This is a genomic window from Paenibacillus xinjiangensis (assembly GCF_059686975.1).
In genome coordinates, this window is record NZ_JCAALS010000002.1 from 57,672 (window position 1) to 288,357 (window position 230,686).

General features: G+C 46.5%; 214 protein-coding genes, 5 tRNA genes, 1 pseudogene and 1 other annotated feature (2 of these 221 only partly in view). Of the genes and pseudogenes, 168 read left to right on the forward strand and 52 right to left on the reverse strand.

Annotation, left to right across the window (positions count from 1 at the left end; all coding sequences use genetic code 11):
- The 3 genes from AC6ESP_RS02310 to AC6ESP_RS02320 all read left to right on the forward strand — a co-directional run.
- On the forward strand, nucleotides 1-880 hold the 3' portion of the coding sequence (locus AC6ESP_RS02310; protein WP_497095064.1) for a lactonase family protein. The gene continues 212 nt to the left of window position 1, outside the view; the window shows 880 of its 1,092 coding nt (coding positions 213-1,092); its start codon lies beyond the left edge, outside the window; the stop codon is at nucleotides 878-880.
- Between the two features lie 35 nt (nucleotides 881-915).
- Nucleotides 916-2,145 carry an MFS transporter gene (locus AC6ESP_RS02315; RefSeq protein ID WP_497095367.1) on the forward strand — a complete coding sequence of 410 codons (1,230 nt, stop codon included), beginning with the start codon at nucleotides 916-918 and terminating at the stop codon, nucleotides 2,143-2,145.
- Between the two features lie 134 nt (nucleotides 2,146-2,279).
- Complete coding sequence (locus tag AC6ESP_RS02320) at nucleotides 2,280-2,864, forward strand: hypothetical protein (protein WP_497095065.1); 585 nt, start codon at nucleotides 2,280-2,282, stop codon at nucleotides 2,862-2,864.
- Nucleotides 2,865-2,912: 48 nt separating this feature from the next.
- Here AC6ESP_RS02320 and AC6ESP_RS02325 read toward each other — a convergent pair whose 3' ends face one another.
- The 6 genes from AC6ESP_RS02325 to AC6ESP_RS02350 all read right to left on the reverse strand — a co-directional run bounded on the left by AC6ESP_RS02325 (nucleotide 2,913) and on the right by AC6ESP_RS02350 (nucleotide 9,371).
- Nucleotides 2,913-5,183: a sulfatase-like hydrolase/transferase gene (locus tag AC6ESP_RS02325; RefSeq protein ID WP_497095066.1), complete on the reverse strand. Its 2,271-nt coding sequence runs from the start codon at nucleotides 5,181-5,183 to the stop codon at nucleotides 2,913-2,915.
- Between the two features lie 30 nt (nucleotides 5,184-5,213).
- Entirely contained in the window at nucleotides 5,214-6,005 is a 792-nt protein-coding gene (locus AC6ESP_RS02330) for an ABC transporter permease (RefSeq protein ID WP_497095067.1), read from the reverse strand.
- A gap of 22 nt (nucleotides 6,006-6,027) precedes the next feature.
- The gene (locus AC6ESP_RS02335) at nucleotides 6,028-6,807 is read right to left on the reverse strand and encodes an ABC transporter ATP-binding protein (protein WP_497095068.1); all 780 of its coding nucleotides are present in this window, start codon (nucleotides 6,805-6,807) and stop codon (nucleotides 6,028-6,030) included.
- Nucleotides 6,808-6,820: 13 nt separating this feature from the next.
- Nucleotides 6,821-7,879 carry an ABC transporter substrate-binding protein gene (locus AC6ESP_RS02340; RefSeq protein WP_497095069.1) on the reverse strand — a complete coding sequence of 353 codons (1,059 nt, stop codon included), beginning with the start codon at nucleotides 7,877-7,879 and terminating at the stop codon, nucleotides 6,821-6,823.
- Between the two features lie 63 nt (nucleotides 7,880-7,942).
- Entirely contained in the window at nucleotides 7,943-8,893 is a 951-nt protein-coding gene (locus AC6ESP_RS02345; protein ID WP_497095070.1) for a formylglycine-generating enzyme family protein, read from the reverse strand.
- The gene (locus AC6ESP_RS02350) at nucleotides 8,865-9,371 is read right to left on the reverse strand and encodes a MarR family winged helix-turn-helix transcriptional regulator (RefSeq protein WP_497095071.1); all 507 of its coding nucleotides are present in this window, start codon (nucleotides 9,369-9,371) and stop codon (nucleotides 8,865-8,867) included. The genes AC6ESP_RS02345 and AC6ESP_RS02350 overlap by 29 nt, the downstream gene beginning before the upstream one ends.
- Before the next feature lie 269 nt (nucleotides 9,372-9,640).
- Here AC6ESP_RS02350 and AC6ESP_RS02355 point away from each other — a divergent pair, with 269 nt between their 5' ends.
- The 3 genes from AC6ESP_RS02355 to AC6ESP_RS02365 are packed head-to-tail and all read left to right on the forward strand — an operon-like array spanning nucleotide 9,641 to nucleotide 12,172.
- Nucleotides 9,641-10,456 carry a DUF2087 domain-containing protein gene (locus tag AC6ESP_RS02355; RefSeq protein WP_497095072.1) on the forward strand — a complete coding sequence of 272 codons (816 nt, stop codon included), beginning with the start codon at nucleotides 9,641-9,643 and terminating at the stop codon, nucleotides 10,454-10,456.
- 12 nt (nucleotides 10,457-10,468) lie between these two features.
- On the forward strand, nucleotides 10,469-10,891 hold the full coding sequence (locus tag AC6ESP_RS02360; RefSeq protein WP_497095073.1) for a GIY-YIG nuclease family protein: 423 nt from the start codon (nucleotides 10,469-10,471) through the stop codon (nucleotides 10,889-10,891).
- A 6-nt stretch (nucleotides 10,892-10,897) separates the two neighbouring features.
- On the forward strand, nucleotides 10,898-12,172 hold the full coding sequence (locus AC6ESP_RS02365; protein ID WP_497095074.1) for an MFS transporter: 1,275 nt from the start codon (nucleotides 10,898-10,900) through the stop codon (nucleotides 12,170-12,172).
- An 89-nt stretch (nucleotides 12,173-12,261) separates the two neighbouring features.
- Here the strand turns inward: AC6ESP_RS02365 and AC6ESP_RS02370 are convergent, their stop codons facing one another.
- The gene (locus tag AC6ESP_RS02370) at nucleotides 12,262-13,230 is read right to left on the reverse strand and encodes a DMT family transporter (protein ID WP_497095075.1); all 969 of its coding nucleotides are present in this window, start codon (nucleotides 13,228-13,230) and stop codon (nucleotides 12,262-12,264) included.
- A 190-nt stretch (nucleotides 13,231-13,420) separates the two neighbouring features.
- Here AC6ESP_RS02370 and AC6ESP_RS02375 point away from each other — a divergent pair, with 190 nt between their 5' ends.
- The 3 genes from AC6ESP_RS02375 (at nucleotide 13,421) to AC6ESP_RS02385 (ending at nucleotide 22,590) form a co-directional block, all read left to right on the forward strand.
- Nucleotides 13,421-14,773: an aminotransferase-like domain-containing protein gene (locus tag AC6ESP_RS02375; RefSeq protein ID WP_497095076.1), complete on the forward strand. Its 1,353-nt coding sequence runs from the start codon at nucleotides 13,421-13,423 to the stop codon at nucleotides 14,771-14,773.
- Nucleotides 14,774-14,936: 163 nt separating this feature from the next.
- Complete coding sequence (locus tag AC6ESP_RS02380) at nucleotides 14,937-16,148, forward strand: S-layer homology domain-containing protein (protein WP_497095077.1); 1,212 nt, start codon at nucleotides 14,937-14,939, stop codon at nucleotides 16,146-16,148.
- Nucleotides 16,149-17,001: 853 nt separating this feature from the next.
- Nucleotides 17,002-22,590 (forward strand): PKD domain-containing protein, encoded by a 5,589-nt coding sequence (locus tag AC6ESP_RS02385; RefSeq protein ID WP_497095078.1) that lies wholly within the window; start codon nucleotides 17,002-17,004, stop codon nucleotides 22,588-22,590.
- Nucleotides 22,591-22,733: 143 nt separating this feature from the next.
- Here the strand turns inward: AC6ESP_RS02385 and AC6ESP_RS02390 are convergent, their stop codons facing one another.
- Nucleotides 22,734-23,894 (reverse strand): ROK family protein, encoded by a 1,161-nt coding sequence (locus tag AC6ESP_RS02390; protein ID WP_497095079.1) that lies wholly within the window; start codon nucleotides 23,892-23,894, stop codon nucleotides 22,734-22,736.
- A gap of 489 nt (nucleotides 23,895-24,383) precedes the next feature.
- Between AC6ESP_RS02390 and AC6ESP_RS02395 the strand changes: the two genes are divergently transcribed.
- From AC6ESP_RS02395 to AC6ESP_RS02410, 4 genes are all read left to right on the forward strand, one after another.
- On the forward strand, nucleotides 24,384-25,100 hold the full coding sequence (locus tag AC6ESP_RS02395) for a collagen-like protein (protein ID WP_497095080.1): 717 nt from the start codon (nucleotides 24,384-24,386) through the stop codon (nucleotides 25,098-25,100).
- 319 nt (nucleotides 25,101-25,419) lie between these two features.
- The gene (xylA, locus tag AC6ESP_RS02400; protein ID WP_497095081.1) at nucleotides 25,420-26,733 is read left to right on the forward strand and encodes a xylose isomerase; all 1,314 of its coding nucleotides are present in this window, start codon (nucleotides 25,420-25,422) and stop codon (nucleotides 26,731-26,733) included.
- 21 nt (nucleotides 26,734-26,754) lie between these two features.
- Entirely contained in the window at nucleotides 26,755-28,251 is a 1,497-nt protein-coding gene (gene xylB / locus AC6ESP_RS02405) for a xylulokinase (RefSeq protein WP_497095082.1), read from the forward strand.
- A gap of 274 nt (nucleotides 28,252-28,525) precedes the next feature.
- Complete coding sequence (locus tag AC6ESP_RS02410; protein ID WP_497095083.1) at nucleotides 28,526-30,244, forward strand: methyl-accepting chemotaxis protein; 1,719 nt, start codon at nucleotides 28,526-28,528, stop codon at nucleotides 30,242-30,244.
- A gap of 28 nt (nucleotides 30,245-30,272) precedes the next feature.
- Here AC6ESP_RS02410 and AC6ESP_RS02415 read toward each other — a convergent pair whose 3' ends face one another.
- Nucleotides 30,273-31,163, reverse strand: a complete 891-nt coding sequence (locus AC6ESP_RS02415; RefSeq protein WP_497095084.1) for a PAS domain-containing protein — start codon at nucleotides 31,161-31,163, stop codon at nucleotides 30,273-30,275.
- A gap of 248 nt (nucleotides 31,164-31,411) precedes the next feature.
- Here AC6ESP_RS02415 and AC6ESP_RS02420 point away from each other — a divergent pair, with 248 nt between their 5' ends.
- Nucleotides 31,412-31,810 carry a hypothetical protein gene (locus tag AC6ESP_RS02420; protein WP_497095085.1) on the forward strand — a complete coding sequence of 133 codons (399 nt, stop codon included), beginning with the start codon at nucleotides 31,412-31,414 and terminating at the stop codon, nucleotides 31,808-31,810.
- A 68-nt stretch (nucleotides 31,811-31,878) separates the two neighbouring features.
- Here AC6ESP_RS02420 and AC6ESP_RS02425 read toward each other — a convergent pair whose 3' ends face one another.
- Complete coding sequence (locus AC6ESP_RS02425) at nucleotides 31,879-33,165, reverse strand: BaiN/RdsA family NAD(P)/FAD-dependent oxidoreductase (RefSeq protein WP_497095086.1); 1,287 nt, start codon at nucleotides 33,163-33,165, stop codon at nucleotides 31,879-31,881.
- 128 nt (nucleotides 33,166-33,293) lie between these two features.
- Between AC6ESP_RS02425 and AC6ESP_RS02430 the strand changes: the two genes are divergently transcribed.
- The 7 genes from AC6ESP_RS02430 to acpS all read left to right on the forward strand — a co-directional run bounded on the left by AC6ESP_RS02430 (nucleotide 33,294) and on the right by acpS (nucleotide 38,159).
- Entirely contained in the window at nucleotides 33,294-34,133 is an 840-nt protein-coding gene (locus tag AC6ESP_RS02430; RefSeq protein ID WP_497095368.1) for an alpha/beta hydrolase, read from the forward strand.
- 158 nt (nucleotides 34,134-34,291) lie between these two features.
- A complete protein-coding gene (locus tag AC6ESP_RS02435; protein ID WP_497095087.1) occupies nucleotides 34,292-35,923 on the forward strand; it encodes an ATP-binding protein in 1,632 nt (543 codons plus the stop codon).
- 74 nt (nucleotides 35,924-35,997) lie between these two features.
- The gene (locus AC6ESP_RS02440) at nucleotides 35,998-36,135 is read left to right on the forward strand and encodes a hypothetical protein (protein WP_497095088.1); all 138 of its coding nucleotides are present in this window, start codon (nucleotides 35,998-36,000) and stop codon (nucleotides 36,133-36,135) included.
- Between the two features lie 16 nt (nucleotides 36,136-36,151).
- On the forward strand, nucleotides 36,152-36,352 hold the full coding sequence (locus tag AC6ESP_RS02445) for a hypothetical protein (RefSeq protein ID WP_497095089.1): 201 nt from the start codon (nucleotides 36,152-36,154) through the stop codon (nucleotides 36,350-36,352).
- Between the two features lie 77 nt (nucleotides 36,353-36,429).
- Entirely contained in the window at nucleotides 36,430-36,864 is a 435-nt protein-coding gene (locus AC6ESP_RS02450) for a BrxA/BrxB family bacilliredoxin (RefSeq protein ID WP_497095090.1), read from the forward strand.
- A gap of 12 nt (nucleotides 36,865-36,876) precedes the next feature.
- Complete coding sequence (gene nadE, locus AC6ESP_RS02455) at nucleotides 36,877-37,686, forward strand: NAD(+) synthase (protein WP_497095091.1); 810 nt, start codon at nucleotides 36,877-36,879, stop codon at nucleotides 37,684-37,686.
- An 80-nt stretch (nucleotides 37,687-37,766) separates the two neighbouring features.
- Nucleotides 37,767-38,159: a holo-ACP synthase gene (acpS, locus tag AC6ESP_RS02460; protein ID WP_497095092.1), complete on the forward strand. Its 393-nt coding sequence runs from the start codon at nucleotides 37,767-37,769 to the stop codon at nucleotides 38,157-38,159.
- A gap of 68 nt (nucleotides 38,160-38,227) precedes the next feature.
- Here the strand turns inward: acpS and AC6ESP_RS02465 are convergent, their stop codons facing one another.
- On the reverse strand, nucleotides 38,228-38,596 hold the full coding sequence (locus tag AC6ESP_RS02465) for a c-type cytochrome (protein WP_497095093.1): 369 nt from the start codon (nucleotides 38,594-38,596) through the stop codon (nucleotides 38,228-38,230).
- Between the two features lie 144 nt (nucleotides 38,597-38,740).
- On the opposite strand from AC6ESP_RS02465, the gene AC6ESP_RS02470 reads away from it, so the two are divergent.
- The 6 genes from AC6ESP_RS02470 (at nucleotide 38,741) to AC6ESP_RS02495 (ending at nucleotide 45,450) form a co-directional block, all read left to right on the forward strand.
- Nucleotides 38,741-39,661, forward strand: a complete 921-nt coding sequence (locus AC6ESP_RS02470) for an AraC family transcriptional regulator (RefSeq protein ID WP_497095094.1) — start codon at nucleotides 38,741-38,743, stop codon at nucleotides 39,659-39,661.
- Nucleotides 39,654-40,931: an A/G-specific adenine glycosylase gene (gene mutY, locus AC6ESP_RS02475; RefSeq protein ID WP_497095095.1), complete on the forward strand. Its 1,278-nt coding sequence runs from the start codon at nucleotides 39,654-39,656 to the stop codon at nucleotides 40,929-40,931. Before AC6ESP_RS02470 ends, mutY begins: the two co-directional genes overlap by 8 nt.
- Before the next feature lie 26 nt (nucleotides 40,932-40,957).
- Entirely contained in the window at nucleotides 40,958-41,590 is a 633-nt protein-coding gene (locus AC6ESP_RS02480; RefSeq protein WP_497095096.1) for a bifunctional 4-hydroxy-2-oxoglutarate aldolase/2-dehydro-3-deoxy-phosphogluconate aldolase, read from the forward strand.
- A gap of 28 nt (nucleotides 41,591-41,618) precedes the next feature.
- On the forward strand, nucleotides 41,619-42,536 hold the full coding sequence (locus tag AC6ESP_RS02485; protein ID WP_497095097.1) for an alpha/beta hydrolase: 918 nt from the start codon (nucleotides 41,619-41,621) through the stop codon (nucleotides 42,534-42,536).
- A gap of 474 nt (nucleotides 42,537-43,010) precedes the next feature.
- The gene (locus tag AC6ESP_RS02490) at nucleotides 43,011-44,150 is read left to right on the forward strand and encodes a 5-methyltetrahydropteroyltriglutamate--homocysteine S-methyltransferase (RefSeq protein WP_497095098.1); all 1,140 of its coding nucleotides are present in this window, start codon (nucleotides 43,011-43,013) and stop codon (nucleotides 44,148-44,150) included.
- 166 nt (nucleotides 44,151-44,316) lie between these two features.
- On the forward strand, nucleotides 44,317-45,450 hold the full coding sequence (locus AC6ESP_RS02495) for a transglutaminase domain-containing protein (RefSeq protein ID WP_497095099.1): 1,134 nt from the start codon (nucleotides 44,317-44,319) through the stop codon (nucleotides 45,448-45,450).
- Between the two features lie 81 nt (nucleotides 45,451-45,531).
- Here AC6ESP_RS02495 and AC6ESP_RS02500 read toward each other — a convergent pair whose 3' ends face one another.
- Complete coding sequence (locus AC6ESP_RS02500) at nucleotides 45,532-46,674, reverse strand: virulence factor (RefSeq protein ID WP_497095100.1); 1,143 nt, start codon at nucleotides 46,672-46,674, stop codon at nucleotides 45,532-45,534.
- 155 nt (nucleotides 46,675-46,829) lie between these two features.
- Between AC6ESP_RS02500 and AC6ESP_RS02505 the strand changes: the two genes are divergently transcribed.
- The 5 genes from AC6ESP_RS02505 (at nucleotide 46,830) to AC6ESP_RS02525 (ending at nucleotide 52,923) form a co-directional block, all read left to right on the forward strand.
- Nucleotides 46,830-47,894, forward strand: a complete 1,065-nt coding sequence (locus tag AC6ESP_RS02505) for an MBL fold metallo-hydrolase (RefSeq protein ID WP_497095101.1) — start codon at nucleotides 46,830-46,832, stop codon at nucleotides 47,892-47,894.
- Nucleotides 47,895-47,984: 90 nt separating this feature from the next.
- Nucleotides 47,985-49,049, forward strand: a complete 1,065-nt coding sequence (locus AC6ESP_RS02510; RefSeq protein WP_497095102.1) for a Gfo/Idh/MocA family protein — start codon at nucleotides 47,985-47,987, stop codon at nucleotides 49,047-49,049.
- A gap of 107 nt (nucleotides 49,050-49,156) precedes the next feature.
- Entirely contained in the window at nucleotides 49,157-50,602 is a 1,446-nt protein-coding gene (locus tag AC6ESP_RS02515; protein ID WP_497095103.1) for an FAD-binding protein, read from the forward strand.
- Nucleotides 50,599-51,174: an MFS transporter gene (locus AC6ESP_RS02520; protein ID WP_497095104.1), complete on the forward strand. Its 576-nt coding sequence runs from the start codon at nucleotides 50,599-50,601 to the stop codon at nucleotides 51,172-51,174. Before AC6ESP_RS02515 ends, AC6ESP_RS02520 begins: the two co-directional genes overlap by 4 nt.
- 129 nt (nucleotides 51,175-51,303) lie before the next feature.
- A complete protein-coding gene (locus tag AC6ESP_RS02525; protein ID WP_497095105.1) occupies nucleotides 51,304-52,923 on the forward strand; it encodes an ABC-F family ATP-binding cassette domain-containing protein in 1,620 nt (539 codons plus the stop codon).
- 881 nt (nucleotides 52,924-53,804) lie between these two features.
- On the opposite strand, the gene AC6ESP_RS02530 is transcribed toward AC6ESP_RS02525, so the two are convergent.
- The gene (locus tag AC6ESP_RS02530) at nucleotides 53,805-54,479 is read right to left on the reverse strand and encodes a transposase (RefSeq protein ID WP_497095382.1); all 675 of its coding nucleotides are present in this window, start codon (nucleotides 54,477-54,479) and stop codon (nucleotides 53,805-53,807) included.
- Nucleotides 54,480-54,515: 36 nt separating this feature from the next.
- Nucleotides 54,516-54,689, reverse strand: a pseudogene (locus AC6ESP_RS02535) (transposase family protein); the annotation flags it as partial.
- A 291-nt stretch (nucleotides 54,690-54,980) separates the two neighbouring features.
- Between AC6ESP_RS02535 and AC6ESP_RS02540 the strand changes: the two are divergent.
- The 8 genes from AC6ESP_RS02540 (at nucleotide 54,981) to AC6ESP_RS02575 (ending at nucleotide 59,958) form a co-directional block, all read left to right on the forward strand.
- Nucleotides 54,981-55,754: a DeoR/GlpR family DNA-binding transcription regulator gene (locus AC6ESP_RS02540; protein WP_497095106.1), complete on the forward strand. Its 774-nt coding sequence runs from the start codon at nucleotides 54,981-54,983 to the stop codon at nucleotides 55,752-55,754.
- Between the two features lie 43 nt (nucleotides 55,755-55,797).
- The gene (locus tag AC6ESP_RS02545; protein WP_497095107.1) at nucleotides 55,798-56,394 is read left to right on the forward strand and encodes an ATP-binding cassette domain-containing protein; all 597 of its coding nucleotides are present in this window, start codon (nucleotides 55,798-55,800) and stop codon (nucleotides 56,392-56,394) included.
- Entirely contained in the window at nucleotides 56,345-56,590 is a 246-nt protein-coding gene (locus AC6ESP_RS02550) for a hypothetical protein (protein WP_497095108.1), read from the forward strand. Before AC6ESP_RS02545 ends, AC6ESP_RS02550 begins: the two co-directional genes overlap by 50 nt.
- Complete coding sequence (locus AC6ESP_RS02555; RefSeq protein ID WP_497095109.1) at nucleotides 56,583-56,741, forward strand: ATP-binding cassette domain-containing protein; 159 nt, start codon at nucleotides 56,583-56,585, stop codon at nucleotides 56,739-56,741. The genes AC6ESP_RS02550 and AC6ESP_RS02555 overlap by 8 nt, the downstream gene beginning before the upstream one ends.
- 29 nt (nucleotides 56,742-56,770) lie before the next feature.
- The gene (locus tag AC6ESP_RS02560) at nucleotides 56,771-57,292 is read left to right on the forward strand and encodes an ATP-binding cassette domain-containing protein (RefSeq protein WP_497095110.1); all 522 of its coding nucleotides are present in this window, start codon (nucleotides 56,771-56,773) and stop codon (nucleotides 57,290-57,292) included.
- Nucleotides 57,293-57,425: 133 nt separating this feature from the next.
- Entirely contained in the window at nucleotides 57,426-57,563 is a 138-nt protein-coding gene (locus AC6ESP_RS02565) for a hypothetical protein (RefSeq protein ID WP_497095111.1), read from the forward strand.
- A 147-nt stretch (nucleotides 57,564-57,710) separates the two neighbouring features.
- Nucleotides 57,711-58,610 (forward strand): cation diffusion facilitator family transporter, encoded by a 900-nt coding sequence (locus tag AC6ESP_RS02570; RefSeq protein ID WP_497095112.1) that lies wholly within the window; start codon nucleotides 57,711-57,713, stop codon nucleotides 58,608-58,610.
- Nucleotides 58,611-58,941: 331 nt separating this feature from the next.
- Nucleotides 58,942-59,958 (forward strand): C40 family peptidase, encoded by a 1,017-nt coding sequence (locus AC6ESP_RS02575; protein WP_497095113.1) that lies wholly within the window; start codon nucleotides 58,942-58,944, stop codon nucleotides 59,956-59,958.
- 78 nt (nucleotides 59,959-60,036) lie between these two features.
- On the opposite strand, the gene AC6ESP_RS02580 is transcribed toward AC6ESP_RS02575, so the two are convergent.
- The 4 genes from AC6ESP_RS02580 to AC6ESP_RS02595 form a co-directional block, all read right to left on the reverse strand.
- Nucleotides 60,037-60,879, reverse strand: a complete 843-nt coding sequence (locus AC6ESP_RS02580; protein WP_497095369.1) for a polysaccharide deacetylase family protein — start codon at nucleotides 60,877-60,879, stop codon at nucleotides 60,037-60,039.
- Between the two features lie 33 nt (nucleotides 60,880-60,912).
- Nucleotides 60,913-62,100: an acyltransferase gene (locus AC6ESP_RS02585; protein ID WP_497095114.1), complete on the reverse strand. Its 1,188-nt coding sequence runs from the start codon at nucleotides 62,098-62,100 to the stop codon at nucleotides 60,913-60,915.
- Between the two features lie 114 nt (nucleotides 62,101-62,214).
- Nucleotides 62,215-63,630, reverse strand: a complete 1,416-nt coding sequence (locus tag AC6ESP_RS02590; RefSeq protein ID WP_497095115.1) for an NAD-dependent malic enzyme — start codon at nucleotides 63,628-63,630, stop codon at nucleotides 62,215-62,217.
- Between the two features lie 104 nt (nucleotides 63,631-63,734).
- Nucleotides 63,735-64,850 carry an MGDG synthase family glycosyltransferase gene (locus tag AC6ESP_RS02595; protein ID WP_497095116.1) on the reverse strand — a complete coding sequence of 372 codons (1,116 nt, stop codon included), beginning with the start codon at nucleotides 64,848-64,850 and terminating at the stop codon, nucleotides 63,735-63,737.
- A gap of 224 nt (nucleotides 64,851-65,074) precedes the next feature.
- Between AC6ESP_RS02595 and kapB the strand changes: the two genes are divergently transcribed.
- Nucleotides 65,075-65,482 (forward strand): kinase-associated lipoprotein KapB, encoded by a 408-nt coding sequence (gene kapB, locus AC6ESP_RS02600; RefSeq protein WP_497095117.1) that lies wholly within the window; start codon nucleotides 65,075-65,077, stop codon nucleotides 65,480-65,482.
- 101 nt (nucleotides 65,483-65,583) lie between these two features.
- Here the strand turns inward: kapB and AC6ESP_RS02605 are convergent, their stop codons facing one another.
- Complete coding sequence (locus tag AC6ESP_RS02605; protein ID WP_497095118.1) at nucleotides 65,584-66,897, reverse strand: stalk domain-containing protein; 1,314 nt, start codon at nucleotides 66,895-66,897, stop codon at nucleotides 65,584-65,586.
- 445 nt (nucleotides 66,898-67,342) lie between these two features.
- Between AC6ESP_RS02605 and gltB the strand changes: the two genes are divergently transcribed.
- Nucleotides 67,343-71,944 (forward strand): glutamate synthase large subunit, encoded by a 4,602-nt coding sequence (gltB, locus tag AC6ESP_RS02610; RefSeq protein ID WP_497095119.1) that lies wholly within the window; start codon nucleotides 67,343-67,345, stop codon nucleotides 71,942-71,944.
- A 205-nt stretch (nucleotides 71,945-72,149) separates the two neighbouring features.
- Complete coding sequence (locus AC6ESP_RS02615; RefSeq protein ID WP_497095120.1) at nucleotides 72,150-72,284, forward strand: hypothetical protein; 135 nt, start codon at nucleotides 72,150-72,152, stop codon at nucleotides 72,282-72,284.
- Here the strand turns inward: AC6ESP_RS02615 and AC6ESP_RS02620 are convergent.
- The gene (locus AC6ESP_RS02620; protein WP_497095121.1) at nucleotides 72,281-72,649 is read right to left on the reverse strand and encodes a helix-turn-helix domain-containing protein; all 369 of its coding nucleotides are present in this window, start codon (nucleotides 72,647-72,649) and stop codon (nucleotides 72,281-72,283) included. The two genes, AC6ESP_RS02615 and AC6ESP_RS02620, sit on opposite strands and share 4 nt — an antisense overlap.
- Before the next feature lie 243 nt (nucleotides 72,650-72,892).
- Between AC6ESP_RS02620 and AC6ESP_RS02625 the strand changes: the two genes are divergently transcribed.
- The 7 genes from AC6ESP_RS02625 to AC6ESP_RS02655 all read left to right on the forward strand — a co-directional run bounded on the left by AC6ESP_RS02625 (nucleotide 72,893) and on the right by AC6ESP_RS02655 (nucleotide 78,535).
- Complete coding sequence (locus AC6ESP_RS02625; protein WP_497095122.1) at nucleotides 72,893-73,354, forward strand: PilZ domain-containing protein; 462 nt, start codon at nucleotides 72,893-72,895, stop codon at nucleotides 73,352-73,354.
- 65 nt (nucleotides 73,355-73,419) lie between these two features.
- The gene (locus AC6ESP_RS02630) at nucleotides 73,420-74,106 is read left to right on the forward strand and encodes a CpsD/CapB family tyrosine-protein kinase (protein ID WP_497095123.1); all 687 of its coding nucleotides are present in this window, start codon (nucleotides 73,420-73,422) and stop codon (nucleotides 74,104-74,106) included.
- Nucleotides 74,107-74,129: 23 nt separating this feature from the next.
- A complete protein-coding gene (locus AC6ESP_RS02635; protein WP_497095124.1) occupies nucleotides 74,130-75,365 on the forward strand; it encodes a hypothetical protein in 1,236 nt (411 codons plus the stop codon).
- Nucleotides 75,362-76,306 (forward strand): LCP family glycopolymer transferase, encoded by a 945-nt coding sequence (locus AC6ESP_RS02640; protein ID WP_497095125.1) that lies wholly within the window; start codon nucleotides 75,362-75,364, stop codon nucleotides 76,304-76,306. Before AC6ESP_RS02635 ends, AC6ESP_RS02640 begins: the two co-directional genes overlap by 4 nt.
- Before the next feature lie 176 nt (nucleotides 76,307-76,482).
- Nucleotides 76,483-76,767: a hypothetical protein gene (locus AC6ESP_RS02645; RefSeq protein WP_497095126.1), complete on the forward strand. Its 285-nt coding sequence runs from the start codon at nucleotides 76,483-76,485 to the stop codon at nucleotides 76,765-76,767.
- A 63-nt stretch (nucleotides 76,768-76,830) separates the two neighbouring features.
- Nucleotides 76,831-77,751 carry an ABC transporter ATP-binding protein gene (locus AC6ESP_RS02650; RefSeq protein ID WP_497095127.1) on the forward strand — a complete coding sequence of 307 codons (921 nt, stop codon included), beginning with the start codon at nucleotides 76,831-76,833 and terminating at the stop codon, nucleotides 77,749-77,751.
- A complete protein-coding gene (locus tag AC6ESP_RS02655) occupies nucleotides 77,744-78,535 on the forward strand; it encodes an ABC transporter permease (protein WP_497095128.1) in 792 nt (263 codons plus the stop codon). The genes AC6ESP_RS02650 and AC6ESP_RS02655 overlap by 8 nt, the downstream gene beginning before the upstream one ends.
- 120 nt (nucleotides 78,536-78,655) lie before the next feature.
- Here AC6ESP_RS02655 and AC6ESP_RS02660 read toward each other — a convergent pair whose 3' ends face one another.
- The 3 genes from AC6ESP_RS02660 to AC6ESP_RS02670 form a co-directional block, all read right to left on the reverse strand.
- Nucleotides 78,656-79,099 (reverse strand): bactofilin family protein, encoded by a 444-nt coding sequence (locus tag AC6ESP_RS02660; RefSeq protein WP_497095129.1) that lies wholly within the window; start codon nucleotides 79,097-79,099, stop codon nucleotides 78,656-78,658.
- Between the two features lie 6 nt (nucleotides 79,100-79,105).
- A complete protein-coding gene (locus AC6ESP_RS02665; RefSeq protein WP_497095130.1) occupies nucleotides 79,106-80,107 on the reverse strand; it encodes a peptidoglycan DD-metalloendopeptidase family protein in 1,002 nt (333 codons plus the stop codon).
- Between the two features lie 126 nt (nucleotides 80,108-80,233).
- Nucleotides 80,234-82,477 (reverse strand): O-antigen ligase family protein, encoded by a 2,244-nt coding sequence (locus AC6ESP_RS02670; protein WP_497095131.1) that lies wholly within the window; start codon nucleotides 82,475-82,477, stop codon nucleotides 80,234-80,236.
- 347 nt (nucleotides 82,478-82,824) lie between these two features.
- Between AC6ESP_RS02670 and AC6ESP_RS02675 the strand changes: the two genes are divergently transcribed.
- The 20 genes from AC6ESP_RS02675 (at nucleotide 82,825) to cls (ending at nucleotide 108,119) form a co-directional block, all read left to right on the forward strand.
- Complete coding sequence (locus tag AC6ESP_RS02675) at nucleotides 82,825-83,625, forward strand: ABC transporter permease (protein ID WP_497095132.1); 801 nt, start codon at nucleotides 82,825-82,827, stop codon at nucleotides 83,623-83,625.
- A gap of 13 nt (nucleotides 83,626-83,638) precedes the next feature.
- Entirely contained in the window at nucleotides 83,639-84,937 is a 1,299-nt protein-coding gene (locus tag AC6ESP_RS02680) for an ABC transporter ATP-binding protein (protein WP_497095133.1), read from the forward strand.
- A complete protein-coding gene (locus AC6ESP_RS02685; protein WP_497095134.1) occupies nucleotides 84,937-85,953 on the forward strand; it encodes a class I SAM-dependent methyltransferase in 1,017 nt (338 codons plus the stop codon). Before AC6ESP_RS02680 ends, AC6ESP_RS02685 begins: the two co-directional genes overlap by 1 nt.
- A gap of 4 nt (nucleotides 85,954-85,957) precedes the next feature.
- Nucleotides 85,958-89,803: a glycosyltransferase family 2 protein gene (locus AC6ESP_RS02690; protein ID WP_497095135.1), complete on the forward strand. Its 3,846-nt coding sequence runs from the start codon at nucleotides 85,958-85,960 to the stop codon at nucleotides 89,801-89,803.
- 155 nt (nucleotides 89,804-89,958) lie between these two features.
- Entirely contained in the window at nucleotides 89,959-91,935 is a 1,977-nt protein-coding gene (locus tag AC6ESP_RS02695; protein WP_497095136.1) for an ArnT family glycosyltransferase, read from the forward strand.
- A 25-nt stretch (nucleotides 91,936-91,960) separates the two neighbouring features.
- Nucleotides 91,961-94,936: a hypothetical protein gene (locus AC6ESP_RS02700; protein ID WP_497095137.1), complete on the forward strand. Its 2,976-nt coding sequence runs from the start codon at nucleotides 91,961-91,963 to the stop codon at nucleotides 94,934-94,936.
- A 12-nt stretch (nucleotides 94,937-94,948) separates the two neighbouring features.
- Nucleotides 94,949-95,299 (forward strand): DMT family transporter, encoded by a 351-nt coding sequence (locus AC6ESP_RS02705; protein ID WP_497095138.1) that lies wholly within the window; start codon nucleotides 94,949-94,951, stop codon nucleotides 95,297-95,299.
- Between the two features lie 60 nt (nucleotides 95,300-95,359).
- Nucleotides 95,360-96,484 (forward strand): FAD-dependent oxidoreductase, encoded by a 1,125-nt coding sequence (locus AC6ESP_RS02710; protein ID WP_497095139.1) that lies wholly within the window; start codon nucleotides 95,360-95,362, stop codon nucleotides 96,482-96,484.
- Nucleotides 96,481-97,467 (forward strand): glycosyltransferase, encoded by a 987-nt coding sequence (locus AC6ESP_RS02715; protein ID WP_497095140.1) that lies wholly within the window; start codon nucleotides 96,481-96,483, stop codon nucleotides 97,465-97,467. Before AC6ESP_RS02710 ends, AC6ESP_RS02715 begins: the two co-directional genes overlap by 4 nt.
- A gap of 2 nt (nucleotides 97,468-97,469) precedes the next feature.
- Nucleotides 97,470-98,255, forward strand: a complete 786-nt coding sequence (locus AC6ESP_RS02720) for an NAD-dependent epimerase/dehydratase family protein (protein ID WP_497095141.1) — start codon at nucleotides 97,470-97,472, stop codon at nucleotides 98,253-98,255.
- Nucleotides 98,236-99,048, forward strand: a complete 813-nt coding sequence (locus AC6ESP_RS02725; RefSeq protein ID WP_497095142.1) for a sugar phosphate isomerase/epimerase family protein — start codon at nucleotides 98,236-98,238, stop codon at nucleotides 99,046-99,048. Before AC6ESP_RS02720 ends, AC6ESP_RS02725 begins: the two co-directional genes overlap by 20 nt.
- A gap of 24 nt (nucleotides 99,049-99,072) precedes the next feature.
- On the forward strand, nucleotides 99,073-99,861 hold the full coding sequence (locus tag AC6ESP_RS02730) for a glycosyltransferase family 2 protein (RefSeq protein ID WP_497095143.1): 789 nt from the start codon (nucleotides 99,073-99,075) through the stop codon (nucleotides 99,859-99,861).
- Between the two features lie 11 nt (nucleotides 99,862-99,872).
- A complete protein-coding gene (locus AC6ESP_RS02735) occupies nucleotides 99,873-100,616 on the forward strand; it encodes a sugar phosphate nucleotidyltransferase (protein ID WP_497095144.1) in 744 nt (247 codons plus the stop codon).
- Nucleotides 100,617-100,630: 14 nt separating this feature from the next.
- On the forward strand, nucleotides 100,631-101,188 hold the full coding sequence (gene rfbC, locus AC6ESP_RS02740; RefSeq protein WP_497095145.1) for a dTDP-4-dehydrorhamnose 3,5-epimerase: 558 nt from the start codon (nucleotides 100,631-100,633) through the stop codon (nucleotides 101,186-101,188).
- A gap of 9 nt (nucleotides 101,189-101,197) precedes the next feature.
- Nucleotides 101,198-102,220: a dTDP-glucose 4,6-dehydratase gene (gene rfbB, locus AC6ESP_RS02745; protein WP_497095146.1), complete on the forward strand. Its 1,023-nt coding sequence runs from the start codon at nucleotides 101,198-101,200 to the stop codon at nucleotides 102,218-102,220.
- Nucleotides 102,221-103,075 (forward strand): dTDP-4-dehydrorhamnose reductase, encoded by an 855-nt coding sequence (rfbD, locus tag AC6ESP_RS02750; protein ID WP_497095147.1) that lies wholly within the window; start codon nucleotides 102,221-102,223, stop codon nucleotides 103,073-103,075.
- A gap of 10 nt (nucleotides 103,076-103,085) precedes the next feature.
- Nucleotides 103,086-104,045, forward strand: coding sequence for a glycosyltransferase family 2 protein (locus tag AC6ESP_RS02755; RefSeq protein WP_497095148.1), 960 nt, complete (start codon nucleotides 103,086-103,088; stop codon nucleotides 104,043-104,045).
- A gap of 114 nt (nucleotides 104,046-104,159) precedes the next feature.
- The gene (locus AC6ESP_RS02760; RefSeq protein ID WP_497095149.1) at nucleotides 104,160-105,566 is read left to right on the forward strand and encodes an undecaprenyl-phosphate glucose phosphotransferase; all 1,407 of its coding nucleotides are present in this window, start codon (nucleotides 104,160-104,162) and stop codon (nucleotides 105,564-105,566) included.
- Nucleotides 105,544-106,524, forward strand: a complete 981-nt coding sequence (locus tag AC6ESP_RS02765; RefSeq protein ID WP_497095150.1) for a glycosyltransferase family 2 protein — start codon at nucleotides 105,544-105,546, stop codon at nucleotides 106,522-106,524. The genes AC6ESP_RS02760 and AC6ESP_RS02765 overlap by 23 nt, the downstream gene beginning before the upstream one ends.
- 164 nt (nucleotides 106,525-106,688) lie before the next feature.
- Entirely contained in the window at nucleotides 106,689-108,119 is a 1,431-nt protein-coding gene (gene cls, locus AC6ESP_RS02770) for a cardiolipin synthase (protein ID WP_497095151.1), read from the forward strand.
- A gap of 6 nt (nucleotides 108,120-108,125) precedes the next feature.
- Here the strand turns inward: cls and ligD are convergent, their stop codons facing one another.
- The 3 genes from ligD to ku are packed head-to-tail and all read right to left on the reverse strand — an operon-like array spanning nucleotide 108,126 to nucleotide 111,031.
- Entirely contained in the window at nucleotides 108,126-109,043 is a 918-nt protein-coding gene (gene ligD, locus AC6ESP_RS02775; RefSeq protein WP_497095152.1) for a non-homologous end-joining DNA ligase, read from the reverse strand.
- Nucleotides 109,044-110,111 (reverse strand): ATP-dependent DNA ligase, encoded by a 1,068-nt coding sequence (locus tag AC6ESP_RS02780; protein ID WP_497095153.1) that lies wholly within the window; start codon nucleotides 110,109-110,111, stop codon nucleotides 109,044-109,046.
- Nucleotides 110,111-111,031: a non-homologous end joining protein Ku gene (ku, locus tag AC6ESP_RS02785; protein ID WP_497095154.1), complete on the reverse strand. Its 921-nt coding sequence runs from the start codon at nucleotides 111,029-111,031 to the stop codon at nucleotides 110,111-110,113. The genes AC6ESP_RS02780 and ku overlap by 1 nt, the downstream gene beginning before the upstream one ends.
- Nucleotides 111,032-111,148: 117 nt before the next feature.
- Here ku and AC6ESP_RS02790 point away from each other — a divergent pair, with 117 nt between their 5' ends.
- The 3 genes from AC6ESP_RS02790 to AC6ESP_RS02800 all read left to right on the forward strand — a co-directional run bounded on the left by AC6ESP_RS02790 (nucleotide 111,149) and on the right by AC6ESP_RS02800 (nucleotide 114,521).
- Nucleotides 111,149-111,328, forward strand: a complete 180-nt coding sequence (locus tag AC6ESP_RS02790) for a hypothetical protein (RefSeq protein WP_497095370.1) — start codon at nucleotides 111,149-111,151, stop codon at nucleotides 111,326-111,328.
- 34 nt (nucleotides 111,329-111,362) lie between these two features.
- Entirely contained in the window at nucleotides 111,363-111,548 is a 186-nt protein-coding gene (locus AC6ESP_RS02795) for an H-type small acid-soluble spore protein (RefSeq protein WP_497095155.1), read from the forward strand.
- Nucleotides 111,549-112,145: 597 nt separating this feature from the next.
- A complete protein-coding gene (locus tag AC6ESP_RS02800; RefSeq protein WP_497095156.1) occupies nucleotides 112,146-114,521 on the forward strand; it encodes a YcdB/YcdC domain-containing protein in 2,376 nt (791 codons plus the stop codon).
- Nucleotides 114,522-114,638: 117 nt separating this feature from the next.
- Here AC6ESP_RS02800 and AC6ESP_RS02805 read toward each other — a convergent pair whose 3' ends face one another.
- Nucleotides 114,639-114,950 carry a dehydrogenase gene (locus AC6ESP_RS02805; RefSeq protein ID WP_497095157.1) on the reverse strand — a complete coding sequence of 104 codons (312 nt, stop codon included), beginning with the start codon at nucleotides 114,948-114,950 and terminating at the stop codon, nucleotides 114,639-114,641.
- A 66-nt stretch (nucleotides 114,951-115,016) separates the two neighbouring features.
- Complete coding sequence (locus tag AC6ESP_RS02810; protein ID WP_497095158.1) at nucleotides 115,017-115,463, reverse strand: cupredoxin domain-containing protein; 447 nt, start codon at nucleotides 115,461-115,463, stop codon at nucleotides 115,017-115,019.
- A gap of 154 nt (nucleotides 115,464-115,617) precedes the next feature.
- On the opposite strand from AC6ESP_RS02810, the gene uptA reads away from it, so the two are divergent.
- From uptA to AC6ESP_RS02830, 4 genes are all read left to right on the forward strand, one after another.
- Entirely contained in the window at nucleotides 115,618-116,226 is a 609-nt protein-coding gene (gene uptA, locus AC6ESP_RS02815; protein ID WP_497095159.1) for an undecaprenyl phosphate transporter UptA, read from the forward strand.
- A gap of 38 nt (nucleotides 116,227-116,264) precedes the next feature.
- Nucleotides 116,265-116,831, forward strand: coding sequence for a thioredoxin family protein (locus AC6ESP_RS02820; protein ID WP_497095160.1), 567 nt, complete (start codon nucleotides 116,265-116,267; stop codon nucleotides 116,829-116,831).
- 25 nt (nucleotides 116,832-116,856) lie between these two features.
- On the forward strand, nucleotides 116,857-117,492 hold the full coding sequence (locus tag AC6ESP_RS02825; protein ID WP_497095161.1) for an MBL fold metallo-hydrolase: 636 nt from the start codon (nucleotides 116,857-116,859) through the stop codon (nucleotides 117,490-117,492).
- A gap of 218 nt (nucleotides 117,493-117,710) precedes the next feature.
- A complete protein-coding gene (locus AC6ESP_RS02830; protein ID WP_497095371.1) occupies nucleotides 117,711-119,906 on the forward strand; it encodes a Tex family protein in 2,196 nt (731 codons plus the stop codon).
- 71 nt (nucleotides 119,907-119,977) lie between these two features.
- On the opposite strand, the gene cmpA is transcribed toward AC6ESP_RS02830, so the two are convergent.
- Nucleotides 119,978-120,130 (reverse strand): cortex morphogenetic protein CmpA, encoded by a 153-nt coding sequence (gene cmpA, locus AC6ESP_RS02835; RefSeq protein WP_497095162.1) that lies wholly within the window; start codon nucleotides 120,128-120,130, stop codon nucleotides 119,978-119,980.
- Between the two features lie 167 nt (nucleotides 120,131-120,297).
- Here cmpA and AC6ESP_RS02840 point away from each other — a divergent pair, with 167 nt between their 5' ends.
- Together AC6ESP_RS02840 and AC6ESP_RS02845 are read left to right on the forward strand one after the other, a co-directional pair.
- Nucleotides 120,298-120,750, forward strand: a complete 453-nt coding sequence (locus AC6ESP_RS02840) for an Rrf2 family transcriptional regulator (protein ID WP_497095163.1) — start codon at nucleotides 120,298-120,300, stop codon at nucleotides 120,748-120,750.
- Nucleotides 120,751-120,939: 189 nt separating this feature from the next.
- Complete coding sequence (locus AC6ESP_RS02845; RefSeq protein ID WP_497095164.1) at nucleotides 120,940-121,587, forward strand: nitroreductase family protein; 648 nt, start codon at nucleotides 120,940-120,942, stop codon at nucleotides 121,585-121,587.
- Nucleotides 121,588-121,661: 74 nt separating this feature from the next.
- On the opposite strand, the gene AC6ESP_RS02850 is transcribed toward AC6ESP_RS02845, so the two are convergent.
- Nucleotides 121,662-122,015 carry a hydrolase/acyltransferase gene (locus AC6ESP_RS02850; RefSeq protein WP_497095165.1) on the reverse strand — a complete coding sequence of 118 codons (354 nt, stop codon included), beginning with the start codon at nucleotides 122,013-122,015 and terminating at the stop codon, nucleotides 121,662-121,664.
- 135 nt (nucleotides 122,016-122,150) lie between these two features.
- Between AC6ESP_RS02850 and AC6ESP_RS02855 the strand changes: the two genes are divergently transcribed.
- The 7 genes from AC6ESP_RS02855 to AC6ESP_RS02885 all read left to right on the forward strand — a co-directional run bounded on the left by AC6ESP_RS02855 (nucleotide 122,151) and on the right by AC6ESP_RS02885 (nucleotide 123,959).
- A complete protein-coding gene (locus AC6ESP_RS02855) occupies nucleotides 122,151-122,642 on the forward strand; it encodes a SprT family protein (RefSeq protein WP_497095166.1) in 492 nt (163 codons plus the stop codon).
- Nucleotides 122,643-122,709: 67 nt separating this feature from the next.
- Nucleotides 122,710-122,785: transfer RNA gene (locus tag AC6ESP_RS02860), tRNA-Asn, on the forward strand.
- Nucleotides 122,786-122,790: 5 nt separating this feature from the next.
- Nucleotides 122,791-122,879 (forward strand) — tRNA-Ser (locus AC6ESP_RS02865).
- Nucleotides 122,880-123,070: 191 nt separating this feature from the next.
- Nucleotides 123,071-123,145, forward strand: a tRNA-Glu gene (locus AC6ESP_RS02870).
- Nucleotides 123,146-123,193: 48 nt separating this feature from the next.
- A tRNA-Lys gene (locus AC6ESP_RS02875) sits at nucleotides 123,194-123,269 on the forward strand.
- A 51-nt stretch (nucleotides 123,270-123,320) separates the two neighbouring features.
- A tRNA-Leu gene (locus AC6ESP_RS02880) sits at nucleotides 123,321-123,405 on the forward strand.
- A 239-nt stretch (nucleotides 123,406-123,644) separates the two neighbouring features.
- Nucleotides 123,645-123,959, forward strand: coding sequence for a hypothetical protein (locus AC6ESP_RS02885; protein WP_497095167.1), 315 nt, complete (start codon nucleotides 123,645-123,647; stop codon nucleotides 123,957-123,959).
- A 203-nt stretch (nucleotides 123,960-124,162) separates the two neighbouring features.
- Here the strand turns inward: AC6ESP_RS02885 and AC6ESP_RS02890 are convergent, their stop codons facing one another.
- Nucleotides 124,163-124,540: a potassium channel family protein gene (locus AC6ESP_RS02890; protein ID WP_497095168.1), complete on the reverse strand. Its 378-nt coding sequence runs from the start codon at nucleotides 124,538-124,540 to the stop codon at nucleotides 124,163-124,165.
- 165 nt (nucleotides 124,541-124,705) lie between these two features.
- On the opposite strand from AC6ESP_RS02890, the gene AC6ESP_RS02895 reads away from it, so the two are divergent.
- Nucleotides 124,706-126,106: an ABC transporter substrate-binding protein gene (locus AC6ESP_RS02895; protein WP_497095169.1), complete on the forward strand. Its 1,401-nt coding sequence runs from the start codon at nucleotides 124,706-124,708 to the stop codon at nucleotides 126,104-126,106.
- Between the two features lie 113 nt (nucleotides 126,107-126,219).
- Here AC6ESP_RS02895 and lspA read toward each other — a convergent pair whose 3' ends face one another.
- Nucleotides 126,220-126,681 carry a signal peptidase II gene (lspA, locus tag AC6ESP_RS02900; protein WP_497095170.1) on the reverse strand — a complete coding sequence of 154 codons (462 nt, stop codon included), beginning with the start codon at nucleotides 126,679-126,681 and terminating at the stop codon, nucleotides 126,220-126,222.
- Between the two features lie 598 nt (nucleotides 126,682-127,279).
- Here lspA and AC6ESP_RS02905 point away from each other — a divergent pair.
- The 13 genes from AC6ESP_RS02905 to AC6ESP_RS02965 all read left to right on the forward strand — a co-directional run bounded on the left by AC6ESP_RS02905 (nucleotide 127,280) and on the right by AC6ESP_RS02965 (nucleotide 142,126).
- The gene (locus AC6ESP_RS02905) at nucleotides 127,280-128,266 is read left to right on the forward strand and encodes a zinc-dependent alcohol dehydrogenase (protein ID WP_497095171.1); all 987 of its coding nucleotides are present in this window, start codon (nucleotides 127,280-127,282) and stop codon (nucleotides 128,264-128,266) included.
- 30 nt (nucleotides 128,267-128,296) lie between these two features.
- Nucleotides 128,297-129,250, forward strand: coding sequence for an ABC transporter permease (locus AC6ESP_RS02910; RefSeq protein WP_497095172.1), 954 nt, complete (start codon nucleotides 128,297-128,299; stop codon nucleotides 129,248-129,250).
- A 52-nt stretch (nucleotides 129,251-129,302) separates the two neighbouring features.
- The gene (locus AC6ESP_RS02915; RefSeq protein ID WP_497095372.1) at nucleotides 129,303-130,181 is read left to right on the forward strand and encodes a carbohydrate ABC transporter permease; all 879 of its coding nucleotides are present in this window, start codon (nucleotides 129,303-129,305) and stop codon (nucleotides 130,179-130,181) included.
- Between the two features lie 161 nt (nucleotides 130,182-130,342).
- Nucleotides 130,343-131,956, forward strand: coding sequence for a type 2 periplasmic-binding domain-containing protein (locus AC6ESP_RS02920; RefSeq protein WP_497095173.1), 1,614 nt, complete (start codon nucleotides 130,343-130,345; stop codon nucleotides 131,954-131,956).
- A gap of 80 nt (nucleotides 131,957-132,036) precedes the next feature.
- Nucleotides 132,037-134,100, forward strand: coding sequence for a hypothetical protein (locus tag AC6ESP_RS02925; protein WP_497095174.1), 2,064 nt, complete (start codon nucleotides 132,037-132,039; stop codon nucleotides 134,098-134,100).
- Between the two features lie 28 nt (nucleotides 134,101-134,128).
- Nucleotides 134,129-134,791, forward strand: a complete 663-nt coding sequence (locus AC6ESP_RS02930) for an RraA family protein (protein WP_497095175.1) — start codon at nucleotides 134,129-134,131, stop codon at nucleotides 134,789-134,791.
- A 48-nt stretch (nucleotides 134,792-134,839) separates the two neighbouring features.
- Entirely contained in the window at nucleotides 134,840-135,601 is a 762-nt protein-coding gene (locus AC6ESP_RS02935; RefSeq protein WP_497095176.1) for an SDR family NAD(P)-dependent oxidoreductase, read from the forward strand.
- Nucleotides 135,602-135,679: 78 nt separating this feature from the next.
- Nucleotides 135,680-136,552 carry an SMP-30/gluconolactonase/LRE family protein gene (locus AC6ESP_RS02940; RefSeq protein WP_497095177.1) on the forward strand — a complete coding sequence of 291 codons (873 nt, stop codon included), beginning with the start codon at nucleotides 135,680-135,682 and terminating at the stop codon, nucleotides 136,550-136,552.
- Nucleotides 136,553-136,567: 15 nt separating this feature from the next.
- Nucleotides 136,568-137,338: an SDR family NAD(P)-dependent oxidoreductase gene (locus tag AC6ESP_RS02945; RefSeq protein ID WP_497095178.1), complete on the forward strand. Its 771-nt coding sequence runs from the start codon at nucleotides 136,568-136,570 to the stop codon at nucleotides 137,336-137,338.
- A 115-nt stretch (nucleotides 137,339-137,453) separates the two neighbouring features.
- Nucleotides 137,454-138,362 (forward strand): fumarylacetoacetate hydrolase family protein, encoded by a 909-nt coding sequence (locus tag AC6ESP_RS02950; RefSeq protein ID WP_497095179.1) that lies wholly within the window; start codon nucleotides 137,454-137,456, stop codon nucleotides 138,360-138,362.
- Nucleotides 138,363-138,373: 11 nt separating this feature from the next.
- Nucleotides 138,374-139,213: an amidohydrolase family protein gene (locus AC6ESP_RS02955; RefSeq protein WP_497095180.1), complete on the forward strand. Its 840-nt coding sequence runs from the start codon at nucleotides 138,374-138,376 to the stop codon at nucleotides 139,211-139,213.
- 29 nt (nucleotides 139,214-139,242) lie between these two features.
- Nucleotides 139,243-140,961, forward strand: coding sequence for an IlvD/Edd family dehydratase (locus AC6ESP_RS02960; protein WP_497095181.1), 1,719 nt, complete (start codon nucleotides 139,243-139,245; stop codon nucleotides 140,959-140,961).
- Between the two features lie 19 nt (nucleotides 140,962-140,980).
- Nucleotides 140,981-142,126 carry a GNAT family N-acetyltransferase gene (locus AC6ESP_RS02965; protein ID WP_497095182.1) on the forward strand — a complete coding sequence of 382 codons (1,146 nt, stop codon included), beginning with the start codon at nucleotides 140,981-140,983 and terminating at the stop codon, nucleotides 142,124-142,126.
- A gap of 48 nt (nucleotides 142,127-142,174) precedes the next feature.
- Here AC6ESP_RS02965 and AC6ESP_RS02970 read toward each other — a convergent pair whose 3' ends face one another.
- The 3 genes from AC6ESP_RS02970 to AC6ESP_RS02980 all read right to left on the reverse strand — a co-directional run bounded on the left by AC6ESP_RS02970 (nucleotide 142,175) and on the right by AC6ESP_RS02980 (nucleotide 144,865).
- Nucleotides 142,175-142,987, reverse strand: a complete 813-nt coding sequence (locus AC6ESP_RS02970; protein WP_497095183.1) for a WYL domain-containing protein — start codon at nucleotides 142,985-142,987, stop codon at nucleotides 142,175-142,177.
- Nucleotides 142,962-144,284: a helix-turn-helix transcriptional regulator gene (locus tag AC6ESP_RS02975; RefSeq protein WP_497095184.1), complete on the reverse strand. Its 1,323-nt coding sequence runs from the start codon at nucleotides 144,282-144,284 to the stop codon at nucleotides 142,962-142,964. The genes AC6ESP_RS02970 and AC6ESP_RS02975 overlap by 26 nt, the downstream gene beginning before the upstream one ends.
- A 380-nt stretch (nucleotides 144,285-144,664) precedes the next feature.
- On the reverse strand, nucleotides 144,665-144,865 hold the full coding sequence (locus AC6ESP_RS02980; protein ID WP_497095185.1) for a hypothetical protein: 201 nt from the start codon (nucleotides 144,863-144,865) through the stop codon (nucleotides 144,665-144,667).
- 205 nt (nucleotides 144,866-145,070) lie between these two features.
- On the opposite strand from AC6ESP_RS02980, the gene AC6ESP_RS02985 reads away from it, so the two are divergent.
- The 9 genes from AC6ESP_RS02985 (at nucleotide 145,071) to hflC (ending at nucleotide 153,666) form a co-directional block, all read left to right on the forward strand.
- Nucleotides 145,071-146,186 (forward strand): slipin family protein, encoded by a 1,116-nt coding sequence (locus AC6ESP_RS02985; protein WP_497095373.1) that lies wholly within the window; start codon nucleotides 145,071-145,073, stop codon nucleotides 146,184-146,186.
- 29 nt (nucleotides 146,187-146,215) lie between these two features.
- Nucleotides 146,216-147,013: a nucleotidyltransferase domain-containing protein gene (locus tag AC6ESP_RS02990; RefSeq protein WP_497095186.1), complete on the forward strand. Its 798-nt coding sequence runs from the start codon at nucleotides 146,216-146,218 to the stop codon at nucleotides 147,011-147,013.
- A 146-nt stretch (nucleotides 147,014-147,159) separates the two neighbouring features.
- Nucleotides 147,160-148,827, forward strand: a complete 1,668-nt coding sequence (locus tag AC6ESP_RS02995; RefSeq protein ID WP_497095187.1) for a GAF domain-containing sensor histidine kinase — start codon at nucleotides 147,160-147,162, stop codon at nucleotides 148,825-148,827.
- Nucleotides 148,824-149,498 carry a response regulator gene (locus AC6ESP_RS03000; protein WP_497095188.1) on the forward strand — a complete coding sequence of 225 codons (675 nt, stop codon included), beginning with the start codon at nucleotides 148,824-148,826 and terminating at the stop codon, nucleotides 149,496-149,498. The genes AC6ESP_RS02995 and AC6ESP_RS03000 overlap by 4 nt, the downstream gene beginning before the upstream one ends.
- A gap of 174 nt (nucleotides 149,499-149,672) precedes the next feature.
- Entirely contained in the window at nucleotides 149,673-150,296 is a 624-nt protein-coding gene (locus AC6ESP_RS03005; RefSeq protein WP_497095189.1) for an FMN-dependent NADH-azoreductase, read from the forward strand.
- 148 nt (nucleotides 150,297-150,444) lie between these two features.
- On the forward strand, nucleotides 150,445-150,609 hold the full coding sequence (locus tag AC6ESP_RS03010; protein ID WP_497095190.1) for a hypothetical protein: 165 nt from the start codon (nucleotides 150,445-150,447) through the stop codon (nucleotides 150,607-150,609).
- A 64-nt stretch (nucleotides 150,610-150,673) separates the two neighbouring features.
- Nucleotides 150,674-151,735, forward strand: a complete 1,062-nt coding sequence (locus AC6ESP_RS03015; RefSeq protein ID WP_497095191.1) for an AI-2E family transporter — start codon at nucleotides 150,674-150,676, stop codon at nucleotides 151,733-151,735.
- 72 nt (nucleotides 151,736-151,807) lie between these two features.
- Nucleotides 151,808-152,806 (forward strand): FtsH protease activity modulator HflK, encoded by a 999-nt coding sequence (gene hflK, locus AC6ESP_RS03020; protein ID WP_497095374.1) that lies wholly within the window; start codon nucleotides 151,808-151,810, stop codon nucleotides 152,804-152,806.
- Nucleotides 152,803-153,666, forward strand: a complete 864-nt coding sequence (gene hflC, locus AC6ESP_RS03025; RefSeq protein ID WP_497095192.1) for a protease modulator HflC — start codon at nucleotides 152,803-152,805, stop codon at nucleotides 153,664-153,666. The genes hflK and hflC overlap by 4 nt, the downstream gene beginning before the upstream one ends.
- A gap of 95 nt (nucleotides 153,667-153,761) precedes the next feature.
- Here the strand turns inward: hflC and AC6ESP_RS03030 are convergent, their stop codons facing one another.
- Nucleotides 153,762-155,999 carry a helix-turn-helix domain-containing protein gene (locus AC6ESP_RS03030; RefSeq protein WP_497095193.1) on the reverse strand — a complete coding sequence of 746 codons (2,238 nt, stop codon included), beginning with the start codon at nucleotides 155,997-155,999 and terminating at the stop codon, nucleotides 153,762-153,764.
- A 680-nt stretch (nucleotides 156,000-156,679) separates the two neighbouring features.
- On the opposite strand from AC6ESP_RS03030, the gene AC6ESP_RS03035 reads away from it, so the two are divergent.
- The 3 genes from AC6ESP_RS03035 to AC6ESP_RS03045 all read left to right on the forward strand — a co-directional run bounded on the left by AC6ESP_RS03035 (nucleotide 156,680) and on the right by AC6ESP_RS03045 (nucleotide 160,204).
- Nucleotides 156,680-157,603: an ABC transporter permease gene (locus AC6ESP_RS03035; RefSeq protein WP_497095194.1), complete on the forward strand. Its 924-nt coding sequence runs from the start codon at nucleotides 156,680-156,682 to the stop codon at nucleotides 157,601-157,603.
- 37 nt (nucleotides 157,604-157,640) lie between these two features.
- Nucleotides 157,641-158,534, forward strand: a complete 894-nt coding sequence (locus tag AC6ESP_RS03040; RefSeq protein WP_497095195.1) for a carbohydrate ABC transporter permease — start codon at nucleotides 157,641-157,643, stop codon at nucleotides 158,532-158,534.
- A 77-nt stretch (nucleotides 158,535-158,611) separates the two neighbouring features.
- Nucleotides 158,612-160,204 (forward strand): extracellular solute-binding protein, encoded by a 1,593-nt coding sequence (locus AC6ESP_RS03045; RefSeq protein ID WP_497095196.1) that lies wholly within the window; start codon nucleotides 158,612-158,614, stop codon nucleotides 160,202-160,204.
- 68 nt (nucleotides 160,205-160,272) lie between these two features.
- Here the strand turns inward: AC6ESP_RS03045 and AC6ESP_RS03050 are convergent, their stop codons facing one another.
- A complete protein-coding gene (locus AC6ESP_RS03050; RefSeq protein ID WP_497095197.1) occupies nucleotides 160,273-160,788 on the reverse strand; it encodes a DinB family protein in 516 nt (171 codons plus the stop codon).
- A gap of 225 nt (nucleotides 160,789-161,013) precedes the next feature.
- Here AC6ESP_RS03050 and AC6ESP_RS03055 point away from each other — a divergent pair, with 225 nt between their 5' ends.
- The 10 genes from AC6ESP_RS03055 (at nucleotide 161,014) to AC6ESP_RS03100 (ending at nucleotide 172,168) form a co-directional block, all read left to right on the forward strand.
- Nucleotides 161,014-162,177, forward strand: a complete 1,164-nt coding sequence (locus AC6ESP_RS03055) for a Gfo/Idh/MocA family protein (protein WP_497095198.1) — start codon at nucleotides 161,014-161,016, stop codon at nucleotides 162,175-162,177.
- Between the two features lie 290 nt (nucleotides 162,178-162,467).
- Nucleotides 162,468-163,538, forward strand: coding sequence for a Gfo/Idh/MocA family protein (locus AC6ESP_RS03060; RefSeq protein WP_497095199.1), 1,071 nt, complete (start codon nucleotides 162,468-162,470; stop codon nucleotides 163,536-163,538).
- A gap of 37 nt (nucleotides 163,539-163,575) precedes the next feature.
- Nucleotides 163,576-164,436 (forward strand): sugar phosphate isomerase/epimerase family protein, encoded by an 861-nt coding sequence (locus AC6ESP_RS03065; protein WP_497095200.1) that lies wholly within the window; start codon nucleotides 163,576-163,578, stop codon nucleotides 164,434-164,436.
- A gap of 4 nt (nucleotides 164,437-164,440) precedes the next feature.
- Entirely contained in the window at nucleotides 164,441-165,271 is an 831-nt protein-coding gene (locus tag AC6ESP_RS03070) for an AraC family transcriptional regulator (protein ID WP_497095201.1), read from the forward strand.
- Between the two features lie 98 nt (nucleotides 165,272-165,369).
- Nucleotides 165,370-166,014: a fumarylacetoacetate hydrolase family protein gene (locus AC6ESP_RS03075; protein ID WP_497095202.1), complete on the forward strand. Its 645-nt coding sequence runs from the start codon at nucleotides 165,370-165,372 to the stop codon at nucleotides 166,012-166,014.
- A gap of 99 nt (nucleotides 166,015-166,113) precedes the next feature.
- Entirely contained in the window at nucleotides 166,114-166,827 is a 714-nt protein-coding gene (locus AC6ESP_RS03080) for an MBL fold metallo-hydrolase (protein ID WP_497095203.1), read from the forward strand.
- 59 nt (nucleotides 166,828-166,886) lie between these two features.
- Entirely contained in the window at nucleotides 166,887-167,459 is a 573-nt protein-coding gene (locus AC6ESP_RS03085; RefSeq protein ID WP_497095204.1) for a TetR-like C-terminal domain-containing protein, read from the forward strand.
- 437 nt (nucleotides 167,460-167,896) lie between these two features.
- Nucleotides 167,897-168,229, forward strand: coding sequence for a hypothetical protein (locus tag AC6ESP_RS03090; protein ID WP_497095205.1), 333 nt, complete (start codon nucleotides 167,897-167,899; stop codon nucleotides 168,227-168,229).
- Nucleotides 168,230-170,212: 1,983 nt separating this feature from the next.
- Entirely contained in the window at nucleotides 170,213-171,409 is a 1,197-nt protein-coding gene (locus AC6ESP_RS03095; protein ID WP_497095206.1) for an MFS transporter, read from the forward strand.
- A 132-nt stretch (nucleotides 171,410-171,541) separates the two neighbouring features.
- Nucleotides 171,542-172,168, forward strand: coding sequence for a hypothetical protein (locus tag AC6ESP_RS03100; RefSeq protein ID WP_497095207.1), 627 nt, complete (start codon nucleotides 171,542-171,544; stop codon nucleotides 172,166-172,168).
- 150 nt (nucleotides 172,169-172,318) lie between these two features.
- Here the strand turns inward: AC6ESP_RS03100 and AC6ESP_RS03105 are convergent, their stop codons facing one another.
- Nucleotides 172,319-172,546, reverse strand: coding sequence for a 3-dehydroquinate dehydratase (locus tag AC6ESP_RS03105; protein WP_497095208.1), 228 nt, complete (start codon nucleotides 172,544-172,546; stop codon nucleotides 172,319-172,321).
- A 231-nt stretch (nucleotides 172,547-172,777) separates the two neighbouring features.
- Entirely contained in the window at nucleotides 172,778-173,689 is a 912-nt protein-coding gene (locus AC6ESP_RS03110) for an AraC family transcriptional regulator (RefSeq protein ID WP_497095209.1), read from the reverse strand.
- A gap of 148 nt (nucleotides 173,690-173,837) precedes the next feature.
- Here AC6ESP_RS03110 and yicI point away from each other — a divergent pair, with 148 nt between their 5' ends.
- The 8 genes from yicI (at nucleotide 173,838) to AC6ESP_RS03150 (ending at nucleotide 182,175) form a co-directional block, all read left to right on the forward strand.
- Nucleotides 173,838-176,162 carry an alpha-xylosidase gene (yicI, locus tag AC6ESP_RS03115; RefSeq protein ID WP_497095210.1) on the forward strand — a complete coding sequence of 775 codons (2,325 nt, stop codon included), beginning with the start codon at nucleotides 173,838-173,840 and terminating at the stop codon, nucleotides 176,160-176,162.
- A 257-nt stretch (nucleotides 176,163-176,419) separates the two neighbouring features.
- Nucleotides 176,420-177,190, forward strand: coding sequence for a sugar phosphate isomerase/epimerase family protein (locus AC6ESP_RS03120; RefSeq protein WP_497095211.1), 771 nt, complete (start codon nucleotides 176,420-176,422; stop codon nucleotides 177,188-177,190).
- Between the two features lie 32 nt (nucleotides 177,191-177,222).
- On the forward strand, nucleotides 177,223-178,242 hold the full coding sequence (locus AC6ESP_RS03125; RefSeq protein ID WP_497095212.1) for a Gfo/Idh/MocA family protein: 1,020 nt from the start codon (nucleotides 177,223-177,225) through the stop codon (nucleotides 178,240-178,242).
- A 203-nt stretch (nucleotides 178,243-178,445) separates the two neighbouring features.
- Entirely contained in the window at nucleotides 178,446-178,766 is a 321-nt protein-coding gene (locus tag AC6ESP_RS03130; protein WP_497095213.1) for a PadR family transcriptional regulator, read from the forward strand.
- The gene (locus tag AC6ESP_RS03135) at nucleotides 178,763-179,323 is read left to right on the forward strand and encodes an HAAS signaling domain-containing protein (RefSeq protein ID WP_497095214.1); all 561 of its coding nucleotides are present in this window, start codon (nucleotides 178,763-178,765) and stop codon (nucleotides 179,321-179,323) included. Before AC6ESP_RS03130 ends, AC6ESP_RS03135 begins: the two co-directional genes overlap by 4 nt.
- Entirely contained in the window at nucleotides 179,320-180,273 is a 954-nt protein-coding gene (locus AC6ESP_RS03140; protein ID WP_497095215.1) for a DUF4097 family beta strand repeat-containing protein, read from the forward strand. Before AC6ESP_RS03135 ends, AC6ESP_RS03140 begins: the two co-directional genes overlap by 4 nt.
- A 377-nt stretch (nucleotides 180,274-180,650) precedes the next feature.
- Complete coding sequence (locus AC6ESP_RS03145) at nucleotides 180,651-181,463, forward strand: CAP domain-containing protein (protein ID WP_497095216.1); 813 nt, start codon at nucleotides 180,651-180,653, stop codon at nucleotides 181,461-181,463.
- An 82-nt stretch (nucleotides 181,464-181,545) separates the two neighbouring features.
- Nucleotides 181,546-182,175, forward strand: a complete 630-nt coding sequence (locus tag AC6ESP_RS03150; protein ID WP_497095217.1) for a 3D domain-containing protein — start codon at nucleotides 181,546-181,548, stop codon at nucleotides 182,173-182,175.
- Between the two features lie 48 nt (nucleotides 182,176-182,223).
- Here AC6ESP_RS03150 and AC6ESP_RS03155 read toward each other — a convergent pair whose 3' ends face one another.
- Complete coding sequence (locus AC6ESP_RS03155; RefSeq protein ID WP_497095218.1) at nucleotides 182,224-183,141, reverse strand: polysaccharide deacetylase family protein; 918 nt, start codon at nucleotides 183,139-183,141, stop codon at nucleotides 182,224-182,226.
- Nucleotides 183,142-183,278: 137 nt separating this feature from the next.
- Between AC6ESP_RS03155 and AC6ESP_RS03160 the strand changes: the two genes are divergently transcribed.
- A complete protein-coding gene (locus tag AC6ESP_RS03160; RefSeq protein ID WP_497095219.1) occupies nucleotides 183,279-184,238 on the forward strand; it encodes an alpha/beta fold hydrolase in 960 nt (319 codons plus the stop codon).
- Nucleotides 184,239-184,314: 76 nt separating this feature from the next.
- Here AC6ESP_RS03160 and AC6ESP_RS03165 read toward each other — a convergent pair whose 3' ends face one another.
- Entirely contained in the window at nucleotides 184,315-185,577 is a 1,263-nt protein-coding gene (locus AC6ESP_RS03165) for a methyl-accepting chemotaxis protein (RefSeq protein ID WP_497095375.1), read from the reverse strand.
- Between the two features lie 251 nt (nucleotides 185,578-185,828).
- On the opposite strand from AC6ESP_RS03165, the gene AC6ESP_RS03170 reads away from it, so the two are divergent.
- A complete protein-coding gene (locus AC6ESP_RS03170) occupies nucleotides 185,829-186,248 on the forward strand; it encodes an O-methyltransferase (protein WP_497095220.1) in 420 nt (139 codons plus the stop codon).
- Nucleotides 186,249-186,343: 95 nt separating this feature from the next.
- Here the strand turns inward: AC6ESP_RS03170 and AC6ESP_RS03175 are convergent, their stop codons facing one another.
- Entirely contained in the window at nucleotides 186,344-187,309 is a 966-nt protein-coding gene (locus AC6ESP_RS03175; protein ID WP_497095221.1) for a TIGR03943 family putative permease subunit, read from the reverse strand.
- The gene (locus AC6ESP_RS03180; protein ID WP_497095222.1) at nucleotides 187,306-188,316 is read right to left on the reverse strand and encodes a permease; all 1,011 of its coding nucleotides are present in this window, start codon (nucleotides 188,314-188,316) and stop codon (nucleotides 187,306-187,308) included. The genes AC6ESP_RS03175 and AC6ESP_RS03180 overlap by 4 nt, the downstream gene beginning before the upstream one ends.
- 134 nt (nucleotides 188,317-188,450) lie before the next feature.
- Nucleotides 188,451-188,725 (forward strand) — a binding site (T-box leader).
- 69 nt (nucleotides 188,726-188,794) lie between these two features.
- On the opposite strand from AC6ESP_RS03180, the gene trpS reads away from it, so the two are divergent.
- A complete protein-coding gene (gene trpS / locus AC6ESP_RS03185; RefSeq protein ID WP_497095223.1) occupies nucleotides 188,795-189,781 on the forward strand; it encodes a tryptophan--tRNA ligase in 987 nt (328 codons plus the stop codon).
- 49 nt (nucleotides 189,782-189,830) lie between these two features.
- Here the strand turns inward: trpS and AC6ESP_RS03190 are convergent, their stop codons facing one another.
- Nucleotides 189,831-190,013: a hypothetical protein gene (locus AC6ESP_RS03190; protein WP_497095224.1), complete on the reverse strand. Its 183-nt coding sequence runs from the start codon at nucleotides 190,011-190,013 to the stop codon at nucleotides 189,831-189,833.
- A gap of 129 nt (nucleotides 190,014-190,142) precedes the next feature.
- On the opposite strand from AC6ESP_RS03190, the gene AC6ESP_RS03195 reads away from it, so the two are divergent.
- Nucleotides 190,143-190,367 carry an alpha/beta-type small acid-soluble spore protein gene (locus AC6ESP_RS03195; protein ID WP_497095225.1) on the forward strand — a complete coding sequence of 75 codons (225 nt, stop codon included), beginning with the start codon at nucleotides 190,143-190,145 and terminating at the stop codon, nucleotides 190,365-190,367.
- Nucleotides 190,368-190,529: 162 nt separating this feature from the next.
- Here the strand turns inward: AC6ESP_RS03195 and AC6ESP_RS03200 are convergent, their stop codons facing one another.
- Entirely contained in the window at nucleotides 190,530-191,516 is a 987-nt protein-coding gene (locus AC6ESP_RS03200; RefSeq protein ID WP_497095226.1) for a metal-dependent hydrolase, read from the reverse strand.
- Nucleotides 191,517-191,700: 184 nt separating this feature from the next.
- Between AC6ESP_RS03200 and AC6ESP_RS03205 the strand changes: the two genes are divergently transcribed.
- On the forward strand, nucleotides 191,701-192,000 hold the full coding sequence (locus tag AC6ESP_RS03205) for a hypothetical protein (RefSeq protein ID WP_497095227.1): 300 nt from the start codon (nucleotides 191,701-191,703) through the stop codon (nucleotides 191,998-192,000).
- A 3-nt stretch (nucleotides 192,001-192,003) separates the two neighbouring features.
- Here the strand turns inward: AC6ESP_RS03205 and gerQ are convergent, their stop codons facing one another.
- Complete coding sequence (gerQ, locus tag AC6ESP_RS03210) at nucleotides 192,004-192,630, reverse strand: spore coat protein GerQ (protein WP_497095228.1); 627 nt, start codon at nucleotides 192,628-192,630, stop codon at nucleotides 192,004-192,006.
- A 61-nt stretch (nucleotides 192,631-192,691) separates the two neighbouring features.
- On the reverse strand, nucleotides 192,692-193,114 hold the full coding sequence (locus AC6ESP_RS03215; RefSeq protein WP_497095229.1) for a cell wall hydrolase: 423 nt from the start codon (nucleotides 193,112-193,114) through the stop codon (nucleotides 192,692-192,694).
- Between the two features lie 259 nt (nucleotides 193,115-193,373).
- On the opposite strand from AC6ESP_RS03215, the gene cyoE reads away from it, so the two are divergent.
- The 3 genes from cyoE to AC6ESP_RS03230 are packed head-to-tail and all read left to right on the forward strand — an operon-like array spanning nucleotide 193,374 to nucleotide 195,820.
- The gene (cyoE, locus tag AC6ESP_RS03220) at nucleotides 193,374-194,228 is read left to right on the forward strand and encodes a heme o synthase (protein ID WP_497095230.1); all 855 of its coding nucleotides are present in this window, start codon (nucleotides 193,374-193,376) and stop codon (nucleotides 194,226-194,228) included.
- 36 nt (nucleotides 194,229-194,264) lie between these two features.
- A complete protein-coding gene (locus AC6ESP_RS03225) occupies nucleotides 194,265-194,879 on the forward strand; it encodes an SCO family protein (RefSeq protein ID WP_497095231.1) in 615 nt (204 codons plus the stop codon).
- Between the two features lie 2 nt (nucleotides 194,880-194,881).
- The gene (locus AC6ESP_RS03230) at nucleotides 194,882-195,820 is read left to right on the forward strand and encodes an AEC family transporter (RefSeq protein WP_497095232.1); all 939 of its coding nucleotides are present in this window, start codon (nucleotides 194,882-194,884) and stop codon (nucleotides 195,818-195,820) included.
- Here the strand turns inward: AC6ESP_RS03230 and AC6ESP_RS03235 are convergent, their stop codons facing one another.
- Both AC6ESP_RS03235 and AC6ESP_RS03240 read right to left on the reverse strand, forming a co-directional pair.
- Nucleotides 195,821-196,168 carry a toprim domain-containing protein gene (locus AC6ESP_RS03235; protein ID WP_497095376.1) on the reverse strand — a complete coding sequence of 116 codons (348 nt, stop codon included), beginning with the start codon at nucleotides 196,166-196,168 and terminating at the stop codon, nucleotides 195,821-195,823.
- 373 nt (nucleotides 196,169-196,541) lie between these two features.
- Nucleotides 196,542-197,684: an MFS transporter gene (locus AC6ESP_RS03240; protein WP_497095233.1), complete on the reverse strand. Its 1,143-nt coding sequence runs from the start codon at nucleotides 197,682-197,684 to the stop codon at nucleotides 196,542-196,544.
- Nucleotides 197,685-197,845: 161 nt separating this feature from the next.
- Between AC6ESP_RS03240 and AC6ESP_RS03245 the strand changes: the two genes are divergently transcribed.
- The 18 genes from AC6ESP_RS03245 to AC6ESP_RS03330 all read left to right on the forward strand — a co-directional run bounded on the left by AC6ESP_RS03245 (nucleotide 197,846) and on the right by AC6ESP_RS03330 (nucleotide 217,799).
- Complete coding sequence (locus tag AC6ESP_RS03245; protein ID WP_497095234.1) at nucleotides 197,846-198,325, forward strand: hypothetical protein; 480 nt, start codon at nucleotides 197,846-197,848, stop codon at nucleotides 198,323-198,325.
- Between the two features lie 74 nt (nucleotides 198,326-198,399).
- Nucleotides 198,400-199,566 carry a transglutaminase domain-containing protein gene (locus AC6ESP_RS03250; RefSeq protein WP_497095235.1) on the forward strand — a complete coding sequence of 389 codons (1,167 nt, stop codon included), beginning with the start codon at nucleotides 198,400-198,402 and terminating at the stop codon, nucleotides 199,564-199,566.
- Between the two features lie 18 nt (nucleotides 199,567-199,584).
- On the forward strand, nucleotides 199,585-201,645 hold the full coding sequence (locus AC6ESP_RS03255; RefSeq protein ID WP_497095236.1) for a peptidoglycan D,D-transpeptidase FtsI family protein: 2,061 nt from the start codon (nucleotides 199,585-199,587) through the stop codon (nucleotides 201,643-201,645).
- Between the two features lie 810 nt (nucleotides 201,646-202,455).
- Nucleotides 202,456-203,619, forward strand: coding sequence for a DUF4317 domain-containing protein (locus AC6ESP_RS03260; protein WP_497095237.1), 1,164 nt, complete (start codon nucleotides 202,456-202,458; stop codon nucleotides 203,617-203,619).
- Nucleotides 203,620-203,903: 284 nt separating this feature from the next.
- Complete coding sequence (locus AC6ESP_RS03265) at nucleotides 203,904-204,860, forward strand: metal ABC transporter solute-binding protein, Zn/Mn family (RefSeq protein ID WP_497095238.1); 957 nt, start codon at nucleotides 203,904-203,906, stop codon at nucleotides 204,858-204,860.
- A 23-nt stretch (nucleotides 204,861-204,883) separates the two neighbouring features.
- Nucleotides 204,884-205,678: a metal ABC transporter ATP-binding protein gene (locus AC6ESP_RS03270; protein ID WP_497095239.1), complete on the forward strand. Its 795-nt coding sequence runs from the start codon at nucleotides 204,884-204,886 to the stop codon at nucleotides 205,676-205,678.
- A gap of 7 nt (nucleotides 205,679-205,685) precedes the next feature.
- Nucleotides 205,686-206,645 carry a metal ABC transporter permease gene (locus AC6ESP_RS03275; RefSeq protein WP_497095240.1) on the forward strand — a complete coding sequence of 320 codons (960 nt, stop codon included), beginning with the start codon at nucleotides 205,686-205,688 and terminating at the stop codon, nucleotides 206,643-206,645.
- The gene (locus tag AC6ESP_RS03280) at nucleotides 206,642-207,514 is read left to right on the forward strand and encodes a metal ABC transporter permease (protein ID WP_497095241.1); all 873 of its coding nucleotides are present in this window, start codon (nucleotides 206,642-206,644) and stop codon (nucleotides 207,512-207,514) included. The genes AC6ESP_RS03275 and AC6ESP_RS03280 overlap by 4 nt, the downstream gene beginning before the upstream one ends.
- A gap of 253 nt (nucleotides 207,515-207,767) precedes the next feature.
- A complete protein-coding gene (locus tag AC6ESP_RS03285) occupies nucleotides 207,768-209,225 on the forward strand; it encodes an ABC transporter substrate-binding protein (RefSeq protein WP_497095242.1) in 1,458 nt (485 codons plus the stop codon).
- A gap of 153 nt (nucleotides 209,226-209,378) precedes the next feature.
- Nucleotides 209,379-210,131: a Cof-type HAD-IIB family hydrolase gene (locus tag AC6ESP_RS03290; protein ID WP_497095243.1), complete on the forward strand. Its 753-nt coding sequence runs from the start codon at nucleotides 209,379-209,381 to the stop codon at nucleotides 210,129-210,131.
- A gap of 6 nt (nucleotides 210,132-210,137) precedes the next feature.
- On the forward strand, nucleotides 210,138-210,623 hold the full coding sequence (locus AC6ESP_RS03295) for a DUF456 domain-containing protein (protein ID WP_497095244.1): 486 nt from the start codon (nucleotides 210,138-210,140) through the stop codon (nucleotides 210,621-210,623).
- A 22-nt stretch (nucleotides 210,624-210,645) separates the two neighbouring features.
- Complete coding sequence (locus tag AC6ESP_RS03300) at nucleotides 210,646-211,368, forward strand: ThuA domain-containing protein (RefSeq protein ID WP_497095245.1); 723 nt, start codon at nucleotides 210,646-210,648, stop codon at nucleotides 211,366-211,368.
- 41 nt (nucleotides 211,369-211,409) lie between these two features.
- Nucleotides 211,410-213,062, forward strand: a complete 1,653-nt coding sequence (locus tag AC6ESP_RS03305) for a putative polysaccharide biosynthesis protein (protein WP_497095246.1) — start codon at nucleotides 211,410-211,412, stop codon at nucleotides 213,060-213,062.
- A gap of 118 nt (nucleotides 213,063-213,180) precedes the next feature.
- Nucleotides 213,181-214,776, forward strand: a complete 1,596-nt coding sequence (locus tag AC6ESP_RS03310) for a copper amine oxidase N-terminal domain-containing protein (RefSeq protein ID WP_497095247.1) — start codon at nucleotides 213,181-213,183, stop codon at nucleotides 214,774-214,776.
- Between the two features lie 22 nt (nucleotides 214,777-214,798).
- The gene (locus AC6ESP_RS03315) at nucleotides 214,799-215,146 is read left to right on the forward strand and encodes a thioredoxin family protein (protein ID WP_497095248.1); all 348 of its coding nucleotides are present in this window, start codon (nucleotides 214,799-214,801) and stop codon (nucleotides 215,144-215,146) included.
- Nucleotides 215,147-215,321: 175 nt separating this feature from the next.
- A complete protein-coding gene (locus AC6ESP_RS03320; RefSeq protein ID WP_497095249.1) occupies nucleotides 215,322-216,248 on the forward strand; it encodes a COX15/CtaA family protein in 927 nt (308 codons plus the stop codon).
- A 3-nt stretch (nucleotides 216,249-216,251) separates the two neighbouring features.
- Complete coding sequence (locus AC6ESP_RS03325; RefSeq protein WP_497095250.1) at nucleotides 216,252-216,989, forward strand: Cthe_2314 family HEPN domain-containing protein; 738 nt, start codon at nucleotides 216,252-216,254, stop codon at nucleotides 216,987-216,989.
- A 33-nt stretch (nucleotides 216,990-217,022) separates the two neighbouring features.
- Complete coding sequence (locus AC6ESP_RS03330) at nucleotides 217,023-217,799, forward strand: SDR family oxidoreductase (RefSeq protein WP_497095377.1); 777 nt, start codon at nucleotides 217,023-217,025, stop codon at nucleotides 217,797-217,799.
- Between the two features lie 67 nt (nucleotides 217,800-217,866).
- On the opposite strand, the gene AC6ESP_RS03335 is transcribed toward AC6ESP_RS03330, so the two are convergent.
- On the reverse strand, nucleotides 217,867-218,112 hold the full coding sequence (locus tag AC6ESP_RS03335; protein ID WP_497095251.1) for a NifU family protein: 246 nt from the start codon (nucleotides 218,110-218,112) through the stop codon (nucleotides 217,867-217,869).
- Nucleotides 218,113-218,196: 84 nt separating this feature from the next.
- Here AC6ESP_RS03335 and AC6ESP_RS03340 point away from each other — a divergent pair, with 84 nt between their 5' ends.
- The gene (locus tag AC6ESP_RS03340) at nucleotides 218,197-218,469 is read left to right on the forward strand and encodes a YuzB family protein (RefSeq protein ID WP_497095252.1); all 273 of its coding nucleotides are present in this window, start codon (nucleotides 218,197-218,199) and stop codon (nucleotides 218,467-218,469) included.
- Between the two features lie 33 nt (nucleotides 218,470-218,502).
- Here AC6ESP_RS03340 and AC6ESP_RS03345 read toward each other — a convergent pair whose 3' ends face one another.
- Together AC6ESP_RS03345 and mqnE are read right to left on the reverse strand one after the other, a co-directional pair.
- Nucleotides 218,503-219,570, reverse strand: a complete 1,068-nt coding sequence (locus AC6ESP_RS03345) for an NAD(P)/FAD-dependent oxidoreductase (protein WP_497095253.1) — start codon at nucleotides 219,568-219,570, stop codon at nucleotides 218,503-218,505.
- A 76-nt stretch (nucleotides 219,571-219,646) separates the two neighbouring features.
- Entirely contained in the window at nucleotides 219,647-220,750 is a 1,104-nt protein-coding gene (gene mqnE, locus AC6ESP_RS03350) for an aminofutalosine synthase MqnE (RefSeq protein ID WP_497095254.1), read from the reverse strand.
- Nucleotides 220,751-221,074: 324 nt separating this feature from the next.
- Here mqnE and AC6ESP_RS03355 point away from each other — a divergent pair, with 324 nt between their 5' ends.
- The 11 genes from AC6ESP_RS03355 to argC form a co-directional block, all read left to right on the forward strand.
- Nucleotides 221,075-221,437: a HesB/IscA family protein gene (locus tag AC6ESP_RS03355; RefSeq protein ID WP_497095255.1), complete on the forward strand. Its 363-nt coding sequence runs from the start codon at nucleotides 221,075-221,077 to the stop codon at nucleotides 221,435-221,437.
- A 283-nt stretch (nucleotides 221,438-221,720) separates the two neighbouring features.
- Nucleotides 221,721-222,731, forward strand: a complete 1,011-nt coding sequence (locus tag AC6ESP_RS03360; RefSeq protein WP_497095256.1) for an ABC transporter ATP-binding protein — start codon at nucleotides 221,721-221,723, stop codon at nucleotides 222,729-222,731.
- Nucleotides 222,728-223,729 carry an ABC transporter ATP-binding protein gene (locus AC6ESP_RS03365; RefSeq protein WP_497095257.1) on the forward strand — a complete coding sequence of 334 codons (1,002 nt, stop codon included), beginning with the start codon at nucleotides 222,728-222,730 and terminating at the stop codon, nucleotides 223,727-223,729. The genes AC6ESP_RS03360 and AC6ESP_RS03365 overlap by 4 nt, the downstream gene beginning before the upstream one ends.
- A 36-nt stretch (nucleotides 223,730-223,765) precedes the next feature.
- Nucleotides 223,766-224,716, forward strand: a complete 951-nt coding sequence (locus AC6ESP_RS03370; protein ID WP_497095258.1) for an ABC transporter permease — start codon at nucleotides 223,766-223,768, stop codon at nucleotides 224,714-224,716.
- 15 nt (nucleotides 224,717-224,731) lie between these two features.
- Complete coding sequence (gene opp4C / locus AC6ESP_RS03375) at nucleotides 224,732-225,640, forward strand: oligopeptide ABC transporter permease (RefSeq protein WP_497095259.1); 909 nt, start codon at nucleotides 224,732-224,734, stop codon at nucleotides 225,638-225,640.
- A 52-nt stretch (nucleotides 225,641-225,692) separates the two neighbouring features.
- A complete protein-coding gene (locus AC6ESP_RS03380; protein ID WP_497095260.1) occupies nucleotides 225,693-227,363 on the forward strand; it encodes an ABC transporter substrate-binding protein in 1,671 nt (556 codons plus the stop codon).
- 37 nt (nucleotides 227,364-227,400) lie between these two features.
- Nucleotides 227,401-227,574, forward strand: a complete 174-nt coding sequence (locus tag AC6ESP_RS03385; protein WP_497095261.1) for a lysine biosynthesis protein LysW — start codon at nucleotides 227,401-227,403, stop codon at nucleotides 227,572-227,574.
- A 9-nt stretch (nucleotides 227,575-227,583) separates the two neighbouring features.
- On the forward strand, nucleotides 227,584-228,477 hold the full coding sequence (locus AC6ESP_RS03390; protein ID WP_497095262.1) for a RimK family alpha-L-glutamate ligase: 894 nt from the start codon (nucleotides 227,584-227,586) through the stop codon (nucleotides 228,475-228,477).
- Nucleotides 228,478-228,501: 24 nt separating this feature from the next.
- Complete coding sequence (locus tag AC6ESP_RS03395) at nucleotides 228,502-229,164, forward strand: degT/DnrJ/EryC1/StrS aminotransferase (RefSeq protein WP_497095263.1); 663 nt, start codon at nucleotides 228,502-228,504, stop codon at nucleotides 229,162-229,164.
- On the forward strand, nucleotides 229,161-230,483 hold the full coding sequence (locus AC6ESP_RS03400) for a DegT/DnrJ/EryC1/StrS aminotransferase family protein (RefSeq protein ID WP_497095264.1): 1,323 nt from the start codon (nucleotides 229,161-229,163) through the stop codon (nucleotides 230,481-230,483). The genes AC6ESP_RS03395 and AC6ESP_RS03400 overlap by 4 nt, the downstream gene beginning before the upstream one ends.
- A protein-coding gene (gene argC / locus AC6ESP_RS03405) for an N-acetyl-gamma-glutamyl-phosphate reductase (RefSeq protein WP_497095265.1) crosses the window boundary here: on the forward strand, nucleotides 230,480-230,686 show its start. It continues 846 nt past the right edge of the window; 207 of the gene's 1,053 nt are visible here — the first part of the coding sequence; it begins with the start codon at nucleotides 230,480-230,482; the stop codon falls past the right edge of the window. The genes AC6ESP_RS03400 and argC overlap by 4 nt, the downstream gene beginning before the upstream one ends.

The following is a 230,686-nucleotide window of genomic DNA, read 5'->3' on the forward strand; positions in this document are numbered from 1 at the left end:
GACAGGCAATGAGCCAGGAGGGTCGGCAGTTGCTTATGTTATTGAAGAGAATGGACAATTAAGAGAGTTGAATCGTCAGCTTACACATGGCGAGCATCCTTGCTACATCAGCTCGGATAAGGAAGGCAAAGCTGTATATGCTGCCAACTATTCAGGAGGCAATGCTGCCTTGCTTCCTATTGAAGCGGATGGCTCACTGCTGCCTGCTACAGCAATTGTACGTCAAGAAGCGCCTCTAGGAACTAATGTGGACAGACAGGATGCGCCTCATGCCCACGCTATTGTACCAAGTGGTGAAAGTCCATATGTATATGTAACGGATCTTGGAACGGACCTGATCCATTGCTATAGACGTGAAGGAGCGACGGGACTAACTCATCAAGACGCCTGCAAGCTCCATTCTGGAGCAGGTCCTCGTCATATCGTGTTCCATAATGAGCTGTCTTTTGCTTATGTGATCAATGAACTTGATTCAACGGTTACCGTATTGTCTGTTGAAGAAGAGAGCGGTAAGCTGACGCCTGTTCAGACCCTATCAGCTCTTCCAGCCGGCTATACCGATTATAATGATGCTGCGGATATTCATTTGTCTCCATCGGGATTGTATTTGTACAGCTCGAACAGAGGGCATAACAGCATTGCAGTCTTCGCCGTTGATCAGGAGACAGGACAGCTTACGCTTGTTCAGCATGAGCCGTGTGGGGGAGAAGGACCTCGGAATTTTGCCATTACACCGGATGGCAGCCAGCTATTAGTTGCCAATCAGAAGTCAGGCTCCATTATTCTCTATGGCATAGAGGAATCTAGCGGTAAGCTTCAATCGAAAGGCAGGATTCTTGAAGTGCCAAGTCCGGTATGTCTTCGAATGAGTGTGCAGTAACAGAAGCAACAGGGGAGAAAGAAGGGTCAAGCAGCATGTCAGCTAATGATTCTAACAAAATGTCTGCCGCCGTCAGAAGCGGAACAGTCTACACGATCCTATTCGCAATTAGCTCTGTCCATTTACTTAATGATTCCATGCAGTCTGTTGTGTCGGCTTTGTTTCCGATTTTTGAAGATTCGTTAGGCTTGAATTTCAGTCAGATTGGCTGGATTGCTTTTACGCTGAATATGACTTCTTCTGTTCTGCAGCCGGTAATTGGGCTGGTGTCAGATAAGAAGCCTGCGCCTTGGCTGCTGCCAATAGGCATGCTCTGCAGCATGCTTGGAATGGCGGGATTAGCATTCGCCCCGAATTTCTGGCTGCTGCTGCTGGCGGTTGTATTTGTCGGCTTGGGTTCAGCCGTTTTTCATCCTGAGGGCTCTCGGGTTGTCTATTTTGCTGCTGGCAGCAAACGGGGACTAGCGCAATCCATTTATCAGGTAGGTGGGAATTTCGGTCAGGCATTAGCTCCGTTAATGACGATCTATATATTTGTTCCGCTTGGTCAAAGGGGAGCTGTTCTCGGAACATTCCTTGCTATATCTGCCATTGTGATCCTCTTCAGAGTTGTTCCCTGGTATGCGGCTCAGCTGGCGGAGAAAGGCAAGCCTGTCAAGAAAGGAAAGACAGGTACAGCTGCGAGTCTGCAAGTTGAGCCGTATAGCAACAAAATTGTTGCTTATGCACTTTCACTGCTGCTCGTTATCGTATTCGCCCGTTCCTGGTATGCGGCAGGTCTAGGAAGCTTCTATCAGTTCTACTTGCAGGAGGATTACGGTTTATCCATCAGACAGGCTCAGGTTCCATTGTTTATATTCATGGTAGCTGGTGTAGCAGGAACGTTCTTGGGCGGTATTCTAGCTGACCGTTTCGGACGCAAGCAGATGATGCTGTTCTCTATTGCAGGTGCGGCACCATTCGCTCTAATACTTCCTCATTTACCGTTAGCTTGGATTTATCCTGTCATATTCGTACTCGGCTTCATTCTCCAATCCGGTTTTTCTGTAAGTGTGGTATACGCGCAAGAGCTTCTGCCTGGCAAGGTTGGCATGGCATCAGGACTTATTACCGGACTTGCATTCGGAATGGGTGGTCTTGGAGCAATTGCATTCGGTACAGCTGCTGATCATTATGGGCTGGTTGCAGTCATGCTGATATGCAGTGTGCTGCCGTTGTTAGGATTGTTATCTATACTGCTGCCGAAGGATCGGCGCACCATATAGCACGAAACGTAAACCGTACAGAGGGAATTCCCTTTGTGCGGTTTTTTTCTATAGAAGCGCAACTAATGTAAAATAAAAACGTATGGAAAATAAAAGGGAAATAATATAGGTATTGGGAGGTTATTGCTATAGAGATGGAGAGACAGCCTACGAAGCGCGATAAGTGGATTTATGGAAGTATTCTCATTCTATTGTTTTCCTTATATTTGGCTGTATATAGAGCTCAGTTTTTATTAGCCACTCGCTACGATATTATATTAGAATGGTACAGCTTCATCATCTGGCTGGCTCCAATCATTCTATGGTGGTCAGGCAGCATTATTTATTATTTCAAAGCCTCCTTTATGAGAATATCCAAAAGAGAACTGCTGATACTCCTGATTTGGGGGATCATCTATGTATTTCCTGCCCTGCAAGTTATGGTTGAGAATGAGGTGGAAACCAAGTATACATATAATGATTGGGTCAGCAGGGCTGAAGAGCGAGTACTTATGGTGGATGATTTTTTCAGCAAGCATGAATTGAAGGAACTGGATAGGGCTGAGGTAGTCAACCTGCTGGGAGCTCCGAATGATCCATATGACTATTCCCAAGGCAATCAATTCATTTACTATTTAGGATTGAATCTACATGCTGAAGATAGACCTAGGTATGAACAGTTAGTCATTGTTTTCGATACGGATGACAAGGTTAGTCATTATGATATTACCTCTAATTGAAAAAAGCATGCCAAGGCGATGGAATCGTCATGACACGCTTTTTTTGCTTTATTCGGTTGCCAGCTCGACAGCCAGCTGCGATTCTAGATCTACTGCATAACCGCCAAACGTGTATACAACTCTGGCAAGATGACCTGTGAATCGGAATGGAGATGCGTAGGTCGGGCTAACAGGGGTAGGCGAATTCTCGCCTACATGGAACTGTTCGTTGGAGAAGCCGAGATAGCCGGTATGTCCGATAGCTCCTTGACCTATTTGTTGGCCATTCACATACAAGGTGCCGATGCCCTCATTATCCCCTGTCTTGGCGAATCGGAATGAGACAGTTATAGTGCCTGTTGGCAGCTCTGAATCAGATGTTAGGACATATTGGACACCATAGGAATGGTTATAGAAGAATGTAAGCCGATTGTATTGCACATATAGCGAGTAACCGCCGAATCTTCCGCCTTGTGCGACTATTGCGCCTTCATCTGAAGCTGAAGCACGCTCCAGCTCCGCACTGATCTCGAAAGGCTTGTTACGGATATCTGGCGCCTTCGCGAATGGTATTCCGAACGATGTTGGATAGAAGGCTCTCGATATCACCTCAAGCTTAGGAGGTCTATTCGCTTCGATACTGCGTACTTTGGCAATAATCGATCTTCCGTCTAGAGGAAGCACGCCATTGCGTCCAGCTTCAGCCCACCATAGATCAACCAGCTCACGCAGCTTCTCTGGCTGCTCTGCTGCCAGGTTGCGGGATTCCGAGAAATCCTCATCCACATGATACAGCTCCCACTCATCCTGAGCAAAAGGTGTATTCGGCTTATGAATAGCAACGGCTTTCCAGCCGTCCTTCCAGATACCGCGGTTGCCAATCATCTCGAAGTACTGCGCTGGCTTGCGACTCGCAGCCTCTCCATCTGTGAATGTATAGGCTAAGCTTGTTCCGTGAATGGGGAGCTGGCTAACCCCTTTATACGTATCAGGTGCAGTAACTCCGATCAGCTCAAGCACGGTTGGTACGATGTCTGTTACATAATGGAACTGACTGCGTACAGCGCCTTTATCTTGAATCCCATTCGGATAGTGGACGATTAGGGGATCTTTCACACCGCCCGCATGAACAAATGATTTGTACCATTTCAGCGGTGTATTGCCTACTTGTGCCCAGCCAGCCGGGTAATGGTTGTTGGCCAGATGAGTCCCGATCTCATCAATTCGCTGCAGCTTCTCCTCGAAGGACTCCTTCAGTCCGAAGCCCTCCGCCCAGCTATGAACGGTTCCTTCTTCACCACCCATTGCGCATGCTCCGTTATCGGAGAGGAGTACAACGATTGTGTTGTCGAGCTGATCAATGGTGCGTAGGAATTCGATGATCCGTCCGATATGAACATCGGTATGCTCCAGGAAACCTGCGAATGCTTCCTGCTGGCGAGCGAATAGGCGCTTCTCATCATTGCTCAGATCATCCCATGCCTTCACGCCAGGATTACGCGGAGGCAGGATAGCGTCCTGCGGAATAATGCCTAACTGCTTCTGGCGATCAAACCATTCCTCACGGGCAACATCCCAGCCTTTATCGTATTTGCCAGAGTATTTATCGATGTATGATTTCGGTGCATGATGCGGTGCATGGGTCGCACCATAGGCCACATAGGCGAAGAATGGTTTATCCGGTGCAGCTGATTTCTGATCACGAATGTATTCTATTGCCTTATCCGTCAGATCCTCTGTTAGATGATAGCCTTCCTCTACTGTCTTAGGCTGTGGCACGGGATGATTATCTTCGATCAAGTCAGGGTTCCATTGATTCGTTGCACCCTCGAGGAAGCCATAGTAGCGCTCAAAGCCGCGTCCGAGAGGCCAATTGTCGAAGGGGCCAGCGGCTGAATGCTCAGCAGCTGGAACCAGATGCCATTTGCCTACAGCGAATGTGCTGTAGCCTTCGTCGACTAATATTTCGCTGAGCAGTGCGGTTTCTTTGCTTACTTTGCCGCGTGTATTAGGGAACCCTGCATCAAAGCCGGATACGAATGACACTCCGGTTGCATGGGGATTACGTCCAGTCAGCAGGGCTGCCCGAGTAGGCGAGCACACCGCTGTCGTATGAAAGTTATTGTAACGAAGGCCGTCTTGTGCCAGAGCATCGATATTCGGCGTGGCGATATCAGAGCCGTATGAGCCAAGATGGGCAAAGCCCAGATCATCGAGTAGAATCACGACGACGTTAGGTGCGCCCTCCTGCGGCTTGGCAGGCTGAGGCCACCAAGGTGTGGAATCCTCTGTCGAGGCGCCGATGACACCTTGAAATTTTTCTTTGGACCAATGAGACATGGTGAATCCTCCTCTTGTGAGATGGTTGGTTTAGAATTGACGTACCCGTGTGCCTCCGGTATTCACAATGCCATAGCGGAAGAGAAGCTTCTTGCCAGCGAGCCCAAGCAGGCGATCCGTTAGGAAGCCCATCAAGCCCAGTGCGATCAAGCCGACGAAAATCCAATCGGTCTTGAAATAAAGTCTCGAGTTCCAGATAAGGAAGCCAACACCCTCGTTCGCTGCAACCATCTCAGCACCGATGATGGCCATATAAGATGTACTCATTGCTAGCCTTACGCCAGTGAATATATAAGGGATGGTGGCAGGGACGATAACATGGAGCATAATTTGCAGCTCGGATGCGCCCATACTGCGGGCGGAACGAATTTTATCCTCTTCAATGGCAAGTACGCCTGTTAGCGTGTTAAGAATTACGGTAAATATCGTGCCATACATGATGAGGAAGATCTTGGATTGCTCGCCAATGCCGAACCAGAGCATGAATAAAGTGATGAAGGCTAACGGTGGGATAAACCGTACGAAGTTAAGTATCGGCTCGGTAGCAGCGCGAATACCGCGCACGCGGCCCATGAGCAGTCCGATTGGAATCGCAATTAAGCTGCCGAGTACCCAGCCGACAAGAACCCGATAGAAGCTGTACACAATATAAGTGAATAGGGAACCATCCTGTGAGAGCTCAATGGCAGCCTGTAGAGTCCGATATGGACCAGGCAGGAAGTCGGGATTAGAGGCCATGGAAGCCAGCTGCCATATAAGGAGCAGTCCAAGCCAAGGCAGAATGCCTATTTGCAGTAGTCGCTTAATAAAGGTCATCATCATGCAGCTCCTCGTATACCTGTATCTATTCGTCGAAATGGGATTGAATGGTCTCTAGCAGTCCCAGTACCTTAGGATCGGATAAATCCCTCGGATAGCTAAGCGGGATATCATGCAGATCGGTTATCCGTGAGGATGGACCGACGGACATAATGCCTATGCGCTGACCAAGCAGAATGGCTTCTTGAATATCATGGGTGACGAATATGACGGTCTTATTCGTCTGCTTCCAGATACGGATGAGCTCCTTCTGCATCGTCCTCCGGGTCATCGCATCAAGAGCGCCGAAGGGTTCATCCATCAGCAGTATAGCCGGGTCATTCGCCAGCACGCGTGCGAGCTGCACGCGCTGCTTCATTCCTCCGGACAGCTCCTTGGGGAACTTGTTCTCATGTCCGCTTAGCCCAACCAGTCCAATGTACTGATCAGAAATTTGCTTACGCTCCACCTTGGGAACTTTCTTCATTCGCAGGCCGAACTCGACATTCTCTCGAACCGTGAGCCAAGGGAAGAGGGAGGCATCCGCTTGCTGGAATACCATCGCTCGTTCACTGCCTGGCTGCTTGATTTCCTTCTCGCCAAGTGCAATGGTTCCTTCTGTCTTGCTGATAAAGCCGGCGATCATATTGAGAAGCGTCGACTTGCCGCAGCCGCTTGGGCCAAGCAGAATAAAAAATTCTCCGCCTTTAATGGTTAGGTTAATGTCCTTAATGATATAATGCGGTTCCTTATTAACGACTGGCGCATGAAATGTCTTGCGTAAATTCTCAATCTGAATGGAGTCTGTCTGTCTTAATGACTGCATGTTCATCATCCTCTCACGGCTTATAGGTTACGGAATCTGGGAATGCCTGCTGAAGCGGCTTCAGCTCAATTTTGCTTTTCAGATCGAAATCCTGTTGAAGAATGCCTTTGTCCTTAATGAACTGCTTCATCTCCTCGAGATGATTGAAATCCTCTTGTGTGAATCCGATGGTATAGGTTAGCTGCTCGAGATCCTTCAATACGCCCTCTTTGGGCAGCTTCAGCTCCTTGAAGGCGAGCTCAGCTGTCTCTTCTTTATGAGCTTCTAAATAGGTTATCGCTTCTGCTACTGCCTTCAGAATGTTCTCGACTGCTTCGGGATGCTCTTCAATGAACTTCGTCTGCAGAATGAAGTAGGAGGAGATATTAGCTTCAGCAGAAGAGAGATCGCTGATCTGCTTAGTGCCCTCTAGCTTAAGAAACTTCTCGATAAAAATACTTCCCGCCCATACGGCATCGATCTGGCCCTTCTGTACACCTATAATCGCTTCGTCTGGCGTGCTGTACGGAACGAACTTGATGTCTTGCGGGTCAATCCCGACATTCTCCAAATATTTGTACCAAATGTACTCATATACCGTTCCTTTGGCGACGCCTAGACGCTTGCCGACCAAGTCCTTCGGTTCATTGATGTCATCTCCCTTGGCAATAAGGACAGTGGCGGCAGCCTGATTCTCGGTCTCGCGGGTGAGAGTGCTAACGACCTTGAAATCACCTTTGCTTAGAGAGTTGAGCAGCGCATAATCGGCAGCCGTTCCGGTGTCTGAACGTTCTACGAGCATGGCATTAATGGTATCAATGCCATAGGCGAAGTTGGAGATTTCAGCATCGATGCCATATTTCTCGAAAATGCCTTGGGCTTCAGCCTGTCGGAACTGCAGTGAGCCTCCGGCTGCTGTATCAAGCGCCAACCGAACTTTAATGGGCTTAGTGTCCGTTGAATTGCCGCTGCCGGAAGCGGCTTCTGAGTTGCTGCCGCAGCCAGCTGCTACAAGGGTTATTACGGTTAAGAGAATGGCTGCTGCTAACGGTTTTATATTTTTGGAAAATTGCGATAATTTAATAGGGTTCATAGGTATCCACTCCAATAATAGTTTATAAATTCAGAATGCGTTGAAGCCTGAGCTTAAGCTAGGTTATGCATCCCTAGCGGTGCGGAAGCCCATATGTCCAGTAGAACTGTCTGGCGTATTGGAGGTGCGAGCAGCAACCCTGTAGCGATTGCAGTAGGATTCATGACATAGATAAGAGCCGCCACGAAGCGATCTTGTCTGCTCTCTAGCATCGAACCAGTCCGCGCACCATTCCCATACATTGCCCGACATATTGTATAGGCCGTAGCCGTTAGGCTCATAAGAGCCAGCAGGGGCAGTCCCGGCATAACCGTCTTCCTCCGTGTTCAAGCGAGGGAAATGACCCTGCCAGATATTACAGCGATGCTGGCCATCTGGGGTAAGCTCATCTCCCCAAGGATATCGCTTCTGAACAAGACCGCCGCGTGCCGCATATTCCCATTCGGCTTCTGTTAGAAGGCGTCTGCCAGCCCACTTACAATAGGCATTCGCATCATTCCAAGATAGATGAACCGCTGGATGCTCCAGCCGGCTCAGAATGTCGGAATCAGGGCCTTCTGGGTGGCGCCAGTCTGCGCCATCCACCTTCCACCACCAAGAGGAGCCGCGCACGGAAGAGTCTACCTTCGCTGCTGTTTCTGGCGAGACGAAGGAGTAGAAGACGAAGGACCAACCGAATTGCTCTGCATCGGTTAGATAGCCGGTCGCGTCTGCGAACTTAGTGAACTGTTCATTCGTAACTGTCGTTGCATCAATATAGAAGGGCTTCACAGCAACCTCTCGAGCAGGTCCTTCTCTATCGGTAGAGAAGCCTTCTCTGCTATCAGAGCCCATTAGGAAGGTACCGCCAGTGAGAAATATCATACCCTCTATAGCTGCCGAGGAGGCGGGTTCCGCAGCAATGCTGCTCCGTTGACGGATTGGCGTATGACCGGGCTTCACCCGTATTACTGGTTTTGTGGAGCAGCAGGATAATGGTGCAGATTTATTTTCGTTCAATCGGAAGCACCTCATCAAATATGGTATTGAAAAACTCATTCATAACATCTGAGTAATTCTGCAGCTTATCAAGAATACGGCCACAGAAATCAAGCATAGTGAGCTTTTCTTCTTCCGTGAAATCATTGAACAGAAGACCGCGGCTGTCAGAGTTGCTGCTGTGGAGCTGATTACAGAATTCCGTTCCTTTCTCAGTAATGTGCAGCAGTACAATACGGCGATCACTCTCCGGTCGTATGCGGTAAACATAGCCGCTGTCGACTAGCTTGTCGCAGAGTGCTGTAGTTGCACCAGGGGAGAAGTCTAGCTCCTCGGATAATACACCGGCCTTTTGCGGGCCATCCTTATGGAGCTTGCCGAGAACGACTAGCTGCGGCGGAGAAATTTCCCCTTTAATGACCATCTTATCCCGCTCGACTACGAATTTCCGGATCATTCTGCGAAAGGCTTCATCTAGCTCTACGTTTAAGGAATGATGGCTGCTGTTGTTCATTTACTGCGAATCCTCCTTATGGTCAAAGCATGCTGTGGCATACAAAAAGGCTCCTATCCGCTGCTGCTCACCCGCTAAGCATGAGTCATGCTTAGCGGGTGAGCAAGAACGGGCAGAAGCCATTGGTGGTCCAGTAGGCGTGCCTAGTTATACATATATTTTGATGTAAAAATAAATTATCATGATAATTCCAATTGGTCAAGTGGGTTTTAAAGAAAAATTTTTAAAATGAAAATAACTTATTGAAAATAAACAAACAAAAATATATAATGTTTATAAAATTAGCAAACGTATATGTGAGGTGTTTGGTTTTGGAGTTAAGTGAGCTGTTCTGGTCCTCAGGGCTGGAGGATATGAAAAAAGGATATTGCTATGAAGAGGAGACGGAGCATTACACCTGTCTTGTCTGCGGAGATACATTCGAGGAGGGACAAGTGTTCCGTCTGCCAGATGAGGATAAATGGTACACTGCTCAGAAATATGCGGCCTACCATGTGAAGTCTGTTCATGGATCAATGCTCAGCTATTTGCTTGGCTTAGACAAGAAGGCAACGGGGCTAACCGACCTGCAAAAGGAGCTTATTCGTGACTTTGCGGCGGGAATGTCCGATGCAGATATCGTGAAGCGTTCTGGAAGCGGGAGCGCCTCTACCGTAAGAAATCACCGATTCGTGCTGAAGGAAAAAGCGAAGCAGGCGAAGCTGCTGTTAGCTGTAATGGAGCTGATGGAGAGCGGAGTTTCCGCTGAAGCAGCGAAGTTCATTCCGATTCATCGGACGGCAACTCGGGTGGATGAGCGCTATGCCATCACTGTGGAGGAATACGAAGCGCTGATGAAGCAGTATTTTCCACATGGTCCGGATGGGCCTCTAGAATCCTTCCCGCGCAAGGAGAAGCGGAAGATCGCTATATTGCGGCATATTGCAGCTTATTTCGAAGCAAACAGAACGTATACAGAGAAGGAAGCGAATGAGGTACTGAGGCCTTTCTGGAATGAGGATTATGTGACACTGCGACGTTATTTGATTGAATACGGCTATCTCGACAGAACCGATGATGGCAGTAAATACTGGGTGAGAGCGTGAGGTGCTTCTATGATGAATAAAGAACAAAGAAAGCAGCTGGCTGCACAATATGCAGAGCAGGAGCGGGTTATAGGTGTATATGTAATAACGAATGTGATGTCAAATCGTGAATTTATCGGTTCAAGCTCCAACATGGAGGGGGCGTGGAACAGGGAACGCTTCGAGCTGGATTTCGGTAATCACAAGAACCAAGAGCTGCAAGCCGACTGGAATGCTCTAGGTAAAGAAAAATTTACATTCGAGTTGTTAGAAAAGGTTAAAATGGAAGAAAAAGTGAGGTATGATTATAAGGATGTGCTGCAGCCGGATGCTCCGGCAGGAGGGCCTGCACAAAAAATACGGCAGTATAGAAAAATGGCTTCCGAGCTTGAGCAGCAATGGATTCAGCGGCGCATCGCGCAAGGCACAGCTTGTTATAATGAGATCAAGGAGTGATTGGGAATGTCTTCAGCAGTGGCGCCCGCTAAGCAGGGCAGCCTGTTCCGCAACAAGTTCTACCAGACCATATTGGTCTCTAACGTGCTTTTGCAGATTGGGATTTGGGTACGGAATTTCGCCATACTCATGTTCGTAACGGATCAGACGAATAATGATCCCGTGTCTGTATCGTTAATCTCGTTCGTTGAATTCGCTCCAATATTCGTATTTGCCTTCATCGGCGGTACGTTCGCGGATCGCTGGAAACCGCGCCTGACTATGATATGGTGCGACCTGTTATCCGCTGTATCTGTATTCATCGTGCTGCTGGCCTTGCTATATGGCTCTTGGCAGCTGATCTATCTGGCTACCTTTGCCTCATCGATTCTGTCGCAGTTCTCGCAGCCCTCTTCAATGAAGCTATTCAAGAAGTATATTCCTGAGGAGCAGCTGCAATCGGCGATGGCGATGTTCCAATCATTAATCGGGATCTTCATGGTGCTGGGGCCATCTCTAGGCGTCTTCGCTTATCAGTCGTTCGGCATCGAAATATCGATCGGAGTCATGGGCGTTGCTTTTCTGCTGTCCGCACTCGTTCTCTATCGTATCCCGCGCGATGATGCGAAGGCAGCCGGAGCAGAAGAGGCTTCTCCGAAAGGCCACTTCTGGACAGAGCTGACCGATGGTGTCCGCTATGTATGGAATAGCAAAGTACTTAAGCCGCTTGCAGGTACATTCGCGCTTGCGGGTACGGCTGTCGGAATCGTTCAGACACTTGCTCTCTTCATCGTATTGGAGAGGCTTGGACAGCCGAAGGAGTTTCTGCAATATTTGCTGATGGTGAATGGCGTTGCGATGCTTGTAGGTGGCGGTGTAGTGATGGTCTTCGCCAAAAAGGTACCGCCGCAAATGCTGTTGGCTATAGGTATGGCCGTTGATGCGGTCTGTCTGGTCGGCATAGGCTTCTCGACGAACGTTCCGCTAACGCTTGTCCTGCAGTTTTTATCCGGCTTCGCCTTGCCTTGCATTCAGATCGGCATCAGCACAATGATGCTGCAGTGGACCGAGCCGGCCTTCATTGGCCGCGTGAATGGTGCGCTTAGTCCGATGTTCATGGGGACGATGGTCGTTATGATGGGCATCGCCGGTTATCTGAAATCGATGTTCCCGCTCGTGGGCATTTATGCGGTTGCGGGTATCATCATGCTGCTTGGGGTCGTGCTTCTCATTCCGTTATTCAAGCTGAAGCCGCCTGAACCAGCTGCTGGAGTGGCGGCGGTTACTGCTGCTGAGAGCTAATAACTAAATAGAAATAGGGGTATCCATAGAGGGCTAGCTTCTGCCTCTGGGATACCCCTATTCTTTTTTTGGAAGGTGGGTGGAATACCTTATTCCTCGATTGTCGATGGCGCAGCGGATGGAGCCTTGGTCTTGGCAGTTGCTCGAAGAGCGCTCACATTGCTGCCTACCACACCGATAATGATGATAATTGCGCCAATGATATGGTAGTACTCAAGCCGTTCCTGCAGGAAAAAGAATCCTCCACCGATGGACACCAGTGTTGCCAAATGATTGAACACGCTCACCTTGGACGCTTCAAGCCTCGACAGGGCATAATTACTGAGAAGACTCGTCACTAGTGAGGACAGTACGCCCAGATAAAACATCGATACTAGAAATACGGGACTTGCAAAAGGTGAGAAGTAGTCCGTGATCGTTCCGTTAGACAAGTGCTTGCCAATCGAGACCGTGTTGAAGAAGACAAACCCAATTAAGGTCATTACATAAGTCATATCCATAACTCTCATTCGCTGAGTCAACCGCCTTGCCATTATGCTGTACCCAGACAATGCGATTGCGGATAACAGAATAAGCAGCGTACCACGGATGTTAGTAATATCGAACGATAGGCCTTTCATTGCGAAAATAAAGATGACGCCAGCTACTGATAATACAGTGGCCAGCTTCTGAAGCAAAGTGGAGCGCTCCTTCAAGAAAAAAGCAGCTGCAATCATCGTGAAGATCGGGACTGTGGCATGAATGATGCCTGCTTCAGCTGATGAGGTGTATTGCAGTCCATAAGCCTGAAAGGCAAAGAACATAGCGGGATACATGATGGCTAGCGGAAGCAGTTGAAGAATGTCACGTACCTTAATCTGCAGCTTAATCCAGCCGAATAGTAGGGGGATACTTGCCGCAAGAATTGAAAAGGTGAATCGATGCGCCAAGCTGTCCAGAGGATTGCTTACCGTTAACGCTAGCTTGACGAATAGAAAGGACAAGCCCACAATAATCGAATACATCATGATAGCGATATAGGCTGGCTTGGTGCTGTCTTGTGAAGAGAAAGTGTTCATAGTGGTGAATAAGCCTCCTAGGTAGATAAATATCGGAGCAGCATGTCGGTAGGTTGAGCAATTGGATGACATGTGCCTCGTCTGGTTAACTCAATAGTAACGTTCCAGGCCTGTATGCTACAATGAATGATAATGGCATCTGTATCGGTACAGATGCGTTGAGAAAGATGGAGTAAGGCAGGGGGCACCTATGTATATTTATTTGCGTTTGCTGAATGAACTGGAGTCGTTAATTGAGAAGCATCCCTATAAGGATGGGCAGAAGCTGCCCTCTATTCGCAGTCTGTCCGAGCAATTTGAGTGCAGCAAAAGCACCATTATTCGTGCTCTTGCCGAGCTGGAGCAGAAGCATCTGATCTATGCCATGCCGCGGAGCGGATATTACGTTGTCCAAAGAGCGGCAGCAGAGAGCGAAGGCTTGCCGCAGGTAATGGATTTCGCCGCCTCAGCTCCGGACCCTGAGATTTTCCCTTATTTGGATTTTCAGCATTGCATCAATAAAGCAATCGATAGGTATCAGAAGGATTTGTTCGTCTATGGGACAGCCAAGGGAATGAATTCCCTGCTGCTGGCTGTGCGCAAGCAATTGACCGACTATCAGGTGTTCGCGAATGAGCGGAACCTGTTCGTCGTCTCGGGTGTACAGCAGGCGCTGTCGCTGCTCGCGGAGATGCCTTTTCCAAGTGGAAAAACAAAGGTGCTCGTTGAGCAGCCGGGCTATCACTTGCTTAATGAGTATCTCGAGACGCATCAGGTTCCGGTTATCGGGATAGATAGGACAGCGGAGGGGATAGACTTTGACCGTCTGGAGCTGCTGTTCCGTACGGAGGATATTAAGTTCTTCTATACAGTGCCGAGGTTTCACAATCCGCTTGGCTGCTCGTATACGAGGCAGCAGAAGGAACGACTGGTTCGACTAGCTGCACAGTATGATGTCTATCTGGTTGAGGACGATTATTTGGCAGATTTCGAGCAGGACAGCAAAGCTGACCCTCTCCATGCATACGATGATTCCGATCATGTCATTTATTTGAAAAGCTATTCGAAAATTATTTTTCCCGGGCTGCGGATTGGCATTGCCGTTATTCCGCATGCTCTTGCGGGCCACTTCGGCCAATATAAGAAGCAGAACGATATCGACAGCTCCATGCTGTCTCAAGCGGCGCTTGAGATATATTTGCGGAGCGGAATGTTCGAACGCCATAGGCAGAACATCCGTAGACGCTATGTGAAGCGGGCGCAGCTTCTAGACGCGGCGTTGACTCGTGAGGCGGAGCGGAGCGGGGGAGCTTTTGCTTATTCTAGTCCTCGGTGGCCGATTGTGCATACCCATGTGGTGCTGGATCCAGCTGTCTCGTTGCCAGCAGTAATTGCTAGACTTGCGAAGGAATCTATTGTTGTGGAGACGATGGATCGGAACTATTTGGCAGACTATCCACGGGCGGCACATATGCTGAGGCTGAACGTGACCAATGTAAAGGATACGGACATCGAGTATGGCATTGAGAGAATTGCCCATTCGATAGTAATTGACAAAAAATGATAAAATAAGGTAATATGTAAATAATTTAGGAAGCGAAGCACGCTTAAAGCCTTTTGGGTTTTTTGTGTGCTTTTTTGTTTTTTTAGGCTTGGTTCGGATAGATAGGCTATCTCAATACACAATGTAATAGATTATACATTTTACTCTAGGGAGCTGTTGGATGATGAGAAAAACGTTGATTGCTGTATCGCTTATTGTTGCGCTGGGGATGGGAGTGGTGTTAGGCAATAAACTGGGGATGGTACATAGGGTAGAGGCAGCATCGAATGTTGCTTTCTCCGATATTAAGGGGCACTGGGCAGCATCATCGATTGAGACCGCTGTTAAAGCTGGAATCTTGAATGGCTATTCGAATGGCACCTTCAAGCCTAATAATGCGATAACTAGAGCGGAGTTATTGAAAGCACTAGCATTAACCTTCGGATTAGAGACGGCAACAGCAGGAGCAGGAGCGACCTGGTATGCGCCTTATCAGAAGGCTCTTACTGACGCGAAAATCTACATGTCCGGTGACTTCCCGAGCAAGCTTAATGATCCGGTAACACGTGAGGAAATGTCCAAGCTTGCTGTACGTGGTGTGAATAAGGACTATCTCGGGAAATATTCGACAGCGAATGAGCTGATGTTCCGTGCAGTGAATGCCGGCTTATTGTCACGAACAGGCACAAATGCCGATACGATCGATGCAAAAGGAACAACCACTCGTGCGCAAGCAGCCGTACTCGTTACACGATTGCTGAAGCTGCAAAAAGGTGAAAAGCTAACTGTCGATAAGGGCGCATCGAGCGCAGCTGAGATCACTTGGCACCGTCACAACATGATTACGATGTTTGGCCAGAATGACCTTGTGAAGTTGCCTTATTCTATCGATATCAACAAGAAGTACAACGTGACCTTTGATCAGCTCATTGTAATTGATCCAGCAGATACGACCGGATTCTATAAAGAGTATTTAGAAGGTGCAGAGTACAAGTTTGAAAACAAACCTGTAAAGTCAGATTTCGGCTATATCTTTGCATTTAAACTACTTGGTAAGAATAAAGTTGTTGATTCTACTCAATTTGATATGCAATCCAGTTTCTACATGTATACAGCTGCAAACTCTGGAGGGCTTTATTTCAACGAAAAATTTAAGTATAGAGACGGTAAAATGATTGACCGTAAAGGACTATATGATAATAGAACGGCACTTAATTTCAAAACAAAAAACAACTCCGGTTATAACTTCCTATTCGAGTATGTATCTAAAGACTTTGTTCATTCACAAATTAAGAAGCATGGTGGATTCCCTATTCATTTAGAAAGGTTTGGCGGTCAGTTTGACAAAGCATCACAATTCTACTTGACGGATGTGAAAGATATCTATGTTAAATAAAATAAAATTACCTATTACCCATCTACTGCTCTTCCTGATGATGCTCAGCTCATTTCCATTACTACCATCGACGGCGATTGCAGCTGAAACAACTGTCAAAACACAAAAAATAACCTTTGCTGCTAAATTTAATCCTAATTCCTCTCTATTTGGGATAGACGTAGGCATTTCTCCACCAGAAGGCTATGTCGCAAAATCCTATGTGTTATGGATGATGACTGCTGATAGTAAAGGATCATTAAACCTTAATGCAAAACGCAGCACCACATTGAGTGGAACTGAAGGAAATACGCTCAACTTAGACAATGTACCTGGCACAAAAATTAAGGTTACATCAGCTGGGCACTTATCAGATATGTATTACACCGTAAATCGTCGTTCCAATGGTTCAGAATGGATAGTCGGTGGAAGCAATGGAGGGGGCACCTATTATGTTACTCCACCAAAATCTACCACGGCATGTTGGTCAGGAGGTCTCAGTATTTGCCCCGGCTTGCTACCTGCTAAAGATAATACAGAAAAAACAATTGACTCCAAGGTCAGAAACACAGGAAATGCAGTAGATGGTTCAAATGCATATGAATATGCTATTGAAGAAAGTGACGGGTTTGCAGGACCAATTTATTATACTCATCCATTAAAAGTTGATATTTATAAATCAGCATTAATTCCTTCAAGTATTGAAGTCACGTCTGCTATTCCATCAACCGGATCTACACATCAAGTATTGAAGTTTGGCAAAGGTACTGACGGGTATGGTTTTCTAAAAGTAGGTGTTCCACTTAATAATACAAATTATCTTGATGTAAATTGTACAGGCTGTTCAGGCAATGCAAAGGCAGTACAATATACCATGAGAACCCAAACCAGTTGGGCAGCTGAAACCTATTACTATGAAGGTGAAATTCGCGTTACTTATGAAAAGCTTCCTTTAAAGGATCAACCTTATGTGGACTGTTCGTGTAAGGTTGATCCTTCTTCTGTTCAATTCGCGGATAAGGATGTTGATGTGAGCTCCACCTTGACCGCATCCGTGAAACAAAAAGGAACGCTTAAAGTGAAAGAGTGGAAGGTTTATGGTCGAGCTGCAGACGGCAGCCAATTGCAAACGCAAACGATCACACAAGCTTCAGACTCGATAACCTATAAGTTCAAGTTCCTAATATCGAAAGACAAGCTCGCCAGCGTCAACAGTTATACGGAAACCTTTGTTATGAGAGCTATAGTAACCTTTACCGATGGGACAACATCCGAGGAAGTCATTGAATGTACGACTACGGTGACGAAACCCGGAGCAGAAACGCCAAGTCCGACACCATCGTCTACACCAGCTCCAACACCAACGCCCGAGCCCGATTATCCTGTTGATGCCAACATTGCATTTGTACCTGATACCATCATTGCAGGTGAAACTTCATCCTTGCGTAATGACTCAGATGGATATGACAGCTGGACATGGGATTTCTCTAACAATCTGACGGAATACTTAACCGATCAATCGAAATTCCAATATCCTAATGTGCAATATGATAAGCCTGGTACTTATACGGCGACGATTACGGTAACAAATGATAAGGGCAAGAAGGACACGGATACAGCCTACCTCACGGTCATTGATCCGAATCCGGTTGCTGTAGTAACAGGGCCAATGAAGGTCATTCAAGGACGAGATTTCACAAGCCTGCACCATTTGCTAAACTCCTATACTCCGCTTAAGTCTAGAGGTGAAAAGATCGACTTCTCACGATCTGAAACACGATACAAGAAATCGGATGCTGGAAGCTATACGAGTGGATGGCCAACTAAAGGGCCAAATGTTTTAGGCTTCTATGAATTGGAAGGTAAAGTCTACGACACAACAGGACGCGTCAGTGATTGGGATTCACTCACCGTCGAAGTCGTTCCGGATCAGCCGCCAACCGTGGAAATTTATACATCTGAAGAAACCTATAGGAATGTCGAGAACACTCTCTTTGTTTCTGCAGAGAGTCCCGATGGCGATAAGCTGACTACATTATTAGTTGAGGAGCGCTATGACGCGGACGATGATAATAACTTTGAAGAAGAAGCTTGGACAAAGGTATATGAGGGTGCATACAAGACCACTCTTACTGTTACTTATAATAAAGTAGGTAGCAGACAATACAGGGCTACGGTAACAGAGGATTACGGTTTAAAGGGCATATCTAACCTTGCAGAGACAAATGTCTTAAACCGCCAGCCAAACGTTGATTTTAAAGTATGGGTCAACACGCAGCAGCCCGAACAGGGTGAGGAAAGCTCAGCTCCAATCATCAAATATACGCCAGATTCGATATTCAAAAACTGGACGTCAAATATACCATATACCGGCCAAGTCGTAAGTGAAATTGGATGGAAAACAACGGCTTCTACAATTTCGACCAAGAATGCTGTTCTCCCTGACTTTTTCATCGGATATCCGAATATGGGTCTAGGATCGAATGGCCGATCTATGTATAATCTAGCATCTGACTTGGTTGCACAAGCACCATGGAAAGATAGTGGAACGGTCATTAAAGCCGTCTTTGCGGGGCACCGAATCTATACGTTAGCAACTGGTTCTATTGATACCATTTATGAGAAGAATGCCATAACCGGAGCCGTGCTCAAAACATTCAACATCAATAAGGAAGGTTTCAATTATCTAACGATAGATAAGAAGGAGAACTTCTACTATGTAAACACTGCATCCGGTGCAATAAAGATTAGGGTCTATAATAAATCGGGTGTACTACAAAGCGAGCACACCGTTACGACTGATGATTCTTCAATTCTGTTTTCAGAGGTGTCAGCGGATAGCAGATACTTATATTTGGTAACGCGCCAATCATACAACAGCCACACGGAATATTCCTTATCTGCTGTAAAATATGATCTAATGATGAATGCAACACTATGGAACATTAAAGGTCAGACGATGCAGTATTACCCAACCTTTATTGATGGCGTGAAAGGGACGATTACGTCTAGCGGGGAGTTAATCGTTTCTTATACGGCAGAATCCAATTCGCAGGGAAATGAAGCTTGGCTACTTTATGCAAGAAATAACGGGGTTGTTAGTCAGTTTAAAGTAACTAATGCGACCGATGTATCCTATCCTACTATATCCGATAATGGAGCTTATATTTATTTAGCAACATCATCTCAATCATCTAGTAACAAAAACTTTGGCTCAAAATTAAATACAATCCCTGTTAACGCGACGGGAGTCGGGACTATTCAATCGTCTGGAATTGATAGAAACTGGACAGCAGGCTCAATGCTGTTTGATCTTGATGATAAGTACGGAATAGGAACACCTATCGTACGTCCAGACGCGACAATCTATACAACAACAAAAGTCAACTACGGTGACCAGATGTTTCACGGAAACGGTACGTCGTATCAAGGTGAAAATACGAAGGGTGAACGTGCAACGGATTATAAAATGTTCGTACTGCCAAATGGAAACCTATCGATTCCTTCTTTCTATGCAGACGAAGGCAAACTATTTGCTTCAATTTCAAGTTTCACTTGGGCTGCTGGAACAAGTACAACATATACCAAGTCTCTAGACTATAAGAATACAAGTGTGTTCGGTACATCGTCTGGCGGATGGCTTGAATACGCTAATCAGACAATTATGACATCTATTCTTCCTGACGGGTCAATGTACTTTTTCGATAAAAAAGGTTACGTGCTGCCCTACGTGTCAGCAGCGACCATTTCCGGTGGCAATAGTGCCTATCCTAAAGCTGTTGATGCAGATACTGTTGAGGTGTTAGATGATAACTGGGCAGGCTTGTTGTACGATGCAAGCACCAGCTTAAAGAACTACAACCTTGAGTTTGATGTTAGTGTTAACAATCTAGACAACACGAAGACCATTGGAGCTGCATTCCAGATTAAAGATGGTAAGAATATGTATGCCGTAGAGTGGAATGCAACCACACTTTCGCTATACCGTGTCGTCAACGGCGCTAAGACACTGCTTCAGTCGACTCCGCTTACACGTTCTGCATTCTCGACCTATTCGATGAAAGTAGAGTCGGTAAACGGCGTACAGCGGGTCTATGTGAACTACACGAAGCTGCTTGAAGTAACCGATGGCACTTACCTCAAAGGATATGCAGGTATTATGTCATTGGGCCAACCAAACACATCATTTAGTAATGTAAGAAAAAATAATTTTGGTGATTCGTATACAGAGCAAACCGTCGATACGGTATTGATTGATGCTCCCATTACGTATGAAAAAATATGTAATGATGTAGAAAACGATCCAAAGAATGCTGAAGAATGGAGTTACAACCATGATCCGAATTTCTTTGCGAATCCGCTTGGATTAAGTCAATACAACGGTAAAACGTTCACCCAAACACTTGAAACACTAGATAAGCCGGGACTATTTACGATCACGCATCGAGCGCAAGACAATCCGGGTCTGCCATCTTATCAATTATTCTCGGAGCCTGTTAAAAAATATCTTTATGTGCATCGTAGACCATTGGCTCTTCCAGAAGTCACCTTCACAGGTATTGTTTATCCGGAAGGAGAAGCACTGGACTACCTGACAAACGATAAATCATATGACCCTGACGTACCTGATCGTCTAGCTGATCGCGTCTTCCGTACTCGTTGGGCTGATCAATCGAATTGGGCTGCAGGAGAAAGAACGCTATACAATCGACCTGGCGTCGAGCTCATTATCCAAGAGCAAGTGAAGGATATTCATGGTGTGTGGAGCTATTGGGGAGAGACGAGGATATACAAGGATACGCTGCCGCCAGTGAATCAAACCAAACCGAAAATGACCATAACCGTTCCGAGTGGTACAGCTGCGAATCCTAGTGTTTACCTGACAGATCCTACGATTCATTGGAGCTATCAGGATGATCAGAATGATCCGCAGGAGGAATATCGGCTATTCTTCACTTATGTGGACAGTGGAGCAGCCGCTTTTTACACCCAGGGAATCGGTAATGATCGGAGCTATGAGGTGCCTGAAGGCAGCATCGTGCCAGGCCGGACTGTTCAGGTGCAGGGGCAGGTTTACTCAAAAGAGAAATGGTCAGATCTCAGTAACAAGGTCTACTTTGTCATTGATCTGCCTCCGACGACAGCCTTGCTGAGCCTGAATGGCGCGAGGGCATCACAGCCCATCTACATCAACAATAATCGTCCAGAGTTCCGGGTAGCTGTTGTCGATCCAGAGCACCATCCGATCAAATACATCGACTATGACGTGTACTATAACGCTTCTGGTGCTCAAGTCATCGATACGAATACGGGAACAAGTACAGCTGCTTACACGCCAACAGCTCCTCTGCAGGAAGGGCTTCACAACTGGAGAGCTAAGGCACATGATGGCTACATGTGGGGTGGTTACTCCGACAACGGCTATTTCTTCGTTGACACAGTACGTCCTGATGACGTGAATGAGCAGCTCACGATTGAACCAACAGCCGTTGAAGTTACCTTCAACGCCTTCAGTGATGCTGCCCCGTCTTCGGGGCATGCGACGAGAAGCTTTTATATGCAGCAGGTCAATGCGAATGGATCGGTTACGAATATTGATCTTAATAAGGATGGAACAACCGAGTATAGTGTTCCTATTGCCAATTCGAAGAAGTCTTATCGTGTAGAGGGATTAAAGGCAGGACAGCAGTACCGGCTGACGGTAATTGATGATGATGTCGCTGGCAATCAGGGGCATTACGCTTATATTTATTTTGTGACGAACAGGCCTCCTACTGCTGAATTGGACTGGCAGCCGAAGCCGGTGTACGAAGGAGATACGGTTACATTCATGGCAGAAGCGGATGATCCTGACCGTGATGTTCTGGATGTAGCTGTAGACATTACCGATCCTCAAGGCAATAAGAAAGCTTATGCTTATACCGTTCAGGCACCGTATCCGGCAGTAGGTCCCAAGCTTCGGATGGAGCAGTCTGGACAGTGGAGCATAACGGTGAAGGTTAGTGATCGAATGGCAGCTCCGGTAACGGTTACGAAGACTGTCCAAGTGCTGCCGCTCAGCTTAGCGGGGTATGTGAAGCATACCGAGCAATGGAATCAGCATCGTATCGACTATAACCTCAAGGCCGGAGGAGATGAGAATTCACCTAGAGGCTACAGCATCTTCTGGGCAGGAGAGAAATTCATGGTGGAAGCCATTACGACAGACACGGGCACAAGCACTATCGCTGAACGAGTAGAGGTAACGATGGGAGCATTCAGTGTTAATCTGAAGCTTGCTGCTGGCTCAGCTGTCAGATGGACAGGGGAGCTGTGGGATGAATCCTTTGCAGCTATGAAGGAAGGACCAGCAGTCTTCACGTTCACCGCGTATTACAATAACGGCATCGTCAAAAGAGCGATAGTTACCGTACAAATAGATGGTGAGACACGACATGTAGTCGGTGTGCATCGAGTGTGGTAACGAAGCATAACGCTGTTGTTATGTAGGAACAAAAAAGAGCCTTCTGAAGCCTCTCTTCCAACCCATTAGCGGGAGGAGAGGCAGGAAGGCTATTGGCATATTAGTTCATTAAAGTCCATTATTCCATTGTTTCATTGTCTGACTCAGCTCTTGATTCTAGTGAAGAACTTGCTGATTGCGTAATACGCTGCTCCGCGTACTGCGGACTGATCCTGAAGCTCAGCGAATAAGATCTGCAATCGTTCACGATGATAAGGGAGCGTGCGGCGGGCAATGGAGGCTTGTACAGCTTCCTCAAGCCACAGCTTCGCCCGGCTCATCCGGTTGCCAATAATAACAACATTGGGATTAAACACGTTCACAATATTGGATATGCCAGCTCCCATATATTCGCCAATGGAGTAGAAGAGTTCCTGAACACGAGTGTCGCCTGCTTCCGCAGCTTCCAGCAGCGCCTCCAAATGATCGAAGCCGAGGAGCTCGGCTCTCTCCAGCAGAGCATTCTCCGAAGCATACAGCTCCCAACAGCCATTGTTGCCGCAGCGACAAGGCTTGCCGTCATATTCGATAGACAGATGACCAAGCTCACCGGAAAATCCGGAGGCTCCTTTGTACAGCTCTTTGTTCAAAATAATGCCGGTCCCTATGCCAATGCCTACGCTGACATAGATTTGATGGGCGATTCCTCGTCCGGCCCCGTATTTCTGCTCACCCTGAGCACCTGCGTTCGCTTCATTGTCGATAGTGACAGGCAGCTCGAAGCGCTCTTCCAATATACGCTGCAGCTCAATTTGCTTCCATTCAAGGTTCGGTGCGAACAAAATAATACCCTTATCATCCACAATGCCCGGTACTCCCATACCAATTCCGACGATACCATAAGGGCTGTCTGGAGCTTCGCCGATAAGCTTCTCTATACAGGAAATGAGCTGCTCCACAATAAATGCGGGCTCATGCTTCTTCAGGCTGATCTGCAGCTCTGCCAGTACGCTGCCTGTCAGATCGGATAATACTCCGCGAATATAGTTAACGCCTAGATCGATGCCAATCGCATGACCGGCTTGTCCATTGAACAGCAGCATGACCGGCTTGCGTCCGCCGCTTGACTCGCCAGGGCCATTCTCGAAGACGAGATGGCTGTCGATCAAATCCTGGACCAGACTCGATACGGTCGCTTTGTTCAGACCGGTTTGCTCCGAGATTTGTGCCCGAGAGAGAGGAGCGTTCTTAAGAATCGCCTCCAGAACGATAGAGGTGTTGATCTTTTTTATAAGCGTCAAGTCGCCTGTCGTCTTTACCTTCACTAGTCCTAGCCTCCGTCCATCTATCCGATCTGCCTATTGTACCATGAACAATAGGGGAATAAGGATGAGTTCATATGGCATTAGTTTATCATAAAAACTAAGTTTGTTTAATCGATAAACTAACTGACTTGAAGCTTTCCATATACTTCCACTGTACGTGACGATAGATTATGCGGGTGAGCTAATAGAATACGGCTGCCAGAGCCATTCTTTGTCTTAATAGTAATCCAAGTGAATGAAATCATATAAATGACGATTGAATAAAAAAAATACCCCAAAGATATGGGGTATAGAGTAAGTTGTCCGCTATCATAATATGCTAGAAAAGTAGATTTGATTAGGTAGATTTGTTGAAATCTATGCTTTTGTACCGCGGCAATAGCCGATTTTTATAAAGATAGATTATAGTCTAGTAAAATATAGGTGTTTTACCTTTCCACTCAGTAGAACTTTGCGTAAGATAACTCAAATTCCAGGAGGTGCTTATTAATGAGTTGTCCAGTAAACAAAAAGAAAAAAGGCTGCCACAAAAAAACGATTGTAGTAATCAAACCAAAACGCAAAAAAAATATTATTGTGAAGAAAAAAGTTGTTCAAGTAACCTGTCCAGCCCCCGTTGTCAATGTAACTCCGGTTCCAGGTCCTCAAGGACCTCAAGGACCTCAAGGTGTAACAGGAGCGACAGGCCTCACAGGACCAACAGGCCTAACAGGACAGACAGGTCTTACAGGACCACAAGGGCCTGCTGGCGGTATTGCTGACTTTGCCTTTCTATGCAGCACCGAAGCACAAGCGGTAGCAGCGGCTCTAGTCCCAGGCGGGCAAGGGGGAACTGTAACCTTTAATGATTCACTTGTTAATGGGACTGCTCTTACGTTTACTGCACCGTCGAGTATCACGATCAATGAGGCTGGCATTTACAAAATTAACTGGGAGGTATTCCCTACTGCTGGTAACTCCGCATTTGGTTTGTTCTTCGATACGGATGGAGCAGGTCCAGTTGCAGCAGCCCTTGTTCCTTGTAGTAACTACGGATCGAATGCCGGCAATAACCCTTACCCAGGTCAAGTTGTCGTTGAACTGACAGCAGGCGGCGTATTGACGCTGAACCGAATCGATAACATGGGCGCTCTAGTATTGCAAAACGCTATTGGCGGAGGAACTCCGACTGTGAGTGCTTCCTTAACTATAGAAAAATTAGCATAGTTATTTGTAAGTAAAGGTAGATTAGGAAGTAGATAAGAGCTGATTTTTGACTGATTGATTAGTCAAAAATCAGCTTTTTTAGTGCAAAGCACCAAGGCTGGCTATCCCGGAACATTAATCTACATAATTATCAAAGAAATCTTAGTTTGTTTAATAGACAAACTAAGTTTGGTCGTGTTATGCTTATGGTGAGCGTTTTCATTATAAGCTTAAGACAGTGTAGAGACACTTATCTGCAAGGTGAAACGCTAGTAGCTATGGCAAGGGCGATCCTTGCTTCATCCATTATTCGAACAACTTAAAGGAGGATATTTATTTCATGAGCTATTTCAAAAACATCGGCAGCATTCAATTCGAGGGCAAAGGCTCCGACAATCCATTCGCATTCAAGCAATACGATCCGAAACAAGTTGTTCTCGGCAAGACAATGGAGGAGCATCTTCGCTTCGCAGTTGCTTACTGGCATACTTTTAACGCTAACGGAACAGATCCATTCGGTTCCTCGACAATGGTCCGCGGTTGGGATCAATATACAGGCCTAGATCGCTCGAAAGCGCGCGTTGAAGCTAACTTTGAATTTTTGGAAAAGCTGAATGTTCCATTCTTCGCCTTCCATGATGTAGATATCGCGCCAGAAGGCGACACACTGCAAGAAACGAATAAGAACCTCGACGTTATCGTCGCTATGATGAAGGATCACATGAAGTCTTCAGGCAAAAAGCTGCTGTGGAACACAGCTAACATGTTCTCCAACCCACGCTTCGTACATGGTGCAGGCACATCTTGTAATGCAGATGTATATGCGTATGCTGGAGCACAGCTTAAAAAAGGCCTTGAGGTTGGTAAAGAGCTTGGCGCTGAGAACTATGTGTTCTGGGGCGGCCGTGAAGGCTATGAAACCTTGCTGAACACGGATATGGGCTTCGAGCTTGATAACCTTGCTCGTCTGTATCACATGGCTGTTGCCTATGCCAAAGAAATCGGCTTCGACGCACAATTCCTCATTGAGCCTAAGCCAAAAGAGCCAACGAAGCACCAATACGATTATGATGCAGCAACTACGATCTCATTCTTGCAAAAATACGGCTTAACTGATCACTTCAAGCTGAACCTTGAAGCGAACCATGCGACTCTTGCTGGTCATACGTTCGAGCATGAGATTCGCACAGCTGCTATTAACGGCATGCTCGGCTCACTTGATGCGAACCAAGGCGATCTGCTTCTTGGCTGGGATACAGATGAATTCCCTACTGATCTGTACTCGACTACACTAACGATGTTCGAAGTTCTGAAAGCTGGCGGTATCGGCCGCGGCGGCATTAACTTCGATGCCAAAGTTCGTCGTGCTTCCTTCGAAGCGGATGATCTTTTCCTTGCTCATATCGCAGGTATGGACAGCTTTGCTTGGGGATTGAAAGCAGCAGCTAAGCTGATTGACGAGAAAATTCTCGACAACATCGTAGACAACCGTTACCGCAGCTTCAAGGAAGGTATCGGTGCTGATATCGTATCCGGCAAAGCGACTCTAGCTTCTCTGGAGCAATACGCATTGCAGAACAACCCAATCAAGAATGAGTCGGGCCGTCAAGAGCGCATGAGACTTCTGCTCAGCGAAGTTATTTTCAGCGTATAGACTGAGGAGGAGGCAGCCCTAGTGAGCTATGTCGTAGGTATAGATTTAGGAACGAGCGCCGTTAAGGCGCTCCTCATTGACAAGAATGGAACCGTAGCAGCCGAAGCATCGCGCAGCTACCCGTTGTTCCATGAGCATTCAGGCTGGAGTGAGCAGAAGGCGGATGACTGGGTAACAGCTACGCTTGAAGCTCTTCAGCAGGTGGCATCGGCAGCGGGCGTCGCTCCCGAAGCCATTGAAGGAATCAGCTTCTCAGGTCAAATGCACGGTCTTGTGCTGCTGGACGAAGAAGGCAATCCGATCCGTAATGCTATTCTGTGGAATGATACGCGTACGACCAAGCAATGCCGTGAGATCGAGTCTACGCTTGGCGACAAGCTGCTGGGCATCACTCGCAACCCGGCACTCGAAGGCTTCACACTGCCCAAGATTTTATGGGTTCGTCAGCATGAGCCGGAGGCTTTCGCTAAGGCGAAGCTGTTCGTGCTGCCGAAGGACTATGTCCGCTATCGCCTGACAGGCGAGCTGCACATGGATTATTCCGATGCAGCAGGAACACTGCTGCTGGACGTTGCTGCCAAGGAGTGGAGCGCAGATGTGCTAGCCGCATTCGAGCTCCCGGCGAGCTTTTGTCCGCCGCTCGTTGAATCGCATGGGTTAGTAGGAACACTGCTGCCCGAGGCAGCTGCACGTACGGGGCTCAGCTCCGAGGTGAAGGTATTCGCCGGCGGTGCTGATAATGCATGTGGAGCAATCGGGGCAGGTATCCTGTCAGAGGGCTTGACGCTGTCGAGCATTGGAACATCTGGCGTTATTCTCTCCTATGAGAATGACAAGGATAAGGACTTTGGCGGTAAGGTGCATTTCTTCAATCATGGTCAAGAGAATGCTTTCTATGCCATGGGAGTGACACTTGCAGCTGGATATAGTCTGACGTGGTTCAAGAATACATTTGCTGCTGGCGAGTCGTATGACGAGCTGCTGCAAGGCGTCGGCGATGTGAAGCCGGGTGCAGGGGGGCTGTTGTTCACACCGTATTTGGTTGGCGAACGGACACCGCATGCGGATCCAGCTATTCGCGCCAGCTTTATCGGTGTGGACGGTTCGCATGAGCGCATTCACTTTGCCCGTGCAGTGATGGAAGGAATTACGTTCTCCTTGAATGAATCGGTCGATTTATTCCGCAGTGTTGGCAAAAAAGTCGATACGATCATCTCGATCGGAGGCGGAGCGCAGAATCCGGTGTGGCTGCAAATGCAGGCGGATATCTTCGATGCTACAGTTGTAGCTCTCGAGAATGAGCAAGGTCCTGGGCTTGGTGCGGCTATGCTGGCAGCTTATGGCTGCGGCTGGTTCAACAGCTTGGAAGCATGCGCGGATATATTCGTGAAGCATGCAGCCTCCTACGCTCCACAGCCGGAAGCTGTAGAGACGTATAAAGGTCTGTTCCATGTATATCAGCAAGTATATGCACAGACGAAAGCGCTGAATGAAGCTTTAGTCCCATACAGGGGCTGAAGAAGTGATTCGGATTTATGAATAATACTAGCAATGGCTATGCCGCTTCCTCCGTTTGACGGAGGAGCGGTTTTTTTTTGTTGCCTATTTTGGGAAATAGATAGAAATTCTTTAATGTTTTACACTTTTCTTAGCAAACGGGAGTCATACAGAATGTCATTAGGCATATGTGTCTATGGATATGATTTTTGTGTAAACTGCGACTTTGGTCGTTGTTTTATTGTAAGCTATACTTACATCATACATAAATAGAGTGCTGGGGAGGAATGAAATTATGAAAAGGAAATTCATATGGAACTTATCCGTAAGTCAGAAATTAATTGTTTCCTTCTTGGCAATCATGGCGATTCTGGTGGTGAACGGTCTCATTAGTCTGGATCGAATGGGCAAGCTTACGGATAACGCACGAGAGATCTCACAGGTATGGCTGACAAATATGAAGACGATCAATGAAATTAATTATTTGAATGAGCATTTGTTGACTATTCAGTATAAAATATCGAGCGAGAGCGAGCCGCTCAAACAGAAGCTGCTAGAGGAAGATGGCGAATATACCATTGTCATACTTGAGAAGAAGTATGAGCAATACGCAACTGCCAAGACCGGCAACGATATGGAGCTGTCTCGCAATCTTCAGGGAGAATTCAAAGCATATATGGCTCTATATCGCAATGTGATTAGATTAGCGGGCATGAATGCTGCGGAAGAAGAATTAGATGAAGCCTTGTTTGATTCAGAGCAATCATTCGGCGTTATGCAGTCTTATATCAATACCATTATCCGTTTGAATGAAGAGGGCGCTAAGGCAGCAGAGGATTCCAGCAGCACGATCTACAAAGAGGGGATTACCTACTCTGGAATAGGACTAGCAGCTACAATAATAATTATAATAGGCATTCTGATCTATACACGCCAGACCATCTCATTGCCAATCAAGAGATCCTCAGAGGTCATTGCACAAGTTGCTGAAGGCTCCTTGCATGTAACATTGCCGAAGGTGAAGAGCAGAGATGAGATTGGCGCTATGGTGCTCGGGCTAGGTGCAATGGTCGAATCGCTCCGCAGTACCCTGCAGGGCGTGAAGGATGCCTCAACGAGCATATCTGCTTCCTCTGAGGAAATGCTTGCTGCCTCAGAGCAGAATGCCAGCTCGGCGGAGCAAGCGTCCGTTATGTTCAAAGAAGCGGCAGCAGGCTCACAGGAGCAGCTTCACAGCTTCGAGGAAATTGGCCGATCGACAGAGGAAATGGCGCAAGGGACGCAGCGCATCGCGGAGAGCAGCTCCCATGCAGCCGAATTGTCTGCTCGAGCAGCGGAGCAGGCGCAGAAGGGTGGAGAGACCATCGAGCAGGCTATTCTAACGATGGGGACGATTGATAAATCCGTGCACTCGGCTACGGAGCATGTAGCGCAGCTGGAGAGTCATATGAAGGATATTGGCTCCATTACGGATCTGATCGGCAGCATATCGAAGCAGACGAACCTGCTTGCGCTCAATGCTGCTATCGAAGCGGCACGAGCAGGAACTGCCGGCAGAGGGTTCGCAGTCGTTGCTGAAGAGGTCCGTCAGCTATCTACGCAGACAGCAGAGTCTGTATCGAGCATCGCAGCAGTTATTGCTAAGATTAAGGAAGACACAGCAACGACGGTAGAGACTATGGCAGCGAGCCGTGCCGAGACGCTGAAGGGTCTAGAGAGTGTGAATGCGGCCGGACAGTCCTTCAAGCAAATTTCCCTTGCATCCGTGGATGTCTCCGGCAAGATCGAAGAGGTCGCGGCGGCAGCGGAGCAGCTTGCAGCAAGCTCGGAGGAGGTTACCGCCTCCATCGAACAGCTGACTGGCATCGCAAGCCGTACTTACGGCATTGCACAAGAGGTTGCAGCAAGTGCAGAGAAACAAACCGCCTCTGCGGAAGAAATAGCTTCAGCAGCAGGCGGCTTGACCGATATTGCACAGGATATGAATGAAATAGTGATGAAATTCAAGATTTAACCGTTGCATTGCAATGGTGAAGCAGTCCTTATCGTTTGAAGCTGCTCCATATCATTTCGGGCTTTACCCCCAGCTCTCCGGCAATTAATTCTGCCGTGAGGCGTTGGGGTTTTTTTATTTTGCCGTTGCGGATTTTGGATATGGTCGTTAAGGAGATTAGGGTAGATTGGGCTAGAGATGTAGCGGATATGTTTTTGTTCAGCATCAGCATCCGAAGCTTATAAGAGGAGTCTTCTCCTTGGTCATGGAGGTTTAGGTCAGTGACGATGATCAAGTAGCTTTTGAAGCTCTTATTGCCGTAATAGAACGGTTTAACAACAGCAGAGGTAGCATACACATTGTCATAAATAACCATGCTTAATTCCAATTGTTCCGTAGTTCCATTGTTGCGGGCATATTCCATGACACGACGCAGCTGCTTGTGGGAGTCTTCAGCGACATAGTCGAATATACTCTGGTTGATTAGGGCGGAAGGATTGTATTTGATCGGACAATAGTACCTTTTAGTAGCGGATATTTTGAATTGCTCGGTGGCGTTAATGCTCAGAACCATCTTGTTCTCGACAGCGAATTCATCCGTCCATCTATCCTCAGACAAGTCTTTGCAGATGACAATGTAATAGGATTTGTTCTCCTGCACGAGCTTGCGGCATGTGAACCGAATCGGCGCTGCTAATGTAGACTTGGCAACAAGCTCCCAGTCTACAGCCGCTCCGTTGTCCTCATCCAGCTGAACCATCAATTGCGTGAAGGTCAGCCCATCCTTAAGCAGCCCATCAGGATCTACCTCTACCAGCTCCGTCTTCTTATAGCCGGTTAAGGATGTGAAGGCTTGATTGATATCACGTATGTACCAGCGGTTATGCTCAGATTCAACGATAAACATCGGATCGGCGAGTAAATAAAAAATGTTGTACATCTTGATGACACCATCCTCGGTTGAAGAGTATAAGAATATTTAAGTAACATTATACGTTAAGAAACATGACATTAGTATGGTTAAATAAAATTATATAAAAAAATGCAAAAAAAACAATACCTTTGAATCATAAAAATGGCTTAAATTAGGGCATTCTAATGAACATTGCTTCAAACATTTAGGGAACACTGATAGGATGGGCGCTAAGGCCTGTGACGATGTTAGCCACCAATAGGAGGAATTCAATGATGAGCTCAGCGATTATGTTCGATTTCGGAGATGGAGAAAGCGCGGCGGCAGCCTGCTCAACGCTTCAAGAGCTGGGCTATGAGCCGATGCTGCATGAAGGTAATCGGGTACATATTCATGTGGAGGGGAATGACCTGACCTCAGCGCTAGAGATTGCTCAAGCGAGTGGAGGACAGCTTGTTGAGCAGTCGGCGATTAATGAATACGCTGTGACAGGCAGCGCCTATTCGCTCAATGCCATAACGATCCCTGCACACCTCGTTAATGAGGACTGGAGCGCACAGGAGGAGGAAGCCCAAGAGGGGCTGCGCAACTGGAATGAGGATGGCGATATGGGGACGGAGTTTTTGCCTGATCCAGGCACATATGACCATTTTTCTGGTGATGTGAACATATAATGGGTACAAGCGAGAAGCGGACCATCGTTAACTTCACGATGATCCGCTTCTCGCTTTATACTACTCGATTATGACCACTGGGCAGCTTCGGCTGCACTTTTGCCTGCATTATAGCCTGTGGAGAAAGCTGCCGTAATATTATAGCCTCCGGTATAGCCATGAATATCAAGTACCTCACCGCAGAAGTATAAACCCTCCGCGAGCTTCGAGTGCATCGTCTTCGGATCAATCTCCTTCAAGTGAACCCCGCCGCCAGTTACGAAAGCTTCTTCAATAGACAGAGTTCCGTTGACGGCTACAGGGAAGCTCTTTATCCGTTTCGCGAGCTCCAGCCACGGGCCTTTCGGAATATTATCATAGGTCGTGTCGCCGCTAATGCCGCATTGCTGCAGCAGCAGCTCGAGGAGCCGTTCCTGCACATAGCTCTTCAGCACGTTCTTGATCGCCTTCTTGGATTCCTTCCGGGTCATCTCCATCGTTTCCTCGTAGATCTCAGCTTCGCTTCGATCGGGCAGCAGATCAATCGTAACTAACACGGTGTGCTGCTTATTAGCCGCATCATTACCTGCTGCTTGCTTCAACGCCTTGACAACGAATTGACTGCAGCGAAGGGCAATCGGGCCGGATAGTCCGAAATGCGTAAATATCATATCGCCCTCATGCTCAATAACCCTTTTTCCTTTGGCATTCCAGACGGATAGTGTCACATTGCGCAGTGATAGGCCCTGCAGCTGCTTGCTTCGAATCCACGGCTCCGACGAAGTAAGCGGTACTTCCGTCGGGTAGAGCTCAGTTATCGTGTGACCTGCGTCCATTGCCCAGGGGTAGCCATCACCTGTTGATCCAGTTTGCGGCACGGATTTGCCGCCAGTCGCAATAATAACGGCTTTGGAGAGAATCGTCTCCCCTGACATAAGCTCAATGCCTTTTACTGCTCCCGACTCATATAACACTTCCTTAACAGGCTCATTGATTCTAATCTCAACACCTTGCTCCCTGACTCTCCGAATGAGGGCATCGACAACACTCTTCGCTTTGTCGGATACCGGGAACATGCGCCCCCTGTCCTCTTCCTTCAATGCAATGCCCATCTCCTCGAAAAAGGCCATAATATCGCGATTACCGAACTGATTCAGCGCACTAAACAGAAACTTGCCATTGCCAGGGATGTTGCGAATAAGCTCATCCATTTCTTTGGCATTGGTCACATTACAGCGGCCGCCGCCGGATATGCCAAGCTTGCGGCCCAGTTTATTACCTTTATCGATAAGCAGGGTAGATGCGCCGCTACTGCTAGCTGCCACCGCAGCCATTAGCCCGGACGGTCCCCCGCCGATTATAATTACGTCAAACATGGTTCACTCAGCCTTTCTATTCTGACGATGCTGCGTTATTTCGTCTATTGTATCATTTTTTTGCTTGTAAATTGAGTTATAATAATGGCAAAGCAAGGGAAGTTGAACGTTCGGGAGGCGGAGCAGTGATGAATCGTTCAGAGTGGAGCTTGCAGGGAACAGGCTGTGCTGCCCTATATGTAAGAGAATGGCTGCCTAATACGGGACAACTGCTGGGTGTGGTCACCATCGTTCATGGAATGGGCGAGCAAGGCGAGCGTTACAGGAACGTAGCGTCTAAGCTGACAGAAGCAGGCTTCGGTGTTATTGCTCTAGATCAGGAGGGACATGGTCGTTCATCAGGCCCAAGAGGGCATATGCGATCAATCGTAGATGCGGTCAGCCACGTTGATCTTGTACTGAAAGAGGCGCGTAGGCGGCACCCTGGTGCTCCTGTGTTCTTGTATGGACATAGTATGGGAGGCAATGTTGCACTCAATACCGCGTTAAGATTGAACCCTGATATTCAAGGGTTAATCGTGACAAGCCCTTGGCTGAAGCTGGCTTTCAGCCCGCCTGCTGCTCAGCTGTGGCTGGGTCATCAGCTTGTGAGAATCATGCCGCGCTTAGCACAGTCAACAGGCCTGAGGTCTGAGGACTTATTCCGTACCGGGTATGTGGGAGCGGCTCCAATCGAAGGAGATCCGCTTAATCACACGAGGATTACCATTCAGACCTTCATTGAGATTAATAATGCGGGAGAGTGGGCGATTGAACATGCTGAGCAGCTGCAGGATATGCCGTTCTTACTCATGCATGGCTCAGCAGATCGAGTAACGTCTTATCAAGCAAGCGCTGAGCTGGCATTGCGTCTAGGCGAAAGATGCGAGTTCGTAACGTGGGAAGGGTGTTTACACGAGCTGCATAACGACCTTGAGGCAGAGCGGGTTATTCATAGGATCATAGAGTGGCTAACGGCCCAATTGTAAAAAGGCAGCCTTTGTGCTTTAATCGGACTATTAGAATAGAGATAATAAGGGGATAGGCGAGCGTAAATGTCATTGGAGTGAACTAACCATTCGGAGCGGGATTAGAGGGAGACTGATCATCCTTGTTCAAAGAGCTGCTATTGCAATTTATAATATCAATGCTGCCCGTATTTGCTTTTCAATTATGGCATAACTTTAATAGAAGGTGGAACACAATCCCGTTATTCCTGGGGCTGGTCAGCTCTGGCTCGATGCTGATGTGCTTTATTGTAACGCTGGATATTCATGGCTACGTGCTGGGATTCTGGTTCATCCCCTTTATTGTAGGGTCTTTGTATGGGGGAGTGACCGCTTTTGCTCTGATGAGCATGATCTATTTAGGCTTCGAATTTGTTTTGCTCGACTCGACCTTTGATTTAGCTGTATTAGCTTTTTTCATCATCATCGTATCGCCAACCATCTGGTATGCGCTGAAGGTATTTGAGGGTGCGCCCGCTCAGGCGAAGAAGAAGCAGCTTGTAATGATACTAATGGGCGAGATGCTTATTTATTACGGCATTAGCTTATGGGAATATTTTCTCACGTTGGATGCGCAGTGGTCTGTTCTGATGGCCATGAGCTTCGTGATTGCACTTGGAGGGTCTATTGCAGCCGTCTGGATCTCTATCTTTGTCATAGAGAGCCTGCTGGAGAATAGGCATCTTCACTATGAGGTGCAGCGTGTATCGACGAGCTATCGCTACGAAGTGGAGAAGCTGCAGCAGTTCATTGATGAGACACAGTTCGGAGTCATCATTGTGAATCAGCATGGCCATATAACCCACATTAACGATATGGGCTTCCAATTGTACAGCAAGCAGTCCAACATTGATGATCGAGCAGCTATAGTTGGACGAAATTTCACTGCCTTCTTCAATGAGCAGCGGCAGTCAGCGGATATTCGATTGCTGCAGTCAGCACTGCAAGGGAACAAGCTGCGGCTTGATCCTGCTGTGGATGATGGCAGAACACTTATCAAATCCGCATTCGATATCCGCAATCTCCAGAACGGCTATATAAGCGGAGCAGCGATAATTGCTCAAGATGTCACTGAGCTTACGCAGCTTAGAGATGAGCTTGGGCGGATGGAAAGACTCAGCTTAGTTGGTCAAATGGCTGCGAGTATTACGCATGAGATTCGTAATCCAATGGCGGTTATACGCGGGTTTATTCAGTTGATTCGTGAGCGAAGTCCGAAGGAGCATCAGCAATACTTCCAGATTGTAATGGAGGAACTGGATCGCACTAATATGATTATCAATGACTTCTTGTCTCTTGCTCAGAATCGAGCGTTAACTATGCATTCAAGCTGCCTGCATGACATCATACTAGAGATGGTGCCTTTGCTGCATGCGGATGCGAATATGCGCGGCCAGATGATTGTCGTTGAGCTCTGTGATTACATTCCCCCTATTATGTTAAATGACAAAGAAATTAAGCAGCTTCTGCTCAACCTCTCACGCAATGCAATGGAAGCAATGGGAGACAAAGGAAAGCTGACTATACATACCACGTATAATGAAGAGAGCAAGCTCATTGTGCTTCGTATTAAGGATAATGGCGTTGGTATTTCCCAAGAGCAGATGAAGCGTCTGTTCGAGCCATTCTTCACGACGAAGTCAGCAGGCACGGGCCTTGGCTTGCCGCTATGCCTAAGCATTGCTGAGCGACATAATGGCCGTATCGAGGTTGAATCGGAGGAAGGCGACGGCACAACCTTCATTGTTACCTTCAATGTCGTTGCTGCTTAGCGACATAATGCGGCTGACAGCAGAGCATACTATCGTTGGAAGATTAGATTGCATTCCAGCCTAGGAGGTAATTAATGATGGTACAGCATAACGGAAACAAAGGCGATTCGGCCAAGCAGTCCAAGCAAGCGGGGAACAATAAGTCCAGTAAAGATCCAGCACAGCCAGGCTTTGATAAAAAGCTGGACGGTCCTAACCGGCCTTCCATCTAGGGCGGCTCCTCTAGGAATGGGACAAAAAGATGATCCGGCGTTAGGGTGGGTTCATCCATTCAAGGATGTCGGCTTTCTGACAACGGAGAATAGAGAATTATTCGAGCGCGGCATCATGCCGCAAGCGGGTATTTTTACACATGAGGATAAAAATACGGCGTACCGAGCAGGGGAGCAGCAGGCTCCTGATTCTTCAGCAATAAAGCAACCGGAGTAAGCAGGCTCCGGTTGCTTTATTTTGATATCGGGCGGTATAATAGTTATAAACTGTAGTTATTAAAGGAGTGTTGTTAAATGTCAATGTCATTTGAAAGATATATGTTAGATATGGTACAGCCAATGCGCGATGATCTTACTCGCCTGGGCATCCAAGAGCTTCGTACGCCTGAGGAGGTAGCAGAATCTCTTCCTGATGCTAAAGGTACAGCGCTTGTTGTCATTAACTCTGTCTGCGGATGCGCAGCAGGCCAATGTCGTCCAGGTGTTGCAGAAGCGCTGCAGCATGATGTAACGCCGGATCACCTGTTCACGGTATTCGCTGGACAAGACAAAGAAGCTACGGCTAAGGCTCGCGAATATTTCGCACCATACCCGCCATCTTCCCCTTCTATCGCACTTATGAAAGATGGAGAGCTTGTTCATTTCATTGAGCGCCATCAAATCGAGAATCGTTCCGCTTCGGATATCGCGGCTGATCTGGCTGACGCATTCGATCGGTTCTGCCGTTAATAGGAGGACTCTATGAGCCTACAGCAGGAAATTATTGAACGGTTTGGCGTGAAGCCTGAGATTGATCCGGATACTGAAATACGCAGACGTGTTGATTTCCTGAAGGAGTATGTGCAGAAGTCCGGAACAACAGGTCTTCTAATCGCAATCAGCGGAGGTATCGACAGCGCAGTTGCTGCTGGCCTATGTAAGAAAGCGACGGATGAGTTGACTGCTGAGACTGGGCGCGAATATATGACGCTTGGCGTATTCCAGCCTTACAGCGAGCAGGCAGATATTGCGGACAGCTATGCGGTTGCTGAAGCCTTCGACTTGAAGCATAAGGCAGAGACGAACATTGGTGAAGCGGTCGATGAGATCGCTATTGAAGTCGAGCATGCCTTCAAGGGACTGGGTATTCCCCGTCATCTTAGCCGCGGTGGCAAAGGCAATGTGAAGGCAAGAACACGGATGGTCGTGCAATACGCTCTTGCATTCGATATGAATTTGCTTGTTGTTGGCACGGACCATGCTTCCGAGGCTGTTACTGGCTTCTATACGAAGTGGGGCGATGGAGCTGTTGATATTACACCGCTCAGCTCGCTCAACAAACGTCAGGTTCGTCAGCTTGCAGCCAGCTTGAAGGTACCACAGAGCATTCTGGACAAAGCGCCTACAGCTGGTCTGTGGGATGGTCAGACGGATGAAGGCGAGCTAGGTATTCTGTATGATGAGAACAGCGCATACCTCGAGGGCAAGGAAATTGGCGCCGAGGCGAAGGAAAAGCTGGAGAAGCAATACTTGAAGACCGAGCATAAGCGTTCTCCGATTCCGGGTATATAGAGTGATCGAATAGCAGTGCAGGTGGTCACCTGTACTGCTATTTCTATGATTGATTGCATCATAAGAAGGCAGGTGCGAGAATGATTGTCGGGATCGGACATGATATAACGGATATGGAACGGGTTACTGCTGTTGTGAATGGCAGGAGCGGGAGACGGTTCATCGAACGGATTTTAACAGGAAGAGAACGCGAGCTGTGCGCGGCCTATGAAGGAGCGCGGCTTGTGCAGTTCGTGGCAGGGAGGTTCGCGGCCAAGGAAGCTGTAGTAAAAGCATTTGGCTGTGGAATCGGTGCGACATTGGGCTTTAGTGACATCGATATATTGCGGGATGCGGCCGGCAAGCCGGGATGCGAGCTGTCCTACGGAGCATGGAAGCGACTTGAACGGGAGCCGGAACGGCTGCGCATACATATTACGATTACACATGATCGTGCGATTGCTTCCGCAGTAGCCATTGTGGAGCAAGTATAGCATACAAGAAGGGCTGCCCTATTCATCATCTTAGTAGATGACAATGGACAGCCCTTCTTAATGTTCTGTTATTCCGTCTTCCCGGCAAGCCAAGCCGCCAGACCTGCGATTTCTTCCTCAGTCAGCCGGTTCTTGAAGGGAGGCATCGAGCCTTCACCCTCCTGAAGCTGAACGATGATGTCCTGCTCGGTCATTCGTGCTCCAACCTGCTGCAGATTTGTATTCGGTCCCATTCTGCCCTGCAGATCTGAGCCGTGGCAGCTGACGCAGTTCGCCTTATAGACGGTCGCTGTATCGCCGGTTGCATCCATATGACTCGTATCTCTGACACCGGCTGTAGAGCCGCTGCTGGTGCCGCAGCCCGTCAGTACAATCGAGGCAGCTATAGCGATTAGAAAAGCTTTTACAACGAAATGGCGATTCGTTAAGTTGATCATCGAATGTCCTCTGCTTTCTAGCTGTGCTATCTATATCTTTGTTACAGTATACGGATAGAAACATATAACTTCCATATGTTTTTGCAAGTTTAGTCGATATAATAGTAGTGGTCTTCATGAAGCATAACAAGAGTCATAGGCTAGATGGATATTACAATAACAGGAGAAGCAATGGAACTTACGAATGAACGTATTTTACAGCATCAAATAAGTCAACTGCAAGCAGAGGTTACGATGTCGGGCTACGCCGAGGTAGGTCCTCATTGGCAAGAATGTCGAGATAAGCTTGATTTCTATCGGCTGGGCTATGTGGTCAAAGGAGAAGCACTTCTAGAGCTTGATGGACATAGTTATGAATTAAAGCCAGGGAAGCTTTTTTTTCTGAATCAGGAGGGCAAACAGACTATTCGAACAAGCGGTGAGGAGAAAGCGGGCATCTATTGGTGCCATTTTCGCCTGAAGTCGAATAGTGGCACCTTGATACGTTTGCTCCATTTTCCGATTATAGTCGTTTGCCAGGATGAAGCAGCTGTTATTCAACATTTTGTGAGCATGATGGATACTTTTACATCTGATTCCATAGCTAGTATGCTAAAAATAAAGGCAGCGCTTCTGCAGATTATTTCGATCATTCTCGAAGAGGGATCGAGGCAGTATGAATCGTCGCAGGTGACCGCCGAGAATGAGAAATGGCATGAGGTGCTTCAATATATTGAACAGAACCTGCAGCATAATATTCAGATTGAGGATTTAGCGAGAGTTACATACCTGCATCCTAATTATTTCATTACTGCATTCAAAAGCACGATGGGCTGCTCGCCTATTCAATATGTGACTGAGCGGAGGCTTGTTACCGCAATGAAACTGCTGAAAGCCACGTATCTGCCTATTTCGGATGTAGCGAAACAGGTCGGTATGCTCAGTCATTATTTGTCGCGCTTATTCAAGCGGCATACGGGGATTACCCCCATGCAGTACCGACGGATGTTCCAGGTAGAAGTTGGCTTATTAAGTGGAGAGAGTGTTCTAAAGGACAGCAGGAAGGAGCGTTGCGGCTGTGAATAATCAAGTACTGACAGAATCGACTACCGAGGATGTGGCCAAAGCCCATTTCAGTCGTGAGCTGCTCAGCTGGTATCGGTTGATTAAGAGAGATTTGCCATGGCGTAAGAACCGTGACCCTTATCGGGTATGGGTATCCGAAATTATGCTCCAGCAGACAAGAGTAGATACGGTAATTCCTTATTATGAGAGGTTTATGGATAAATTCCCGACTGTTCGTGCGCTCGCAGAAGCGCCTGAGCCGGAGGTGTTGAAATGCTGGGAAGGGCTTGGGTATTATTCTCGAGCTAGAAATCTGCAGGCTGGAGCACGTCAGGTGCTTGCTGAGTACGGCGGAGAGGTTCCTGATGACAAGGCGGCAGTAGCCAGCTTAAAAGGAGTTGGCCCTTACACAAGCGGAGCGATAATGAGCATCGCCTTCAACCGTCCGGAGCCAGCGGTAGACGGTAATGTGATGCGGGTGCTGTCGCGGTATTTCCTGCTGGAGGAGGATATCGCGAAGCCAGCTACACGTGTCGGGATTGAAAAGCTGGCAGCTTCGCTGATTCCAGAAGGAGCGGCGGGTGATTTCAATCAAGCGCTGATGGAGCTTGGTGCGCTCGTATGCTCGCCTAAGTCGCCCAGCTGTCTCCCTTGTCCGGTCATGGAGCACTGCTCAGCAAGGCTTGAGGGGAGAGAAACGGAGCTGCCGATTAAAACGAAGGCGAAGCCGCCTCGCCCTGAGCTGCGGACTGCTGTTATAGTGGTTGGCTCAGGTGTGAATGCCGGCAAGGTGCTCGTGCGTCAGCGGCCGGCAACTGGTCTGCTTGCGCAGATGTGGGAGCTGCCGCATGTACTGCTGTCCAAAGAGCATGAGCCGCTGCTGTCAGCGGATGAGCATAGCACGAAGGAGCAAGCGGTGCTTGGGGAGCTTCTGACGAGAGCTGTAGAAGAGGATACAGGTCTTCTTATTCGGCCGCGTCGCTGGTTCATGGATGCTGACCATATTTTCAGTCATATTCATTGGAAAATGCGTATTTATGCAGCTGATCTGGGTGCGGAATCTACAGAATATACGGCGGACATGGCTGCGGAAGCAGCCGCTGCCTATGAGACTGGTGAGCCGGATCAGGCTGTGCTGGTCCCAGCTGGTGCAGGCAGGGGGGCATCATCAGCTGTCGCAATCTCTAATCAAGCAATAGCAGATACCTATCGTTGGATTGGTCCGGAGGATATGGATACACTTGCTTTTCCGAATTTATTTTTGCGGATTCTGCGCGACTATTGGGAATGAAAGCTAATGAATAGGGGAGAACGGATATGAGCGGAATGCTGAATGAATTGCTAGAGCATAAGATTGTAGCTATCTTGAGAGGGATTGAAGACCGTTATGCGGACGCAGCTGGTCAAGCACTGATCGACGGCGGTATCCGTCTAATGGAAATTACGATGAATACGCCGGGTGCAGCCATTATGATTGACCGTTGGCGGAGCCGGTTCGACGGCTTAGCAGCAATCGGAGCTGGAACGGTGCTTGATGTGAATATGGCTAAGACAGCAGTACAAGCTGGTGCACAGTTTCTAATCTCACCGAATCTGGACGAGGAAGTTATAGCTTATGGGCAAGAGCGTGGGGTGTCGGTCTGGCCTGGCGTGATGACACCTACGGAAATTGTTCGCGCTTGGAAAGCAGGAGCTGAAGCGGTCAAAATATTCCCTATGGGAACACTAGGAACCAAATACTTGAGTGAGCTTCGCGGGCCGCTCGATCAGATCCCTATGCTTGCGACCGGTGGGGTGGACTTACATAACATTGCGGACTATTTCCAGGCCGGTGCTAACGCAGTTGGAATGGGCGGCAAGCTGGTTAATCTAGAGTGGATACGTGAAGAGAAATATGATCTGGTTACGGAGAGAGCTAGACAGTTCGTTGAAGCGGTTCGTTCTGTATAGTAATAGTTAGGAAGGAGTGACTTAACTAATGTCGGCATGGATATGGCTGGGCGCTGCTGTGGTAGTTGTAGGCGGATTAGCTGCCTCTATATGGCAGATTGGGGCGAAAAGCCAACGTCCGCGCAGACTGCCGAATACGAGGCAACCGGATTCAGAGGCGGAATTCGAAAGCATTGTATTCACGAGTAACGGCTCCAAGATTGCTGGCTGGTTAGTGACGTTGTCTGACAAGGAGCAGAATCAGCCTAAGAGCAGGGCGCTGCCGACAATTGTTATTGCTCATGGATGGGGTTCTAACCGCTCTAGAGTACTGAGGTATGTGAAGCCGCTATATGAAGCGGGCTATGCTGTATTTATGTATGATGCGAGAAGCCATGGCGATAGCGAGGTGATTCACGCTCCATCCGCTCTGATGTTTCGTGATGATGTAGTGGCAGCGGTGGCCGCTGCTCGGAGCTTGCCGAAGGTAGATTCAGAGAGAATAGCGGTTCTTGGTCATTCCTTGGGCGGCTTCGGCGCCATACTTGCACTAGATCAAAGACTGAGAGTAAAGGCGATAGTGACCGATTCCATGCCTGTAAAGTTCGATACAATGATGAGAGCGCAGCTGAAGCAAAAGGGATTGCCTTACTTCCCGCTGGGTTACCTGATTCCTGCGATATGGCTGCTGCGGGCTGGTATTTCACGTGCGGAGTTCCGCCTCGCGAGTATTCCGGACGTCTTGCGCCGGCATGCAGGAGAACCAGAGGATGGGCGGACACCGATATTTATGGTGCATTCGAATGGGGATGAATTCATACCGGCCGACGATTTGCGCATACTGCAGGCGGATCTTCCTGAGACTAAGATAAACACCTTGTTCGTTTATTCGAAAGGACATAGCTGCTCTGAGCAGGATGAGGCTTTTTGGCGGAATGTCCTTCCGTTTCTGGAGAGAACGCTATAAGACTTTTGATAGGGTCATACAAACAAAGAGGCCTGCGGCACGAAGCCGCAGGCGCAAGAGAGAATATATAATAAAGGGGGGTCATGTATTTATTATAGGTTCACAAGATGAAACGAAGATGAAAGAAAGATGAAAGAAAGCTTAGTGGAATATTACAGTTAGATTACAAGGAAAAGAGATTCATATAACATACATAGCAATCATTGGTACAAAGATGACCCCGATGAATAGCTGCAGCAAGTGGTGCTCGGCAAAGGTACAGACTCGCAAATGAAGAGTATTGTGGCAACCATCCAGAAGGAACAACATACGATCATCCGCAATGACAAAAGCCGGATGCTTATCGTACAAGGGGCGGCCGTTAGTTATAGTTTGTAGTTATAACCAGCTATAGTTTATTGATATGAAGTTATAGTGAATCGGATATGCTATCTTACTTATATCATTATTATAGATAAACGAAGGAGATTAACTATGAGCACTCAAACCGAACTTAAACAGCGATCCGTTACTCCGTTTCGATATGATATCGTTGGCAGCTTCCTGCGTCCCCGCGCGCTGAAAGATGCTAGATTGCAATTCCACAACGGTGAAATTAGCGCCGAGCAGCTAAGGGTCGTAGAAGACGCCGAAATCGTGAAGCTTGTACAGAAGCAAAAAGAGGTTGGTCTGCAAGCTGTAACTGACGGAGAATTCCGCCGCTCCTGGTGGCATCTGGACTATTTCTGGGGATTTGATGGCGTAGAACGGACAATCATTGATCAAGGCTACCAATTTAATGGTGCGAAGTCCAGACCTGAAACGGCAAGCTTGACTGGAAAGGTAAGGTTCAGCAGCCATCCGTTTGTTTCGCATTTTGCATTTTTGAATGGAATTGCAGGTGAGGACGTAGTTGCTCGCCAATCGATTCCAGCTGCCGCGCAGTTCCTGTTCGAGTTGGACAGGGCTGAGAATCAGGCGAGCACGAAGGCGATCTATCCGAATCGGGAAGAGCTTGTTTCTGATATTGCCCAAGCATACAAGGCCTCTATTCTGGCTTTCTATGAAGCGGGCTGCCGCAGCATCCAAATCGACGATTGTACTTGGGGAGCACTCTGCGACGAGCAGTTCATGATCTTCATGGAGCAGATTGGCGTTAACGTTACTGAATATGCCAATGAATTCGCGAAGTTGAACGAAGAAGTTGTATCCGGTCTGCCAGCTGATCTCGTTGTAACGACACATGTATGCCGCGGTAACTATGTTTCGACTTATGCGGGAGTAGGTGGAGGTTACGAGCCTATCGCACAAACACTCCTGAGTATCGAGAACTATTCCGGTTACTATCTGGAGTTTGATACCGAACGCGCAGGCGATTTCAAGCCGCTTCGCTTCCTGAAGGACGATCAGCAGGTCGTGCTTGGCTTGTTCTCTTCCAAATTAGGCGTGCTTGAGAGCAAGGAAGATATTCTGAAGCGTATCGAGGAAGCCAAACAATACGTTGATCTGAACCGAATCTGCTTGAGCCCGCAATGCGGCTTCGCTTCTACGGAAGAAGGCAATTACCTGACTGAGGAGCAGCAATGGCGTAAGCTTGCTTTCATTAAAGAAATTGCTGAGGAAATTTGGAAATAAGCTATAACTGTTAATAGGTTTAGAGGCCGCGTATATCGCGGTCTTTTTATTGTTCATTATTAACTATAACTTCTGATTAGGGATTTAAGTTTAAAACGGTTCTTCTTTGCTATACTAAGAATATTCATAAAGTATAAAAAGATAATCCTCGCCAAAGGAGGGCCTTATGCGTAACAAAGTATGGAAACTGCTAGCGCTAGCGGCTCTTGTACTAGCAGCCTTCAGTCTGGATGTGAAGTTTGATGTATTCCCAGTTCGTGCAGAATCCGATAAGAGCTCATCTGTTAGCGAGCTGGAGAGTGAGCTTGCGCAGCATTTTCAGAGTAGATCCGAGCGATTCACCGTTCAATATACGGGAGACAAGCAGGAGCTGTCCGATGATCTGCAGGGAGTAATTAAGAAGGCTCTGTCGCATGACGATTACACTGCTTATATTCTTGATTCCTATTTGTATACGATACGCAGCTGGGGCAACCGATCGACGATAAAGCTGGAAGCTAGATATAGAGAGACGCAGGAGCAGACGGACGAAGTAGACCGTAAGGTTAAGGATACCCTATCTGTTATTATAACGGAGTCGATGAATGATCATCAGAAGGTTAAGGCGATCCATGATTGGATCGTCAGTCATCTGGAATATGACCAATCCCTTAGCAACTACACGGCTTATGAGGCGTTAACGACAGGTAGGGCTGTATGCCAGGGCTATTCTCTGCTTGCGCTGAAGATGCTCGAGGAAGCCGGCGTGACAGCGATGATCGCGGAGGGTACGGTGAATACCGGAGATCATGCTTGGAATATGGTGAAGTTGGACGGCATATGGTATCACTTGGACATGACTTGGGATGATCCGATTAGAGATCAGTCGAAGCAGCAATCGAAGCAGCCGATCAGGTATAGCTATTACTTGAAGACAGATCAGGAAATGCGAGTGGACCATCAGTGGGTCAAGGCTTATCCAGAGGCGAAGCAGCTCTATATCGACAAGCTAAATCAGCTTGAGGATAGTGGTAATGCTAATGCCGAGTTATATGGGCAGCTGAAAATAGATCTCGGCCTTCACTGGCTTGAAGCGAGTCATACGATTGTCGATGTAGATGCGCTGGCGGATCATATTCGTACACATGTACAGAAACAGGCTGCTAGCGTGGAGTTTCGTTATTTGAACGGAAAGGCGTTAGCTGCTGATCTGAAGGAAGCCTTCGAGAGGGCTAATATTCCCGTAGGCTACTCAGCCAGCTATGAGCCTTATTCCAGTGATGGATCGATGCTCGTTAAAATTCAGCTAAGCTACAGCTAGCAGAAGAACCTTCAATCTCGCATAATTAGCGAGGTCGAAGGTTCTTTTTGGTGTGTTGCTATGCAAAAGGCAGGGTAATAGTTATTGCTCCTTGCTGCGAGCAGCGGTCATCTGCTGCCAGACAGAGCCGGCAGCTTCCTCGCCTCGTTCGATTCGCTCGAGCGCGATTTGCGCTTGAAGCTGAATTTCGAACTCTGCATCTTTGGCAGCTTCGCGGAGGGCCTCAACGGCACTCTCGTCTCCGACTTCGTAGAGGAAGCGGGCAGCGCGCCAACGAACTAGCTTATTGGAGTCATGAAGCGATTCGATCATGGGGCCGGTCGCCGCAGGATCACCCCAGTCGGATAACGTGTCTCCAGCGGTACGACGTACCGATACGGACTTGTCACGAAGCGCCTGGAATAAATAAGGCATCGCTTCAGGACTGCGCAGATCGCCGAGATAGACGACGGCGAGCCTTCTTATCGACATGTTATCGTCGGTAAGTGCTTGTGCTATCAATGGAAGCAGCTCTGCCTCCGGCGACATCCGTTCTAGTGCGGCATATCGAATTTGCCATTCTGGCGATTCGAGCCGCTCTGCTATTTCAGTAGCGGACAATGGTGCAGGTCTAGCAGGAGCAGCGGAAGCTTCTCCTGGGCCCTGAGCTTGAGCAGCATCAATGAGCTCCCGCAGTCGCTCGGGCGTATAAGCAGCTTCAAGCTCCTGCACGATATCGGCGGCGATCTCTTCCAGCTCACCGTAGCGAATGCCGAATTCTTCGAGCTTACGCTCGCGAATCATGGATGCGCCTGCTGCTTCTGTAATGGCGTCAGTGAAGCGCTGAGGCATGGCTGAACGGGCTTCACGCTCGCCCGTTTTGACACGGACTTGCATCGGAATGCCCCGATACATTTGTACAAGCACATGCGCCTCACCATAGCTCTCGGCGGTAAGCGCGGCGGCGGCATCTGCGCTGCCTTCAATATCGCCTTGCAATAATGCTCTGGCATCGGCGAGAATTCGTGCCCAGTCCGCGTTCGATACGCGGTCAAGGGCGATGAAATCAGCTGTGCGGAATATGCTGCGCACGCCTTCAATCGCTAACAGGCTGCGGAGTGGTTCCGGTGCAGAGCTAGCTTCTTTTTTCGTATACGTCTGCCGCAAGCCGCGTGGAAGCGGCTCATCAACGTTAAGTTTCATAGAATTGGGGCTTGGTGTTGGTTCAATTGAGATTAGTTTCATTGTCAAATACCCTCCGTTCGTTCAAGCAGTCCTTCATAAGAATAGTGTACATGAAATATCTGCTCGATGCGAATGAATGCAGAGACCAGATTTGCTTATGCTCTGCCAAGTTGGTATCTTAAATACAACACGCTATGAAAGTGAGGGATGCCTTGGTGGGCCCAAAAAAATTTGCGAACATTGATCCAATTACACAGCATAATTCCTTGAAGCAGTTCAAAAGATGGCGGCAAGAGCGCCTGACAAAGTTGAAGCTCAAAGACTATTCCTACGCGGTTCCTAACGTCCAGCCTGATCTTCATTTCTTGCATAACAACCGTAAGCTTCCATCCATTACATGGGTCGGACATTCTACTTTTTTGATCCAGCTAGCTGGACTTAATATAATCACTGATCCGGTATGGTCAGGTAAAATGGCTTTTCAAAAAAGATTGGCACCTCCAGGCATACCAATTGAGGATGTGCCTCCGATAGATGTCGTTCTCATTTCACATTCTCATTATGATCATTTGAATATTCAATCCCTGCGCCGCCTCGGTGGACGCAAGCAGCTGCTCGTCCCTGCTGGACTTAGCTCCAAGCTGCGAATGAAGGGTTTTACGAATGTTAAGGAGCTGCATTGGTGGGAATCCATTCATATTCATGGTGTGAAGTTCACCTTTGTGCCTTCTCAGCATTGGACTCGTCGCAATCCTTGGGATACGAACAGCTCGCATTGGGGCGGCTGGATCATGGAGCCATATGCAACTGCAACAGCAGCAGCTGCCAAGCAGAGTGACCATGCCTCCTCCATGCATACGACTGATCTTGCTATGGATTCCGCTCCTTATGGAATCATGGATAACAGGCCAATCGTCTCTGAGGCGCCAACTGTATATTTTGCAGGTGACAGCGGCTATTTTAAAGGATTCAAAGATATCGGTGATCGTTACCGTATTGATGTAGCGCTTATGCCTATTGGAGCTTATGAGCCCGAATGGTTCATGGGACCGCAGCATGTTACGCCGGAGCAGTCTTTGCAGGCTTTTGAAGATACCCGCTCAGAATGGTTCGTTCCCATGCATTATGGAGCATTCAAGCTAGCTGACGATACACCTCGCGAAGCACTGGACCGACTCGAGAATGCCAGAATTCAGAGAGGGATAGCAACTGAACGGATTGTTGTGCTGCCGCATGGAGAGACCTGGCGCTTAGCCGGAGCAAATGCCAATCACGAATAAAAGTACGCCAAATAAGGTCAATGACGTTTCAGCAATTGGAAGCTATACTAGAGAGTATAATGGCATCATTTATACTAGGAGGAAGTCATAATGAGTCAACTCATTCGTCTTGGAATTATTGGAGCAGGTGCAATCGGCACGGTTCATATGCAGACATTCAAAAAGCTCGACTCGGTAGAGATTGCTGCTGTAACCGATGTCTACTTGCCGCTTGCTGAGCAAAAGGCGGAGGAATACGGGATTAGCGTCGTCCATGCAAGTCCACAGGCACTGCTGGAGGACCCAGCTCTAGATGCAGTTGTCATAGCTGTACCGAACCAGTATCATGCGCCTCTTGCAATAGAAGCTCTGAAGCAAGGCAAGCATGTGCTGCTAGAGAAGCCAATGGCGATTGATGCGGAGGCTGCGCGTGCAATTGTAGAAGCGAAGCTAGTCTCTGGTAAAGTGCTGATGATGGCACAGCAAATGCGTTGGAGCGGCATTAATCGTGCAATTAAGGAACGAATTGAGAACGGCGATTTAGGTCAGATTTATAATGTGAAAACAGGCTGGTTCCGCAAAAAAGGAATACCTGGCTGGGGCTCATGGTTTACTCGCAAAGATCAAGCGGGCGGCGGTCCGCTTATCGATATCGGCGTCCATATGCTAGACCTTTCTTTGTATTTGATGGGCAATCCTAAGCCGATCTCTGTCTATGGCTCAACGTATGCTGAATTCGGTCCTAATCGTCAGGGCATTGGCACTTGGGGAACTCCGAATTGGGACGGTTATTATGATGTGGAGGATCTTGCTACAGCTTTGATTAAGCTTGATAATGGCGCTACGCTATCGCTTGAAGTGAGCTGGGCCGCTCATTCAGCGGCTATTAGCGAGGAGCCCTTCATTCATCTGATGGGTACAGAAGGCGGAGCTGCTCTGGTAGGTACTACTGGCAAGTTCGTGACCCACGAGAACAATGAAGTCGTGGAATCAGACATTAGCCCGCTTGAAGGTGAAGAGGATCGGGTATTGCTAAGCAAGCATTTCATTGCATGCATCACTGAGGGTAAAGAGCCAATTACATCTGCGATTACAGGTTATACAAATAGCCGTATTCTAGATGCGATCTACGAATCCTCCCGTACGGGCAATGAAGTGAAGCTTCACTGGGATTAGTAGACACTTATAGCTGAATACCAGCAAGTACAACATGAGCTTCCACTAGGGTAACGTTTACGTACCTCATTAGTGGGAGCTTTTTAATTAGCTGTAGGGGGTAATGGATGAAAAAAGGAATAGCACTGCTGCTGCTCGCTGCCCTATGTGCAATTAACTTTATGAGTACAGCCGCACAAGATCAGGACCCATTCTTAATGACCGATTACAGTCGACTGCATCCAGTTAAGGTCGAGCGCGTTGTACTAGGAAAAGAAGAGGAGCAGCTTGCTAGGCTTCTGCTTGAAGCTGTCGAACATAATTTGACCATCTCTCTTGCAGGCCAGCGCCATAGTCAAGGAGGCCATACGTATTACAAGGACGGCATAGTTATTGATATGACAAGCTATAATAAGATATTGTCTTTCCAGCCGGAATATAAGCAAATAACCGTTCAAGCGGGTGCAACCTGGGAAAATATTCAGGACGTTATTAATTCAGCAGGATTATCTATTCGTACGATGCAGTCACAGAATACATTTACTGTTGGAGGCTCTATCAGTGTTAATGCCCATGGCAGGGACATCCGCAACGGTTCTTTAATTAAAAGTGTTGAATCTTTCCGGCTTATGACAGCTGATGCTCGAATACTGGAGGTTAGTCGTATTGAGAATGCAGAGCTGTTCCCTCTAGTACTTGGCGGCTACGGCTTATTCGGCATTATATTGGATGTTACGTTGAATCTTACCGTTGATGAGCTATATTCCGTAACGACTGATGCGATGGCAGCTGAAGATTATGTGGAGTACTTCAAGGAAGAGGTACAAGCTAATCCTAATATACATATGCATATTGGGAGATTATCGGTAGCACCTGACAGCTTCTTAAGCGAGATGTTTGCTAGAAATTATACCGCTGATCAGTCTGGTTCTCTTGATGAGTACAACAAGCTTACTAGTAGAGAACCTTGGGTCGTTCCCGGCAAACTTTTGTTTCACCTTAATCGGAGTACACAATGGGGCAAAAAACTAATGTGGGATTTGCAGACTCGAGCATTCACCGAGCAATCGGGGGAACTTATTAGCAGGAATAATGCAATGCGTGCCCCATGGGAATTCATGGACTACACACGTCCGGGGAGCAATGACTTGCTTCAGGAATATTTCATACCTATTGATCACTTCGAGAGCTTCATACAATCATTGAAAAAGATAGTGGAGGATAGTGAGCTGAATCTGCTGAATATAACGGTTCGGTATGTGAATCAAGACGAAGAAGCAGTTTTATCCTATGCTAGAGAGGAGATGTTCGCTTTAGTCTGTCTCTTTAATGCGCCGTTGTCGCAAGCTGGACAAGAACAGATGAGACAGGCTGTTCAAGGCATCATTGACGAGCTGATCACCTACGGCGGTACCTATTATTTACCCTATGCTGCTTATCCAAGCATTGAACAGTTTCAGAGCGTTTACCCGAAGCATGAGCTGTTCTTTGCGAAGAAGCAGCAATATGATCCGAACGGAATTTTTGTGAATTATTTCTATGATCAATATAAGGGGGAGATGAATAATCCATGAATATGAGATGGCTCATTCGCTCACAGAGCATCGTTACACTGGCAGCTGGTGTGATCTACCCCTATTATTTATTGTTTCTCAAAAATCTTGGAAATAGCTTTTCAAAATATGGCTTGGCATTTGCTGTTTTTACGATAAGCTCTGCAGCAGTATCACAATGGCTTGGTCCTCGTCTAGATCGGTTCAGCCAACGTATTCTTATTGCTAGCTCCCTCGGTATGATGGGAGCGATGCTTGCTTTTCCTTGGGTGCTGTCCTATGGCTGGGTACTGGTTCTTCAGTTAGTGATGGGGATATGCAGTGCCATGCAAAAAATGAGCGAACGATTGCTGTTAGCCGAATATACGGAGCCTGGAGAACGGGGCAAGAGCATAGGGACTTATCATTTTTGGACCACCACTGCCTCAGGCTTTGCTGTCATCGCCGGCGGTTACCTAATTGATTGGCTGACGATCAATGCTTTGTTTTACATGAGTGCTTTATTATATGGACTAAGCTCATGGGTTATATGGCGATCTTCAGCAATGGAGCATCGTGTCTCAACCAATAGGGACATCCACATTAGCAAATAAAAAGCTTGCTTTTTCCATAAAGACGATATCTTTTTAGCTGGAAAGGCAATTGTGCGTTCGTTTCCGTTCTAGACTGTGCTATAATAGTTCGAGATAATGAGTCTGAAAAGAAGGACGGGATTAAATACTATGATTAGTACGAGTGGCATAACGCTTCGCTTTGGGAAGCGGGCGCTTTTTGAAGATGTAAACATCAAATTTACGCCGGGCAACTGCTATGGCTTAATAGGAGCAAACGGTGCCGGTAAATCGACGTTTCTTAAAATATTGTCAGGTGAAGTAGAGCAATCAAGCGGTGAGGTTCATATTACGCCGGGTGAGCGGCTTGCCGTTCTGAAGCAGAACCATTTTGAATATGATGAGTTCTCCGTGCTTGAGACTGTTATGATGGGTCATAAAAAGCTGTATGATGTTATGAAAGAGAAAGATACTCTATATGCAAAAGCAGACTTTACTGATGAAGACGGTATGCGCGCAGGCGAGCTTGAGGCAGAATTTGCCGATATGAACGGCTGGGAAGCAGAGTCTGATGCTGCAGAGATGCTTAATGGTCTTGGCATCGTGCCAAGCATGCACGACAAACAGATGTCTGAGCTAGACGGCAACGAAAAAGTACGTGTATTGCTTGCACAGGCTTTGTTCGGCGAACCGAACATTCTCTTGCTCGATGAGCCTACCAACCACTTGGACATTGAGTCCATCCGCTGGCTGGAAGATTTCTTGTCCAAATATGAAGGCACAGTTGTCGTTGTCAGCCATGACAGGCACTTCCTGAATACGGTTTGTACGCATATCGCGGATATCGATTTCGGTAAAATCCAAATGTATGTAGGTAACTATGACTTCTGGTACGAGTCCAGCCAATTGGCATTACAGCTGATGCGCGGCGAGAACAAGAAGAAAGAAGACAAAATTAAAGAGCTTCAGGCGTTCGTTCAACGTTTCAGCGCCAACAAATCGAAGTCTAAGCAAGCGACTTCGCGTAAGAAGCTTCTTGACAAAATCACGCTCGATGATATTCGTCCATCGAATCGTAAATATCCGTTCATTCACTTCAAGGGTGAGCGTGAAGCAGGTAAATCACTACTGCTCGTAGAGGGTATATCGAAGACGATTGACGGAGAAAAAGTTATTGATAATCTGACTATTGCAGTCAACAAGGGTGACAAAATTGCCTTTGTAGGTCCAAACGGTCTTCCGAAGACGGTTTTGTTCCAATTATTAATGGGTGAGCTTGAGCCAGATTCCGGTACATTCCAATGGGGTGTAACGACAACGCAAGGCTACTTCCCTAAAGATAATTCTCCTTACTTTGAGGGCGTTGACTTGAACCTTGTAGAGTGGCTTAGACAATATTCCAAAGACCCAGATGAGACCTTCATCCGCGGCTTCCTAGGACGTATGCTATTCTCTGGAGACGATGCAATCAAAAAAGCTAGCGTATTGTCAGGTGGAGAAAAAGTTCGCTGTATGCTTTCCAAAATCATGCTAAGTGGCGCTAACACATTCATTCTGGATGAGCCAACGAACCACTTGGATCTTGAGTCCATTACAGCGCTCAATAACGGTCTAACAGACACTGATTGCACGGTCCTGTTCACATCCCATGACCATCAGTTCGTCCAAACGATCGCTAACCGCATCATGGAAATTACACCAAACGGTCTGATCGACCGTATGATGACTTACGATGAATACCTCGAGAGCGACGAAATCAAAGCGCTTCGTGAGCGTATGTACGCCGTATAATCAATCCAAATCTCCAAGCGCTTGGACAAAGGTCAACTTTGCTCCAAGCGCTTTTTGCTTTTTGTCTACTGAGGATCCCCAGTCGGCTAATGACCTCCACTAGATGCCCCCATTCATTCAAGCAGCCATCATGTATACATTCCTTCTTCATACATGTAGATAGGTATGATATATATATTTACGTATGTACCACCTCCAATGCTTTGAACCACTCTCCCCTTTGCTCAGTATAAAAGCCTCGAGCGAAATAATCATAAAAACGTCAAAAAAGTTCAGGGAATAAAGATAAATCAATTGTGAAATATTTAGCCGTAAGAAGTATACCGAGCAAGAGTGTGACATCGATGCAAAGGGTGTATAAGTGTCACTAGACTATAAGAACACACAGCGTTGTATTTTCATATGAGAATGAAAGTGTAACAGAATTGTTGTAACAAAAGTGTAAGAAAAGAACAGGTAGGTTCCCATGTAGAGCAAAAAGAGAAAGAAGGACGAAGCGATATCTACAAAACAAGAAGAGACATAAAAATGAAAAAGTATGTACAGAACCAAAAAGAAGAACGTATGACGAAAAATCATTGTACAGGTCCAATAAAAGAAAGTATGACGAGAAAGCATCTATGCAAACAACATGAGAATGTATGACGAAAAAGTCATAGTACAGCACCAATAAGGGAACGAAGGGTGAAGAAGTATCCAAGTGCAACTTACATGAGACGTGTAATGAAAAGTCATAGTACAGAATCAAGAAGCGAAAGAAAGAAGAATGAAGAAGTATCAAGTGGAGCCGACATGAGAACGTATAACGAAACAGTCACCTTACAGGACCCAAGAGGTAACCATGCACAAAGAGAGGGCAAACGAGCTGTCCCTCAGAACTTTTATGCAGCAGGGAATAGATGATCCTCTGTCTTAGTATCCGTAGAAGCTTTCGCAGGGATGGATAAACATATGGATGTGAGATGTGCGACTATATCATGGATATGGGAATGATTCAGACGGTAACAATGTTCATCGAGATAATATTGTAGATATTTTTGCCCAACTCCATGAAAGGTCTTGTTAATTTGAGTGCAAGCCTTCTTGAATAAACTGCGGATGTAACGAGAGTCAGCTAGACGATAGCGTTTGTCAATGATAAAAAGATGTCGGATCGATGAAGCGATATGTGCTGACTTAAGGCAGTGTTCACCGTAAGGCGTTAGAGACTTTTCATTCAAATACTCGGAAGAAATGGCTTTGAATTTGTAATAAGTCATCTGGTTAGTCTGATGGGAAGCACTCACTAGCACAGGGTGCTCCTGTGGATGCCTTAGTATCGTAGGGTTGTGGGGTTTGCCATAACATTCTATGGCTCCTCTCCCTATGCCCTCTAATAAATACTGAGCATCGAATTCATGTATGGCTTTACGGATTTTGTGAAGCATTTTCCAAGCGGTTTTGTAGGACACGGAGAGCTGTTCTGACAGCCACACGGCATTGATACTGCTATTTGCTTGAGCAACAAGAAATAGAGTCAGCAGCCATTTGCGCAGTGAAGTGCGGCTTTTCTCCATAACCGTGTTAGATGTGAGAGTTGTTTGATGATGACAGAATCTACATTCATAAAGAGGGAGATGACGTGTGGTAATAGTATAAGCAGAGGGGCTCTGGCAACGTGGACAACGATACCCATTGGGCCACTTCAGCTTAAATAGGTAAGAAAAACAGGAGTGATCGGTTGGAAAACGCTGCTCAAATTGCAATAGTAGCATCGATAAATACATAAGAATCCTCCTATGGACAGGAACATTTGTTCTCCTTCTATTATATAGAACATTTGTTCTTAGTTCAATCTTTTATTTGTTTTTTCTTCATGCTAAATATCCCTGAGCTATAGGTAGAGTGCTTCAAAGTGTGGACTGACCTGAGCTAAAGGGATAGTGGCTCAAAGACTGTGAGAAAGGTTGAGGAATTATTATGAGAAAGAGTGTTCTTATGGTGAACAATCACAATCGAACATAATTATGTTATAATCGTACAATAAGAATGAGTTACAGAAGTGGAGTAATCAGCCTATGTTCGCAATTGAGAGACTGAACAAAATTAAAGAGATTTTAATTCGAGATAAACGGGTCGATGTGTATGAGCTGAGTGAACGGTTCTCGCTTACGGAGGTTACCATTCGTCGGGACCTTGCTAAGCTGGAGCAGGCCGGATTTCTTGTGAAGATATATGGCGGTGCTGTCTTGAATGAGGACTCGGCGTCAACGATTCAATCAATAGTAGAGTCAAAGGATGAGCTGCTGGATGAGAAGCGGCTAATTGGTAAAATTGCAGCCCAAATGATTGAACCGGGGGATGCAGTTTTTTTGGGGCCGGGATCCACGTGTCTAGAAATTGCGCGCAGCTTGAAAAACAAGAAAGTTACTGTCGTAACAAATGACATTCTGGTTGGAATGGCATTGAAAGAAAATGTTGGCGTGAAGGTTATTATGACGGGTGGAGATCTTATTCCGTCTACAACAACGCTGGTTGGCGGCTTTACATTGCAAACGCTGATGGGGATCTATATTAGTAAAGCATTCGTTGGCATAAAGGGAGCACACTTCGAATCGGGCTATACGGTGGACAGCTATGAGGAAGTGATGGTCATGCACAGCGTGCGCAAAATCTCTAATGAAATGATAGTGGTGGCTGATTATACGAAGTTTAATTCGACCGGATTTGCTAAGCTAGGTGATTTGACTATGGCTAAGAAGGTCATTACAAATAAACAGGTTCCTCCTGACTACAAGAAATTTATGTTCGAGAATGCGGTTAAGCTGTATACGACGTTTGAGCTGGAATGATCCGGCAGAGGAGAGGGAAGAAAACTTGAGTCATTATTTGGAGATGCGCAGTATCTCAAAGCGGTTTAATGATCATACAGTGCTTAATGGCATCAACTTCTCAGTAGATAAAGGACAGGTGCATGCCATTATAGGGGAGAATGGTGCGGGGAAGTCGACGCTGATGAAGATTTTGGCAGGACTGTTCGTTCCTGATTCAGGTACTATTTCCATTAATGGTCAGCTCCTGAATATTGCTAACTCAAAGCAGGCACAGGAGTTGGGCATTGCTATGATATATCAGGAAATTAAGTTGTTCCAGGATCTAAACATTGCAGAGAATGTATTCATTCGCCGTGAACCACTGAAACGCATGAAATGGCCGAGACTGATTAATTGGGATCAGGTGTATAGTGAAACGGACAAATACTTGACCGAGCTGGGGCTTGATATACAGGCCAACACAATTGTGAAAACGCTAACAATTGCACAGCAGAAGTTTATTGAAATTATAAAAGCACTCTCTCAGCAGGCAGGTATCATTATTATGGATGAGCCTACAGCAGCGCTGTCTGATCAGGAAATTGAGCTGCTATTCAAGGTTATTCGTGATGTCAAAAAAGCTAGGGGTATCGATCATCTATATCTCACATCGTATTGAAGAGATTCAGCAAGCAGATATGGTTACCGTGCTTAGAGATGGAGAAGTGATTGAAACCTGTGCGATTGACGAAGTAGATATGACCTCGTTAATTAAAGCCATGGTCGGCAAAGAATTGGATGATCGTTATCCGAAGTTGAAGGTGAAGCTGGGAAAAGAAAGACTTCGTACCGAAAATCTTAGTCACGGTGAATGAGCTGGGAGCTGGATTTGATCCTCGTACGCTGATGGGGTCGCTGAGCGTTGCAGAGCAGCAAATTGTTGAGATTGCAAAGGCACTCTCTATGGATGCCAAGGTTATTATTATGGATGAATTGAGTCGTATGACCGAGGAAAGCTGTTCATAAAGGGAGAGCAGGCTATTATTAAGGAGCCTTTGGAAGCGATGAGGCTCGGTATCGGATATTTGCCGGAGGATAGGCAAAAGCAAGGATTAGTGCTGGACTGGGACATCGCTAGAAATATTACACTCTCAGCGCTCGAACGCTTTACCAGCAATGGAGCATTGAACGCGGCAAAAGAAGCCACTGAAGCGACAATGCTGTCAGACAAAATGAATGTGAAGGCAAACACCATTTATGATCTTGTCAGTTCTCTATCAGGGGGTAATCAACAGAAGGTAGTATTCGCAAAGCTGCTGACAGCTGATCTGGATGACATTATCCTCGATGATCCGACGAAGGGTGTAGATGTTGGAGCTAAATCAGCGATTTATGAAATTATTCAGAAACTCGCCATTCAAGGCTATGGCGTTATTATGATCTCTTCAGAAATGCCGGAAATTATCGGGATATGTGACCGTGTAGCCGTTATGCGTGAGGGGAGGATTACATCATTCCTCAGTGGCAAGGAGGCTACTCAGGAAGCTATTCTGCAAGCTGCAATGGCAAGCATGTGATAGCCGCATTGCTGTCATAGTATCTAAATAAAGATAGATTTTGTATGAGAAGGTGGGGCGGCAATGGCCGATATGAGAACGGGAGCAGCATCCAATAGCCTAGTTAATAAAAGAAGGAGTCATACCTCTGTTAGTGCGAGTATCGCGAAATTCAGGGAGCGATGCTTGCAGCAGATGGAATGCGATTACTTCTACGATGGTTCAGGGGTCCTTCGATTTCAAAGAAGCGGATCCGATTAAGCCGATGCCTGAGGTGTTCTATCTGAAATAAATGATGCTGACCTATCCCTCTCGGATAGGTATTTTTCTGTGATAATGTGTTGCACTTATGCATAAAAGCAAGCAATCGGTAAACACTGTTTCTCTAGACCCACAACGGTTAGGTCGGTTATGATACCGATATTGGATGATAAAGGAAATGGGGGTGTTGAGACTGGATCAATATGAAAAGATCAAGCAGGGCGAGAGGGGCGCTTGGGTTAGCATCTGCGCATATCTGGTGCTGTCAGCTCTTAAGCTTGTCGCAGGCTATTGGTTTGCTTCAGGAGCGCTCGTAGCAGATGGCTTCAATAACTTGACGGATATTATCGCTTCTGCCGCTGTCTTGATCGGACTGAAGATATCGCAGAAGCCTCCAGATAAAGATCACCTGTATGGACATTTCCGAGCGGAGACGATTGCAGCTCTGATCGCTTCATTCATTATGGCGACTGTCGGCATTCAAGTACTTATTACTGCTGTTCAATCCTTATTCAAAGCCAATCGGGAGGCTCCTTCTCTATTGTCAGCAGGGGTTGCATTGTTCGCTGCTGCCTGTATGGCGGGCGTCTATCTGTATAATAATAGACTAGCTAAGCGCATCAACAACCAAGCGCTCCGAGCTGCTGCTAAGGATAATCTATCGGATGCGCTTGTCAGTATTGGCGCTGCAATAGGGATTATAGGTGCTCAATTCGGACTTCCCTGGCTCGATCCAGTTGCTGCGATAGCAGTGGGCTGTATCATTTGTAAGACGGCCTGGGAGATCTTCTATAGCTCAACTCATGCACTGACGGATGGCTTCGATGCTAATGAGCTGTCTACGCTGCGCCTAACCATTGAGCGGACAATGGGCGTCCAATCCATTAAGGATATTAAAGCTCGTGTGCACGGCAGCAATGTATTAGTGGATGTAATCGTACAGGTTGATCCGATGCTGTCACTGATTGAGAGTCATCGTATTAGCGATGAAATTGAGCGTATACTGCATAAAAGACATAATATAATGAGTGTACATGTTCATGTTGAGCCATTAGAAATGGATACCATAACCAATTAAATGGTAAAGATACACTGTGTAAGTATTACCAAGTAAAATGGGGCTTCAAGGATATAGTTCCTAAGGCTCATAAGTGAGACTACCCTCATTTTTCCGAAGGAATAGTAGTCTGAAATGCTGTGATAGCAATGTTTGCAGCCTATATGAATGCTTAAGGCGTTTCCTTCGGGGAACGCTTATTTTGCAGCTTTCACCATAGTTCACATGATTCTTTGTTCCCAAATTGGAGAATGGGTAAATAGGAACATTGGTGGATGCTTGTCCTTATCTGTCGAATCTACAATGGATAAAGCATAGCGATTGCTAGCTAACTTTAACGAGGAGGGGTACAGTGGAAAACACCATGAAAAAAAGGATAGTAACGGCGACAATTGCGGCAACGCTATTGTTAGGCTCGGCTTCGTTACCTATCCCTGCTGCTATGGCAGCAAGTTCGGCAGTCGTTGAGGCCGGAGTAAACTTCCGTGAAGCTCCATCTACAAGCGCATCTGTTATTCGTATGCTGAAAAAAGGCGAACAAATTACAATAGTCGAGAAAACGAATGCATACTGGTACAAAGTAACTGATTCTACAGGAAGAACAGGCTATGTATCGTCATCATCGTCTTATATCAATATGACTTCATCCTCAGCGGATACGAATGCCGTTATTAAAGCATCAGTATCTTTCCGGACGGGTCCTTCTACAACAGCATCACGTATTCGTTATATGAAGAAAGGCGAGGAGGTATCTGTAATAGCACAGACTAACAGTGCTTGGTACCAAGTGAAGGACTCTAATGGGCAGGTCGGCTACGTTAGCACCCAATCCAAATACATTACGGTAAGCGGCTCTGTTCCAAGTGGCGGCGGAAGCAGTAATAGTGGTGGCAGCTCGGGCTCTGGCGGCAGTACAACAGCCCCATCGAGCAGCTCAGTGGAAAAAGTAATTGCGGCTGGCATGAGCTATTTGGGCACGCCTTATGAGTACGGCTCAAGCCGTAATACGACGACGACCTTCGATTGCTCGGATTTCGTCCGACAAGCATTTATAGATGGTGTAGGTGTGAAGCTGCCTGCTGATTCACGAGGCCAAGGTCAATACGTGAAGAACAAAGGCAATGCAGTGACGAATTGGAAGCAGCTGAAACGCGGCGATCTTATGTTCTTCATGTCTTACAAAGGGACAAGCGCTTCTGCCTATTCCGGTGTGAATAAATCAACAGCAAGCATAACGCATGACGGCATTTACTTAGGTGATGGGAAAGTACTACATACCTACTCTAAGGAAAGTGGCGGTGTGAAAATAAGCAGCATTGAAGGCACACACTGGGAGCATCGCTTCTTATACGGAGGCAGTGCACTGTAAACTGTAATACAAGCTTCTAATAAAAAAATCCTTAGCCCTTATGCACTGCTGTGCTAGAGAGGGCTAAGGATTTTTTGGCTAGTGAAACTTCTGCAGCATCTCAACGAATTTATTAGCTGTTACTTTGGGTGATCCTGCATTAAGTCTGAACACTTCATCTGAGCCAGGCTTATTAATGCCGGGACGAGTGGTGAAGAATAACGATACGCCAGCTTCTTTCTGAATCTTTTTGACAGTCGAATTGAAAGAACCGAAGGGGAAAGCGATCATTTGAGATGAATTATCTAATTCCTCTTTCAGGCGCGTTTCTATCTTGTTGGTATCCTCTGTAATACGTGCAACATATTCCTTCTGAGTCTCTAGCCGGTTCTTATCCTTGAGATAAATGCGATTGCTGAGCATTGGCCCTTTCTTGCTGCCGCTCTTGTTCAGCTCTTTGTAGTGATGCGAATCATACGTGTGACTATAGAAGCTATGGCCTTCCTTCTTCAAGGCTCGCATGGTGTCCCAAGACAAATGCTTGGTGCCGGCGTTATTCTTGTCGCTGCTCGTGCCGATAATGAAATGGGTGCCTACCATATCGTATTTCTTCATAATCGGAACGGCATATTGATTATAGCTCTCGTAGCCGTCATCGAAGGTAATAACGACTGCGTTCTCAGGAACGCTGCCTTTCTTACGCATGAAATCAGCAAACTGCTCAACGCTGATGACGTTATAGCCCTTTTCCTTCAACAGCTTCATATGGGTTCCGAAACGCGAAGGCGAGATTGTAGCTCCACTCTCTTTGGCATCAATGTGATGGTACATAAGGACGATAACTTTGTTCTTGTAATAATAATCAGCTGCGGTTAGTTGACTAGTTGACGCTGGCCATACAAGAGCAAGTGCAAAGACAAGCACAGCGGCCATTACTTTCATTTTCAATGGAATCCCTCACAATTATAAAATGGATTAGACATTAAGCTGCTTCTCTGGCAATGGCTGCTGAGATGGACTTCTCTTCGACTTCGGAAGGTTGCCGAATACAATCCAAGAGAATGGTATGAAGCGGGCAAATATAGTTACAACGATCCAAGAACCAACTAGTGCAAGCGCGAAGCCGCCGACATACCAAGCATGGTATACCCATGAGGTGCCCGTGGTAGGCGGATATTGACGATAGACGAGAAGGAAAAAGGGATGAATCAAATAAATTCCGAATGATAGGGCGCCTAGTCTGGACATCAGGTTCGGGAGCCTCAGCGGCAGCTTGCGATAAAGAATGAAGGATAGCTGCAGCAGTACAAGAGCAGACAGGTAGGTATGGGCATTCCATAGAAACTCATACAAGGTTGTATTATAGGAATCTATCTTAAGACGTGTGTTATACCAAATATATACATGAGATAAGCCTGCTGTAAGCCACAATGCCCATATGATCAACCAAGTGGTGATGCGGGCTTTATTGGCATTATCCTTGTTGATGATGATCCATGCTTTTAATTTGGGATAATAGATTCCAAGAGCAGCACCGAGCAGGTAGTATGAGAAATAAGAGATGGACCAGCTGCCTTTGTTAGGCACTGGGTCTTCGAGAACATGCTTGTTAATGATTACAAAAGCCCATTGAATAACGAGACCGGCTGGAACCGCCCATAATACGAGACGAGGGAATTTTTTTAGCAGCCAGAGAAATAAAGGGAACAGCAGATAAAATTGAATACTAATAAATACAAAATATAAATGCGTATAGGCGCTGCCTGTTAACACTTTGGTGAAAAAACTATCTAATGTAGCTTCTAGCGTCCGACTTCTATAATAAGTGAAATGCAGCACGGTGAAGTAGAAGACAGAGAAGACTAGGTAAGGGATGATAATATACAGCAATCTTTTTTTGTAGAAGCTTCCTATTAGCTTAGAGTCTAGCGGTCTTGAGTAATAATTATAAAAAAGAACAAAACTACTTAAAAAAATAAAAGTAGGCGTACCAAATTTCATAAAAATGTTAAAAAAGTTATAAAGAAAATAAAAATTGGAATCTACCATATTAACGGTAGCAAAAGAGGTGGAATGAACCGTTAATACTCCGATGATCGCTATTGCTCTTACAAGCTGCAGTTCAGGAATGTTTTCCTTCTTCTGTAATGAAGCGGCAACCACAACTACTCACCCTCCGACTGTCTATTCTAGTAACTTAGTCATTATAGTATAATGTTTCCATATGCACAATATGTATGAATATCCCATTACAAGTGGGTTATCGTCATATATTGTCTACTCGCGCGGCTGCTTGCGTGCAACTCCGCTCTTAATTGCAGCCTGTATGACTCTGCGTCTTACTTCCTCTACTACCTTCGTATTGAACACACTTGGAATAATATAAATACGGCTTAGCTCTTCTTCTGAAATAACAGAAGCGATAGCTTCAGCTGCTGCCAGCTTCATTTCCTCATTAATCGTAACTGCACGGCTGTCTAGCGCCCCGCGGAAAATACCTGGAAAGCAAAGGACATTATTAATCTGATTCGGATAATCCGATCTGCCTGTAGCGAATACAGCAACGAGATCCTCAGCCAGCTCAGGACGAATTTCCGGCTCCGGATTCGCCATTGCGAATACAATTGGTTCCACAGACATGGATTGTATATGCTCTCTAGTAAGAATGCCCCCTGCGGATACACCTATAAATACATCGGCATCTTGTAGTGCTTCTGTTAGACCACCGGATTGACGTTCTGGATTCGTATGCTCGGCATACCATTGCCACATCGGATTGCTGTAGCTGTTGTCAGCAGTGAGAATCCCTTCGCGGTCAACGCCGACGATGTGCATAGCTCCACCTGCAAGGAGCATTTTGGTGCATGCTGTACCTGCGGCGCCAATACCACATACAACGATTCGCGCTTCTGAAAGGTTGCGCTCCGTAAGCTTAAGAGCATTGAGAAGTCCAGCGTACAAGACGACGGCTGTGCCATGCTGATCATCGTGAAATACAGGAATATCAAGCTCTTCACGAAGCCTCTGCTCAATCTCGAAGCAGCGCGGAGCTGAAATATCTTCCAGATTGATGCCGCCGAATCCCGGAGCCATATGCTTCACAGCAGCAATAATCTCCTCAGTATCCTGCGTATCAAGGCAAATAGGGAAGGCATCTACCTCGGCGAACTGCTTGAACAGCATCGCCTTGCCTTCCATAACAGGCATTGCTGCATAGGGGCCTATATTGCCTAGGCCGAGCACAGCACTCCCATCAGAGACAACAGCAACGGTATTTCGCTTGATCGTTAAGGTATAGGCTTTGGCGGGATCATCATGTATAGCTCTGCAGACTCTTGCGACATCTGGGGTGTAGACCCTTGATAAATCATCGCGGTTCTGAATAGGGGTCTTGGGCTGAATGGTGATCTTGCCACCGAGATGAAGGAGGAAGGTACGGTCGGAGATATGCTTAAGCTTAATTCCAGGAATAGATTGAAGAGCTGCGGAGAGCCGCTCCGCGGCGCCAGCTTCGGTAATTTTAACAGTCAAGTCTCGAATGCTGCGGCTTTTGTCGGTATGAATGACATCAATGGCTACAATATCGCCCCCGGCTGATTCAATGGCAGTAGCTGCCTTGCCGAATTGTCCTTGCTGTGTGTCGATCTCGAGCCTTAGAATAATAGTCTTTCCTTCGATGCTGCGTTCCTTCATTGTGATCCGCTCCTTTTTATCTTGAATGGATAACCAGTGCTAAGTCTCAACTAGAATTCACTTTAGCTTGAACAGACATTCGTTACTCGGGGACAAAAACACCGTCACTGCAAGAGACGCAGGACGGCGTTAGGACAATTCAGCGGGTCATATTGTTGTTTGCGCTTAGTTAGTAGATCGGCTCGGAACTTCTCCGATGCTTCTGAATCATGAATCGCTGTCATCCATTTATCTACGGTTTCAATAGATTCCAACATCTCGCCGAAGCCGTTCTGGATGAAGTGTTCGCAGTTTTCTTCCTCTTGGCCAGGAATGGGCTCGTAGAACAGCATCGGTATGCCCTTGCTCATTCCCTCCGTACAAGTCATGCCCCCCGGCTTCGTGACGAGTACGTCTGCTACGTCCATTAGCTTGCTAACCTCTTTGGTGAATCCAATAATCTTAATATTCTCGTGCTGGAATAACGGATTGTGGAGCATTTTGTCCCGCACCTTCTCGTTATTACCCATACAAAAAATAAATTGCACACTTTCGCGCCATTTGGTCATGTATTCAAGCAGGCTGCCCTCATACATAATGCCCCAGCCGCCTCCCATAATTAATACGGTCGGCATCTGCTTCAGACCGAATTGCTCCTGCACTTCCTGTCTATCATGGATTGTCCAGAAATTAGGGTGAATCGGAATGCCTGTAACCTCAACATTATCAGAGGGAACACCATGGTCTGTCAGCTTCTGTTTCACTATATCGGTGGATACCAGGTATTTATTTGTTTCCTGGTTAACCCATGAGCCGTGTGCGTCGTAATCTGTAATGACTGTACATTGCTTAACATCCTGCCCCAGCCGCTTGAGTCGACTGACAACAGAGTTCGGTCCAGGGTGAGTGCATATGATGAGATCCGGCTTAAGCTGGGTTATGACTTGCGAGGTATGTGTATAGAACATACGGTGTAAGGCAAGCTGGGTGAATCGATTGAACGATTTTTTATAATTGCTGCGGTACATCAAGCCAACCATCTTAGGCTGCGTGCTGACCGTTTTGCGATAGGCCGAAATGATCCAGGGGCCTAACACAGGGTTGAGAAAATTGCCCAGCTCAATGACACGGGTCTGAATGCCCGGATCCAGCTGACGCAAGCCTGCCGCTAGGGCATATGCTGCCTGCGTGTGCCCTGATCCGAAGCCTTCGGAGAGCAGGAGCACTCTTTTCTTACGCATAATGTCACCTACTTTTCTATTTCCATATTACGACTCTGTAGAGGTTAACACAAGTAATCCTGACATGATCTGTTCACATTTTATTAGAGAAGCCTTGTTTTTACTACCTGCTTGCGCGGGTACAGATAAATAATTTATTGTTAAGCTGTTGGCAGGAATAAGCAATAGCTCGGTAATCCAGATGAATGAGCAGTTATAGCTGAAGAAGGAGCAGGTGATGCATAGTGGATAATGATACAGTGAACAAGGCTGATGCCGTATCAGTAGGCGATATCGTTAATGCTGAAGTAAGGACAGGCAAATATGTAGGTGAAATAGTCGAGATCAATGGCTCAAGGGCACTCGTTAAGATTGTTGCTGTGCTGAAGCATCCGGAGCAGGGTGATCTACATAATCCTTATAATCCCGACGTACCTATGTTTCATGAGCGCAGAGCGTTGAGCTATACAGAGAAAACGAACATTCCAGTACGCGCCCTTACACACTATACAGGCATTGTACCCGCTTATAAGGATTCGCTGATGGCTGCTGCGCAGTCCGAGATAGAGACGCTGGATCGATTGAAGCGATGGGCAGAGCTTGGTCTACAGCAGCTTAGACAGCTTGAGAAGGAATATGACAATCTCAAATAACCAAGCAGGTATGATGGAAAAGCACCCCATCCATGGGGCAATAGAAACCATCTATTGCTGCTGGATGAGGTGCTTTTACGTTAGTTTGCTTTATTATTTCATTATTTATTAATAAATGCGGTTTTAATTGGGTCTCGATAAACAACCTGAAGGCCTAGTGCATCGGATAGGGCGGCAAGGGGAAGATAAGTTTTGGTTTCTTTCCCGATCGTGCGCAAAAACGCAGGAGGGCTATTGAGCTTAACCAACGTTCCGTCTATTCTTACCGAGGAGGAGCCGATCGTAAAGACGACTAGATGGCCGTTATACTCGACAGAAGCACTCTGAGCTGCATTGTTCCACTGGAGCCTGGCGCCTATCGCATTGGTAATGTCGCGCATAGGAACGAAGGTACGGCTGCTGCGCAGCACAGGCTGCCATGAAGAAGCGGGAAGCTCTGTACCATTCACGATGACGGAGATTGGCGTAGCAGCAGCACGAGGCCGCACAGTGCGATAGTCTCCCCAGATTACTGTGGAAAAGGTTGTGCCCATAGCTGCATAGCCTTTGCGAGTGGGGTGGATATCTCCATCAGCTATCGATGTTAAGGTTAACTCATTGCTCGCAAATGCAGCACTGACGAAAGCGGGCTTCATCGCATAGCCGTCCGCAGTTAATCGAGCTTCTATCGCTTTCAGGCGCTCCCCAAGCTGGTTGACGCAAGTGATCAGAAATTGCCGATCCTCTTCGGGATATAATGGAATGGTTACGGAGCCTATCTTCATCGGAGCAGGAATAGGCAGATACTGATCGGAAGCTACAATCTGAGCATCGGGATTCAGCTCCAATAGCAATCTTAACGTAGACTCGAGCTGCTGCTCGTAATTGTCCAGCTGCTCCTCGAATATAGCGGCTACATCTTCATGGGGAAGCCCCAGCTCCAACTGGTCGACAATGGCATACAGATCATTGCCGCCTATTGTAATCACAATAAGATCAGCCAAGCGGATGGAATCTGCCATAAGAGAAGTCTGACTAATGACCTTCTCTGCCCTAGGATCAGGCAGTTCAGATTGAATATCATCCGCTGTAACTGCAGCTCCCGATGCAACTGCCTCCACAAGTCGGCCGAAGCCTTCCGTCTTCAGCCCGAGAATGCCGAAGTTCACATATTCAGAGCGAAGGCCATGGAATAATGCTTGCTCGTACACATGCTCTACATACCCATAAGGGACAGATTGCTCGGTGAATCCATGCTCATAGCCAGCGGTTAGAGAATCACCAATGCCTACAATTCGATATATTCCGTCATCCTCTGCTAGGCCTGCAGCAGTTGCAGAATGGCCCCCCAGACTATGTAGGGGTAAAACGAACAAACTAACAGTAAATAATGCCAATAAAGTGCGGGCTCCAACTTTCCTAAACTTGCTATACACCTATGACTCCTCCTTTTGTTAATATACAAGTAAGCTTCCTAATAGATCCGAACAATGACGAAATTAAGCAACATTTATCACAATTATAAAAATATTAGATTGGCTTCCGTTTTGCATAATGTTATATTAATATAATAACCGCATTGGCGGAATACGGCTGAGAAGTTGGTTAACCTTAAACGAAAGCTGTTTGTTGTGTATTTTATTTCAACGGAATACGAACGATTTCCTTCTATATTGGATGAATAGTTTGTTTTCCTGAGTATGCAAGAACAGCAATGGATCGTTTAAGCGAACAGGAATGGTAAGGGCTGGTCGGGTGTGCCTCGCTGGCTGCCGTTCTATATACCGTACCGAGCCCAAGTGAAGCGTCCACTGCGTTTTCGCAAATGGCTTGGTTCCATTGCGCTTGCCCAAAAATCTTCTGATAGAAAGGTTGCATACAATGAAAGAGAAAATTTTTGGATTACCGCCGAAGCAAGGTCTCTACGATCCGCGATTTGAGAAAGATGCCTGCGGCATGGGGTTTGTGGCAAACATCAAAGGAATAAAATCGCATACTGTCATTCGCCAAGCACTGACGCTTTTGGAGAACATGGAGCATCGCGGCGGTCAAGGCAGCGAGCCAAATACGGGAGACGGTGCGGGTATTCTGCTTCAGATTCCTCACAGCTACTTTGCTCGTGAGCTGAAGCAGCAGGAGATTGAACTGCCGCAAGAAGGAGAATATGCGGTAGGTATGGTGTTTATGCCTCAGGATGAAGAGGCGCGCAGCTCATTCGAGCGCGATCTAGAAAATATCATTCGTGAGGAAGGCCAATCACTTGTTGGCTGGCGGACTGTACCTACGAATGACAAGAAGCTTGGCAAATCAGCCCTTTCGGTTAAGCCTTTCGTACGCCAAGTATTTATCGGCAAGAACGAGAGCTTGAAGGACGAATTGGCGTTTGAACGTAAACTATACGTTATTCGCAAGCGTGCTGAACTTGCTATTCGCTATTCCGACAAGAAGTTCGGAGAGATGTTCTACTTCACCAGCTTATCAAGCAAAAAAATCGTATACAAAGGGATGCTCACAACAGAGCAAGTAGGCTCTTTCTACACGGAGCTTAACGATGAATCTCTCGTTACAGCGATGGCTCTCGTCCATTCCCGTTTCAGTACAAATACATTCCCTAGCTGGGAGCGCGCGCATCCGTTCCATTATCTGATTCACAATGGTGAGATCAACACGCTTCGCGGTAACGTGAACTGGATGCATGCTCGTCAGACGCTGTTCGAGACCGAATTGTTCGGCAGCGATATGGATAAAGTAAAACCGGTTATCAACCCAGATGGCTCGGATACAGCAATGTTCGACAATACGCTGGAGTTCCTGTACCTGTCTGGTCGTTCATTGCCTCATGCGGCAATGATGATGGTTCCTGAGCCATGGTCCAACCATGAAGCAATGGATGACGACAAAAAGGCGTTCTATGAGTATCACAGCACATTGATGGAGCCTTGGGATGGACCAGCTGCTATGGCCATTACAGATGGTACGCAGATCTGTGCGTATCTCGACCGTAACGGTCTTCGTCCAGCTCGCTATTATGTAACGAAGGACGATCATATCATTCTCGGTTCTGAAGCGGGTACGGTAGAAATTCCGCCAGAAAATATTTTATATAAAGACCGTCTGCGTCCAGGACGTATGCTCGTGGTAGATACGAAGGAAGGCCGCATCATCTCTGATGAAGAAGTGAAGTCGGAGATTGCTTCCCAGAATCCTTACCGGGAGTGGCTGGATGAGCATCTTGTTGATCTAGAGGATCTGCCAGATGCGCCTGAGCTTCCTGAGCTCGATCATGAAACAGTGCAGCAGCGTCAGCAATCCTTCGGCTATACCTTCGAGGATTTGCGTAAAGTGCTCGAGCCAATGGCTAGCAGCGGCATGGAGCCGATTGCGTCTATGGGCTACGATGCTCCTCTTGCTGTATTGTCAGAGCGCCCACAGCGCTTGTATAACTACTTCAAGCAGCTGTTCGCTCAAGTAACGAATCCGCCAATTGACGCAATTCGTGAAGAAATTATTACAGCTGTAGGCACAACGATTGGGCCTGAGCGCAACTTGCTGAAGCCAGAGCCTGAGAGTGCACGCCATATTAAGCTGGCAACACCAATCTTGTCGAATGAGCAATTCGCTAAGCTGCGTCATGTACGTCGTCCAGGCTTCAAGTCCATTACGCTGCCAATCTTCTTCCCAGCAGCAGAGGGCGAAGAAGGATTGCGTTCTGCACTTAAGCTGATGTGCGAAGCAGCCGACCGCGTTATTGACAAAGGCCATAACATTCTGATCTTGTCCGACCGTGGTGTGGACAAAGAGAATGCGGCTATTCCTGCTCTGCTTGCCGTATCAGCGCTACATCATCACTTGATTCGTCAAGGTACTCGTACGAAGGTAGCCCTGCTTCTGGAATCCGGAGATCCGCGTGAAGTGCATCACTTTGCACTGCTGCTAGGCTATGGTGTCAGCGCAGTTAACCCGTACTTGGCTTTCGAGACGCTTGACGATATGATTCGCCAAGGTCTTCTGAGCAATATTTCACATGAGAAGGCTGTTAAGAACTTTATCAAGGCAGCGACGAAGGGCGTTACGAAAGTATTGTCCAAAATGGGTATCTCGACGATCCAATCGTATCGTGGTGCACAAATATTCGAAGCGCTTGGTCTTAAAGAAGAACTTATTAATGAGTATTTCACATGGACTCCATCACGTATCGGAGGCATTGGCCTTGATGTCATTGCTGAAGAAACGCTCAAATACCATAATCTTGCTTACTCTGAGCAAGAAGGCCGTGTGAAGGATCTTGAATCCGGCGGCGAATATCAATGGCGCAAAGACGGCGAAGAGCATTTGTTCAGCCCGCAGACGATTCATACGCTGCAGATGGCTTCCCGTGCCAATGATTACAAGCTGTACAAGAAGTTCTCTAATCTTGTACAAGGCGAAGACAAGAAGCATATGATGCTTCGTTCCTTGCTTAAGTTCAAAGATGGCTTGCAGGCTATTCCTCTTGAAGAAGTAGAGTCGGTTGAATCGATTCTGACGCGCTTCAAGACGGGTGCAATGTCCTTCGGTTCGATCAGTAAGGAAGCTCACGAAAGCCTGGCTATCGCGATGAACCGTCTCGGCGGCAAATCCAATACAGGTGAGGGTGGAGAAGATCCAGCTCGCTTCATTCCTGATGCGAATGGTGATTCCCGTCGCAGTAAAATCAAGCAAGTCGCATCGGGACGTTTCGGCGTAACGAGCAACTACTTGGTTAACGCCGATGAGATTCAGATCAAGATGGCACAAGGCGCGAAGCCTGGTGAGGGCGGACAGCTTCCAGGACGTAAAGTATATCCTTGGGTTGCTGAGGTTCGTGGCTCAACTCCAGGTGTAGGCCTGATCTCGCCTCCTCCACATCATGATATTTATTCGATCGAGGATTTGGCAGAGCTTGTTCATGATCTGAAGAATGCGAATCCACGTGCACGTATTAATGTTAAGCTCGTATCTGAGGTAGGTGTCGGCACGATTGCAGCCGGTGTTGCGAAAGCTCGCGCAGACGTTATTATGGTCAGCGGCTACGATGGAGGAACAGGTGCATCTCCTATGAACTCGATCCGTCACGCGGGTCTGCCGTGGGAGCTTGGACTTGCAGAGACTCATCAGACGCTTATGATGAATAACCTGCGTGACCGTGTAGTCATCGAAACCGACGGTAAGATGATGAATGGACGCGACGTTGCAGTAGCTATTCTGCTTGGAGCAGAAGAGTATGGCTTCTCAACCGCACCGTTAGTCGTTCTCGGCTGTGTGATGATGCGTGTATGTCAACTGGATACTTGTCCTGTCGGCGTAGCAACACAAAATCCAGAGCTTCGTGCGAAGTTCATGGGTGATCCAAGCCATGTCGTTAACTACCTGCGCTTCGTAGCGGAGGAGCTGCGCGAGATTATGGCTGAGCTCGGATTCCGTACCATTAAAGAAATGGTTGGCCGTGTGGATATTCTTGAATCCAAGCAGCTGGTTGATCATTATAAAGCCAAAGGTCTTGACCTTGCTCCATTGCTGTACCAACCGGATGTACCGCAGGATGCTGCGCGTCATAACGTACAAGAGCAAAATCATGGTCTTGAGCTGTCGCTGGACGTACAGCATCTCGTGCCTGCAGCTCAAGCAGCGATCGAAAGCGGCGAGCGTGTACGCGGTTCATTCCCGGTATGCAATACGAACCGTGTTGTCGGAACGATCCTTGGCAGTGAAGTGACACGTCGTTACGGTGCAAAAGGCTTGCCAGAGGATACGATCTCATTCCACTTCACAGGTTCTGCTGGTCAGAGCTTCGGCGCATTCGTACCGAAGGGTATTACACTCTCGCTCGAAGGCGATTCGAATGACTATGTCGGTAAGGGACTGTCAGGCGGTAAAATAATCGTTGCTCCATCTCCGAAGGCGACATTCGTTGCAGAGGAGAATGTTATTATTGGTAATACAGCGCTATATGGCGGTACAGACGGAGAGGCTTACATCCGTGGTATTGCTGGCGAACGGTTCGCGGTACGTAACAGTGGCGTGAAGGTCGTTGTAGAAGGCGTGGGCGACCATGGCTGTGAATACATGACCGGTGGACGCGTTGTTATTCTAGGGGAAACAGGACGTAACTTTGCGGCAGGGATGTCTGGCGGTATTGCTTATATCTATGATCAATCCGGTGAGTTCTACAAGCATTGCAACCTCGAGATGGTGCTGCTTGAGAGACTTGAGGAGGAAGCGGATATTGCTGAGCTGCGCGGTATGATCGAACGCCATACTGAATATACAGGTAGCGGCATCGGTAATCAGGTTCTTCAGGACTGGGATGCATCGCTTGCTAAGTTCATCAAAGTTATTCCGAAGGACTACAAAAAAATGCTGGAGCATATCCGCAAAGCTGAGGATTCCGGTCTGACATCGGATAAAGCATTGCTTGCGGCTTTTGAAGCCAGCATGAAAGAGCTCGCTCGTACTGGCGGCTAATATAGCTTATAAACAAAGGAAAAACCGTGACTCTGTTAACAGAGTCACGGTTTTTCCTTTGTTATCGCCTAGCCATAATAGATTATTCGACAAATAGTTACCAAAAAAGAAAAAATACGCTGTCATCATACGACATAATCTAGCTTTTGTATTAGGTATAATAACATTGTTGTTCGAAATATACATAGAGTAGGAGTCGGATATGATGCATGGAGAGTATGCTGTAGCCAAAGGAGATAGTCGTATGGAATTAGATATTAGAGAGATATTGGTACAAATGGGCATTCCATCCGAGAAATGGCCTGCTGATCTAGTTATACCCGAGAACGAAGAGAACTAATTCATCATACGCTCAGCACGAACGAATGCAATGAAGCGCTTGGTCTCGTCAGCTGTCAGCTTGCGCCCATCTACGCTTAAGTTATATTTCTGCAAAATCTCCTCATCGGATAATTCCAGATGATCAACAAAGTTTTTTATATCTTCGCTTAAAGCCACCTGAGGATTCAACGTCCTGCCAACCAAATAATCAATCGTTACTTGGTACAGGTCAGCAAACTTCGCCAAAGTTTCGGTATCAGGTTCTCTGCGATTTTTTTCGTAATGAGATAATGCAGCCCTGGAAATGCCAAGCTTTGCTGCGGTTTGCTCCTGTGTCCACCGTTTTTCATCCCTCAATTGAGCAATTCGGTTTCCGATATTCATCCTAATTCCTCCTAAAATAACCGATTTCCGCTACACCTATATTAATACGGAAACGTTAGAAAAGCATTTAATGAAACGAAATGTCGCAATTTAATTGTTTATCCATTAATTATGGTTGACATGTTACATATTGTATCGTAGAGTTAGGGGTATGTAGGATACGTTTTGTATCATTTATATGTTGTACAAAATCAAATTCCTTTATACCTAGGTTTATCGGAATTTTAGAGCTAGGAGTGAATGATGGACGCTCAATTTAGTACTTTACGCACAAATATCCGGTTAAAGCTTAATGAAGGAATTAAGGCCGACCTGGGATTGCTTGATGAACAGGGTCTTCTCTTAACAGGGTCCACAGCACCAGTTGTCCTCCTTAATATGAACCAATCAGGATTAGGCTTCTTATCTGGATTAAGGCTTCCTGTAAACAAGGGCTACATGGTGGATTTTTATGTGCGTATAACGGGCATTTCACTTAATTTACGGGGGCATATCGTTTGGAGAGAAAAGCGTGACAATCTATACGAGTATGGAGTAGCGTTCCACCCACCTAACAGACTCAAAACCATTCTTATTCGTATTCTGAACCAAGAGATATTAAGGCAAAGCCCCGGCCAATTCAAAATTCATCAGCTCTATAGAAAGCTGAATCAGGATGTGAGAAGGGTTAGGGAGAGCAAGACGAGGGGCTCAGAGCTGAGATAAGCACTATTTATTTTATTACTAATAACAAGTATACAGTCGGGGTGGGATGACCTATGTCGAGACCTATGTCTAGACCTAATGATAATCGCAAGCTTATTACCTATTTAAATCCAGACTCTCCGATAGCAGAAGCCTATCGTTCTCTTCGTACCAACATTCAGTTCTCGTGTATAGATGAACCGCTCCAGACAATCATGGTAACCTCCTCACAATCGGGGGATGGTAAAACCACGACTATAGCGAATCTTGCAGTCGCTTATGCACAAGAAGGCAAGAAAGTGCTCATTATTGACGCAGATTTGCGTCGGCCAGCTCTACATACGATTTTTGCCCAATCTAACCAGTCCGGACTAACCAATGTGCTTGCTAATCAAGTTGAATGGCAGGAAGCGATTCACAGCACCTCGACGGAGCATTTGTTCTTCTTAGGCTCGGGACCGACACCACCTAACCCTTCCGAGATGCTAAGCTCCAAAAAAATGAATGTACTAATTGAACAGCTGAAGGAGCATTATGACATCATTTTATTCGATGCCCCGCCTTCTCTAATCGTTACAGATGGACTTATTCTGGCTTCGAAATGCGATGGCGTTATTGTGGTCATCAGCGTTGGCATGACGAAGCGTCAACAGGCCAAAAAGCTGTATGCCAGCTTAGAGCATGTAAAAGCTAGAGTGCTTGGTGTCGTTCTGAACAATAAGAAAAAGAAAAACAAAGATCAGATGTATTACAAATATTACGGTATGAATTAGGTTGTGACTGGAGGCAGCTCGGTTTGAAAATTGTTGTATTGGCTGAAGGAATGGAAGAGCAGTTGTGGCCGCTATCAAGCGTTAATCGTCCCAAATCGTTGCTGCCTCTGCTGCAGAATCCAGAGGGTGCTGCTGAATCGCTGCTGCAGCGCCTCTGGAGACAATTACAGGCGAGTGATCTAGGTTCACAAGCTTTTGTCACAGTGAGCAGTATGCATGCGGATTGGTTGCTGGGGCAGCTTGGCGCGGCAGCTCGGCTCATTCGATTACCTCAGCATGCGAATGTTCTCCCCTCTATAGCGCTTGCAGCTTCTTATCTGTATTCCGTTGCAGGAGCTCCTCTCACGGAGTCGCTCATCGTTATTCGAGCTGACCTATATCTCGATGATGCGAAGTTCGATGAGTTAATAGCAGCTCTCTCGGAGCTTCCTCGCTCTGGAGATAAGGGCTTCACAGCACTCGAGAGCATTGGCGGAATTACCGCTATACGAATGAATTCACTCCTTACAATGCTAACGTCAAGCAGCTTGCCCGTCCCCTATGAGCAGTTATACATGCAGTTCGAACGATTGAGCGAGTCTCCTATGAATAAGGAATGGACAACCCTTCATGAAGGTGTTCTGACTTCGCTGCGTGCAGATGCAGGCATGTCGCTTGTAGATGGCTGGATGAAGCTCACTGAGGTTACAAGGGATAGCCAAGTGGGGAAGGGCAGGATGATCGGAGCATGCAATAATAGCTATCTTTTTAATGAGCTGAATATCCCAATAGCTGTGGTAGGACTGTCGAATGTCATCGTGGCAGCTGGCCCTAATGGTATTCTGGTGACGAATCGCGATACACCTATTCCATTCGGAGAATTAGCTGACATGCTAGATAATCGGTCTCCATATGTGGAACGAAGCTGGGGAAGCGCTCAGGTGCTGGAGCATAGCCAGCATGAGGAGCAGCAGGTAATGATTAGACGAATGACCGTGAAAGCGGGACATAACATCAGCTGCGAGCTTCATTTGACTCATAAAAAAGTATGGACGATCGTATCGGGTGAAGGGGAACTGCTGCTGGACGGTACGCTCAGCATGATTAAACCCGGCGATGTGGTGGAGATTGGTATTAGAAAATGGCATAGTATGCGTGCAAATTCTGAGCTTGTGTATCTAGAGGTGCAGAGCGGAGCCAATCTTGGGGAGGGAATCGTCCTAGCAGATGAATGGGATGATATCCGCAGTCTTATGAATCAGGAGGTACCGTTCTCGTGAAGCGTGGTCTAAAAAGGTCATTGATCGGAGTAAGTATAGGTGTCGCAGTGATCGGTGTGGCGATCATAAGCTATGGCTGGTATTTGTACAGCTCAGTGAAGGATACGGCGGATAAAATCTATGAGCCGATCCCGCCTCAACAGTATGTGAGTAAAGATCCTGAAGTTACTCCAAGCATGGAAGAATTAATTGATGAGGGCAAGCCTTTCACCGTAATGGTAATGGGGGTGGATCAGCGAGGGGATGATCCGGGTCGTTCCGACACGTTAATTGTGCTTGGAGTCAATCCTCTTAACAAATCGATACTCATGTTCAATATTCCCCGAGACACGAGAACCGAGATTGTAGGGCATGGCACTGTGGATAAGATTAATCATGCTTATGCTTTCGGTGGTGCCGAGATGTCGAAGGCAACCGTTGAGCAATTCCTAGATTACCCCATTGATTATTATATTCGAATTAATATGGAAGGCTTCGCCGAGATGATTAATCTAATAGGCGGCGTTGAAGTGAATAATCCGTTCTCCTTCGATTATGGCGGCTATGTTTTTGACAAAGGGACACTGCAATTGGATGGCGAGAAGGCCTTACTCTACTCTCGTATGCGATATGAAGATCCAAGAGGAGACTTCGGAAGAAATGAGCGCCAGCGTGACATCATTAAGAATGTGATGAAAAGCGCGTTAAAGTTCTCCAACATTACACAGATTGAGAAGCTGCTCGGTCAATTGGGCGGTAGTGTCAAGACGAACATTACGTTCGACGAAATGAAAACCTTCCTGAAGGACTATCGTTCTGATCTTGAGAAGATAGATACCGTTGAAATAGCAGGAAAAGGCGAGACGATTAATAAGATTTGGTATTATATCGTGAGTGAAGAGGAAAGAATGAAAGTACATGATTTATTGAAAAATCAGTTAACTACGGCTGTACCGTCCTAGCGAGGGCGGTTTATTTTTCTTATTAAATGTAAACGATTACAAAAAAATAACGACAAAATATGAGGGAAGTATTGACAACTTTCGCTATTTGTCATAAAGTATGAACATAAAGATACATAACGTAACATATAATAAATTATTGATACAATTAGTATATATGAAGTGGGAGTGATATAGTGGTTACAAGAGAGCAGTTCTATTGTGTTGGATGTGCCAAAATGGTACCTATTCTTCAGGCTGATGTATTGTTTCGGACAGGGTTTTTCAAGGTTATTCATCCTATGGGCTGCTGTATAGAATGTATGGCTAAGCAAGAGAAGACGCAAGCTGACACGATATCGCATCTGAAAGAAGAAGGTCTGGATGGCTATCTGCCAATAAGCGCACAGACGACTGCCGAGCTGATAAGACCACTTGTATATAGCTGTACGGAAAACCTCTATTCTACAGAAATTGTGTAGATAGAGGTTTTTTTATATAATGAACACGAAGTATTAAATTCCAGAAATAGGGGGTTAGCAGGAATGGAGCAGCCGATAGTTCGATTGCACAGCGTGACGAAACGAATCGGGAGCAAGACGATCATCGACCAGTTGTCACTGGATTTACCAACCGGTGAGGTATTTGGTTTCCTTGGACCTAATGGTTCGGGTAAAACGACTACAATTCGTATGATGGTTGGACTTATGTCGCTAACTTCTGGCGAGATTACCATCGGAGGCCATAATATAAGTGGGGATTATGAGAAGGCCATCCGCAACGTCGGGGCAATTGTAGAAAATCCTGAAATGTATAAATATTTGAGCGGCTATCAGAATCTAATTCATTATGCGCGAATGATTCCGGAGATTACGGCGGAACGGATTGATGAGGTTGTTGCACTTGTCGGACTGGAGGCACGCATACATGATAAAGTCCGGACCTATTCCCTAGGGATGAGGCAGCGGCTTGGTGTAGCTCAAGCTATACTGCATAAGCCTAAGCTGCTTATTCTGGATGAACCGACTAATGGTCTTGATCCAGCGGGTATAAGGGAGCTGCGAGATTATCTCCGGCAGCTTGTGAAGCAGGAAGGCATTGCGGTATTCGTCTCTAGTCATCTGTTGTCGGAGATGGAGCTTATGTGTGACCGTGTAGCCATTATTCAGAGCGGGAAATTAATCGATGTCATTACGATACAAAGGGAACGCAGCTCTGAGGCCAGCTCCCGAGTTCAGTTCGAGGTGGACAGAGCGCAGGACGCCCTTCAGATGATGATCAGCTCCGGTCATGAGGCAAAGCTTGATGGCGGCTCTCGAATTGCTATTGAGGCGGATAGAGAGCTTGTAGCAATGCTTAATGCTCAGCTAGTAGCAGCCGGTATTAAGGTGTATGGCATAAGCGTACATAATAAATCTTTGGAGGATCAATTCCTGGAAGTGACTGGAGGCGAGCGTATTGTTTAATTTTGTGCAGCTCGTTAGAAACGAGAATTTGAAAATTTATGGTCGTGCCAGAGCATGGGTCATGCTAGGAATTATGCTGGGGCTGAATCTGGTCATCTCGCTCATCACCTTCTTTGTAAGCAATGAGATGCCAACCATGTGGATGATGATGAACATTGAGGCTGTTGTTTCCTTCCTGCTGGTGACGACCTTCACAGCGGTTATCGCAGCAGCAAGTGTAGCTGATGAGTTCACAACAGGTACGATCAAGCTGCTGCTCATCCGGCCATGGTCGCGTTCCAAAATACTATTATCCAAGTATATATCGGTTCTCTTATTTGGACTGCTTCTGACAGTGGTTCTGTATGTGTTCACCTTTGTACTCAATATTCTGCTATTCGGCTATTCAAACGCCCCTGCTTCAGAGGAGTTCTCTCCGCTAGTAAGCGGTTCAGCAGCTTCATTCATGCTGAAGTATTATGTATTGAAATTCATACCCTTGGTTATAACAGCGACCCTGGCCTTCATGCTCTCCACCGTGTTCCGCAGCGGGGGTCTTGCGATTGGCCTGTCATTGTTCCTCATACTCGGCGTGAATACGCTAATGAAGCTTGTTGCCATGCTAGATTATGAGTGGATCGATTATTTGATCTTCGTACATCTGGATCTAGTGCAGTATTTGGTGCAAGCGCCGCTGCGCGAAGGGATGACAATGGGCTTCTCACTCCTTAACCTTGCCGTCTATTATGTCATATTCATAGCTCTCACTTGGTACGTATTCAATAAGAGAGATGTGGCTGCGTAGAAGGAAAGCACGTGAATAAGCCGTTCTCTGCTGGTATCTGTCTTGGGAGACAGAAGACCTGCAGGGAACGGCTTCATGCTGCCAGTTATAGCTCAGGCGTAAGGTGCATATCGAATCAAGTTAACCTGCTTGTCGCGCTTTTTCTCTGTCCTTGTCCTTCGGCAGATCCTTCGCTGCTGCAGGATTATCCGTCTCGGACAGCGGTCTCGTACGTGTCTCCTGAGGACGTTCCATCCGGCAGCTGCCATTGATGCTGCCCCCATCATGAATGATAAGCGTATGCGCGGTCACATTACCTGTTATTTGACCAGTGGCCGTAATAGTCAGTCTGCCTCTCGTTGTGATTTCACCATGTACTTTGCCGGCAACTGTAACGTCTTTAGCACTAATGCTAGAGCGGGCAATGCCCGACTCCCCAATGATGACATCTCCCATGCATTCAATGTCACCGCTGTACTCTCCTTCAATTCGAAGCCCTGCTTCGCAAATCATTTTACCCTCAGCATGTGTTCCCTGTCCGATTAATGTATCCGTAATAGTAATGCGCTTATTATCTTTGAACATAAACAATTAGTCCTCCTTCACGAGCCGCAAATACTTGAGAGGATTAACGGCTTCTTCTTTTTGTGCAATCTCAAAATGTAAGTGGGGTCCGGTACTTCTGCCGGTCGAGCCGAGTAAGCCAATCTTCTCGCCACGCACGACAGTGTCACCCTCTTGTGCTTCAATATGTTGGAGATGCATGTAGACGCTTTTAAGTCCATTGTGGTGATCAATAATGATGTAGTTCCCCTCTGAGCTGCTGTAGCCGGTTTCCGATACGTCTCCATCTGCGGCACTAAATACCGGATCGCCAAGCTTTCCGGAGATGTCGACGCCGGCATGAAAGGTTGAACGACCGGTGAAGGGGTCCTTGCGGTAACCGAAGCCTGACGTCATCTTGTGGGACTTCGTCGGCCAGCCGGAGGGAATAGCATCCATCTCAGCCTTGTGTGCGATAGCACGCTGGAGCGATTGCTCCATCGTTTCTTCCATCGAATCAACCATAGAGCTAAGCGCTTGGAGGTCGAGTGAGGATTTGCGTGCCATGGCGGCAAGCTGCTTCGTCTGGTAGGAAGCAGGAGAGAGACGGGAGACTGCATCAGCAGTTGACGCCGACGAGCTATTCGTTCTACTTGTGCTGTCCATACTAGATGGGGTGACGACACTGCCATATTTCTCAACAAATTGTTTAAGCTTGTTCTCTAGTTCCTGAAGGTCATTCACCCTGGTTTGCATATCTTGCGATTGGCGTGACAGGCGGACTATTTCCTGCTGTAAGGAGACGATCGCTTCCTCCTTGCTGGATACCGTTTGTGTGAACTGAGCAGTCTGCTGAGACAATTGATCCTCCAGTTCATCAAGCTCGTATGCGGATTTAATCTGAAGCCCGGCAATACAGCCTGACACAGCGAGCACTGCAGCAGCAGGGGCAGCTACAACCGACCGCTTCGATACGTGAAACTGTTTGACGTCTTTGTCAGCGCCGCGCATCACCACGAGTGACCATAGGGGCTTCCGCGCTCGTTTCAATAGTCGTTCTCCTTCCGGCCGGTATGAGATTTTAGAACGTTCTAATGCTATTTATTCTAAAAAAGACAGAAACATGCCAAAAAAAGAAAGCGGCTCTTCTGCGAGAACCGCTTTCTATCGTTATTATTAGGAAACATTAATCTTTGAGAGTGCTTCTTCCATTGCTGGAGTGAATGCGAAGACACGGCCCTGTGATTGCTCTGGTGGAAGAGTTGCAAGCTGGTCGATTCGGCGCTGAACCTCATCCTTCAGCTCGGCTGCCCGGCTCCAATATTGCTCTTGGTTAGCCGTATCGCTCTCGCCAGCAGCTACGTATTCTACAATGGCCTTCTCATAGAATTGAATATCCCATTGGAACTTGCTGATCCCTTCATCTAGCACCTTGAGGAGCTCAGCTGTTTGGCTGTCTTGCTTGAATGAACGATATTCAGCAAGTAGAATTCCACGGTTATAAGGGTCATGCTCCTTAGCTTGCTTCAAAGTCTCAAGGGCGTCATCCCACAACGCTTGGTCCTTAAGCTGGGCGTAGGATTGCTCCAGCCATTCAAATTTGGTCAAACTGAAAGCTGAATGATCCGGTGACTTCTTAATCGCCTTGTTCAGGGATGGCAGCAGCTGGCTAAGCTGTACTTTACCTTGTGAAGCGATGCCGATAGCTTCCTGGAAGTTATTATGTGCGCTCAATTGCCGCGAAGACATAATGAGCAGAATAATGGTCATTAGGCCGACAGCTGACGGATAGACGATATGACCCAGCCTTTTGAAGGAGGATAGTCTATCCATAGTGAGCAGCTTGCCATAAGGTGCCAGCATACATCCTAAGCTAATAAACACAAGAGAGCTCAAGTAGACATAGCTCATGTCAAAGTCTAAGGCACTATGCATGAGAATGGCTAACGAGAAGATGAAGAAGATGAGGTGGCTTCCCCGTCTCTCTGGGAACTTCATATAAGCTCTAATGTACAGCAGATACATATAAGCAAGTAGAGCGATCAAGAGGAGAACGCCGATCCAGCCGATCTCTACGAGCGTCTGTACGAAATAGCTGTGGGCTTGACGGCTCCAATAGGGATTGTTCTGGTATTGCTCATATACAGCCTGCCAGCCGCCGCCTCCAGCGCCGAGCAGTGGATAGTCAGCGGCTACCTTCAAGCCATCCTCGTAGAACGTAAGGCGTTCAAGCACGCTATGCTGCTGTAGATTAATATTCTCGAAGCGGACAGCGATTTTGTCAGGAAGAAGACCGCGTATTCCGCTGCTCGTAAGCAGAAGGACGACAGCGAGTACCCCGATAACAATAATCGATGCCGGCACGGCAGCGAATGACCACTTGCGCTCAGCTAGCTTCGAGGTCTTTGCTTCCAGCCAAGGATACAGCTTCACGTGAATGAGATGGATAAGTCCAGCAGTTATGATGGAAGCTCCTGCGAGCAGCAGCCAGCTCTGTAATGGCAGCTTGCTGAATAGAGAAATCGTCTGAACTTCTTTCTCTGCTGTGGGCTGTACGATAGCAGCTATGCTATCTGCATTAGCTGTTATTTTGCCCAAGATGGCTAGAGTGAACAAGGCTGAGACCGCCAGATAGGCGATATAAGCGATCTGTCTGGACAAGCTCAGGAATGGCATAATGATCAGCACCATTACAGGGATAACGACAATTGCACCTCGTGAATAGGTCAGCAGGAATGACACAATAATCGGTACCAGCATCATTGCGTTAGCAGCGCGCATATACCAGCGGGTGCAAGTAGCTGTGTAATAGACAGTGATCAGCAATACGGCTGTCAGAAAAGCAGCATATGTATTGGAGTATTGGAAAACAGATGTTAATCGGTAGCCATCATGCGCCAGCCATAGCGCATCACGATAATACTGCTGGCCAAATAGATTAAGCAGGCCGAAGAATACGACAATGTAAGAGCTCAGCATGAGAGCATATTCGATTATTTTGCGTGTCTGCAGCTTCTCGGCTGCATATAACCCAGTGATGAATAGAGCTGCTAATAGAAAGGCGATATACATCATAAATTTGGCATAATAGCTCGAAACAGCTTGGAAGGATGACAGCCAATAAACGACAGGAAGCAGCAAGACGGCAATCGACAAAATACTTCGATGACTATTAAGCTGCCAATTGCTGCGGAAAAGATAGAAACAGGTTACAACTAATAGCACATAGCTATAAATAACTGCCTGATAAATGGCGGACTCGAAGCCATACTCAAACCCATTAAACAGCGCCTTCTGATAGGCGAAAATAAGGACAAATAACGCTAGCCCAATGGTTAGAATCCAGCGTAGTAAAGGGGAATCAGCAGAATTAACCGCTGTAACCTTCGTGCTGCTTGTTGCATTTTTTCGTGCGCTCATGTACAAACTCCTCGCTCAATAGTGTTACTCTCCACCATGTATTTTAACAAAAGAGGAAATAGATTACTATATGGGAGGGGATATTAGGGGCGATGGGGGTTGTGGGTTGTGGGAATATAACGAAAACAAACTCGAAATATCCGAGAATCTCGTAATACATATTCTACAATATTCGGGAGATTAGAGGCGGGAAAGGTATTCATAGAGGGTAAACTTTGATAGAATGGTAAGGATGCATTCATCACGAATATTTGGAGGAAATGTACAAATTAATATAAATAGGATGTAACAAATTCGTTTCAATAGTTACCACTACAAGTTTTATAAGAAGTTGGAGATGAAATAAATTGATTCTAAAAATATTTAGGTACTTAAAACGGAATAAAAATATTATTTTACAATTTATTAAAAGAGAAACGATAAGTCGATATAAAGGATCTCAACTAGGTTTTGCATGGACAGTACTTACGCCATTGTTGATGTTATTAGTATACACTTTCGTTTTTGGTGAAATATTTCAGGCCAAATGGAAATCTAACAGTACGAGTACTATAGAATTTGCTATTATTATTTTTTGCGGCTTAACTACCTACAATTTATTTTCTGAAGTAATATCCAGATCGCCACATCTAATAACGGGAAATCCTAACTATGTAAAAAAAGTTTTATTTCCTTTGGAAACATTTCCTGTAATAACTTTGGGAACTGCTCTAGTTAATGCTTGTATCAATTATGTTCTCGTAATTATATTTCAAGCCCTATTCGGCGGTGGAATCAGTTGGACTGTTTTACTTATGCCGATAGCTATTATGCCAATCATTATGTTTACATTAGGTCTATCATGGTTTCTTTCATCCTTGGGCGTATATCTAAGGGATATTGGGCAGATCATTGGAATTGCCGTACAGGCATTAATGTTATTAAGCCCAATTCTCTATTCGGTAGATGTTATTCCAGATCATTTCAAATGGTTTTTCTATATAAATCCTATAACATATTTTGTAGAGGATATTAGAAGTATTATTATTTGGGGTGAAATACCTGACATAAGTACCTTCCTAGTTGAATGCATACTGTCTGCAGTAGTTTTCGTTTTAGGTTTAATATGGTTTAGAAAAACAAAACAAGGCTTTGCTGATGTCTTGTAAGAAAGGTGTATGCATGGAAACTGCAATAAGTGTAGTAGATGTATCAAAAACATTTCGAATATATAACAGACCCTTGGATCGTTTAAAACAGATATTTGTTAAAAAAAAGAGATTTTATAAGGATTTTTCAGCCCTGCAACCCCTTAGCTTTGAGATCAATAAAGGGGAAGCAGTAGGTATTATCGGTAGAAATGGCTCAGGTAAAAGTACATTACTACAAATGATTGCGGGCACGTTAACTCCTTCAACGGGCAATATAAGTGTAAATGGAAGGGTAGCGGCCTTGTTAGAATTAGGTAGTGGCTTTAATCCGGAGTTCACAGGCAGAGAAAATGTTTATTTAAATGCAGCAATCCTTGGGATTAGTCGAGAAGAAATTGAAAGCAAAATGGATGAAGTTTTGAAATTTGCTGATATCGGTGATTTCATAGATCAACCTGTCAAAACCTATTCGAGTGGAATGTACGTGCGGCTTGCTTTTGCAGTATCCGTTAATGTTAATCCAGAGATTCTAATCGTAGATGAAGCTTTAGCGGTAGGGGATGGTAGGTTTCAATTAAAATGCTTTGAAAAGATAAAAGCATTAAAAAACTCAGGTAAAACAATACTTGTTGTTTCGCATGATTTACAAACGATTCGACAGATATGTGATCGAGTTGTTTTAATCGATCGAGGTGAATTGATTGAAATTGGAAATCCCAATGAAGTAGTCAACCACTATACCAAGTTATTATTCTCGAACGCTTTAACTTTACCTATTGAGCAAATTGAGCCTGATCAAGACATTGTGGATAGCGGGTTTAAAGGAGCAAATAGTGTAGATGAATCAACTACGAAAGAATATAGATATGGAAGCCAAGAAGGTACTATAGAACAAATTTATGTAAATGAAACGTTAGATATTGATTCCTATACACTAACTACATTAGAGGATTTAACGATTAAATTCAAAGCAATAGCAAATAAGGAAATACATCAACCTATTTTTGCTATGACAATAAAATCGGTAAAAGGGCTAGAGGTATATGGGACAAACACTTATTTTCAAAATATTCCTTTTAAAAAAATGGAAATGAATGAAGAGGTACATGTAGAGTTTCAACAAAGGGTGAGACTTATTCCTGGTGATTACTATATTTCTCTAGGATTTGTTGAGTTAGAAGATGGTGATATTGTGCCATTGGACCGAAGATATGATGTTATTGAATTGAAAGTATTGCCTCTTCAGAATGATAGGAGCTTTGGAATTTCTAATTTAGATAGTGTTATTCATTTGGAATTTGAATTAGAAAAGAAGGAGTATGAGGACTAATGAAAGAACAAATTGTATCGAATATGGAAGAAGTAGATATACTTGGTTATGACCTGTTTGTTGAAAAGATATACACAGGAACATATAAGGACTTAAAGAGTGACGAGGAGTCTTTTATTATAGAAGAATTAAAAAAAAAGGATTGGCAAGAGGTTGTTAAGCAGCAATTTCAAGATAAAAAACCTTGGCTCTATAAGATTATTACTGATCAAGGTAGATCACAATTCTTAGATTTAATTAATGTTAAACCAGGCGGTAAATATCTTGATATAGGCTCTGGATGGGGACAGGTGGCGATACCTCTGGCTCGATATGGATCTTGTGTTGCCTTAGATTTGACTCGTAATCGTTTGGATATACTTGCAGAAATAGCTAGACAAGAGCAAGTAAATCTAACAAAAGTGCAAGGTAATTTCCTTACATTTCCATTTAAAAAGAATATATTTGATCTCATTATTTTTAATGGTTCTTTGGAATGGATCGCTTCCGGTCGTGAAAAAAATGAATCGATTAGAGATAATCAAATAAAAGCATTGATAAGGGCGAGAGAAATACTTTCTCCAGAAGGCAGAATTTATATAGGTATTGAGAATAGCATGGGTGCAAAATATGTAATGGGCTCCAATGACGACCATACAGGAATATCACATCTTATGTATCTCCCAGAGAGCCATGGTAACCGTAAGTATAAGGAAATGGCTGATGGAGAAAAGCTGTTAGCCAAAACGTGGTCTTTACAAGAATATAAGCAAATGTTTGAAGAAGCTGGACTGCAGATAGAGAAAATTTATGGATGTTTTCCAGATTATAAATTGATTAGAATGATGGTTCAATTGGAAGATATTAATAATTATTTGTTATTTAATGAACATAATGTTGTTGAGCATGATGGTGCAACTGGCGGTTCAGTAGAGTTTTCAGAAGAGTTACTTCAACTCTACAAAACAATGGCGATTAATGGTGTTGCACAGTATTTTTGTCCATCATATGGTTTTGTTCTAAAAAAGGAAGGTTGAAAAAATGGAACTTATAAAGGCGCTATTACAATCTGGAGTCATTCTTGAAGAGGATGCGAAAAACATTCATATTCAAACTATGAACAATAATGGTGCTAGAAATGGTAGCGCTTCGACATCCCGCTTTTCGGTGAATCACGGCAATTCCCCTATTTGCTCTGTGAAGAAAGTTCCTAAGAATGGAATATTCAACATAGATTTATTGTTAACTCTACAAAATACAATGAGTGACGGACAAGGAATCCGTGCACCGAAAATTATCGATATCTATAAAGGACATAGTTGTTATTACATAGTTGAGGAATTTATAAAAGGCAGAACTTTGGACCGAATGAGCCAAGAGAATTTAATTGACTATACAGTAAATATTATAAGTGAAGTTCTGAATGAAATTTCTCATTTGAATATACTTCCTGTAGGAGAAGAAACATATGTAACAGAAATCACTGAGATAAGAGAGCGAGTTAAGTTAATATCCGGTTTAAATGAAGGATTGGATATCTTTTTAAAGCAATTAGACAAAAGCACTCTACTATTAAAAACTCCATTGGTATTAACTTCGGGCGATATTCTTGCACAGAATGTTATTATTGCTGAAAAAGTATCCTATTTAGTAGATTATGATCTTAGTAGGTATACAGAATTGTTTTGGACGGAAACATTAAGATTCCTTTTTTATTACAATAGGGCTAACTCCGATCATTCAATATCTGTAAGTTTGTTCAGCGAGATGCTGCCTAGTGGGATTGATATAGAGTTTCTCCAACTTATCTTTCTTCTAAAAGAAATGATTTTACAGGCGAAAATATACGAATCTGGACAAAATACTCTTTTGCAAAAACATCTGGAACATGAGTTTTTGGAAGTTTTCATGTCTTATTACAACATAGATAAAAGTATCGATGATAAAAGTGATGTCAGCTCAGTTGATTTACTGTTGTCTGAAGAAACGTTTATTCAAGTTTACTGGTTGGAAAATGAAAATCAAATGTATGATGAGAAGCGAACTGAGAAATCTGCAGTTTTTTTTGAAGAAAATAATGTTTATTCTATTCCTATAAAGAGAGAGATCAGTAGTTTAAGAGTAGACCCATTGAATAAACCGGCTTTTATAGAAATTTCTTCATTTAATTTAATTGGTAGTAATGGCGAGAAATACGATTTGATGAGTGAAAGCACTTTTAATATCCAGAACTGTGAATTGGTTTTTAGAAGAAATGAAACCGTAGGTATAGCATCATTAGAGAATGACCCACAAATTATTTTTGATGGTATATCAAATAAATATATACAAGAAGTTCAAATAGAAATGCGAGTTACAAAACATATCATAAATAAATTTACTGAAGAACTCAAAGCAGTGGAGTTAGTTAATCATTCTCTCAAAAACGAAAATATAATATTAGAAGCGAATAATGAAGAACTAAATGATCAAGTAGAGTTCCAATTGGCTGAGTTACAGAGAAAATCAGAGACTGTAATTAGTATGAGAGATAGCCTTAATAGAGCTAATTCCGAGGTTGTTTCATATAGAAATAGTAAATCATGGAGACTTACGAAACCACTTAGGCAACTTGGAACTTGTGGGAAAAGAAGCCTGCGTCGTATTAAGAAGAGCCTTCTACAAGAGAAACTTATTGGATTAAATCCTTCACATCAAGTTGAAGCATTAAGTAATAATGAATGGGAATCTCATGGGGAAGATCCTCAGTTTATAATACCGGCTGTTTATTCTAACTCTTTAGTAGAGATATCATATACTGGTAAAGCGTCAGTCCATACGCCCTTAGAATTATATTATGATTTGGGCGATGGGATGTCCGAACAGCAACGTATATCTTTGGGAAGTTTGCATACTGAATTAGATACAAGTGTAAAGCTTATTACTTTGCCGTCTTCTATTGTTGCATTACGCCTTGATATTGGGGATAAAGCACAGTCGTTCACTCTATATGATTTTAAGATTCGTCCAATTTATAAACCTGAACGATATATCCGTCCATTTTTAACCTTTTTCAAAAAGCATGGGCTATCAGTGAATTCCATCGTATTTCTTGCCAAAAAATCAATAAGGTTATTAAAAAATGAGGGAATACGGGGTTTAGTAAAGAAAAATAATTCTTTACTCCACTGGTCGATAAATGCTGAGTCAGGCATATCTGATTACGAATCTTATCTAAATAAATCAAAGAAAAGTGAAGCGGATTGGGCTAATATGAGAGCGGAGGCTAATGCTTTTCAATACCGTCCATTAATATCTATTTTGGTCCCGGTGTATAACGTAGATGAAGAATGGCTTAGACTATGTGTTCAATCCGTCAGGAACCAAGTCTATACGAATTGGGAGTTATGTATTGTTGATGATTGTTCTACAGTGCCACACATAGCTCGAGTGCTAAAGCAATTAACACTTGAAGATGAACGGATTAAAGTTAAGTTTCGTACTGAAAACGGTCATATTTCAAAGACATCAAATGATGCGTTTGATATGGCAACCGGTGAGTTTGTCGCTCTATTAGATCATGATGATGAGCTTGCGCCAGACGCTTTATTTGAGAATGTTAAACTATTGAATGAAATACCGGAATGTGATGTCATATACAGTGATGAAGATAAGATATCAGTTGAAGGCAAACGACATTCACCTTTCTTCAAACCAGATTGGTCTCCGGATTCCTTATTGTCTCAAATGTATACATGCCATCTTACCCTATACAGAAAAATATTAGTTGAAAAAGCTGGTAGGTTTAGAGTTGGGTATGAGGGGAGTCAGGATTATGACCTCATGATAAGAGTATCTGAGCTCACAAATGAAATTCATCATATTCCTAAAATTTTATACCACTGGAGAACAATCCCTAACTCCACAGCCAATAATGCTAATGTGAAGAATTACGCGCATGAGGCAGGACTTAGAGCACTGAATGATACGCTTAAACGAAGACAGATTGATGGTTGGGTAGAGGATGTTGAGGATATATCAAATATTTATAGAGTACATTATCGACCTACAGGAGACCCGAAAATATCGATAGTCATTCCAAGTAAGAACATGAGTGACGTACTTTCCGTTTGCTTAAGTTCGATCTTTGAAAAGTCGTCATACAACAATATTGAGGTCATCGTTGTTGATAATGGAAGTACTGAAATGAAGACCAGGCAGCTATATGATGAGTGGTTAAAGAGAGAGCCAATGCGATTTTTTGTACATCCATTAGATATTCCTTTTAATTATTCAAGGTTGAACAACTATGGAGTTTCTAAATCTACTGGTGATCTATTGCTGTTATTAAACAATGATATCTCGGTTATCACACCCGATTGGTTGAATGAGATGGCAGGACAGGCTATGAGAACTGAAATAGGAGCAGTTGGAGCAAATCTATTCTATCCTGATGATTCTTATCAGCATGCTGGTGTGGTTCTGGGAATTGGTGGTGTTGCTGGACATAGCCATAAATATTTCCCTAAATCGCATAATGGCTACTTCAGTAAATTAAAGCTGGTTTCGAATTACTCGGCTGTAACGGCAGCATGTTTAATGGTTAAGAGAGAAATTTACTCTGAAGTTCATGGTTTTGAGGAGAATCTGCAAGTGGCGTTCAACGATGTGGACTTTTGCCTCAAAATCCAGGAAAAAGGATATCGAAATATATGGTTACCTCAAGTGCAGCTTTATCATTATGAATCTAAAAGTCGCGGACATGAGGATACGCCGGAGAAACAAAAAAGATTTCAAGGCGAGGTTGAATGGATGCGTGAGCGCTGGGGTCATATCCTTGATAACGATCCTTGTTATAATACGAATTTGACTAAAGAGAGAGAGGACTACTCAATAGGAAACATATAGGGGCAGGTATTCATTATATTAGTCAAAAAGTAAAGAGTCTCGGTCATGCTATTTATCCGAACGGAAATTTTAGAGTGACGAGACTATATTTTGATTAAAGGATAAAGATAAAAGTCTTTGATATAGTAGCAAAATGGGGGCATTAGAGGAATTATATGAAAAATTCATCACTAAATAAAAATGTCATAATGGTAGTTGCTGTACTTACATCTTTATTATATATAGGCTACCTCTTCTATATTAAAGATAATGATCAACGTCATATATATAGTCTGACATTGCTAATAGCTGCTCTATTTATCTTTGCATTAAATAAATTCAAAAATAAGGCAATGATTTCCATAATACTAATTGCAGGAATATTATATATTGGAATGACTCCTTACTTTTCACCAATAGATGAAGGGGCTCATTTGGATTACATAAGGTATATATCTGAGCATAAAAAGCTACCAACTTTATTCGATAATATTAATACAAGTGATCTTGCTCAACTTACAACGGAGTCTGTGCCAGGAGGACTCCAATATGAAGCAGTGCATCCACCGTTATATTACATAGTTGGAGCTTTTTTATCTACACTTTTTTTCAACCACATCAGCATTAGTTTTTGGGCTCTGCGTCTTTTAGGGCTGATCATGCTGCTAGGTTCTGTGCTCTTCTTGTATAAAACAAAAAATATACTTGTCAAAAATAATGTATTGAAAGATTCAGAGTTTCTGCACTTTGGATTATTACTTGTTTTCTGTGTGAATCCAGGGATTTTAACTAGGATGACTACTATATCCAATGAGAGTCTTGCTGTTTTATTATTTAGTTTGGCTGTATATTTTTTAACTCATTTATATTATAAAAGCTCTATTAATAATAAAGATATTGCTATAATGGCCATAATAACAGCTTGTTTAGTACTGACTAAGCTAACGGTTGCATTTATTTATTTAATTATTATGTACTTCTTTTTTAGTAGAAAGCTTTATAAAAAAATAATGACATATCATGCGGTTCTTCTATTAATGGTAGGCCCTTGGGTTATCTATAATATTATGACTTATCAGAGTATTACAGGTACAGCAATTCATGTTGATATTGTCAAAAATATCGTCAACCCTTTAAATACTCAGTTTAATTTCTTCTTTATATTAGAGCAATTACCCTATTTGTTTGGGAGCTACTTTATCCCTCAAGAATATCAGTATCCCAATGTTTCATTGCAGTTACTTAGCTTAATAAGCCTATTAGGAGTATTTCTAGTTTTCGTAGTTGTTATAGCGGTGAACAATATTTATAACTATTCTTTTAAAGAAATAACAAAAAGGAATACAGAAAATAAGGTTTACACTGCGTTACTAAGTGCATCTTTATTACTTAATCCCCTCTTACTGATTTTTGGAACTATGAGTCAAGATATTAATGTAATGATCGGAAGATACATGTACATCAATATAATTCCAATCGTTATCCTCACAATGATATATCTAGGGAAAATAGTTGCAGAAAATTACTGGAAAATACTTGGGTATGTATTTATTGTTTTTGCAGCATATATGTTGTCAAGCTCGATAATTATGAATACGTCATCTAACAAAAATTTATTCTCGGATTTAATAGAAGTTAATTATGATGAAATATCAGCATCTAATATTGAAAATGTTATAAAAAGAAAACAATTAGAATTAATTGATATCAATATGATCCCCATTAATGTAGCGAGGGATATAGATGAATATAGTCGTAATGAGGATAACTCATTTTATCTAGAGGCAACAAATAGCATGGACACTCTCGTTGGCAATCAATATACAACCAATGGTGATGATCCGTATATTATTTGGAAAATGGATAGCGAACTGACTTCAAGTATGAAATATATTATAAATATGTCGTTAGAAGGGATACCTCAAGAAATGCTGCTTTATGGACAAATTTATTGGGCAGCAGATCCTTCGCAATTTAACGAGAATAATTCTTATAAATTCATTATAAAAAATGGCGAAATAGCTATTCCTCTTGGGAAATATAAACAATGGTTTTCTGAAGAAAAGATTCAATTTGTTCGATTTGATATTGACGGTTCAAATGGAGAAGAACTATTCCATATAATACCTAACTTACTTGCATATAAAGATTAATTAGAAAGGGCGTTTTATGTTCATCATGAAAAATTTCATCCCGAAAACAATGAAACATCTGAATGTCGCTTTTATTATCTCTTTACTATTAACAGCTGGGTTCTCGATCATCTTATTTACCTTTTTTAAAGATGGTAAACAAAATTATACAGATATAATAGTTGGAGCAGTAACTTATATTGATTATTACAAGAATTTTGATTACTTATTTATTGTTGGTTCTATTGTATTTTTTATAATGTGCTTCACTTTAATTAACCCTATAATCAATTCAATATCTCTGCATGAGTTTAAAACTAAAAGAAAAAGATTTTTAAATGATCAAGTATATTTTCTTTATTTTGTTGTTGCATATGTATCTATGGTGCTTTTATTTTCTAACGGTAGAAACATTCTTCCAGCCGTCATACTGCTGAGCATTACTGCAGTTGCAGCTATTGCATTGAAAATCAAAAAAATAGAAAATGAACAATACTATTTTTGGCTCATTCTATTATCCGTATGCATTTCATTTATTGCGACAGTGTCATTTATTTCGACCTTAGGATTAGTTAATAAAGAGCTTTCAGACAAGATTAAATATTTACCTATTATTGTTTGCTCTGTGATAGGGATATTGAAGTTATTATTAGTTGTCTTATATAAAGAGAAAGCCTTTGAAGTTCTAAAGAAATTTATTCTCATTATACAGATTCCTATCCCGCTTATATTTTACAGCTTGGCTTTTCTGTCATATAGACATAATGGAGTCGTCAGCACACATTACAATGTGAAAACAGTTGTACTGATTTCTCTATTCGTAGTATTCATGATGTTTATACAAACTAGAAATTATTTTAAATCTCAAACAGTAACCATTGAAAATTGGAAAAGCTTAATAGGCAATCCCACATTAGCTAGTATTGCCTTCTTAGTACTATTTACCACTCCAGCCTATAGTACTTTTGTTAATGATGATTTTCATATGGGAGAAATTTTATTGCCATGGCAACAAGTATTTGAATTGGGTCAAGGCTATAATACAGAATTTTTGTCTGTCCAAGGGCTTTTGGGTATATTTTACAGTGGGATAAATAATGTTCTGTTCGATGGAACGGTAGCATCATTTGCAATTTCACTAGTAGTACTACCTTGTCTTGCAGGAATGGTATTAACCATTATCTTGTCAAAACTATACGGAAAACATTGGGCGTTACTTTATGTCTTGTTCTATATACCCGTTTCTTCGGCAGCCTTTTTAAGTCGTTTTTATCTTGTTTTACCTATTCTTCTTATCATTTTTAGCGTACAGTTAAGGAATAAACCGCTTAGATGGTTGGTAACGTGGTTATGGTTATCAGCATTCCATTGTTTTTATAATCCCAGTGCTGGAGCCTGTCTGACTATTGCAACAATGCCAATAGCAATATATATGTGCTATAGAATATTTAAAGAAAGACAATTTATCATTGCATGGAAAGAATCGAAAATATGGTTCTTAACCTCTCTCATTCTGCAGTTACTTGTATTTATTTTTTTACTTCCTTATATGATAGGCACAATCGAATATCTTCTCGATAATGGTTCAAGTAATACTACTGCTTATGGTGTTGGATTATTCGCATATTATCAAAATGTGCCTGCTTGGTTTCCCCACGGGCTTGGATCTGAATTTTTGGATAGATTCGTCTGGGAAAGCGTTAGAATCGGACTTTGGGCAGGCTCTATAATGTTATTTGTGTGGATTATATTTAGACTGCTGTTTCAAAAAAATAAAAATATATATATTTACTTATACCTCTGCTCTATTACATTGTTTATTCTTTTTATTAGTTCATATAGTCTTGGCAGACTTGACCCTGGATCATTTAATCGATCAGGCTCTATTTCTGCTCTTTGTATTGCAGGTTTGATACCTATTGTGTTTTTTATGATATATACCGATCGAAAAATGCGTCTGAGCGTGGTGTTATTTTTAGGTGGTACTTTAGGAGTATTAGGAACGGTAATTAGTTTGAATAATTCATTTGATGTTGATAAATTAATACGTCCGATAACTGTACCCGATCAAATGGTGTATTATGATGGCGAAGTAAATAAGGAATTTAAGAATATAGGTGGTCTCTACACCGATCCGCAGCGAATATCTGAATTAACAAATATTAAAACTGTGTTGGATAAAGTATTGAAGGAAGATGAAACCTTCGCTGACCTAACTAATCGTTCGATGTTGTATTATATTTTCAATAAAAAAGTGCCGACACTGTATTCAGCTGATTTCTTGGCATCTAATGAGAGCATTCAGAAGAAATTTATTAAGGGACTACAAGAAAACGATATCCCTATTATCTTTCTAGGGCCTTCATTGAAATTTGATGGGGCTCCCACCTCGTTGAGATCGTATCGAATATACAGCTGGGTTCTACAAAATAATTATCAGTTTTATGAGTTTGAGGGACTACAGTTCTTGGTAAGAGAGGATAGACTAGAACAATTAAATCAGTCGAAGATGAGCAAAGCTTATAATATGGATAAGTTATCTGATATCTTTATATTGAAGGATCTTATGTCTATTCCATCTGCCTGGGGTGGGAACGATAAGTTAATGGATAGGTTTAAGGTAGTAGACTATGAACTTCAGGATTTTGCACACAATAGTGTAGAGATAAATAAAGATTGGATTACAATTACAGGAAACGACCCTTATCTGGTATGGACTCCAAAACTACCTATTAACGGTGTAGATGCTGACTTTTTGGAGTTGAAAATAGAGTTTGAGCAGCCAGTAACAACGCCATTTAGCTTGCAATTTTATTGGGATATTGATGGTGAATTATCAGAAAAAAGCACATTTATTTTTACAGGAGGAGAGTCGGAATATTTGGTTCCATTAGGCTCTAACCCAAATTGGTTACTAAATGATTCGATTAAATTTTTAAGACTTGATATTGATGGACTACCAGAAACTGATAATGTAAAATTCCGAATCAGTAATATGAAGTGGTTAAAACTAATTAAATAGGAGTATGCCAAGATGATAATTCTATTGTTAATAGGTGCACTGGTGTTTAACTTATTAGCACAAACATTTTTAAAGCAAGGAGTTCTTGATATTCGTACTGATTCCTTGAGCATAGCTTTTTTTAGTAAAATAATTGCTTCTCCTCAAATCTGGGGTGGAGCAGTATTTTATGGAATAAGCTTTCTGTTTTATATTATGGCTTTATCCCGAGGGGAATTAAGTCGTGTTTCTCCGATATCTCAGGCTCTTACTACTGTCGGGGTAGTTCTTATATCAGTCATATTGTTTAATGAGCCTTTGACAATGATGAAAATAATAGGGTTACTGCTTTTAATAGCAGGTACAATTATTTTGCTGAATTAATGTGTAAGTAAGTACACATCATTGTACAAACATAATGACGGAGGGATTAAGAGGTATCTTATGACTATTAATTACTATGATTATGCAATAATAGGGGCAGGAATCTATGGGTTGTATGCTGCGAAATTTCTTGGGGAACGAGGCCTCAAGGTTGCACTAATAGAAATGGATTCTGCACCTTTACAAAGAGCCAGCTATATCAATCAAGCTCGGGTTCATAATGGGTACCATTATCCTAGAAGTGTATCGACTGCAATCAAATCAGCACAATACTATGATCGTTTTAATGAAGAATTCAGCTTCGGCATCCATAGTCAGTTTAAAAAAGTCTACGCTATTTCAAAGTACGACTCTTTAACGAATGCAGAACAATTTTTGAAGTTTTGCCGTTATGTAGGAATACCGGCAGAAGAAATGAATGCTGATAAATATTTTAATAATGGTACTGTGGAAGCCGTATTTGAAACAAACGAATATACCTACGATGCGGTTATTATAAAAGAATGGTTTATGGAAAAGTTGAAAAACTTGAAAAGTGTAGATCTTTACTTCAACTCACAAGTGAAGCATGTAGATCAAACTAGTGATAAGTACAAAATTATAATTAATGATTTACAAACCATATCATCTCTGAAAGTGTTAAACGCAACATATGCAAGTATTAATCAAATTCTGACTATTTTCGGGAGGGACACATTTAAAACAAAATACGAATTGTGTGAAGTTATCTTGACAAAAGCAAACGAGCAATTGAAAAATGTAGGTATAACACTAATGGATGGACCCTTTTTCTCTGTTATGCCATTTGGTCGTTCGGGGCATCATTCATTAACATCAGTAAGTTATACCCCACATGAATCGTCATCAAATGTATTTCCGACTTTTTCATGCCAGGAACACAGAAATGATTGTTCTGATATATCTTTGCAAAACTGCAACAATTGTGAATTCAGCCCTCAGACTGCCTGGTTTCGTATGAAACAGCAAACACAAAAGTACTTGAAGCCTAGTCTACAGTTTGAATATCAAAAATCACTATATTCTGTTAAAACAATACTTAACTCCGCAGAATTAGATGATTCAAGACCTACTGTTATTAGAACTTCACAGAGCGATCCAGATTTCATCTCTGTACTATCAGGAAAATTTAATACAATTTATGATTTGGAGGATGTACTTTTGTGAAAGAGCAGGTATTTGTTTCAGTAGTTATGTATGTACATAATGAACAAGAGTTCGTAGAGAAAGCCATATTGCAAATAGATCAGACCATGAATAACGCATTCTATCATTATGAGATTATAGTGGTGAATGATGCGAGTAATGATTATTCTCAGGCCAACATTAGAAAAGCAGCGGAGAAGCTAAAGGGGACTATGTTGCTTTTGAATTTATCCCGCAAGCATGGAGTGGAAAAAGGAATGATGGCGGGCTTAATCAAATCAATGGGTGATTTTGTTATAGAAATAGAAAGTACCATTTTTGATTTTGATGTCGAGCAAATCATCGAGATGTACAGAACGGCACTCAAAGGATTTGATTTGGTGGTGCTTGCACCAACAACCTCACCTTCTTGGACATCTAAACTGTTTTACAAAGTTATTAATAGGATATCTTATTTAAATTTAGATCTTCGAACAGAACGAGTCAGATTAGTTTCACGTAGAGCGCTAAATGCCATGTTGAATTTGAAAGAGAAGGTCAGGTATAGAAAAGCGCTATATTCATATACGGGATACTCCAAAAACAGCATTGCATATAAGCCAAACAATAAATCAAGTGATGTGCGTAAGTTTAATCGTGAGAATGTCGGTACTGCATTTGATATAATCGTATCATTCTCAAATATAGGATTAAAATTCGCGCACTATTTATCTATACTCTTTATTATATTTAGTGTATTTATGGGAGGGTACGCTCTGTACAACTATATATTCAATCAATATGTTGTACAGGGCTGGACAACTTTAGTCATTCTTATTAGTGCTGGATTTGGAGGTTTGTTTTTTATTGTTGGCATGCTTGGGGAGTATATATCAAGGATATTAATTGAAATTCAGGATCGCCCTGCATACACAACAAGTTCTTTAGAGATTCATAAAGCAAGATATGAAAAGGAAACAATTATTGGTGAACTCGAAGTTGCAGTATCAAAACAGGAGGGATAACTATGAAATCAGCATTAATTGGGTATACAGGATTTGTCGGTTCGACACTGCTCTCACAGACAAGCTTTAATGATTGTTACAACTCCAAGAACATACAAGATATTAAGGGCAAGCAATATGATCTGGTAGTCTGTGCAGGAGCACCTGCCGTTAAGTGGAAAGCCAATCAAGAACCTGAGCAGGATTGGTCAAATCTACAAAGTCTAATATCTTATATTGATACTATTAATGTAGAGCGGTTCATTTTAATTTCTACCGTTGATGTGTATGAGAAGCCGATAGATGTTACGGAAGATACTTTGATTGAGAAGGATACAATGGAGGCTTATGGTAAGCATCGTTTTCTTTTGGAACAATTCGTACGCAATAAATTTAATAATCATGTAATAGTACGATTACCGGGCTTATTTGGCGAAGGATTAAAGAAAAACTTCATTTATGATCTTATTCATAATAACCGTTTGGATTTAACACATCACAAGAGTGTATTTCAATTCTATGATATGTCTCGCTTATGGTCAGACTTACAAATAGCGATGAATCATAATGTCTCAACTATTAATTTTGCAACTGAGCCGGTATCAGCTGAAGAAGTATCAAAGAATTGTTTTCATACAGAGTTCCATAATGTCACAGATAGATCACCAGTTAACTATGATATGAAAAGTAAATATTCATCCTTATTTCAGCAAACAGGCCCATATCTTATTACCAAATCTGATGTATTGAATCAAATAAAACAATTTATTGATTCAGAAAGGGCAAATCATGAAATTAGCAGTATCTAATATTGCTTGGGAACACATTGAGAATGAAAGCATTATTCCTTTATTAAAGAAATATGGGGTCGAGGGTATTGAAATTGCTCCTACAAAAAGATGGGTAGAACCTATTCATGCGACCAATGATGAAATCTCTAAGTATAGAGAATATTGGAAAGGTAATGGTCTTTTACCAATTGCTATGCAGTCGCTTTTGTTTAATAAAGGTCATTTAACTATTTTTGGTGATTCTCATAAAGAAACTTTTGAATACTTGAATTCAATATTAAAGCTAGCGAGCAAGCTAGGAATAAAAGCAATCGTTTTTGGTTCACCGAAAAACCGATTAATAGGATCATCTAATAGAGAAATGAGTTTTGGTCATGCAGTGGATTTTTTTAGAAGACTAGGCGAACAAGCAATAAACCTCGGAGTTGAGCTTTGTATCGAGCCTAATCCAGAAGTTTATGGCTGTGATTTTATTACAACCTCTCTAGAAGGGTTGGCGTTTATCAAGGATATAAATAGCGATGGTATTAGATTGCATGTAGACACGGGGACGATGATTTTAAATAATGAAAATCCAGAGGAAGTTCTACCTTTATGTCTCCCATTTGCAGGACATTTGCATATAAGTGATCCATTTTTAAATATACCAGGAAGTCATAACCATATGCATGAAACGATTTCAACTGTTTTGCATGACCTTCACTATTCTGATTGGGTATCTATAGAAATGAAGAATGGAATACTCAGTGAGAATAGGGCAGCAGTAGTGGAAGCATTAAATTATGTTACCCGACATTACTTTTCAATTTAGAGAAAGTGGGGCTCAGAAACTCAAATGATTGACGACTCAAGTTGGCAAGTGCCTAATCATGAATTAACACAATTTCAAAACAAAAAAAATTCTTATTGTGTATGTATACCAGTTATTAACGAAGGTGAAAAAATACAAAAGCAGATTAAAAAGTTAAAACCGTTTAGTAGTATTGTTGATGTAATTATTCTAGACGGAGGTAGCACCGACGGATCTCTAAATGATGATTTTTTAATTGATAATGGAGTCACAGCGATTCTAACCAAGAGAGACACTGGTAAGTTGAGCGCACAGTTAAGAATGGGTTTTATGTATGCGTTAAAAAATGGGTACGATGGAGTAATTACTGTCGATGGAAATAACAAAGATAGTGTAGAATCTATTCCACTTTTTATAGAGGAATTAAATAAGGGTATGGATTTTATACAAGGTTCGAGATATGTACCAGGTGGAACGGAAGTGAATACTCCGATTAGTAGAAAACTAGCTATTAAACTTATTCATGCTCCATACCTTTCTCTTATTTCTGGGTTCAGGTATACAGACACAACTAATGGATATAGGGGACACTCGCGAAAGTTATTGCTAGACTCTCGTGTTCAACCTTTTAGGAATATATTTAATACATATGAACTTTTAGCCTATCTCTCTTACATCTCACCGAAGATTGGAATGAAAGTTATAGAAATACCTGTTAGTAGAGTTTATCCCAAAGGGAAGGTCCCTACTAAAATTAGTCCTATAAAAGGTAATATTTTATTACTGCAAACACTTTGGAATGTATTTGCAGGTAAATACAATGTTAAAAACTAAGGAGGACAACTATGAAAGGCATAATACTAGCAGGAGGAACAGGCTCACGCTTGTATCCTCTAACGAAAGTAACGAACAAGCACTTATTACCGGTAGGCAAATATCCTATGATTTTTCATTCTATTGCCAAGCTCAAAGAGTCGAACATCAATGATATTCTGATCGTTACGGGCAAGGAGCATATGGGTGACGTGGTTAACCTGCTCGGCAGCGGCCATGAATTCGGTGTAAGCCTTACATATAAAGTGCAAGACGAAGCCGGCGGAATTGCTCAAGCTCTCGGCCTAGCAGAGAATTTCATTAATGGTGACCAGATGGTCGTAATACTCGGTGATAATGTGTTCGAGGATAGCATTGCTGGATTCGTAGATAACTTCAAGCAGCAAAGTATCGGGGCGAAGATCCTCATTCAGGAGGTACATGACCCGCAGCGTTACGGAGTACCGGAATTGCTAGGAGATAAAATCGTCTCGATCGAAGAAAAGCCGCAGACACCTAAGAGTAACTTCGCTGTAACTGGAATATATATGTATGATAGTCGAGTTTTTGAGATTGTGAGAACGTTAAAGCCTTCCGGACGTGGAGAGCTTGAAATTACCGATGTGAATAATGCTTATATTGAAGCGAACGAGCTGAGTTATGATATTCTGAGTGGCTGGTGGACGGATGCGGGAACGCATGCTTCGCTGACGAAAGCGAATGAATATGCGAAGGATCTAACATTCGGTGAGGAATTCGGCAAGCTTAAATTGTAGTAGGAGGGTGAACCATGAAGATTATTGAGACGAAGCTTTCAGGAGTGAAATTAATAGAGCCAGCTGTTTTCGGTGATCATAGAGGCTTTTTTACAGAAAGCTACAATGAACAGGTTGCATACGAGAACGGTATAACGTACAAGTTCATCCAAGATAATCACTCCTTGTCCGTAGAGGCGGGTGTCCTTAGAGGCATGCACTATCAATTGAATCCTAAAGCGCAAACCAAGCTGGTTCGTGCAACAGCTGGCGCTATCTACGATGTAGTCGTTGATATTCGAAAAGGTTCTCCGACATTCGGGCAATGGCAGGGATTTATATTAAGTGCAGCTAATAAAAGACAACTGCTTGTACCCCAAGGCTTTGCCCATGGCTTCTGCACACTAGTGTCTAACTCTGAAGTTCAATATAAAGTTGACGCTCTGTACTCTCCTGAACATGATCGTGGCATCGCATGGAATGATCCAGCTCTAGCAATAGACTGGCCGACATCGACACCAATTCTGTCTGATAAAGACGGCAAGCATCCCGTGTTAGCTGACGCAGACATTAACTTTATATATGAAGGGTGAGTAATCAACGTGAAATTACTAATTACCGGTGGTGCCGGATTTATAGGTAGCAACTTTGTTCTGTACATGATCAACAAATATCCAGACTATCAAATCATCAATGTAGATGCGCTAACTTATGCAGGCAACTTGGAGAATCTACGTTCAATTGAGAAGCATCCGAACTATACGTTCGTCAAAGCTGACATTGCCGATAAGTCGGCTCTGGAGCCTATATTCGCGGCTGGCGATATCGACGCAGTATTGAACTTTGCAGCTGAGTCCCACGTGGATCGGAGCATTCTACATCCTGAAATTTTCGTGCAGACGAACATTCTCGGCACACAGACGCTGCTGGATCTGTCGAAGCAATACGAGATTAAGAAATTCGTTCAAGTATCTACCGATGAAGTATACGGGACACTTGGCGATACGGGTCTATTCACAGAGGAGACACCACTTGCTCCGAACAGTCCTTATTCTGCCAGCAAAGCAGGAGCGGATCTTCTAGTTAGAGCGTACCACGAGACATTCGGGCTTCCCGTTAATATCACTCGCTGTTCCAATAACTATGGTCCTTATCAATTCCCAGAGAAGCTCATTCCACTGATGATTCAGAATGCTCTTCAGGACAAACCTCTGCCTGTATATGGCGACGGTCTGAATGTTCGTGACTGGCTGTATGTGGAGGATCACTGCAGTGCAATTGATCTTGTTCTTCATAAGGGTCGTAACGGTGAAGTATACAACGTTGGTGGCAATAACGAACGAGATAATCTCCATGTAGTTAAGACAATTCTTGCTGAGCTAGGCAAGCCTGAATCACTCATTACTTATGTTCAAGACCGCCTAGGTCATGATCGCCGGTATGCCATTGATGCTGACAAGATTCGCAATGAGCTGGGCTGGCAGCCGAAATATCCATACGAGAGTGGAATTAAAGAGACAATCCGCTGGTTCCTTAGCAATAAGGAATGGATGGAGCAGGTGACCTCGGGCTCTTATCAGCAATATTATGACACGCAGTACAAGGACCGTTTGGAGGCGAACTAATTGACAAGAAAGAAGCTCAAAATTGTCGTTACGGGAGCAAATGGCCAGCTTGGCCAAGAATTAGCGAATTGGTCTACCGAAGCAGCAGATATCATTGGCTTCGGACGGGATGTATTGGATATAACCAATCTGGTTCAATGTCGGGACGTGCTTAATCAGCATCGTCCTGATGTTGTTATTCACTGCGCAGCCTATACAGCGGTTGATAAAGCCGAATCCGATTCGGATGAAGCGTTCCGTATCAACGCTGTTGGTACTCGGAACTTAGCAGTAGCCTCAAGGGAAATAGGAGCTAAGCTCTGTTATATAAGTACGGATTATGTATTCGATGGCTCAGGCTCGGTTCCTTATAATGAATACGATCGTACGAATCCGCAAACCGTGTATGGCAAGTCGAAGCTTGCAGGCGAGCAGGCTGTCCAGACGCTTCACGACCGCTTTTTTATCGTCAGAACCTCTTGGGTATATGGCAAATACGGCAATAATTTCGTGAAGACGATGCTCAACTTGGCCAAAGATCGCGATCAATTGACTGTCGTTGCTGATCAGATTGGCTCACCAACCTACACGTATGATTTAGCAGCTTTTTTGCTAGAGCTTGTCCAGACTGATTATTATGGCATCTATCATGCTTCTAATTCTGAGACCTGCTCTTGGTTCGGCTTCGCCAAGGCCATATTCGAGGATAGCAGTCTATCCATTCAAGTGAACCCTTGCACGACTGAGGAGTTTCCTCGGCCAGCACCAAGACCTTTCTATTCCGTTATGGATCATACCGGTATTCGCAGCAATGGCTTAAACGTTCTCCGTCCGTGGAGAGAAGCGCTCCGCCATTATCTTAATGATAGCAAGTGAGGAATAACAGATGGCTACAGCAAGTGTATGCATCGTCACCTACAATAGCGCTTCAGACATTGAAGCATGCCTTGCTGCAGTGTCGAAGCAGTATTATCCAATAGAGAGCATCATTGTCATAGATAACGCATCCAGCGATGGAACGGCAGAGCTGTTAAGAAGCCTGTCCTTCACGAACGATAAGCTTCGTTTCATAGTGAATGCCGTGAATAACGGCTTTGCGGGGGGACAAAATCAGGCCATTAACGAAGCAACTTATTCCGACTACGTTCTAGTGCTGAATCCTGATGTCGTTTTGCATCCTAATTATCTGTCAGAGATTATTGCCATGATGGAGGAGCAGCCAGCAATAGGAAGCACTACAGGCAAGCTCGTACTAGCTTCTGATCCAAACTTAATGGACAGTGCTGGTCTAGGCATGCGCGCAACTAGACAAGCCTATGACTTAGGGGCGGGAGAGCCAGTATCGAGTTGGCTTACTCAGCAGCAGGTATTCGGAGTGTCTGGTGCGGCTGCTGTCTACCGAACCCGAATGATTGAGGATATTTCAATAGAAGGACAGTTTTTTGATGAGGATTTTTTTGCATACAAAGAGGATGTAGATGTTGCATGGCGGGCAAGTAAGCTAGGCTGGAAGGCCTATTACTTGCCGTCTGCAGAGGCAGTTCATCATAGAGGCTGGAAGCAGGGCGGCCGCCAAGCCGTCCCTTTGTTTGTACGCAGGCATTCCTATCAGAATCATTTCTTCACATTAATTAAGAATGAGCCTGTCGGCTGGCATTGGTTGAAGCTGATGCCAATTCTTCTACTCTTGGAGCTAATCAAGCTAGGCTACATTATGGTGAGAGAGCCGGGCTTGATTAGCTGTTGGCCTGTCATTATTCGCTTGCTCCCAAGGATGCAGCGTAAGCGGAAATGGGTGTCGGATAAAGCGAAATCACTGTATGTCAGAAATACGGCAAACGATTGAAGCATATGCTTAAATATTAGAAGCTGGGGATTATAAGGGGTTCCAACATTTCCTAGATTTTGTTACAATGCGGATAGAGTCGAAATTTAAGAGAATGCGGGTGAATCGGGCCAAATGATCCGACAGAATCAAAAGATATTAACACAATTGTACGTGTTAGCGGATCTGCTGTGTACGCTCTTTGTATTTCTGGCTGCTTACTGGCTTAAATTTCACAGTGATCTATTGCCACACAGTGATTCCGTTCCTTTCTCTACTTATTTATTATGGGGAACAATATACTCCTTCGCCGCTGTCGTTGTGGGCTTCTACTTGCAATTCTATTCTCCCAAACGGCGCAAAAACTACTCTTTGGAAATATTGAAGATTGTACAGATCCAGTCGATCAGCTTTCTCGGGCTATTAAGCTTGTTTTACATTACGAGAGAGGTACATATTTCCCGTGAATTTCTTGCTATCTTTTTTGTTATGAATATTATGGTCGTGACGATATATCGTTACGTCATTAAGAGGACGCTGTCCTCCTTCCGCCGCCGCGGCTTCAATAAAAAGTATGTGCTCATATTAGGTGCAGGCTCGGTAGGCCGTAGATTCTACAAAAATCTTCAACGCCATCCAGAGCTTGGTTATGAGGTAGTAGGCTTTCTTGATGATTATCAGTCGGAGCATTCGCCAGAGTATCGTCATATGAAGCCTATTCTTGGTGGGCTGGACACATTGAGTACTAGGCTTATGCAAGAGCCTATCGATGAAGTTATAGTTGCCCTGCCCTTAGAGGCACATGGGAAGTATGCAGAGATTATTAATCAATGCGAGCAGACAGGTGTCAAAACGCTTATTATCCCGGATTACTTCGATCTGCTGCCAGCGCGGCCGTTCTTCGATAATTTTGCAGGTATTCCGCTTATTAATGTGCGTGATGTACCGCTTGATGAGATGAGCAACCGAATGCTGAAGCGTACCTTCGATATTGTATTCTCGCTTGCAGCTATTATCATTACATCTCCAATTATGCTCATGGCGGTTATTGGCATTAAGTTAACTTCACCTGGACCTGTGCTGTTCAAGCAGGAGCGAATGGGCTTAGATCGCAAGAACTTCAATATGTACAAATTCCGCTCGATGCGTGTGTCCTCTAATCAAGTAGCAGACACGCAGTGGACGGTTGAGAATGATCCCAGAAGAACGAGGTTCGGTAGTTTTCTTCGCGGGACGAGTATCGATGAGCTGCCACAGTTCTTTAACGTGCTGTTCGGCCATATGAGTGTGGTTGGCCCAAGACCGGAGCGTCCGCATTTCGTGAACCAATTCAAAGAGGAAATTCCGAAATATATGGTCAAGCATCAAATACGCCCGGGGATCACGGGCTGGGCGCAGACGAATGGTCTGAGAGGCGATACCTCAATCCATGACCGCATCGTGCATGATTTGTTCTATATCGAGAATTGGACGTTTATATTCGATCTGAAGATTATCATCAAGACGATTGTGAAAGGGTTTGTCAACAAAAATGCATACTGATCCTTATCAGAATCGCAAAGTTTCGATCATTATTCCAACGTTAAACGCGGGACCCACATTCGCTGAATTGCTGCGCTTGCTGCAGATGCAGACTGTGGTGCCACATGAGATCATTATTATCGATTCATCGTCTGGTGATGACACGGTAGAGCTAGCGAGGCGTGCGGGAGCGAAGGTTCTGACCGTGCTTCGGAGTGAGTTCGATCACGGAGGAACCCGTAATTTCGCAGCATCCCAAGCAACAGGTGAGATTCTGCTCTTCATGACGCAGGATGCACTGCCGTATAATGAACGGTTAATTGAGCAGCTGACAGCTCCCTTCGAAGAGGATGAACAGATTGCCTACGCTTATGCGAGGCAAGTCGCTTACCCTAATGCAAGAACGATTGAGCGATTGGCACGTGAGCATAATTACCCGAGTATATCCATAGTCAAGTCGCAGCAGGACATTGCACACATGGGCATAAAAGCGTTCTTCTGCTCGAATGTGTGTGCAGCTATTCGCCGGGATATTTTCAATGATATGGGCCGATTCGCCGCTCCTGTTATCTTTAATGAAGATTTATTTATGTCTGCCACCTGTATGCTTCGAGGCTATAAGATTGCTTATGCTGCTGATGCGATGGTGTACCATTCACATGATTACACGGCCTTGCAGCAGTTCAAACGATATTTCGATAATGGCGTATCGATGCGCAGCAATGAATGGATTACCCCATACAGCGCAGTCGGCAAAGCCGGTTCAGGTCTAGTGCGTCTTCAATTGAAGGGTCTGCTGGCAGAAAGACAATGGTATCTGGTCCCGAAGCTTATCCTGGATTCAACTGCTAAGCTGGTCGGCTATAAGCTTGGGCTTCATTATCGCCGACTCCCTGTGTTCCTCAGACGACGCTTCAGCATGCATCAATTAATATGGACGCATCTCGAAGCGAAGGAAGGCGTTACTTTTAAGCAATAAGCGAATAAGAATAGCTAGGCAGCCTCATTCTCCTAACGATTAGGAAGGGTGGGGCTGTTGTTATGTTTATCTTTATAGAAAAGTATATGATGCACCTGCCCCGACCAAACTAGAGACACTTCCTGCTCGTTGGAAAATGGTTTGATGCAATGGAGGTGGCACAGATGGCTGGCTGGCATATTGCAATAATGATTATTCTGATCCTATATGTATCGCAGGTCATCGTTCTATTGGTGCTGGAGAGGCGTAAGCCCAAGAAGCTGGCAGCTTGGCTCTGTTTAGCCTTGCTATTGCCATTTATCAGCTTCATAGGCTATCTGCTCATTGGAAGATCCTTTGGTTTACGAGATCATAAGCATGCTTTCGAGCGAAGCCAACTGAAGCTGGCATCTGCCAAGGCTGCTGTAGCAGAACAACCAGCTGATATATGCAATAATGAGTTTGTCGGTCAAGATAAGCTGTATCGACTACTAACGATTTTCCCGAGTCAAGTGATTACGCTGCGTAATCGAGTGCAGGTATTATTGAATGGACGGGATACCTATAAGGCGATTAAGCAGGCGATGAAGGGTGCTAAGCATCATATTCATTTGGATTATTACACCATAAGAGATGATGGAATAGGGAGAGCCTTTCTTAAGCTTCTAGTAGAGAAAGCGCGTGCTGGCGTTGAAGTGAGAGTCATATACGATGGTATTGGGAGCATGCATCTAACGGATCGCTATGTGGAGGAGCTTAGGGCTGCCGGCGCTCAGGTTAGCTGTTTTTTGCCGCCGCGGATTGCTATCTACGACAAGCTGCTGAACAATCGCAATCATAGCAAAATTGTCGTCATTGACGGTGTAATGGGCTTTCTGGGTGGAATCAATATTGGGGATGAATATTTGGGCGAGGATAAGAAGCTTGGTTTCTGGAGGGATACCCATCTGCAAGTAGAGGGAGATGCGGTTTATTTTTTACAAGAGCTGTTCATGAAGGACTGGGCTTTCTCTGCACATGAGATGCTGCCGAATGCTGCCTACATGCCGATACATCAGATTGATGCGAAGGAAGCGGTGCTCATCGTATCAGGTGGTCCAGATCGCAGCGGCGATCCGATATTGGAGACAGCTTTTGCAGTGGTATCGGCAGCTAAATCGAGGATTGATATTGCGACCCCTTATTTTATACCAGACGATGGATTGTTGATGGCTCTGTGTACGGCAGCTATGAGTGGTGTTCAAGTAAGACTCCTTATTCCGGGAATTGGCGATACGCAGCTAGTACTGTGGGCAACTCTATCGTACATAGAGCGGCTGCTTGAAGCGGGAGTGAAGGTATACCGTTATCAGAAGGGCTTCATTCATTCGAAGGTGATGCTGGTTGATGAGATGCTGGCAACGGTTGGAACCGCAAATATGGATATGCGAAGCTTTTACAGCAATTTTGAGCAAAATGCCGTTCTTTTCCATACTCATACTATTCAGCAGCTGAGCCAGCATTTCGAACACGATCTGCAGGATAGCATTCAGCTTGAGCTGGATAGCTATAAGCGCCGTTCAATACGTCAAAAAGCGGCGGAAGCCGCCGCTCAACTCCTTTCCCCGCTGCTATAGCTGCTCTCAGTTAGTCTTCGACCGTACGAAGCTCAGCACATGATCCAAATTTTGCGGCGGTACGCTATCGATAAGGTCACCTATCTTCTGCAGGCGCTCCGATATATTGAGCAGATTGAAATCGACAGGACGGATGCCACCGCCGAATACTTCATCCCAGGTGAGCGGCGTTGATACCGGGGCTCCTGGACGTGCGCGGGGCGTATAGGCTGCTGAGATGGTTTTGCCCTTGTAATGCTGCAGATAATCGACATAAATCAGATCGCCGCGATTTTTGGTCATGCGTTCAATAGTGAACAGCTGAGGGTAAGCTCGCGATAAATATTGTCCAACGAATTGCCCTAGCTGTCGAAGCTCATCGAAGGTATGCCGCCGCTCAATCGGAACGATGATCTGTACGCCTGTCGCGCCTGACGTCTTAGGAACCGAGTGGATGCCAAGTGATTGCAGCAATTTGCCTACAAGTGCAGCGGCTTCCATTATTCTCGGCTCATCCTGTCTGCTGGGGTCCAGATCGAGAATCCATTCTGATGGGAAGTCAGGGTTATCCAATCGATCGAAGGAAGCATGGAATTCCAAGCAAGCTAGATTGCCCAGCCATAGCAGCGTAGGGACCGAGTCCAGTATGACATAGCTGATACTGTCGACGGTTTCCGTACGGACATATTCAGGAGTGGGAGCTGGGCAGTTTTTCTGATAAAAGGACTTCCCGTCAATGCCGTTCGGATAACGGATGGTCGTGAGATACCGTCCCTTGCAATATTTGATTAGAAAAGGGGACAATGACGCAAGCTTCTCTAGGTAGAGGAGCTTCGTTATGCTCTGCTCTGGCCATAACAGCTTCTGCGGATTGGTTACAGTAACCTCATAGCCGTCCACTGCGATAACTGTCGGCTTACGGGAAGAAGAACGTAAGTTATTCATCTAATGCTCAGCTCCTTGTCCACCCATCCCCGATCCAAAAGAAACCAGCTTCGGATGGCGAAGCAGTCCTGCGGAGGTAAGCTCTAATCCCGTTACACGGCAGGGGAATGGAGCGGGCAGCCAAATAACATCCTCTCCCTTGAGCTCGGCCGGCAGAGTGCTGAAAGGCATAGCCCATGTTGGCGCATCCTTGCTGCTCAGCTGAAGCATATTGCCGAGTGCTTGCCGCATAGCCTCATCGAGTCCTAGCGAGACGCTGCCCATGAAGTTCCCTTCGGCATCGGACATGACGAGGCTGGCGGCTCGTCCCTCACGGCGCTTGACGCCGATGATGCCTACGTCGAGAAGCAGCGCAGTTTTCTTTTTCAACCAATCACGATGCTTCTTGCCTTGCCTATAAGGGCTGGACAGCCGCTTGCTGACGATCCCTTCCCAGCGGTGCTTCTCCACCCACTGCCAGAGCGCTTCACCATTCGTATACATACCGATCAACAGGACATTAGCTGTACCGGCAGGTAGGCTAGCAAGCTTCGTCTTCAACCGCTCATACCGCTCTGTGTAGGGGGATTGACGCAGATCGTTGCCATTCTCACTTAGCAGATCGAATACCACATACAGCATTGCTCCATTAGAAAAATGGGGAAGACGGGGGAGAAGATCAGCTTCTTCCCCTTGGATCCTTGTTGGAGTGTGGGCGCGTGAGAGGTTCGTCTCTAGCTTGCGTGGCGCTCCTTTGCCTCCGATTCTTTCCCGCTGCAGCACCTTCTGAAAGTTAGGCTTAACCCCATCCCAGTAGACGACCTCTCCGTCCAGCACACATGAGCCGAGCAGGGGAGCCAGCTCTTGAAGCTTACTGTGAATTTCCGGATAGACGCTGTTTTTATTGAGGAGCTTCCGTGAGCGGAGATGAACAGACCCTTCTTGACCGATATCGGCTAATAGCCGCACACCGTCCCATTTCAGCTGATAACACCAATCGTCGCCTTGAGGCAGCTTGCTGTCACTAATTGGAGCCATCGGCTCTGTAAGCTGTAAGAGAGGGAGCTCCATCGGCTTATTCAGCGTCATCAGGATACAGTTTCTTTCGGCTTAGGTTTCGTCGTCCTCGGTTTACGAGGCTTGGTCGCTGCGGCAGGTGCTGCTCCGTCCTCAGCTGCCCCATTGTCCGTAGTCGCTGGCTTCACTCCTGCGCCTGTGTCCAAGCCTGCACCGCCTGGCGCAAGCTTAGCAGCCTCGAGACTTGCTTGCAGCGCAGCCATGAGATCGATAACATTCGTCTGCTCCTGCTGTGGGGCGATACGAATTTCTTCCCCGGCAACCTTCCGGTTAATGAGCTCGACCATATTATGACGATAGTCATCCGTATATTTGTCCGGCTCGAATGGTGTGGACAGCTGTTCGATAAGGAGCTTCGCCATCGTCAGCTCTTTATCGTTCACTTGGACGCCTTCCGGTAATCCCGGCACCTGGGTAATCGAACGAATCTCATCCGGATAGAAGATGGTCTCCATCGCCAGACAATTATCAATGACTCGGATAGCAGCTAGGCTGCTTTTGGATCGAATTGAGATTTTGGCAATCCCGATACGCCCAGACTCGGACATCGCTTGAAGAAGCAAATTATAGGCATTGCCGCCTGCTTGATCTGGAGATAGATAATACGTCTTCTGAAAATAAATCGGATCGATCTCCTCAAGCGCAACGAAGTCGAGAATTTGAATCGTTCTGGACTTCTCGCCAGCAAGCTGCTCGAGCTCCTCCTTCTCGAATAAGACAAAATGCCCCTTGTCGTATTCATAGCCTTTTACAATATCATCCCATTCGGCTTCAACGTCGCAGTTCGGACACCGACGAACGTAAGCGATAGGACTTCCGCAGGTTTTGTGGATCATCCGCAGTGAAATATCTTTGTCCTCTGTGGCTGAGAACATTTTGACCGGAACATGTACGAGACCGAAGCTAATTGCACCTTTCCATACGGTATGCATCGTGAATCCCCTCCTAATTCTTTGTTTCTATTGTTCCCGGAATGCATGATAATCAATCAAATCGGGCATATTTTGCTGGAGAGCCTGATCACACAAGCGGGAGGAGTGAAGCTTACAATGACAGACAATGATAACGATAAATTCGCCCCAGATTACAAGAATGAAGGTCGAGACGATTATTTCATGGATATTGACCGCATGGTCAATGAGGGACTGGGTGGGGGCAATGTATCCCCACAGAACGGCTTGATTGACGAGTCGACGACGGATACGATCGTACCTGAGAGTAAGGACTGACAAGCTTAAGTAACGAGTATGGAGGTGAAGGAAGATGGACGCAGCACGTGCCAAGCAAATTTATGATTCGGACAAAACAATCGGCGTGCATCTGGAGGGTGATTCCGTCTGGATTGAGCATGTGGATGTAGCGAACGGGATGGCAACGGTACAGGTGGGATCTAATCCGCTTAACACTCATACCGTATCGGTGGATCGATTGAAGGAAGAAGCTAGGTAAGAGTAGGGCCACCATACCAGCAAGCAAGGGAAAGCCGAAAGGAGCTCGCCGCGCAAGCGGTCGATTCTTTCGGCTTTTTGTATGCCGACGTGTAAGTGTCTTACACCTATTACCCCGCCCGCTTATGAAACCGCCGATCATCCCCGTAATGTTGCACAAAAGTCAGCATTCGGCTCAAGAATCCACCACCCTGCCTCATAATGTTGCAACAAAGTCAACATTATGCTCCAGAAGCAGCCGTCCGGCCTCATATTGTTGCACAAAAGTCAGCATTCGGCTCAAGAATCCACCACCCTGCCTCATAATGTTGCAACAAAGTCAACATTATGCTCCAGAAGCAGCCGTCCGGCCTCATATTGTTGCACAAAAGTCAGCATTCGGCTCTGGAAACCGCCACCCGGCCTCATAATGTTGCACAAAAGTCAGCATTCAGCTCAAGATTCTACCTGAGATGGACGTGCACGACACTACGACGAAAATTCCAGTCTCAATCATTATATGGGAAATAATTGAAACCTATGTCTAGAAGAAAGCGTTATATATGGAGGTGTATGATTTTGGAATAATATCAATAATTAGAGAGGGAGAGTATCTATTATGCAGAGCAAGCTCAAGCCATCATCGCTAGAACGTTATCCGCTTCGTCACAAAGCTATCGCCGCAGCACTCACGCTAACCCTGCTTCAAGTGCCCTTATTCGGCAGCTTATCCTACGCAGCATCCGCTTCAACTACCAGTACTATCATTGCAGAGGACACTACCTCGACAACGAACGCAGACGAGAGTCAAGCCAAGATTACGAAGGATCAAGCGGTTGAACGAATCCGCAGCTTATTCCCGATTATGAAGGATGCTGATGTAGATCGTGTCCAATTCGGTAATAACAATACTTACCCTCCCACCAAGGAGGCTGTCTGGACGATACAATGGAGCTTAACAAGCAGCGATGGCAGCTCTTCTTATGGTTTCAGCTCAACTGTCGATGCGATAACAGGAGATATCGTTCAGTTCTATTATCCATACTCTGAGCAATTGAATTCGAATGTCTATTACCCGCCGGAAGTAACCAAAGATAAGGCAGAGTCAATTGCCAAGTCGTTCATATCCCAAGCATCGCCCTCTATAGCTAGTACAGATAAGCTGCGGCTCGTTCCGAGCAGCATAGGCCGCACAGCGAATGCTCTATTTGGGCCGATCCAATATGAATTCACCTATGAGCTGCTCATTAGCGGTATTCCATCTTCACAGAGCATTTCGATTACAATTGACGGCAATGGCAATGTTTTATCCTATAGCGGACATCGCTCACAGAATCCATATCCTTCAGCTGAAGCGAAGGTGACCGCTGCGGAGGCTGTGAGCAAGTACAAGCAGGATATCCAGCTCGAGCTCGCTTATATTCCTACTTCTTTCTACAGCTATAATAACAATAGCAACACAGAGCCGTACCGTATCGGATATATCCCAATATCCTCGAATGTTGGCTATATGGATGCACAAACGGGTGAGTATTTTAATGAGGTTGGAGCAGCTGCTGATGGCTTGCGCCAGTACACCGCAATCGAGCCTACAGGAACTCTCTTTAAGCCGCATAGCGGGCAGGAGCTGACTGAGGGGGAAGCACTTGCGGTTGTGGAGGACGTTACAGATATCCCTGAGGACTATGGTACTGCTCAGATTAATCTGGAGGATCAGTACCGGGGATTGAAGCAGAATGTATGGACCTTCTGGTGGAATAAGCAATCACCTATGGGCCCAGGTGGCAGCATTCATGCCTCTGTAGATGCGGCAACCGGAAGGCTGCTTGAATTCAACAGCTACGATTATATGAACATGGGGGCGGCTGGGGAGCAGGCGGAGGAACCGAGCTCGTCCATAACGGAGGAGCAGGCACAAGAGAAAGCGATCGAGCTCGTCAAAAGGCTTTATCCGGATGCTGAAAGAAAGCTTAAGCTCGTGGAGCCTAATAACGTTTTGTATGGAGACTCCCAGGTGTATTATTCTTACGGCTTCCAGCAATTTTATAATGATCTTCCTATACAAGGGAAATCGGTATCAATTAATTTCGACAAGGCTGGCAAGCTGGTTAATTATTATGATTGGACCGATGAAGAAGCGGATTTGGTCAAGCTTCTGCCTTCAGCAACGTCGATATGGAGTGCAGAGGATGCGCAGACAAAGTATCGTGAAGCGATCAGTGTAGAGCTTAGATACGTCAATACAGGCGGGTATTATGTGAATAGCACTTATCAAGATGTTCTGACGAGGCTTGCTTACGTGCCGTTAATCAATGAGAATGCGGGAGGTTACTTCGTGAATGCCGCAAACGGCGCGCTCGAGCTGTTGTATAGTTGGAGTGGAACTGGCGACTCGGAGTCCAATACGGAGGTTCCAGCGGATATCGCTAAGCACTGGGCTTCTGAGCAATTAACGACGCTGTATGAGCATGGCGTACTTAAAGCTGAGGCAGATGGTCTGATTCATCCCGATACTCAGCTGACAACTGGAGCGTGGTTGAACCTGCTGTTTGCCGGCTTCTACCCAGGAAGTATGAATGATTACGGTTATTACAATGGAGAAAAGCAGCTGTTCGCCGATGTGGCACTCGACAGTCCTTATGCATCCGCCGCTCGGTTCTTCGTCCAGCGAGGCTGGCTTGAAGCCTCGGATAAGAAGAACCTCCACCCCGACAAGCTGCTGACACGAGGTGAGCTTGCGGTATGGCTGACCAAGATACTGAATTATGATCAACTGTCCGCATTCATGACGAAGGACACAGATGTAAGTAAGCTTAAGGATGCATCTTCCATTCGTAACAAAGGTGCGGCAGCAGTGGTAATGAAGCTGGGCTTGCTGACAGCTAAGGATGGCAAGTTCAATCCGGATGCATCGGTAACGAGAGCAGAAGCAAGTGTCATTATGATGCGCCTTGTCCATTTGCAGGGCAGAGTGGATACGCCGATCATGGGTTAAATAAAGACAGATAGCCCGTTCGTTCCAGCTTAGCATGGAGCGAACGGGCTTTTGCTGTTCAACAGCACTTCGATAACGGATTCCAGCCTTTGCGATAGCCCTAAGCGGCAAGTCGCATCAGCCTCCGAATGCTTCACGGAATGCAAGGCGAAGCCTTGCTTCATCAACTTCCCAGAGCTCTGCAATCTGGGCGCTCACGTTCTCGTCCCACCAATCGGACAGAAGTCTGCGGTTGCTCTCATTCTCGGCGATCCATGGCAGGTTGACAACAACCTTTTTGAAGTAGAGCGTTTCGGCCTGCTTCATCTTATCCTCGGGAACATAGAGCTTCAACCGTTTGGCGGTTCGATACAGTTCATTGCTGCAGGCTCGGCGAATTTTGCGTGCAGTCGGCAATTCGGAGACGTGCTTTTGGGAAGATGGCTTCATGATGTACCGACTCCTCTCTATACCCCATATGTATGCGCCCGGGGAAGAGAAGGTCACATCCTGCTCCTATTGCACGGTAATGTATCCGACCATAGGTCCGCTGTGACGCATATCGGTATGGGTCAAGCATACAATCGGATAAGTGCCTGCTTGTTCCGCAGTGAAACGTACGACGGTCGTCTGTCCTTTTTTCACCTCGCCTTTAATGCCTAACCCTTCGATGACAAAAGGATGACTGCTGCCATTAACGCCATTAATCCGCAGCTCGATCGTTTCCCCTTTTTGAATCAGAATCGTTCCAGGGTCCCAGCGATAGACCTCTAGCTCTTTGCCGTCTGCGAGCTTCGTGCTGTACTCTACGGTCAGCAGCTCGATGGTACGCGCTGCTGTAGGCTGACCGCTCGCTAAGCGAGCTTTATCCCAGCTTAAGAAGACAGCAGCTACAATAATAAGGAGGGCGACGAACACGAACAGCTGTACATGCTTTTTATGGATGATGAACACTTTGGACATAACCATTCACCTCTTCACGCAGATTGGCCTTGGCATTGTACCGCTAGTCTATGCAGAAGCTTGTCTGCCGATGACTTCATGTGGATGGCTGTCCGAATAATATGGTAGAATACAGGCGGGGATATGTTAATTGAAAGGCGGGATGAGCAGGTTGATGGATTGGATTCATGGCATATTGAATGATTTATTATTATGGATTGAAAGCCTCGGGTATTTCGGCATATTGATTGGATTAATGATAGAGGTAATTCCTAGCGAGATCGTACTCGGCTATGGCGGTTATTTGGTATCCAAGGGTGACATTTCTTACATAGGCGCAGTTATATTCGGTACGATCGGGGCAGTAGGCCAGAACTGGATCTTGTATGCTTTTGGTAGATTCGGCGGGCGGCCGATCGTAGAGAAGTATGGCAAGTATATTAAAATTAAGCCCAAGCACGTGGACACCGCTGAGGCATGGTTCAATAAATACGGAGCAGGCATTGTGTTCACAGCGAGGTTCGTGCCCGTTATGCGTCAGGTCATCTCCATTCCGGCCGGAATGGCCAAAATGAATTTTGGCTTGTTCACACTATTGACTGCTCTTGCTTCTATCCCTTGGTCATTGCTGTTCGTTTATCTGGGTATGACGCTTGGCGATCAGTGGGAGACCATCGATGAGAAGGCGGGAGCTTACGTTCAACCCGCTATTCTGATTGCACTCGCTCTGCTTATTATTTATATTCTTGTCAAAATTGTTCGATCACGCGGGAAATCGGTATAATAATACCTATTCTACATTCACGAAAAGAGGAATTGAAAATGAGTAAAAGTATAGCAGATAAATTAAACAAAGGGATTAGCCCGCAGCAGTTCATTGACGGCATGACCAAAAATAAAGAAACGTTCACGAACTTGTATGATACCTTCGAATGGCCGGACGAGAGCGATCGCGAGTACTTCGAATCCCTGAACAATCGTGATGATCTTCGCGTATCTATTCTAATGGCCGACTGGTGCGGTGATGTTGCTCGCAACATTCCAGTCGTATTCCGAGTGCTGGAGAATAGCGGTGTTCCTACAGAGGTGCTCATTATGGAAGAGCATCTAGACACGATGGATCAATTCTTGACGATGGGTGGACGTTCTGTGCCAATCGTTATTATTTCGGACACAGGCGGTCATGTGCTTGGCCAATGGGGACCTCGTCCAACCTATATTCAAGAGCCGATGGTAGCCTTCAAGAAGGAGAATCCGGACCGTGAAGCTAACGATTATCAGGATAAGCTGGCTGTAACACGCCAAGAAATTATGCGTCGTTATGGAGAAGGCACAGGCTACCAGTCCCTTATTATTAAAGAGCTTCGGACGTTGTTCGAATCGTTCTAAGAAGATAGATAGGAGCTGGAAGAGAATGCGCATTGAGATGTTTACGCTAGGCCCGATACAAACCAATTGTTATTTGTTGACTGTGAAGGATGAGGAGAGCGGCGAGGAGCGGGGGATCATCATCGATCCGGGCATGCAGCCTAAGCGCCTGCTGGACCGAATCACCAATGTGAAGATCGAAGCTATTCTGCTGACCCATGCTCATTTTGACCATATGGGTGGTGTAGGAGAGGTTCGTGCCGCAGCAGGCTGCCCGGTCTACATCCATGATGAGGAAGCAGATTGGCTGACAGACGCACGCAAGAATGGATCACATCGTTGGTCTGATGTAACCCCTCCACTAACGACCGAGCCTGCTGAATATGCGTTGGACGAAGGGATGCTACTCAAGCTAATCGGACAATCCTTCAAGGTGATGCATACGCCTGGGCATTCGCCGGGCAGCGTCAGCTTCTTGTGCGGAAGCGATCTGTTCTCAGGAGATGTATTGTTCAAAATGTCAGTTGGGCGTACGGATCTGCCAGGTGGACGTGAGCGTGACTTGTACGATTCCATCCAGACGAAGCTGTACAAGCTTCCAGCTGATGTAACGGTCTATCCGGGCCATGGGCCTAAGACTTCAATCGGCTTCGAGATGGCGAACAATCCTTATACGAAGTAACAAGCTTAACCGCCGATGTGTACGGGAGACCGACATGTCGGCGGTTTTCGGTTAAGTGTGTCCCTCACATTATGGAAAAGCATGCTCAAATCTGCGACAATGTACAAGAGACTTGTTAACTGACAATGACGAATTGAAAATTAAAGGACGGTGCATGACGTTTGGCTGGAACAACGGCAAAGCAATCCGAAGAGGAATTAGATGGAGCATCAGGTAAAATAGCGAGAACGCCCGAGCAGATTGCAGCGGAGAACGACAGCATTATGAAGGCAATGGCTTCGCAGCTGGCAATTCCTCTCACTAAGGTAAAGGCTGCAGTCGCGCTCCTCGATGAGGGCAATACGATCCCATTCATCGCACGTTACCGGAAGGAAATGACCGGTGAGCTGGATGAGAATGATCTTAGAGCGATTGAAGAGCGCATGCAGTATATGCGGAATCTGGAGGAGCGCAAGCGTGAGGTTATCCGGCTTATTGATGAGCAGGGCAAGCTTACGGAAGAGCTGCGGAGCTCCATTCAAGCCTCGCTTAAGCTGCAGGAAATTGAAGATCTGTACCGCCCTTATCGTCAGAAACGCAAGACACGAGCGAGTGTGGCGAAGGAGAAAGGTCTGGAGCCTCTTGCGGAGTGGATTTGGTCACAGCCTCGTCAAGGGGAGCCTCTGGCTCAAGCAGCAGCCTATATTAATCCAGATAAAGGCGTAGCAACGGCTGAAGAAGCCCTTCAAGGCGCAATGGATATTCTGGCTGAGAATATAGCTGATGACGCAGCGATTCGAGCTTGGGTGCGTAAGCATACGTTCGATCAAGCACTTCTGAAGACCGAAGCGAAGAAGGCTGGCGTGGAGTCCGTCTACGAGATGTATTACAGCTATCAGGAACCAGTAAGGCGGCTGCCTCCTCACCGTATTCTGGCCATTAACCGCGGTGAGCGTGAGGATATTCTTCGCGTTGCATTCGAGCTGCAGGTGGAGCGCGTACATGAATTTGTTCAGCGTAAGGTCATTAGGAATCATACCGGTGCTTCTATCGTAGAGGTTCTAAGAGCTGTAATTGAGGATGCATATAAACGTCTAATCTCACCTTCCATCGAGCGTGAGGTGCGCGGTGAGCTGACAGAGAAAGCGGAGGAGCATGCAATATCCATCTTCTCGGAAAATCTTCGTAATCTGCTGCTGCAGCCGCCAGTACGCGGCAATATTGTACTTGGCGTCGATCCGGCTTTCCGGACAGGCTGCAAGCTCGCTGTTATAGATGATACCGGGAAGCTGCTGGAGGTAGCAGTGTCCTATCCGACTCCTCCGAACAATAAGGTGGCAGAAGCCGAGCAGCTTATCAATCGACTTATCGATAAGTATAAGGTTGATCTAATCGTTATTGGCAATGGTACCGCTTCGCGGGAGACGGAGCAGTTCATTGCCAATCTGATTAGCAAGCGCAAGGCTGCAGGCGGGGAAGAGCTCAAATATATAATTGTCAGTGAAGCGGGTGCAAGTGTCTATTCCGCATCCAAGCTGGCAGCAGAGGAGTTCCCGTCACTTGATGTAGCAGAGCGAAGCGCGGTGTCGATCGCACGCAGGCTGCAGGACCCGCTTGCTGAGCTTGTGAAGATTGAGCCCAAGGCGATTGGCGTCGGCCAATATCAGCATGATGTGAGCCAGAAGCGGCTCGATGAGAGCCTCGGCGGTGTTGTAGAGTCAGCGGTTAACCATGTTGGTGTTGACGTGAACACAGCGTCAGCATCGCTGCTGTCGTATGTGGCGGGCATTAATGCTACGATCGCACGGAACATTGTGAAGTATCGTGAGGACAACGGTCGATTCGCGAAGCGGGGACAGCTGCAGAAGGTGCCTCGACTTGGGGCAAAGTCCTACGAGCAGTGCATCGGCTTCCTACGCATACCAGAGGCAGGCAATCCCCTGGACCGGACACCTATCCATCCCGAGTCCTATGATGTGGTAGACAAGCTGTTCAAGGAGCTGGGACTTAAGCTTGCGGATCTCGGCACAGAGGAGCAGAACGCGAAGTTGACTGCGGTTAATGCTGAAGTACTTGCCCCTGCGCTTGGTGTTGGTGTGCCGACACTTAAGGATATTATCGACAGCCTGCTGCGTCCAGGGCGTGACCCGCGGGAAGAGCTGCCGCCTCCTATTTTCCATACCGATGTCCTAAATCTCGAAGATTTGACACCGGGCTTGGAGCTGCAGGGAACCGTGCGCAATGTCATTGACTTTGGCGCCTTTATTGATATTGGATTGAAGAATGACGGGCTTGTCCATATATCACAAATGAGTGATAAATTCGTTAAGCATCCGATGGATGTCGTCTCGGTTGGCGATACGGTCACCGTATGGGTCCTGAGCGTAGATGTCCAAAAGGGACGAGTAGGCTTGACGATGCGCAAGCAATCCTGAGGAATACAGAAGTAGAGAAGAGGCTATCCTGCAATCACTGTATAGTGGTCTAGGATAGCCTTTTATGTTGTCTAGTGGAGTGTAGTCAGCTCTGATTCATCGTCCTGATCCTTAGGACCTTGCTTGCTGCGATAGAAGTACCAGCATTCATTGAGAAGCTTAATCTGCCTCCGGTCCTTCTTCTGGAATGCACGCATCATTTGGTTGCATAGCCATTGCGGCATCGCACTTCCGCCTCCTTCCCGCTCTACCCTGTTGTATAAATACCATATGGGGAAGGGCGATTGTCCGTGCCTGTCTTGAGCCAAATTGGTTCTACTGGGAATGGCTGTCCTTGCCTCATGAGCCGAATGGCTTATATAATGGGGGGGAAGAATGGAGGGGAAGACTTATGGTACAGCCTGAAAAAGGGAGCGTCACAACAAATTACAAATGGTTCGGCTTGGCTCTTCAGGCGCTGGTCTTGCTGTCCAGACGAGAGGATTGGAGCACGAGCGCAGACATTGCCGCAAGACTCCATTCAGAAGCTTCACTTATGCGAAGAATTTTGGCTAAGCTCTCCAAAGCCCAGCTTATAGAAACAAGGGAAGGCCGAGTCGGCGGATATCGGCTGAAGGGTGATCCTGCTGCTGTAACTTTGGCTGATGTGTACCGGGCGCTCGACATGCAAGAGCCAGTATGCAGTGGAATGCTGTATGCAACAGGTGAGCAGGATTTAAGCGGTGGGAATATGGCCAGTCTGTTAAGCCAAGTATCCGATGAGGTGGAGCGGCGCATGCTCGATACACTGAATAAGGTTACGATTGTTCATTTGTCAGAGAAATGCTCGGGGAGCGAAGATTAGGGAACAATTATTGGAGAAAGCAAATCGAGGATTGACTTTATACGCAATCCATCCTATACTGTGATTGAAATGATTACAGTTGCTTGCATTTAACTGTGCTAATTATTACACAGAACGGAATAAGCCCGAGGTGTTTGACTGCACGTAAATAGAGAGCAATTCCAAATTGGATATGGAGGTATTACCATTATGACTACTCAAACTGATTCACAAAAAGGCCAAGATTTTATCTCGTTAGTGAATGCAAGACGTTCTGTTCGCCATTATGATCCTACAGGTACAATCACTGAGGAGCAGATCAAAGAAATTCTCGAGATTGCTACACGTGCACCATCTTCATCCAATACACAATCGTGGCGTTTCCTTGTTGTCACTGATCCTGCGCTGAAGCAGCAAATGCTTCCTATCGCGAACAATCAACAGCAAGTGGTTGATGCAGCCGCAGTTATCGTTGTTCTAGGGGATCAAGAGCTGCATACAAAAGTCGAGCAAATTAACAATCTTGCTGTCGATGCTGGCTTCTTGACTCGTGAATTCGCAGACCGGTTCATAGAAAACTCGATTAAATTGTATACGTCGGTTCCAAAAGAGCGTCTGCACGAGATTACCGTATTCGATGCAGGTCTTGTGTCGATGCAAATTATGCTGGCAGCCAAAGAAAAAGGCTACGATACAGTTCCTATGGGCGGCTATGACCGTGAGAAGCTGAAGGCTCTTCTGAGCATTCCTGACCGCTACACTCCGAACATTCTTCTTCCGATTGGCAAAGCGAAGGTAGAAGGGCATCCAAGCGTGCGTCTGCCTGTAGAAGAAGTAACGTTCTTTAATAAAATATAAGAAACAAACAGAACAAACCCGCTGCCGGATATACCGGAGCGGGTTTGTTCTGTTTGTATGACTTACTCATTTGCCTAATCAAGCATTTCATCTTCATACCACTGCTCAAGCTGGGCTTGCAGGGCGCGAATCTCAGTCAACAGAGCGATGAGCGGATAAGCAGATTCTTTCACTGCGGAGAAATCACGCTCCAGCTCGTTGATATAATCCAGGCCGGATAGGATAGCAATGCTGCTGTCATGCAGATCGACATTGTCGCATTCGGCTACAGCATAAGGCAGCTGTGGAATACGGTCAGCTGTGAGCTTGTCGATTTCTTTATGAAGGCGCAGATTGAGTGCGCTCAGCTGATAAGCGTGCGAATCAGGCATTTCAACAAAAGAGATGGTGTCATGATGCTTCATAAGGACATAACGCATAGTTGGCATAATACGGTTTAGCTCTCCCCTCGGATCGAATATCAGCACATACTTCACTGTCATCGCCGTTCCATAATTAAATATTACTACTTGACAGTGTAGCGTATGAACCATTTAAAATTCAAGTAGTGGGGGAGAATGGATATGACGATAACGATGAATGATCAAGAGCTTCAGCAATGGGTGGAACGCGTATCCATCGAAAGCTTTAACCGTCCGTTCAAGCATAAGGCAACTTTCAATAGAAGACTGAAAGCGACAGGCGGACGTTACTTCATGAAATCACATGATATTGAGATCAGTCCGCATCAGCTGGACAATTTCGGCACGGAAGAAACAGAAAAAATAATTAAGCATGAGCTGTGCCATTATCATCTTCATTTATTGAAGAGAGGGTACAAGCATCGGGATGAGGATTTCAAAAGGCTGCTCGCTCATGTAGGAGGGTCACGCTATTGCCAATCGCTTCCAGACCGCGCGGGGCGTACGCCGGCACCGTTTCGATACCAGCTTATTTGCACCAGCTGCGGCTGTGTTTACCCGCGCAGAAGGCGGGTTGATCCGGCCAAATATGCCTGCGGAAAATGCCGCGGAAAATTATTTTTAAAAACGCTTGACCTTCTTAATGAACCATGATATATTATTACTTGTCGCCGCTGAGAAACACGCGGTTGCGACAGACGAAAGAGTGTGTGAGTAACATTCCCTGATAGCTCAGTTGGTAGAGCACTCGACTGTTAATCGAGTTGTCACAGGTTCGAGTCCTGTTCGGGGAGCCATATATGGGGAGGTACCCAAGAGGCCGAAGGGGGCGCTTTGCTAAAGCGTTAGGGTGTAACAGCCGCAAGGGTTCGAATCCCTTCCTCTCCGCCATATATACTTCTTTCACAAAGTAATTGTAACGGAAAGACCGTTCAATAGAGGGTCTTTTTTTTACGCCTCATGACAGCGAAGGTTGAATGATCCAGTAATTGGATTGAAGTAAATTGAAGAAAAGCTTGTACTGAAGCGTAGAAGTTGTTATAATAACAAATGTCGCTTTAACAGTGACGCAATCATCATATGGCCCGTTGGTCAAGCGGTTAAGACACCTCCCTTTCACGGAGGTAACAGGGGTTCGATTCCCCTACGGGTCACCATTCCTTAATGTAAGTGAAGCAGCTCTCAGAGTTCGTTTTACAGCATGAGAGCCATTAGCTCAGTTGGTAGAGCACCTGACTTTTAATCAGGGTGTCGAAGGTTCGAGTCCTTCATGGCTCACCATTTACTTCATCCCTCGAAGTGAATGAATGTGAAGGAATAACCTTTAAATGTGCGGTAGTGGTGGAACGGCAGACACGCTATCTTGAGGGGGTAGTGTCCAATGGACGTGCAGGTTCAAATCCTGTCTACCGCACCATATAATGAATATGAAGATTGTTATATAGAAGCCACTTTCTTTTCAGAAACACATTCTGACAAAGTAAGTGGCCTTTTAGTTTATTGGTATTGTTTTCTGCGGGTTCACTTTTGATGAAATTTAGTATAGAGTAATATAGTAGGATCTTGTGCATGAGCCTTTTAAACAGAACCATAAGATCATCAAGATACTAATTACATGATTATAAATGGTTGAATTGAAAAGGGGAAATGACGAACATGAGAATGAATCTGATTTTTACGAACAAAGGACAGGCTGCTATCGAGAATTTCAATAATGATGAATTAATTGAGATCTTCACGAGATATAGCAATACGCTAATGAAGAAATACACGATCGATATTTCGGTTCCGACGGACGTGAATCAGAACATTATTGAGAAGCGTACGCTTACCGTAGCTTTGGATAATGTGCAGTGCGATGTAGACACCTTCTTCAAAGAGCTGGGACGCGACATTAAAGTTCCACTGAAGAAAAGACTTGGTGCTACGGATAAGCTGGATAACGTGTTCAAAACAGAAGTTATCGCCTAGTGTAAAAATAGCCTTGCCGCGTATGAGAATTGCGCAGCAAGGCTATTTTTGTGTGCTTTTCTGTATAGACTATTCGTTGGCTGGCGTTTGATCGGTTTCTCCGATCGGAATTAGGCTCCATATCCCTTTTGTGAGCAGCCATATACGTATCTAAGCGAGGCTCAGCACAAGAAATGGGGTGGACTGTTGGTTAAGCTAACCTCTTACTTAGTGGTTCGTCTTTTCTCTTCCATTTTGTCTGTCTCATCTTTTTCTTCCTTTTGATTGCTCTTTATAATGGCATAAGCGATGTGGCCGACCATAGCTAGAAATAAGCCGGTGCCGACGGTGATATAGACCATTGTGAATATTTTGCCCAGAGAGGTCTGTGGAACGAACGTGGGATGCCCAACCGTACTCAGTGTAACGACACAGAAGTATAATGCATCAAGGAGGGGCAAGCCCTCCTCTTTCCAATAGAAGATAGTTCCGGACAGCAGGATGAGAAGGATTAGGACGAATAAGGCTTGAAAATTTTTGAGCTTAAAGGCTTTGAATATACCGCCTAGAAGACGTTTAAGGGTAATGAGAAAAGAGATCATGCTGTTGAATACACTCCTTCAGGCTGGTTATTCGTTCAGTTAGCTAATCATTGCTGAACAGTATAGCATGAAATTTCAACTTTACCATATACGCAGTTGACATCCCATGTGAAATGTCTGAAAATATAACTGATGTCTATGAATGAGAAAATAGGTGAATGATACATGAGTTATAAATCAGAGCGTCCCTCGTTCCAGGATCGTCTAGACCATTTCGTCAACGTTCTTCGCACGGAGATTATTAACGGTATAAGACAAGAGGGTGCGTATCTGCCGGCAGAGAGCGCACTTGCCAAACAATATGAATTAAGTAATAAATCGATTCGCAAAGGGCTGGATCAGCTGGTCGAGGAAGGATTGATCGTGAAGATTGATCGCGTCGGCAGCATGGTTACGCCAAGGGCGAAGGAAGCGATTACCCTTAATCTGGGCTGCCCAATTTCTTTGACATCTGATTTTCTCCTTGATGATCTGATTGTGGATTTCGGTCGTCGTAATCCTGGCATTCATATCCGGCGGATCACATTGAATCATATGAATTATGTGCAATCGGCCGAGGAGATGATCGCGAACGGCTTGCTGGATGTGGTTGCCTTCAACAGTCCGCAATTCCAGGAATGGACGGAGGAAGGGCTTAGTCCGCTGCTGGAGGAGCTGGAGTCCGATCCGAGCTTATACCCGATTGCAGAGGAAGCTTTCCATTATGAAGGGACTATCTACGCGAAGCCAGTCTCATTCTCGCCAGTCGTATTATGCTATAATAAGCAGCATTTTGCCGAAGCAGGGCTGCACGAGCCGGACAGCTATTGGACCTGGGATGATCTGATAGCGGCTGCGACTAAGCTGGGTAAGCTTCAGGGCAGGCACGGAGTGTACTTTCTACCGGCCTCAGAGAATCGATATTCGGTGTTCTTGCTTCAAGGGATTGGCAAGCAGCAGGAGGAGGGGCGTCTTCCTAGCGGGCTAAGCCTGAAGATGACGGAAAGCCTCGGCAAGCTGAATGAACTGATTAGCAATAGAGATATTTTTCCCAACTATTGGGCGCAAGGCAATGATGAGACGATACAGCTGTTCGCGGAGGGACAAGTATCTGTCATTCTGGGTACTTATTTCAACATGAATGAGCTCGCTCATCTGCCTCTTGATTACGATATTTGTCCACTGCCAAGCCTCAGGCGCGGAGATCCGCAGAAGACGCTGCTGCTATCCATTGGCATGGCGCTCGTACGTCATTCCAAGTCCAAAGAAGCTGCGAGGCTGTTCGTCGAATACCTCACATCCGCAGAGGCCCAGAATGTGATTAGTAAGCGGACTATCAGCATACCCGCACGCAAAGAATCTGCGGAGCGTTCGTTCAGCGACAGCCTGAAGCGTCCCTCGCGTTACTTCATGTTCCGTGAAATGCTGCCTTCCTTTGCCTATCATAGTGACATTGGCCTGAGTATTAAGGATCTGCGCACGTGCACCAAGGGGCTGAAGGAATACTGGTCAGGTATGATCGATGAGCAGACGCTGCAGGACAAAATGGGGGAGCTGTTCTCGTCGAAAGCGGCGGTAAGGAAATAGATGAAGAACTCAAGTCGGTCGCATGTGTGGCCGATTTTTTATTACTCCATACTCGCCCAGCCTACAGGGAAACAGAACAAACGCTTAGATAACTAAGCGTTTGTTGTTGATTTTCAGTTAGGGCTTCTTTCTCGCAGCTTGCTTCTCACCCAATCATATATGGAGCTCAGGATAACGAGGACAACGCCGATGTTAATCGCGTAATCGGCTAAGTTAAGAATGCCATTGCCGGAACGAGAGGTAATAAAGTCGGTAACCTGTCCGAATAGAAGGCGATCGATTCCATTCCCAATGGCTCCGCCCACAAGAAACCCTAGTCCAATATTCATCAGACGGTCCTTCTTATTCAAGGATCTGCGGTAGTATTGAATACCGACGACGAACAGAATAGCGATAACGCCGAAGAGGCGAGCGTAGCCTTGAAATAAGCTGAAGGCCATACCGCTGTTCTCATAATGCGTAATGTGAAGATTACCATAGGTGATGATTTCTCCGATTTCTACATAGGCACGAATGATAAATTTAGAGATTTGGTCGATGAGAACGACGATAATAGCCACGATGTAATAAAGCATAGTAACCTCACTTTCTGTAGCAGTCCTATATTTATTCTAACTGACAACAAACGGCCAATCAAATAGAGTGCCCACAGCTGACTAGTGTTCTGCTCATGAGCTATCTTTAGCGCAGCTGCTTTCGTTATTGGTGAACGTCGTTTCGCTATTCCGATGTACCTGCTTGCTATGTATCGATTTAGAGTAACGAATTACTCTATTAGCGATATGGGATTCACTAATAAGGAAAGTCGAGTCATTATCATGGCTCGAGCTTTTTTATTAGCCACCAATAGAGTAATTGCCTTCATGAATATGGAAAATGGATTCGCTAATCACCCCGGGGTTATGCTCAGAATACATCGATAGCTCGAGGACTTGCTAAAGGGGTACAACTAGCGAAAGGAGTCCGATCATCACCCACAAATATGTAAGCGATTACACCCTTGCTTTAGCTAAATTCTTTAAGAAAGACACAACATTCCGATTATTCAAAAAAATAAGGGTTGACGGGCTTTTTACTCGCCGTATATAATCAGTACATCAGAAATACATCAACTAAGTCATAACATTCTTACATCCTATGTTAAGTGAATCAGATATAAATCAGGAGGCGTCTATGCGAGCGATTAAAAGCCGGAACGGCACTGCGGTTATCGTGGATTTACCTGAACCTCAAATTAAACCGCAGTATGTGAAAGTGCAAATTACTTATTCGTCCGTCAGTATCGGCACCGAGCTTATGATGATTCGTACGAACTCGGAGGCACCGCTTGGATATAGTGCAGCGGGAGTCGTGACGGAGGTCGGTGAAGGGGTCACTCATGTGCAACCAGGTCAGAGAGTCGCATGCTACGGTACGCCGGCGCATCGGGAAACGATGCTCTCACCGAAGCATTTGACCGTCCCGATACCCGATGGCGTCAGTGATGAAGAAGCGGCCTTCTCAGGCATTGGAGCTATCGCCATTCATGCGTTGAGGCAAGCGGATCTGAGATTCGGAGAGACGGTTGTGGTGGCAGGCGCAGGCATTCTGGGACAGATTATTGCTCGAATCGCACATGCATCCAATTACCGTGTTGCTGGGTTTGAGCCTATTCTCGAGCGCAGGGAGCAGCTGTTAACAGCTGGCGTAAGCTATGCTTGTCAGGATGAGGCTGAGATGAAGGAAGCGCTGGATGCATTGACAGGCGGGAAGGGCGCAGATGCTGTGCTTGTATGTGCCAGCAACCGTCAAGACAGCTTGATTGATACGTCCATCGCCTGGCTGCGTGATCGAGGGAGGGTCGTTATTGTCGGAGATACTGGCTGTGAATTCAACCGTGATCTGCTGTTCGCCAAAGAAGCCAGCGTTCATATCTCAAGGGCAGGCGGACCTGGACGCTATGAATCGGATTATGAGCAGCACGGCTTCGATTATCCGATCGGCTATATCAGATGGACGGAAGGACGCAATGTACAGGATTTTCTAAGAATGATTGGGGAGCAACGAATCGATATCCAGTCGCTTATTACGGATACGGTCGCCTTCAACGAGCTGCCTGATCTCTATGTGAGCTACGAACAGCAGCCGCAGAAGAAGATGGGAATCGTTGTCCGCTTCTAATAGCGGTGGAGGGAGAGGAGTGAGGAGAAGATGAAAGCTACGGCGCCTGCACCGGATCTCATGATGAACAACCGAACGAAGCCAAGATGGACGCAAACGTTGTGGCGTTATAGATGGCTCTATCTGTTCATGGTTCCCGGCATTCTATATTATATCGTTTACCATTACGTACCGATGTTCGGACTCGTTGTCGCCTTTCAGGATTACAACCTCATGAAGGGGGTAACGGGGAGCGAATGGGTCGGACTAGACAATTTCCGTGCGGTATTCGCTTCACCGGATTTCCCGATACTCATGAAGAATACGCTGCTTCTGAGCATTTATCGCATTCTGTTCAACATGCTGCCGGATCTGGTTCTAGCGCTAATGCTTAATGAGATTAGGGTCAGATGGTTCAAGAAGACGATTCAGACGTTGACCTACGGTCCTCATTTTCTATCCTGGATTATCGTGTATGGCATTATGTTCTCGTTCTTTGCTCCAGGCTCCGGCTTGGTTACTAACTTCTTCCGGGATATGGGCTGGGGCTCGATTGACGTATTGACGAATTCGCAATGGTTCCGACCGATGCTGCTGGTTAGTGATATTTGGAAAAGCACAGGCTATGGCGCCATCATCTATCTAGCCGCGCTCGCAGGCATTAACGGTGAGCTGTATGAATCCTCAGCGATAGATGGGGCAGGAAGATGGCGTCAAATCTGGCATGTTACACTGCCTGGCGTTCGCGATGTATTCATGCTGTTGGTCATTCTACGACTTGGAGGCATTCTCGATGCCGGATTCGAGCAGGTATACATTTTTCTAAACGTCCGGGTATACAACGTCGGTGATATTCTCGACACATGGATATTCCGCAGGGGCATCGAGGAGATGGATTTCAGTGTTCCCGCAGCAGTTGGCGTATTCAAGTCGGTTATCGGCTTCGTGCTCGTGATTGGAGCGAACAAGCTGGCCAAACGGTTCGGCGGCTCCGGCATCTGGTAACGTACGAACGTACGGATGAAGCAACTAGCGGAGGTGGCTTAAATTGCCTTATATTTTCAAAAAAACGTTCTCGGATCGCATAGCTGATCTCATCATTTATACATCATTGGCTGTGTTCGGCCTGGCGACGCTGTTCCCTATCTACTATGTGTGTATCGTATCAATTACCCCATACTCGGAGGTTCTGCGCAATGGCGGATTCCTGCTAATTCCGAAGCAAATTACGTTCGATGCGTTCCAAGCAATATTCAGCAGCGGGGTTGTTCCCAAGGCGCTTAATATTACGATACTTATTACGATTGTCGGTACGGCCTTCAATCTGCTCGTAACGACACTTCTCGCTTATCCATTATCCAAGAAATATCTCCCTGGCAGGAATGTGGTGCTGCTGGGCATCGTCTTCACGATGCTGTTCTCCGGCGGCTTGATCCCGACATTCCTGACCGTTAAGGCAACCGGCCTGATGAATACGCTCTGGGCGCTTATCATTCCGGGAATGGTCTCCACCTTCAATATGCTGATTATGAAAACGCACTTCGAGTCGCTCCCTCCAGAAATTGAGGAGGCGGCCAAGGTCGACGGCTGCAGCGATGCAGGCACACTGCTGCGCATTGTGCTTCCGCTCTCCATGCCGATTATGGCAACCTTGGGCCTCTTCTATGGCGTGAATCATTGGAATGCATACTTCGGCGGCATTATGTATTTGAACGATCGTGATTTGTATCCGCTGCAGGTCGTTCTGCGCAACATGATCGTAACGCCAAGCGTCAGCCAAGAGCTTGCGGTTCCGCAATCCCAGCTGAGCGCATTGCCGCCTGAATCGATCAAGATGGCGACTGTCGTCGTAGCGATTATTCCTGTTATTGTTGTGTATCCGTTTCTACAAAAATATTTCATCAAAGGGATGCTGCTTGGAGCTGTTAAGGGCTAAGCCTCAAGCTTTAGTCTATTAAGGGAGAGGAGTGTACCGGTCGCCACACGCTACATAGGCACTGGCCCGGGTCAGAGAAAGTCGTATCAGCGTTAGAGGTTAGGCGTAACAGTGGGGGATTGGCAACAACGCAAGTTCATTTATTTATTAGGAGGTAGACTATGAAACGTAACGGCGCAATCTTAATTGGACTGTTGGTTTTATCGCTCATCATCTCGGCTTGCAGCAGCAATGGGAACAATAATAAAGGTGGCAATTCAGGTACGAATGCTAGTCCGGCAGCAACCGGTAACGCGACTGAGGAGCCTGTACAGGAGAAAATTAAGCTTAATTGGTTCATTACCGCTTCAGCGGATGCGCAATTGCCCAAAGGTGATGCAGACTTCGTGAAGAAGGCGATTGACGAGAAATTCAATGTAGACCTGACGATCGATTATATGCCGTTCGGTACTGATTTCTCCAATAAGCTGAACTCTCTCATTGCTTCTAATGATATCCCCGATGTATTCTTCGCGGACGGAGTCTCGTCCAACCAATATATTAAAGATGGTGTAGCCAAGGAAATGACGGGGATTGTGACGCCTGAGAAGATGCCTAATTACTTCAAATATTGGATGACGGAGGAGGGCCTCACGAAGTATCAGGTGCAAGGCAAGTTCGCCCGCGCTCCGATCCCTTACGAGAAGAATTACTATCGTTCCTACTATATTCGCAAAGACTGGCTCGACACACTCAATCTGCAAATTCCTAAGTCCTACGACGAGATGGTCGAGGTTATGAAGGCATTCACCTTCAATGACCCCGATGGCAACAAAAAGAATGATACCTTCGGCTTAACCGCGTATGGCAATGGTACGAACATGTCGATGGAGTTTCCTACTTATGTGAAGAACGGTCTAGTCGGCGACTTCGTTATTGAGGGTGAGAAATTCATCGATACGAGAACAGACCTGCGTATGGAGCAGACCCTGAATGATACGAAAGCGCTGATTGAACTAGGAGTTGTAGACCCAGACTGGCTGCTCAACAAGAATGGACAGCAGATCGAGAAGGCTGTACAAGGCAAGGCGGGAATTGTGCTTGGATTCGGCAAGAATATTGCTTTTGACAATAACCCTGAAGGTCTGCAAGTGAAGACGAAGGATATTACAGGCAATGCCAATGCCAATTGGGAGCCGTTCGATCCATTCGCGGAGACAGGCACATTCATTGAACCGGTACCGGGCAATCCATTCCTGCTCAGCTCCAGATCTTCGGATGAAGAAATCGACCGTTCACTCCAAATTCTCGATTGGTTAGCTGGGGAAGAAGGGTTCCTGCTGACTCATTACGGTCGTGAAGGCAGTGAGTTCACACGCAGCGGTGCTCAAATTACATTGAATCAAGAGGCTTTCAAGCAAAATGTTACGGATAACGGCAATTTCTTGACCGTGTATCAATGGTTCACGCCAATCTCAGGTCCGGAAGCGTTCGGCGTAGAGGTAGTGGATCCTAACCTTACAGAGCGCGACAAAGCCGTTCTTCAGACGATATTGTCTTATAAAATATTGCCGTCAGTGGGTACCAGCCTTGTCATCAAAGAAGGAATGGATCTCGCAGCGCTTCGCAAACGCATGAACGAGCTGCAGGTGAAAATTATATACGATGAGAAGGATGCATCGAATTGGGCGACATATCGTGAAGAGATTATGACCAAATATGGAGCAACAGATGTATTCACCTATTATGCGGAGCAAGTCTCAGCTGCCCAAGGCAAGACCATAACGTTCGAATAATAGAGAATTGGAGAGTCGCGAAAGCTGACTCTCCAATCTATCTGAGAGGCCGCTAGAACGAATGAAAGAAGGGAATGAGGATGAATGAACGGCATAATCCGCCCTTGGCTGCTGTCTATCGCGTATCGAATGTAGCAGCATTGTGTCGTATCCCTAGGGAGCAGCGGGAAGCGGGAATGCATGTCTGGGTAGAGGGCTATTATGAAGCCGGTGACCCTGGAAGCAAGCTTATGCGTTGGTCGGAGGAGAGCGAGGGGAAAGATAACGGAGGTACGCTGCATGCTCCGCTAGATGGAGGAGCAGGAGGATGGCTTCTGATACATAGCGGCGTGTGCAGCTATGCGCTGTTCGGCCTATTCGGAGCAGAGGAGCCAGCGGATGATGCACTTGATGCTATGGTGAGCGACTCTAGCATCTATCGAATAGAAGCGACTAGTGATCTGCGGTTTACACGTCGCCATCGATTCAGCCGTAGCAGCATCGAGCTGGAGTTCAATGGATTTACCGTATATACGGATGGAATTGAATCCGCAGCGCCTAACGATCCGTTCTCTGCCGTGCTGTTCTTCCAAGGAATAGAGACGGGGCATAAGCAGTCAGTAACGCTGACAGAGGAGCTTGCTGAGCTGACGGAGCTGCTCGAGGTTGCGGATTCGTCGGCTTTCGAGGTTGGGGAATGGTGGATTGCACAGTCCAATACGTTGTCCGGAAGCGCGGAGCGGGAGCTGGATAAGCTTATTTGCGTAACAGAGATCGTCGACAGCAGGCATGTCAGGTTTAACTACAAGAATGGCTGGGCATTGGATGCGGGCAGAACGATCACTTATCGGAAGGTTATTCCGGTCGAGCGAGTAGCGGTTCGCAATATGCGCTTTATCGGTGCTGGCAAGACAGATATGACCGGCTCCCACCCGCTTGCCTATGAGTTCGCCGTGGAATGTGATGCGATAGGCATTGATGCATACGGTACCTTTTGGCCAGTTATTATGCGCAGGTACAACACCCATTACGTGACTGAACGGTGCAAGCTGACAAATCCGGCGGAGGTTATCATTGGGGGCACTGGTTATTTAACGCAGCAGATTTATTGCCTGTATGGGCATGTAAGCGATTGTCATACGAGCAATGGCAGACATTTGAATGATTTTACCGGATCGGCCTACAGCTATGTGGACAATTGCCATGCAGATGGCGATGACCTTGGTGCATTCGTTACTCATGGGCAGTATGAGCATGATCTCATCTATGTTGGCAATTCCGGATTGATGTCGTTCGCCAACAGTGGCCTGACCTGGGGGGAGAGTGCCAAGCGGATTACAGTGAAGAAGCATGTGGGCTCTTGGTTCATCGCCCATCGTAAGGTAACGGATCTGACGCTGGAGGATGTGCATGTGTTCGTACGTGATGGGGTAGAGAATTCGGCGAATACCGGATCGTTCTGGCTGAATGCAGATGGTGTACAGATGAAGAATTGTACGGCAGAAGCGATGGTGAAGTTCGTGCAAGTATCGAATCGCTCCAAACGTCCGAATCTGGTCGACAACTGCTCGTTCACGGTAACGAAGGGACGACGTCTATCCCATGATAATGTGACCGCTGAGCTAACATTCCGAGACTGTCGGTTCGAGCGAATCGATGGCAATTATTTGGCGGGGACGGGTGGCATTCGTCTTCATGATTGTGTGCTTAGAGGCGCAGATGGGCAAGCGAAGCCGTTATATGCATCGGGCTCATCCATAAATATTCGCGGTGGAGCCATGATAGATACAGGTGTTGTACTGACGGGCGAAGGGGATAAAAGCCTCGATATTGGCTCGGGTGCGAGGGTATCTGGGACTAATGCGGCAGGAGCTTTTTTCGCAAGAGAGGGGAGTGCGGGTGGTTCTACCTCTTGGCGTTTCGCTGATTACACAAGCCAGACGGACGATGAAACAATGCATCATTATGCTATTCATGGCACACAGCATCGTTATATCGCGAATGGCGCGATATTCGAAGGCGGCAGGCTGGCTGCTGGAGATCAACCTGGAGCATTCGAATATATGCAGCACACGGGGAATGTCGAGAAGGGCGTGGATCGAAGCAGTCTGCCGGAGGAAAGCGATTGTATCCAGCATAGGGCCGGGAATGTGAGAGTGACATAGGGTGGATTCGAGGGTGGAGGATGCGGAAATGAGCAGGAATGATAATGAATTATTTGATCTAATGAGTGAATCACTGTATGCGGCGGTTATATCGGACACACTGGATGAGCTGGGCTATCGCTCGCAGGTGATGCGGGAGGATATTAATCCTATTGATTCAGACTGGGTTGTGGCGGGGCGTGCCAAGACGATTCTGTCTGTTGATGTGCATTATATTCCTGACAATCCATATGAGAAGGAGATAGAGGCCGTGGACAGTGTGAAGCCTAATGATATCGTCATTGGCTGCACGAATGAGTCGAAGCAGAATGGGCTATGGGGCGAGCTGCTCTCGACGGCTTCCAAGATGCGGGGAGCAAGAGGCGCGATCGTTGACGGTCTTATTCGGGATACGAAAAAAATCGTTGAGCTGGGCTTCCCTGTCTTTGCAACCGGCACGAAGCCGGTCGATTCACAGGGGCGCGGACTCGTTATTGAATACGACATTCCGGTGCTATGCGGCAGTGTTATGGTGTATCCGGGAGATGTGGTGTTCGGGGATCGCGATGGAGTAGTCGTTATACCGAATCAATTGGTGGATGAGGTCGTGAAGCGAGCATTGGACAAGGTGAACCGGGAGAATCATACCCGCGACGAGCTGCTGGAGGGAAGGACGCTGCGCCAAGTCTATGATAAGTATGGCGTGCTCTAGGTAGTTGCAGACGGCGATAAGTTGTGGAGCTGTTGGGAGGTGCAGAGCATGAGACTGCTCAGGAAAAGAGCGTTAGTTACCGGCGCAGCGCGTGGGATAGGGCTTGGCATTGCGAGACGCTTCGTGGAGGAAGGCTGTCAGGTCGTACTGCTGGACCGAAGCGAGGAAGAGCTTAGGGCTGCATGCGAACAGATGCAGCAGTACAGCGATCGAATCACCATACAAGTGTGCGATTTGCGTGATCTGGCGCAGCTGGATGAAGCAGCGGAGCGGGCTTTTGACTGGCTGGGCGGCATCGATATCTTAGTGAGCAATGCGGGCATTGCGTACCGCGAGGCTTTTCTCGACATTACGTCTGAGCATTGGGATGCGGTGTTCGAGATTAATGTGCGGGCGGTGTTCCGGCTTGGGCAGCTTGCTGCGCAGCGGATGATTACACAGGGGAGCGGCGGGGCTATCGTGAATATGAGCTCGAAGAACGGGATCGCCGCCAGCGGAGAGCTTGCTCCCTATAATGCATCCAAGGCTGCAGTTATTCTGCTGACCGAATCGATGGCTGTTGAGCTTGCTCCTTACGGGATTCGCGTCAATGCTGTCGCTCCTGGCTTCGTAGATACGCCGCTTGACCGGAAGCTGCGGGAGGAGTCGCAGCTCCCAGCGTATTCTGAGCATACGCCGATGAAGCGAGCCGGGACGATAGAAGAGATTGCCTCTGCCTTCTTATACTTAGCTTCGGATGAAGCCTCATATGTGACAGGAACGACCCTTAAGGTCGATGGCGGACATTTGGCGAACGGAAGCGAGCTGTAGAGGGATAGGCAGGAGCAAAATGGAATTATATCTATGATAGGATAACAATCTATATCATAGGGAGGATTAACGATAACGATGGAAGCACAATTAGTTGTCGATGCCAGAGCTTGGCTCGGAGAGGGTCCCCACTGGGATGAAAGAGAACAACAGCTGTATTGGGTTGATATTATAGGCAAGCAGCTCCATGTGTATAAAAATAAGACAGGTGCAAGCAGCACCTATTCCTTCGAGCAGATGATCAGTGCCGTTGTTCCTTCTATTCATGGGGGACTGGTCGTTACGCTGCAGGATGGCATCTACCTGTATGAACCGGAGTCAGAGTCCTTGCAATTGCTGGCAGCAGTTGAACCAGAGCTTACACGGAATCGGCTTAACGATGCGAAGTGTGATCCGGCTGGCCGGCTCTGGGCAGGCACGATGAGCATGGACAATGAGCGGGGGAAGGGCAGCTTGTATGTGCTAGAGCCAAGCGGCTTGCTGCAAGCAGCAGTATCCGATATATCTTGCTCCAATGGCTTGGCATGGAATGACAGCCAGATGTATTACATTGATACGCCAACGGGCTGTGTCGACAGCTTCGAATGGGATAGGCAGTCGGGTTCTATAAGCAATCGCAGAACAGTGGTGCGATTCCCGGACTCTGTTGGAATGCCGGATGGGATGACGATAGACGAAGAGGGCATGCTGTGGATCGCCCATTGGGGAGGCAGCCGTGTGTCGCGATGGAATCCAGAAACAGGCAAGCAAATCGGTGAAATAGCTGTTCCAGCGCTAAATGTAACCTCATGTGCATTCGGTGGAGCAGCTATGGACGAATTATATATAACGACAGCAAGGATGAGTGCTGACGATCAGGAGGATTACCCACTAGCAGGAGGATTATTCGTCGTCAGGCCAGGGGTGAGAGGAAAGGTTGGCAGCAGGTTCGGCTCCTTGCCTACATGGTAGAAAGAAGGGAAGCTCATGCGGCTGAAGGATAAAGTGGCGATCATTACGGGTGCAGGCTCTGGTATCGGCAGAAGCTCCGCCTTGCTGTTCGCGGAAGAAGGAGCTCGGGTCGTTGTTGCTGATGTGGATGAGGTGAAGGGAAGAGAAGCAGTTGCCGAGATCGAAGCAGCTGGCGGCCAGGCCCTCTACGTGCAATGCGATGTTACTGTGCAAGCAGATGCAGAGTCGCTAGCTCTTCAAGCCTCGCAGACATTCGGACATATTAATGTGCTATTCAACAACGCAGGAATTAGCGCAGTTGGCGCTCTTCATGAGATCGAAGCCGATATATGGGATCAGGTTATGCGGGTGAATGTGCGCGGTGTTTACTTAGGCTGCAAGGCTGTGCTTCCTTACATGATGGAGCGCAGAAGCGGATCTATCATCAATATGTCTTCGAGTATCGCCGAGATTGGCGTCTCTCAGCGAGCGGCATATACCGCCTCGAAGGGGGCAGTGTTATCGTTATCCAAGGCGATGCAGGTGGATTATGCAGCATACGGCATTCGCGTCAATTCACTGCTCCCAGGAACCATTATGACGCCATTCGTTGAAGGCTATTTGAAGAAATCGCCAGACCCGGAGGCCGCTATTGCTTCGATTAAACGACGCCAGCTCAGTGGTGAGCTGGGCAGACCTGAGGATGTCGCCCGTGCTGCATTATTCCTCGCCTCTGATGAATCGGGCTTCGTACTCGGCTCTCCGCTCTATGTAGATGGCGGGCTGGTCTTCGGCAAGAACGCCTGAGACCTGATTGTTGGCTGAGATGAAAATCGTGTAGTTCACGTGAGATTCCCGGCATTCCCAGCATTCATTGCTCGGTAGCCATGTTAGACATTCATAATACATAGGAGGAATGATGATGAAGCTTCTTACATTTGAGGATCAGGGACTGTACCGATTGGGCGTATGGACCCCGCAGGGTGTGCTTGATATTCAGACAGCTGCGGCTGAACGCGCTGCTGTTGCTGCTGGCGTTCCAACCACGATAAGCGAGGTGCTCGGCGGCGGCGATGCAGCGAAGGAAGCACTAGAGACGTTCGTTGCTGGTCTGCTATCCGAAGGTGACGAGATTATTGCTCGCTATCTGAGGCAAGAAGACAGCCTCGTATTCGGTCCATGTGTAACCGAGCCTGAGAAGATTATTTGTATTGGCTTGAATTATCGCAGACATGCAGAGGAGACGAATATGCCCATTCCGACGTATCCGATCCTATTTAATAAATTTGCGAATACACTGATAGGCCATGGACATGATGTTCCACTGCCGCGCTCCTCTGACAAGGTCGATTACGAAGCAGAGCTAGCTATTGTTATTGGCAAGACCGCCAAGTATGTCAGTGAGGAGGATGCGCTGGATTATGTATTCGGCTACTGCTCCTCCAATGATCTGTCCGCCCGAGATCTCCAGATGCGCACGAGTCAATGGCTTGCCGGCAAATCCTGCGATAAGTTCTCTCCAATTGGTCCTTATCTGGTCTCGAAGGATGAGGTCGGTGATCCGAATAATCTGACGATCAGCTGCACGGTGAACGGAGAGGTTCGCCAGCATTCGAATACGTCGGATATGATTTTTAACTGCCAGCAGATCGTCAGCTATATCTCGCAATGCATGACACTATCGCCAGGAGATATTATTCTGACCGGAACTCCGGAAGGCGTAGTGCTGGGCTATCCGCCAGAGAAGCAGGTTTACTTGGGGCCAGGAGATGTCGTCACGATTGACATAGAGAAGCTGGGTGCGATTACGAACCAGATGGTCAGCGAATAGGAGGGATATCGATGATATTCGACAGCCATACGCATTTGTTCGGCCCGGGCATGTTCAGCGGTCCGACTGACGCGGCGATCAAGCGGGCTTGGGGCCCTGAGATGAACATAGAGGCAACGCCGGAGCAGCATCGCGACAGTCTGAAGGGCTTCGCAGGCTCCATCGTATTGGCTATGGCTGCAGGGGCAACCGGACTGTCCGTTCCGAATGAATATGTGGCTGACTATTGTGCGACAGACAAGACGAGGCTCTTCGGCTTCGCCAGTGTCGATCCGAATGATTACAACTGCATACCGGAATTTGAGACCGCGATTCGGGAGATGGATCTGAAGGGCTTGAAGCTAGGGCCGATTTATCAGAACTTTTATCCCGATGCCAAAGAGCATTATGCCTTGTACGCCAAGGCCGATGAGCTGAACGTTCCAATTCTGTGGCATCAAGGCACCTCATTCGTGCCTGAAGGGTATCTCGAAGCTTCCCGTCCGGCGATGCTGGACCCGATTGCCCGTGCTTTTCCCAATCTGCGAATGATAGTTGCACATATGGGACATCCGTGGGTGGATGAGTGTATATCGCTCGTCCGCAAGCATCCGAATATGTATATGGATATTTCTGCGCTTGGAAGCCGGCCATGGCAATTCTATAATGCGCTAGTGTCCGCGATGGAATACGGCGTGCAGGACAAATTATTGTTCGGCTCTGATTATCCATTCTTCACCACGCAGCAGACGATGGACGCCTTGCGGCGCATTAATGACTTGGCAGCGGGAACGAAGCTGCCCCGCGTGCCTGAGGAGATCGTCGAAGCGATCATTCACCGCGATACACCGGGAATTCTCGGGCTGGCATAACGGCTATACATCGAAGGGGGAGACCTGCCTTGAGCACAGAAGACAAGCTGAAGAGCGAGGCTTATTTTCAGGAAAAAGATCTATGGGGATTCATTCACCGTTCATTTACGAAGTCGATGGGGTATACCGAAGAGGATATTCGCAAGCCTGTTATCGGCATATGCAATACGTTCAGTGAGCTGAACAAATGTCATTCGCATTTCAATGAGCTGGTCGATTATGTGAAGCGCGGGGTATGGCAGGCGGGCGGTGTGCCAATGGAATTCCCAACCATCTCCATCGGTGAGCCTTATGTTAAGCCGACGACGATGCTGCTGCGCAATCTAATGGCCATGGATACTGAGGAAATGATGAAGGCTCATCCCATTGATGGCGTTGTGCTGCTCGGCGGCTGTGATAAGACCGTACCGGCACAGCTGATGGCAGCAGCCAGTGCGAATATTCCAGCTATTGTGCTCACAGGAGGACCGATGCTGAGTGGCAGACTGAATGGACGAAGTCTGGGCGCCTGCACGGATTGCTACGGTTTTACACTGGAGCGTAAGGCAGGCAACCTTACAGATGAAGAGCTTGCGGTCGCGGAGGATGCGATCTGTCGCAGTGATGGTCACTGTATGGTCATGGGGACGGCAAGCACGATGGCATCGATCGCTGAAGCTATTGGCATGGCCCTTCCAGGCTGCGCTGCGATTCCTGCTCCAGACAGCAGACGCAAGCATATGTGTGAGCGTACAGGCAAGCAGATCGTTGAGCTGGTAAGGCGCAATATTCGTCCGCGTGACATCATGACGGCAGAAGCGATCGAGAATGCGATTCGGGTCACGATGGCGAGCGGCGGATCTACCAATGCGATTATACACTTGGTTGCGATTGCCGGCCGCCTTGGCATGCAGCTTCCACTAGAGACGTTCGACGCGATCAGCTCTGAGACGCCGTTCATCCTTAACTTACGTCCTTCAGGCCAATATCAGATGGAGGAGTATTTCGAGGCAGGCGGTGTGCCCGCTCTGATGAAGGAGCTGGAGCCGCTGCTCCATGGCGATTGTCTGACGGTGACTGGACGTACGGTGAAGGAGAATTTGGTTGGGCAGGCGCTAACCTCTATGCCGGATGTCATTCGGACTATAGCTGAACCGCTTGATAGTCAAGGCGGTATTGCCGTGCTTCGCGGCAACCTCGCGCCAGATGGCGCACTTATTAAGCAGACGGCAGTATCAGCACATCTGAAAAAACATAAGGGACGCGCTGTCGTCTTCGAGAGTCCGGCTGATCTGTCTGCCCGCATAGATGATCCAGAGCTGGATGTGGATGAGAGCTGCGTGCTCGTACTCAAGAATGCTGGACCCAAGGGGGCGCCGGCGATGCCAGAAATCGGGCAGATTCCGATCCCTTCGAAGCTGTTGAAGAAAGGCGTACGGGATATGGTTCGAATCTCGGATGCTCGGATCAGCGGTACATCCTATGGAGCATTAATTGTACATGTTGCGCCTGAGGCAGCCATCGGAGGTACGCTTGCTCTCGTTCGGGAAGGGGACGAGATTGAGCTTGATATTGCTACTCGCAAGCTGGAGCTTCTTGTAAGTAGCGAAGAGCTGGCCGAACGCCGCAAAGCTTGGACGATGCCGAAGCCTCACTACGATAGAGGCTACGGATTGTTATTCCATGAACGGGTGCTTCAAGCGAATCTGGGCTGTGACTTCGATTTTCTGCTGCCTCCAGAGCTGCGGGAGCAGCTGCTGCGAGCTTAATAGATAAGGGGGGACGAGGATGAATGATATCCGTTTCCTAGGACGGAATGAATTGGAAGAAGCGACTCGATTAGCGGATTTGGTCTTTCGGGATGCGGACCAGTCTTCGATGGGTGAGGCTTTCCCGCCTATTTTCTCCGGCAATTACCGCAGCTCGGTTGGAGTATATGAGGAAGGGAAGCTAGTATCCTTCATCGGTCTCGTGCCAGGCTTCCTACAGGTTGGCCGGGTTCAATTGCCCATCTTCTCTCTTGGTTCCGTCTGTACGCATCCGGATTATCGCGGACAAGGCTATGCGGGTGAACTATTGGAGCGGGTATTTCAATTTATTGAAGCATCGGAGGGCTCGCTGCTATTGATATCCGGTGATCGAAGCCTCTATCTTCGTAATGGCTGTCATTCTTTCGGGCAGGTAAGGCAATATGTGTTATCTGCTTCAGCTGGACCACAGGCATCCCCAGATCCGATCCATACCGTGCGCGAAGCACTTGAATCGGATCGCCTCCGCGTTCATGCCCTGTATGAGCGAACTTCAGTACGGTATCAGCGCAGCTTGTTCGAGACGGCAGAGCTGATTCGAGCAGAGGCGCTTGCGGGCATATACAAGCTGAAGCATAAGCTGGTTGTAGCTGAAGCAGAGGGGGCTGTCATTGCGTATGCACTCCTCGCTGTACCCGGTGATATTCAGACAGATGCTGTCCCGTTTGTAGTGGAATGGGGAGGAGAGGCACGAGCGGCAGTGGAGATTTTCTCCTATGCGATTCAAGCTTATGCTCTGACGGGGCTTCAAGTGACTGTGCCATGGCAGGAGAAGGAGCTGCAGGCTGCGATGGCTGAGAAGCTTCCGGACTATTCGAATACAAGAAATTCCGGTACGATAAAGCTCGTTAATCCAAGACGGTTCTGGGAGCAAATAACACCCTATTTGGCTGATCGGGATAAGGAAGCCTTTGATCGAGTGGAGCTTGGCCATGCGACCGTGGAGTACGTGGCTGCGTATTTGACCATTGATGGGAAGACGCTTCAGCTCTCCTCGGATAAGCTAATCTCCCTGCTCTTCGATGTGGAGCCCGCCATTGCCGAAGCTGACGAGAGTCAGCTTGCTCTGCTGCGGAAGCTGTTCCCGATACCGCTGCCATATGCCTCTGGCTTGAATTTTATTTAAAATAATGATTACAGAGGAAGCGATGCCTGACAACCGCTGTATAGGTTGTCAGGCATCGCTGCGTTCATAGCGTGCGAGTGCTTTGCTGGCGGCTTCCAGCATGCGCTTGCGCAAGTAATCGCCTTCCGTTACGATAACTCGCTTGCCCAGGAAGCGGATTTTGGAGAGGACGTATTCACTCTCATCAGACGAGAATGTCAGCTTAACTCGGTAAGTATCTGTACCGTCATCATAGTCGACCTGCTTCTCGAAGCAGGAGAAGGCGTACAGAATGCGGGACAGCTCCCGGTTATAGTGACGTACGACCTCAACGGTTGCATGCTGCCTCCGAGCAATAAGCTGCTTCGCAATTCGAGCGGCTGCCATATTGGCGAGCTGTTCCGGCAATGGAAGCTCCACCAGGTCTACGATGTTCCTGAGCTTCGTGCTCATGAGGTGGCGGGACTTAAGCGAATACCACAGCAAGTACCATTCTCTTTTGACCATGGAGTATTCAAGCTTGTATGGCATGCCTGCCTGACTGTCCCGAGTGGTACCGTCCTTGCTCTTATTCGTAATCTCGATGCCGCCCTTGCGCATGATTATTCGACGTAAGGGTCGAAGCAGCGGATGATAGATATGGACGGCTTCGCTGCGCGCTTTCTCCAAGATAGGCACGGTTGAAAAAGCATTATTCCGATTATCCTCATGAAGCAGCTCTTGCAGCTTGGCGAGTGTATCGTTCTCGAATGCGGCTGCCGCATCGGGATGCTCCAGCATCGTTCGAAGCCACATTCTCTCCTGCGCTGTTACGGCCATTGCTCCGAACTCATCGAGGCGGGACATCATCTGATAATTAAAGATTTTCTCGAACAGGCTCATAATGCGCAGCAAGCTCCTTCCATTCCGCGATAAAATCCCGCCGAAGCGATGCGGGCTCCAATACCTCACAGCTTGAACCGAAGCTTCTCAGCCATGGCCTTATTTCTGTAACGCCATTGACAACAATCTCGAAGAGGAAGGACTCCTCATCCTCCTCTATAATACGTCCCCATTGCCCCTGCAGAAGGACCCGTTCCTTCACGAAATTGGCTTTTGCCCCGGTGGGATTGTAGAACCTCGCTCTAACGGTCACCGGCCGCCCCGTATCGACTAGCCAGCTGAGCTGTGTGTTTCGATTCAGTGCAGCGAGCTTGTCCTCGAATTCATTAGGTGCTGCCAGATCGCCTTCCTTCAATTGTGTCAAGCCTTCCATTCGGTACACAGCAGTGCCCTGCTTGTTATGCCCGAGCAAATACCACCGTCCATATTGATGGTCGTATACCACCTTTAGCGGCAATAGATTTTCCTTCCGTCCCTCGCTCTCGCGTTCGAACAGCGGATTCGTATTTTTGGAGGCATAGCTCTTATTGGCTTTGGGTGAGAAATAGAGGAAGCTAAGCTTCCGTTTCTCTTCAATCGCCTGTAGAACCGTATACAGATGCGCTTCGTCCAGAATGCGCGAATGATAATGGTATTTGTATAATAATAAGTCCATAGCTCCGTCCGGCAGCGTTCGGCGATGGATTGCTTTCTTCAAGCTTTCTCTTAGCAAATAGCCTTGCACAGAAGGCACCTGCGTGTTAGCCATCACGTCGACGAAGGCATACAGGTCGGATAGCTCTTCGTCTGTAAGCGCATTGATCCAGCTGTTGTGGGCGCTGTAGCGATACGGGCGTCCGCCAGGTTGTTTGCGTAAAACGCCAGTCTCCTCCAAATATTTGAGATCCGAGCGAATCGTCTTCTCATCGGGCAGAGCAAGCTCCTCCGGCATTCCACTGCAGCATAGGTCAAGCAGTTCCATAGCGGTAAGGGCTTGCTCCTGCATAGCAGCAATGATCATAGAGAGCCTTATACTCTCGGATTCTTTCAACGATTTGGAGCGGAAAAGAAAGAGAAGCATCGGATCAGCAGATTCATAATAGCTTGTCCGCAGCATATCTGCGAATTCCTTGCCCTGCTCCTCCGGCAGCTGCTGCCATACACTGCTGACGATATCCTTGAGGCGCCGGATCGTTTTATCGAAGGTATGAACAGATATGCCGAGCCGCTCGGCGAATTGCTGTCGATTGTATGCGCCGCTCGTCAGCACGAGCATTCGCAGAAACTGTATTTCTTTATCAAAGCTTTCTCTCGCCATGAGTGGATTCCCCATTTCTTATGACAGGCGTATCTGCTAATTGTAGCAAGAAGAGGGAGGTAGAGGAAAGGATTATCGTTCACAGAACCATTGTCGTAATACTTATGCCATGTTCCAATAGGTGCCAAATCGAGATAATAAGGTTGTGAAGCAGCAGCTGGCCTGAACCGGGCAGGGATATCAGCCACTAAGGTTTATCCCGCAGCGCCAGCGTTCGTTAACGCGAGGTGTGCTGTCGGAGTTAAGCGTGCTTACACAACTTACAGGGGTTCGAATCCTCTATTGTCCTGAGACGACGATTCATGGTGGAGTATTTGACGAGAGTCACAAGCAACAAAAAAATCAGATATGTAGGGCTCTTTGGGAAAAAGCTCGGCAGGCTAGTCCAGCTGCACCTTGAACGAACTATGCAATTCGTGGATACCGAAGGGAGATGCCGCTTCTGCTGCTGCCTGTAAGAACGCATCTTGTCTGAAGCTTGTAAGCTGGGCTAATGACAATATGAAGTGCTTCCGGCGAATCAGATGCCGCAATCCATTCTGAAACGATATTCCGTCTCGCTTCAGGGAGAGCTTTTTCACCGAATAGCTAACAGAGCAATTGTTTATCAAAAATTCAAATTCAAATTACATAATCAAGTTGAACATAAGATAGATCTTCTGGGGAAGCGAAGCGTTCGCCTTTGCCTCCGGAGGCAACAGCGATCGTAAGAACCATCCACTGTCGCAGTGTCACACAGAAATACATCTTTCAAAACATTCTGGGAGGGAATTACCCATGAAAAAAATACTAACCACTATAACGATCCAAAATGATCAGAGAGGTCTGCTGTTCAAGAAAGGCAGCTATGTAAGGCTGCTCGGGCCAGGCAGCTACCGCATCTCACCGATTAACGGCCAGACGATAACCATCATGAACATTACGGAGCCATTCACCGTTCCAGGCAAAGACCTTGAGCTATTCCTACAAGATGAGAAGCTCCTAGATGAGCTTCTTATCGTCGAGGTTCAGGATGATGAGTACGTACTGCATTATGAGAACGGCAATTGCAAGTCTGTGCTGACTGCAGGCAAGTATGCCTTTTGGAATCGGATGAAGAAGCATTCCTTCGTCCGCTTGGATACGCGAACACCGGAGCTGCCAAGCAAGCTCGGAGCTGCTGCGCTGTTCAAGCTGAATGGCTTGTATACTTCTTATGAAGTGGGAGAGCATGAGGTTGGTTTCTTATTCTACGATAACGTACAACAGCGAGAGCTCGGGCCGGGCAAATATCGCTTCTGGAAGGCGCCGGTGACGGCAGTGGTCAGGAAGCTTGATATCCGCAGGCAGCAGCTTGATATGACAGGTCAAGAAATGATGACCGAGGATAAAATCACGCTTCGACTTAACTTCGTCAGTCAGTACAGAGTCGTGAATGCCCGCAAGGCACTTGAGATTAAAGCGTTCGAGGAGCAGCTGTATATCCAGCTGCAGCTTATTCTGCGCGAATATGTAGGCACGATGAAGCTGGATGAGCTGCTGCGTACGAAGCAGGAGATCGGCACCTTCGTTCTGGATAGGCTTGCGGAGAAAGCGGAGGAATACGGCGCTGTGTTCATGTCTGCCGGAGTGAAGGATATCATTCTGCCAGGAGAGATTAAGGATATTATGAATACGGTACTGCTCGCCGAGAAGAAAGCACAGGCTAATCTGATCACCCGCCGTGAAGAAACTGCTTCAACCCGGAGCTTGATGAATACGGCGAAGCTGATGGATGAGAATGCAACGCTATACAGGCTCAAAGAGCTTGAATTTTTAGAAAAAATATGCGATAACGTCGGCAGTGTCTCTCTTACGGGAGGAGGCAATCTGCTGGAGCAGCTGAACGAGCTGCTGGTCGGTGGCGCCAGACGAACCAGCTAGCCTGCTGCGGCAAGAAAGGGTGATTAATCATGATTGAACCAATCTATAAGGCTGCCATCATGGAGGAGCTGAACCGAATAGAGTCTGAGGAGGGAGTCCGTATTCTGTATGCCTGCGAATCAGGCAGCAGAGCGTGGGGCTTCCCATCCAAGGATAGTGACTATGATGTGAGGTTTATTTATATTCGGCCTGTTGAATCGTACTTTTCCATTATAGAGAAACGTGACGTCATCGAGCGTCCGATCAGCGATATGCTCGACATTAGTGGCTGGGATCTGCGCAAAACGTTATATTTGCTGCGCAAATCGAATCCTCCGCTGCTCGAGTGGCTTCAATCCCCTATGGCCTATTCGGAATCCTACTCCGTAGCAGAGCGTATTCGTGCCTTGTCTTCACTCGTGTTCTCACCGAAATCCTGCATGTACCATTACTTGAAAATGGCTAGAGGAAATTATCGTGACTATTTGCAAGGTGAGCAGGTCAAGGCAAAAAAATACTTTTATGTGTTAAGGCCCATACTCGCGTGCTGCTGGATTGAGAAGCTGGGCACGATGCCGCCGATTGTTTTCGAGGAGCTAGTTCGTGAGATAATTCCTTCAGACGGCGAGCTGTATGCGGTTATCCAGCATCTGCTGGAGCGCAAGCGTGCTGGGGATGAGCTGCAGTTGGAGCCCAGGCAGCCGTTAATCAATGCGTTTCTTGAAGATAAAATAGCCTACTTCAATTATAGCGCACCATTCATGAGCTCGCCCGATGGCTTGCTGGATGAACAGCTGGATAAACTGTTCCTTGAGGCGGTTTATGAAGTATGGGGGAATACGATCTGACCTTGATATACCATGCTCCGAATAGACTGTCCTCCTGATGCAGCTTGATTAGCATAAGGGGGCAGTCTATTGGGTGCGTCTAGGCGATTATTTCCTCTCATTCTACAGAGGTGTATAATAAATGTGAGATAAGGGAGTGGATGAGGATGTCCCGGGACAATCGCTTGAATGAACTGGCGGCATTGAAGGAAATTGCCGAAGTGTTGAATACGACGAATGATATGCATCATATGCTGAATGATGTTCTTGCTAAGCTGCTGGAGGTGACTGGCTTCACTACGGGCTGGATATTTCTATTGGATGATCATCCAGACGGTATATGCGCAGCTACCCATCATCTCCCTCCTGCCTTGTCAGCGGATAACTACGCGCTTATGTGCGGGGATAATTGCTGGTGCGTAGAGAGCTACAAGCAGCATAAATTGCAGCATGCCGTCAATATTATTGAATGCAGCAGGATTAATTATGCGATATCCCATCAGGCAGGCGATACGGAAGGTATTGTTCATCATGCCACAGTCCCTCTGAATGCAGGACAGGACCGATTCGGCCTGTTGAATGTTGCAGAAGCGGGCAAGGAGCACTTCTCAGAAGAAGAATTAGCGATGCTTCAGGCTGTCGCTCTGCAGATTGGAACAGCGATCAAACGAATCAAGCTGTACCAGGCGCAAGAGAACAATGCGATTCTGTATGCGAAGCTTGGAGATGTCATCCAACAAATTAATAGTATTCAGAATATTAATCAGCTGCCGCTTCAGGCAGTGAAGTTTATTGGCGATGCATTCGATTGGCCGCATGTGTCTATATTCATCTATGAGCAGCAGGAGCTGTCGCTCCGAGCTCATTATACGAACCATATGGTGCAGAAGGAATGGCAGTCACTCGCGATTGATCAAGCAGGTCCGGTTAGTACAGCCTTCCGTGACAATCGTCTAGTTATCGTGTCCAATGATAGTCATGAAGCATGCATGTCTTTGTCTTCCATTGGGATTCCGGAATATTTGTCAGCTGCTGCCATTCCACTGCGTATTCGGAGTCGTACGATTGGGGTATTGTTCATTAGCAGTTCAGGCCGAAGGCAATTCGACGAGTATCATGAAGAGTTTATGTATTCCCTTGGTGATCATTTCACGTTAAGTGTGGAGAATCTGCGGATCTATGAGCAGCGAAGTGAGCTTGCACGCATGGAGGAACGCAATAGAATGGCTCGAGACCTGCATGATTCCGTCATCCAGAAGGTGTTCTCGTTGTCCTTTCTCGCGAAGGGAGCTGAAACCGTTCTGGGAGGGCAAGAGCCCATTGTTCAGCAGTCCTTGCAGGAGATCAGGAAGCTGTCCCTGGAGGCGGTCAAGGAAATGCGTGCACTGATATGGCAGCTTCATCCTGCTGGACTTGAGAATGGATTGCTTCCCGCGCTTAAGCAATACGGACAAGGGATGAGCTTAGAGGTCTATGAGAAGGCAGAGGGAGTGAAGGAGCTTCCCCGTGCAATAGAAGAGGCTTTCTGGCGTATCGGGCAGGAGGCGCTTAACAATGTGAAGAAGCATGCCGGCACGAATATCGCTTATATCAAGCTGATTAAATCTGAGGCTGGTGCAAGTCTGGAAATTATGGACCATGGGGTAGGCATTTCTTCTGATACGAATAAGGGAAGATTGACGATGGGGATGATGTCGATGCGTGAACGAGCGGAGACTTTGGGCGGCGAATTAACGATCTCCAGCGGCGATGGGAAGCCAACGATCATCAAAGTTATGATTCCTCTTCAGGTTCTTGAGGAGAAATGCAGCGAAGAAGGGAAAGGGCAGCATTGACCATTAAAATTTTGCTAGCGGATGATCATCGAATCGTATTGAAAGGGATATCCTTTTTTCTAAATATGCAGCCGGATTTCGAGCTGGTCGGCGAAGCGCAGAACGGGCAAGAAGCGGTAGACATGGCTGGTGAGCTGCAGCCGGATATTGTACTTATGGATCTGAATATGCCGATTATGGACGGGATCGAGGCCAGTGCTCTCATTGCTAAGGAGCATCCGCATATTAAAGTGCTCGTGCTGACCAGCTTCTCTGATCGCAGCCATATTGTGCCTGCGCTGCAGACCGGTGCGATTGGCTATATGCTTAAGGATGTAGAGCCTGACCAGCTGGCGGAAGCGATTCGCAGTGCTCATAAGGGCAATGTCCAGCTGCATCCCGATATTTCTAGCGAGCTGTTCAGTCGCATGCAGCCACCAACAGTGGAAGCCAAAGAGCCGTCCAGCAGACAGCAGCAGCAGGCGATCGAATCGCTTACGCCAAGAGAGCTGGAGGTGCTGGGCTTGCTGACGAAGGGACTTAGCAACAAGGATATAGCACAGTCATTAATCGTCGCTGAGAAAACGGTTAAGACGCATGTCAGCAGCATACTTAGCAAGCTGGGCTTATCGGATCGAACGCAGGCAGCGCTATTCGCTGTTCATATGTTCGAGTCCGATGCTTCGGATTGAAGCACTGAATAGACAGGTCTACGTCTGAGGTCGTAAGACTAGTCCTGCGACTTATTGTTCGATATGCAGCGTATAGATACGTCTTTTTGCCGATGAATCTTAAGCCATCACCCTCTAAAATAAAGGTAGTTACAAAAAGAAAACTACTATTAGATAAGACGGAGGGGAATTTATATGAGTACTGTACTGTTTGTAAAAGCAAATGACCGTGGTGAACAGGCTGTTAGCGTTCAAGTCTATGAAGCATTCCTAGCTAGCTACAAAGCTAGCCATCCTCAAGACAACGTTGTTGAACTGGATTTGTTCAATGAACAATTGCCATATATGAATGCGGATATGATCAATGGTAACTTCAAAGCTCCACGCGGTCTAGATCTGACTCCTGAAGAGGCGGCAGCTGTTGAGGTATCGAGCAAATATATCGAGCAATTTCTTGCTGCTGACAAAGTCGTATTCGGCTTCCCATTGTGGAATCTGACCATTCCTGCTGTACTGCACACGTATATCGACTACATTTACCAAGCAGGCAAAACGTTCAAATATACAGAGCAAGGCCCAGTAGGCTTGATTCCTGATAAAAAAGTTGCTCTTCTGAACGCTAGAGGCGGCATTTACTCTGAGGGTCCAGCAGCTAGTGCAGAAATGTCCCATTCTTATGTGAAAAACATCATGAGCTTCTTCGGCGTAACGAACTTCGTAGACGTTATCGTTGAAGGCCACAACCAGCTTCCTGATCAAGCAGCAGCTATTATCGCTGAAGGTGTTGCTAGTGCAGAGAAAGCAGCTGTAGGCTTCTAATTTGGATGCATTATCTAATAACGAGCGGCGCAGGAATCATTCCTGCGCCGCTCGTTATTGTTTCGACATATTTTGACATTAATAATCACGGAGTAGTACAATAGAACTATAATATATACAACTAGATGGTTTAACGGGGATGATTGCTATGGACAAACATTTTTTTGAAGAAATGCGCAAAGTCAGCCATCAGGATGAGCTGAGATCGAAGCTTCTACTGTATGGCGTGAAGCAGATATTAGAAGAGAAGCAGGAAAGAAAGAGCAGAACCAGGCGGCTGTTCTTCTTCAAGAGAAGGACCGAGGCCAGATGATTAGGATACCCCTGTATCGGGTAAAGAGTTGAAAACTCTGTTAACTGATAAAGGGGTATGTCATATGCTTATCAATCAAATTAATCGAATCTTTATTAGTGTGATCTTGTTTCTGCTTATCCTCTATTTATTCTCACGTACCCGCTTTGTAGCTGATCCCATTCTTGCAGCCTTTCGGATTGTATTCGTGCCGATCGTGCTGTCCTTTTTCCTCTATTACTTGCTTCGGCCGCTCGTATCGCTGCTGCATCGCTGGAAGCTGCCCAAATCCTTATCGATTCTGCTCATTTATCTGCTGATGGGTGTAGCCGTATTTCTGTTCGGACTGCTAGTCTGGCCGCCGCTGCAGACTCAATTGATGGGTCTAATAGACAGGCTGCCCGCGCTTGTAACGGATGTTACGACACAGCTGAACCAGCTGCAGGATGAGCCGATCGTCCAACGGCTGGACTTCTCTAATCTGAATATGACGGACAAAGCGTCTCAGTATTTATCCCAATTGATGACGACCGTAACGAATTCACTCACGAACGCTTTTTCATTTGTATCAGGCTTCATTATCATTATTGGATCGGTGCCGATCATTCTCTATTACTTGCTCAAGGATGATTCCGTAATTGTCGATAAGCTGGTAGCTCGGACGCCCGTTAAGCTTAAGGACTTGCTGAAGGAGACGCTAATGGAGATTGATAATGCGTTAAGCGGCTTTATCATCGGTCGAGTCAATCTCTGCTTACTGCTGGGAGCGATGGTGCTTATCGGATTTCTCATCATTGATCTTCCATACCCGTTAGTGCTTGCACTTATTATTGCGATTATGAATATGATTCCGTATATTGGCCAGCTGCTGGGGCTCATTCCATGTGTGATTGTCGCTTTTATCGATTCCCCAGTATCCGCAGTGTGGGTTATCGTCATCGTATTGCTCGCCCAGCAGATTGAAGGGAATGTATTATCGCCGCATATTTATGGACGCAAGCTGGATATTCACCCGATTACAACGATTCTGCTGATCCTTATAAGCGGCACGTTCGGGGGCATTATCGGAATTCTAATCATCATCCCTTTTTACTTAATGGTCAAGATCATCGTTCTCAAATTTCTCCCCTATATGAAAAAAGCGTGACCTTTAGCTTATTTCTACGTATTACTCCTAGAATAATCCAAATCATTGTGGGGAGAGATGTAATTGAACAACATGGAGCCTAATACGCAGCAGCGTGATCCCGTTCCACTGAAGCCTACGGTCATCGTGAAGACGATAATCGGAATTGTGGCGGCCGTCCTAGTCGTCATAATCGGATTTTCAACCTTCTATACCGTACAGGAGCAAGAGCGAGCTGCTATTCTAACGTTCGGTAAGTACACAGGGGAAACAACTGCAGGACTTCATTTCAAATGGCCTTATCCGATTCAACAGGTCATCACCGTTCCAGCTGAGCTGAATCAGAGTATTACGATCGGCTACCGTCAGCAAGGTGATGTCATTACTCCAATCGAGGAAGAGTCCATGATGATTACCGGAGATGAGAATATCGTATCCGCTGACGCTGTCGTGCAATGGAAGATTAGTAATATCGAGAACTATCTATACAATATTGATAAGCCAGAGCAATTTCTAAGGAACTCTGCTGCAACCTCCATCCGTTCTGTCATCGGCTCAGAGAAGCTGGATTATGCGATCACAGACGGAAAAACGGTTATTCAAGAGAAGGTTAGAGAGAAGCTTGTTGAGCTGATGGACCGTTACAATACGGGCATCCAAATTCTCGGCGTGAAGTTCCAGGATATCGAGCCGCCAAGCGGCCAGGTTGAAGAATCCTTCCGTGAGGTAACGAATGCACGTGAGGAGAAGAACACGAAGATTAACAATGCAGCGAAATATGAGAATGATCGTATTCCGAAGGCGCGGGGCGAAGCGCAAGCGCTGATCGAGAATGCTGAAGCTGAGAAGAAGTCGCGGATATTGAATGCAGAGGGCGATGTAGCGAAGTTCAACGCGATTTACGGTGAATATAAGAATAACCCAGAGGTAACGGAAAGTCGTCTTATCCTAGAGACGCTGGAGAAAATATTGCCTAATGCGCAAATCTTTATTTCGGATTCAGGCAGTGATACGCTTACTTACCTTCCTCTGAATGAGCTGCTGCGGAATTCCGGCAGCAAGGCTCCAGCACAAGGAGGTACAACGCCATGAAGAAGCTATGGTTAAGCTTAGCTGCAGTCGTCATTATCGTTATATTGGGCTCTGGTTCCCTGTTCGTTGTGAAGGAAGGAGAGTTCAAGGTCGTACTGAAGTTCGGAGAAGCGGTTAGGGTAGTTGGTTCACCGGGCTTGAACTTCAAAATTCCATTCATAGAGAACACGTTCACACTGCCTAAATATCAGATGACCTACGAGAGCAATCCAACCTCGATGCTGACGAAGGACAAAAAACCAATCACGGTAGACAATTACACCGTGTGGCGGATTAATGACGCAACGCAGTTCAATCGTACAGTTAAGTCCGTTAGTGTAGGCATTCAGCGGATTGACGAGGCGGTGTACAACTCTGTTCGTCGGAAGCTGGCAGAGATCAACTTCGATAATATTATTAGTGAGAATACAGAAAGAGGCAATATCAACGATGAAATAACGCGTGACGTTGCCGAAGCGCTCAGTAAAGATAATTATGGCATTGAGATTATTGATGTGCGGATTAAGCGTACAGACTTGCCAGAGAGCAATAAGCAAAGCGTGTACAATCGGATGATCTCCGATCGTCAGTCGATTGCAGCAAGGTACTTGTCCGAGGGTGATGAGGAATCACGCAAAATCACTTCCAAAGCAGATCGTTCGGCAACCGAGCTGATTGCACAAGCTGAGGCCGATGCGAAGAAGATCGTTGCTGAAGGAGAGAAGGAAGCAGCGAAAATCTATAACGAAGCTTACGGCAAAGATCCGGAGTTCTACAGCTTCTATCGAACGCTGGAGAGCTATGTGACGACTCTGCAGAATGAGCCTGTCATTATGCTGCCGATAGATTCTCCGTATACGCAAATTTTGCTAGGCAAATAACGTTCACTAACGCAGGCAGGGATGTCCAGCAGGTCTGAATAGACCGCATGGGCATCCCTGTCTTGCTTCCTGCAGCCTTCACATTCCACTTCTGCTTAACCCAGCTTCACCTTGCGATAATCGGCAGGTGTAACTCCGAAGCTCTTCTTGAACATCCGATGGAAGTACGAGCTGCTCGTATAACCGCTTTTCTCCGCAATTTCTACAATCGGCCAGTCCGTATTCTCCAAGTGCTCCTTCGCCCGTTCTAGACGAACGGTATTGATAACGTCCACAATGGCATGGAGCGTCTGCTGCTTGTAGATCCGACTTATATAAATGGAAGACATGTCGAGCTCCTCCGCAATAAAGTTTAAGGACATATTCGGATTCGCATACTCCTTCTGAATGAAATCATTGATTCGACGGATCAAATCCCCCTGCTTCATCGTTCGTTTCTCCGTTAGCTTAAGCTGAATATCGTCGAAGAGAGAGAAGAATACCTCATAGAGCTCACCGAGCGTCTCGAATTTGTCGGGAGCAGGGATGCTGAACTTCGAGCTGGACTCTATATCAAGGCTATTGTTCTTATAGATGGTGAACAGAACGTTGTTAATCGTCATCGTCAGATGGGAGATCGCAAGCTGAACAACATGTATCGGATAGCCTGCCGTTTCTTGCACGATATCGACGAATACTTTTTTGGCTTCCTCTGTTTTGGAAGCCATTAATGCATCCATCATTTTGCGTTCCTTCTCGACCGGGAATTTGTATTCCTTCAATCGTAGGGAAATAACCTCCTGTGAGCTGATCAGGCAGCCTCTGCCATAGAACAGCCGATGCATAGAAGCTTCTTTTACTTCCTTGTACAGGATAGACAGCTGAGCAGGGTGAGCGGCTTCTGGACTGTAGGTCATTGAGATGCCAATTCGCAAATAATCAATGCTCGCCTGCTGAATTTGCAAGAGCACGGTACGAAGCAGCTCATCGTCGGGCAGCTCATTCAGCTCAAGCTGATTGAGCAGGATAATGACGCTGTCGTCATCAAGATCAACCGATTCTACATGGTAATGCTTCAGAGCAATCTCCCAGCTTATATTCATAATTGCGAATTTATAAGCAAGAAGATCGGCTCCTCTCGATTCCTTTAATTGATCGAATTGGTCAATCTTCAGCATAACGACTCGATACTTGGAATGGAAATCGAAGGTAACGCCACTCTGTATCAGCTTATCCATATAGACCTTGGTATGCGTCTGCGTACCCTGAATAAGGTTGCGCAGCATATTTTGCCTAATCGTGTATGAGCTGTTTCGTTTGTCATTCTCAAGCAGAGTCATTCGGTTCACAATCTGATTAATAGGACGATAGAGGTAGCGCGACACTAACCAAGAGCTGAATAAGCCTACGATCAGAACGACTCCTGCAATAATGAACGATGTATTCCGAATGGCTGAGATCGTCTCGGTCACTTTGTTGTATGGCGTAATCCGCACATACTGCCAGCTTAAGCTGTCGGGCGAAGTGAATGTAATCAATGATTTCTTGCCTTCGAAGCTGGCTACCAAATAATTCGATTCCTGATTCTTGATATGTTTCTCCAACAGGTCATTATCCGAATCGCTAATCTGGCTTGGGGTCATCGTTGCACCAGACAGAAGCCGGTTCTGATCGTCAAGAATATACGACTTCGCCATATTGGCGGAAGTAACGCCAAGATCTTTATTAATCCATGAAGCAGAAATATTAATAATGACAGCAGAATTGATTTTTTGTGTTTTCCCAATGGCATCATAGCCCAGGTACGTATACACATTCGTTACCTTCTTGCCATTCAGATCCTCTGAGGTGAACGTTCTCGGGATAGGCGTGAAGGGACGATACTCCTGAAAATTATCGAGAACGTTGAGCAGATTTTTATCCACGAGCGTTTCTCTGCTGAAGACGCCGCCTTCTCCCGAGCGTGTCGCCAAATAGAAGCGTTCGTTCTTGGCGTTGTAGACATAGATAGACTCAATGAATGGCATGGAATTCAAGTAATTGGACAGCTCGTTCATTGCTCCCGTTACATCATATATGTTGGGGTCTGTATAGAACATAAGCTTGGAGATGGTGAACGTCCGGTAGCTCTGGAAGGCAAGAGACTGGGCGCTCTCGTTCATACTGATCATTTCTTTGCTGGTTTGCTTGAGATTGCTGAGGTCAGACTGATAGGCTTTGTTCAAGTCCATCCGCGAGAAGCTAAAGTAATAAAACAATGAGGATACGAGAAGAGTCAATACAATGCACATGGTAATCGTTAGAAGAAGTCTACTGTAGATTTTTCCGTTGTTCTTCATTATAACAGCTGACAAGAAAAGCCCCCCTCTCTGTAAATAACGCTCTGTGCAATCCACTCGCCAACCTTAAATGTGAACGCTTTCTATTTATATCGTGCATGAGCTGGATGTAATGGCGGCTTGTGCACTAACGCTCAAATGTTCGCTTACTTAGTAATTATATACAGTGGATGTTCACCCGTACATTGAATGAACTGAAGATTAGTGAAGTCCGTTGTTATTGTGGTAGTGAACAAAACGTACTTTCCTGTATTTTATGGTCATTCTAGTTCATTCCTGCTGTTCAGAGCTGTCTGAGCTGTCTGAGCTGTAAGGTAAACTCGGTAGAACTATATAGTAATAGCAGAATTGTCTTTGAGCAAGCTGCTTTTTATACAATTCCAACTTAAGTTGCAGCTGATTTGTCGATTGGGCAGGCTGTATTAGCTTCAATTAGGTATATATGAGTGGAATGTATGCACAGATTTGGGGAGTGAACTTTTTATTAGAACGAGTGTATTCATAGGGGGCATAGAGGGTTTTATGCTCAAAAATACATGAAAGTTCAATTCGTTCACTGAACAAAGCGCTATTTAGTTCACATTATTTGCAATCTTACTCTTTTTCATAGGACCTGGGGCACGTAATATGGGGACATAGCAAACGACACCAACAACACAACAGAGTAGAAAGCTGAGAGGGGAGAATAAACCTACATGTTACGCAAGAATGGATTTATCAAAGAGCTAGTGACCAATCGCCTGCTGTTTCTTATGTTATTACCGACGATTGCTTTCTTCCTAATTAATTCGTATGCACCGATGGTTGGGATCTACTACGCATTTACGAGGTTCGACTTCGGCAGGAGCTTATTCAACAGTGAATTCGTCGGCTTAGAGAACTTCAAATTTCTATGGCAGTCCGGCATTCTAATGAAGCTTACTCTCAATACAATCGGTTACAACATTGCTTTCATTATATTAGGTAACGTATTAGCCATCTTCCTTGCCATTCTGCTTAGCGAGCTGAAGACACAGTGGTTCAAAAAAGTGACGCAGTCCATTATGTTCCTGCCTTACTTCGTCTCTTTCGTTATTCTGAGCGTTATCGTATATAACATGTTCAACTTCGAGAAGGGCTTTCTAAACACGATGCTGAAGCAATTCGGTGCTGATCCCGTCGATGTGTACAATACGCCTTGGGTATGGATCTTCCTCATTATTATTTTCTATCTATGGAAGAACCTTGGTTACAGCATGGTTATCTACCTGGCATCTATTACCGGCATCAGCGAAGAGTATTATGAAGCGGCCAAAATTGATGGAGCTAACATTTTCCAACGGATCTGGTACATTACCGTTCCTATGCTGAAGACGACGTTCGTCATGCTCCTTCTATTTGCGCTTGGCAGTATTATGAAAGGGCAATTCGATTTGTTCTACCAGCTGGTGGGCAACAACGGCGTTCTCTATAACACGACGGATATTCTTGATACGTATGTCTATCGTTCGTTGAAAGTAACCTTCGATATTGGCATGTCGACTGCAGCAGGTCTATATCAATCGCTGTTCGGCTTCATCGTCATTATGACCGTCAATTACATCATTAAGAAAATCAACGAGGACTACGCCCTGTTCTAGAAGCGACAGCTAGTTGGCAAATCATTAGGAGGTACCCATGAAAATTAAAGAAGAAAGCTCAATGAAGTGGTTTCGGCTTATTGCTCTAGTCGTCATATTAGTCTCAACAGTAGCATGTCTTTTCCCATTCCTGCTCATTATCTCGGCCTCCTTAACTCAGAATGACAGCATCATTCGGGATGGTTATCATCTCATTCCACCAGAGTTCTCGATGGAGGGCTATAAGACGGTATTCCGCTTTCCGCAGCAGGTCTTGGACGCTTATACAGTAACGATTACAACGACAGTTGTAGGTACAATCATCGGATTGTTCCTGATTACGATGGCGGGCTATGTGCTTCAGCGCAAGGACTTCAAGTATCGTAACTTCTTCTCATTCGTTATTTACTTCACAACGCTGTTCGGCGGCGGCTTGGTGCCTTGGTATATTATGATGACCAAATACCTGAACTTGACCGACACGTTAACCGTACTCATATTCCCGGGTCTTATGACTCCGTTCCTTGTTATATTGATGAAGAACTTTATTCGCTCAGCAGTACCGGATGAAGTGATTGAATCGGCCAAAATAGACGGTGCGAATGACTTCACGATCTACTATCGAATCGTTCTGCAGCTATCGATGCCTGGCATCGCGACAGTGGGTCTATTCCTGGCACTAGCCTACTGGAATGACTGGTTCTCATCCTCCTTGTTCATCAATGATCAGAGTATGTACCAGCTGCAATATTACTTGTACAACGTTATCAATGCGATGAGCTTCCTCGCCAACATGGGTGCAGGCACAGGTGTATCACTTAGTACGGCAGTTCCTATGGAATCAACGAAGATGGCTATGGCTATTGTCGTTACAGGACCAATTCTGTTCCTGTACCCGTTCGTTCAACGTTATTTCGTAAAAGGGTTGACGATCGGCGCTGTAAAAGGTTAGAACTGAAGAGGGAACCAGTGCTTGGTTCCCTCACCTCAGCTAACATAAATAGAACATACATTAAAGGGAGGATTCAAATGTCTAAGAAAACAGTGAAAGCGTTCTCTTTGTTGCTCTCCATCGTTCTTCTCATTACTGTCCTGGCAGCATGCGGCAAAGACAACAATGGCGGCAATAACACACCGGCTACGAATGCACCAGCAGCAACGAACAATGCGGGTCCAGATGAAGGCGCTGAGAAGCCTGCAATCGATACTTCCAAAAAAGTAGAGCTTCAATTCTACATGCTGGGCGATGCTCCTAAAGACCTTGCTATTGTAGAGGCTGAGATTAACAAAATGGCACTGGAAGATCTTAATGCTACAGTGAAATTCAACTACACTTCATGGACAGACTGGGATCAAAAATACAAACTCCTTCTTGGCTCTGGACAACAGGTTGACTTGATCTTCACAGCTGAATGGACGCAATACCAATCCTATGCCAAAAAAGGTGCGTTCCAGGCACTGGACGAGCTTCTTCCAGTAGCTGCACCTAAGCTGTATGAGTTCGTTCCGCAGGATATGTGGGATGCCGTTAAAATTGACGGTAAAATTATGACGGTTCCTTCCACTTATAAAGAATATGTAACGAACGGCTTCGTATGGCGTGAAGATCTTCGTGTGAAATACGATCTGCCTAAACCAGTAGACATTGCTACATTCGAGCAATACATGGAAGGCATCAAGAAGAACGAGCCTACAATGCAGCCATTCGCGATTAATGCAGATGTTCGTGGTGCCTTGATTGACCAAATCAGAAGCATCTCTCATCACGCAATCGGCGGTCCGCTGCCATACGGTATCGGCATCAAATATGAAACGCCAGGAGATGTATACTCGTATTGGGGCTCTGATGAGCAGCTTGCAGATTTGAAAATGATTCAGGGCTGGCAGCAAAAAGGCTACATCCCTAAAAACGTATTGAATAATAATGATACGCTGCCTGAGCAATTAACAAGCGGCAAAGTAGCAGCAATCCTGGGTGACAACCCTTCACGCTATAATGATTCCAAAATCAAAATCCAAGCAGCTCACCCAGATTGGGATATTCAATACTATCCATACCCATTGACTAATGGTATTGCAACGCCAGTACATCCGATTCACAACGGCTTCGCTGTCCCTGTAAGCAGTAAAAACGCAGAGCGCGCGCTCGCATTCTATGAGAAAATGGTTACTGACGAGCGTTATAACCTTCTGACTTCTTATGGTATTGAAGGCACGAACTATGAAGTGAAGGATGGCTACTACACCCTGATTGGCGATACAACGACTAACGGCTTCCCGCGTGAAGCGATGAATGGCTGGGCTTGGCGTAACCCTGAGTTCATGATCTTCGACAAAAACTATGACGGTGTAAAAGCAATCTTCGATCAGCTGGACGCGATTCAAGTACCTGATAAATTCACTGGCTTCGCAGAAGACTATACTGCTTACCAAGCAGAGCGTGCAGCTCTTGAGCAGGTAGAGAAACAATATCTGTATCCGCTGCAGGCTGGACTTGTTGATAATGTAGAAGAAGGTCTGGCGAACTTCATGGCGAAAGCGAAGCAAGCAGGTCTTGAGAAAATTCAAGCAGAGTACACGAAGCAATGGCTTGCTTATGTAGCTGAGAACGGCATTAAATAAGAGATTTGTATGAAAAAAGCGTACAGACCCGAATCGCTCGGGGCTGTACGCTTTTTCTATAACCGCTATTAAACGAGATATTTGCTCTGAAGGATATTCATGTGGTGGATAGCGTGACCGGCAATAATGTAAGCCAGCGCTCCGGCAGAAACGGGGCTGTTGCTGGCTGTGCCTCTTCTGGTCCAAGCCTCCTCCGAAATGGAACGCAGTAGAGAGAGGGTAGAACGGCGTACGGCAGTAAAGTCCTCGGTAAGCTCTTGCAGTGTTAGGGTATTGAAGGATGCCCCTTCAATGTACTGATTCTCGTCGAAGTTCGCTAGGGGTGTAGTATCCCCACGAGCAATTCGCAGCAGCCGATAGCTCATGACGCGCTCGGTATCCGTAATATGGCCGATCACTTCTTTGGTAGACCATTTGCCTTCGGCATATCGGTATTCGTAGCGAGATTCTGGGATGGCAGACAGCTGTGTGCTGATATCCGTAAGCTGCATGGCAAGAAAATCACCAATATTGCCTTGAGGCACTAGCTTGATATAGGTTTCGTAGTGTTCGTTATATACTTCATTAGGCAATGCTTTGGACATGAGAGCAGCTCCTCATATAGATAATAGAATGCTTTTCTTAAGTGATACCATTGATATGCTATTTTATCAATACTATTTATATATAAAGTGTATAGCGTAGAACAACCACAGTTAAATGGAATACTGATATTGGCCTATAAGAATCAAGCGTTTACATGGCGGCCCATGTTACAATACGAGTAGAAGAATCCTTATCATTTCTTAATTTAGAGAGGATGTTAACCATTGTCTAAAGTAAGAATCGGAATTATCGGATTAGGAAATATGGGTACGGGGCATGCGGGTTATTTGATTGAAGGCGGTGTGAAAGGGGCGGAGCTCGCTGCTGTCTCTGATGTTCGCTTAGAGAGGCTTCAGCTTGCAGCTGAGCAATGGGGTGAGCAGGTGAAGCGCTTCACGACTCCGGAGGAGATGTTCCGCTCTGGCGAAGTAGATGCGGTAATTATCTGCACACCTCATTATGATCACCCTGAGCAGGCCATCGCTGCTCTGAGCAGTGGCTTGCACGTGCTGATCGAGAAGCCAGCAGGCGTGTATACACGTCAGGTTAGAGAGATGAATGAGGTCGCAGCAGCCAGCGGCAAAGTGTTCGGCATCATGTATAATCAGCGTACGAACCCGCTCTATGTGAAGCTGAAGGATTTGATTGCATCTGGAGAGCTTGGCGAGGTGCGTCGTACCAATTGGATTATTACGAATTGGTATCGTGCTCAGAGCTATTACAACTCTGGCGGCTGGCGCGCAACATGGGCAGGAGAAGGCGGCGGTGTGCTGATTAACCAAGACCCGCATCAGCTTGATCTCTGGCAATGGACGACGGGAATGATGCCGACACGCGTACGAGCTTTTTGTTCGTTCGGCAGGCATCGTGATATTGAAGTAGAGAATGATGTGACGGCTTATGTGGAATATGAGAATGGAGCAACGGGCGTCTTCGTGACATCGACCTTTGAGTCGCCGGGGACGAATCGATTCGAGATATCAGGTGACCGCGGCAAAATCGTAATAGAAGATGATAAGCTTACCTTCTGGCGTCTGCGCGTCTCCGAAACTGAGTTTAATGAAACCTATACGGGTGGCTTCGGCCAGCCAGAGTGCTGGAAATTCGATGTTCCGATCGCAGGCGGAGGCAGTGATCATAAGGGAATTACCCAGAATTTCGCCGATGCGATTAATCATGGAACATCGCTGCTGGCACCAGGTGAGGAAGGTATTAAAGGGCTGATGCTCTCCAACGCCATGCTGCTGTCTACTTGGACAGACAATTGGGTGGATCTCCCGATTGATGAGGACTTGTTCTATGACAAGCTCCAGGAGCAGATTGCCAAATCCAAACAAACGAAAGACGCTAGCGAATACCAGACACTTGATGTCACAGGCACACATTAATCCATCTGTTAGCTTTTCTGCCGAGTGGAGTGCAGCAAGCAATGTTGAACGAATGAAATCGAGAATGGACAAAGACGAGAAGAGAGTTGGAAGGAACCGCAAATTAGAGGGTAAGGGTTATCTTCTGGATGAGTTTACGTCCGCCTTTGTCTATCCTTTGCTACCTTGTTCGTCATCGTTAAGGCAAAGGATAGACAACAGCGGCTGGAAGAAGATAACCTGTCCCTCAACCATCAGCGGAGTCTGGAAACAGCTTTTCTCAAATTGCCTTCTCAGAAGGAGTGACTACAATGTCAGCAAACGGAATGAACTATGCACCCGAAGGCAAGCCAAGCCCCGTCGTTAAGCCAGGGGAATTTCAATTCGCAGCCATGTCTCTCGATCATGGACATATCTATGGCATGTGTAACGGACTTAGAGAAGCAGGCGGTACGCTCAAGTGGGTATACGATCCCGATCAAGAGAAGGTACAAGCGTTCTGTAAGGCATATCCAGAAGTAAGGGCTGCAGCTTCGCAAGATCAAATCCTGCAAGACAATGAGATTGTTCTTGTAGCAGCAGCAGCTATACCGAACGAGCGCGGTCCGCTCGGCGTGAAGGTTATGCAGCATGGCAAGCATTATTTCACAGACAAAGCGCCGTTTACTACGCTGGAGCAGCTCGCCGATGCGAGAGAGGCTGCAGCAGCTACAGGGAAAACCTATGCGGTCTATTACAGTGAACGCCTTCATGTCGAATCAGCCATATTCGCGGGTCAGCTTATACATGATGGGGCGATTGGGCGAGTTCTACAGGTTATGGGGCTGGGTCCGCATCGACTGAATGCTCCTGCTAGACCGGATTGGTTTTTCCAGAAGGAGAAGTACGGCGGTATTCTATGTGATATTGGAAGCCATCAGATCGAACAATTCCTCTATTATGCAGGCTGCAAGGACGCTCAAGTGCAGCATAGCAAGATAGCGAACTATAACAATAAGCAGTATCCTGAGCTTGAGGATTACGGTGACGCGACGCTTATCGGCGATAACGGAGCATCGAATTATTTTCGCGTAGATTGGTTTACGCCAGATGGGCTATCGACTTGGGGTGATGGCAGAACCATCATTCTCGGAACACAGGGCTATATCGAGCTGCGCAAATATACGGACATTGCAAGAAGCAAGAGCGGTGATAATCTGTATCTGGTTAATGGTGAGGGCGAGCGTCATCTGGAGCTGAAGGGGAAGGTTGGCTTCCCTTATTTCGGGGCATTGATTCTCGATTGCTTGAACGGTACGGAGCTCGCGATGAGCCAAGCGCATACATTCAAGGCTGCTGAGTTATGTCTACAGGCACAAAAGCAAGCTATTCGTGTAGAATAACGCTACAGATCATCATATTGAAGGGGGATTAGCGATAATGAAGTTTTCAGTGTTCACGGTAGCTACGCCAGAGTTGACGCCGGAGGAGCTGGCAGCTGCCGCGCGCGAGGCAGGGATCGATGCAATCGAATGGCGCTATAAGGATGCTCCCGCTAATGCGGAGGAGCTGCAGCCATCATTTTGGGGCAACAATCGGTGTACGCTGCAGCCATCCGGAGGCGATGCGATGATTCAGAGGTTCGGGCAAGCTGCATTAGCAGAAGGACTGAAGACGTTAAGCGTCACACCTTATTTGACAGTAGGTGATCTGGATGGGACAGAGCAGGTACTAAAGGCTGCCAGCCGGATCGGAGCTCCTTTTATTCGCTTGGGTGTATCTGGGTACGACCGGAGCCGACCATTCGGAGAACTGTTCGAGCTTACCCGCAGCTATCTGAAGGATGCAGAAGCATTATGCGAGAAGTATGGCGTGAAGGGCTTGGTTGAGACTCATCATAACACGATTGCACCGAGTGCTTCGGCAGCTTACCGTCTATGCGAAGGTCTGAATCCGAACTTCATCGGAGTGCTGTATGACCCGGGCAATATGGTCTATGAAGGCTACGAGAATTACCGAATGGGACTTGAGCTGCTCGGTCCTTATCTAGCACATGTTCATGTCAAGAACGCAGCCTGGGTAACCGATGGTCAAGCGGCAGATGGAAGTATCCGCTGGAAAGCGGATTGGGCCGGCGTGAAGGACGGCGTCGTTCCTTGGAAGCAGGTTATTGAAGATCTGAAGGCTGTCGGCTATGAAGGCTATCTTGGTGTAGAGGACTTCAGTGGACAGTACGCCGAATCTGCTGTGATGCTGCGTCATTTCACCGAATATATGAACACTCTTCTGCGAGCTGAATAATGCTATGATGGATTTGCATTATCGTTCTACTCAGCCTATTGAGCCGTTATTTCACTCTCATACCTATTACGAGGTTTATTATTTCCATGAGGGGCGATGCAATTATTTGATCGGTGATCGTATCTATACGCTTGCTCCTGGAGACTTAATTATTATGTATGGCATGACCTTGCATTGCGCGAAGATTGATCCGGCAGTGGAATATATTCGGTCGATTGTACATTTTGAGCCGAGCCTGCTGCAGCCGTATCTGGAATTGCCGAATGCTATGAATGTGCTGCAGCCTTTTCAACAATTGAAGAATTATCGCCTTCGTCTGCGCGGCAAAGAAAAAGCAGAGGTCGAACGGCTGCTAGAGCGAATGAACGGGTATAAGGAACGTCAGGATGTGATCGGCGAGAACCGGCTTCGGCTGGCTTTCGTCGATTTGCTGTATATGATATACGAGCATTGTATGCTGCCGATGATGGGGAAGCAGGAGTTCACTTCTGATAAGGAAGCCTCTGCTCAAAAAATCATCTCGCTTCTAGAGGTTAGTTATACGGATGATCTTCATTTGGAGCAGCTGGAAGAGAAGCTTCATATGAGCAGATCTTATATTTCTAAGCTCTTCAAGGAGGTAACCGGGGTAACGATCTTTAATTATGTATATACGCGCAGAATTAATGAGGCCAAAATTATGTTCCTCCTGCAGCCGGAGCTTTCGGTGACGGAGGTATGCTTCCGGCTGGGGTTCAAGCACCTCGCTCACTTCAGTAGATTGTTCAAGCAGTATGCGGGGATGACACCGGAGCAGTTCAAGAAACAAAAAGCTTTGACATACGAGAATGAATAAGAGAAGCTAACGGTTGGTTGCTAGGAGAATAAGCAGACAGCCGCGTGGGAAACCTGAGCATCGGGTTCAATAGCTTTATCATCATGGAGGAATCGAAGATGTTGGATATGGATAAGGATTGGCTGGCAAAGGCTGGAAAGGTGATTGGCGTTGGCCCTAATTTCAAGGCATTTCGTGAAGAAAAGGGGCTCTCTGAGGAGGGTGGCATCACGCTGTTCATGAAAACGCCGGGCAGTCTTACGACGCAGAATGTTATTTATTTATCGCCTGACATCAAGGAGTTCATAAGCGAGGTAGAGATGGCCGTTATTATCGGTAAAAGAGCAGAGCGGGTGTCGCAGGATGAGATATCTGCCTATATTGCCGGATACGCCCTCGTTAATGATATTACGGCGAGCAATCATTGGGATGATGGAAGGTTCAAAATGTTCGATCAAACGACACCAATTGGCCCTTTCATTGAGGCGTCAGCCGTACATGATCATCAGAATGTAACGCTGGAGATGAGGGTGAATGGGGAGCTCATTCAGCATGACACAACCTCAAGTATGCTGTACTCCGTCAATTGGATCCTTTCGCATATCTCATACATTACTACGCTCAATCCTTATGATGTTATATTAACAGGCACGCCATCGAACCCTAGAATATGTGCAATCGGTGATGAGGTTGAGATTAGCAGTCCGGAGCTCGGAGCATTTCGTCATCGTATTGAGCGTCAGACTGGATTGTTTTTTCCATAGTAGCGGACATGCTATGGAAAAAACATGTTGCACAAACTAATACCATTAGTTATTATAAAACTAATGGTATTAGTTTGTGAATGAAGGTGGTTATAAATTATGAGAATGACTCATCATAAAACCCTGTATCAATTAACTTATTTGCCGAACCTATTTCCGATTAACTGCTACTTCATAGAGGAAGAGGATGGCTTAACATTAGTCGATGCGGCACTTGCTAATAATGTGAACAGGATCATGCAAGCTGCGAAGCAGATCGGTAAGCCGATCACACGCATCGTTCTCACGCATCTTCATGATGATCATGTAGGCGGACTAGACGGATTGAAAGAGCTGTTGCCAAGCGTTCCAGTATGGATGCCGGCCCGTGAGGCAAGATTTCTGGATGGCGATCTGTCCCTTGAGCAAGGAGAGCCTGACACACCCATTCGCGGGGGAATTCCGAAGAAGCTGAAGACGCGTCCTGATTATTTGGTTCGAGATGGTGATCGGATAGGTTCACTTCTTGCTATCGCGGCACCGGGACATTCACCCGGCTCGATGGCTTATCAGGATACCCGCGGTGGAGAGCTCATCGTAGGCGATGCCTTTCAAATAAAAGGCGGCATAGCTGTGAGTGGTCAGCTGAGGCTGATGTTTCCTTTCCCAGCATTGGCTACATGGGATAAGAAAACGGCGCTAGACAGCGCCCGCAAGCTGCGGAAGCTGAAGCCTTCCGTACTCGCTGTCGGGCATGGCAATTTGCTAATAACGCCGGAGACAGCTATGAAGCAGGCGATTGCGCAGGCAGAGCGTAAGCTGGCGGATAAGTGATCGGGCGTAAAATACTGATGGGAAGTTTGTGTGTATTAACTACGGGAGGAGAGCGTATAATGTCCCCAAGAATAGGACTTGATCTGAATACCATTATACAAGCAGCAGTTGAGCTAGCGGACACACATGGGCTGGAGGAGGTAACGCTGGCTTCGTTGTCACAGAAGCTGGGTATACGATCTCCTTCGCTCTATAACCATGTGAATGGACTTAGCGGATTGCGCCGTAAGCTCGCCGTGTACGGATTGACTAGCTTGAATGAGAAGCTGCTGCGGGCAGCAGCTGGACGCTCCGGGGATGAAGCCGTCTTGTCTGTTGGAGCAGCTTATATTGAATTTTCCAGATTGCATCCAGGCCTGTATGAAGCGACACTGCCTGCTGTGCAGGATTCAGCTGATCCGGAATGGCAGGCGATCAGCAATGAGCTGGTAGAGCTGATGCTTCAAGTGGTGAATGGTTATGAGCTGGAGGGAGATACCGCTATTCACCTGGTACGCGGTCTTCGCAGCATTCTTCATGGGTTCGCCTCACTGGAGAGAAGCGGTGGCTTCGGCATGCCGATCCATCTGGATGAGAGCATACAGACCGTGCTGCGAACGTATTTGACCGGGGTACGCTCACAGTACCAATGACGGCATACTAATAGGGAGCTGCGCGAATAGGGAATTGCACAGGCTCGTATTGTACACAAGGGACTGCACAGGTCCGTATTGTAAGCAAGGGACTGAACAGGTCGAACGTTCTTACGATCGCTGTTGTTTCCGGAATGCTTGAATTATAAGCTAAGGTTGTAATCCGGAAACAAAGGCGAACGCTACGCTTCTACAGAATCATTCGGTCTGCTCAGTTGTTGTTTACTATTTTATTAAGAGCAATACTAACAAGAAATGTGGCTGAACAAGTGTGAACTTGTTCGGCTATTTTTTATTTTTAGGGATAACGCTGCGGACGCCTCTCCTTGTATAAAGGAATGAATTAGTGAGAATGAGCTGACGAGAGCACCATATAATGAAGAAAAGGAAGATGCTGGAGTATAGCTTACAACATGAGAATGGAGGAGGCGACTTACATGTCAGGTAAGCAACTGCCGCGAAGCTCACTCCTGTCATTAGGCGGCATGATGATTCCGCTTATTGTGCACGGTATCCATATGCTCTTGCCACTCCTATTAACTGGAGGCATCGGCGCCACTAGCAGCGTTCACATGCAGCATGAGGGCTCCAGCGGGGGAGCAGATCCTTTCATGAACGGGATTATGGTCGGCATAACAGTTATCTCTGTCATATTTACTCTGTGGTATCTCTTTCGCATATGGAGCAGCAGAGAATGCAGTCGCAGAGCAGCATGGTTATACACGGGTGTATCCATTGCATGCTTCGGTTTAATAGCTGTCGTTATGTAGCGAGTTCGTATGGTTTGCCCCGGGCAGTGTTGGCCCGGGGTCATATTCACGTTGTAAGAACCTGCGCTTAATGCTGACAAATGAGCAGCATTATTGCCCTAGGCAGGTGAATCTGAGTAGAGTCTATACGCACAGGTGGAGGGGAATCGAAAAAAGTAAGCTAGTGCAGTAAGGAAGCCACGAATTAAGATGATGTGGTGTTGCCATAGGTGTGTTACATGGCTGGAAGCAAAAGTACCGGAGCGAGATACAGGCAGAGATGAAAGTGGAAGTCCAAGCTTCACCAGATAAAATTCGTCAGTTAGAACAGTAGCAGGAAAACCACCAGTGAGCCGCAGACGGTCAGTTAAGTAGCAGTAAAAGCACCAGTGAGCCGCAGACGGTTAGTTAAGTAGCAGGAAAAGCACCAGTGTGTCGCAGACGGTCAGTTAAGTAGCAGAAAAACCACCAGTGAGCCGCAGACAGTTAGTTGAGTAGCTAGGATAGCAATTGTAGAAATAGCGAAGCAATTTCGCTATTTAAGGAAGCGACTTTCGCTAATTGTTGGCTGCTCAGGCTAATTAGTGATGATAGCGAAACGAGTTTCGCTATTAAGGAAAAGAAGTTCACCAATAGCGAAATTCATGTGCCTATGCTTATCAAACAGGGTCATTCACCTGACTATCACTCCGAATTAGCGAAAACGGATTCATGATTAGCGAAATTCATTTCGCTAATCAAAACGGAGTAACTAGATCAAGCACAACGCGTGCCACACATGGTTAGTTGAGTAGCAGGAAAATCACCAGAGAGCCGCAGACGGTCAGTTAAGTAACAGAATCAAGCACCAGAGAGCCGCAGACGGTTAGTTAAGTAACAGAATCAAGCACCAACGTGCCGCAGACGGTTGGTTAAGTAACAGAATCAAGCACCAGAGAGCCACAGATAGTTAGTTAAGTAGCAGGAAAAGCACCAGTGTGTCGCAGACGGTTAGTTGAGTAGCTAGGATAGCAATTGTAGAAATAGCGAAGCAATTTCGCTATTTAAGGAAGCGACTTTCGCTAATTGTCGGCTGCTCAGGCTAATTAGTGATGATAGCGAAACGAGTTTCGCTATTAAGGAAAAGAAGTTCACCAATAGCGAACTTCATGTACCTATACTTATCAAACCGGGTCATTCACCGGACTAACACTCCAAATTAGCGAAAACGGATTCATGATTAGCGAAATTCATTTCGCTAATCAAAACCGAGTAAATAGATCAAGCACAACGCGTGCCACACATGGTTAGTTAAGTAACAGGAAAAGCACCAGTGTGTCGCAGACGGTTAGTTGAGTAGATAGATAGGATAGCAACTGTAGAATTAGCGAAGCAATTTCGCTATTTAAGGAAGCGATTTTCGCTAATTGTCGGCTGCTCAGGCTAATTAGTGATGATAGCGAAACGAGTTTCACTATTAAGGAAAAGAAGTTCACCAATAGCGAACTTCATGTGCCTATGCTTATCAAACAGGGTCATTCACCTGACTATCACTCCGAATTAGCGAAAACGGATTCATGATTAGCGAAATTCATTTCGCAAATCAAAACGGAGTAACTAGATCAAGCACAACGCGTGCCACACACGGTTAGTTAAGTAGCAGGAAAAGCACCAGTGTGTCGCAGACGGTTAGTTAAGTAATGATATTATCTGATGTACAAACACGTTTGACTGTATACAATGCAGGGAAGTGTGGTCTTCCTCCAGTGAATTTGACTTGAAGATTCGTGGCCCCATGCCAGGTAGAGATGAGCTTGAACTAGCTCTGCCAGCCCTTTAACACGTAAGCTAACTTGTTGTGCAATAAATGACCCCGTGCTAGTATGCGTCCTCCGTAGGTCGTGAAATCACAGTTGCGCTTCTCGTCATTCTCTGCTCTAATGGGATTAATATAACTCTACCGGCTCATGCAGCGAAAGGAATGCCACTAAGATGGAGACGAAGGGCAGTACAAGCAGGCTTGGGATGTTAATGCTACCGCGCGTGTGGCATAATGCGAGAATTGATCTCGGTGCATCGCTATTATTCAGTCTTTTTAACGTCGTATTGAATCAGTTCTATATGCCCTTTGCTATTCAGCAGGGAGCATCGAATCTTCAAGTCGGCTTATTGTCTGCAGCACCTGCGATAGGACTTATTTTCTCGCCGCTATGGGCGAACTTGATTGAGAAGAGCAATAACCCAAAGCCATTCGTTATGATTCCTAACTTTATAGGGAGGCTCCTTCTGCTCCTGCCAGCCTTTTTCCCATATCCATCTGTATTTGTCGCGACTGCACTAGCGTTTCAGATGCTGATGGGCATACAAGCACCAGCTTATGCGGCTCTAGTATCAAGGATGTACCCATCCGATGTAAGAGGGAGGCTCATGGGCTATGTGAGGGTAGCAATGGGAGCTATCATGATTCCGCTCGCATATATCGTCGGGAGCTGGGCGGACTCCTCCGGACCTACTTGGCCGCTAATATTCGCATCTATAACGGGTGTCTGCTCTATTCTACTGTTCAACACAATCAAGCTTCAGAAGAAGCTTCCTGCAAAAAATAACTCTGTTGCAGCTACGCGCTTTTCCTTCCGTGATCAATGGGAGCTTGTATCGAGCAACCGCAAATTGGCGGTCTTTCTGGCCGCTACCACTTTTGCAGGCTTTGGGAATATGCTATCTAACCCGCTCTATCAGATTATTCAGGTTCAGGTGCTGGAGCTCAGCAATGTACAGATCGGCTTTGCCAGAGTCTCTTATTTCACAGCACTGCTGCTTACGTATTTAATCGCTGGTTGGATGATCGACCGGATCGATATCAAATATGTATTAATAGGCGGAATTTCCGCTTATGCGATTGTTCCGATGCTATATGGCTTATGGGGCACTTATCCTGCCGTTATAATTGGTAATGGTATTCAAGGTGTTGGTGAAGCGATATGGGATATCGGCATTCTAGCCTTCGTCTTCCGATTGGCTCCTGGCCGGGAAGCGGCTGTATTCGGCATCCATCTGATGCTCTTTGGCGTACGGGGTACCCTTGGGCCACTCTTGAGCTCTAGCTTATCGGACAGCGTACCACTGACCATATTATTAGTAGCAGCTTCGATCTGTGGATGGATTGGAACAACGCTATTCCTGCTTGGCAATCGCAAGGCAGCAGCTGGCCTACAGTCATGATTCATGACTAGGCCAGTTTTTTTGTTCGTATTTTCATATTTCATATTTGGTTAAGCGCCTGTTCATCTTACGTTCATATTAACTTGCTAGAATGAAGCATCTGAAGCGAGATAAGAGAGGATGGGTCTTCTTATGAAATGGAAAATGGCAATAGGGACGATGATTATTGCTGCGGCACTTGCAGGCTGCAGCTCGAATGCACAAGAGGCAGCTGGTACGACTAATTCAGCAGCCACGGCTAATGGACAAGCTGCTGGAGCAGGGGATCAACAGCCTCCGCAAGGCGGTATGATGATGGGCGGCACGATGGGTAAAATCAAATCAATCGATGGCCAGACCATTACGATCTATACATCCTCATTCACTCCAGGCAATGGCGGGGGCGGAGGACAGCTACCAGCGGACGGAGAACAACCAGCCGAGGGTGAGCAAGGAGAACCGCCAACGATGGAAGAAGGTCAGACAGCTCTAGAAGGTGGCGGACGGATGAATATGGAAGATATGTTCTCGGATGAAACGATGGAAATCACGGTTACAGATGCGACAACGATCGTCTCAACAACTTTCGAGAATGAGGAAATGGTTGAAACGACCAAAACATTGGCAGATCTGAAAGCTGATGACATCATTACAATTACCTTAACAGAAGGCACGCAAGAGGCAGAATCGATTAGAATCGGCGGTGGCTTCGGCGGCGGAGGCGGTGGAAGACCAGACGGCGATCAGCAGCAAGGGGATGCAGCAGCATCAGCTAGCTAAGCAACCGCAGTAGCAGCAACAGGAGAAGCAGGACGAGCAGGACGAGCGTCTTGCTTCTCCTGCTTGGTATGCTCAGAACGTAGCAGCAAGCATACGAACAACAAAAGGCTAACGACCTCGCATAATGCGTGAGATCGTTAGCCTTTTGTTCTAGTACAGCGATATAGTCAGTGTGTCTTTCTCATAATAGGAGTGAAGCGTGGCTTCACTGCCTACGATTTCAACGCTTATGAGTGACTTAATACAATTCTTCAGAGCATTCTTGCCTGTAGTCAGCTTGCGATTGAGCACATCGGATAGCTTGTCTATTGCTTTTTTATTCGTATCAACAAGGTAGACGGGAATTGTTTGGTCATTGAACAGTAACATGGTTTTCATAAAATGAGCCTCCATTCCAGTATAGGAATTTCCATTATATACGGATGTAATGTTAAAAAGGTTTCGTTGTCTGCAAAAAAATATGGATCTCTAGCTTTCAATATGAGCTAGTCATAAGATGTAGCTCAAACTCAACAGCTAATGTGTGGAAATATTGAAGTTTCATCTATAATAACTGATAAAGATTAAGGAATTCTTAAAAAATGATTAGGATTTGGTTACAAAATAGCGTCAAGCACGAAGACCCCGCTTTTGCTTGCGGAACTCGGAGGGTGTACAATTGACCGTTTTGCGAAATACTTTAACAAAGTAGCTAATATGGTCAAATCCAACCTCCAGTGCAATATCGGAAATTTTACGATCGGTATGCAGAAGCAGCTCAGATGCTCGATTAATGCGATAGGCGTTCAGATACTCAATGGGGGTCTGTCTAGTCATGGATTTGAAAAATCGGAAGAACTGTCCTTCACTCATCGGAATCTGCTCAGCAAGCTCGCCAATTCGTATAGGCCGGCTGTAATTCTGCTGGATATAGACGATGCTTTTTTTCAGTCGTTCGATCCGCGTAGAATCCTCTATATTGGACATAGCACGATTGCAGGCTCGCCCTTCGACAGAAAGCTCATGCAGCATAAGGTACAAATACCCTTTTATCGCAGCTTCAAACCCACCCTCCGAGCCATCTTCCAGTGGCTTGTTCAGATTGATAATATGGTTCAAATACGATAGCAGCTGCCGTTCCCATGCTGTATCTGTGCGAATGTGACGAGGGAAGGTTCTCTTCTTGTCCTGAAAGGGTAATATGCATCTCTCCTGAACGGCATCGTAGCTCATGCTGTCCAGCCAATGAACATCGAATACAATTGCACAGAATGAACAAGAGGAGCCATTCAAAGAATGCCCTGCATGAATATCTCCGCTATCGATAAATACAGCTTCCCCTGCACGAACGGGAAAATAATCCGTATCTACCTGGAATAACAGCTCACCTTCCAGCACATACAAAAATTCGGCTTCATTATGCCAGTGGCAGTCCACATTCACTTCACCGGGCGCATATTCCATCCAGTAAGCGGCCAGCGGGAAGCTGGTATCGCCATGCATGCGGTCTTCTCTAAGCGAGTGTCGAAGCGTCAAATCCATCGGCTATGCCTCCTGATGCGATTATGATCAGAATCATGCTATAAATTAGCATTATTCTGTTAGTTTATTGTGTTGGTTATCAGTATAATGCAAAATATAAACGTTTTCAAAGTCAAATTAACACGATTTAGTGAAAGGTAGGTTAATCATGAAATTTACAGACGGTAACTGGATGGTTCGCGAGCAATACAACGTGCTTAGCGCAGTGCAAGCCCATGATTTCGAGCAACATGATGGCACACTAACGGCTTATGCATCACCGCGTCCTATTTTGTCACGTTCCAATATGCTTGATACAATGCTGCTTACGGTTCAATTCCATTCCCCTATTCCGGGAGTCATTGGCGTTAAATTGATTCATTATATGGGCGGTGTTGAGCGCGGTCCTGCATTCGAGCTTACTCGTGATACAGGCAATCACGTAACGATTGAAGAAACAGAGGAAGCGGCTATTCTGACAAGCGGAAGCTTGAGCGTTCATATTCGCAAGGGCCCAGAGTGGGCAGTAGACTTCTACCGCGGAACAGAGCGTCTTACAGGAAGCACCCAAAGATCGATGGCGTACATTACGGAAGGCAAAGAGCAATCCTATGTACGCGAAGAGCTTGATCTTGGCGTAGGCGAATGGGTATATGGCCTTGGAGAGCGGTTCACGCCGTTCGTTCGCAACGGACAAGTCGTTGACATCTGGAATAAAGATGGCGGCACCAGCTCAGAGCAATCATACAAAAATATTCCTTTCTATGTAACGAACAAAGGCTATGGTGTATTCGTCAATCATCCAGAGCTAGTTTCCTTCGAGATTGCATCGGAAAAAGTAAAAAAGGTGCAGTTCCACGTTACTGGAGAATCACTGGAGTATTTCGTAATCGACGGACCTTCTATTAAAGAAGTGCTCGGCAAATATACGGACCTGACAGGCAAGCCTTCGCTGCCGCCTGCTTGGACATTCGGCTTGTGGCTGACGACTTCCTTCACAACGAATTATGATGAAGCTACAGTTAATTCATTCGTTGATGGAATGGCGGAGCGCGATCTGCCTCTGCATGTATTCCACTTCGACTGCTTCTGGATGCGTGACTTCCACTGGACAGACTTCAAGTGGGATGAGAGAGTATTCCCAGATCCAGTAGGCATGCTTACTCGTCTGAAGGAAAAAGGACTCAAAATTTGCGTATGGATTAACCCTTATATCGCACAGCGCTCCCGCTTGTTCGAAGAAGGCAAGCGTCTTGGCTATCTGGTGAAGAAACCGAACGGCGATGTGTGGCAATGGGATCTGTGGCAGCCGGGTATGGGCATTGTAGACTTCACGAACCCAGATGCTTGTGAGTGGTTCGCTGGTTATTTGCGTGAGCTTGTAGATATGGGCGTAGATAGCTTCAAAACAGACTTCGGTGAGCGTATTCCGACAGATGTCGTCTATCATGACGGCTCCGACCCGCATAAAATGCATAACTACTACACGTATTTGTACAATAAAGTAGTATTCGACGTACTGGAAGAGAAGCTTGGCAAGAACGAAGCAGCGTTGTTCGCCCGTTCGGCAACCGTTGGCGGTCAGAAATTCCCTGTACACTGGGGCGGAGATTGCTATGCGGATTATGAATCAATGGCAGAGAGCCTTCGCGGTGGATTATCGCTCGGTATGTCCGGATTCGGCTTCTGGAGCCATGATATCGGAGGCTTCGAGAACACAGCCCCAGTACATGTATTCAAGCGCTGGTTAGCCTTCGGCTTGCTATCAAGCCATAGCCGCCTCCATGGCAGCAAATCGTACCGGGTGCCTTGGGCTTATGATCAAGAAGCGGTTGATGTAACAAGGTTCTTCACGAAGCTCAAATGCAGCCTGATGCCATACCTGTTCAACACAGCTGGTCAAGCCGTTGAGCAAGGATTGCCTTCGATGCGTGCAATGGTGCTTGAATTCCCTGAGGACCCTACAACTGAATTCCTTGACCGTCAATATATGCTGGGCGATTCAATTCTGGTTGCACCAATATTTAATGAGAATGGTCATGTTCAGTATTATCTTCCAGAAGGTCGCTGGACGCATCTGCTTACAGGGAAATCCGTAGAAGGCGGCAAATGGTTCAAAGAAACCTATGACTTCTACAGCCTTCCGTTGTTCGTACGTCCGAATTCTATTGTCGCTATAGGTGCGAATGATGTGAAGCCGGATTATGACTTCGCAGATGGCGCTAAGCTAACTGTCTATCAATTAGAAGAAGGGCAGACGGCTTCTACCGTTGTCCGTGATTTGAAAGGCGCTCCTGAGCTGCAAGTATCGGCTGCCCGTACAGGCAATGTCGTTACGGTTAGCGTACAAGGCAGTGGCAAGCCATTCAGCATCGCGCTTCAAGGAATTGGCGAGGTACAGTCTGTCAGCGGTTCATCTGCTGAAGTAGTAGACGGCATCGTTCAAGTAGCAGCGGGCGTACAAGAAGCTTCCTTCACTATAGCTGTTCGCTAACGGAGAGCTATAACGTTCATCATAACGAAGTCTCAGTCCAGGCTCTTGTAGGAGTCTGGACTGAGACTTATTTCATTCATAACGCTTCCAATTATCGGGGGATTCGACAAAACAGCAAGCTAACAAAATGATAAAATGACAAAATCGCATATAAAAAGGCTAATTAAACAACTGGTTTTTAACAGCTAAGTGACCTTATAATGATAACGTGAAGACATAAAATGATAGAATAACAATAGATAAGGAGTGCAGCAGACATGACAAGAATGGCAATCGGTTTGCAACTGTATACGCTTCGTGATGCTACGAATGAAGATTTCGAGGGCACGCTGCGCAAAGTAGCAGCAATGGGCTACGAAGGTGTTGAGTTTGCTGGATATGGCGATATTGAAGCAAGCAAAATGCGTCAATTGCTGGATGAGCTTGGCTTGAAGGCGATCGGCAGTCATATTGGGCTTCATTTGCTTGAAGAGCGTCTAGAAGAGGAAATCGAGTACTTGCAAACGATTGGTGCAAAATATGCGATTTGCCCCTACTTGCTCGATGATCAGCGCGGAGCAGATGCATGGGCGAAGCACATCGTAAACTTCGAGCAGTATGGAAAGCGTTTTCGGGAAGCGGGTATCGACTTTTGCTACCATAATCATGATTTTGAATTCCAAGTTGAGATTGATGGGCAAATGGTGTTCGATGCGCTTTATGATCGCGTGAGTGCTGATCTGTTGAAGGTTGAGATGGATATTGGCTGGGTACAATATGCGGGTCAAGATCCGCTTGCATATATTTCCAAATACGCTGGCCGTCTGCCTCTGCTGCATTTGAAGGACTACCGTAAAGGCGGCGCAGAGCAAGGTATTGATACGGTTGAGCTTGGCCGTGGGGATCTTCCACTATTGCCAATCATTAACCGTGCTGCAGAATCACAAGTGGAATGGCTTATTGTGGAGCAGGATACTTGTGCGAATCCACCGCTTGAATCGGTCGCAGAAAGCATGGAGTGGCTCAAACAAAATTATTTGAATAACTAATACTATTATAAAGAAGGCAGGGAACCTTACTCATGAGCAAAATTAAAGTTGCCGTTATCGGCTGTGGATCTATCTCGAAATATCGTCATATTCCTGAATATGCTGGCAATAGCCAAGTTGAGCTTGTCGCATTTGTTGATCCGATTATTGAACGTGCACAGCATTATGCGGACCAATTCGGAGCTAAGGCATATGCAGACTATGAGACAATGCTTGCGGAAGTGAAGCCTGATGCAGTAAGCGTAAATACGCCGAATGCTACTCATGCTCCGATTTCCATTGCAGTAGCTAATGCAGGTGCACATGTATTGGTAGAGAAGCCAATGGCTGTAACTGATGAAGAAGCAGCATCGATGATCGAAGCAGCTTCGAAGAATGGCGTTAAGCTGATGGTTGGCCATAACCAACGTTTCATGCCGCCTCATGTGAAAGCGAAGCAGATTCTTGCTAGCGGTATTCTTGGCAAAGTGTTGACGTTCAGAACTTCCTTCGGACACCCAGGCCCAGACAACTGGAGTATTGATGGTGCTGGCAGCTGGTTCTTCCGTAAGGATGAAGCAATCATGGGTGCAATGGGCGATCTCGGTGTTCATAAGTCCGACCTGATCCGTTGGCTGCTTGATGATGAAGTGTCTGATGTAGCAGCTTTCATCGCAACCATTGACAAGCCAGGCGATGTAGACGACAATGCTTCCGTTCTGCTTCGCATGAAGAGCGGTGCAGTAGGTACGCTTGTAGCAAGCTGGACGTATTATAAAGGTGAAGACAACAGCACCATTCTGTGGTGTGAGAATGGCGTTATGAAGATCGGTACGGATCATAATGATCAAGTGATCGTCGAGCTGCGCAACGGAACAGTGGAGAGACATAAAGTAGGCGCGATCTCAACGAATGACAAGCAGGAGTCAAGCGGTGTTATCGACGCATTCGTGGATTCAATCGTGAATAACACGACACCTCTTGTTACGGGAGAAGAAGGCCGCAAATCGCTGCAAGTTATTCTAAGCGCATTCGAATCCCAAGCTTCTGGCAAATTTATTTCGATTAAATAGTCGAATTATCCTATAAAAAGAATGCCCGCCTTGAACAGACCATGTCTATTCAGAGCGGGTATTCTTTTTAGCTAGGTATCTTGCATTGTAGAATAGCTTATGGTAAATTATTAACAGGAATGGATGAACTACGGATATCTATTATACATTATAGAATAGTATGCATTACACTATAGCTGGTCAATAAGGGGCGTGCTTATGGGATGAATGTACAATTTAAGAAAGGGGTTCTCGAAATATGTGTGCTAGTTATGGCCTCACGAGATGATCGCTACGGCTATGAGCTTGCGGTTAGAATATCCGAGAAATTCGAGGTAGCAGTTGGCAGCGTCTATCCGCTGTTGAATCGGCTGACTCAAGAAGGGTATTTCTCAACTTATTTAAGGGAATCGCCAGAAGGTCCACCGCGCAAATACTATCATCTGACGGAAGCAGGCTGGATGCATATGCGGCAGTTGATTGATGAATGGTCCGTATTTACAAAAGCTGTTAATGAGATTATAGAGGAAGGGATGCGTCCATGATGCTAACGAAAGACAGTTATATGAGAGAGCTCGACAGACTGCTCAGTAAAGTGCCGGAGCATATACGCAAGGAGTGGATGTATGATTATTATATTCATTTCGAGCAGGCTCTAGAGAACGGACAGACAGAAGAGGAGGCTGCGATGGAGCTTGGAGATCCAAGAAGCATTGCAGGTGAGCTGCTCCTCGGCTATCGGGTAGAGCAAGCGGAGACAACGCCTGGCTTCGGCAAGCTGTCGAAGGCCGTATTCGCTACGGTAGGGATGGGGCTATTCAACATCGTATTCGTATTAGGACCTTACCTTGGTATTGCAGCTGTATTGCTGGCTTTATGGGTATCTGCCGCGGCGCTAACCATTGGGGGTATCTTCATTATTATAGACAGTGTAACTGTCGGATCGTTCTCTCTAGGGCAGGCATTGTCCGTTGGATTAGTGTGCATCTCCTTGGCGCTTCTACTGGGGATAGGGCTGAAGCTGCTTACGAAGATGTTCTTTACAGCCACACTTAAATATCTCAAATTCAACACAAGGGTTATGAGGGGGAACAGTAAATGAAGAAGTGGGTAGTCAGCGCGCTAATCATATTAGTAGTCGGCTTAGCCGGTGTAGCCTATACGTTTGATTGGAACAATCTAAGTGCTATTGGTACTGAGCCTTATTTTGAAGAGAAGACTGTTGCTGCCGCGGATGCCAATAACGTCGTTGTTAAGAGCAATGGACTAAGTGTTAATGTCGTAAAAGGGGCGTCAGAGGACATTGTTGTCCGCCTTGATGGCCGTGCTAGTCCGAAATATAAGGATAAATTCGAGCTGAACACGAAACAGGATGGAGAAACGGTTACAATTGAAGGCTCTCAGAACATCTCCTTCGTTATCGGCATCAATATTATGAATGTGAAGATGACGGTGGAGCTCCCGGAACGACTGTGGGAAAAGGTTGAAGTAGCTAACAGCAGCGGGAACATTCATGTATCGGATCTACAGGGTCAAACGGTTAGTGTGACTACAAATTCAGGCAACATTGAAGGCAATAGGATAACAAGCGATAGTACGGAATTCGTTGTAGGCAGCGGGAATATTACATTATCTGATTTGAATGCGAAGACGATTAAGCTGAAAGCTAAATCAGGCAATATTAAGGCTGAGCGCTATACTTCAGACTTACTTGCCTATGAGATTAATAGCGGGAATGTGAAGCTATATGATGGAACCGGTGAGCTGCAAGGTAAAGGCACAAGCGGCAATGTTAATGTTAAGTCGAGTCAGATTACACAGCCAATCAAGCTGGAAGCTTCCTCAGGCAACATCACCATTCTGACAGAGAGGGAGCCTGCTTCCGCAGAGATTAAGCTGATTAGCCGATCAGGCAGCAGCAAGATCCAGTGGGAAGGTTACACTGGAGACAATGATGATAGCGAAGTGAAATTGGGCAACATCGGCACTGGAGACGATATTCTTATTGATGTTAAGGTGACCTCTGGCAATATCAAGCTAGGCAATAAATAAACAAATCAAGTGAATGGATCGATAGGAATGAAGAAACGCTCTAAACTTAAGCATGCTGCCATGCGAAGTTCAGAGCGTTTCTTCATGTAAGGGGATTGCCATCTATGAAAATGGTATTCTGAATGGATTCTAATATTCAGTTCGCCCTCCTAAGTGCAGTAGAAATAATGTTATATATCCTTTAAGCCTAGCTTCATTTACACGATTTTATGAAAAGTGAGCACTTTCTCATAAAGGGGATGCAACGCTGTTTATAGGAGTGAAAACGTGCTGCTTTCCAGTTTTTGAGCCGTGAATGGCCTCTATTCTCATGTTACGATAGTTTGCGTCAGGTAGACAACACAGACAGAAACACACATTACGAGGAGGAACATTTCATGAAGATGCAAACATTACGGGTAGGTGTAGTTAGCTTAGCAGCAGCAGCATTAATTAGTGTTGGAGTAGCAGCGCCAACTGCAGGTGCAGCACCTGCTGTGAAGACGAACTCCACTTTATTTAACGCCTTTACAATTAATCAAGATGCGATCAAAAAAATCGCTGAACAATATGGTATCGACCTTAGCAAAATTTCGTTCAATGGCATTACGATTCAATTCCCTGGGGTAACGACTAAGCCTGATACAGGTACAGGCAGCGAAACACCAGCACCGACGGCAACGCCAAAGCCAACTGAAACACCAGAACCAACGGCAACACCAGCACCAACGGCAACACCGAAACCAACGACAACACCAGCGCCGACGGCAACGCCTAAACCAACGACAACACCAGCGCCGACGGCGACACCTGGAACAGGTACAACAACGCCAGAAAGCAGCAACACTTCTTATCAACAGCAAGTCGTAAGCCTTGTTAACCAAGAGCGTGCAAAAGCTGGTCTGTCTGCGCTGACTTCGGATACGCTGCTTACGAAGGTAGCTGTAGCCAAAGCAAAAGATATGGATGACAACAACTACTTCAGCCATACTTCACCGACTTATGGTTCGCCTTTCGATATGATGCGCTCATTCGGCGTAACTTATTCCTATGCAGGTGAGAACATTGCATCCGGTCAACGGACTCCTCAAGAGGTTATGACTGCTTGGATGAACAGCCAAGGACACCGTGAGAACATTCTAAGCCCTAACTTCAAGAAAATTGGCGTTGGCTACGTGAATGGCAAATGGGTACAAGAATTTACAGGCTAGTCATTTGAATAACGAATCATTGAAGGCGTCAGACGAATATGGCTGACGCCTTAATACTTAGAATATTGGGGGACTATACGTAATGAAGAAAACAGCAATTGCAGCAATAGCATTAGGCTTGTCTCTAATCTTAGCGGCAGGTCCTGCCAGCGCGGCTTCTGCAACACATACCATAGTGACAGGTGATACATTCTGGAAGCTATCCAAGCAGTATAATGTCTCTCTTGATACTCTGATGAAGGCTAATGGCAAGCTTAATCCGCTGAATCTGTACGCAGGCTTGAAGGTAACGATTCCAGATACAAGCAGTAAGGTAACCGCTTCATCCAAGGAGCCAGCCAAGACCATTAAAGCTCAGAGCGTTACGGCTAGCTCTGGAGAAGTGCTTACCTTCAGCAAGCAGCTGCAGGTCAAAGCGACAGCATATAGCTCTGCTGCATCGGAGAACGGCAAATGGGGTGCTGTTGACTACTTCGGCGACCCATTAAAGGTAGGTACGATTGCTGTGGACCCTAGCATCATTCCTCTAGGTACTAAAGTGTACATTACAGGGTATGACCACAATGGTCTGCCTGATGGCGGCATGGTGGCTACAGCGAAGGATACTGGCGGTGCCATCAAAGGCAATCGCATCGATATCTTCGTACCAGGCACTTCGAGTCAAGCATCCAAATTCGGATTCCAAGACGTTAAAGTATATATACTGAAGTAACTACATCATAATCCGTAATAACCGGCCTCTGCCTAACAGAGCTGCCGGTTATTTTTTTGTCATTTGGGAGGATTGTCCTAACAGCTCAGACAATGTGACAAGCTCATAGCCTTTAGAGCGGAGGAGCTTAATCAGCTGGGGAAGGGCATCGATTGTGCCCGATAAGCTTTGGCCTTCTCCGCCTCCTGCATGCTGCAATATAATCGAGCCAGGCTGCAGCGTGCTAGTTATGTTGCTAAGGATGTGATGGCTGGAGGGATTGTTCTTCCAATCCACGGAATCTACGTCCCAATTAACAATGGTATAGCCTACACGCTTCGTCCATGCAACCTGAGAGGGCAGCAAGTCCCCATAAGGAGGACGAATGAATCTAGGTTGGTAGCCGATGATACGGTTAATGATGGTATCGGTCCGAGATAACTGCCCTTGGAAGTCGCTCGGAGATAGCTTGGACAGTACAGCATGATTATAGGAATGGTTTCCGACAATATGCCCTTCCCTCTTCATTCGCTTTACAAGCTCAGGATGCTTGGCAGCTCTTTCCCCTACAACGAAAAAAGTAGCACAGACATCATATTCGGCTAAAATGTCCAGTACAGCTGGAGTGAATCTGGGATCGGGAGCATCATCGAAGGTAAGGGCTACCCTTCTTTTGTTGCGCGGTCCATTCAACACAAAGGCGCTGGGATAACGCTTATGCAGCTGTACCCATGACATGCCGGATGAAGATGGAGCGATTTTTTTTTGGTTTTTGTTACGACGCTTAGCTCGGCTTCTCTCCGGCTGCTCAGGTCCGAGGTTCATATCATCAGCTTGGCCTTGCTGTACGGCTTGACGATGAGGCTGCAAGGGCTCTGAGAAGGCGATGCTGCCTATTAACGAGGAACTAATAAGGGCTGCAAGCAGCACGACAAGGATTCTCTTTTTAATGATGCCCAAGTAATGGGTTATGCGCCCCTGCGCCATAAAGGTAAGCCTCCATTTCCGTTACGCGGTGACGCTATTTTTCCCCAAATCGTCCGCTTCATGTACTTTACAAAATATTACCTCAGGCTTAGAATTGAACAATAACTAACTGTAACGATGTAGAGGAGAGCTTTAATATGCCCTTATTAGACTTATCTTTAGACAAGCTGCAGCAATATGATGGAATTAACCCAAGACCTGAGGATTTCGATGCTTATTGGGACCGTGCTGTGGCAGAAATGAAAGCGGTTAATCCCAATGTGGAGCTTGTGAGAAGCAGCTTTAATCCGCCGAATGCGGAATGCTATGATTTGTATTTTACAGGGGTTCGTGGTGCACGTATTCATGCCAAATACATTCGCCCTACTCATGTGACAGAGCCGCATCCAGCGGTCGTCATGTTCCATGGTTATTCTGGCTCTGCTGGGGATTGGGGAGACAAGCTTGCTTATGCTTCGCTGGGCTTCTCCGTGCTGGCGATGGATTGCCGAGGACAAGGCGGCTATTCGGAGGATAGCGGTATTTTGAAGGGAACAACGCAGAATGGACATATTATTCGGGGGCTGGATGACGAGCCGGATAATCTGCTGTTTCGTCATATTTTCCTCGATACCGCTCAGCTTGCCGGCATAGCAATGGGGCTTCCCGAAGTGAATCCCGAGGAAGTATATGCGACAGGCTGGTCTCAGGGCGGAGCACTTACGATTGCATGTGCTGCGCTAGAGCCTCGTGTGAAGAAGCTTGCGCCGGTCTATCCTTTCTTAAGTGATTACAAGCGAGTATGGGAAATGGATCTCGCTAAGGATGCTTATGCCGAGCTTCGCACGTACTTCCGTCATTTTGATCCGCAGCATAAACGTGAGGAAGAGATTTTCACCAAGCTTGGATATATCGATATTCAATATTTGGCGAATCGGATCAGAGGCGAGGTTCTGCTGGGAGTAGGGCTGATGGACTCCATCTGTCCTCCTTCAACGCAATTCGCCGCTTATAATAAGATTACTTCTGCCAAGCAGGTCGAGATATACCCTGACTTCGGGCATGAAGGACTTCCGGGTCTGCATGATAAGATTATGATGTTCTTGCTAGCTGAATAGAGATAGCTGCTCCCATAGCAAACGACCGTACCAAAGGGCTTATCGCCTGTTGATACGGTCGTTTATTTGTAATGGATTATTTAACCTTGAATACTTGGATAGTACGCTGCAGCTGCGTAGCCATCGTAAGCATACGCTCGGTTTCGGTGACGACAGCTTGAACGGAGGAGATTTGCTCATTCATAGAAGCAGATACTTGCTCCGTACCAGCAGCAGATTGCTGAGTAATAGCAGATATATTCTGTATAGCATCTGATATGGTGCGAGCGCTCTCCAGCATGGTATCACTCTCACTGGCGAAGGCAGCTATTTGTTTGGATATGAAATCGACACTCTGTACGATCTCGGTGAACACCTGCTCAGACTCTTTAATTCGGTCTGTCTGTAGTTGTACGACCTCTTCATTAATCTTCATGTTGTCGATCGTCTGTTTAATACCCTGATCGATGCTTTTCACCAGATGGAATACTTCCTTCGTTGATGAGGTTGATTCCTCGGCAAGCTTGCGAACCTCTTGGGCTACTACGGCGAAGCCGCGGCCATGCTCACCAGCGCGGGCTGCTTCAATCGAAGCGTTCAACGAGAGCAGATTCGTCTGTTCTGCAATGTCGGAGATGGTCGTCGTTATTGCGGAGATGCCTTGTGCCTTGCGAGCAAGCTCGGTAATAGTCTCGGATACTTTGGCAGTAGCCTCGACGTTGCGGCGCATACCTTCAGACTGTGCTTCCAGCGCCTCGAGACCTTTGCCAACGAGCTGCAGCGTCTGCTCTGAGCGATTGTTCATTTCTTTGGTAGAGCTCGCATAAGAGGATACCATCTTCTCAATCCCAGCAACGGATTCGCTCATTTCCGATACATCCTCAGAAATTTCGCTAGCCCCTGTTGCCAGTTCATTGGAGGAGGCAGCTACTTGCTCCATTGCGATTTTTATATGTGTATTCTTGTCAAAGATGCTGCGGCTGGTCTCCGATACATGCTTCGTAATATTGGAGGTTTCTGATAAAATATCACGCAGCTTGTCGACCATGCTGTTGAAGGAATGACCGAGCTCGCCTAGTCCAGCATTAGAGGAAACATCCAGCTTTTGTGTGAAATCGCCTTTGGCAATACGGAATGCCGCTGTAGACATTTCTTCATAAGAGGAGCTTAGCGCTTTTTCAATAAACATGATGAATGGATACGTTGCGGCGGCTAGAACAATTGTAACGATAATGCCTGCCATTACAGAACCACCTGAGATAGCTAACACAAAAATCATGGCAAGTGCATACAGCGCCAAATTCGAATAAGTGGTGATCAATAGCTTGTTCCGTACCGATAATGAATAGTACCATTGGATCATTATGTAAGCGCTCCCTCTTTTCATAGAATATCCATATTATAGCATCATAATGTGTCTTTGGTCTACAAATCTCGACATGAGTACTGCTTAAAAATATAGATAATACGACGATTTATGAGAGAATAACTCGAAATGTAGTCCGAATTTATTTTTTACTATATTGTCAATTTATAGAAAAGGTTTTATAATAAGCCCTAAGAACTAGATGGAAACAACATGACTAAATGATAGAAAGGAGGAAATAGTGTATGAATTTGGATGCTATGCCATTAGCAAGGCAAGTCGATTATGTGTTTCGCCAGTTGGAGGAAGAGCTTACTCACGCAGTTGGAGGTACGGTTCACATTCATATCCGCAATAATGCTATTGGTAAATATGGACTAAGACATAACCCGATTGAGAGCAAGAATGGGAAATTGGAAGGAGCAGGGACAGGGGCAGGCTTAACACCTACCCAGGTGCAAGCCTTTCGACAAATGGCGATTGATGCTTTGAAGTTAAGACGCAATTGGACGCATGGAGAAATTATGTATGATTTCTCAGTCCGGCAAAGTGCGGGTTCCTGGTCGGCTAGCATCTGTTACGAATCTAATTACAACACGGCGAACTGGAATTATCGCGCTCCGTCCAGACATTCGATGATTCGTGATCCAAGGTTCGATGGTTAACAATCAATAAGGATATGCAAAAAAAAGGAATAGGAGAGCAGGCGCTTGAGCCTGTAGCTTCTATTCCTTTTTGATATTGTGTATATGCGTTATCTCTACAAGCCAAAGTCGAAGTCGGGATACACGTAAGGGGAATCGGGAGCAGTAATTCGCTCAATCTGCTCAACCTCGAGCACCATAATCTCGTTCTCGTTATAGAGGGTAGACCCGAGAGTGCCAATCACATTGACCCATTCATCTTCGGAGTATTCCGCTGCCCGATCCCAATGCACCATGAGTCCATAAGGAAGCGCATCAGCTGAGCAGCAGTTCATGGCGAACCGGCTAACGGCAAAATGGTTTGCAGCCATGTCGCTTTCTTTATAAATAAAACCGCTAATCTCAATCTTCTTGCCGTTAAAATTATTGCGATACAAATCAAGTGTTGTCAAGGTTTCAATATACTGCTTCTCTGGGACGGTAATAAGGGGCTGTTCATACAGCTTCATCCCGTATTTGGCATGATCAACGGTATATTCATCCGATGGGAATTTAGAGTCAAGTGTATCGCCGGAATCATTGATGAAGGAAGATTCGACATCGGGCTCTATTCCCACAGCAGGTTCGGATACAGGTGCTTCTGATGGCGCTGGCTCCTGCGAAGTAGCAGCAGCAATAGCGGCATCGATTCTAGGTATGGATTCCGAGCCGGTGAAGCTCATTCCTTTCTTGGCGGCTGCTTGGCTGGCAAGCACACCTGTCGGCGTCAGGAAGCCAAGCGCAAGAGGAAGAAGGAACAGCCCATAGACGACTGCGCTCTTGAAGCCGAAGCGCTTGGTACGCCCATGACTATGTCCATGATGATGGTCATCTCCACAATCACAATCATGAGCAGGCTTTTTTCTAGTGAAGGCGGTATAGAACTGGTGCACAGCAGCGATATACAAGCCCAGTGCAGACAGCTTCACATACAGCTCCATACGTGGGGCAATGTAGAGTGTAAGCTGATTCGTTCGATCAAGAAAGACGATTAGAAAAGCGAAAGCTGCTAGAATGACTGCTCTCATCCATTTATTATTCATAACCAAACCTCCAGTATCCATGTGCCAGCCAGCACGAGCAGGAAGGTGAGAGCGATAAGGCCCAGCACGATCTTCACTCGGAAGGCTGACAGCAGCATAAGTGTATTTTTCAAGTCAATCATCGGACCGAACACGAGGAAGGCCAGCAAAGGGCCGGGCTCGAACATGCCGTTGAAGGATGCCGCAATGAAGGCATCTGATGTTGAACAGATCGACAGCAGAAAAGCTAAGCCCATCATAAAGACGTAAGAGAGCATCGGATGGTCGGCTACAGCAGATAAGGCATTGCGATCAATAAAGGTTTGGATAATAGCTGTGAGCAGGGCACCGAATATTAAATATTTGCCCATGTCAAAAAACTCATCGGAAGCGTGCTTGAAAATGGATGAAGCACGGCTGCCCCAGCTGGGTCTTCCTGCATGCTCATGTCCATGTTCGTTATGCGGAAGAATAGTCAGTGCAGACTCCTTCAATGGGCTTGATTTCACGAATTTGTAGAAGATGAGTCCGATTATAACGGATACGAGAAAAGCAAGGCCAAGACGGACATATGCCATATCCGGATTCGTACGGAAGGCAGCGTAGGTTGAAGTAAATACGATTGGATTGACGATAGGCCCAGCGAGCAAATAGACGATTCCTATGTAAGCGGGCATGCCTTTTCTTATCAAGCGTCTAACGACCGGAATCATACCGCATTCGCATAAGGGGAACAATAGTCCAAGTAATCCGCCGAATATGACACCTACGATCGGATTGCGCGGGGTCAGCTTGCGAATCATCTCATCAGAGACGAATACTTGTAGCAGCGCAGAGAAAATAACCCCCAGCAGTATAAATGGAAAGGCTTCTAGGATAATGCTTAGGAATAGAATCTTGAATGACTGCAGGTTGGGGGTCTCAAGCCATCCAGCAGCCCAGGGTTGACCGGTTATAATGAGTGCCAGCATGACTAAGCAGCCTGCTCCTAGCAATGGAGTGCCATATCGGAATAAAAAGGATAACATACAAACACCTCAGTTTATAGTAAATATTACGATTATAAAACAATTTATGCAACACTTTTTATAAATAGGACAACTTTATCGCTGGAGCTGTAACAATTAGCCTTGACTTTCTGGTGCTCAGCGCTATAATCGTTGTAAATGCGATGATTGGAACAAGTAAGCTCAGGTGTTAATGCACACAGAGAGCCGGTGGTTGGTGCGAACCGGTGCAAGCCTGATTGCTGAATGGATCCCTGAGCGGAAAGCGGAACGCAGCAAGCAGTGCTGCTCATATGCTTCTCCGGCCGTTCCCCGTTACGGAACCAATGAAGGCTCTGCCATGCATGTAGACATGTCTCGAATCGATTCGAAGCTATGCTGCGTCAATGGCGAGTGAATTAGGGTGGCACCACGGTTCCCCGTCCCTTGCGGCGGGGATTTTTTGCGTTGTTTTTCGGAGATAACGCCATTACAGATTCATAAGAAGGAGACGAAGAGGATGAGAAAAGTACTATCAGGAATTCAGCCTAGCGGTCAGCTTACACTGGGCAATTATATTGGTGCGATGCAAAATTTCGTGAAGCTTCAGGAGACTGAGGAATGCTTCTTCATGGTTGTTGATCTGCATGCGGTTACGGTAGCCCAGGAGCCTGCGGCGCTTCGCGAGCAATCAGAGGCAGTCGCAGCTTTGTTCATTGCTGCTGGCATCGACCCTGCCAAAGCAAATGTATTCATTCAATCCCATGTACGCTCCCATGCGGAGCTGGGCTGGTTGCTGACGACCATTACGAATATGGGCGAGCTTGAGCGTATGACTCAATTCAAGGATAAATCGGCTGGCAAAGAATCTGTTGGTGCAGGGCTGTTCGTCTATCCTTCCTTGATGGCAGCAGATATTCTTATCTATAACTCGGATCTAGTGCCTGTTGGCGACGACCAGAAGCAGCATTTGGAGCTGACTAGAGATTTGGCAGGCCGCTTCAACCACCGCTTCGGTGAATACTTCACAGTGCCTGAACCATATATCCCGAAGGTCGGTGCCCGCATCATGTCCTTGGATGATGCAAGCAAGAAGATGAGCAAGAGCAATCCGAATGTTGGCAGCTATATTGCGCTTCTCGATCCACCGGATGTTATTCGCAAAAAAATTAGCCGTGCAACGACTGATTCCGGTCGTGAAGTGAAATATGATCCGGCCAATAAGCCTGAGATCAGCAATCTGATGAGCATCTATGCGCACTGTGCGAATCTATCGCTCGATGAGATTGAAGCTCGCTATGAGGGGCAGGGCTATGGACCGTTCAAGAAGGATCTTGCGGAGCATGTAGTTGCCGTTATTGAACCGCTTCAGGAGAAATATAGAGCGATCCGCGAATCTGGCGAAATTCATAAGATTCTTAAGCAAGGTGCTGAGCGTGCATCGGAGATTGCAGATCGCACATTAGCTGAAGTCAAAGAAAGAATGGGCTTCCTCGCACCACGCTAATCGTTAATGGCATATAGGGTATAACCAAAAGGGCTGGCGCAATGTTGCGTCAGCCTTTGCTCTCTGCACGGCGTCTCAGCCTTGCTTTTACAATAAACCCGATGCCCGTTGTGAATAGCGATAGAGCAGCGAACAATAAGACAAGCCATACATTGTAGGAAATGGAGATCGCTGTAGCGCACATGAAAAGAATAGACAAGGAAGCGAACATCAAAGATAGTGACTTAGACACGAGAACAATCTCTCCTTCAAGCTCAATAATATTTTTGTGGAAGTTAGCATAGTTTGTTGACTAGTGCACATAATAAGTTTGCAAGCTTGCAAAACACAACAGCGTTCATACTGAAAGGAGAAATTCCGTATGGCTAGCAACAAATCGCGCAGCAGCAATCAATTGGTGGTACCACAAGCACAGCAAGCTCTGGATCAAATGAAACTCGAAGCAGCACAAGAGCTTGGTGTACAAATTCCAGCAGACGGTTACTATGGCAACGTTTCGACTCGCGATGCAGGCTCACTAGGTGGCTACATTACGAAAAAACTTGTACAAATTGCCGAGCAACAGCTGTCTGGCGGCTACCGCTAAACCGTTTTTTTTATACACAATGGTTCACTAAGAAACGAGCTCAAGGGAAACCTTGGGCTTTTTTCTTGCATATAACTCCTTGTCACACATAAGTAAAAGCCCCCTCTATTGTGATGCAAGGGGCTTTTATACGTCAATAACCTATTTATCCCGTTATCATTCTTAATAGGTGTTCATCCGAAGGCGCTTCATGAGACGTTCATCACTCAGCCATCCCACATAGGAGCCGACCGTCTGATATTCCTTATTCATTAATAGAACCGCTACGAAAGGAAACTGCTTGCGATGGCGGTAACGGACATCAGACCAGCGCACCTCATAACCCCAATTATGCTCCTTCACATCCGCACATGCAAACTTAGTGAAATACAAGAAGGAGCGTATGGCCGGATCATTCTTGGATTTCTCTACAGCGGTATGGTCAGAGCAGCGAACGGTGTCTTGCCACCGAAGCTTGCCAGCACGTAAATCACCGATAACAAAGCTGCCATCCTCGACTCGTTTCACAACATTCCAGCTGCTCAGCGAGATGGTTGGAATTACGATGTTCTTATCTGATGAGCGATGCTGCGGATCGAGGGCGGGAAGCTTGCGCATGGCCGCACGCTGTGCCAACGTTCGCCAGACCAGATAAATAACAGTAAATACATAGAGCAGCGGGAAGATAGCGGCAGGACTAGCCAGATTGGTGGCCCAGAGCAGAATAGCCGCAACATGGGTGACGAATATAAACGGATCGAATATATGGATAATATTCCACGAGATCCACTTCTCTGTGAATGGCCTCATGGCCTGAGTGCCGTAAGCGTTGAACAAGTCAATGAATACGTGGATGCAGACAGAGAGCAGAATCCAGCCTCCGACATGAAGCCAAGGAAGACTCCCGCGATAAATGAGCTGCAGCAGTCCTGTAATAAGAACAGTCCAGATGGCTATCGCCGGCAAGGAATGGGACATGCCGCGGTGATTGCGGATGTAGCTGGCATTGCCCTTCAGTCTTAGAAAAGTGTCGAAATCCGGGGCTTGCGAGCCAATGACGGTACCGACCAATACGGCTGTGTGAATGCTTGTATTGGAAGCAACAACGGGATCGATGGCAGCGAGTCCCGCAAGCCCGATGCCCATTACAAGATGTGTGCCTGTATCCACAAGTGTGATCCTCCTTAAGATTGTGCTTAAGCAAGCATAAGCTTTAGCTCCATAGCCTACATTAGATTTTGCGAAGCTCTACATTATAATGTAGTATCAACGAAGGATGACGACTTTATCAAAATATAAGAATGCACAATTTTTGTTACTGCTGAGCACTCTTGATCCAAGATGGGGGAGTAAGATGAATCGTTTTATTTGTTTTGCAGAATACCGTATTGCGGCGGAGCACAGAGAATCCTATTTGACTTACACAGATAGGCTGCTTAAGGAAGCGTCAGCTTCCATGCATTTATATGAAGGAACAGATCAATTGAACTTATTTGTTGAGATATGGTATGCCCAGAATGAGGCGGAGGCTGAGCACATAAAAAAAGAACGCTGCAGCGAGCGTTCTCCTTGGTATCGAGTTGCCGAATGGATTCCGGGCGGTGCGGACAACATGCATGTATGGACTTTCAAGCCTACACAGCTCCGGAGTTAGTCATTATTCTTCTTCACGGCTATTGAGTGGTGTGCCATTCGTAATGGTGCCGCCTTGGAAAGGATATTCGTAAGCGATCGGACCGTCGAATGTCACATAATCCAGGTTCAGAGTGAGCAGCAAGTAGCGCATGCCTGTTGAAGGATCACTAATGACGATATGATCACGTCCAGCTGCCTCGATAATTCCACGGAATACTTTGGCATTCCATTCTCTGTTGTTCTCATAAGTCATATAGAAGGAAGCTAATTTGCCTCGATTCAGACGCAGAATATTTTCTACATACGATTCTTCCACACCTGGCAGACTAACAATGTTGCCGCCGGAAGGCGTCACAAAAGATCCATTCGGGATGTTCACAGGGACAGATTGTGCTGCGACCGTTGCAGGCATTGTCATAGGCGCGTTAGGGAATACATTAGCAGGCATTGTCATTGGAGCATTAGGGGAAACATTGGCAGGCATCGTCATCGGAGCATTAGGGGGAACATTGGCCGGAAGCGTCATTGGATAAGTAGGAAAAGTAGTCGCTGGGAGAGTCGTTGGCTGACCGTAGCCATAGCCGTAATGACCGTAACCACCTGTTTGAACCGGACTTACTGCACCTTTGTAACCATAACCATTAGACATATTGTTGATCCTCGCTTTCGATCTTAGGGTTTTTGAGTTGTTATGCCTTCGTTAAGCAATGTTAGTAAACTGCTGGGCATTCTCCTGCGGTCGGCACGAAGAAGCAATGTGCTTTGAAGCGACCGCTGTTGCTCTGGTTGTACCATGTACCCGGACAGCCTCCGGCCGGACGGAAAAACCACAATGCATTGGAAGCGGGATGCTGGCGTTCACCATTAATGACTCTTTCAGCTAGACGGATATCACTTTCTCTTGCGCTTTGGTAAAAATAGCTCTTTTGTGTGGCTTCGAAGCCGCCCGGACTCTGGTACACCATGTCTGGAATAGATCTAATGTTTCTGAAGTCCAGACAATTGCCTCTAATCCGATTTACCCCGACATTGCCGACCATCAACATGCCAAGCTCGCCTTCACCTTCAGCTTCGGCACGCATGAGCCTTGCCAGCATTTTGGTATTTTCTGAATTTGTTTTTATGACGGCCATAGAGGAGACCCTTCACTTCCCTTCATGATCTTACCGGCTGTTGCCAGTCGTTAATTAGATGGGCGCAAGACTACATACACATTGTATGAGCGCCCACCTGAAGGGTTCCAAATTACTGTCACAATTTGAGTGGCGAATTGATGAACAATAAGCTCGAACATTGTCATCATGTTGTTTTTTCGGTATGATTGATAACGATTCATCATTGAAATGTATGGGCGCGTCTAGCGCTTTGCCGCATAACTCGGGAGGCTCCATCGTGTTAAAAGACTTGATAGCATTAACAAAACCACGCTTGCTGAGGCTTAACGTATTCGCAGCTATTGGCGGATTCTGGGTAGCTTCCAAGTGGAGCATTGATTGGCTAATGCTTCTGTGGGTCGTAATCGGATCTACTCTAACGATCGCATCAGGGTGCGTGATTAACAATTATTGGGATCGTGAGCTCGATCAGAAGATGGAACGGACGAAGAATCGTGCTCTTCCTACTGGCCGATTGAAGCCAGGCTTTGTACTAGGATATGGTATTGTGCTAGGTATAGTCGGACTAGCTGTTCTGTTTATTCTTGTTAACCCCATAACCGGTTGGCTTGGGTTCTTCGGTTGGTTCGTTTACATTTTTATCTATACCATGTGGCTGAAACGCACTTCTACCTGGAACACCTCCATCGGCGGGATATCGGGTGCGATGCCTCCAGTTCTTGGCTACTGTGCAGTAACTACGGAGATTGATGCAGGAGCTTGGCTCTTATTCGCCTTCTTGTTCCTATGGCAGCCAGCACATTTCTGGTCCCTTGCTATAAGACGTGTAGAAGAATATCGGGCTGCAGGCTTCATCATGCTGCCAGTCGTCAAAGGTATCCATAGAACGAAGCTTCAAATGATTCCTTACGTTGTATTACTTATTCCAACTTGTATTCTAATGTACACCTACGGTTACACCGGAATTGTATTCCTGATTATTTCTGTATTGGGAGGCGTTGCATGGGCCGTTCACACTGTGCTTGGTCTACGAGCGAAGGATGATGAGAAGTGGGCGAAGGTGAACTTCCTTATCTCGGTTAACTATTTGATGGTTGTATTTATCGTGATGATGGCGAATACTGTAAAATAATGTTGACGTACCATAATGGGGAGGAAGTTAAACGAGATGGCTTTTGTTAAGAAGCATGGCTTCAAATTCGCTGTACTGGCACTTTGTTTAGCGATGGGCATTTATTTATTCATTACAAACTCAACCAAGGCAGACGAATCTATGCCGGTGCTTAAAGCTGCGCCGGCATTTGAGTTGTCTGATCTTGATGGCAACGAGGTAACACTTGATTCCACGAATGGCAAGGCAAGATTAGTCTACTTCTATTTTGCAAATTGTCCAGATGTATGTCCGCCTACGACCTACTTGCTGTCTGAGACACAGGACATACTCGAGAAGGAAGGCATTCTTGGCAAGACAGCTGAGCTTATTTCCATTACATTCGATCCTGTTAGGGATACGCCGGAGGTCATTCGTGCTTTTGCAGAGCGCAACTTTGCGGAGTTTAACGGCTGGCAGTTTCTTCGGGGAGATGAGGCTGCAACCATTCAGCTTGCACAGGACTTCGGTGTAGGAGTCAAGAAGGATGAGGTCAATCAATCCTACATACATATGAATACGATAACGCTGGTGGATAAAGAGGGTCAGATACGGAAATGGATCAGCGGAAGTGATGAAGCGACAACGCCCGAGCTTCTAGCCGCAGATCTCAAGCTTCTTGCGAAGGAATAAGCATGGACGTATTCTGGCATATATTATGGAGTAACATATTACCGCTCACATTGATGATAGCTGTCGGCTTCACGGTGCAGCGGTTTTTTTCTTTGGATATCAAGACGTTATCGAAGCTGAACTTCTATGTATTCTCTCCCGCGGTGATGTTCAAGCTGCTCTACACGACGGATATTTCGCTGCAGCTGATCGGGAAGGTGCTGTTGTTCGCCTTCATCTTCCTGGTGTTGCAGGCTGCAGTGGTGGAGGTGGCTGTGCGGCTGCGGGGATTAGAGGGCGGTATGCGAGGGGCCATGCGCAATAGTGTGCTGTTCTATAATAGTGCGAACTATGGCATTCCGCTTAACCAGCTCGCCTTCGCAGGCAACCCCTATACACTAACGATTCAGATTATGGTCATGGTTGTGCAGTCGCTGCTGCCCAATACCTATGGCATATATAGTGTGAATGCCCATCGGCTGGATTTGCGCTCCACGCTGAGGACCATTTTGTCTCAGCCCATTATTTATGTCATTCCGCTGGCTTTTCTGCTGAATGGATGGTCAGTCGAGCTGCCGCAGCCTGTCATGACGCCGATTGTGTATTTGTCTGATGCTTTTATCGGTACAGCACTTATTACGCTAGGCGTCCAGCTTGGGAGCATGAAGTGGAGCTATAACAGCAGCCTGCTGACGAATGTGCTGACATCCAATTTCCTGCGACTGCTCGTCGGTCCGGCACTAGCGGCTGCTATTGTGTGGATGCTGGGGTACTTTATTACTATCGATCGCATGATGGCTGCGGCATTAATTGTTTCCTCTGCCGTACCGACCTCATTAAGCAGCGTTCTGCTGGCGGTTGAGTTCGATAACGAGCCGGAATTTTCTTCACAGGCCGTATTCATGTCAACGGTTATAAGCATTGTAACGGTTTCCGTCGTCATTTATATCCTTCATATTTAATTATTGCAGCTCCAAGTCAGGATATAGAATATGCTCTTCAAGGCCTGCCTTTTCAAATTGCTGAATTAAATATTCTTCCGGTGTATGCTCCACGCCAGGATAGCCGCGGCGCGTATAGATATGCTCAGCATCGGGGAATACGTCGCGGAGAATACCGCGAATTCGCTTGCCGGAGGAATCGTTGTCAGTGAACATGTACACCTGCTTCTGCCCAACCTGCTTGCGCAATGCTTCGATCTGGTCAGTGCCTGGCGTCCCGTAGGTGCAGAATATAGGAACAGCCTCATCAAGCACGCGGCGAATTTGTTTCTTGTCATTCTTGCCTTCCACTATGATTGCGATATCCATGCTCATCACCAGCCTTCTTACTGTTAGTTTATCAATATTAGCGTATTTGAAACAACAAAGAGCTGCCCTGCGTTATTAATAACGCAGGGCAGCTCTTATTGGTTGTATACAAAAGTTAATGGCAGATGGAGCAAGCGATAATGACGAGCAAGATGAACAGTACAAGAATAATACCGATGTTATTCTTGCCATGGCCGTGACCGTGGTGTTGTACAGGTTGAACACATTGAGACATTTATGAGTCACCCCACTTTTCATGGTATAAAGGCCCCTATGACCTTCGGCAGCTTCTGCTGCAAATGTGCCGCATGGTCATTTGACACACTGTATTGTATGTACCTGAATGACGATCGCCTTGTGTGTTCACCCAGCCTCAAGAAAAATGGGTGTGGGAGGTATAGGGACGTCTTCCGTAAAAAGGCAGGATGGTAACGGCAATCATGAGCGCCAGGAATGCTAAGTAATAAGGTGAGATATAGTCGCGCAGCTGTCCAGCAAGCATCGGTCCAAGAAAAGCGCCTATCGAATAAGCGATGGAGAGCACAGAGAAGGTTCGTCCGTATTTTGCACCGCCGCTTAATTCAATAAGCAAGGTAGAGATAGCAGGTATGATAATGCCTTTAGCCATTCCTAGAAACAGCAGCATGAAGGCGAATGGCAGCGGCGGTCCTGCAGCAATGGTGAAATAGACAATCGCTAGAGCTAATGCGCCCCATAGCGTCCGGTGGAACGAGGACATTCGATTAAGGAACAGCATGCTTAACGTGATGAGAGCTCCTATACTAACAACTGAGAAGAGCAAGCCAGTCGTCATCATGGCTTCCTGTGAATTCCCCATTAAAGGGAGTTCGAAGGAGAGGATGCCCTGCGCGCAGCTGGTCGCTACTGGCAATAGGTATACGAGCCAAGGTACAGGCGGAGATAATGTCAGAGGTCCCTTCTGCTCCACTTTCTTCGGCTCTTCAGCTGTCTTGATATCCCGAATGAAAAAGAGCGCACATGCTGCTGTCACAATTAGAATCCACCCGAGCAGGTAAAAGGCCGTCGTGAAGCCGATCTTGGCAACCAGGTAAGCGCCAGCCGCAGGGGACACGACCGTTGCCAGAGTGTGAACGAGTCCATTGCCGGCCATCAGCTTGCCCTGCTCGGTTCGGTCGCTGGAGATGCGTGCAAGCAAGGCTAGGCATGCCGGCGAGAGGAAGGCGAGCACGAAGCCGCTGATTGACCTAAGCACAAGAAGCTGCCAGGGATCTGTTACCTGCGATTGGAACAGCAGAATAATTCCGGCTCCCATCAGGCTGAACACGATGAACAGTCTGCTGCCGAAGCGATCAACGCCGTAGCCGGCAATAAGATTGCCTGGCAGATGGGTGATCGAGTACATGCCCATCATCAGTCCTATGAAGGATGGAGCTGCTCCGAGTGAGATGGCGAATGGAGTAAGAATGGGATATTGCGCATGCAAATCGAAAAAGGCAATGAACAAAAATAGATAAAGCCAAATTGCTGTTTTCACGTAGCTGCTCCTCCTTGCAAAACCTTCTTAATCTACTTGTACGTGAAAGCTGGACAGGATATGTCTGGAAGAAGCATAGGCGGGACGTTTACGGTATATTATGGGTAGGGTATAATGTTTGATAATGAGTCTTTGCAGGCGTTATAATAGGAGGTATAGTGATGGATTTTTTGGATTTTTCGAGCTATGACTGGAACACTTGGAGTACTTTTCTACAGGAGCATTGGCTCGTCCTCGTAATTGCACTCGTAGTCCTGCTGCTTATTATTCGAGTTGTTAAGACCGTAGTGAAATGGGCACTGGTTGCTGTAATTGTGCTTGGCGTTGTTCTCTACAGCGGGTACAGTCTGGATGATCTGAAATCGATTGATTTGGGATCAATCGGCAGCAAGGTAGCAGATGGATTGGATAGCCTGAAGAAGGAAGCTGTAACGGCTATGGCCGGTGAAATGGACAAAGCTACGTTTACTACGAATGCGGATGGCTCCTTCACGGTTAAGACGGATAACTTGGAGCTGACAGGCGTGCCTAATTCAGGTGAAGTAAGTGTGTCTTACCGCGGTACGAAGCTCGGAACAATGAAGATCGACAGCACGATTCAGTCTCTAATCGATCAAGCGAAGAATAACGGTAAAGCTTAGTAGAGTGGTTGTACATACGTGCAGCTTAGCTTGAATCTTACGAAGACTAAGCTGCGTTGAAGGAGGAGAAAGCCATGACAGAATGGGTTCGTACGGTCAGTGTCTGGGAACCTGTCTCGATTATCGTTCTCCTGCTTTTACTTGGATCGCTTGTGCAAGGCATGAGGAGGGGCGCGTCGGGTTCAGCGAGGCGTCTTTTCTTTTTTGTATGGGACGGTATTGTCATCGTATTATGCCTTCTGGCAGCAGGCCGTATTGCCGGTAACCTGTCGCCTTTGGCAGCCGAATGGCTGACCGGCAAGGTTCAGGTTCCGAGCGAGGAGCTAGGTGCATTCGCACAGATGTGGTTCACTTTCCTAACAAGTATAAGAGATTTCGCCCTGCTGCGATTCGGAGTTCTATTCTTAATCGCATACAGCCTGCTGAGGTTCATCGCTTCCGGTCTGACGCCGCTGCTGGAATGGTTATTCAGCGGATGGTCGCGCAGCAGAGAGCAAGAGGGCGTGCATCAATCGTCAGCATGGTCTGGCAGTCGTACTGCTAGCCGCGCCGCAGGGGCATTGCTAGGCGCAGCGCATGGAGCGGGACGCTCCTTGGTTTTCATTGCAGCTTTATTTATTTATGCGTCGCTTCTGCCAAGCGGCGTGTTCGTGGACACGATCAAGCAATCCCCCTTGTATACGGAAGCAGCAGCCGTTATGGAGCCTGTTGCCGGTGAAGTCTTGACTGGTCAGGGACCTGTGCTTGCCCAAGCGGTACAAGCGGAATTCCAAGGTATATTGCAGCGTAAATATGAAATTATCGACTATGCGGTTCCTGCCGAGATTGAGGCCGCGGCATTCCATGTGACACAAGAGGCAACGACGGACGAGGAGAAGGCGCGCGCTTTGTATGAATGGCTCGGAACTCGCATCGTCTATGACTGGGATAAAGCCCGCAATTATGTTGAACAGGGCATATGGAAGGAACAGACCCCGCAGATTACCTTCGACACGAAGACGGGTGTCTGTATTGATGTTGCAAGGCTGTATGCCGTAATGGCCAGAGCCTCTGGATTGGAGGTAAGGGTCGTTACCGGCCTTGGCGCAGATGGACAGGGAGGCTTCGGTCCCCATGCCTGGAATGAGGTTCGAATTGGGGGAGAGAGTGGAGTCTGGATTCCGCTGGATGCCACCTGGGCCTCATCGGGAGACTGGTTCAACCCGGATGGATTCGAGGATACGCATATTCGAGAGGCTTAATTCATAATGGAACATGAGGTGAGTAGTTTGCATGATGATCCGCAAAAGCGGGAGATTATTAACCGGCGTCATTTTTCTTTTCGATTAAATTTTTTCTTTTTCATTGTATTCGGTCTATTCAGCATACTCATTATTCAGCTTGCTATTCTGCAATTTGTCGAGGGTCCTACTCTTAGCGCCGCAGGCAGCCAAAAGAGCACCCGAAGTGTCAAAATCGCACCAATACGGGGGAATATCTACGATTCGACAGGCGAGAAGATAGCGTACTCTACGTCTACTCAATCGTTATATTTCACGATCTCTCCTGATTTCAAAACTGCTGATTCAGAAGCTGTAGCGAGCAGACTGGCTGAAGTATTCAATGAATACGATGAAAATAATGTGATGACAGTAGAGGACATTATTAGACAGATGGATCTTGATTTCCGCATGAATACGATTTCTACTCCAAGGCGGATCAAAACAGGACTAACCAAAGAAGAAATTGCTTATTTCATGCAGAATAAGAGCAGCTTCCAAGGTATTGATATTGTTGAGGAAAGCGTACGTAACTACAGCGAAGACTCAATAGCCGTGCAGCTTGTCGGTTATTTGAAGAAGTATAAGGGAGTACGTGAATCCGTCGATTATTACAAAGACAAGAGTGAAGAAGAAGATCCGCAGCTCCAATATCTCGATGAAGAGGATGTAGGGTTCGACGGTCTCGAGTATATGTACCAAGAGGTGCTGCGCGGTAAGAATGGGCTCAAGACTTATCCGGTCAACAACGCGGAGCGCATTATCGGCCCGATGGAAATTACGAACCCTGAGAAGGGCTCAGATCTATACCTTACGATTAATCGCGACGTCCAGTTGAAGACGGAAGATGCGATTATGAATCAAATTAAAAAAATCAGCACATCACCTTATTCCTATGAACGTGCACAGTATGCCAAAACAGGCTATGCGGTTGCGATGGAAGTAGACACAGGTAAAGTTGTGGCAATGGCAAGCATGCCTGACTATGATCCTAATATCTGGGCAGGTGGAAGAATCAGTACTGAGGACTACAATAACTTCGAGTCCGTCCTTCGCAATGGTACGATTAGTGAGGTATATGCGAAATATGCGACGGATAAGGAAAGAAATCAGCATCCTTCTTCCTTAGTTCCACCAGGCTCTACCTTGAAGCCTCTGTCCATCCTGATTGGCTTGAATGAGAAGCTGTTCACTACGTCAAGCACTTATTACGATAATGGAGCGTTCTTCTTCGGTAAGGAAGGCTATAAGGTAAGAATCGGGAATGCGTCCAACCATGCTTATGGTTCACTAGATCCTGCCAAAGCCATTGCGAAGTCATCTAACCCATTCATGGCATCAATGGTTGGCAACAATCTATACAACAAATACAATGGTATTGATGGTGTAGATATATGGGACAGCTATATGAAGCAGTTCGGGCTAGGCGTTCTGACAGGCAGTGGCCTGAAGGGTGAATCCAAAGGAACAGTTGACTATTATCATGAAGCAGAGACAGCGAGTGTGCAGTCCGCGCTAGTGAGGGCATCCTTCGGTCAGCAGGCTCGTTATACGGTTCTGCAGCTGGCGCAGTACACAGCTATGCTTGCGAATCACGGCAAACGAATGAAGCCTCAATTCGTCAATGAAATCAAGGATACAGACGGCAATGTCATTCAAGGCTTTACTCCGGAGATTCTGAATACGGTTGATCTTGATGATTCTTATTGGAAAGAGATCGAGACAGGTATGTCACAAGTTAATGTACAGGGCTTCGATGGCGTATCGTATTCCTTTGCTCGTAAAACAGGAACAGCGCAATCCAGCGTAGCGGGCCGTATGGCTGATAATGCTGTATTTATCTCTTATGCACCTGCAGACAATCCGAAGCTTGCTGTTGCGGTTGTTGTTCCGGATGGTGAGTTCGGCGGCTGGGGCGCAGCTCCAATTGCCCGTCAAATTTTTGACGCGTACGACTACGAGATTGGTCTGAACGGCGTACCAGGCAAAGCATCGGAAGCGAATCAAACGGATGTGGATGCGGACGGAACAGATGCTGCTGAGAACACAGCTGAGCAATAGATAAAAAGAGCGGTGCAGGGTGGTCATATCCCCTGCCCGTTTTTTTTGTTGTTTTTGTTAACATATAAACAATCTTCAAATGGATTGTAGCATTTTTTCGTTAAAATGTAGCTCCCAGATCGTTTAGATCGATTTTTCTTCGATTAGACGAGAACCACCAAATAAAAGAAAGTGCCGAAAAGTCCCATGGACTTTCTAGACACTCTGAGGTTGCATTATATACAACCAAATCCATTGTTTTGTCGCATGAGTAAATTTCAGGAAACTGAATGGTAGTGAGTACAGTGTATAGAAAGCTATTGACGATATACCGCTATAAGGTTGTATGAAATACAGTCTGCATCACGCGAGATAGGCTATTCATTGTGCGAGCTGAAGCTACATTGTATTTCGTGCAATATAATCAGTGGAAACGGCACTAGAAGTCCGCTGAGGTTGCATTACATACAACCAAATCCGTTGTTTTGGCTCATAAGAGTAAATTTCAGGAAACCAAATTGTAGTGAGTGCAGTGTATAGAAGGCTATTGACGATATACCGCCATAAGGTTGTATGAAATACAGTCTGCATCACGCGAGATAGACTATTAAATTGTGCGAGCTGGAGCTACATTGTATTTTGAACCACCAAATAAAAAATTGCCGAAAAATCCCTAGGACTTTCTCGACACTCAGAAGCCCTTCTTATGAAGGGCTTTTTATTTTATTGGGGATGTTCAGGGTGGCAAAGCATACAGGCATACATTACAATATTCTAGTGCAATCGTTTATACTGGTAAGGCAAATTTAATATAGGAGATGTCTTCGGACCATGATAAAAAAAGAACTCGCACATATTCGCAAACAATTTAAGCTGGATAATGAATTGATCACCCTTCGCGACATTCTTAACGTGTACATTATGAAAGAAAGCAACGAAATCTATCATTACGAGCGCCAGCCGTTCGGCCTGTTGGACAGAGAGAAGCAGGAGCTGTATATGAGCAATTTCAAAAAACTGCTGACCGGCGAATTGGATCAGAAGCTATTCGAGTTAAAATTCATGGCTGAAGCTGAAGAGCCTACGCAGGTGCTTCTCCATCAAGCGCTGGTGACCGGAGATTCGGATGAATGGCACGATCTGATGATTCTGTTGGTGGAGAAAATGTTGGCGGATACCAAATATGAACGGGATACAGTAGTTACTTTCGTCCGCGGTGAATATTTTCGTCCGAGCAAGGAGAGGAACACAGAAGCTGAGTCCAGTGAAAAAGACGAGATGTTCGTCAATCCGTTCATTTTGTGCAGCGTGAATTCAACGGAGCAACAGCGGAAAACCCTCATATTCGATTATGTTGAGAGGGAATTTAAGTATAATGTCTTTGTCGATCCGATTATCAAATTGAACGCGCCGGAGCAGGGCTTTTTCTACCCAAGCGTGACGGACAACTATTCCGACGTGAATCGCATTATGTATTGCTCGGGAAAAGCCAATGAACCGAATTTTCATTTCATTGAGCAAGTCTTGAATGCCGAGAAAACCGTGACGGCGCAGGAAGAGAGAAGCATTTTCGAGGAAATCGTGAAAGAAGTCGCGGGAGAGCAATTCGATGCAGCAACAATCGCTTATGTGTACGAGGAAATTCACCAGATCATCGAAACAAACGAGGAGGAAGAGCCTCCGAAGCTGGACTATAAAGATGTGGCTCAAATACTGACGGCGAGCGGTGTAGAGAGCGTGACGACGGAAAAGGTGGAACGAGCGTTCGAAACGATCGTCGACAACAAAAACTATGAAATCAAAGCGAGCAGCGTCATTCCAAAGTTCACTTCGAAATCGATTAAGATCGATACAAAAGTAGCCACGATTTCGGTCAGTCCGCAAGATTTAAAGTATGTGAAACAGGTTAATTATAGAGGGAAACGATGCATCTTGATCGAGGTTGACGAGGATGCAGTGATCGAAGGGTTTACGCTTAGTACGGAGACGTTGTAGGCTACGGGGAACTGTACCATAGATTAAAACGGGGCATACTGCTAATGAGGAACGTTAGCTCAATAAAAGAGCGTCAGTTTAGGACTTTGTCTTCTCGTCCGCGGCTGACGCTATTTTTTGTTGGGACCAGTCTAGCTTTGTTTTCTTGCTACCTAAGAATAAATATTTTAAAAAAATGTTGCATAAGAGAAACTTTTTTGTATAATATAAACAAAGAGGCTTAGAGTAAACTAATATTCATACGGGCAACAATAAAAACTTTAGGAGTGATCGTATTGTGTACAATGAGAAAGAAACATTCATCCGTCTATAGGTTAATATTGACTATTGCATTCTTGATGGTCAGTGTAGTGCTTGTTGCTGCATGCGGGAATAATAAAGACACAGCTAGTGAGAACAACGGCAAGCTGAAGGTTACAACAACGACAGGCATGATAGCAGATACGGCCAGAGAAATAGGCGGCGACAGCGTCAATGTTGTAGGTCTGATGGGGGCCGGCATAGATCCCCACTTATATAAGGCTTCCCATGGTGATGTGGAGAAACTAGATGATGCAGACATTATTTTTTATAACGGACTTCACTTAGAAGGTAAAATGGCGGAAATGTTCGAGAACTTGGAGAAAACGAAGCCAACAATCGCAATATCCTCCCAAATCGCTGAAGGTGATCTGCGAACGCTGGAAGATGGTGGAACCCAGTCGCATGACCCGCATATCTGGTTTAACGTCAAGCTGTGGATCTCAGCTTCAGAAGTGATTCGTGACTCGCTGGTGGATAAAGATCCTGCTAATGCAGAGCAATATAAGGAAAGAGCGGCACAATACATTGAAAAGCTTAATGAGCTTGACCAATATGTACGTGATCAAATTGCACTAATTCCGGAAGCAAGTCGGATTCTTGTCACCGCACATGATGCCTTCGGATATTTTGGAGATGAATATGGCCTGCAAGTAACCGGTCTTCAAGGAATGAATACCATGTCAGAATATGGGTCTAAGGATGTTGGTGAGCTGAGGGATTTCCTTGTTGAGAAGCAGATCAAAGCGGTATTCATTGAGTCAAGCGTGCCGCGCAAGTCGATTGATTCTGTAATTGAAGGGGCGAGCAAGCTTGGTCACGAGGTGACAATCGGCGGCGAGCTGTTCTCAGATGCAATGGGCGATGAAGGAACGGTAGAAGGTACCTACATCGGTATGGTGAAGCATAATGTCGACACGATTGTGAAGGCATTGAAATAAATGAAGGAAAGCGAGTGATACAGATGACTCATTCAATATCAGCAGTACCAACCCGCAATGCACCTCCATTAACGATCGAGGGACTTAGTGTTGCTTATCAGAAAAAGCCGGTGCTGCGGGATGTTTCCTTCTCTGTATCCGAAGGCGAGCTTGTTGGGGTGATCGGTCCGAACGGGGCAGGGAAATCGACGATGATGAAAGCGGCTCTGGGCTTAATCCCACGGCTTAGCGGAGAGGTATTCATCTATGGCAAGCCCTACAAGCAGCAGCGCAAGCTTGTTGGCTATGTTCCACAGAGAGAATCTGTCGATTGGGATTTCCCTACGAATGCCCTGGATGTCGTCATGATGGGCCGCTATGGACATCTCGGCTGGTTCGGACGTCCAGGTGCCAAAGAGCGTAATATCGCTATGGAATGCCTGGCGAAGGTCGGTATGGGCGATTATGCGAATCGTCAGATCAGTCAGCTGTCAGGCGGACAGCAGCAGCGTGTGTTCTTAGCAAGAGCACTGGCTCAGGATGCCAGCTTGTATTTCATGGATGAACCTTTTGCAGGTGTGGACGCAGCGACGGAGAAAGCGATTATAACACTACTTCAAGAGCTGAAGCGTCAAGGCAAGACCGTTATCGTCGTCCATCATGATCTGGCAACAGTCGAGGAATATTTTGATTCCGTGCTGCTGCTCAATGTTGAGCTGCAGGGCTATGGTCCGACAGAGACGATATTCACGCAGGATATGCTGCAGCGAACATACGGGGGGCGCCTGGCGTTTCTTGACCGGAGCGGCGATGCGCTGTCTTCCGTGAAGAAAGGGTGAGGCAGTCATGCAAACGTTATGGACACTCCTGAACGATCCGAATATGCAGTGGATTTTTATTAGCTGTACCTTGCTTGGATTAAGCAGCGGCGTTATTGGCAGCTTCTCTTATCTGCGCAAACAAAGCTTAATGGGCGATACTCTCGCTCATGCTGCACTGCCCGGCATTTGTATCGCTTTTATGCTGACTGGCACGAAGTCACTGCTCTTCTTCCTTATAGGAGCAGGTGCAGCGGGTCTGCTCGCAACATTCGGAATCGGATGGATCACTCGTCATTCAAGAATTAAGCATGATGCGGCTATGGGTATCGTATTATCCTCTTTCTTCGGCTTAGGTATTGTACTTCTAACAATTATCCAGCACGGCAGCTTCGGCAATCAGTCGGGCTTGGACAAATTCATATTCGGTCAGGCAGCGGCTATGGTGGGTTCGGATGTGTGGACGATGCTGATTGTGAGCACGCTGCTTATAACGGTATGTATCCTGTTCTTTAAGCAATTCAAGCTCATTTCTTTTGACCCGGGCTTTGCTCGTGGACTAGGCTATCCGGTCGCATTCCTGGAGCAGCTGCTGATGTTCCTGATGGTCGTTGCGGTTGTAGTGGGCATTCAAGCAGTAGGGGTTGTGCTTGTAGCAGCATTACTTATTACTCCGGCTGTGTCAGCAAGATATTGGACGAATAAGCTGAGCATCATGGTCGTAATATCCGGTCTGTTCGGTGCCTTAAGCGGAGCAGCGGGGACACTGATCAGCTCGACTGCGTCCAACCTTCCGACTGGACCACTCACCGTGCTTGCGGCAACCCTGCTGTTCAGCATATCGGTGCTGCTTGGACCAGAGAGAGGATTGCTCGCGAAGAGGCTGGTACGATCTCAAGTTAGACGTGACTTTCTTGAGAATCAGAGGGAGACTGGCAAGTCTGAGGGGCATTTGAAGGACAACATCAAGGAGGGGGCGGCATTATGAGCGATTTCTGGATACTGTTAACCGGTTCGCTTGTCGCCAGCTGCTGTGGAATATTAGGTGCTTTTCTCGTTCTTCGCAAAATGGCAATGATCGGCGATGCTATCAGTCACTCTGTTATGCCAGGAATTGTAATCGCCTTTCTGCTGAGCGGCTCGCGTGATTCGATGCTGATGATGGTGGCAGCGCTAGCCTGTGGTCTTCTAGCGGTCTTTCTTATCCAGCTGTTCCAGCAGAGCGGTATTCAATCCGATGCTTCCATTGGAGTAGTCTTCACTGCCATGTTCGCGATCGGCGTTCTGCTGGTGAGTATATTCGCAAGGCAGGTGCATCTCGACCAAGATGCCATTCTATATGGGGAGATAGCCTATGTGCATTGGAACACATGGGTTGTGGGTGGCGTCGATCTAGGCCCGAAAGCGGTCTGGCTGCTCGGGATTACACTTATTATTATCGTTAGTGTCATCGGCCTCTTTTATAAACAATTCAAGCTATGTGCATTCGATCCTGCGCTTGCGGCAGCTTGCGGGATACCGGTCATGCTGTTCCACTATTTGCTGATGGGCTTGGTGTCCATGGCGACGGTCAGCTCCTTCGAGAGTGTTGGTGCAATACTTGTAGTCGGCTTACTGGTCATACCAGCCTCTACAGCTTATCTGTTGACAGACCGCCTTGGCGTCATGATTGCATTAAGCGCAGGTGTCGGCATCGCAAGCACCTTCGTTGGCTACGGAGCAGCTATCGTGCTCGACGCTTCGATTGCTGGCTGTATCGTTTGTGCAGCAGCTTTGTTATTCATCTTGGCTTTTCTATTCTCTCCATCGCATGGCCTGGCAGTGAAGAAGCTGCGCATGAGAAGGCTTGCCAGATAGTCATAATACGTAGTTGATAATCCGTTTATTGGTTAGAGAGGAAGGGAATACCTTCCAAACTATACTGATGAACGGATTTTTTTATGTAGAAATTTTAATTATTGTGCAACCTCTTGATGAATTATATCGTTTGTAATAAATGGGACAATTTGTATTATGATATGCAATGTGGAATTGGAGGGTAGGAGTAGGAGATGCAAGTGAGGGAAATAACCTCAAGGTATCAATATTATATAGGGGAGTGTAGAAAGAAATGAAACGATGGTTGAAACAAGCTGTACTAGTTGTACTGTTAACGGCAGTGCTTGCAGGCTGCAGCTTCGGAGGCGGCAATAATGGGCAGAGCAGCGAACAACAGACACTCAAGATCATGTATTATGACGAGAGCTCATTCTATCAGCAATACGGCATGTTATTCTCGGCATTATATCCTAATATAGATCTTCAGGTTGTAACTACACAGAGCCTTCGCCCGGAAGAGGGCGAGGATTATAATGAGCTGATGCTTAAATTCATGGAAGAGGAACAGCCCGATATCTATATGCTGAGCAGCGATCAGTATGAGACAATGTCGCAGGAAGGCAAGCTGTATGAGCTGGATACTTACCTAGAGAAGGAGAAGTACAATACGGAGACGCTTGTTCCTGGGCTGCTGGATTACCTCAGAGAGCTTGGCGGCGGTAAGCTGTACGGATTCGTGAGCGGCTATTACAGTCAAGCTCTTTTCTATAATAAAGATTTATTCGACAAATACAGCATTGACTACCCGACTGACCGAATGTCTTGGAGCGACCTGCTGCTGCTAGCCAAGCGTTTCCCAACAGATGGGGAAGAGAAGGATCGTATCTACGGGCTGAAAATGGGCTATAGCGACAGCTTGTTCCAGTTCGCGACGCAGCTTGCCAATGCTCAGAATATGAACTTCGTCAATGCGGATAAGATGGAAATGACCATTAATACGGATGGCTGGAAAAATGTATTGCAAACCTCGCTTGATGCGCTTAACTCGAAAGCTCTGTATTTTGAAAATTACGAGGGAGGTCCTAGCAATAATAGTACGTATGAGGAATATTTGCTGAGCAATCCGTTCGTAGGGGGCAGGCTTGCTATGACGATTGATGGAGCCTATCTGATGCAGCAGATTAAGCAAGCTGCGGATTATTTGCCTGATGATCAGAAATCAAAGCTCATCGCCAATTGGGATATGGTAACCGTTCCGGTTGATCCGCAGAATCCGGACAGCAGCAGCATGGTATCTGTGCAAAATTTATTCGCTATTAACGAGAGTTCCCCGAATAAGGAAGCGGCGTGGCGTTTTCTTGAATATATAACAGGTGATGAATTCGCAAGAGTAACCTCGAAGACAGGCTTCAACGGGTCATTCCCGGTACGTACTACTTATTACAAGGATGATGCAGGACACAACTTAGCAGCGTTCTATATGCTCAGACCGAGCTCGTTCAATCCATATAAAGGGTTCGAGAAGCTGGAAGATTTCTATATGCAATTCAGCGGCACCGCAGAAACGGAGCTTCAGTCCGTGAAGGAAGGCAGCCAGTCGCTTGATGAAGCGCTTAGCAAGCTGCATAACTCGGGCCAGGAGCTCCTGGAGAAGAGCAAGCAAGCGGCGGAAGCGGGAGATGGTGCGGAAGGTAAGGAAGACGCAGGTGCGTCAGCAGAAGTCAATTCGGTCGAGACGACTACTGAATAAGGAGTCAATCGGCTCATTCATAGAGCGAGGGAGTCTGTCAGCAGCGAGAGCTGTGACGAGCTCTCTCGCTCGTTTTTTATCTATGGCTAACGTTTGGAATCTCTCCATTATGTGCTAGAATGTTTGTAGCAGAATGGAATGTAGGAGGCTCACATGGGAGATTATAAATTGTTAGCGTTAGACATGGATGGCACACTATTGAATGAACGAAGTGAAATTAGCAGTGAGAATGCGCTGTGGATTGGGCGTGCTCTTGAAGCGGGGGTCACTGTTAGCTTCTCTACAGGACGAGGCTTCCAGAGCGCATTGCCTTACGCGGAGCAATTGAAGCTTGAGACGCCGATGATAACCGTCAATGGAGGCGAGATATGGCAGCGGCCGCATGTGCTGCATCGTAGGAAGCTTATGAACACGAGCGACGTGAAGCGTATGCATGAGCTTGCGCTGAAGCATGAGGGCACTTGGTTCTGGGCGTATACGACAAGTCAGGTATACAATCTGGAGAAATGGATTGAACCGGCAGGAGACTATGATGCTCATCACTGGCTGAAGTTCGGCTATTACACAGAGGATGATGCAGTGAGGGAGCGTATTCTCGCAGAAGTATCGGAGTGGGGAGCGCTTGAGATTTCCAATTCCTCGCCGCATAACCTAGAGATGAATCCACAGGGCGTATCGAAGGCGACTGCAATCGAGGAGCTGTGCGGATTGCTTGGCATTGAGATGTCGCAGGTCATTTCAGTAGGCGACAGCCTGAATGACATCGCAGCTATTCGTGAGTCAGGACTTGGTGTAGCGATGGGCAATGCTCAAGATGTGGTTAAGGAAGCGGCAGACTTCATTACAACGTCCAATAACGAGGATGGAGTCGCAGAGGTCATTAAGCAGTTTATTTTGAAAGGTTGATTGCAGGTGGATATTCTAGGCTGGTCACTCATTGTTATTTTGTTTGTTGTCGGGATGGCTGGCACCATCTATCCCATATTGCCGGGGGCACTGGCGATATACGCCGCCTTTTTCGTATATGGCTTCTTCTTCACATGGGAGTCCTTCGGCTGGGTGTTCTGGACGACTCAGACATTAATCGTTGTGACACTGTTTGTCGCTGATTATGCGGTTAGCGCATGGGGAGTCAAGCGATTCGGGGGCTCAAGGGCATCGGTAATAGGAAGCACAATTGGTCTCATTGTCGGGCCATTCGTTATTCCTGCATTTGGTCTCATTATCGGGCCCTTCGTTGGAGCTGTCATTGGCGAGCTGATCGTAGGTGCTGCCTTCCTTAATTCGTTGAAGGTTGGAGTCGGCTCGTTAGTGGGTCTTCTTACAAGCGTCGTTGTCAAAGTCATATTGCAAACGGCAATGATTGTGTTATTCATTGTATGGCTGTGGATTTACTAAAATAAGCATAGGAGATGATTGAATGATCAGAGTAACAGTATGGAATGAATTTTTGCATGAGAAGCTTCATGATGAGGTTCGCAAGGTTTACCCGGATGGGATTCACCAAGCCCTTGCGGCTGGAATCAGCTCGGATGGCATCGAGGCCACTACGGCTACTCTGGAAGAGCCTGAGCATGGCTTAACAGAAGAGAAGCTGGCGAATACGGATGTATTGATCTGGTGGGGCCATATGGGACATGACCGGGTTGAAGATGCAATCGTCGAGCGCGTGCATCAGCGTGTTATGGACGGAATGGGACTAATCGTACTGCACTCTGGTCATTTCTCCAAAATCTTCAAGAAGCTGATGGGTACTGGCTGTGATCTGAAATGGCGTGAGGCTGGAGAGAAAGAACGCATCTGGACCGTTAATCCTGCTCATCCGATCGCAGCGGGCATTCCTGAATATGTAACAATCGAGCATGAGGAGATGTACGGTGAGCACTTCGATATCCCAGCACCGGACGAGCTTGTATTCGTCAGCTGGTTCGAAGGCGGAGAAGTATTCCGCAGCGGCTGTACCTTCAATCGGGGGCAGGGGAAAATCTTCTATTTCCGTCCAGGCCATGAAACTTACCCGACCTATTACAACCCGCATGTGCTTCAAATTATTAAAAACGGTATTGGCTGGGCAGCTCCATCAGGGGCAGCAGTGCCAGTACGCGGCAATCATCAACCACTTGAACAGCTCAGCGGCAAATAAACGAAGTTGGTTCAACACTTGCGAGAGAGAGACGGACGATAATGAAAAAAGACTCACTGATTAAAGGCACGCTGATCTTAGCGGCAGCGGCTCTAGTAGCTAGATTTCTCGGCATTTTTCAACGTGTTCCTCTTGATCATATATTGGGAGACGAAGGACAGGCGCATTTTGCCCTGGCGAACACCATTTATTTGACTCTTCTAGTCATTGCAACAGGCGGAATACCGAGCGCGATTAGTAAAATGGTGTCCGAGCGCTATGCGCTTGGCCGCCAGCATGAAGCTCAGCGGGTCTATCAAGCTGCGCTGCTGTTCGGAGCAGTAACGGGGGTAGTGCTGACGGCATTGCTCTATCTAGTCGCTCCATTCTATGCGAATACGATCGCGAAGACACCTGGTGCGGAGCTTGCGATTCGAGCTGTCGCGCCAACGCTGCTTATTTTCCCGCTTATTGCGATGATGAGAGGATATTTTCAAGGTAGGCAGCTGATGGCTGCAGGGGGCATCTCTCAAATTATTGAGCAGATCCTGCGTGTTATTGTCGGTGTTGGTCTTGCGTTCATCGTCCTCTCATTAGCATGGGGTGACAGGTGGACAGCTGCAGCAGCTACATTCGGTAATGTGATTGGCGGTGTTGGAGCGCTGCTCGTCATGCTCTGGTATGCTCGGAAGCTGAAACGCTCTGATCGTGGTGAAGCGGTGAACGCAGGAGCTGTTGCAGAGGATAACAAGGATGTGGAGAAGCAAGCTTCCCGAATTCCTTTCCGGACGATCTATCGTGAAATATTCAAAATGTCGATTCCTGTCGTTGTGACGGCGATGACGGTTCAATTGATCTATACGTTCGATACGTCCCTGCTGGTACGGTTGACAGAAGGACATTACAGCTATACCAAGGCGGTAGAGGTATTAGGACAATTCAGCTTCAAGGCGCAGTCCATTGCAGGAATACCGCCTATTCTAGCAATTGCACTAAGTACCTCTATTATTCCGGTCATATCGGCCGCCTATTCACTGCGTCGTATGGGTGAGGTGCAGCGTCAGACCTCGCTTGTCATGCGAATCGTTCTGTTCACCGGTGTTCCTGCTGCATTAACGTTGACTGCAGCTGCTTATTCCGTAACGGGCTTCCTATTCAGCGGACCGGAAGGCAGCGGTATTGTTGCTGCATTGACGGCAGGAACGATCTTCCAAATTACGATGATGACCAGCAACTCGATTCTTTTCGGTATGGGGAAACCACGGCTGCCGATGGTGCATACGTTCGTTGGAATAGGGCTGAAGATCATATTAAGCGTCGCGCTTGCTCCGCTCTACGGTATTTATGGACTGATCGCAGCATCTACAATATGCTTTATCGTAATTACATGGCTCAACATGGAGAGCATCAGCCAAGAGGTGAAGCTGAGTGTGCTTGGCCGCAAATGGATTCCATATATCGTTACAATCCTTGCAGCTATTGCTGCCGGCTGGGCAGTGGAGAGCGGCGTGAGAAACCTGATTCATGGATGGTCAATGAAGCTGGAGTATTTGGCAGCGGCTTCTGTTGCTGGGATTGTCATCGTAGCGATCTATTTGGTCCTGCTCGTTCTGCTGCGTGTCGTTACTGCGGAGGATGCGAAGTCCTTCCCAGGACCACTGCGCAAGCTGTTCATGCTGCTGCTTAAACCATTCTCGAGAGTGTTAAAAGGTTAAAACGAAAACGATTGTAATCTTCTTCATTTCCTTACATTTACAAGGCTAGAGCCCTCATGTACAATAAATGGAGTTATATGAAATTATTCTATTTATTTGTTGAAAGGGGATCTATTAATTGGATGCATTGAAAAAGCTAGGAATGGCTAAGAGGGGGATAATGCTGTTTATCGCTCTGGCCCTCGTATTCGTTGCGGGTTGTCAAGCTATTGGTAATGTCGATTTCAACAAAATGCTCAAAAATTCATTAAAGGTAACATCGCTTGAGGGCAAACAGACGTTTGAGCTGAAGCTGCTTATGAATGAAGAAGCGTATGAAGGTATTGCTGAAGAAGAATTAGCTATCATGCAATTGATTTCTAATCTTAAAGTTCAACTGGATGACATTAAAGTACAGGATCAAGAGCATGCTTCATACAAAGGTAAGCTTATATTCGGTGAATCGACGAGCATCGGATTCTCATTGAAGCTATCTGATACGACAGCTGTTATTGAGATCGAAGGGGCTAACCTCCCTGTTGTTATCGATCTGTCTGAAGAGGGGCTATCTTCACTTACTGGAGTCCCACTTGCGGAAGAAGAGCTGCCGGCTGCAGTAGATCAAGAATCATTGACTGCGCTGGGCTATGAGCTGATTGACGGTGTCGGTTCTTACCTGATCGACAATCTTCCTAACCCGGAGAAGCTGTCTGTAGCGACTGTTAATGAGCCAATTAATGGCGTATCTACATCGCTTGTTCATATCCAAGCTGAACTCGATGGCCCACAGATTTGGGCATGGGTGAAGAAATATGTGGATGCTCTTGTTGCTGACCGTGCTGGCATGGAAGCAATGATAACGAATGTATTGACGGTTATGTCTGAGAACCCAGAGGTGTGGGAAGCGCTCGGAACCGTTAATCCTCTAGAGCAGCCTGAGCTGGATGGCCCAACGACAGAGGAAGTTATTCAAGAGGCTGCAGCTGAAATCTCCGAGCTTCTAGTATCCTTGCAAGAGCAAATCAAGGAGCTGGAGCAGACAGATCAAGAAACGCTTGATCAAGTATTCAACACAGATACGAAGATCAAAGCAGATCTATATGTGGACGGCAAGCTGGACATTCGCAAGCAGGTTATTGAAGCAACGATTAAGCCTGGAGATCTGATGTTCCCGCTTGAAGGAATTGTCATTCGTTCCGAGAGCGAGCAATGGAATGTCAACGGTACGGTTAAAGCCGATGAAGCTGTTGCTCCAGAGCAAGCTGTTCATGCTGAGGATCTTATGAATGCACAAGGCTACGAAGTGCTGAGAATGTTCAATAACGAGTCGGTTGCATATGACCTACTTAAGAACAAGCTGCATATTGGTCTTCAAACGGTGGAGCTATATCCGGATTATGACTACAATCCGCCGATCGTAACACCAACCTATGTCACGATTATCCCGCTTCGTGATGTTGCAGAGCAGCTTGGCGCTACTGTAGGCTATGACAGCAAGACGAAGAGCATCACCGTATTCGATGCAGCTACGAACACAACAGTCGTTCTCAAAGAAAAAAGCGATACCGTTGTTGTGAATGGCAAGAGCGTCAAATGGTCATTCCCAGCGAAAACCATTGATGGTGTGTTGTATGTACCAGCTAGAAATTTCGCTAACACATTCGGTGCAACTGTGAAATGGGAAACCATATATGATGACGAGAAAGTGTTCATTATTGAGCGCGAAGTCAGCTAGTCGTATGTATGGAGGGTGACAGATGAATAAGTTAACGACAGAGGCCTCTTTCCGCGAAGCTGTTCAAGGTGAAGGGGTAACAGTAGCCGTATTCAAGACGACATGGTGCCCGGATTGTCATTTCATTGATCCGTTCATGCCGGAGCTTGAGAAGCAGTATGAGGGTACAATCGCCTTCTATGAAGTAGATCGAGATGAATTGCCTGACTTATGCTCGGAGCTGAACATCCTTGGTATTCCAAGTTTTGTAGCATTCCGCAGCGGTCAGGAGCTGGTCCGGTTCGTGAACAAGCTTCGCAAATCACGGGAAGAGATTGAGCAGTTTCTAAACCGTGCAGTCCAAGTCGCTGATACACTTCCGAACGGGTAACCAACCATTTCCGTGCGCCAGAGGATAACTCCCTGGCGCACGGATTTTTTTATGGGGATCGAAGCATCATAAGGGTTGTCTCGACCGAGGAAGATTCACATTTTGAACATGGCTTTTGGGTATTTTTATCTATATAATGAGGTGACAACAAAACCCGGAAATAGGTGATTTTTTTATGATAACCGGCCGTTTTCGCAAGTTTGCTCTCGCATCTTGCATCGGAATGCTTCTCGTACTGCTTGCCGGAGCACTTGTTACGAATACGAACTCCGGTCGCGGCTGTGGGGATGATTGGCCCCTCTGTAACGGTAAATTTATTCCTGCCTATACATTGGAATCTTTAATCGAGTACATGCATCGACTAGTTAGCGGCATCGAAGGATTACTGGTATTAATTGTACTTATACTCACTATTCGTCAATACCTCCGCAATAAAGCGGATTTCAAAGAACCGCTCTTCTATGCGGGAAGCGCAATGGCATTCACGATTATTCAAGCGCTCATGGGAGCAGCAGCTGTTATGTGGCCGCAATCTCCGGTTGTTATGGCTATTCACTTCGGGATTTCACTCCTTGCCTTTGCAGCTACTCTGCTGCTTGTTATTTGGGTGTACCGGGTTAAGAATGGGAAGCCAGCAGCATTTGTGGTGCCGCGCACCATATATCCTTGGGCATTAGCTCTTGCGATCCACTCCTATGTGGTCGTTTACTTGGGAGCATTCATCCGACATACGGAATCGGCTGGAGGCTGTATAGGCTGGCCATTATGCAATGGACAAGTCATTCCCGAGCTGGAAGGCGCAACGACAATTGTATTCATTCACCGTATAGGTGCCGCTATATTAGGCCTTGCGATTGCAGCGCTGTATATTCATATCAAGCGTGTCAGCGGAGATAACCCAGCTATGACAAGGCCTGCGGGCTGGCTGCTTATTCTCGTCATTATTCAAATGCTGAGCGGAGCATGGTTAACTTATACCATTACCAATTCAGACTGGTTCGTATTCACAAGCTTGCTTCATAATATTATTGTTTCGATTCTGTTCAGTATACTAATGGACATGCTTATAAGGTCTTGGCGTTATCGCGAAGGTCTGAAGTAAATATTGGCAATTATAAAGGAGGCTGACCCGTTCATGCTGCGATTCCTGTTTGGAGAACCAGAGAAAGAAGCAGAAGGTCGCTTGGCTGATACGGTACAGTTGATGGAGCAATTCGTACGTTTGCTTCGCAAACAAATCCAGTCAGACAAGGACATTGATCACAAGCTGCGCACCTATGAGATATGGACGCTTGGGCTGTCAGCCTCCTTGAATGAACTCGAGCAGAGCTGTTATGCTGCAGATCGATTCAAACAGCAGATTAAGGCGGTATCCGTCAGCAAGATGTCGGAAGAAGAACAGCTGGTCTACAAACGGTATGTTTATTTTGATAAAAATGCATTCATTCGTTTATTCGCCATATTGGATAAATTGAGCATTCTATTGAATGATATATTGGATATGCGCACCGAAAAAATTAAACCACACTTTTCATATTTCACTGTTTTGCGTAATATGAGAGATAGGAAAGCGCATCCAGATTTGACATGGAAGCTGAACGCGGTCAAGGAAAAGGCCCAGGCGCCGATGGCAAGGCTGCGTAAGCGCCGCAATACAGAAATTCATTATATGAATTCGGAAATGCAGGATGATCTGGTGCAAAGCCACAAAATGTATGGGGAAGAAGTAAGGCTGGAAAATATTGATTCGCAATCGCAGGATTTGTCGCAGGGATTAGATATGGTTATTGAGTCACTGCGGCTTAGCTTCCAGTATGCTTGCGGATTGATTAGATCCAGATAAGCATGATCGCGAGGAGGGAGAGTACTCGTGGAGCTGAACGGCAGAACAGCGCTCATAACAGGAAGCGCGAAGGGGCTAGGCAAGCGGACTGCGCTGCAGCTTGCGGAGCAGGGCTGTGACATCGTGTTGAATTATGTGAAGAGTGAGCTTGAAGTACAGCAGGTGAAGCTTGAGATTGAGCAGCTTGGTGTGAAGGCGCTGATTGTTCAAGCGGATATTGCGACGACAGAGGGAGTATCGAAGCTTGCGGCCGAGGCAGAGGCATGGAGCGGCAAGGTAGATATACTCGTCAATAACGCAGGGCCGTTCATTAGAGAGCGGCAAGTATTCGCAGATTACGATGAAGATACGATAACCAGGCTTGTCGGTGGCAATCTTCTCGGCGTCATGCTGCTGGATCATAAGCTGCTGCTCGGGATGCGTGAACGCAGATGGGGACGAATCATTCATCTTGGGTTCGGTCATGCGGGAGAAGCGCGTGCATGGCCGCATAGAGCGGTATATGCAGCAGCGAAGACAGGGCTTGTCTCGTTCACGAAGTCATTAGCGGTCGAAGAGGCGCCTTATGGCATTACAGTCAACATGATTGGGCCCGGCGATATACGTGGTATGAATAAAGAGAGATCGATTGAAGATGTAGCAGGAGAGCTCGATGGCGAGTCTCCGGTTGGAAGGCCGGGTACAGGCGAGGACGTAGCACGAGTGATCACATTCCTGTGTGAATCCAAGTCGGATTTCCTGACTGGAAATATATTGAATGTTACCGGAGGCTTCGATCCGATACGTGCCAACATCATCGGCCTTGCTTAAAAGGCAGTAATCACAATTCTTCAAAAAAAGAGTCTTGCCGATGATGATCGGCAAGACTCTTTGACAATTAGAATACTTGTACGACTTCCTGTACGCCTTCAACCTCTTCGAGAAGAGCCCGTTCGATACCAGCCTTCAGAGTGATGGTCGAGCTTGGGCAGCTGCCGCATGCCCCCATTAGGCGAAGCTTGATGATGCCGCCCTCTACGTCCACTAGCTCGACGTCTCCTCCGTCACGTTGCAGAAACGGACGCAATTTATCTAGTACGTCCAAAACTTCATCGTACATTGTGCTTTGTGCTTGTTCACTCATTGCATTCATCTCCTTTCTATCCTATTATAGTACAAAGTGAAGCAATTGAAAATGGATATGAATCATGAAAGTCAGGTGACACCAATGTTTAAACCTATGGTTGAGTTCTGTGCAGGCAATATGCATCATGGCACAGATCGAATTATGAAGCTATTCGAGCAGGACGAAGAGCTGGAAATTATTGAGTACGGCTGTCTCGGTAATTGCGGCGAATGTTATTTGAATCCATTCGCGCTCGTAGAAGGGACAATCGTCTCTGCAGATACGCCAGATGAGCTCTATGTCAATGTAATAGAAGCAATCAAGCAGCAGCAAGCTGACCGTGAGGCGATGGACAAGCTGCTGGATGATTTATAATACTGAACTTATTATTCCTTCATTACGCAGGTATTAACCGAGGTGGCGTTTGGATTTCCAGAGCACGCCGCTCTTCACCATACGTGGAATTTTTCCCATTAGAGCAGTACTTCCCATTAGACCAAAGCCGCTTTTTTTACCGAGCGAACCCAGAACGCCTTTGAGCTTGATTTTACCAAGCCGAGGCGTTTTGTCGTTCCATATCGCATGCATAACCTCGGCAATCTGCTTGCCTTGAGCTCCAGCTGCTTGGCCGCTTGGAGAGAATGGCAAGGAAGCACAGTCCCCGACAACGAACACATCTGTATGATCAGGCAGCTGATGCCATTCATTAATAATGAGACGTCCCTGCTTGTCTTTGGGCAAATTAAGCTGCTGTACAATGGAGACTGGCTGAATGCCTGCTGTCCATACGGTTACATCAGTCAGGATCGTTTCTCCGGCATTATGGTCATGAAGAGCACCTTGTTCAAGTCTAGACAGCGACACATGGCTGCGCATCTCTACTTGATGCTCCTTGAACCATTCAGCTACGAATAGCTGAAGCTTCCCAGGGAACGCTGACAGTACACTTGGGCCGCGGTCAATAATTCGGATATTAAGATCAGGACGGCTTTCTCGCAGCTCTGCGGCCACCTCAACGCCACTCAAGCCGCCGCCTACGATAGATACTTGGCCGTAAGGCTTCACATCGTTGAGCTGCATGTAGGTGTTGCGCGCGGCTGAGAAGGTTTGGATGCTGGTTGAGTATTGCTCAGCACCTTCAATACCGTGATAGTTATCCGTACAGCCAAGACCAATGACGAGCCAATCATAATCAATTGGGTATTGACCATCTAGATGTATCAGCTTATTGTCGAGATCAAGCTTCGAGACCTCTCCATAAACGGTAGTGATACGCGGATCTTGGGGGAATTTCACACGCAGCTCAAGGTCACTTACTGTCCCCGCAGCCAGCGCATAATATTCCGTCTTCAAGCCTTGGAAAGGCATACGGTCGATAAGCACAATGGACGTATCCAGTGGATGCTGCTTCTCAAGCAGCTCATTTGCAATGGCAAGACCGCCGTAGCCTCCACCCAAAATAACAAACTTTTTCATATCAATTCCTACCCCACAACTCATGATGATAACAAAAATTCATGTACTGGATGATATCGGATACCAATGAAGGCAATTACTCGTATACCTTGATTTCATTGTAGAAAGTGTCACGTTCAACCGGAATACGGCCGGCACCTTTAATAAGCCAGATCAGGTCCTCGCGCGTAATGCCTTCCGGTGTTAGAGCACCTGCAGCGTGGCTGATTTTTTCCTTCACAATAGTTCCGTGCGCGTCAGAAGCACCCATCGTCAGGGCAACCTGCGTGAGCTGTGTACCTATATTGATGAAATAAGCTTTAATATGCTGGAAATTATCAAGCATTAGCCGGCTAATGGCAATCGTCTTCAAGTCCTCGAAGGCAGAGTTGCGTCGTCTTATGCCAGCTCTTGGGTTAATGGGCTGCATGGAGAGCGGTATGAACACTTGGAAGCCGTTCGTCTCATCTTGAAGCTCGCGTATTTGCATCATATGCTTAATCCGGTCCTCATGAGATTCGATCGAGCCGTAGAGCATCGTTGTATGCGTCCGCAGGCCAAGCTCATGGGCAGTGCGATGCACCTGCAAATATTGGCTGACGTCCGCTTTGTCTACGCGCATTTTTTTGCGATAATGATCGGATAATATTTCTGCGCCTCCACCGGTCAATGATTTCAAGCCGGCGTTCATGAGCTCCTGCAGGACCTCTTTATAGCTCAGTCCGCTGATGCGCGAGAAGAAGTCAATCTCCGCTGCCGTGTACGCTTTGAGCGTAACATCCGGATATTTCTCATTCAGTGCTCTGAGGGAGTCCACATAATATTGGAATGGCACATGTACATTATGCCCTCCAACGATGTGAAACTCACGTACGCCGGGATGGAAATGCTTCTCGACATATTCAATCATTTGCTCACCAGTCAAGGTGTAGGAGCCTTCTTCGCCTTCGTCCTTACGGAAATTGCAGAAAGCGCAATGTGCTTCGCACACGTTAGTGAAGTAGAGGCTCATATTCTCGATAAAATAAACTTTCTTACCGTTCTTGCGCAAATTCACTTCGTTGGCTAGTTGGCCGATGCTAAGCAGATCATCGGAGCGATAAAGAAATGTACCGTCCTCTAATGTAAGCCGCTGGCCGTTACGCACCTTCTCTATAATTTCCTGCATTTGCTTGTCGTCAGTGGGTAATACCACGTTCATCTCGGCAGCCTCCTTCATAAGTCCGATTATAGTGTAATCTAAAAATAAGGAATGCCGAAGCACCTTCGGCATGGGGAAATAGTGACCTGCTTCCTGCAGGTTTGTACCAGTATTACTGATCCGATTCAGAAAGCTGTCATTATTATAAACCTGTACGGAACTAGGGGCAACTGTTTGCCGCAATAAGATTTCTTGAATAGGAGCAGGCATTGCTCTCTTGAGGAACAGAGAGAAGAGGAGTATACTACTGTTATAAGAGTCACATTTACTTAGCGGTTGGTTGATTAATGGAACCATACGATCAATATATTGGAGGGATGAAGCATGATCACAATTAGTGATACAGCATCTGATAAAATAAAAGAAATGCTCGAGGAGGAAGGTACTCCTGGACTATTCCTGCGCATTGGCGTCAAAGAGGGCGGCTGCAGCGGCTTCTCCTATGGAATGGGCTTCGATGATGAAGAGCATACAGGCGATAAAGCGCTGGAGTTGACTGGCCTGAAGGTCGTTGTCGACGAAGATAGCATCAAATACTTGAATGGGCTGCAGATCGACTTCAAGGAGTCGGCTATGGGCGGGGGCTTCACCATTGAGAACCCGAATGCATCAGCAACATGCGGCTGCGGTTCTAGCTTCCGCACAGCTACGGATGCAGGCAAGCCAGCAGCAGCTGGTGAGTGCTAATCACTTGTATAATTGAACATGTAATAGAGCATAGACGCCCGTGAGGGCGTCTATTTTTATTTGTTCCCCATTCATATTATCCTCGATAAGGGCCTCCGCTAGAACCCCTCGAAAGGCATTCGCTTCACAAAATGGAATAAAATTCTATTGGATATAGAATTATTCTATTATTCAAGCTTTATACTCTTTGCTATACTGATTGCAGATAAAGCATATAAAACACATTGGAATTATGAGGAATTGTAACGAGCTATCCGTTCCTCGTGGAAGCAGGTGAAGGCATATGGGACAGCTGCTTGCAGTCGATCAGCTGCAGATCAGTTTTCAATCCGAACAGGGGGAAATCATTTCGGTTGATGATGTGAGCTTTGAATTGGGGCATGGAGAGACCATTGCAATTGTTGGGGAATCGGGCTGCGGGAAGAGTGTGACATCCTTATCGATCATGGGATTGCTTGGAGCAAGCGGCACCGTTCGTCAGGGGGAAATTCGGTTCGAGGGCTCGTCGCTAACCAAGCTGCCTGAAGCTCAGCTTCGCAGGCTGCGAGGCCGTGAGATATCGATGATCTTTCAAGAGCCGATGACTTCGCTGAACCCCGTTCTCTCTATAGGAGAGCAGATTGAAGAAGCCATTCGCCTGCATCTGAATCTCTCACGCAAGGAGGTGAAGGCTGCAGCGGTGGATATGCTGCGAAAGGTAGGAATTCCAAGGCCTGAGGGGATCGCTAAGGACTACCCTCATGCCCTGTCAGGAGGCATGCGCCAGCGGGTCATGATTGCGATGGCATTGGTATGCAAGCCTAAGCTGCTAATTGCTGATGAGCCGACGACGGCGCTCGACGTTACGATTCAGGCGCAGATTCTAGCTTTGATGAAGAGACTGCAGGAGGAGAGCGGAGCAGCCATTCTGCTTGTAACCCATGATATAGGTGTTGTCGCGGAAATGGCTGATAAAGTAATCGTCATGTACGCGGGCCAGGTCGTTGAAGCTGCGGATGTGTATACACTGTTTCGGGCACCGAAGCACCCTTATACGCAAGGGTTAATGAAGTCGATTCCTCGACTTGATCAAGACAATGGCAAACGATTGTTCGCAATCCCGGGTACAGTTCCTTCGCCGCAGCAGATGCCTGCTGGCTGCCGGTTTCACTCTCGCTGCTCCTATGCAGAGGAACGATGTCGGCTGGAGCAGCCGAAGCTTATGTCCACAGGAGAAGGACATAATGTGAGATGCTGGCTGGCGGATGTGACGGCAGCTGTCAGTACTGAGCATACCAGGGAGGTTATCGTATGACCATTCTAGAGGCTGCTGGGCAATGGCAATCTGAGCAGCCGCTGCTGCAGATTGAAGGATTAAAAACCTACTACCCTATTAGAAGAGGCGTATTCAGGAATGCTGCAGAGCATGTAAAGGCTGTAGATGATGTTAATCTAACGCTGTATGAAGGGGAAACGGTTGGCTTGGTTGGTGAATCAGGCTGCGGCAAATCTACGATTGGCCGTTCGATTATAAGGCTTGAGAATCCGCAATCCGGACGCATTTTGTTCCAAAATGAGGATATAACCCAATATTCACAGCGTCAGCTTAAGCCCATACGCACACGGATGCAAATGATCTTCCAAGATCCTTATGCCTCCTTGAATCCCAAAATTCGAATCTATGATACCCTTGCCGAGCCGCTAATTGCACATAAGCTGGTGCCACGCGATAGGGTGCAGCGCGAGGTCGAGCATTTGCTGCAGCTGGTTGGCTTGCCACGATCTGCCTACGATCGCTACCCTCATGAGTTCTCAGGGGGCCAAAGGCAGCGAATAGGAATCGCTAGAGCGATCTCATTCCGGCCGAAGCTGATCGTATGTGATGAACCGGTGTCGGCACTAGATGTCTCGATTCAAGCGCAAATTCTGAATTTGCTTCAAGATTTGCAGGAGGAGCTGAAGCTGACCTATTTGTTTATCGCTCATGGCATTGGCGCTGTTAAGCATATTAGTTCAAGAATTGCAGTCATGTATTTGGGTAAAATCGTGGAATTGGCCGACACGGCTGATCTATTCCGTAAGCCGAAGCATCCCTATACACAGCTGCTCTTGCATGCATATCCGCCTCCTGATCCGACGCTTAGATCGAATAAGAGACTTCTTATCGATGACGATGTACCGAGTCTAGCCAAGCTGCCTTCAGGCTGCCGATTCCATACCCGTTGTCCTTATTCACAAGAGCTATGCTCCCAGGTGGAGCCTAAGCTCAGCGACAATGCTCATGCTGTGGCCTGTCATTATCCGTTAGCATAACGCCATAGCGTGAGGTGGAGAGAGGAGAGAGCCTCGATGGGCCGTTACATCATACGTAGATTATTAATTGCCATTCCCGTATTTTTTGGAATAACGATTTTGAACTTTTTTATCATGAATCTGGCTCCCGGCAATCCCGTGGATATGCTGATCAATCCGAATATCCCCAAGGAGATGCTCGAGCTGAGGAAAGAGCTGCTCGGGCTGAATGATCCGCTGTATGTGCAGTATGTGAAATGGCTAGGCGGCTTCCTGCAAGGGGAGTTAGGCTATTCCTTCAGCAGCTATGCTCCCGTATCCCAGCTGATAGGCGAGCGAATAGGGCCCACCTTACTGCTGGCGGCCTCATCGATGCTGGTAGGGCTGCTGATTGCTATCCCAGTAGGAGTAATCAGTGCGATCAAGCATCATTCAAGGCTGGATTATGTGATGACGGGCTTATCTTTTCTGGGGACATCGATTCCACCGTTTTTCCTAGGCCTTGGCTTGATCTACCTTATCGGTATTCAACTGAAATGGCTGCCTACAGGAGGGATGACAACGCTTGGAGGCGCGGGCGGTATCGGTGATGTTATTGTACATATGATCCTTCCTGTTATGGTATTAGGGATTACGATTGCAGGCAAAAAAGTTCGTTATGTTCGAGCCAGTATGCTGGATGTCCTCCATCAGGATTATCTGCGTACAGCTAGAGCGAAGGGGCTAAGTGAATTTGTGGTGACGAATAAGCATGCGCTTCGCAATGCACTCATTCCGATTATTACAGTGGTAGGTGCGGAGATCCCCCTTCTGCTGGGTGGCAGCATTATTATTGAACAAGTATTCCAATGGCCAGGCATCGGACAATTAACGATGGAGGCGATTCTATCAAGAGACTATCCGACGCTGATGGGGGTTAATCTCATTGCTGCCTGCGTTGTGCTGTTCATGAATTTGTTCACTGACATCCTGTATTCGGTGGCAGATCCACGTATTAAATATAGCTGATAAGGAGGGGAGAGCATGTCCGCGACGGAGATTCCTTGGCGTTATTCTGGTGCGGGAGAGGAGCACGAGCAGCCTAAGAAGGATATTGAGAGCTATGCTAGACAAGTCAGACGGAAATTTCTCAAGCATAAGCTAGCCGTCTGGGGACTTGTGATGATTCTGCTTGTTATGGTTGTCGCACTGCTGGCCCCCTGGCTTGCACCGAATAATCCGAATGCGATTACGGAGTCTTTGTCAGCCAAGCCATCATCCGATTATTGGCTTGGCACCGATCAAGTGGGACGGGACGTGCTGAGCCGGTTGATCTATGGAACGAGGGTATCATTAATGATTGGATTCGCGACGGTCGCATTGTACGTCACCTTCGGCACATTAGTCGGAATGCTGGCAGGCTATTATGGCAAATGGCTCGATATGCTGCTTATGCGGATTACCGATATCTTTTTGAGCTTCCCCTATATGATGATTGTTCTGGTTATCGTTAGTGTTCTCGGTGCCAGTGTGTCTACGATTATGATTGTGCTCGCTTTATTCAAATGGCCGACGATTGCCATGCTTGTCCGCGGCAGCGTACTGTCGATGAAGCAGATGGATTTTGTTCGGGCAGGCATTGCGCTGGGATACAGTACGCCGCGTATACTGTTCCGGCATATTCTGCTTAACGCCCTTGGTCCGATTATTGTGAATGCGACGTTCGGTGTTGCCAGTACGATTCTTAGTGAAGCGGGTTTAAGCTTTCTAGGCATGGGAGTTAAGTCCCCTCAAGCAAGCCTTGGCAATATGCTCTACGATGCACAGTCATTGACTGTTCTGACGGAGCAGCAGTGGTTATGGGTGCCTGCTGGGCTAGTTATTCTAATGACAGTTCTAGCCATCAACTTTGTAGGTGATGGACTGCGTGATGCGCTTGATGCGAGATCCTAGCAGGGTGAAGGATGATCATACAACTTATTAATAGATTAAGGGAGAGACGACAATGAGAAGAATGGTTCAATTACAGGGATTTCTGCTGTTATTAATCTTATTATTAGTATCGGGATGCTCGGATAAAACAAATAACGAAGGTGCTGCCAATGCTGCCACTACAGCTCCAACACAAGAAGCTGCGGAGGAGAAGGAGACGGCAAGCCCAGCCCCTTCTAAGAAGATCCTAACGATTGGCATCGTCAATGCGCCGGTTACTCTGAATCAGATCAATACACAAGGCAGCTCAGCCTCGCTTGCTCCGATTAATCTGCTGAATGATGCTCTGCTGGATGTTACGGATACGGCGCAGTTCGTGCCGAAGCTGGCAGAGTCAATTGAGACAACGGATAACCAGACGTTCCAAGTTAAGCTTAAGAGCAATGCCAAGTGGAATGACGGCACGCCCTTCACCACGGCAGATGTCGCTTTCACGCTCAAGGCTGCCTTGCACCCGAAGGTTGATACGTCCTTCCAGCTTAACTTTATTGAAGGATTGAATGATGCAGGGAAGCTGGATGAGGGCGTTGCAGATATAGCTGGACTTAAGATCATCGACCCGACAACGTTCGAGATTAAGACCAAAACACCGATTGATCCGCTTGTGTTCAATGAACGGTTCGGGGCGAAGGTTAATTTCTTGCCAGAGCATATTCTGAAAGACGTGGATCCCGAGCAGCTGTCTACGAATGAATATTTTCAGAAGCCAACGGTAACGATCGGTCCTTATCAATTCGCTAATCACGAGCAAGGCCAATATGTTGAGGTCGCCAAAAATGAAAACTATTATCTCGATGTTCCTAAGATTGACACGATATTTATTAAGGTGCTCCCTGCGGCGAATCTCGTAGCGCAGCTGCAGACAGGTGAAATTCAGATGAACTCACTGCCTGTCGGACTTGTTCCAATTACGGATTACGATAAGGTCACGGGCTTCGACAATGTGAATGTGACCTCTGCTCCGGCATCTGAGCCAGCAGAGCTCTTCTTCAATACGGAGAAGCTGTCGGACAAAAGAATTCGTCAAGCGATCGCATATGCCCTGAATCGTCCGCTTATCGTAGAGCAGCTTCTCAAGGGGCAGGCGGAGATTATCGATGGCGGCATTCCAAGCTCGCATCCTTATTTCAACAAAGATATTCCGAATTATGATTATAATCCAGACAAATCGAAGCAGCTGCTGGAGGAAGCGGGCTGGGACTCGAACCGCAAGATTACTTTCTTCATCCCAATAGGCAATAAGGTTCGAGAGCTGGCGGCTGATATTCTCGTTCAGAACCTAGAGGCTGTAGGCATCAAGGTTGATGTTCAGAAATTCGACTTCCCTACCTTAATAGACAAAGTGGAAAAAGGCGAGCATGACATTACCATCTTCACTAGAGACTACTATATTGAGCCAAGTCTTTATTTTACAACTTATAAGAGTAATGATCCCGAAAGCGTAATTCGCTATAACAATCCATTAGTGGATGAGCTGATCCAGAAGGGTGAGCAAGAAATTGTAGAGGAGAAGCGCCACCAGATTTATAACCAATTGCAAGAGGTGCTTCATGAGGATGTTCCGACGCTGGCTGTCTATTCCGAGAAGCGGCTGCAAGTCGTATCGAAGACTGTCCTCGTAGGTAAGCCGCTGAACCTGGGTACATTCAACAATGTGAATCAGTGGGATTTGAAAGTGAAGTAGTACGGGGTTCTAACCTTAGAGAGGAGGTGAAATAAACATGGCGGATTTAAGTTGTCTCGTATGCAAGTCGGATATCGAGGTGGAAGAGCTTGCATCGACAGGTGAAATTGTAGAATGTGCTTCTTGCGGTCAAGAGCATGAGGTTCAAGTCGAAGCCCAGCTCGTCACAATTGCCCTAGCTCCAGAAATTGAAGAAACTTGGGGAGAGTAGGTAACGAATATGAAACAGAATGGCGCTATTTTATTGTGTGTGACGAAGCTGCGGGAGGAAGAGCAACGCATTATCGATCATCTGAAAAATCTAGGTATTCACGTGCAAGTGAATCTGGATTCGATGGAATTGCCACTGGGGGCTCCGGATGTTGAGCCCTTCGGGCTCGCGCTCATTCGCTGCCTTTCTCAGAAAAACGCGCTTAATCGTGGTCATCTGCTGGAGCTTGCTGGTCTTGAAACGCTGAACTCTGTTCAAGCGATCACCATATGCACGAATAAAATCCATCAGGCAATTGTGTTTCGCAAGTATGGCGTTCCCCAGCCACAGTTCAAAGTAGCCTTTACACCGGCTAAGCTATATGACGCTCTGCAGACATTCGGGAATATCTATGTCATTAAGCCTGCAACCTCCTCTTGGGGAAGGGGAATTGCAAGAATAACAGGCAAGGAGTGCTTGGACGGCTGGATAGCAGCGCGGGAATCCATTGATCCTGGACATCAATCCTTCCCTGTATTGGTACAAGAATTCGTGGAAAAGGGGGATTATGATATACGTGTCGTCATTGTCGGCCGCAAACCGATCGTCGCCTTCCGCAGAGTTTCCGAGGATAACTGGAAGACGAATACGCATCTGGGAGCCGATATTGATCCGATAGCGATTAATGAAGAGATTGCTGCTATCTGCAGCCGGCTCATAGACGTTCTTGGTGAAGGAATTTATGGTGCAGATTTATTTTATGACTACAAGCAGCAGCGGTATGTCGTGTGTGAAGTGAATCAGAATCCTGAGTTTGCGAAGTCGTGGAAAATCCATGGTGTCGATGTGGCCTATCATATTGCGCAGTATGTAAAAGAGTCTTTGGGCAAGAAAACGGCGGCTAACTTCGTGCTTAATTCTTAGTAAACGGGGAGGTTAAATTGAAATATGGGAGAGACGTTAACGAAGCCTGAGAAGGTTTTGCAGAAGGAGCATTATTTTTCGTTATCATTCGTATTGTCCAGAGTACTAAATTCAGGCGTTATTATGAGTATCGAAAAAAATGATTTTGAATTGAGCGGGCTGGAGAAAAGTATAGCCAAGCTTACAAATAAGAAATACGTGTCGCTATTCAATAGCTATACGGGAGCGATTCACGGGGCGTTGTGGGGACAGGATCTCGTGTATCATACAGCCACGCGCCTTGGCCATCCAAGTGAGCAAGAGAAGAAGTTCGTTCATTGGCTGGGAGTCACGCTCCAATCCGATCCGCAAGTGAAGCAAGCTTATGCATCAATTGCTGTGAGCTGGGATAATCTCCATTCTCTAGACCAGCTCGTTCGCGGGGCTAGTAGTGAGGCTGAGGTTCTTGTTCTCGACTTCACAGGTCTTGGGTTCGGGCCTGTCGCTGCTATCGCAGCAAATGACGAGAGTATATGGAAAAAGGCAGAGCGATTAAAAATATTCGGTGCCTTCGACCTGCAGACGATGTGGACGCAGGAGGAGAGTGAGCCGGAGCTGCAGCCAGCGGTTCAATTCAATTACAGGCTAAGTCCGTTAGTCGCCGCTTGTGTGAAAGTCTCTCTATTAAGGAGGAATTCGGCATCATGAAGACAGACTTTATTCGCAAGCCGCTAGGTCTGCCTTCAGAGGCCTGGATTCAAGAGCAGTTAGCCTTCCTGGGCGGGCCATCTGTCATTCCGGAGGATGTCAGGAAGACGAACTTCCCGATCATTACGAAGGAAGACGTCATCCAAATGCTCGTCTCGATTCAGCAGGATGGCGATCAGGTAGTCGATGAGTTCAAGGAGAAATACCGCAATTATGTGGGAGCCAATTATGCGATTGCTACGGCAAGCGGCACCTCCAGTCTGCATCTCGCACTTGCTGGCGTAGGCGTACAGCCGGGAGATGAGGTTATCGTCCCTGCCTTTACATTCATTGCAACTGCTCAAGCGGTCGTTGCTGCGAAGGCGATCCCGATCTTCGTCGATATTGACCCGATTACGTATTGCCTTGATCCGGCACAAGCAGAGCAGGCCATTACGAGCAAGACCAAAGCCATTATGCCTGTACATGTGCATGGTCTGCCTGCAGATCTCCCCGCATTAAGACGATTAACAGACAAATATTCCTTACGCCTTGTAGAGGATGCATCTCATGCGCATTCCGCCTCCATTCATGAGCAATTGGCTGGCTCAATTGGGGACGGAGCGGGCCAAAGCTTGATGGCAGATAAGAACTTTCCGGTAGGCGGGGAAGGTGGCATCGCCTTCTTCAAGGAGAAGGAGGATTATGAACGGGCGCTTGCGTTCCTGGAATCCTCAGGCATTGATTACCGTATGTCGTGGATTGCTGCTGCCTTCGGCTTAAGCCAGCTTGATCGCCTTCCCTATTATGATGCTATACGAGCGAGGAATGCGATGTACTTAACGAACGCTTTGTCGGAGACGAAGCTGTTCAGCGGGCCATTCGTGCCTGAAGGCTATAAGCACAGCTATAACATGTACCGCGTGAAGCTGTCGCCAGAGAAGCTCGGACTTGAGGATCTGGAGGATTATAGAGTGAAGGATGCCGTTCAGCAGCTTATTAACGAAGAGGGAGTCTATGCTAGGGAGTGGCAGAATGTACCGATTCCAGGTCATCTGCCGTTCAAGAACCGCAAAGGCTTCGGCAATGGCTATCCATTCACATTATCCGATCGTCAAGATTTTGGGTATGATCTGAACCAATTTCCGGTGACCCTGAGCATGCTGCGCAACAGCTTAACGATCTGCAGGGAGCTGAGAACTCCGATTGAATACGAGCGAATTCAAGCATACGCCTTAGCTTTCAAGAAAATCGATGCGAACCCGCATATTATTCGCGAGCTGGTAGAACGGTGCAGTGATCTTAAAGTGCTCTATGAAAGAGATGCAAGACTCGGATGAGTGTCACTGATAAGGGGAGGAAGCGAGTTGCGATTCTGGGCGGCAGCGGGTTCACTGGCGCTGAGTTATACAGGCTGCTTCGCAAGCATCCACATTTCGAAGTTGATTTCGTATCATCTGAATCCAAGGCTGGCTACCCGGTGGATAAGTTCTACATCGGGTCGATTCATAATAAAAAGATAAGCCCGCTGAAATTCAACAAA

Excerpts from the sequence above, each read along its gene's own strand:
- AC6ESP_RS02315 (WP_497095367.1), top strand. The coding sequence starts at position 916 with ATGTCAGCTAATGATTCTAACAAAATGTCTGCCGCCGTCAGAAGCGGA.
- AC6ESP_RS02320 (WP_497095065.1), top strand. The coding sequence starts at position 2,280 with ATGGAGAGACAGCCTACGAAGCGCGATAAGTGGATTTATGGAAGTATT.
- AC6ESP_RS02325 (WP_497095066.1), bottom strand. The coding sequence starts at position 5,183 with ATGTCTCATTGGTCCAAAGAAAAATTTCAAGGTGTCATCGGCGCCTCG.
- AC6ESP_RS02330 (WP_497095067.1), bottom strand. The coding sequence starts at position 6,005 with ATGATGATGACCTTTATTAAGCGACTACTGCAAATAGGCATTCTGCCT.
- AC6ESP_RS02335 (WP_497095068.1), bottom strand. The coding sequence starts at position 6,807 with ATGCAGTCATTAAGACAGACAGACTCCATTCAGATTGAGAATTTACGC.
- AC6ESP_RS02340 (WP_497095069.1), bottom strand. The coding sequence starts at position 7,879 with ATGAACCCTATTAAATTATCGCAATTTTCCAAAAATATAAAACCGTTA.
- AC6ESP_RS02345 (WP_497095070.1), bottom strand. The coding sequence starts at position 8,893 with ATGAGGTGCTTCCGATTGAACGAAAATAAATCTGCACCATTATCCTGC.
- AC6ESP_RS02350 (WP_497095071.1), bottom strand. The coding sequence starts at position 9,371 with ATGAACAACAGCAGCCATCATTCCTTAAACGTAGAGCTAGATGAAGCC.
- AC6ESP_RS02355 (WP_497095072.1), top strand. The coding sequence starts at position 9,641 with ATGTTTATAAAATTAGCAAACGTATATGTGAGGTGTTTGGTTTTGGAG.
- AC6ESP_RS02360 (WP_497095073.1), top strand. The coding sequence starts at position 10,469 with ATGAATAAAGAACAAAGAAAGCAGCTGGCTGCACAATATGCAGAGCAG.
- AC6ESP_RS02365 (WP_497095074.1), top strand. The coding sequence starts at position 10,898 with ATGTCTTCAGCAGTGGCGCCCGCTAAGCAGGGCAGCCTGTTCCGCAAC.
- AC6ESP_RS02370 (WP_497095075.1), bottom strand. The coding sequence starts at position 13,230 with ATGAACACTTTCTCTTCACAAGACAGCACCAAGCCAGCCTATATCGCT.
- AC6ESP_RS02375 (WP_497095076.1), top strand. The coding sequence starts at position 13,421 with ATGTATATTTATTTGCGTTTGCTGAATGAACTGGAGTCGTTAATTGAG.
- AC6ESP_RS02380 (WP_497095077.1), top strand. The coding sequence starts at position 14,937 with ATGAGAAAAACGTTGATTGCTGTATCGCTTATTGTTGCGCTGGGGATG.
- AC6ESP_RS02385 (WP_497095078.1), top strand. The coding sequence starts at position 17,002 with ATGAGAACCCAAACCAGTTGGGCAGCTGAAACCTATTACTATGAAGGT.
- AC6ESP_RS02395 (WP_497095080.1), top strand. The coding sequence starts at position 24,384 with ATGAGTTGTCCAGTAAACAAAAAGAAAAAAGGCTGCCACAAAAAAACG.
- xylA (WP_497095081.1), top strand. The coding sequence starts at position 25,420 with ATGAGCTATTTCAAAAACATCGGCAGCATTCAATTCGAGGGCAAAGGC.
- AC6ESP_RS02410 (WP_497095083.1), top strand. The coding sequence starts at position 28,526 with ATGAAAAGGAAATTCATATGGAACTTATCCGTAAGTCAGAAATTAATT.
- AC6ESP_RS02415 (WP_497095084.1), bottom strand. The coding sequence starts at position 31,163 with ATGTACAACATTTTTTATTTACTCGCCGATCCGATGTTTATCGTTGAA.
- AC6ESP_RS02420 (WP_497095085.1), top strand. The coding sequence starts at position 31,412 with ATGAGCTCAGCGATTATGTTCGATTTCGGAGATGGAGAAAGCGCGGCG.
- AC6ESP_RS02425 (WP_497095086.1), bottom strand. The coding sequence starts at position 33,165 with ATGTTTGACGTAATTATAATCGGCGGGGGACCGTCCGGGCTAATGGCT.
- AC6ESP_RS02430 (WP_497095368.1), top strand. The coding sequence starts at position 33,294 with ATGAATCGTTCAGAGTGGAGCTTGCAGGGAACAGGCTGTGCTGCCCTA.
- AC6ESP_RS02435 (WP_497095087.1), top strand. The coding sequence starts at position 34,292 with ATGCTGCCCGTATTTGCTTTTCAATTATGGCATAACTTTAATAGAAGG.
- AC6ESP_RS02440 (WP_497095088.1), top strand. The coding sequence starts at position 35,998 with ATGATGGTACAGCATAACGGAAACAAAGGCGATTCGGCCAAGCAGTCC.
- AC6ESP_RS02445 (WP_497095089.1), top strand. The coding sequence starts at position 36,152 with ATGGGACAAAAAGATGATCCGGCGTTAGGGTGGGTTCATCCATTCAAG.
- AC6ESP_RS02450 (WP_497095090.1), top strand. The coding sequence starts at position 36,430 with ATGTCAATGTCATTTGAAAGATATATGTTAGATATGGTACAGCCAATG.
- nadE (WP_497095091.1), top strand. The coding sequence starts at position 36,877 with ATGAGCCTACAGCAGGAAATTATTGAACGGTTTGGCGTGAAGCCTGAG.
- acpS (WP_497095092.1), top strand. The coding sequence starts at position 37,767 with ATGATTGTCGGGATCGGACATGATATAACGGATATGGAACGGGTTACT.
- AC6ESP_RS02465 (WP_497095093.1), bottom strand. The coding sequence starts at position 38,596 with ATGATCAACTTAACGAATCGCCATTTCGTTGTAAAAGCTTTTCTAATC.
- AC6ESP_RS02470 (WP_497095094.1), top strand. The coding sequence starts at position 38,741 with ATGGATATTACAATAACAGGAGAAGCAATGGAACTTACGAATGAACGT.
- AC6ESP_RS02480 (WP_497095096.1), top strand. The coding sequence starts at position 40,958 with ATGAGCGGAATGCTGAATGAATTGCTAGAGCATAAGATTGTAGCTATC.
- AC6ESP_RS02485 (WP_497095097.1), top strand. The coding sequence starts at position 41,619 with ATGTCGGCATGGATATGGCTGGGCGCTGCTGTGGTAGTTGTAGGCGGA.
- AC6ESP_RS02490 (WP_497095098.1), top strand. The coding sequence starts at position 43,011 with ATGAGCACTCAAACCGAACTTAAACAGCGATCCGTTACTCCGTTTCGA.
- AC6ESP_RS02495 (WP_497095099.1), top strand. The coding sequence starts at position 44,317 with ATGCGTAACAAAGTATGGAAACTGCTAGCGCTAGCGGCTCTTGTACTA.
- AC6ESP_RS02500 (WP_497095100.1), bottom strand. The coding sequence starts at position 46,674 with ATGAAACTAATCTCAATTGAACCAACACCAAGCCCCAATTCTATGAAA.
- AC6ESP_RS02510 (WP_497095102.1), top strand. The coding sequence starts at position 47,985 with ATGAGTCAACTCATTCGTCTTGGAATTATTGGAGCAGGTGCAATCGGC.
- AC6ESP_RS02515 (WP_497095103.1), top strand. The coding sequence starts at position 49,157 with ATGAAAAAAGGAATAGCACTGCTGCTGCTCGCTGCCCTATGTGCAATT.
- AC6ESP_RS02520 (WP_497095104.1), top strand. The coding sequence starts at position 50,599 with ATGAATATGAGATGGCTCATTCGCTCACAGAGCATCGTTACACTGGCA.
- AC6ESP_RS02525 (WP_497095105.1), top strand. The coding sequence starts at position 51,304 with ATGATTAGTACGAGTGGCATAACGCTTCGCTTTGGGAAGCGGGCGCTT.
- AC6ESP_RS02530 (WP_497095382.1), bottom strand. The coding sequence starts at position 54,479 with ATGGAGAAAAGCCGCACTTCACTGCGCAAATGGCTGCTGACTCTATTT.
- AC6ESP_RS02540 (WP_497095106.1), top strand. The coding sequence starts at position 54,981 with ATGTTCGCAATTGAGAGACTGAACAAAATTAAAGAGATTTTAATTCGA.
- AC6ESP_RS02545 (WP_497095107.1), top strand. The coding sequence starts at position 55,798 with ATGCGCAGTATCTCAAAGCGGTTTAATGATCATACAGTGCTTAATGGC.
- AC6ESP_RS02550 (WP_497095108.1), top strand. The coding sequence starts at position 56,345 with ATGTCAAAAAAGCTAGGGGTATCGATCATCTATATCTCACATCGTATT.
- AC6ESP_RS02570 (WP_497095112.1), top strand. The coding sequence starts at position 57,711 with ATGGGGGTGTTGAGACTGGATCAATATGAAAAGATCAAGCAGGGCGAG.
- AC6ESP_RS02580 (WP_497095369.1), bottom strand. The coding sequence starts at position 60,879 with ATGAAAGTAATGGCCGCTGTGCTTGTCTTTGCACTTGCTCTTGTATGG.
- AC6ESP_RS02590 (WP_497095115.1), bottom strand. The coding sequence starts at position 63,630 with ATGAAGGAACGCAGCATCGAAGGAAAGACTATTATTCTAAGGCTCGAG.
- AC6ESP_RS02595 (WP_497095116.1), bottom strand. The coding sequence starts at position 64,850 with ATGCGTAAGAAAAGAGTGCTCCTGCTCTCCGAAGGCTTCGGATCAGGG.
- gltB (WP_497095119.1), top strand. The coding sequence starts at position 67,343 with ATGAAAGAGAAAATTTTTGGATTACCGCCGAAGCAAGGTCTCTACGAT.
- AC6ESP_RS02615 (WP_497095120.1), top strand. The coding sequence starts at position 72,150 with ATGCATGGAGAGTATGCTGTAGCCAAAGGAGATAGTCGTATGGAATTA.
- AC6ESP_RS02620 (WP_497095121.1), bottom strand. The coding sequence starts at position 72,649 with ATGAATATCGGAAACCGAATTGCTCAATTGAGGGATGAAAAACGGTGG.
- AC6ESP_RS02625 (WP_497095122.1), top strand. The coding sequence starts at position 72,893 with ATGGACGCTCAATTTAGTACTTTACGCACAAATATCCGGTTAAAGCTT.
- AC6ESP_RS02630 (WP_497095123.1), top strand. The coding sequence starts at position 73,420 with ATGTCTAGACCTAATGATAATCGCAAGCTTATTACCTATTTAAATCCA.
- AC6ESP_RS02650 (WP_497095127.1), top strand. The coding sequence starts at position 76,831 with ATGGAGCAGCCGATAGTTCGATTGCACAGCGTGACGAAACGAATCGGG.
- AC6ESP_RS02660 (WP_497095129.1), bottom strand. The coding sequence starts at position 79,099 with ATGTTCAAAGATAATAAGCGCATTACTATTACGGATACATTAATCGGA.
- AC6ESP_RS02670 (WP_497095131.1), bottom strand. The coding sequence starts at position 82,477 with ATGAGCGCACGAAAAAATGCAACAAGCAGCACGAAGGTTACAGCGGTT.
- AC6ESP_RS02680 (WP_497095133.1), top strand. The coding sequence starts at position 83,639 with ATGGAAACTGCAATAAGTGTAGTAGATGTATCAAAAACATTTCGAATA.
- AC6ESP_RS02685 (WP_497095134.1), top strand. The coding sequence starts at position 84,937 with ATGAAAGAACAAATTGTATCGAATATGGAAGAAGTAGATATACTTGGT.
- AC6ESP_RS02690 (WP_497095135.1), top strand. The coding sequence starts at position 85,958 with ATGGAACTTATAAAGGCGCTATTACAATCTGGAGTCATTCTTGAAGAG.
- AC6ESP_RS02695 (WP_497095136.1), top strand. The coding sequence starts at position 89,959 with ATGAAAAATTCATCACTAAATAAAAATGTCATAATGGTAGTTGCTGTA.
- AC6ESP_RS02700 (WP_497095137.1), top strand. The coding sequence starts at position 91,961 with ATGAAAAATTTCATCCCGAAAACAATGAAACATCTGAATGTCGCTTTT.
- AC6ESP_RS02705 (WP_497095138.1), top strand. The coding sequence starts at position 94,949 with ATGATAATTCTATTGTTAATAGGTGCACTGGTGTTTAACTTATTAGCA.
- AC6ESP_RS02710 (WP_497095139.1), top strand. The coding sequence starts at position 95,360 with ATGACTATTAATTACTATGATTATGCAATAATAGGGGCAGGAATCTAT.
- AC6ESP_RS02720 (WP_497095141.1), top strand. The coding sequence starts at position 97,470 with ATGAAATCAGCATTAATTGGGTATACAGGATTTGTCGGTTCGACACTG.
- AC6ESP_RS02725 (WP_497095142.1), top strand. The coding sequence starts at position 98,236 with ATGAAATTAGCAGTATCTAATATTGCTTGGGAACACATTGAGAATGAA.
- AC6ESP_RS02730 (WP_497095143.1), top strand. The coding sequence starts at position 99,073 with ATGATTGACGACTCAAGTTGGCAAGTGCCTAATCATGAATTAACACAA.
- AC6ESP_RS02735 (WP_497095144.1), top strand. The coding sequence starts at position 99,873 with ATGAAAGGCATAATACTAGCAGGAGGAACAGGCTCACGCTTGTATCCT.
- rfbC (WP_497095145.1), top strand. The coding sequence starts at position 100,631 with ATGAAGATTATTGAGACGAAGCTTTCAGGAGTGAAATTAATAGAGCCA.
- AC6ESP_RS02755 (WP_497095148.1), top strand. The coding sequence starts at position 103,086 with ATGGCTACAGCAAGTGTATGCATCGTCACCTACAATAGCGCTTCAGAC.
- AC6ESP_RS02760 (WP_497095149.1), top strand. The coding sequence starts at position 104,160 with ATGATCCGACAGAATCAAAAGATATTAACACAATTGTACGTGTTAGCG.
- cls (WP_497095151.1), top strand. The coding sequence starts at position 106,689 with ATGGCTGGCTGGCATATTGCAATAATGATTATTCTGATCCTATATGTA.
- ligD (WP_497095152.1), bottom strand. The coding sequence starts at position 109,043 with ATGAATAACTTACGTTCTTCTTCCCGTAAGCCGACAGTTATCGCAGTG.
- AC6ESP_RS02780 (WP_497095153.1), bottom strand. The coding sequence starts at position 110,111 with ATGACGCTGAATAAGCCGATGGAGCTCCCTCTCTTACAGCTTACAGAG.
- ku (WP_497095154.1), bottom strand. The coding sequence starts at position 111,031 with ATGCATACCGTATGGAAAGGTGCAATTAGCTTCGGTCTCGTACATGTT.
- AC6ESP_RS02790 (WP_497095370.1), top strand. The coding sequence starts at position 111,149 with ATGACAGACAATGATAACGATAAATTCGCCCCAGATTACAAGAATGAA.
- AC6ESP_RS02795 (WP_497095155.1), top strand. The coding sequence starts at position 111,363 with ATGGACGCAGCACGTGCCAAGCAAATTTATGATTCGGACAAAACAATC.
- AC6ESP_RS02800 (WP_497095156.1), top strand. The coding sequence starts at position 112,146 with ATGCAGAGCAAGCTCAAGCCATCATCGCTAGAACGTTATCCGCTTCGT.
- AC6ESP_RS02805 (WP_497095157.1), bottom strand. The coding sequence starts at position 114,950 with ATGAAGCCATCTTCCCAAAAGCACGTCTCCGAATTGCCGACTGCACGC.
- AC6ESP_RS02810 (WP_497095158.1), bottom strand. The coding sequence starts at position 115,463 with ATGTCCAAAGTGTTCATCATCCATAAAAAGCATGTACAGCTGTTCGTG.
- uptA (WP_497095159.1), top strand. The coding sequence starts at position 115,618 with ATGGATTGGATTCATGGCATATTGAATGATTTATTATTATGGATTGAA.
- AC6ESP_RS02820 (WP_497095160.1), top strand. The coding sequence starts at position 116,265 with ATGAGTAAAAGTATAGCAGATAAATTAAACAAAGGGATTAGCCCGCAG.
- AC6ESP_RS02825 (WP_497095161.1), top strand. The coding sequence starts at position 116,857 with ATGCGCATTGAGATGTTTACGCTAGGCCCGATACAAACCAATTGTTAT.
- cmpA (WP_497095162.1), bottom strand. The coding sequence starts at position 120,130 with ATGCCGCAATGGCTATGCAACCAAATGATGCGTGCATTCCAGAAGAAG.
- AC6ESP_RS02840 (WP_497095163.1), top strand. The coding sequence starts at position 120,298 with ATGGTACAGCCTGAAAAAGGGAGCGTCACAACAAATTACAAATGGTTC.
- AC6ESP_RS02845 (WP_497095164.1), top strand. The coding sequence starts at position 120,940 with ATGACTACTCAAACTGATTCACAAAAAGGCCAAGATTTTATCTCGTTA.
- AC6ESP_RS02850 (WP_497095165.1), bottom strand. The coding sequence starts at position 122,015 with ATGCCAACTATGCGTTATGTCCTTATGAAGCATCATGACACCATCTCT.
- AC6ESP_RS02855 (WP_497095166.1), top strand. The coding sequence starts at position 122,151 with ATGACGATAACGATGAATGATCAAGAGCTTCAGCAATGGGTGGAACGC.
- AC6ESP_RS02885 (WP_497095167.1), top strand. The coding sequence starts at position 123,645 with ATGAGAATGAATCTGATTTTTACGAACAAAGGACAGGCTGCTATCGAG.
- AC6ESP_RS02890 (WP_497095168.1), bottom strand. The coding sequence starts at position 124,540 with ATGATCTCTTTTCTCATTACCCTTAAACGTCTTCTAGGCGGTATATTC.
- AC6ESP_RS02895 (WP_497095169.1), top strand. The coding sequence starts at position 124,706 with ATGAGTTATAAATCAGAGCGTCCCTCGTTCCAGGATCGTCTAGACCAT.
- lspA (WP_497095170.1), bottom strand. The coding sequence starts at position 126,681 with ATGCTTTATTACATCGTGGCTATTATCGTCGTTCTCATCGACCAAATC.
- AC6ESP_RS02905 (WP_497095171.1), top strand. The coding sequence starts at position 127,280 with ATGCGAGCGATTAAAAGCCGGAACGGCACTGCGGTTATCGTGGATTTA.
- AC6ESP_RS02910 (WP_497095172.1), top strand. The coding sequence starts at position 128,297 with ATGAAAGCTACGGCGCCTGCACCGGATCTCATGATGAACAACCGAACG.
- AC6ESP_RS02920 (WP_497095173.1), top strand. The coding sequence starts at position 130,343 with ATGAAACGTAACGGCGCAATCTTAATTGGACTGTTGGTTTTATCGCTC.
- AC6ESP_RS02925 (WP_497095174.1), top strand. The coding sequence starts at position 132,037 with ATGAATGAACGGCATAATCCGCCCTTGGCTGCTGTCTATCGCGTATCG.
- AC6ESP_RS02930 (WP_497095175.1), top strand. The coding sequence starts at position 134,129 with ATGAGCAGGAATGATAATGAATTATTTGATCTAATGAGTGAATCACTG.
- AC6ESP_RS02935 (WP_497095176.1), top strand. The coding sequence starts at position 134,840 with ATGAGACTGCTCAGGAAAAGAGCGTTAGTTACCGGCGCAGCGCGTGGG.
- AC6ESP_RS02940 (WP_497095177.1), top strand. The coding sequence starts at position 135,680 with ATGGAAGCACAATTAGTTGTCGATGCCAGAGCTTGGCTCGGAGAGGGT.
- AC6ESP_RS02945 (WP_497095178.1), top strand. The coding sequence starts at position 136,568 with ATGCGGCTGAAGGATAAAGTGGCGATCATTACGGGTGCAGGCTCTGGT.
- AC6ESP_RS02950 (WP_497095179.1), top strand. The coding sequence starts at position 137,454 with ATGAAGCTTCTTACATTTGAGGATCAGGGACTGTACCGATTGGGCGTA.
- AC6ESP_RS02955 (WP_497095180.1), top strand. The coding sequence starts at position 138,374 with ATGATATTCGACAGCCATACGCATTTGTTCGGCCCGGGCATGTTCAGC.
- AC6ESP_RS02965 (WP_497095182.1), top strand. The coding sequence starts at position 140,981 with ATGAATGATATCCGTTTCCTAGGACGGAATGAATTGGAAGAAGCGACT.
- AC6ESP_RS02970 (WP_497095183.1), bottom strand. The coding sequence starts at position 142,987 with ATGAGCCTGTTCGAGAAAATCTTTAATTATCAGATGATGTCCCGCCTC.
- AC6ESP_RS02975 (WP_497095184.1), bottom strand. The coding sequence starts at position 144,284 with ATGGCGAGAGAAAGCTTTGATAAAGAAATACAGTTTCTGCGAATGCTC.
- AC6ESP_RS02990 (WP_497095186.1), top strand. The coding sequence starts at position 146,216 with ATGATTGAACCAATCTATAAGGCTGCCATCATGGAGGAGCTGAACCGA.
- AC6ESP_RS02995 (WP_497095187.1), top strand. The coding sequence starts at position 147,160 with ATGTCCCGGGACAATCGCTTGAATGAACTGGCGGCATTGAAGGAAATT.
- AC6ESP_RS03005 (WP_497095189.1), top strand. The coding sequence starts at position 149,673 with ATGAGTACTGTACTGTTTGTAAAAGCAAATGACCGTGGTGAACAGGCT.
- AC6ESP_RS03010 (WP_497095190.1), top strand. The coding sequence starts at position 150,445 with ATGGACAAACATTTTTTTGAAGAAATGCGCAAAGTCAGCCATCAGGAT.
- AC6ESP_RS03015 (WP_497095191.1), top strand. The coding sequence starts at position 150,674 with ATGCTTATCAATCAAATTAATCGAATCTTTATTAGTGTGATCTTGTTT.
- hflK (WP_497095374.1), top strand. The coding sequence starts at position 151,808 with ATGGAGCCTAATACGCAGCAGCGTGATCCCGTTCCACTGAAGCCTACG.
- hflC (WP_497095192.1), top strand. The coding sequence starts at position 152,803 with ATGAAGAAGCTATGGTTAAGCTTAGCTGCAGTCGTCATTATCGTTATA.
- AC6ESP_RS03035 (WP_497095194.1), top strand. The coding sequence starts at position 156,680 with ATGTTACGCAAGAATGGATTTATCAAAGAGCTAGTGACCAATCGCCTG.
- AC6ESP_RS03040 (WP_497095195.1), top strand. The coding sequence starts at position 157,641 with ATGAAAATTAAAGAAGAAAGCTCAATGAAGTGGTTTCGGCTTATTGCT.
- AC6ESP_RS03045 (WP_497095196.1), top strand. The coding sequence starts at position 158,612 with ATGTCTAAGAAAACAGTGAAAGCGTTCTCTTTGTTGCTCTCCATCGTT.
- AC6ESP_RS03050 (WP_497095197.1), bottom strand. The coding sequence starts at position 160,788 with ATGTCCAAAGCATTGCCTAATGAAGTATATAACGAACACTACGAAACC.
- AC6ESP_RS03060 (WP_497095199.1), top strand. The coding sequence starts at position 162,468 with ATGTCAGCAAACGGAATGAACTATGCACCCGAAGGCAAGCCAAGCCCC.
- AC6ESP_RS03065 (WP_497095200.1), top strand. The coding sequence starts at position 163,576 with ATGAAGTTTTCAGTGTTCACGGTAGCTACGCCAGAGTTGACGCCGGAG.
- AC6ESP_RS03070 (WP_497095201.1), top strand. The coding sequence starts at position 164,441 with ATGATGGATTTGCATTATCGTTCTACTCAGCCTATTGAGCCGTTATTT.
- AC6ESP_RS03075 (WP_497095202.1), top strand. The coding sequence starts at position 165,370 with ATGTTGGATATGGATAAGGATTGGCTGGCAAAGGCTGGAAAGGTGATT.
- AC6ESP_RS03080 (WP_497095203.1), top strand. The coding sequence starts at position 166,114 with ATGAGAATGACTCATCATAAAACCCTGTATCAATTAACTTATTTGCCG.
- AC6ESP_RS03085 (WP_497095204.1), top strand. The coding sequence starts at position 166,887 with ATGTCCCCAAGAATAGGACTTGATCTGAATACCATTATACAAGCAGCA.
- AC6ESP_RS03090 (WP_497095205.1), top strand. The coding sequence starts at position 167,897 with ATGTCAGGTAAGCAACTGCCGCGAAGCTCACTCCTGTCATTAGGCGGC.
- AC6ESP_RS03095 (WP_497095206.1), top strand. The coding sequence starts at position 170,213 with ATGTTAATGCTACCGCGCGTGTGGCATAATGCGAGAATTGATCTCGGT.
- AC6ESP_RS03100 (WP_497095207.1), top strand. The coding sequence starts at position 171,542 with ATGAAATGGAAAATGGCAATAGGGACGATGATTATTGCTGCGGCACTT.
- AC6ESP_RS03105 (WP_497095208.1), bottom strand. The coding sequence starts at position 172,546 with ATGAAAACCATGTTACTGTTCAATGACCAAACAATTCCCGTCTACCTT.
- AC6ESP_RS03110 (WP_497095209.1), bottom strand. The coding sequence starts at position 173,689 with ATGGATTTGACGCTTCGACACTCGCTTAGAGAAGACCGCATGCATGGC.
- yicI (WP_497095210.1), top strand. The coding sequence starts at position 173,838 with ATGAAATTTACAGACGGTAACTGGATGGTTCGCGAGCAATACAACGTG.
- AC6ESP_RS03120 (WP_497095211.1), top strand. The coding sequence starts at position 176,420 with ATGACAAGAATGGCAATCGGTTTGCAACTGTATACGCTTCGTGATGCT.
- AC6ESP_RS03125 (WP_497095212.1), top strand. The coding sequence starts at position 177,223 with ATGAGCAAAATTAAAGTTGCCGTTATCGGCTGTGGATCTATCTCGAAA.
- AC6ESP_RS03130 (WP_497095213.1), top strand. The coding sequence starts at position 178,446 with ATGAATGTACAATTTAAGAAAGGGGTTCTCGAAATATGTGTGCTAGTT.
- AC6ESP_RS03135 (WP_497095214.1), top strand. The coding sequence starts at position 178,763 with ATGATGCTAACGAAAGACAGTTATATGAGAGAGCTCGACAGACTGCTC.
- AC6ESP_RS03140 (WP_497095215.1), top strand. The coding sequence starts at position 179,320 with ATGAAGAAGTGGGTAGTCAGCGCGCTAATCATATTAGTAGTCGGCTTA.
- AC6ESP_RS03145 (WP_497095216.1), top strand. The coding sequence starts at position 180,651 with ATGAAGATGCAAACATTACGGGTAGGTGTAGTTAGCTTAGCAGCAGCA.
- AC6ESP_RS03150 (WP_497095217.1), top strand. The coding sequence starts at position 181,546 with ATGAAGAAAACAGCAATTGCAGCAATAGCATTAGGCTTGTCTCTAATC.
- AC6ESP_RS03155 (WP_497095218.1), bottom strand. The coding sequence starts at position 183,141 with ATGGCGCAGGGGCGCATAACCCATTACTTGGGCATCATTAAAAAGAGA.
- AC6ESP_RS03160 (WP_497095219.1), top strand. The coding sequence starts at position 183,279 with ATGCCCTTATTAGACTTATCTTTAGACAAGCTGCAGCAATATGATGGA.
- AC6ESP_RS03170 (WP_497095220.1), top strand. The coding sequence starts at position 185,829 with ATGAATTTGGATGCTATGCCATTAGCAAGGCAAGTCGATTATGTGTTT.
- AC6ESP_RS03175 (WP_497095221.1), bottom strand. The coding sequence starts at position 187,309 with ATGAATAATAAATGGATGAGAGCAGTCATTCTAGCAGCTTTCGCTTTT.
- AC6ESP_RS03180 (WP_497095222.1), bottom strand. The coding sequence starts at position 188,316 with ATGTTATCCTTTTTATTCCGATATGGCACTCCATTGCTAGGAGCAGGC.
- trpS (WP_497095223.1), top strand. The coding sequence starts at position 188,795 with ATGAGAAAAGTACTATCAGGAATTCAGCCTAGCGGTCAGCTTACACTG.
- AC6ESP_RS03195 (WP_497095225.1), top strand. The coding sequence starts at position 190,143 with ATGGCTAGCAACAAATCGCGCAGCAGCAATCAATTGGTGGTACCACAA.
- AC6ESP_RS03205 (WP_497095227.1), top strand. The coding sequence starts at position 191,701 with ATGAATCGTTTTATTTGTTTTGCAGAATACCGTATTGCGGCGGAGCAC.
- gerQ (WP_497095228.1), bottom strand. The coding sequence starts at position 192,630 with ATGTCTAATGGTTATGGTTACAAAGGTGCAGTAAGTCCGGTTCAAACA.
- AC6ESP_RS03215 (WP_497095229.1), bottom strand. The coding sequence starts at position 193,114 with ATGGCCGTCATAAAAACAAATTCAGAAAATACCAAAATGCTGGCAAGG.
- AC6ESP_RS03225 (WP_497095231.1), top strand. The coding sequence starts at position 194,265 with ATGGCTTTTGTTAAGAAGCATGGCTTCAAATTCGCTGTACTGGCACTT.
- AC6ESP_RS03230 (WP_497095232.1), top strand. The coding sequence starts at position 194,882 with ATGGACGTATTCTGGCATATATTATGGAGTAACATATTACCGCTCACA.
- AC6ESP_RS03235 (WP_497095376.1), bottom strand. The coding sequence starts at position 196,168 with ATGGATATCGCAATCATAGTGGAAGGCAAGAATGACAAGAAACAAATT.
- AC6ESP_RS03245 (WP_497095234.1), top strand. The coding sequence starts at position 197,846 with ATGGATTTTTTGGATTTTTCGAGCTATGACTGGAACACTTGGAGTACT.
- AC6ESP_RS03250 (WP_497095235.1), top strand. The coding sequence starts at position 198,400 with ATGACAGAATGGGTTCGTACGGTCAGTGTCTGGGAACCTGTCTCGATT.
- AC6ESP_RS03260 (WP_497095237.1), top strand. The coding sequence starts at position 202,456 with ATGATAAAAAAAGAACTCGCACATATTCGCAAACAATTTAAGCTGGAT.
- AC6ESP_RS03265 (WP_497095238.1), top strand. The coding sequence starts at position 203,904 with ATGAGAAAGAAACATTCATCCGTCTATAGGTTAATATTGACTATTGCA.
- AC6ESP_RS03270 (WP_497095239.1), top strand. The coding sequence starts at position 204,884 with ATGACTCATTCAATATCAGCAGTACCAACCCGCAATGCACCTCCATTA.
- AC6ESP_RS03275 (WP_497095240.1), top strand. The coding sequence starts at position 205,686 with ATGCAAACGTTATGGACACTCCTGAACGATCCGAATATGCAGTGGATT.
- AC6ESP_RS03280 (WP_497095241.1), top strand. The coding sequence starts at position 206,642 with ATGAGCGATTTCTGGATACTGTTAACCGGTTCGCTTGTCGCCAGCTGC.
- AC6ESP_RS03285 (WP_497095242.1), top strand. The coding sequence starts at position 207,768 with ATGAAACGATGGTTGAAACAAGCTGTACTAGTTGTACTGTTAACGGCA.
- AC6ESP_RS03290 (WP_497095243.1), top strand. The coding sequence starts at position 209,379 with ATGGGAGATTATAAATTGTTAGCGTTAGACATGGATGGCACACTATTG.
- AC6ESP_RS03300 (WP_497095245.1), top strand. The coding sequence starts at position 210,646 with ATGATCAGAGTAACAGTATGGAATGAATTTTTGCATGAGAAGCTTCAT.
- AC6ESP_RS03305 (WP_497095246.1), top strand. The coding sequence starts at position 211,410 with ATGAAAAAAGACTCACTGATTAAAGGCACGCTGATCTTAGCGGCAGCG.
- AC6ESP_RS03315 (WP_497095248.1), top strand. The coding sequence starts at position 214,799 with ATGAATAAGTTAACGACAGAGGCCTCTTTCCGCGAAGCTGTTCAAGGT.
- AC6ESP_RS03320 (WP_497095249.1), top strand. The coding sequence starts at position 215,322 with ATGATAACCGGCCGTTTTCGCAAGTTTGCTCTCGCATCTTGCATCGGA.
- AC6ESP_RS03335 (WP_497095251.1), bottom strand. The coding sequence starts at position 218,112 with ATGAGTGAACAAGCACAAAGCACAATGTACGATGAAGTTTTGGACGTA.
- AC6ESP_RS03340 (WP_497095252.1), top strand. The coding sequence starts at position 218,197 with ATGTTTAAACCTATGGTTGAGTTCTGTGCAGGCAATATGCATCATGGC.
- AC6ESP_RS03345 (WP_497095253.1), bottom strand. The coding sequence starts at position 219,570 with ATGAAAAAGTTTGTTATTTTGGGTGGAGGCTACGGCGGTCTTGCCATT.
- mqnE (WP_497095254.1), bottom strand. The coding sequence starts at position 220,750 with ATGAACGTGGTATTACCCACTGACGACAAGCAAATGCAGGAAATTATA.
- AC6ESP_RS03355 (WP_497095255.1), top strand. The coding sequence starts at position 221,075 with ATGATCACAATTAGTGATACAGCATCTGATAAAATAAAAGAAATGCTC.
- AC6ESP_RS03360 (WP_497095256.1), top strand. The coding sequence starts at position 221,721 with ATGGGACAGCTGCTTGCAGTCGATCAGCTGCAGATCAGTTTTCAATCC.
- AC6ESP_RS03365 (WP_497095257.1), top strand. The coding sequence starts at position 222,728 with ATGACCATTCTAGAGGCTGCTGGGCAATGGCAATCTGAGCAGCCGCTG.
- AC6ESP_RS03370 (WP_497095258.1), top strand. The coding sequence starts at position 223,766 with ATGGGCCGTTACATCATACGTAGATTATTAATTGCCATTCCCGTATTT.
- opp4C (WP_497095259.1), top strand. The coding sequence starts at position 224,732 with ATGTCCGCGACGGAGATTCCTTGGCGTTATTCTGGTGCGGGAGAGGAG.
- AC6ESP_RS03380 (WP_497095260.1), top strand. The coding sequence starts at position 225,693 with ATGAGAAGAATGGTTCAATTACAGGGATTTCTGCTGTTATTAATCTTA.
- AC6ESP_RS03385 (WP_497095261.1), top strand. The coding sequence starts at position 227,401 with ATGGCGGATTTAAGTTGTCTCGTATGCAAGTCGGATATCGAGGTGGAA.
- AC6ESP_RS03390 (WP_497095262.1), top strand. The coding sequence starts at position 227,584 with ATGAAACAGAATGGCGCTATTTTATTGTGTGTGACGAAGCTGCGGGAG.
- AC6ESP_RS03395 (WP_497095263.1), top strand. The coding sequence starts at position 228,502 with ATGGGAGAGACGTTAACGAAGCCTGAGAAGGTTTTGCAGAAGGAGCAT.
- AC6ESP_RS03400 (WP_497095264.1), top strand. The coding sequence starts at position 229,161 with ATGAAGACAGACTTTATTCGCAAGCCGCTAGGTCTGCCTTCAGAGGCC.